The organism is Paenibacillus sp. PvP094 (assembly GCF_040546835.1).
GTDB classification, from domain to species: domain Bacteria; phylum Bacillota; class Bacilli; order Paenibacillales; family Paenibacillaceae; genus Paenibacillus; species Paenibacillus illinoisensis.
Window position 1 is genome coordinate 5,656,100 of record NZ_JBEPOM010000001.1, and the last position, 230,686, is coordinate 5,886,785.

Consider the following 230,686-nt stretch of genomic DNA (forward strand, 5'->3'; position numbering starts at 1 on the left):
TACCTGAGTCATATTCTCTACACTTGGCAGAGTTACTTGGATGTTCCCAAGCTTCTGGTAAGGCTTCATGTGATCCTCGGTAATGAGCTGTTCTCCTTCGGATATAACGTTGGTTCCTTGAGTACATTCCCATCGCAACGATTCCCCTTTCAGAGGGACCGGACGATAGTAACTCAATTCTACCGAAGCGTTGAATGTCTCACGAGCAGCATAGTTATACTTCTCAAAGCGAGCCAAAAGGACAGCATCCGAGCAGAAGGTTCGCCATTCTTCCGCACTAATTAAACCTTTCGAGTCCATAAATGCGTCCAATATGCCAACAAGAGCCGTCCCTTGTCCGCTAAAGTCCTGCAAATCAAGCAGTTGAAAGCCTGCAAGTCGCTCGGATCGGAAAGCTGCCTCAAGCTCTTCCTTGTAACAATCTACGGCCAATTGACCTGAGGCACGGAAGAATGATTCAGCGAGATGCCCCATGCCCTTGGCCTGTAATCGTTCTCGAAAGATTTCAAAGTTATGTGCTTTGATCGAGCCTGTATACTTTTCAATCTCCGCAAAATCCGGATACATGGCATACTGTCCAATCTCGTGAGAGACTACAGGAAGATGCGGAATAAGCTCCTTGTCCGTTGCAGCCGCTTTCACGGTTTTGGAGACTGTTCCGTATTGGATCTGAATCTCCTGTTCCTGCGAATGGGAATCCTCTAGTCCAGAGTGCTGCTGAGGGTAGATGTGCTCATCATAATCCTTCATTGTACCAGGCAGATCGGTTTGAACATGACCCAGCGGAGCGTCACACATCGCATAGGAACCTCTGATCAAGCGGTCGCGGGAGAACCGCACACCACTGAAGAAATCTTCTTCCTCCAGAATAACCGGGGTAAACTGAAAATTGTTGGAGCCTTGCGTGTATAGATGGCGCTGATCATATGCTTTATAGTCTTTCAGAATGGCACTTAGCTTTTCCTTGCTCCCCCACAACTCATTCCCCAGTGACATCATGACAAATGAAGGATGATTCCCGAAGCTGCGCAGAATGGCGAAGCCTTCCTCAATCAAATAATCCTGTTCTGCCTGGTTATGGTTCGCATCGCTCTCATCCGTAATCGTTCCCCAAAATGGCAGCTCGGGTTCCATGTAGATTCCCAGCAGATCGGCTGCAACAAATGCTGCTTCAGGTGGACAACAGGTATGGAAACGATAATGATTAATACCGTAGGATTTCGAAATGCCGAGGATTCTCACCCACTCGTTTACGTCCGTTGGTGCATAGCCCGTTAACGGGAAGATCAATCCATCATGCTTGCCTCGTAAAAAGGTGGGCCGATTATTTATTGTAAACTTGTCTCCACTCGCCTTGAAATCCCGCAGTCCAATTACGATGTCACGATCATCGATGATTCTCCCGCTCTCTTCTCGCAGCGTGATGGCAATCTTATATAAATGAGGTGCATCGTCACTCCATAAGAGCGCTTTATCTCCCAACGCATAAGAGATACTCATCTCGTTAAGATTAACCGGGTACAAACGCTCGGCAACTTCATGTACGGCCTCTACTAGGCCAGAAGTTTGTCCATCAATGGCGAAACTTATGGCAGACACGGCGATTTGGTTGTTCTGCAGCTCTCCATCCAATTTCACCGAAAGCGTTATCGATTTATGCATCGCATCGGTGTAAATTTGCACATCACTCATACGTGCTTCATTACTGAATTTCAATTCCAGTTTGCCCGTAATGCCGTTCCAGTTCGTCTGTGTATCCTTGGAGGTCATATGCCCGCCTTTGGTTGGGTAGCTCGTGTTGTCCACCTTGATCCTAACGGTATGTGTACCGGCAGAGAGCCCTTCCTTAAGCACATACTCATGGGGCGTATTGAGACTGTTACGTGTACCTAGTGGAATATCATCAACCCAGACTGTTGTAACCCGTGTTCGCTCCAGATGCAGACAGCAGTACTTTCCTTCCAATTCCTCCGGAACCTCGAACTCCCGCTCCAGCCAGAGCCAACCCTCGAAAGCGTATTCGTCTGTGAGCGCCCCAACCTCAGCCAGCTCGTTTCTCTTTCCCTTTCTGGCATGGGACGTTGTATTTGGCATGGTAATCGTGTCGTCATACGGAAAATTAATTCCCAGCTTGTTCTCGTCAAGCTGCATTCTCCAGACTCCTTGCAAGTTAATAATGGGCAACATGATTTCAACTCCTAATTATGGGTTAACCGCACTTGTCTATCATTGTATCAGAGAATGGATTACCTATCTGTGAAATTTAAATAGAAGGATCGTTCTGTTACACAAAAAAACCTGACCCCAGGTAAATAACCGTGCAGGGTCAGGCTGACTATCAACGAATATTTAGTTTTCGTCCAGAAGACTTAAGATTAATTTGACCGATTCAGCCCGCGTTGCCGTTTGCAATGGTGCAAATCGATTACCGCCTATACCGTCAATCAAGCCGGCATCAACCATGGAAGCCACGTACGGCGCTGCCCATGCAGGAATCTGATTCCGGTCTTCAAAAGAAAGCGAAGCCTTGGAGCCTTCCGGTGTGCTGCTTGCACGAGCAATCATGGTTACCATTTCAGCACGGTTCAGTGGTTTATTCGGCTTAAAGGAGCCATCCGTGTACCCACTGATAATGCCTGCTGAAGCTGCTTCCACAATGTATGGAGCAGACCAGATTGGAATTTGTTTTGCATCGGTATACGTGGTTACCGTGCTGCTTGTATTCAGTTTCATGGCTCTGCCCAGCATGGTAATGAACTCCGCCCGGGTTACTTTTTGATTCGGACGGAAGGTTCCATCGCCATAGCCTTGTACAAACCCTGCAGTCAAAGCTTGATCGATGAGCGACTTCGCCCAGTGTCCTTCCGTATCTTTCAGCTGTGGCGGATTTCCATTGCTGCCGCCAACAGTTCCAGTGCCAGGTTGATTAGGATTACTGGTGTCCGGCTTGCTTCCCTGCTCTGTTCCTGGCTGCGATGTTTCAGAACCCGTTCCAGGAGTTGGGGTAGTGGTTCCAGACCCGCCATTGTTTCCAGAACCGCCACCTGAGCCAGGGTTGGATGTACCCGGTCCTGGGTTCGGCGTTTCCGTATTCGACTTCTTGATCATGCCAAATTGATCAATAATAAACGGTTTTGCATCATTAATATTCTGATCAATCTCGTACGTTACCGCTGTAAGCTTGTTCCCGTCGATGGTGATGCCCACAAAGTTTTGAACCTGCCCGCGTTTCGGACGACGATCGTCATTTGGATCTGGTCCATACTTTGCAGCATGATTTTCTTCTGCCAACTCAAACAAGCTGTAATACGCATCCCCAAGAACAGGATCCTGATTTTTGTAGTACACTTTCGGTCCGGCTGTTGCTGGAATTAGATAAATGGTGCCATCCGGGTTCACCGCGTATTCAATCTTCTTACCGTTCAATATTTCCGTAATCTTGACAGCATCTTTCGCTTTCCCGGTCTTATCGATTGGTTTGGTACGGGCGTAAATATGATCATGTCCCTGTAACACAAAGTCGATATCCAGTTCTGCCATCAGCGGAGCGATTTTGTTACGAACTCCGTTTGGTCCGATAATATCCGAATCTGTCGCATGATTGGACGTTGTATAAGGACCTTTATGAATATTAACGATGATCCAATCTGCTCCGTTTTTGCGAGCTTCATTTACATCGTCCTGCAGCCACTGGACCTGTTCTGCCGAGAAATTGTTATACTCTTCTGAATCCTCGTTTGAATTCAGCACCACAAAGTGTGCGTTACTGTAATCGTACGAATAATAAGCCCCTGTTTCTGTTGCCGAGTTCTCCGGTACATCCAGGTTGAAATGATCGATAAAAGCGAAGTTTTCATCTTCATGATTACCCGCCGATGGAACGATTGTTGTATTCAGAAGGCTTGATTGAGAATGACCAAGAAGCCAGTTCCATTGCTCTTCTTTAACACCTTTATCAACAATATCTCCATTGTGCACCACAAATTGTGCATTCGGAATGGTAGCTAGAGCCTTGTCCAGTGTCTCGGAGGAAAGGATCGCTTCATCCTCTTCCTTCGCCTGCGTATCGGCCAGATCAATAAATGTAAAGGCTCCTGTCTTCGGCGCTGTACGGAACGTGCCCGTCTTGCTCCACGTATTGCTGGAAGCTTCGCCCACTCTGAAGGAATATAGCGTATCTGGCTTCAGATTTGTTGCTTCCGCTTTGTGTACAACTTCAGTAGGCGAATTGACGGAGCGGTCGGAACGTCCTTCATAAGAGATTGCACTGGAGAAGTCAGCGATATTTGCTGTTTTTTCTACGACCTGAAGGTCACTTCCTGTGACTTGTTCGGATGTGTACCAGGCAAATCCTTTGCTAGTGGTTGGATCTCCATTAAACGTAACCGTAACCTTGCTCACTTGCTCATCATTGGATTGTGTGTCCTTGGTAATTCCGAATGTATCAATGACAAAAGGTTCAGCATTATTTTGGTGTTGATCGATTTCATAAACGATTGCTGTAAGTTTGCCGCCATCAACAGTCAGTGAGGTGAAATTCTGCACCTGACCTCTGGCTGCGCTCGTTGTATCTCCATACACGCGGGCATGATTCTCTTCTGCTCGATCAAAAAGGTTAAAGTAAGCTTCACCCAGTTCAGGTTTCGTATTTTTGAAGTATACCTTGGCTCCTGCCGTACCTGGAATCATATAGATGGTTCCGTCCGGATTAACCGTGTATTCAATGCTTTGTCCTTTAAATGATTCCTCAATTTTGGAAGCTTCTTCTGCTGTTCCATCCTGCTTAATCGGCTTGGTCCGAGCATAGATGTGATCATGTCCTTGAAGAACAAGATCGATGCCAAGCTCATTCATGAGCGGGGCAATTTTATTTCTAATCCCGTTCTCACCGATGATATCATTGTCGGTCGCATGATTGGACGTTGTATACGGTCCTTTGTGGATATTAACGATGATCCACTCAGCTCCAGCAGATTTGGCTTGCTCCACATCCTGCTTCATCCACTCCACTTGTGCGTTCGAGAAGTTCGCATAATCCGTCGAATTTTCATTGGAGTTCAGTACGATAAAATGTGCATTGCTGTAATCATAGGAATAATAAGCACCTGTGATCGTCGCCGCATTCTCCGGCTGTTTTACATTAAAATGATCATAGAATGCATAATTTTTGTTCTCATGGTTGCCTGCGGAAGGTACAATTGTCGTTCTCATCAAATCCTCTTGAGAATAACCAAGCAGCCAGTTCCATTCTTGTTCCGAGGTCCCATTCTCGACAACATCCCCGTTGTGAACGACAAACTCTGCATCCGGAACGGTAGCGAGTGCCTTCGACAGCGTAGCCGCGGATAAACGGGCCTCTTCCTCATCCTTCGCTTGCGTATCCGTTAAGTCAACAAAGGTAAATGCTCCGTCAATCGGAGCTGTTTTGAACTCCCCTGTTTCACTCCAGAGGCCTAGTCTCTCGTCACCTACGCGATAGTAGTATGAAGTATTTGCTTCAAGTCCTGTAGCTTCTGCTTTATGAACCATTTCTCCCGGAGAGTTTCTGGAGATTATAGCTTCACCATTAAACGTTTGTCCCGCGCTGAAATCAGGAGGTCCATCCTGTTTCTTGACCACTTGCACATGACTATTGGTCGAAGCAAGCGGAGTATACCAGGTAAATCCCTTACTTGATTTAGCATCACCATAGAACGTCGCTGTTACTTTGCTAATATCGATTGTCGGTGCCTCAGCTAACGCTCTCAGCTCCATATCAAAGTACAGATCCGAGCTTCCATCGCTTTGCTGATGGACCTCTACTGCAATGATATTCTCCCCGTCATGCAGGAGCGTTTGAAGCGGTTCAGTCAGATCCACATCGGTATACATGACCGGCTGATCCATAGAAGATGTTGCTTTGGTAGAATAGTTTATCTCACCATCTGGCATGCCGAATCTGCGAACTTCCGTGCCATTAACATACAGAACAGCACCGTCGTCAATGCCGAAGGTACCCAGAATTTGACCATAATTTTGGATTTGCTCCTGGTTAACTGTCAGCGTTGTCCGAAAATATGTAGTGCGGTGTTTCAGACTTTTGATACCACCGTAGTCCACTTCCGTCTGAAGCGGTCCGAAATATGTCGTTGATATGCCGCTACCATTGTCTTTGTAACCAAAAGGAGCATTGTCTACTGCCCATGTATTGTCTTCATAGACAGCCTGCCATACCGATTTTAAATCCTGACCTTGATCAAAATACTTCCACGTTGAATTTTTGCTAAGCAAGATGTCTGCTTGAGGTTCAACCGTCTCCGCTGCTTTAACTACTGGTGCTGAGCCCAGTCCCCCAAACCATCCAATAACCAGTGCGACTGATAGCAGAATGGCCAGAACCTTTTTGTACAATGGGTTAATCATCATGTTCTCCTCTCAATAAGCAATAATGTGCATCTAGCGCTATTTCATACATGATTACTAGATTAGCCAGCTATTATCATACGAGAGGAACATGTTGATTTTTGCATGTTTATGTAAATTACATGTAAATATATTCATATTTTCTTGAGAGCTATGGTCGCCATTTCTGCCAGAGACCGTCAGGGATATGCTGCAGGATTGAATACAACCTATTCCAGCATAGGGAACATTTCTGAACCCCTGTTTGCTGGACTACTGTTTGACAAACACATTCATATTCCTTATAGTGTTGGTGCACTTATTCTTGGGCTCGTCCTTGTCCTGACGATGCAAAAAAAAACCATGTGAAGGAACAGGTTATCTCCTATGACTGAGAACTGGCACCAAAATTTTAAAAACAAAAACCGGGAAGCTCTGATTGCAGCAGCCAAAGAATTATGCATGAAGGAGAGCTTCCTTAATGTGAATATCAAAGATATATGCAGCGAAGCGGGAATAAGCCGTGTTACCTTTTACAAGCACTTTCAATCCATGAACGAACTGATTCTGGCGGTCCAAGTGGAGATTCTGGAGAGTATGACCGGATACGTGAAGAATGCTGCTTCACCAGGAATGAGCGGCAAAGAGATGCTTGCTTCCATGCTTGAAGCCTGGGTAAATTACGCCTCCACTCATCTCGGTTATATCAAATTCGTATTATTATTCGACCTACATTATGAAGCCTATAATTCAGGCCAAGAATTGAAAGAACAATACAATCTGTTTATCAAACGTAAAAAGGAACAACATTTCCTGTTAGATGCTCTGGAGACCGGATATAAAGATGGTACGTTGAAGCCTGATCCTGATCCCCTTAACTCAGCCCATTTTATCTTTGTATCCATGATGAGTATGCTGCAGAAAATGAGTCTGGCTTCAGAAGAAGATCACGTTACCGTTCAAAGCGATCTGAAATTCGCCAAACGATTCGTTGAGATGCTGGTACAGCATTTGAGTAACTGAAAAATTCAGAAATCCCTGTTAAGACCAATCCAACCGGATTAGGTCTTTTTTGTTTGTATAGCCTCCATTCTACCAAATTACCCCATTTACAGATCGTTCAGTTGAAACCGATTTATATCAGAGTCTTCGCTGTTTTCTGAGCAGCTCATGTTCACATATGTCAATCTAAATCTAGGACTGATCTTCATTTCTTCCTGACAATTTACGATAAATAGTATGGGGTTATACGAAAAACCCGTTGTTTTAACTACTTCCAAGGGGGAACAGAACGTGAGACAGACTCGCAAGAAAAAGATGGATTTAAGACTCAAACTATATTTAATCATTCTGGTGCCATTACTGGCCATGGGCGGTCTCATCATGTGGGCGACCATCCACTCCAGTGAAAATGCATCTGTAATGACCATGCAGCATAAGAATCAGCAGTTAGCAGTAAACACCGCCACCCTGCTGGGACAGGAAGTGGAATTGATCAAGACATTATCCTCTACGGCTTCGGAGGAAAGCGATGAATACAAAAGTCTAAGAGACGAACTCGCGAAAGTCCGGCTTCAATCGGGAGCCCTCTATGTATATATGTATAACAAAACGTCAGACGGGTGGATTTATACGGTAGATGGAGCAGATTGGGACGATTCAGAATATAGCCCTTATGGAACGGCAATGGAATTCAACCCCCAGATTCAGGAACGCTTGCTAAGCGGTGAAGTCGTTACTACAGGCATTGTGGACGATCCAACCTGGGGACAGCTTCTCTCCTCCTTTACACCAATCAAGGATTCACAAGGTGAAGTTATTAGCTATCTGGGTATTGATATTTCTGCTGCAGCAGTGAATCAAGTATCCACTGAATCGGTGAATAATGCGTATCGGACCATTATTCCGATTTTTGTGGTTGTACTGATTATATCGCTGTTCATGATGCTATTGGTGGTAAGAGGCATCCTCAGACAAGTGCGCGATATCAAGTCCAGCCTTGAACAGGTCGCGGATGGGAATCTCAGAGTTGTATCCACACATCTGACCAACGATCAGCTCGGTGACATCAGTGATCTTATTAACGTCATGGCTTCGCAATTGACGAACATATTGATGGGAATACAGCAAGGGTCGAATACGCTGCAGCAGTCCTCGGCAAGTATTGCAGAAACCGCTCAGACAAACCAGCGCCAAACCGAAGAACTCTCCAGAGCAATTGAGGAAATCGCCATAGGCTCCATGAAGCAGGCGGAAGAGACAGAACACTCTGTCCAGCATTCGGAGAACCTCGGCAAGATTATGGATGAAGTAGGTTCATACGTGCAGCAGTTCACCCATACTTCTGAGCAGCTATCTGCCGTGCAAGTACAAGTTACACGCGAACATGAGGTTCTGCTTGAAAAGGGTCGGGAGAATGCCAAGCGGGTTGAGCAGCAGCAGGAAATTTCCAGGTCTTTAACCACTCAATCGGAGCTAGCTTCTTCCATTAGTGGACAAATTCATAATATCCTGAAACAAACCCAGATATTATCGCTGAATGCTTCCATCGAGGCTGCCCGTGCTGGTGAGGCAGGTAAAGGTTTTGCCGTCGTTGCTGGAGAAATGGGACAGCTCGCTCAGCAATCTGAACGTTCCATCCAGGAGATTGATGGGATTCTGAGTTCATTTGTACAAGAAATCCAACGGATGGGCAGTCATTTTGAAGCGAATATGGTAGCGGTCAAAGAGCAGGAAGAACAGATTGCTGATTGCCTTCAGGCGTTCAGACAGGTTAGCCAATTATCGACTGAAGTGCACGAGCTTGCTCAGCGTTTGGAGAACCGTACGATGAATATGCATTCCATTCGTCAGGAAGTGGAACAGCACCTAAGCTATATCGCTTCTGCAACCGAGGAAACTTCGGCCATGGCTGAAGAAGTTACGGCCAGTGCCGAGGAGCAGCAGCGATCCGCGAGCGAACTGTCGAACATTTCCGGGCAGCTCGCTGGGCTTGCGAGCAACCTCAAATCATATTCCGATCAATTTCAGATTGAAGTCACGAAAGCTGATTCAAAATAATAAAAAACCCCGTTACCTGATGAATCAGGCGGCGGGGTTTTCTTAATATCATTTGATCAAATGTTTATAAATCCTTTCTCGCAAACAAATGAGTGGTTAAAACATAGGATGCACCGAAGATTAATAGTATCCCAATCGATATCATGGCTATAAGTTGCCCATCTAAACCCTTCTCACTGACCATGGTCATAAGTACTGCAAAAGGCTGCGCGAGAAGAATAAGTGCAACCATGAATATGCCATTGATTATTCCGGCTCCCTTTTTACTAAGTGCATAAAAGAGCGGCATATAGATGGATACCAGCACCATTACCATGCCTATGGAAACCATGATGTCCATGAGGCTGTAGCTTGGCTTGTTTAACTCAGGGAAATTCAAGTCAACCAGCCAGTGAATTCCGAACGAGGCGAACACGCCAAACAAGGTATACAGGATCGCCGATACATACTTGGCTTGCACGATTTTTTTGCGGCTGACCGGTAGGGTAACCAGGAAATTATGATTATGGTTTTTGATATCGATCATGGTTGCCAGGATTACCGAACCAAATGCGGTGTAGATCCCCACAAAATACATCGACATTTCACTCTTAGGTATAAAGGCCAAGCTAAACACAACAAGATATAATCCTATTGTCCATAATGAACTTCTTAATGCTATGAAGTCTTTGCGAAGCAGGTTAAGCATGTTTTCGTCCCCCTTTTGCCGTAAAGTAGATCAGATCCTCCAAGGTTGGTCTTTGCAAAAGGGCAAAGCTTCCAAACAACCGTGCGGCCTCTTCCCTATTGTCTGCCAGTGCCTCAAAACCAACATCTGTCTCGCGAATTCCGATAAATTGATTCCGGGTATCCCCATCTAACAGCTCCATATCTCCTTTAACGATCGTATATCTCTCAAGTACATCATCTTTCGTTTCGTTAAAAACAAGTTTTCCCTGATTGACGAATGCAATATAGTCCGCTATGCGCTCCAGATCCGTCGTGATATGCGTTGAGAAAATAATGGATCTTGTCTCATCCTGTATCAAATCCGAGAGCAGATCCAGAAGTTCTCTTCTAAATACAGGGTCAAGACCGGATGTCGGCTCATCCATAATGAGAAGATCAGCATCGTGTGACAGAGCAATGGCCAGAGAGAACTTGATTTTCATCCCTTTGGACAAATCAGTGATTTTCTTCTTCGGCGACAATTCAAATTGCTCCAGGTAGCCATTGAATTTCTGCTCATCCCACTTCTTATAAAAGGGTGCAATCATTTTTTTCATTTCACGGATCGTCAGATGTTCATAATAAAAGCATTCATCAGATACGACACCAATACGCTGTTTAATGTTTACCTCCTGTGCGGGCATCCCCTGTCCCAGTGTCCTGATCGTACCCGAGTCTGGGTGGATCAAGCCGATGATCATTTTGATCAGGGTGCTTTTCCCCGCCCCATTCGGTCCAATGAGCCCAGTAATATACCCCTGTTTTACATCCAGAGATACATTGTCCACCTTAAATAAGGGATACACCTTGGTTAAATTACGCAGTTCAATTGCATTCATGATGAAGTTTCCTCCTCAGACAACATAGTAAAAAGATGAATTACATCTTGCTCCGTCATACTTAATTCCTTACTTTCCCGAATAATCTCCAGCATTTTCTCTTCCAGCCGTTTCATCCGCTGCTCCCGAATAAAATCCTGATTGGCTCCTGAGACGAAACAGCCCTTGCCTACGACGGAATCAATTAATTTCTCTTTTTCCAGCTCTTCATAGACACGTTTGGTGGTAATCACGCTGACTTGCAGATCCTTGGCGAGCTGCCTGATGGAGGGAAGACTATCCCCGGCAACCAACTCCCCGCTTAAAATACTTTGCCTGATCTGGGTTAATATCTGCATATAGATGGGATCGCTCGAAGCGTTGGATATCAGAATTTTAATGGTCATTCACCTCATTGGTGTTTATTAAGTGCATAGTGTGTATATATAATATATACACTATATACTCATTCGTCAATCCATATTTGCCCATCTTATAAGACACTTATGCACAGCAAAAAGGACGGAAAATATCCGTCCCTCTAAGCTCTATTTATTTTCCCTCATAGCACCACTCTTCAATCGCCTATTATTTCAGCGCTGCTGGAAGCTTGACGCCAATCAGCTTGCCTTCGGCCTGTATAATAATCATGCTCCCGGTCTTCAGCGTTGCCTCGTGCAAGTCAGCCCCGGTTTTCACACGGAATACAGGCTGGCTTGTCAGCATATTGATTCCAAGCAGTGTTCCGTTACGCTGCGCACGATAGATTCCTTTGCCATATATGCTAACCTGCGACACAGGAGCATCGCCATTCCATTGAACCGCACTGCCGTTTACCAGCTTGACACCCTTTAATTCACTATCTGTAACAGAGTCCCTGTAGATCAGACGTTCCTGAACAACCCCTACCAGATCGCCACTCACCCCGCCAGGAGGCTGAAAAGTCCTCGTCGGAGCATCACCATTCTTGTACGTATTCAGATCATATTCAGCAATCTTGCCTGCCTGTTCAATATATATCTTCCCATCATTAGCCAATACACTTCCTTGGCCGCGCTCATACGGCGGGTCGCCGGACATTTTCCAAATGAAGTCCATGCTTCCTTTACGTGTCCCTGTCTTGAGATTAAAGGCATTCACCTGTACTTTCCGGTCCGGGTCAGATTCATAGTCTTGAAGCAGCGGAGTGTAGTAATCGACGGAATATACCAATCCATTTTTAAATTGAAGTGCCTCTCCTTGTCCAAACTCACTCCATAGCTTTTTCCCGGTTTTCTTGTCATATGCGTTCAATTGCACAGAAGTCAGTGCACCTTGCACGAAGAAGGTTCGAAGCACCACTCCATCCGATTCCTGCAGATACGATGTACCATTGCCTTCGGCTAATGCTTCATCAGCCTTCCACCGCAGCTTGCCTGTCTTCCGTTCAAAAGCATACGTGGTGCTTCCCTTGATGACATATAGTGTTTCTGCAGTAGGAATTAATGCTTCGGTCCGCTCGCGCGTATCCATCCATGTGGAAGTGCCCGATTGCCATACAGCCTTTCCTGTCTTGGCATTTACCGCATATGGCTTATGGCTGGAGGTTAGACCATACAGAACGCCATTGTCATAAACCATGCTCGGGGTCAGATCTTTACCAAATGTCCAGAGCTGTTTGCCCGTTGCTGCATCCAAGGCGACCAGCTTGCGATTAGAAAAGGCAAATACTTTACCGTCTTCTGCAACAGCCTGTTGTCCTTGAAAGCTTTCATTCTGATTCGTATAAGAGTCTACCTTCACTGTCCAGGAAGGTTTAAGTTCAGGTACCGTTAATTTGGAATATGAATTCCAATTGTAGATGGAGATATCCGCTTTCTCCGCCAGTGCCTGAGAAGGCATTGCGGTGTACCCTCCGCTAACAGCAATCATAGCTGCAGTCAGCCCTGTAAGGGTGCGAACGTAGGGATGATATTTACGTTTCTCCGTTTGTGGTTCAGTCTGCTTGTTCGGCATGGAAATCCTCCTTCATGTTCATGTAAGCTCTTAAATCTACTTAATCTTGATTGCATAAAAAGTAAACATTTGGAACGAGTCTAGTATACAAGAGGATTAATCTGGGAGCAATTAACAAATCATATCTTGTCTTTAATTTGCTTAACTTAGATCATCATCAGGTAACGTTTAAGCTCCCTTTTTCTTAGTAAATCATGAATATTTCACCAAACTGATTTGCATACTACTTCAAGTAATCCAAATGACAGCTATCCAGCAATTGCAGCAAATCGCTATTCTCGCTCAACAGCTTGCCAACACGACTTCTCAACATGTTTCATACTTAGAACAACCTTAGAACAACCCGAATGTCGGTATTACTGGGCAAACGTTCGGACAGTTTCCAAACCAGCATCGTCACTAACATATGTATAAAAAAAAAGGAACCCATGGATATGGGTTCTTTTTTTTGCAGCTATGATTTCATGTAAGGTAGTGCTCAGGCATTTAAGTCATGCAGGCCCGGGCTATGCTCATTAGGTAGCTCTGGCATATATGGGAGCGGGAATCCCTGTGGAGGATCAGTAACTTTCAGTTCCCCGCCATTACGACTAGGTGATTGGCCGCTATATATTTCAGCAATTCGGGTATTGTCCAACCGGAAGTTAAACTGGGCATTATGGAAGCCAAGGTCAACGTATTTCTGGCATTCCGGGTATTTATTAATGTCGTAGTTCGGAACTGGAAACACTTTTCCCCAATTCACACCCAACGTTTCGAGGGCCTTCGCGAATGCATTTTGATGTGCATTATCACGAACGATCAGGAAACCCAACGTTTCACGGAACGCTTTGTTTGTACTCATTTCATAGATTCTTGTTTTTTGTAATACACCTGTCGATTCCAATACAACGTTGTCAAGCAAATTGCTGACCAGATTGCCATGATCATACACATAATTTCCAAGCCATGGGTTACCAGCAGCGTCTACAGGCAGAGAACTCTGAGCCCCCATAATATAATGATGCGGGTTCGCATGCTTGATGGCTTCGTCGAGTGGAGCTCCGTCCAGGCCGGCATCGCCTGCCCCCTCCGCTCCAGCTCCGGTCAACAATTGATTTATCGTTTGCTGGACCAACTCGATGTGGCTTAATTCCTCCAGAAATACACCACGAAGTAGGTCTCTGTACTGTGTTGCTTTTCCGCGGAAGTTGCTGCTCTGGAAGAAAAACTGCATCATTGTACGCATTTCTCCAAATTGTCCGCCCAATGTTTCCTGTAACACTTTGGCTGCAGCCGGGTCCGGCTTATCCGGAACAATCATATTAATCAGATCTTCTCTATAAAAAAACATGGACGTCCTCCATTCAAGTAAATTACAGCCTTAGTTTCTGCCTTCTTCCTGCATTTATGTGATAGCAAGCTCACCCAATGTTTGGATTCGAAGCAAGAATATAATTCTTTTATTAAGGAGAACCTAACCCGGTAAAACGACTGAATAATTGGAGGAATACAATAATGGGTATTTTAAGTGGCAATCCCAAAGATGAACCCATGCACTACGGAGAAATCTTTAGCGTGTGGCAATGCTCCATGGTGGCGAAAGGCTCCATTTCCTGTTACCAGGCGTACATGAACCATGCTGGAGATAAGGATCTGAAAAAAATCCTAGATGACCTGCTGGATCAGGCCAAACTGGAAATCAAAGAGTGCGATGCTTTGTTAACTGAGAATGGCATTGCTCCAGCCCCAATGTTGCCCGAAAGACCTCCTGTCAAATTGGAAGATATCCCCGCAGGCGCAAGGTTCACTGATCCTGAAATCGCAGCCAAAATCGCAGCAGACACCTCATTGGGTCTGGTTGCAGCGAGCCAGGTTATGGGACAATCTATCCGAGAAGATATCGGTGCATTATTCGCCAAATATCACGTAACCAAGACGGCACTAGGCGTGCGCATTTTGCAATTGGTCAAAGAAAAAGGCTGGCTTGTTCCTCCTCCTCTTCAAATCAAAAGACCAGATTCGGACAAAGGCTAAGCAGAGACTAATTTAAGGAACATTTAATGCCCATTCAAGACAAAAAAGGAGCAGTATGCTGCTTCCTCTTTGTCTTTTTTTTGTGTTTCCTTTTGTTTAAATTTGATTGGACAGGTTATATAGATTTAGAATTAATCAACCATACCAATGGAGGGATTCACATGTTCAGACACCAAAAGGAATTACAATTTGAAGTGAAAGTAGATCGCCCGGATCCCGTATTCGCCCGTCAGGTCCAGGAAGTATTGGGAGGACAATTCGGGGAAATGACCGTAATGATGCAGTACCTCTTTCAAGGATTTAATTGTCGTGGCGAAGAAAAATATAAAGATATGCTTATGGATATCGGCACAGAGGAAATCGGCCACGTTGAAATGCTCTGCGCTTTGATAAGCCAGCTGCTGGATGGCGCCACACCTGCTGAACAGCAAAAAGCAGCTGAGGACCCTGTTACTGCAGCCATTATGGGAGGAATCAATCCTCAACATCTGCTGGTGAGCGGACTCGGCGGCTTACCTACGAACTCTACCGGCGTACCTTGGAACGGTTCATATATTGTGGCAAGCGGCAACCTTCTTGCAGATATGCGTTCTAACCTGCATGCCGAAAGCCAGGGCCGTCTCCAGGTTGCAAGACTCTATCACATGACTACCGATGAAGGCGTTCGGGCGACGTTCCGCAAAATGTTGGCACGTGACCGTTACCATCAGTACCAGTGGATGGCTGCCATTCAGGAATTGGAAGAAAAGAACGGCGTCGTGGTTCCTGCTTCCTTCCCACCAGAGGCCGAGCAGGAATCTCAACCTCAAGCCTATGAGTTCTGGAATCTTTCCGAAGGCACAGAATCCAGTGAAGGCTTATGGGCGAAAGGAAGTGCTCCAGATGGTACTGGTGATTTTGTGTACGTATCCAACCCGGTTCCAAAAGGACAAGTCTACGAGCCTGTCATTCCTGCCACAGAACTTCATCACGACCTCGATGGAAAAGCGAGCGATAAGTAGTCGTTAACCCATTGAAATATTCATTATATATCATTTGAAAAGTGCTTAAGGCCCAACTGGCTGCAATTGATACGCTTTAAAAAATCGCCGATTATATGATCAAAAATGAAATGTATCATCCTTACAATATTGAAGAACAAGTTGAGCATGATTTGGAAAAGTCGGATACGGCGTTGAAATTAGCGGCCTCCAAATAAAATGTTAAAGTTAAAACGACTCAGTGTCTACTGAGTCGTTTTATTGTTCACTATTCCACATTTTCCACTATTACCAATATGTATCTAATATTCATTCCAACTTCATGATCGTCTCCAAGCATCACTTATTTGTCTTCATTCTTTTCTTGATAAGAATAACAATTAATAATATGAGGGGAAGAAAAACCTGAAATATCGGAGAAGAATAGATTAGCGTAATGCCTCGCCCAACTTGCAGGTGCTCTGTGAAATTCGGAGACAAGAATGACATTCCATACATCATAAACCCTACTGGCAGTATCCATTTCCGGTAACTGGCTCCGGTGATTCTTTCAAGCCCAATTACAGCACCTTGGAAAAAAAAAGCGATCTTAATCCCTAATCCCAAGAACAGGAGCAGCGTGAATAGTGCGTCCATCCGTTCAAGCACCTCTGTCATGTCGATCAATTGAACGGTTTGCAGCAGAGGGAGCGTACTAAACATTGCGATATCAGGTCCCATAACGAAAATAATGAGTTGATTGATAAATGTTAGACTGACCGCGGTAGCCATATATGCTATGATCACCACTTTGTTCAGATTCTTTCCTTTACGGGCATAAGGATAAAAGACCAAAAACAAAACGACCTGTCCGAATGGAAAGGATACAATTTCTGGAATAGCAGCCTTGAATATGTTCCCCCACCCGTTTTCCAATACAGGCAAACTCAATTCAATATGGAAAAGACCAGTGGCAGGAATAAGAATACTAATTAACACGTAACCGAAAACCATTACAGGAAACAAAATCATGCAAATGAGGAACAGTACACGATATCCGTACCGCACGGTGTTGACTACAACCAGCAGACTGATTACACTGATCAACCACATGGGAGTTTTATTCAACAACGTCAACGTGGTAACCTCACTGAGATCCCGCAGATTCCGGGAAGCTTCATAAGCAAAATAACCGATAAATGATAAGCTTACTACTGTTCCCAGTATCTTACCCATGTAGCGTTTCAGCAGAAGGAACAAATCCAGTTCAGGTTCCTGGTGATGAATGGTTAGATGGATAATTAGCAGCAATAGGCCAGCAAATGCGCCAATCAGCATCGCTAACCATGCGTCCTGCTTCGCATCTCCGCCCATCAGAAACAAGGTTGTACTTCCAACTTCGAACAGGGAAAGACAAACGGCCAATTCGGATACACGAACAGATCCGGCTGAATTCATTATTACACATCTCCTTGGCGTTAATGTTCCCCTTCACTTTCTCCGCTTTCCTTTTGAAGCAACCGACTGAATGAATCCTGGAGCAGACCGGTTCGTTTTAGGCTTACGTCCACGTTTACGTTAATCTCCATCTGTGCCAACTCCTGCGGCCACTTTTCTTTTAATGTTTTCCAGTCCTTTGGATGTCTTTGATGAATTTTGTTAGCAATGCTTAACATATCGGCATGGAGCCGCTGACTTGCGTTCCACCCCTCCATCATCTGTGAGGTAATGATTCGCTCAGCTTGCAGCTGCAATTCGTCAATAATATGGGGGCTTGTAATATCTGCAAGTGTTGTACTCTCATTCAGTTCAGCTTTGACTTTAGCATTCACCTGAATGCTGTAATGATGACCCGACTTAACGGGCTCAACCTTGACGCTTGCTTTTTGAACCAAAAAAGAATTGACTTCACCATGTGTATTGACATAACTCAAATTAGTCCTGTTCACCCGGTCAGTTAGCCACGAAATGCCCATACTCTCTCTTTGATTCAATACACCGATTTCTTTATCTTTATAAAATACACTTAATCCTTGTAATCTCAGCTTGCTTGGTGTCGATGTCTGCTTAAAAATATCAATGGTTTCCAGTTGTCTAGGATCTTGCCCTGTTACTGTGAGGATGGGAATGCCTGCTGAACCACTGTCGGAAGTTATTTTCAAAGCAACTTCATGCAGATTCATGACCGGATAATAGGATCCAAGCTCATGGTTACGTTCTATAATCTGAGATAGTGCCCGACCAGGTTGTTTTTCTGGTGGCACCAGTTTCTTCAGATATTCTTTCGCCTGCCCATCTGCGATGATCACCTTAACCGATTCCCTGGCATCGATATTGCGATAGTAATCATCCAAGATCTCTGACAGTCCATATTGTGCGGCTTCTTGGCCAATTAATATGACATTGGTATGTGAAAAGTATAACTTTTTGGGATTCTCCAGACTGCTTTTAGCTACCGCTTCCCGAATCGTTTTCCCTTGAGAGGAAAAGGTAGTCACCGAGGATTGAGATCCACCTGAAGATCCGTTTGTACTACTCGCAGGAGGAACAATAATCTGATAGGTAATAATCCAATTACCGTTCTGTCTGTCATATCCTGCAGCTGTCGTAATGCCCAGTTCATTCAGTTCAGTACGATTACCACACCCGGCAATGGAGATCGCTGAAACGAGGAGCATAAGGATGTAGAAACACCGGATCACAAAGAAGCCTCCTTCTTATCTGTCAGGTTCAGGTTCTTGAATATGTTCTACAGCATTGTTGGAGCCCAAAGGATATTGATGTGCCGACTGCCTTGTTTTGTTGGGCCCCGCTTTTTCATTTGGCCTTGTCTTCATCGCCCACCAAGGTACCCGCATGATCAGATCCTTCATGTTTGACTTGTAAAATGGGCTGAAAGGCATCATATAATCCGCACCCAATGACTTGAGCGATATCAAATGAACCAACAATGGTACTGCACCTACCAATATACCGAACAATCCAAGGGTACCAGCCAGCAGCATGAACGGAAAACGCATCAAACGGACTGCTGTTGCCATGCTGAAGTAAGGAATAACAAAGTTGGATATGGCCGTGAACGATACCACGATAACCATCGCTCCGGAGACCAATCCCGCTTCCACTGCTGCTTGGCCAATGACCAATGCACCTACAATGGATATCGCTGGCCCAATCGCTCGTGGCATCCGAACACCTGCCTCACGAATGACCTCAAACGTAATTTCCATAAGCAACGCTTCAAGTAACGCAGGAAAAGGCACGCCCTCCCGCTGTGCGGCAAGTGAAATCAATAAGGTGGTAGGAATCATCTCTTGTTGGAATGTGGTTAATGCAATGAAAGTGGATGGAAGCAGCAAAGAGACCAAAAAAGACAATAATCGAATGGCTCTCAAAAAAGTAGAAATATCATAACGCTGGTAGTAATCTTCTGTCGTTTGAAAAAAGTTAAAAAAAGTGACTGGGCCAATAAGAACGAATGGTGTCCCGTCAACAAGTATCGCTACTTGTCCATCGAGCAAACTGCCTGCTACTGTATCGGGTCGCTCGGTATTAATCAGGGTTGGAAAAGGGGTGATCGGAGCGTCCTGAATGAATTCCTCTATGTAACCACTCTCGAGTATACTGTCCGTACGAATGGAGCTCAAACGCTTCGTCACCTCTGCTACCACTTCCGGCTTGGCGATGCCCTGAATATAAGCTACAGCAACCGATGTTTGTGTGTAGTCCCCAATATAATGCATTTGAAAAATTTCAAATCAGGAGTCCGTATTTTTCGCCGAATTAAAGTCATATTGGTATTGATTTCTTCTGTGAAGCCTTCTTTGGGTCCCCTAACCACAGTCTGAGAAGTCGGCTCTTGCACTGACCTTCTTTCTCCTCCGGGAATGGGAACTGCTATGGCATAACGTTCACCATCGACCAGAACAACCACATGTCCGGTTAAAATTGCTCGGTAAATCAGATCAGGTGAATCCAGATTTTCAATATGACCCGTAGGTAAGATCCTTCTCACGACATCGTCCGCTCGTAATTCCTCATTAGATGGGGCTGTATTGACAAATTGAACGACATGTTGCATTAGCTCTACGAGCAGGACTGAGTCAGTTAAACCTTCAATATAGCAAACCGCTAATGGGATATCATAGGTTGCAGATTCAGCAAATTCACGAACCACAAAATCCGGACTATCCTTAAAAGCTTCTCTAATGGAGCTAAGTGTATTCGAAAGTGATGGATCCAATTTTTCATGTGGCTTTGTTTGATTTCGAAAGGATTTCTCGTTCTTCTGAGGTAGCGGTTGTGATTGAAATACTCTTTTCATCCAGCGGAACAGCATCATCTCACCTCCTTTATTTTCCGTTTAATATGGATCATATCCGTAAAGATTATGCCAAAATCTAGACATTGTCCTATTTAAGTACTACCTGGAATAAGCTGATAAAGTACATGAAAGGAGAGGACAACGTTCCATGATACTAGGGTATATCTTACTGGGGATTTCATTATCAGCCCCAATCGGTCCCATCAATGCTGCTCAGTTGGACAAGGGTGTTCGGGGTGGATTCATGCCTTCCTGGTTTGTTGGACTCGGCGCGATCGCTGCTGATATCATTTACATGCTGCTCGTCTATTTCGGCATCATTCATTTGCTGGATCTGCCTTTTGTAAAGGCTTTCTTATGGCTGTTTGGTTTTTTTGTGCTTGTGTATACCGGGGTGGAAAGCATCAAAAATGCAGGTACCCTTACGCAGTCGAATGTGAGAGGGGACGAAGCAGCGCTATCCAAATCGTTCATGAACGGATTCCTGATGTCACTGTTCAATCCCCTATCCATTATGTTCTGGCTTGGCATTTACGGATCCATTCTGGCCAAGGCCGTGAATGATTCATCCCTGGAGCAGACACTAATCAACAGCGGAGCCGTTATTCTGGGTATCCTGATCTGGGATATATTCATGGCCGCCGCTGCGAGTTTATTCCGCAAGTATCTTACCTTAGGCGTCCTCAAGGGTATATCCATCATTTCCGGCCTCTCTCTTGTCGGTTTCGGATGTTATTTTGGAGCGAAAGCCATTCAATTCCTTTTTTTCATTTAAGCTTGCTCTTACGAAGCCGAATCCCGGTAATGTGGAAGCTGGGACTTTCCAGGGTGTTATGCAGCTCTTCTTCCTGAGCTGTGCTGGTGGGCTCTTCCTTTTTCTTCTTCTTACGAACTCGTTGCACAATCATATCGCTAATTCCAATAAGTAAGACAAGCAGCAGACTGATAAAGAAGCCAGGTCGACTCAGCGGATGAAAAAGCGTACCTGTTACAGCGAGGCCAATCAGTACCAGTCCAATCCATCGTTTGACGACGCTGAACCTCCCTGCTTTCAGAAGTCGGCCAGAAGATAACAAGATGAACAACCAATTGTACATGAGCATTAATCCAGCCGCAGTTGTTACATATTCATACACCTTGCCAGGAAGCAGCAGTGACATGACAATGGTTGCGATAAGCCCGCATCCGATCAGTGAGAGTGCGAATAATGGATGCTTCTTCTTCCATTTTCGCGAGAATAACCGTGGAGCGTCTCCTTCCTGTGCCAAGGTCAGCATCATGGAGGTCACCGCATAGAGTGACGCCGTCATGGTAGAGAAACCCGCTACAATCAACACCCCATTGAACAAATGCGGAACAAATGTCAAATGATCACTGCTCAATGCCAGTACAAAGGGACTCTCTTTGGGATTAAAGGCACCAAGTGGGACCATGGTCAAAGCCAGTCCGATCGACACAACGTATACCGTTGAAAGCGAGATCAGCATCACTTTTCCTGCCTTGGGAGCCTCTTCCGGTTTTTGAAGACGGTAGGACATGATTCCGAGTACCTCAATTCCCCCATAGGCATAAAATGCAAATAGAAATGCAGACCACAGACCGATCCCGCCTTTCGGGAAAATTTCAGTCATGCTCAGCGGTACGTTATGCTCATATTTTGTTCCCCCAATCCATCCTGCTAGAAGTGCGATGGCAAGTACCAAAAACATAAGAATTGCTGCAATCTTGATTATGGCAAGTACATTTTCAACCCGGTCAAACCCTTTATTCCCGAAGAAAACGATGCAAAGACCGACAAGTCCAAATCCGGCAGCAAATATCCAGAGAGGAACATTCGGGAACCAAAAACGCGAAAAAATGGACAAGGCAGTCAACTGACTTCCCATAATTAGCAGCTCCGAAAACCAATACACCCACCCACTGGCAAAGCCTGCCCAGCTTCCGAACGCCTTCTTGGCATAAGAACGAAAAGATCCCTGCTCGGGGTGATCCGATGTCATTCTCGCCAAGGCATCAAAAACTACATATGTACCGAGTGCAGCCAAAATGTAAGCCACTAATACTGCAGGGCCACCGATCGAAATCGCGAGGCTGGAGCCCAGAAAGTATCCTGTACCAATGGTGCCTGCTACACCAAGCAAGCTGAGCTGCCACCACTTTAGTTTCTTTTCCTCCGTTGATGCCTCTGATGCTTTACTCATTTCTTCATTCCTCTTCTGTAATATTTTGGACTGCTTAAGGTATCCTTTCCCAATTGGCTCTTTTTCATGTTGAAGACGGGAAACAAAAAAAGCGAACGACAGGGCAAGCCCTTCATCCGCTAATATATTCACTCTGATTATTGATTTGGAATTAAACCCACAACCGGATGTGGCACATAGGGTTCTTCCAACCACGCAATTTCTTCTGCTGTCAGCTTCAAATCCATGGCAGCGACGGCTTCCTCCAGATGTGATATTTTCGTCGCACCAATAATGGGCGCTGTGACAGGTTGCTTCTGCATAAGCCATGCCAGAGCAATGTGAACCCGCGGTACACCGTGCTTACTTGCAATCTCTGCAACCCGCTCTACAATGAAGCGATCCGTATCGGCAGTAGAGTCGTATTTGGATTTCTGGACCTGATCCGTCTCGGAGCGACGCGTTGTTTCCGACCAGTCACGTGTCAGTCTTCCTGATGCAAGCGGGCTGTAGGGAATGACTCCGATCCCTTCCTCCTTACATAGGGGAAGCATCTCTCGTTCCTCTTCACGGTACAGTAAGTTCAGATGATTTTGCATGGAAACGAATTTGGTCCAGCCATTGCGCTCAGCGACAAATAAGGCCTTTTGGAACTGCCAGGCATACATTGCAGACGCACCGAGATATCTTACTTTTCCGGCTTTGACTACATCATGTAATGCCTCCATGGTTTCTTCGATTGGGGTATGGTAGTCCCAGCGATGAATTTGGTACAGATCCACATAATCGGTTCCAAGTCGCATCAGACTCTTATCAATTTCGCTCATGATGGCTTTGCGGGACAATCCGGCGCCGTTCGGTCCTTCATGCATTCGTCCATGCACCTTGGTGGCAATTACAACCTCGTCTCGTTTGGCATAATCCTTCAAGGCCCGCCCAAGGATCTCTTCACTTGCCCCCAGAGAATAGACATTCGCTGTATCAAAAAAGTTAATACCGAGCTCCAGAGCCTTCTTAATGACTGGCCGGCTATTCTCCTCGTTCAGTACCCATTGATGAATCCAGCGGTTGGCATCGCCAAATCCCATGCATCCCAGGCAAATTCTAGACACATCCAACCCTGTCTTCCCCAGCTTCACATATTCCATTTTCTCGTCCTCCTCGTTATTCTTTTCTTAAGTTCCGTCGTCTATATTCAGTTGGCGATAGATCAAAGCGCATTTTAAACACCTTGGAAAAGTGAGTCGTATTTTCGAACCCGCAGGCGTAACAGATATCCGTTACCGATTGTGTCGTCTCGAGCAGGAGCTGACTGGCCAGATCCAGTCTGCGATTACGGATCCATTTTAACGGAGAAGAGTTATACAATGCCCGAAATTCCCGCTTGAACGTCGAGAGGCTTCTGCCAGACAAATAGGCCAGATCTTCGATGGAAACGGGATTGGTCACATTCTCTTCTACAACTTGTTCAATCTGACTTCGTTCAGTAGGATGGGGATACAGCAGCTGTTGCAGCAAGTTCGTGTTTGTTTCAGCAAGATGAAACAGCAGCTCCATGAACTTGACGCCTACCAATCCGTCGCTGATCGAATCAGATTGGTTAAAATATGATTTTAGGGAGTCAATATATGCTCTCATTGGGGCGTTAACTGAAATGACAGATACCGGGGCGACCTCATTGATGGAATGAATGGTCTTCCAATCTGCAAAATCTGCGAACTTCTGAATTATATCCCCGTTCAGATAAAACATCATATAATCCAGCAAATATTCCGTACCGGGCTCACCCGACTTTTCGTAGTCTACCTTGATCGCTTTGTGCAAGAATATCATTTCATTGCTCCGCACCGTATGCTTTTCGTTCTTGTACTTAACCGTGTATACACCTGATTTAACGAACAGCAGTAGATGATCTTTCAGGAAAAAGCTTCCTCTGGTTCCCTGCGTATGCAAACAAAACTGGATGACTGTCAGCCCATTCCATTTCAAGCTTCCCTCTTTGTCTGGTGCCTGTTCCATTCCTTTGGGAGCATGAATTAATTTTTCAGTTCGTTGTACATCCATTCTTCTTCCTACCTTCTGTCATCTCCTGCAAACTTAACAATAACGCTTTTCTGCAAGAAGTACTTTGCTCTAAAGCTCAAGTCATGTGATTATTTCGTTCATTCTTCTGAAGGGAATGCATCCGTCAACGCCAAATCAATGAAACCAAAAACGGGTTCCAGTAAACTGGCTCCCGTTCTCTCTTCTATTCTCTTGGGCTATGACCAATTTACCCTCTAGGGTATTTATTCTTATCCGCTTCCGTTATCGCTCGAATGACTCTGCAGGGGTTACCTGCAGCAATGACTCCTGCAGGTATATCCTTCGTCACTACGCTTCCCGCGCCAATTACCGTATTGTCTCCAATCGTTACACCTGGCAGCACAGATACACCTCCGCCAATCCAGACATTGTCCCCTACTGTAATCGGGAGGGCAATCTCCAACCCTTGATTGCGCTGTTCAGCATCCAGGGGATGACCAGCAGTGTAAAATCCGCAATTCGGTGCAATGAACACATTGCTGCCAAAGGTAATCTTCGCTGCATCCAACATCACCGCATTATGATTACAATAAAAGTTTTCTCCAATCTCAATGTTGTATCCTTGGTCACAATAGAAAGGCTGTTCAATCCAAAACTTCTCTCCTGTTTTTGCCAAAAGTTTTTTCATAATGGCTTCTCTTTCGGATATCATGCGCGGACGAAGCTGGTTGTAGTCGTAGCACAGCTCTTTTGCTTCAAGGCGTTCGTTTACCAATTGCGGATCGTTGTTATTGTCATATAAGAGCCCTTGTTGTGCTTTTTCTTTTTCGGTCATCGTCATTCGTGTAAGCTCCTTCGTTGTGTCTATTTGGGTAGCCAAAATTCTATGTATGGACGCAGCAATGAACAATACAATCTATTATAAATTCATCTGTTAGCAAAATACAAAAAAACACGAGTGACCTCTTGGATCACTCATGTTTCATTCAGCTGCCGCAGTCTCTCTATTCATTCAATGCTGTCTTAATCAAGGCATTAACCCGTGAATTGAAGAGCAGACCGATATGGGAAACCAGCGAAACCTGTATGTTATTCGCTCCGCTCAAACGGGAAAGTGCAGGAGATACGATCGTGTCACTGGTAGAGTAGATGGAAGTAACCTCAACTCCCTGTGGGGCTGAAGTTGTAGTCAAACGATTGGCGCCCCCCAAGGTGACCAGCTTGTCCACTTTGGTAGAGCCCCCGCGGTTCAATATGTAATATAAACTATTAGCCCCGCCCATACTATGAGCCACAATGTTGACTTTGCTATGGCCTGTTTCCCGAAGTACATTGTCTACGAATTGACTGATAGCTGCCGAATTCAACAGCTGATTCCCCTGCTTGCTGGGCAGATCAATCGCAAACAGCTCATCTCTGGACCAACCTTGACCACGCAGATAACTTTCAATATAAGTGAAATTGCTATCAGAACCTGTTAATCCATGAACAAAAACAACAGGTGTCCGTTCTGTCGCAGCGAATGTCTTTGAGCTTTGACCGATACCAGGTATCGAAATGGCTATCAGTATGCTCATGACCATGGCAAAAAACATTTTACTCTTTTTCACATCGTTCACTCTCCTAAAATATAATTTACACTATATATAATATAAGTGAATAATTGGTATATAAATGGATCTTTAGTCTCAAATTTAATAGATTAAATCGTTAGTAAAGATTTCCTTTAGCCATCCATCCCCTTCTCTGTTATGCTGAATGACGGCAAATTTCAATTTACAGGAGGAACTTCCTAGATGAGACAAACGATTAACCGCTTCACTCTTTTCTTCTTCGCCATGATCCTTGTGGTATTCCCTTTTTCGTGGAGCAAAGCCCATGCTGCCGCTTCGTACAAATCGCTAGATTTGTATTTCCCGACAGATATTGATGGCCACTGGGCGTACGATACGCTTGACAATTTCGTTAACGCTGACCTCCTTAACGGTTACAGTCTGGGCAATGGCGAGGTCGCTCTTAAGCCCAATCATCCCATCACTCGTGCAGAATTCGTAGCTATTCTTGTTCAGGCTACAGGACTACATAGTACAGCTCAAGGAAAATCCTTCAGTGATGTAAAAGCAGGCAAATGGTATGCTGAGTCCATTCGGATTGCCAGTTCACTTGGCGTCGTTGGGGGTGTAAGCAGCACTGAATTCGGACCTGACCTCCCGATCACACGCGGCGATATCGCAGTAATGGTCGTACGTGCGTTCTCCGATACGGTGGAGTTTAAAGGTGCATCCAAAACCTTCAAGGACGTTCCAAACTACTATGCAGCTTCCGCCATTACCAAAGCGAGCCAGGCTGGTATTGTTTCAGGAATGACAACGACTACGTTTCAACCTTTCGCAAAAGCTACACGTGCTCAAGCTGTAGTCATGCTTGAACGTGCTTTACAATTGGAGCAAACCGAGCTGCCGGATACATCTGAACTGACGGCACTTGCTTCCACTGCTACGGAGTCGGAGATTCAAGCTATGACGGATCATAAATATGATCAGTTGTCTGTAACCTATGCAACCTATTACACAGGGTATCAGCTTTCATCCAATTTTACGTCTCTGGAAGATATCACTTCTGCAGTAGATGAGGAAACCACAATGGATATTGAAATGCTCTCCCAACCGAATTTTACTGTCATCGAAACCTCTAACCGTTTGGCTGTATTAGAAGCAGAAGGCGGCAAGATGAAAGTAACGATCCATTCGGGTAAAGAACAGCAGGAAGAAACGGTTTCCATGGACGGATTGTATAAACTCAAGAAAATGAATGATAACAGCTGGAAAATCTATGCCATCCTGCCTTATGAAGAATAGGCTCTAATCTATCATTTATTTCATTAACACCAAAAACCACTGAATCCTAATTCAGTGGTTTTTGTATCTATTCGTTTATATTCAAATTCCCCATGATCATTTGATTTAGCCATTCAGCAGATTCATCTGCTCCTTCAGATATCGGGTACCATGTATCCCATTTTTGGGGCTTACATTTTCAATGCGTACCAGATCTTCAGGAGTTAACTCGATATCTAATGCTCCTACATTTTCCTCCAGATATTTGATCTGTTTCGTTCCAGGGATCGGCAATGCCCCATTCGCCAGCGTCCAGGCAATGGCAAGCTGAGAAGGTGTGCAGTTCTTTTCGCTGGCTATTTTTTTGATTTGATCCACGATCTCAACATTCTTTTGAAAGTTTTCACCTTGGAAACGAGGCATATATCTGCGAAGATCATCCGCAGCGAGATCCTCAAACGTACGTAATTCACCTGTGATAAAACCACGGCTTAGCGGGCTATAGGCCACATGAGTAATGCCCAATTCTCTAACGGTTGGAAGAATTTCATCTTCAATATCCCGGCTCCAGAGAGAATATTCACTTTGTAAAGCGGATATGGCATGTACCGCATGCGCTCGGCGAATCGTCGCTGCAGATGCTTCCGAAAGTCCAAGGCAGCGAACTTTTCCAGCCTGCACTAATTCGGACATTGCACCAATCGTCTCCTCGATAGGAACATTGGGATCTACACGATGCTGGTAATAGAGATCAATATATTCTACGCCTAATCGATTCAAACTTTCATCCACTGCTTTTTTAACATAATCAGGATGACCACTGATTTGCTCATAATTCGGTGTGTATGAAAATTTGGTAGCAATAATCGCCTGGTCGCGCCGACCTTTGAGCGCCTTGCCCAGAAGTTCTTCGTTATGGCCATTTCCATATACATCAGCCGTGTCCAGCATCGTTACACCCATTTCCAGAGCACGATGTATCGTTTTGATAGAAAGCTCATCGTTAATCTCACCGTACATGCCCGGAGACATCCCCATTAATCCTAGTCCTACCGAAGACACCTCCAAATTACTGTTTCCCAATGTTCTAATAGACTTCATCCTAATCTTCCTCTCCTATTTGATTAAATGTGTTTCAAACTGGACATTTCCTGTAATAATTTATTTTCTGAATCCTCTTTGCCTTTTTCCATATCATCATAGATTGATAATTTTTGATTCACCGCTTCTAAGGCTTGATTAAGATCGTTTTGTCGTTGATGCAATTCTTTTTTATATTGCGTGAGCATTGCTTTTCTGAGCGGTATTGTTGAAGCACCTTCCATGGCAAGATTGACCATCTGCTTCAATACGGACACTTTCATGCCAGTAGCTCGAAAACAGGACATCACTCTCATCCACTCCAGATGCTCCTCTTCAAACAAACGATTTCCGTTCTGATCCCTGTTGATATATGGGAGCAAGCCTTCTTTCTCGTAATAACGAATTTTATGTGCCGGGCAACCTAGCCGTTCCGATGCTTCTTTTATGGTAAAGCTCATATCGTTATTCCTCCTTTGGATTCTCGTGTCCGGCTGGCTCTTTCACATCATAAGTATTAATGTGCACTTTAAGTCAACCATCTATTTTTTTGAATTTCTCCTAGGCTTTTCTCCTATTAAAAGGGGTTCAACCTGATGTCTAAACCACCTGTCCGGAACAAAATATAAGAACCTTGAATTTTCAAGGTTCTTATGATCAGTAAGTCAGAAGACTATCGTATATTGTTATAGAAAAGGATAGTTTATCTTCTATCCATCAATTCGTGACTAGCCTTTTACGCCAGCTTTCTTGCTTTGAGCGCCAATTCGAAGGCGTCTCCCCTTCCCATAGCCGGAATGCCCGATAAAATGAATTCTGGTCTTCATACCCTACAAGAAAGGCCACTTCTTTGATATCCAGTGACGGATCAGCTAGGTATACTCGAGCCTGCTCATGTCTGGCTTGGGTCAACAGCTGCTTGAAGCTGGTGTTCTCATCGGTGAGTCTGCGCTGTAGTGTACGATCACTTACGCCTAACTCCTGCGCTACGATTTGGACTTCGGGGCGTCCACTTGTGAGGCTCCGTTTAAGAATCCATACGACCGCTTCTGTCATGGATTGAGCCTGTTTCTGTTCATCTAGCGAGCGATCAAGTATGGGTGTCAGCACCTCAAGCAGCTCTTCGTTATAAGAGATGAAGGGCAGATCCAGATCCTTTTGACGCAAAATCAATCGATTGCTTGGTGCACCCATCCGGATATTGCAGCCGAAGTAAGCTTCCAGAGCCTTCACATCCCCCATGGGCTGTGAGAATTCGACCTGCATTGCATTCAAAGACAGCCCCGTACCACGACGTCCTAGCTCCAGAAGAAAGGCCAGCGTAATTCCAACCAGGACGGGAGGTCCGGACGGTCCACCATTCATCCACTCCAGTTCAATAATGCAGCGATCATCCTCCTCGGTAATGTGCAAGCCTTCGGGAGGACACATCCGTTTGTACCGAGCCATCCGATATAGCGCATCACGGTAGTCACGAGCATGGTAGGTGGCTAATACACTTGGTGGATAGTGGGCTGTTTCAAAAGCGGTTGCCAGTTTGATGATTCCTTCAGCCGTATCGCCCATGAGGTCGGAATAAGCCTGCCAGATTGCAAAATATTCGTCTGTATTGACGATCGTATTCGTAATCTTGGTGAGTGGCAGTTGTGCTCTGCGGGCTACGACATGGGTGTCGATCCCCAATTGCTCCAAGCCTGCCCAGAATCCGGCTGGAATCTTAATACGTTCTATGGAATGCGGCTTCATCTTTCGGTCTCCTTCAATTAATCATAAGTATAAACAAGAATACTCCTTCGTTCACCAGATGTCTAATCTCCTGGTCATGTCAACTTGAAGAATAACCAAAACCACATTATTACATAAACTGACCTATCCGAATTGCCTTCACAAAATAAAAAAGCCGCCATGATGGCGACTTATTTATCTTGCAATTTGGAAGCAGGTTTACTTCCTATTATTTCTTAATAATTCCTTGCTTGAGCAGCTCGTTCACATTAAGCGATTGGTCATAAGGAATATCGATCTTGCCTTCATTCACCAGTTTAATGATCTCATCCCGATAAGGGCTAGCGAGATCGATTCCAACGATCTCCCAGTTATTGTCCACTTCCGGGGAAATCTCCTGATGTTCTTGAATATATTCAACTAGGTAATCCCGAATGCTGCGTGGTGATTCCCAATCGCGGTTTGCTTCTACCAATTTGTAAGCTTTCAGTGCGCTGCTGTATCGGTAGTTGTTTACAGCAAGCTTCAGTTCTTGTGTATCAGTCAGAGGCTTGCCTTGATACATTACATCGACGATACGCTGCCCTGCAGGCTTGGACAGGTCGATTTTGTAGTCTACGCCAGCAAACATGTCATACAAATAACCTGGAACCTCAGGATCGAAGCTGATCGAAACGTCTCCCTCTTTCCACTGATTGTAATGTGAAGCAGACCATTCCATATACGCCTTCAGTTCTTTACCCGTAACCTTAACGGTATAGAGCACATTATCGAATTTGTAAATATCGAAAATATTCGAATATGTGATATTACCTTTTTTCAGATTGGAGGTATCTTTGAAGAGTGCCGCAGCCGAAACATCCGCTCCGCTCACTTCCATCTGAACCTTGTTGATGAGATCAACCACGGCTGTATCTTGAAGCTTGCCTTCAGGAATCCCATTAATTTCATTCACAGGCTGGAAGTCCTCGGTTGCTTGACCGAAGATACCACCCGACGAGCCTTCCGCTCCGGCAGAACCACCACCTGTAATGAATTGGATCGTAGCTTCGTGCTCTTCCTTCACCAGGTCACGAATCGCCGGATCAGGGGTGTAGGAAGCCATGTCTACCACTTGAACCTGACGGTCCGTCACTTTATTTTTACCTTGATCTTTTTTCACTTCGATATCAAAACGCACAATGTCACGGCCAAGGTTGCGAGGGCCACCGATCACAGTTTGTCCGATTTTTTCGTTAACCACGATGTGCATGTGCCCAACCAGCATGGCATCAAGTTCAGGCACCATCTTTACAATTCGTTCAGCCGAGTCTGAAGCTCCATCTTCGTCGAACTCAGCAAACATGCCTGCATGCGCGCTCGCGATAAGTACATCCACTTTTTCTTCATTTTTGAGGTATTGTGCATATTTTTTCACCGTTTCACCCATATGCTTGAACGTAAGGCCGTCTACTTTATCGCCGTCCCAACGAGGTACATTGGGTGTCGTTACACCGATAATCCCTACTTTTATGCCATCCACATCGATAATTGTGTACGGCTCGCCAAGCGTCCCGCCATCTTCTGTCTCGATGTTGGCTCCAAGTACGGGGAAGTTCAGTTCTTTCATAATCCGATCAACATGATCCAGTCCAAAATTGAATTCATGATTACCAAAAACCATGGCATCGTACTTCATGGCATTCATGGCTTTGGAAACAGGATGAATAACATCTGTGTTTTTACGATAAATATCATCTGTTAAAATATTGCCTTGATATGTGTCCCCATTGTCAATCAACAGCACGTTAGGGGAGGTCTTCTTCACTTCATTGACATATGTAGATATCCGTGCGAGCCCGTTATTCGTTGTTTCCGCACTATCTTCATAAGTATAGCCCCACAGATTCCCGTGCACGTCAGAGGTGCCCAGAATAGTGATTGTAGTGGAGTCGGCTTCCTCTTCTTTTTGAGGAACCTCACTCCCTGTGGACGGCTTCTCAGGAATCTTTAACTTTTGGCCAATTTGAAGGACATTCACGTTTTTCAATCGATTGAGCTTTTGCATCTCTGCTACGGTTGTCCCATTTGTTTTGGCGATGGTCCACAACGTATCTCCTTTTTTAACGGTGTACGTCTCGGCAGACGCAATTCCACCAAAAAGAGTAGAGAACACCAAAACCATGATGACAATCCAGCTGAGCTTACTACGATGCTTCATAAATCCCTTTCACCTCTTGTCTTATGTTGTGTGTTACCAAATCTATCCTCTAGATCATAACAAGATAAATGAAATAATTGGAGATTAAATTTACGTTTTGAACTAAATTATTACATTTTGCAACACATTCTTGTTGTTTCGGCAAGTTCATTTCATATTTTATTGATAATAATCCAATATTTAGGTGGTATACGAATCATTGTATTGTCATAAAAAAAGCCTGATCCACTTAAGGACCAGGCTTCAAATGAACTATCCCTCCACAATATCTGCTTGCAGAGCAGTCGCGACTTCAATCATCTTGGGAACCACAGCTTCACTGGAAATGGCCACGTACAAATCCCCTGAATATAGCCGGAAAGGAATGTCCACGTTATCCTGCTTCCACATAAAGAAATCTCCATCAATGGACATAGTACTTTCGGTTCCCTGAACAGTGTAAACCTGTGAATACGTAAAGTCAGGCTGGGTTGCAAAGTATGCCTTGCACTCTTCCAGAGTGATGGATGGTTCCCCATTTTGTTCTTGCATGGTTCGGGTGATACGGAAACGCTGATTCATTGATATGCCTCCAGATTGATTAATTCAAGTATATATTATCATTCATAATAGCAATTTACGTATCGTTTCGGCAAGAAAGGCGCTTGGCAGCCGCCAAGGATGTTAATTTTTCTATATAGGCGTGCGCTCTATTTGTTGCTGGTTTGAATGGAAAAGAACCTCCCTCGGGAGGTCCTGATCATCTTCATATACACCCTATTGTTGAACCGTACCTTTGCCAGTTTTTACAGTCTGGACTTCATACATATTTACGGTTGTGCTGATCAGATATTCAGGTTTTTCCTGTCCTCTTTTGTTGCGATGGCCCTGGATGTGTGCATCGCTTTTCTCCCAGTTTTTCCACGCTTCCTCCGATTCCCAACGAATCATAACCATAACCTCTTCATGTTCCTTGCTCTTCTTGTTGACCATGACACTGAAATCAATCAGACCAGGCATATCCACCACTGGGGTTGGGCCACTGAAACGTTCCAGTACCTTGTCACTATGCCCTTTTTCTATAACCATACTGCGCGTTTGAATCAACATCATTATTCCTCCTGATTGCAGTCACACTGGATACCCTCCAGCCTAACCGCATTTTGGTTTACTCTTTCCACTATTGTAGCCCAATTGAAAATGATTATCAATAAAGCCAAGTTTAGTTCATCTTGTAATTGGAACTCTATGAAAATTTTGCTATACTACACTATGCTAGATTACTGTCCATACGTCCTTTTTTCTACTATTTTATGAATGTGGAGGAATATACAAACATGGTTCGTAAACACATAGGTAAAACCATTGCTGCCACCTTGATTGGTTTGTCCTTGCTTGGAACGACGGTAAACATCGGTGATGTGCATGCAGCACCTGCCATATCGGTCAAGTTGGATAATGTAGCACTCCAATTTGATGCTGCCCCGCGAGTTGATAAAGGCGTTACTTATGTTCCCTTCCGTACCGTAGGTGAAGCATTGGGAATCCAGATTACGTGGAACAGTAAAACCCAAACCGTCAAAGCCGTGGGCAGTGTAAAAGGTCAGGCCACAGAGGTACTTCTTCAAGTGGGGAATACCACAGCCACCGTCAATGGCACCAAAGTGAAGCTTGCCGCAGCCCCGGTTCAGCGAGAAGGACGCGTACTCATTCCGCTCAGTTCGTTCAGCAGCCAATTCGGCGTGGGTGTGAAATGGGATCAGGCCACACGTACAGTTTCTCTCGTATCCCCACAGCGTGAAATGCATTTGAGAGCATTTTATGCTGTGCGGGCATTTCATGAAATCGATCTGGTCCCATCCATGAACTCCGTAGCTTTTGGCTGGAGTCGAATCGATCGGGATGGCCAATTCACGCTTCAAGGGAAGGAGTATTATTTCCCTGAGGCAGCAGGCGAAGTGACCCCCCAAACCATCGTGGCGGATGCTGCAGATCAGAATATCAAACCGTACCTTATGGTATACGCACTGGATGGTCAAGGCGAGCTAACCAAAGTTTTGAGTGACAGCAGTCTGCGCGAGAAATCGATTCAGGGCATTAACGATGCTGTTAATGAGAATGGATTTGGTGGCGTTGTTCTAGATTTTGAAGGCTTGGGTTTCAAACTGGATGCCAAGCAGCAGCAGAAGCTGCTTAACGACTATGTCAAACAGTTAAAAGCTTCCTTGCCTCGTGACATTTCGATATCACTGGCTGTACCGCCTCTGAATAGTGCATATAAAGGCTATGATTACAAAACGCTCGCTTCCTTGGCAGACGATCTTATTATTATGGCTTATCAATATAACCCTGCGGGTACCAAGGCACAGATTCCTGAGCCTAACAGTCTCGTTGACCAAGCCATCCAGCTTGCACTTAACGCAGGTGTTCCAAAAGACAAGCTGCTGCTTGGTATTAACTTAAACAGCGAAACGGGAACCTCCGTTGATGACAAGCTTGGATTGGCCAAGAGATATGATCTCAAAGGGGCAGCATTCTGGCGCCTTGGCTTATTCCGTGAATTCAACAATAATATGGTGGAAGCCGTGAATTCGTCAGTGATCAAAGAGTAAAAGACCTTCATTTTTATGAGCAGGATGTGATGAAGGATCTCCTGCCCTGCAGGAGTATGTCCACGCAAACTTGTCTTCTATGAATATACTATTCTATCTTATCGGATAGGAGGTATGCAGAATGACTCAGTTTCTGGATGCAAGAGTCTCGATCAATGCAACGTCGACCAACTCCATCTCTGTACCCATACCCGTAATCAATACGCCTACGTTATTTGCCCAAATTGGTCTTATTACTGCGGGTACAGGGGCTAATCCCAGAGTTCAACTCAAAGGGACGATTACGGTTCAGTTACCTCTGGCGCTTTTTGTAGTGAGAGTTATCATTGTGAGAGGTACGCTGGCGACAGATCCTATCATCTATTCGGCAAATAGTACCTATGGATTGAGCGGTTTACTCGCACCTGAAATCATTACTTTTTCAGCGAATGACTTTAACCCTCCCATTACACCACAACTAACGTATTCAGCGTTTATCAGTACGAACTTGCTCGGGACGGTTCGAGTCGGACCCGAAAATTTTGACGGCGTCCTCGTATCAGATTGATCATTCGTGATTTCCATTCAAAAACCCTACCGCTGCAATTGCGGTAGGGTTTTTGAATGAAGAAAAGCCCCCTCACAGTTGAAAGGGCTAGATGCCACTTCAGCTGCACAGGGAGCTACCCAGATCAGACGTTATTAAGAATACTGCTTCAATACCTGCCCCAGAATTTCAATCCCCTTCACAATCTGTTCATCGGAAGGTGTGGAGAAATTCAATCGGATCGCATTGCAAGGTTCACTCTCATCAACGAGGAAAGCCGTGCCTGGAACAACGGCTACGCCGCTGGCTGCAGCTGCCTTGGCATAATCCAGCATCGGAATATGAGCCGGCAGATCACACCAGAGGAAAAGACCACCATCCGGTTGGGTAAACGTAATGGAATTCCCCATGTGTTCCTTGAGTTTGTCCATCATTAAGGCAGATTTTCTGCGATATATTTCACGAATACTGCTGATATGTTCTGCATACTGGTATTCTGCCATGAACTTGTATGCCAAGATCTGTGGAAGCATCGCCGTATGTACGTCTTCCCCCTGTTTGGCAACCACCATCTTCTGCACGACTTCGTTCGGTGCCAGCACATAGCCAACACGCAAGCCGGCAGACAGAATCTTGGAGAAGGAGCCCACATAGATCACTAGTCCCTCTTCGTCCATGGATTTGATGGTAGGTACATCTTCTCCACTGAATCGAAGCTCACCGTATGGATTATCTTCCAGAATCATCACACCATACTCTTTGGCAAGAGCATAAATGGCTTTGCGTTTCTCCAGACTTGTCGTTACTCCCGTCGGATTTTGGAAACTCGGAATCAGGTAGATCAATTTCACATTCTGCTCCGTCTGCAGTGCCAGTTCCAGCTTGCCGATATCAATACCGTCGCTTTCCATTGGAACGCCAACCAGCCTTGCACCTGAGGCCCGGAAGGAGTTTAACGACCCTATGAAGCTTGGGCTTTCACAGATGATCGTGTCTCCCTCGTTGCAGAATACTTTGCAGGCAAGCTCAATGCCTTGCTGTGCACCCGAGACAATAAATAGCTCGTCCGATGCTGTGCCTGTGTTATAGTTCGTCTTCAGGTGATGGGTCAATGTATCGCGCAGCGGGGCGTAACCCTCAGTTATCCCGTATTGCAGAGCCGTAACTGGATCCTGCTCCAGAATGGACTGAGTGAATGTCCGAATGGCTTCAATGGGAAACGTCTCCGGAGCGGGATTTCCCGCAGAGAATGGAATAACGTTCTGGCCAGAGGATGCCTTCAGGATCTCACGAATAATGGACGGCTGCAGCGCAGCAATCCGGTTTGAAAATGAATAGTTCATCTTAATATAATGCCTCCCTGCTTCAAATCTGACGCTCAATACTACTTCTACATTCTTTTCTATTATACGAGTACTTCTCTGTTTTCAAAATGGTCTGCTACAAATTCGTCAAAAACAATAAGAAAGAGGTCGACATACGCCGCCTCTTTCAGATCCATCAATATGCATGTTTTCCCACATTACCCGCGAGCAGCGTTCATCTCTGATAACCTTGTAGCCTTGACCAGATATGTTGCCAAACCAGGAAATAAGCGAGCTAGCGCGGGGTAATATTTGTTGGTTTTGGCAAAAGCCAGCTTCTGGATTCTCCGTGCACGCCGAAGCAGCTCTGTAAATTCATCGCTCGCGTCTTTCGTATATCCTTCCTGCCACTGCGTAAATCCAATGTCCTTCTGCAAATAACGGTTGGTCCACTCCGCACACAGGATGGAAGAACGCAGCGCAATGGACATGCCGTCACCGCACAGGGGAGGAATCATCAGCATCGCATCTCCAATGTGCGGGAACTGGGACCAAGGTTCAGGCACGTTCGACAAGTGAAGCGGAGCTATGGAAACCTGAGTTCCCTGAACAGGCTCTCCATCTGCCAGTCTTGCTGCGAGTCTGCCATTGGTTTCAGAGGCTGCATTCAGGATATCGGTTACAGACTTGCCGCTTCCCTGCACCGTATCCAGCGTTAACAAGGCTGCTACATTCGCATAGCCATTCTCAATCGGTGAAATGCCGACGTATCCTCCCTCACAGAAATAGAGTTCTACTCTAGCAGGCATGTCAAGTCCGCTGTAATGAGACTTTATCCCAACATATACAGTTTCATCCCTTATTTCAGGCGGCGACGTCATTCCACGCGGCTTTTTGGTCCCATATGCTCCGATGACAGCCTTCGTTCTATAGCTTAATCGTTCATTCCCTTGTTTGACCTGTACCTCGTAATGATCATCTTCAAGCAGTTGAATACCAACAATCTTTGCTTTTGTTATAATTTCGGCTCCCGCAGCCTCAGCTTGCTTGTGGAGAATGCGGTCCAGTTCATGTCGACTGATGCCATAAGCGGGTCCTGGCAAGGGAGCTTCAATCTGACCGCCCTGAGGCATAATGATCTGTGCATGATCCATCGTGCTGGGCTTCACTTCCTGAAGCTGAATATTTAGATACTCCAGCATTTCTTTGGTCTCTGGTGACATGAATTCACCGCAGGTTTTGTGCCTGGGAAATGACTGTTGATCCAATAGAAGCGTACGATGACCTTGTCTGGCCAGCTGCAGGGCGCACGAACTGCCAGCGATTCCAGCACCTAGTACAATGACATCTAATGATTCGGACACATAGCATCCCCTGCCTTTAAGTTGAATTTTGCGCAGCCGTGACTATAATGCCACCTTCATTAAACTGCCGGGTGATTCGGTATCACGACAGAGTAGCGGAACAGCGGTTTCCATTTATAGGTCATGGTGTCATGGTTCAATTGCTGTTTTAACTCCTGCCAATCCTTTGCCGTGAAGCCTTTGGCAACAGACAGCGGACCATCATGACGGATATAACGATTCCGCGAGATCATCCGGGTTGTTAGCCAGACCGCGGTATAGGATACCGGGTGGCGGTGGATATCGTTAATCACAACACCATATCTGGAGACACGCAGCATATGTGAAACGATATCAAGCAGCAGCTGTCCGTCAAAATGATGTACAAACTGCGATCCTGTAACGATATCTGCCGATACATCCGGCAGTTTCATGACATCGGCACGCTGTACATTGACCCTTGGTTCATTTTGAAAGAGCAGTCTTGCCTCTTCGCAAGCTTCCTCGGTCAGATCAACCAACGTAATCGTGAGGTCAATCCCCTTCTGCTTCGCCCACTGAAGCAGCTTCTGATTCACGTCTCCTGAGCCTGCCCCCACATCCATAATGCTCAGCTTAAGAGGTCTACCGACAGATATCCATAATTTCTCAACACCATCAAGAGTAGGGCCGGGAGCGGCAAATATTTTATTGAGCCGCCGTAAGTGCTGCAGTGCTTCACGCAATTCTTCCCCGCCCATGGAGAAATCATCCATCAATTCATCTTCCTTCGCCCGGATCGACAAGTTTCTAAAGAAGGACATGATCCTTCTCCTTCAGCGCTGGCGTATAGGACGGAACGTAAGTAAATTTCATGAGCTCGGCGGTCAGCCCAGGTCCAAAAGCCATCGCCACACCCTCCGTTACAGATTGATTACGGGCTTTCATATCCTCACGCATGGCATGAAGTACAAATAAAATGGTATTGGATGATAGGTTGCCTACGGTTCTAAGAATATCCCTGCTGTACATCGTCTGTTCTGCTCTTAAATTCATGACTTCCTGGACAGAGTCAACGATCCCCCGTCCACCTGGATGAATAGCCCATAGTTCGGGTAAACTGTCGCTCCCGAGCAATTGATAGAGCTCGTTCTCCAAGTGAGCACCCAGCAGTTTGGGGATGCGAGGCGATAAGTACAGATCGTAACCTTGATTGCCCACCTCCCATGTCATATCCTCCGTTGAATCAGGAAGCAGAACGGAATATCCGGTTCCAAGATCGAGATAATGCCGCTGCTCGGATTCCGGTGCTCCAACGATACAAGCAGAAGCTCCGTCCCCGAAGAATGAGGCTGCAAACAGCGCCCCTCTCTCCTTAACTGGTTGAAAATGCAGAGTACAGAGTTCAACGCACACGACCAGCACTTGTGCATCAGGCCTTCCCTGGACGACATCACGAGCCATCTGAATGGCTTTTAATCCGGCCGCACAGCCTTGGAAAATAAGCGGTAACCGGTTTACGCGGGGAGATAATCCTAAATCGCGAATAAGCATGACATCCAGACCAGGCAGATACTGTCCTGTGCAGCTGACTGTAATGATATGTGTAATCTGTTCAGGAGACATGCCCGTATCCTTCAAAGCCTTTTCGGCAGCCTCCATCCCAAGCGGGAGGGCTTCCCGTTTGTATGTATCCATTCGTTCCTGCGTGGACGGAATCTGAGAATGGTCCCCCGAAGGCAGGTAACGACAGTCCTCAAGTGTCCCAAGATAACTGGGTTCAACGGTATAGCGTGTTTCTACGCCGCAGGACCTGAACACTCTTTTGGCAAACCGGGCCAAATCCTGTTGATCCTCAAGCGATGAGGCAATGAGTTCAGCAATATCGGACTGGGCAACTTCATGAACAGGCAGTGCAGTTCCCATGCCCAGGATGGCGATATCCGTATGGTTATACAAGGGTTGATTCATTTTAAACCTCCTATGGTGGATGAGTGATATCCTTTAATTAACAACACTTACCCTTAAGAGCGTCGTTGTAATCTGTCGTATCCTTTATATTTATTTATATGGTTTATGCTGACCCACATTCTCCATTCAGGTGCTCTTCTTCGGGAAAGTGTAAAAAAAGAAGCCGCCCGAAGGCGACTTATCGAAAAAGTGTGGACTTACGTCCAATTATTTATTCAATTCATCGCCAATGATGACGACTTCCGTTTCCAAATTCACATTGAACTGGCTTCGCACCTTCTCCTGAATGAGCGCAATCATATCGATGTAATCCTGCGCCGTAGCATTATCCACATTCACGATGAAGCCCGAATGTTTGCGAGATACTTCGGCACCGCCGATCCGAGTCCCCTGAAGTCCGCAATCCTGAATCAATTTACCCGCAAAGTAGCCTTCAGGACGTTTAAAGACACTTCCGCAGGAGGCATATTCCAGTGGTTGCTTGGACTCTCTGGCATAAGTAAGTTCATCCATCTTCGCCTTGATCTCTACCGGATCTCCCGGCTGCAGCTTGAATTTCACCTCGATGATGATATCCCTTTTGCCCATAAATACACTCTTGCGATAACCCAGCAGCAGCTCCTCGCTCTGCATGGTGATAATTTCACCTGCCTCTGTCACGACAATGGCAGACTCGACCACATCGGACATCTGTCCTCCGTATGCTCCTGCATTCATATAGAGTGCGCCACCTACCGAGCCCGGAATGCCGCAGGCGAACTCGAGTCCGGTAAGACTTGCATCTAACGCCTGCCGGGACACATCAATAATGGCTGCACCGCTCTGAGCTGTCATCGTATGACCATTCACATGGACCTGATTAAGATTCTGCAGCGACATGGTAATCCCCCGAATGCCGCCATCTCTGACAATCATGTTGGAGCCGTATCCCAGTATAGTCAACGGGATATCATGCTGAACCGCCAGCTTTACAATTTTGGCTACTTCATCTATGGTCTCGGGGAATATTAGAATATCTGCTTCCCCGCCGAGTCGCGTGTACGTATAATTTCGGATCGGTTCGGAATATCGAATGCGGTCTTCGTGAAAGTTGTCAAACAGGGTTTTGCTTAATAACTGATATGAATTCATGATTTTCTACCACCTTGTCTTGATTGCATCGTATAGGTTATTTTACTCTGAATAGCTCCATTTTGTCGCAATTAATTCGAATTAATCATTAATTATTTAAAATGATGGTGCAGGACCGGAAAAAGCCGCCATATGGCGACTTGGTAAAGCGTTGCTTTGGCCTTACTCATTATAACTCATTTCAAGTAAGTGAGCATAATGCTTGCTGTCTTCCTTTTTTCATTCTTATAAAAGCACAAAAAAAGGGCACTAGGCCCAGAGACAATTCATACATTTAAGGTACCTATCCCTTCACAGCTCCCAACGCAACACTCCCTATAATCTGCCTGGAGAAGATTGCAAAGACGATGATGATCGGCAGGATGGAAATCGCAACTCCCAGATAGAGCAGTCCATAATCCATGCCATAATAGCCTTGAACCAGAGCCACGAGGACAGGAAGCGGGTATTTATCCAATGAGAAGAACAAAACAAGCGGTGTGAGGAAGTTGTTCCATGAGCCGATGAACGTAAATATGCCAAGTGCCGAAATGGCAGGTCCCAGAATGGGCAGCACAATCTGATTGAATGTTCGAAACTCTCCTGCACTGTCCACACGTGCCGATTCAATGATTTCGTCAGGGATGCTGCTCTCCATAAATTGTTTGATAAAAAATACGTTAAAAGCATTCGCAGCCGCTGGTAAAATAATGGCCGCATAGCTGTCCAACAGCCCCAGTGTACTGAACAGCCGGTACATCCCGATTAGAGCCAGCTGCCCGGGCACCATCATCGTGGCCAGCAAAAACATGAACAGCCAGGTACGTCCCTTAAACTTGAACTTGGCAAATCCATATGCGGTTAATGAACCGATATACAGCGATAGTACAGTTGAAGTGCCGGCAATAAAAAGACTGTTCGCAAATCCGCGCCAAATGTTGATTCTCGAGGCCATGTTGAAGTAATTATCCGCTACAAATGGTCCGGGAAGGAAAGTAAAGGTGGATGCAATGGTCGCATTATTATGCGTGGAATAGATAATCATCAGATAAAACGGAACGATGCAGATCACAGCCAGACCAGTTAGGAACAAGTAAATAATAACTTTGCCGATCGTAAGTTGCTTCGTACTGGCATATTGCTGGATGGCTGCATTCGGTTGCTCAATCGATTTTGCGGTTTGCATAGTACTTCCCCCTCCCTATGAACGACTCTTCCGACTGGTCATGATGAAGGATACAACGGATAAGAGAATGATGATAACGAACAGACAGAAGGCGATAGCTGCTCCGTAACCGAAGCGTGTGCTTTGGAATGCTACATTATAGAGATACATAATACTTGTCATGGCAGCACGGTCCGGTCCACCACTTCCATTCGTGAGCGTGAACGGCTGGTCGAAAATCTGAATGCCTCCAATAATGGAAGTAATCATCTGAAACAGAATGATCGGTCGCAGCATCGGAACGATAATATGAATGAAAATGTGCTTCTTCTTCGCCCCATCCATCTGGGCCGCTTCCTGTAGTGCCGGGTCTATTCCCTGAAGCCCTGCAAGGTAAATGACCATTGAATATCCGAAGTATTGAAAGAACAGAATAGCTGACACAATGAGTCTCATAAACCACGGATCATTTTTCCAGTTGATCGGATCATCAATCAGCCCAATCTGCACCAGAAAGTGATTCAGACCACCAGACTGCCAATCAAAGATCAGGCTGACAAGCAATCCGAGTGATGCTGCCGTAACGATATTCGGGAAAAAATATACGGCTCTGAAGAAATCTCTTCCCTTAAGCAGCTTGTCGTTCAGGATAAAAGCAAGAACAAGAGAGACGGTAAGCTGCGGGACGACAGATACCCCCCAGATAAACAACGTGTTGAACAGTGTTTTATAGAACAGCGGATCTTGCAGAACAGCAATATAGTTTCCGATCCCAACGAATTCAGGGGTCGTAATGCCATCAAAGTTGGTAAAACTGATATATAGGGAATAAAGAATAGGATAGAGTCCAAAAATAGCGAAAATGATAAAGAATGGAGCGATAAAATAATAGCCATAGTGGTCTTTGCGGATCGATTTGGCAAACATGATGTGTTCCTCCAGTCATCGGATGATTAAAAGTTTCGTTCTCCTCGGCTAATCCACTTCCAGCTCAGGAAATCTCAATTTCACATCGCGTTTGATTCGCTTCACCGCTTCTTCTTTGGTCTGGATGTCATTATTGAGATACAACTGAAGGACATTTTTATAAATGTCATTATTAATAATGGAGTCATACTTTGTTCGCTCGTAGACCGGAACCTTTTTGGCTGCCTCGGAGAAAAACTCGAAATGCTTTTGCCCTCCCAAATAAGCTGAAGTAACGGCTGGTGCCAGCTGGTCATTCACGACCATGTTGCTTGTAAAATAATCCTGTTCCTTCGCCAGCTCAGACAGGAAATCATGGTTAAAGTTATAAAACTCAATAAACTTCCAAGCCGAATCCTTTTTTTCACTCTGACTGTACATCGCGATATACGTGCCTCCTGCGCTAAATGAAGACGGACCAGGTGCTAGCCCCCACAACCCTTCGGTGTCCGGCGCATTCGCCTTGAAGGTATATTGCAAAGCCCAGGTTGCACCAGGGTAGAACATCACTTCCCCTTTTTGCATCGAAGCAGCGTGCCCCGCACTTCCTTCTTCATACTCCGCAAGCACCTTGCGCTGACGCGCTTCCCGCACAAGGTCCAGTACCTCCATATACGTTGGATCGATGACAAGCTTGCCATCCTTAACCCAAGGGATTCCATCATAGGAGTTGGATATGGCATTCCAGTTTGCCAGTGCATGTACTTTATTTCCGCTCTCCTGCTGCACCCTCTCTCCAATCTCAAATATGTCTTCCCATGTACCAATCTGCTCGCCCACTTTCACGGGGTCGTCCGTTCCCAAATATTCTTTGGCCAAATCCCTGCGATAATAGATGCCTCCTGGTGTCCCCTGATACCCAATGGCGCGAATATGGCCTTCACTGTCCTTTTCATTCGCCTGCACAAATGGATATTGTTCTGGAATCAGCTCATTCGCGTTATACGGGGATGAAGACAGATTCTCCAGATAAGGTACATCAATCAGCTCTCTGATGTTTGCATTTTCAATCATAAATACATCAGGTGCTTTCGACGTGGTCTGCAGTGCGGATTTTAATTTGGTAATGTAAAAGTTTCCGGGGATATTCACGAAATTCACCTTAATGTCTGGATACTTTTCTTCGAATTTCTCAATGGCATAACCGGCTTCATCCGTAAAACTCCACACCGTAATTTCTTCCTGCTTGGATGCCTGCTCTCCCTTGGACTGACAACCGGATACGATCATCATGGCACTTACAAGTGCAATAATGGAGAGATACTTCAATTTAAATGTCTTCATGGGCCCCCTCCTTCGATAAAAGGAAACGCTTACATTTTATTCGAGTATAGTGATTTTGGAGAGGGCTTTCTCCTCAAATATTGTGAATCATCCTTCATATTTTGTGATATGGGTCTGATGCTTCTTCCTGAATTCAGAAGGTGTACAGCCATTATATTTTTTGAACAGTCGGTTATAGGAGTTCACATTGTTAAATCCATGCCCGATGGCGATATCCAAAATGGAGGTCTGACTAAACAATAATGCCCATTCCGATTTGATAATACGAAAGTGGTTCAGGTACTCCATCAACGTGACTCCCTTAGTCTCCTTAAACAGCTTGCATACATGAAATTTGCTGAATTTAATATGCTCAGCCACATGATCCAGCTTGACGGGTTCAGCGTAATGTTCCTCCAAATATTCACAGACCGATTCAAGGAATTCAAATCTTTTGGCTCCGTTACAAGTCTCTTTCGAAGCACATGATTCCGTGGTTGGTTCCTTGGTCCGAAGCAGGTGGACAATGAGATCGTACAGTCTTGCTACCATTAACCAGCGGTATCCGGGCTGCTTCCTTTTCTCCTCTTCGGAAATGGCCTTGATATATCGGTCCAGATTCTTCTCATTACAGATGGGAGACGGAATCATGGCCGTTTTATGAAAAAGTTCGCGGAGGTCATGGGATTCAGGATCTGCTGCCACATTTCCCGTTACCCACTCCAGCCGAAACAGGATAATGGTTAAATACTCGGTGCCTGGCAAAAAAAAGTGCACATCCCCCGGCTTGATCAGCAGAACGTCTCCTTGTACAAGCTCATAGACCTCGTTGTTCACTCCAATTCTCGCGCGTTCTCCATTCACAACGACCAATTCAACCTCTTCATGCCAGTGTGCAGCAAAATTAAACTGTTCACCCGTGTGAATTACCCGGATCGGAAACCCTTCTGTCATATGACCTGTTTCAAGAAACGTTGGAACTCCCATCAGATCACCCTTTCCATATTTTCCAATTTCCAAGCCCTAGTAATCATATTATGCATGAAGAGCAGGATTCCTTTCGAATGAAGCAGGAAAATAAATTTCACACATGAAAAAAGCCGCTCTATAGGGCGGCTAAGCCTGTCTCCTCGGCAATCCTGTTTTATAGAAAAAGGTACTGATCCGTAATTTCAACCTGACCAGTACCTGTAAGTTATTACTCTAAGCCTCTTATCCCCTCTTCCAAAATACCCATCACCGTTAATGTTTCTTCATCTTTGATGACTTTATCCTTGCCGTGAATGATGGCCCCATAAATATCATCGTACACACGGGCATAATCTCCCTTTTCAGAGACGACCTTCTCTTCATGGTACACACCTTCTTCATCTATATAAGTTAGTGTGCCATAATGCTGGGGCAAATCCACACCAAAATCAGCATGTCCTTTCGGTAGATAAAATAATTTCAGATGTTCCTCCTGACGGTCTTCCGTTTGTTTGACAAACACTCCGTTTTTACCATATACAACCAGGCTCGGGCGTGGTTTCAAACGGAAAAAGCTCGATTTAACGGATACCTTCAAGGTTGAATAATAAAAGTCCAGATCAAAGTAATCGTTCATTCTGCCAGCACCGAGTAATTGACGCACATCAGAATGAATCTTGTCCGGTTGACCAAAATAGGATATCACTTGATCAATCGTGTGCACTCCATGTCCGTATAGGTAACTGTTGTAAGGAGAGAACTGCGTTGTGCCGTTCGGAATTTCCGGGCGATAATAATCATAGTGCATCTCCACTTCAAGCAGATCCCCAAGCTTCCCGGATTCAATAACTTTTTGAGTTGTCAGAAAATCCGAATCATATCTTCTATTCTGATAACATTGTATGACCAGGTTCTTTTCTTTGGCGTATTGAAATATGGATTCCGCTTCCTCTTTGGTTAACATGAAAGGTTTCTCAACAAGCACATGTTTACCTTGGTCGAGTGCCATCTTGGCATAACTATAATGAGATTCTGTATGCGTACAGATTACAACTAACTGAATCTCTTCATCGTTCATCAGGCTCGAAATATCATCCGTATAGTGAATCCCTGGCACCTTGTCCCAATCCGTTTTGTCCGGGTTCCGGGCATAAATCGTTTTTACGTTTAAGTGTTCCCGATTCAATGAAAAAGGAAGATGATAACGGTTTGTGCTTTTGCCATTGCCAATATAACCAATCGTTAAAATGGTTGTTCCCCCCTGCTGCTCTTTTTCTTTTATTATAGAAGAAGAGTACGGTGCGTAAAGGTTATCCATGCATTATGGTACATTTGACCAAAGTCCAGTTACTATGGCACATTAATATTGGGCAAAATGTTCAATTAAACATCATTTTGACTTAAATGAATGATAGAATCCGGGGTGAACCGATTGAAACTGCTGATGCAATTGTCAGAAATGCAGCATTTTACACCTAACGAACAGAGCATTGCATCTTATATTTTGAGTCAGCGGGAACGCATGCTTCACTGCAATATTCAGGAGCTTGCTCAAGTTACATATACATCGCATTCTGCCATAAACCGTCTAACGCGCAAACTTGGGATGACGGGTTACAAGGAATTTATTATTACCCTTGCCCGTGAATTCCAGCAAAGTACCCAGAATGGTTCCAACCACGTTGATGCCAATTATCCATTCGGTGTCGGTGAATCCACTCTTCAGGTGGCTGCAGAGATTGCCGATTTGATGAAAGAAACGATCTCAAAAAACGCTGCCATTCTGGACGACGGCCTGCTCACCCAAACGGCACTGCTGCTGAACCAAGCAGATCGAATCTTCATCTATGCCTTGGGCGATTCGCAGATCCGGGCCAAAAGCTTCCAAAATAAATTGTTTAAACTCAACAAGTATGCGATCATTGCGACAGAACTTTCCGAGTGGGCGCACCATACCATCAATGTAACTTCAAAAGACTGTGCCATGTTCCTGACATATCACGGGAAGTCATTAAGCTACATCAAGGCAGCACGTCACTTCAAACATGAAGGTATTCCGTTTGTTACAATAACAGCAACGCCCCAGAGTGAGTTGGCTAGATGGAGTACTTTATGTTTACAGGTTGCCAACGACGAGGAGAAGTTCGCCAAGATTGGAACCTTCTCTTCGCAGATTGCCCTGGAATATGTGTTAAACGTGTTGTTCTCCTGCATTTACAATATGGACTATGCCAAAAATAAACAAACGGCCACAGAGTCTCTTCAGAAATTTGCCTTGAGCGACATGATGAATGATATATAAATAAACATACGAAAAGAATGAGGTGCCCGCATTGAAATTTAGTGAATATGTTGTAGGTCAGCGCTACGAAACCAAATCGATTAAACTGTCCAAGACCGATATTATGGAGTTTGCGAAGATTTATGATCCACAGTACATGCATTTGGATGAGGAAAAGGCCAAAAAAGGACGTTTCGGCAGCCTGATTGCTTCCGGCATGCAAACGATGAACATCTCCTTCAAGCTGTGGATTGAAGTAGGCGTTTATGGAGAGAATGTTGTCGCAGGTACGGGGATGAATCATATCCAGTTTATCAAGCCTGTATTTCCGGATGATGAGCTGCGCGTAGTTGCGGAAGTGATTGAACTGCTCCCAAGACGGAGAGGCAATGGCATTGTTACCGTCCTGCTCACAACTTATAATCAAAATCATCAAAAAGTATTTCAGGCCGAATTAAGTGCATTGATTGATAATTAAAAAACTTGCAAGGGTAACAGAATCAAAATGTTGGGGATTGGCATCCAATTGTTAATGGTCTATCTTTGGTTGAAGAAGAACCGACTCCGTACGAGTCGGTTCTTCTTCACCATTTTATGCAACAGCTTAGCGTACATAAAGCCTGCTCATCGCCCCATACATATCTCCTGGTTCCAGACTGAATAATCCAACTTCATCAGCCTGTAGATTCAAATTGGATGCATTTCACGTAACATTGTGATCTACACTCCTGTTCCCCATGAATTTGTAATGTATACTTGAGTCTTTATGCCAGATTGATTTTGCGGATGACTTCCAGCGGCACTTTCGGCTGACGGTCTTCAGTTAACAGACCATTAATCTCCTGCTGCACATCTGTGACCTGTGTATAACAATAGCCCGAGATATAAGGAATGGCCTTGATCGCTCCCGTGATTGAACGAAAACGTTCAACAAAGGCTTCAACGGAGTCCACCTGATTGCCATAGCCCCAGCCTTCATCCGATTGAAAGGCAATGCCCCCGAATTCACTGATGATAATGGGCTGTCCTGTATACTCGTAACCTTCCGCAAAAGCAAACTTCCATCGATTAGAGGAGATCTTGTTGTTTACAATCATCTCCTTATCCTGATAACGTTCCAAAAAGACATCTCCTGACTCCACATAATCATGGATGGTCAGAATATCCGATACCGTATGCTCCCATCCGTCATTGGTAATGACCGGACGATAAGGATCAATGGCTTTGGTCAGATGATAAATGGATTGCGTAAACTGCTGCTGTGCCACCTCATGAGCGATTGTCGGTATTCCCCATGATTCATTAAACGGAACCCAGGTGATCACACTTGGATGATTATATTGTTGTGGTACAATCTCGAGCCATTCCTTGGTGAAACGGCTAACCGCTTCATCATTGAACTCAAAGGTCGCCGCCATTTCCGACCAGACCAGCATCCCTTTTACATCACACCAATATAAAAAGCGGGGATCTTCCAGTTTCATATGTTTGCGAATGCCGTTATATCCCATCTCGGCAATTTTATCAATATCTTCGATCAGCGCTTCCACCGATGGAGGAGTCAAATGGCTTTCAGGCCAATAACCCTGATCCAGAATAAGTCGTTGATAGAGCGGAGCATTATTCAGCAGAACCTGCCCATTTTCAATCGATATTTTTCGCATGCCGAAATAGGAATGCACCCGATCGATTTCCTTCTCATTTTCGTACATAACAAACTCAATATCGTACAGATTCGGTGAATCCGGAGACCACAACGACTGTTTCCACGGGCCGCCCGCCTCATGTTTGACACTGGCCTCTACCGTCATCCAAGGTCTATCCGGAGACAAGCTGATGGTTTGCACATGCTGACCCTTCAGCTCAATCTTCGTTTCCAGACGCAAGTTGTTCCTGCCTTCAACCCCATTCAATTGAAAGTCCAAACGAATCATATGACGGTCGATATCGGGCGTCATCTTGACCGTTTCAACCCTTGCTTCACTCACATGCTCCATCCAGACATTCTTCCAAATTCCGGTGCTTTGCACATAAAAGCATTCAAAATTTTCATCTACCCAGCGCTGTTTCCCCCGAGGCTGCATTGCACTCTGACTGTCCGCTACTTCAAGAACAATATTGTTCTCCGAACCGTAAGTGATATAAGGTGTAATGTCGAAGAAAAATGCTGCATATCCCCCCTCATGCTCACCCGCAACCTTTCCATTCACCCAGCATTTGGCGCGATAATCCACCCCTTGGAAATGAAGAATAGTTCTCTTGCCCTTAACCTCTTGAGGAATGGTCACCAGCTTGCGGTACCAAACCAGTGGATGAAATGTCTCGATTCCGATTCCGCTTGCCTGAGTTTCATAGGTAAAGGGAACTTTAATTTTGAGTCCTTCCGGAAATTCAGCTTGATCATACCAATGTTCACTTTCACCTACCTGATGGTCATCAAAACTAAAATCCCATTCGCCATTCAAATTCAGCCAGTCATTACGTACAAACTGCGGTCTTGGATAATCCTTATTGTAAAATTTGGTTGTCATATCGTTTCTCCATTCTCCCTTGAGCTACATTGGGCTCGCTGGCCTGACATAGCCGTTTTATTGTTTTATGAAATTCAGACTTGCTCACATTACCCCTTAATTCCAGACATGCTGATTCCCTTGACAATCTGCTTCTCGAAAATGATAAACAAAATAATGATAGGTACCGAAGCCACTGCATTAATAACCATTGGTTTGACATAATCCTCAGAATATTGACCCATCAGCGTAGGAATACCCATTGGCAGTGTAAATAGATTATCGTCGGTGATCGAAAGGAACGGCCACAGGAAGTTGTTCCAGGAACCGATAAACGTCAGAATGGCCATAGAAGCCATTGCCGGACGGGTGAGGGGTAACATGATGCTGGTGAATATTCTCCAGAAGCCACCCCCATCAATCTGTACACTTTCGAGCAGATCATTGGGAACACCGTCAAAGAAACTTTTGAGTACAATGACAGCTACGGGCGAAGCAAGAGCTGGAATGATGAGTCCGCTGTACGAATTCAGCAAATGAAGATCTTTTGCCACTTGATAGAGCGGAATAATGGTAGCTTCCCCCGGAATTAACAGACCTCCAAGGATGAAAAAGAAAACAATGGTACGATAGCGAAATGGGACCTTGGATAGCGCAAACCCCGCCATTGCTGCAAAAATGACAGTAAGCACCGTTACCATCACGGCCACGAACAAGCTGTTGGCAATCCATTGAGACAATTTGGTCGTCGTTAGAATCTCTTCGTACACAGCCAGTGAATACGGAGGCTTAAACCAATCCAGGACTGTAATGATCTTCATGCCTTCTTCCTTGATCGATACAACAAGCATCCAAACCAACGGAGCCGCAAACATGACAGCCATCAATGCAGAACTTATACGAAACAGCCACTTCATCACCTATCCACTCCCTTCCGGTTGTTCATCCAGTATTGCAGCACGGATAACACCAGGAGTATGAAGAATAAAATATAGGACATCGTCGCGGCATAACCGAGGTTATTATTTTTAAATCCGGTTTGATAGATTAACTGGATAATCGGACGTGTCTGATCCAGCGGGCCTCCGCCTGTAATAACATAAATCTGCATGAAAACCTTGTATGAAGCGATAATTTGCAGCATCGTAATGGTTTTGGTGAGTGGGGATAGATATGGAAGGGTAATTCTCCAAAATATTTGAGAGTCACTCGCTCCATCCAATCGTGCTGCTTCATAGATCTCATCCGGTATTTCCTGAAGCGCCGACAAATACAAAATAAAGTTAAAACCTACCGTCCACCACAAAGTTACAACTGTAATGACGATCCAGGCCAGGTTTGTTTCGGTCAGCCAGAAAATTTCGGCGTTTTGGGGTAACAGGCCAATGAGATGCAGTACAGAATTGACAAACCCGGTATAAGGCTGGAATACGAACAACCCCAGATAAGCTGCGACAGCAACCGAGAGTACACTTGGAATAAAAAAGATAATCCGGTAAAACTTTTGCAAAACCGATTTTCGATTCGCAATCAGAGCCAGCACAATGGCAAGTATGATCATGGTCGGAGTACTTAGAAAAACAAAGAAGGTCGAGTGCCATATCGCTTCCCAGACTTCCCTGTCCTGAAGTACCTTGCGGAAGTTATCCAGGCCAACAAAGTCCATTTTCTTAATGAGTGTCCATTTGTAAAAGGTCATTTCAATGCCTTTAATCATCGGCCAGATGGTAAACAATACATACACAATTAGGAATGGAAGCAGAAAGACAAGCGCCTGCAGCTCCGTCCTCATTTTTTTGAACTTCATACCCGTCTCCCCTTTGATTGACACGCAAGCCAACGTTAATGCTTACACATGCGCAAGCTTGCGTGACCCGTCTTCCTTCTATTCACTCAGTATTTTCTGAATGCCTGCCTCCATGTTGTTCATGGCATCAGCCGGAGTCATTTTATTGACCCATACTTCATTCAAAAATTTAAAGGCGACTTCTTCACGGATTTGGGCAGTTTTGGTTGATTTTTTGCTGAACTTAACGACACTTGCTACTTCAGAATAATCGCTGCGGTAAGGCATATCTTTAAATTCTTGTTTTTCCAGAACGGATGGTTTGGAAGGAATATGGCCGGCTTTGGCCCATACCTGGCCATTATCTGCAACCCAATCGGCGAAAATCATCGCCGCTTTACGTTTTGCTTCGTCTTCATCCTGAGTCAAAGGCAGAATAATCGTGTGAGAGTCTCCCCATGTTGCTTCCTGATCGTAAAATTTAGGTATCGGCATCGCACCAAACTCAAAATCTTTAGTGGATTCCCATGTTCCTGTCGTCCAGACACCCGTCATGGTAATTGCGGCTGTTCCGCTTTGGAAATTTTTATAAAAATCCGGATCATTTTTCTTAATGTAGCCTTCGGTATACAACTTCTGGATGTAGTCGGCTGCTTGGATCCCCTTTTCTTTATCAATCGCGGCAGATTTCAGATCGTCCGATATGACATCATTTCCACCCAATTGCGAATACAATGACCACCATAGACGAAAAGGATCATCATTGTTATTGGATAATGCAAATGGGGTAACCTTGGCTGGCAACTTTTCTTTTAATGTTTTAAGGAAACTTACAAAACCATCAGCTGATTGTTCCAACACGGGTTTTCCGTCTTCGCCGAGCAGACCAGCTTCTTTCAGCAGCTTTTTGTTGTAGAACATGATAAAAGCATGTGTATCAATGGGTACTGCATAATGCTGATCGTCTACTGTAACCGCACTCAAAAGATTTTGATTGTAGGAATTCCAATCTACGCCTGCATCTGTAGCGGGTGTATCGAGTTCAGTGACTACCCCCTGATCAATCAAATCGGGCAGCCTAGAGGAATGGGATATGCCGATGTCAGGTCCGTTGCCGTTACCCACCGCGGTGACAAGTTTGGTATAATACTCGCCCCAGGCAAGCTTGGTATTTTTCACTTCGATGTCCGGATGGGTTTTGTTGAATTCATCAACTAATGCTTGCATGTTTGCCCCATCGCCACCATCGAACAATGTCCAGAAGGACAAGCTCACTTTCCCTTGACTTGCGGCATCACCGTCGGCACCACCACTGTTTCCACTGCATGCACTTAAAACCATAGACACAGAGAGAAGTAATGTTAGTGCCAACAAGCCCACTCTTCTTTTCATGCGAGTATCCCCTTTATTCTAATATTATAGATACAAACAATATACTTGATTTGTTACATTATTATTGTATCTATAGTGGGATTATAGCCACCTAACCTCTTAATGTCAACGCTTTCAATTATATTTATTGTAATTATTCAATCGAAAAAAGCCTTAGTTACAATTTATCCGCAACTAAAGCTTTTTCTTCAATCCACATCGGGATTCATTACGTAATTTATGGTCATTTTGATGTTCTGATCGTGATCTCCAAATTCTCTGCCAAACAGGTTCATCCCACCTTGGTGAACAGCATCTGGTTTGATGCCCACCCGCAAACGCAATTTGTGACTATCCAGGAGGTTCAGTTGATTTAATGTAACAGGGGATACCTTCTCCATATCAAGCGAAGTCTTCTCTTTGTCTACTCGCCATGTCTTTAGCAAACCATACTGGGTAGACCACTCATACCACCAGGCTGGATTAAGATTCCCCCTTCTGTCACCAAAGTCTCCAGGACATGTCCACATGCCAATCTCCACGCCATTAATCCAGACCGAAATATCGGAAGGCCAATTGTGATCGTAGTTAGGTGCCTCAGAACACATTTCCATAGATACTTCAAGCGATTCAATCCTTGCTCCGGGCGGTAATTCCAGTGGCATCAAATATTCAACATATCCTTTTCGAAACCACATAATCTGAGCTCCAATATGCTTAGGGTGAAAGAAACTGGCAGGTTCATCCTCACGTATAATCATTCCATCCGCATTGGCCATGCCACAGGTTGGAGATACCTCGCAATCGCTATAATGACCTATGGGCATGTCTACCTCATAGACTTGAACACCTCCTCTGGGACCTGCCTTCTCCAAATTCAGTGCAATGTGTATATCATCATAATTACGACTGCATACTTTCATCGCACCGCGAGAAGCCGGCAGCAGCTCTGTATTAATTAATCTTGCAGCCTCCAAAATCTTGATATTGTTGGCTACGGTGGATACCGGAAGCTTAAGAGCTTCAGCAATCTCCACGATATTTAGGTTTTTGGAATTAAGGAGGCGGAGGATATCTACCCGGGAACGTGTAGATAAGGCATGAGTAACCGTTACCAGCTTGTCCGGGTCATCAAAACTAAGCTCAAGCATTGCGAATCCACCTCATTCTAAGATTGTATTTCAATAATTTTACTTGTATGTTCCCAAAGAGTCAAATTTGCTGTATTAAACCTTTTATTTTGTATTAAATGATTTTTATCGAATGCCTGCTTCAACTTCACTTCAAAAGTATTATTCACTCTAATAACCAACGCAACGCAAAAACACCTCAAAACGGTCCTCCATCTGATTCAATACGGAAGGTTTATTGAGGTGTTTGACTTGCCAACGATTCGGGGACAGTTCACCTAAGTAATTCTGCCCGTTTGTTAAATCGTTTTTTTATTCACTTTACTGCTTTTGGATTTATTTGGTTTGAAATTACTGCTTTGTGCTTTTCCCGGCTTGGTAAACCATTCGGACTTGGGTTTGCGCGCGGGGTTCTTCTTAGCCTTAGCCGGTTTATTGGTCATGGAATTGTTGGCTGCAGCCTTCGATCCCTTACTGTTTTTTATAAATACAGGAGCACTCGTCATCGGATAAGGATGATCTTTGACTTCGGGAATGCTCTTCTTGATTACCTTCTCAATATCCTTGAGGAACGGCATTTCTTCCTTATCGCAAAAAGAGATTGCCATACCGCTATGCCCTGCTCTGCCTGTACGGCCAATTCGGTGTACATAGGTCTCCGGAATATTAGGCAGGTTAAAGTTGATGACATGCGAGAGCTCTTCCACGTCAATTCCTCTTGCCGCAATATCTGTCGCTACGAGCACTCGTGTGACTCCGCTTTTGAAATTGTTCAGCGCTTTTTGTCGATCATTCTGAGACTTGTCACCATGAATGGCTTGAGCAGTCACATTTACCTTGGTCAACTCTCGTGTAACACGGTCAGCGCCGCGCTTCGTGCGAGTGAACACCAGTGCCGAAACAATGGATTTATCCTGCAAAATATGATTCAACATATGTTGTTTCTTGCCATTCTCCAATAAATACACAGACTGTTCAATTCGGTCTACCGTAGAAGACACCGGTGTAATTTCAACTTTCACAGGATCTACGAGTAACGTTTTGACCATTTTTGTGATTTCAGGAGGCATCGTAGCTGAGAAGAAAAGGGTTTGTTTCTTGCTCGGCATCTTGGAGATGATTCGCTTCACATCATGAATAAAGCCCATATCCAGCATCCGGTCAGCTTCATCTAATACCAAAATCTCAATGGATTTCAAATCAATACGTTTTTGGTTAACCAGATCCATCAATCTGCCTGGCGTGGCGATAATAATATCTGCACCCTGGCTCAGCGCTCGCTCCTGCACCTTCTGTGAAACACCACCAACGATAGCAGCGCAGCGAATATCCGTGTATCGGCTATAAATCTTAATGTTATCCGCAATCTGGATAGCCAGCTCTCGGGTTGGACTTAAAATCAAGGAGCGAATACGGCGTCCTTGTCTGGGACCACCTGACTTTTCGCTTAACAATTGAATGATCGGTACCGAAAATGCTGCCGTCTTCCCTGTTCCTGTTTGCGCACAGCCAAGCAAATCTCTGCCTGCCAATACGGCTGGAATCGCTTGTTCCTGAATAGGTGTTGGGTTCGTATAGTTCGCTTTGTTCAATCCTTCTAAGATTGGGGGTATAATATTCAAGTCTTTAAAGTTCATTGAGTCTCCTTCATGACGTCCATATCTATTAGATGTGTCTTGTTATCACACGTAACGAATAAGGATACCATTAAAAAGACGATCTGTATATTATCTTTTAATCCCAATGTCAGCTCACCAGTTTCAACCCAACCGCAGATCCAAGCACCATGGCAATAAACAATATTCGAAGTGCGTTTCGGGATTCTCCATAGAAAATCATGCCAAGAATCGCTCCTCCGGAAGCACCTATCCCTGTCCACACGGCATACGCCGTCCCCATGGGCAGTGTTTTCATAGCCAGAGACAGCAGCCAGAAGCTTAACCCAAAACCTGCAACTAAGAGCAGGATGGATATCCCATTACGGTCTTTGTTCCATTTATTAATCATCAATACACCCAGCATCTCGAATAGGCCTGCCATAATAAGAAATACCCAATTCATGAATGATGCGCCTCCTTCGTTTTCTGCTTGCTTACCATTTTCAGTCCGATTACTCCGAGCAGTAACACACCAATGAGTATCATTTTTCCGGCCTGAACAGGAGCACCGAATAACAGGATCTCTGCCAACACCGTACCAGCCGTACCCAAACCGACAAATACTGCGTATACCGTTCCGACATCGAGTGTACGGGAAGCCGCGATCATCAAGGAAAAGCTGACGGCAATGGCAATTACCGTTGCTCCCCATTCCAACAGACCACTCGCATGCTTTAAGCCAATCACCCAACCCACTTCAAAAAGGGCTGCAATCACAACAGACAACCAGGTTTTGTTCATTTTGATCTACTCCTTTTGGTATCCAATTTCATACAACAACGTTTAGTATGTGTCTTAGAGAGCAAATAAAAAAAGCCCGGGAAACAAACTGCATTCAAGCAGTTTATCTCCCAGGCTTTTATCCCTCCGTGGCATAACCATCAGGTTATGAGCTTTCTCTCGGACCAGGCCGATCTCACTCGCGGAACCCTAGAAAGCATGTCGTATGATTTTATGTTACCTATTATACACACTTCTCCCCTTGGGGCAAGTCTTTTATGATTTGATCACAATTCCCATTAATCCGACGAAGGTCGCCGCTTGATAAGGTGAAATAACACAGCCATTCAGATCCTCCATGTTCAATACGAGCGAGTCAAATTGGCAATTGCTAAGATCCAAACCCTTTAATTTCGTACCTGTCATGAAAGCCTGATCGATATTACAATGGTCCAGCAGGATTTTTTGCAAGGCTAGATAGGCAAAGTCAGCACTAATTAATGAGCATTCAGCAAAAGCAACTTGTTTAAGGTGGGCAAATCTAAAATTGGAGTAGTCCCCCACACACTGAGCAAATTGAACGTTTTGCATTCTGCTGGTGGAAAAATCCGTGCCGACAAATTTGCAGTTGGTCCATGCGGCCCGGTGCATGATAGCACCTGAGAAATTGACGTTGGAGAAATCACAATTTTCAAAAACAACATCTGTAAATTCAAATTGTTCCAGTGAGGAATCAGAGATCGTCACATTTCTGAAAATGACATTCTCAAAGGATACTTTGAGTGCTTCCTGGTTATCCAGTGAGATCTGTTCAATAAGTTGATTCCGGTATTCCGTTTTGGACTCCAATACCTGAATGGGTTCTATGGTCATCGATTGTTCCTGAATTTTCGGGATATCTATTTTCATACGTCTTCCCCGCTCCTTTATAAGCTACGATTTGACTGGTATCCAGAAACCATTGCAATTACGCTTAAGTTGCTGCTAAATCTTTGTCTCCACAGATCACTCATGAGTTCAGAGCGGCATGAGAACGGCAGTACTATGAGGTATAGACTTTTTTCTAGAATGCTTCATCGTTCTGCATAAACGGTTTTTTCCCCAGGATGGACTTTTTCACATATACAGTAAACAGCAGCAAGGCTACAAAAACAGATAAGGCACTGACACTAAATAAAACACTATAGCTCGTATATTCCGAAACCACTCCCAGCAAAATTGCACCCAGACCGATTCCCAGATCCGTGGCCGTCGAAAAAAGGCATTGGCAGCACCTTGACGCTCCTTGGGTGCCATACGTAGCGTTATGGCCTGAAGAGCAGGCTGTGCAGATCCAAACCCGACACCGTATAGAACAGCAGAACACAATAACCCAAACAAACTGGTTGAGAAGCTCAAGACAAGCAGTGCCGCCATGGTAATGATAAGAGCCGGCACTATCACAGACACCTCTCCGATTCGATCAGAGAGTTTTCCTGCAATTGGACGAGAAAGGGCAAGCGTTGCTGCGTAGATTAGAAAAAAAGTTCCGGAATTGACCTGTATCTCGGCTGCAAATAGCGGAACAAACGTTGTAATTCCTCCATAAGCAATAAAAAGAAAAAATATAGGAGCCATCACAGGCAAGACGGATTTCTCGAAAATTTGAATCTTCTTGTGACCTGCAGTTGGTGTAAACGGCATTTTAGCTGCAAGAGTTAATAGCAGTGCAACTACAGACAGAACAACTGCAAACAGGAACATTCCCTGATCGGATTGGCCTTGCATGATGCTTAATCCGATCATGGGACCAATCGCCATGGCGAAGGTCATGGAGGTACTGAACCACCCCATCCCTTCCCCACGACGATTAGCCGGAATCATATCAGTGACGGCAGTCATCATGGAAGTCGTCGACATTGCCCAGCTTATACCATGAATGATTCGGAGCCCCATCAGCACCAAGATGCCACCTACCCAGTTATACATATGCATCGATGCGATAAAAACGAGCAGCCCCCCAATCATAAATGGACGTCTGCCGAATCGATCCAGCAGTCCACCGATTAAGGGCCTGAATAGGACAGAAGATAACATCAATGCCCCCATTGCGAGGCCCACTTGCTGTTCATTGCCGCCCATCTCCTTAATAAATAGCGGCAGCGTGGGATATAGCATATAAAAGGCAGTGAATAAAAATAGCAATCCCAATGTCATCAAAATAAAGGACCTGGTCCATAAACGTTCCAACCATTCTCCACTCCTTATCAGTCAAGACCGGATTTAACGATGAAAGAAGTCGCCAGCAAGGCGACTTCTCTCATCTTCTTTTAGCTCTAACTGAGATTACCCGTCACCGGATGAGGGATATAGGCTTCCTCCAGGTAACTGATTTCTTCTGGTGTCAGCTTCACTGAAAGCGCAGATACCGCATCTTCAAGATGATGAATCTTGGTTGCACCAATAATGGGTGCGGTTACTTCATCTTTTTGCAACAGCCCGGCCAGAGCAACCTGTGCTCGTGCAATCCCCCGTTTTCCAGCCACCTCTGCTACACGTTCGACCACCCGGCGATCGGCTTCAACCATTGTACTCTCATAGAACGCTTTTCCAACTGGATCAACCTCCGAACGGGCAGTCTGTTCGTTCCAATCCCGTGTCAGGCGCCCCTTGGCCAGCGGACTCCACGGAATCACACCGATCCCTTCTTCAAGGCATAGGGGCAGCATTTCACGTTCTTCTTCACGATATAACAAATTTAAATGGTTTTGCATGGAGACGAATTTCGTCCATCCGTGTCGCTCGGCAGTATGCTGTGCTTTCATGAACTGCCAAGCGTACATGGAGGAGGCACCAATGTATCTGACCTTCCCAGCCTTCACCACATCATGAAGTGCCTCCATCGTCTCTTCAATGGGCGTTGTATTATCCCATCGATGAATCTGATACAGATCCACGTAATCCGTACCCAAACGCAAGAGACTATTATCGATTTCGTTCATGATCGCTTTTCTCGACAGCCCTGCACCATTGGGTCCCGGCGTCATCCGGAAAAACAATTTCGTTGCCAGGACAATCTCATCCCGGCGGGCAAAATCCTTCAACGCACGGCCAACGATTTCTTCACTGGTTCCGTCTGAATAAATGTTCGCCGTATCGAAAAAATTAATACCCTCCTCCAGCGCTTTTTGGATAAACGGGCGGCTCTGCTCTTCATTCAGTGACCAGGGAGCCATTCCACGTTCCGGCACACCGTAACTCATACACCCAAGACACAATTTCGAAACGTCCAGACCTGTTCGTCCAAGTTTAACATATTCCATGTCTCACGCACTCCTAGCATTTTTTATTTGTCGATGAGGTAACTTTTATTTCTTCCGAACTTAACTTAAGGGCAGCAGATTATTCTCCCGCCATCTCAAAACTGTCACAGACCTGTTCTTCTCTCCAGTTCTTCCGTATATCGGGCACCCACCAAAGTGATCTTCGACGCTGCCTCATTAATGCTGTGTACATCTTCAGACTTGAGCTGAAGATCTGCCGAGTTCAGATTTTCTTCCAATCTGCTCAATTTGCGCGTGCCTGGAATCGGCACAATCCAAGATTTCTGGGCAAGCAACCACGCAAGCGCAACTTGGGCCGGGCTGACTTGTAGTTCCTCTGCTTTTTCTTTAAGCAAATCAACCAATACCTGGTTCGCTTGCAACGCTTCAGGCGTAAAACGAGGTAGAATGTTACGCAGGTCGCCTTGTTCAAATGTTGTTCCCGCGTTGAAACTTCCTGTCAGGTATCCTTTACCCAGAGGGCTGAATGGGACGAAACCAATTCCAAGCTCCTCCAAAGCAGGGATCAACTCCTCTTCAGGGCGTCTCCACCAAAGGGAATATTCACTCTGTACTGCTGTAAGAGGCTGCACGGCGTGTGCACGACGGATCGTTTGCACTCCTGCCTCGGACAGTCCCCAGTGTTTTACCTTTCCTTCCCGGATCAAATCTTGGATTGCTCCTGCTACTTCCTCGATTGGCACATCCGGATCGACCCGGTGCTGATAATACAGATCAATCGATTCAATCTGCAGACGCTGCAGCGACTCTTCCGCCACTTTGCGAATATGTTCGGGCCGACTATTCGTACCGCCCTGTTTGCCGTGCTGTATATCGAAACCAAATTTGGTGGCAATGACGACTTGGTTTCGAACGGTTTTTAGTGCTTCGCCCACAAGTTCTTCGTTGTTGTATGGACCGTATACTTCAGCGGTATCGAAGAACGTCACACCTCGTTCCACAGCTTTTTGAAGAACGGAGATCATCTCATTCTTCTCGGAAGCAGGACCATACCCGTAGCTCATTCCCATACAACCAAGGCCAATGGCCGAAACCTCCAAACCGCTGTTTCCCAATTTGCGTTTTTGCATCATTCATCATTCCTCCTCATTTGAATATCTATCATCTAAGACAATTCAAGTACTCTTACCCACACGCTCTCACTTGCTTGATTCTGTGAGCTTAATCTCATTATGCCGAAGCGTGCTCACCAAGCGGTATATCATTTATCTTAATTGATTGCCTAATCCTATCAGGGGTTCTTTTGAATTCGATGATTAAGTCGTATAATGAAACGAGGTTAGAGCCGTGAGGAGGAGTCCAAATGACTGAGGATTTATTTCAACAGAAAAGGGAACTGAGCGAGTTGGTTGAGCGTCACTCCGTACGTAACGGTGCAACGGAAACGCCGATCCCTTCCCTGTTTTTCTATCATCATACGAGTATTACTGAACCGGCATACAGAGTTTATAAGCCTGCTTTTTGTGTTATCGTGCAAGGCTTAAAGGAAGTATTGCTGGCACAGGAGCGCTTTGAATATGGACCATCCAATTATTTGATTGCTTCCATGAATCTTCCGGTAATCGGGCAGATTATCAAGGCATCCGCTGATGCACCCTATCTAAGTATTAAGCTTGAGTTTACGAAGAATCAAATTCTGGAAGTACTGAATGAATGCAATATCCAAGTCACTTCCAAAGAAAACGCCAGACGAGCCATGTTCGTGGGACAGATGGAATCTTCCATTCAGGATGTTGTGCTTCGCCTTATCCGTTTACTGGATACTCCGGAGGAAATCCCTTTCCTTGCCCCATTGTACACAAAGGAGATTTTGTTTCGTCTTCTTCAGGGACCTTACGGAGGCGAGTTGGCCCAGATCGCGGTAGAAGGAAGCAGTACGTACCGAATTAGGGAAGCAATCGAATATATCGTTCATCACTGGGAGCAGCCTCTACGCATTGAAGATCTTGCAGAGACCGCCAGCATGAGCGTATCCTCATTTCATCGGCACTTCAAAGAGATCACGGCCATGAGCCCGCTGCAATTCCAAAAACAGCTGCGCCTACAGGAAGCCCGGCGCCTTCTGATGGCTGAGTCTGGCGATGCGGCTGATGTAGCATTTCGGGTTGGCTACGAAAGTGCATCCCAGTTTAGCCGTGAATATTCACGCATGTTCGGCGCACCACCAAGAAGTGATATTAAACGATTGAAGGAAAAATACGACCTCATCTTGAGTGAATAGCTTCTCCACTGTTTCAATAAAAACCCAACAAAAAAAGGACGACAATATGTCGCCCTTTTTCAATATATCGCAACTATTCATCCTACATCTTCATGGTTTAAACCAGCACTTCAGCAAGTACCCTTACTTCACTTGATTCTTGCATTAATCGAGCGATATCACGAGCCAGCGCATCCACATTCTCCTGCTCCGTTGCCCAACTGGTGCAAAAACGGACTGCACTATGTGTGGCGTCTACCTTTTCCCAGAATGTGAAGGTGTACTGGCTGCGCAATTTCTCAAGCAAAACATCAGGCAAGATCGGAAACTGCTGATTGGTTGGTGACTCGTACAGGAAGCGGATTTGCTGTTCTTCAAGCGAATCATGAATTCGCATGGCCATATCAATGGCATGACGTGAAATTTCCAGATACAATCCGTCTTCGAACAACGTTTCGAACTGAATGCCTAGCAATCTGCCTTTTGCTAGCAGACCGCCCTTCTGCTTGATCATGTAACGAAAATCAGGCTTCAGTGCATCATTCAGGATGACTACAGCTTCCCCCATCAGTGCACCGATCTTGGTTCCTCCAATATAGAACACATCACTTAAACGGGCGAGATCAGCAAGGGTCATGTCACAATCCGGGGATGCAAGTGCGTATCCGAGCCTTGCCCCATCCACAAATAACGGGAGTCCGCATTTCTTACTTGTCTCAAATAATGACTGCAATTCGGCCTTACTATACATCGTACCGTTCTCTGTTGGCTGGGATATGTAAACCATTCCTGGCTGTACGCAGTGCTCAGGAGAAGACTCACTCCTATGCGCTTCATAGACTGCCTTCACTTGGTCAGCTGTGATCTTCCCGTCTTCACTGGGAACGGTAAGTACTTTATGACCAGTTGCTTCAATTGCGCCTGTTTCGTGAACAGCGATGTGGCCCGAAGTCGCCGCAATGACACCTTGATAGGGACGCAGGATGGATGCAATGACCGTTGTGTTGGTTTGAGTGCCTCCGACCAGAAAATGCACATCAGCCTGCTCACTGTCGCACGCTTGACGAATCAGAGTTCTCGCCCGATCACAGTGGGGATCTGTGCCATAACCGCTCGTTTGTTCCATATTGGTCTCGATCAGTCTTTGCAAAATGCGTTCATGCGCACCTTCGTTATAATCACATTCGAATCGTATCATCGTGTTGTTTCTCCTGCTTTCTTCGTTAACTTCTCTTGTATGTTCATCATGGAAGCATAGACCTCTTGGATCTCTTCCTCATCCAGATTCTGCATTAACTTCAATATTTGCTGGTCAGACCTATCGTTTAATTCAGCGTAAAGTTCCTGACCTTTATCCGTAAGGCGAATGAGACTGACCCGGCTGTCAGCTTCCGAATTCACTTTAATGAGCAGGCCTTCCTTGGACAGCTTGTTCACAATCCGGCTCATATAACTGCGATCAATGGTCAGTGTATCCACCAGATTGTTGGCAATACTTTCTCCACGAATACCAATTTCAATGATGACCCTTACCTCGGCAAACGAATACCCCGTACCAAGGATGTGCTTATCCAATACGCCAAGAATATTGGTATAAAAACGGTTGAAACGCCGCATGTCAGCCAAAATATCAGAATGTATATGCTGAGAGTCGATGCGAAACCCTCCCTTTTAGTGGACATTGTCAACATTATAATAAGTTGATTTAGTGGACGTTGTCAACATAATGATCGTGCCTGCCGAAAAATAAACCGATTGCAGCCTATTGGAGGCAAATTATACAGCAAAAAACCGCGCAAATTGCGCGGTTCAGCCTCAAAAACCTTTTTCTATGAATGACTGTACTGCACCTGATGTAGTCGACTGTAGATCCCACCAGCTGCAACCAGCTCATCATGATTCCCCTGCTCGGCAATGCCATCCGCGTTCACGACCATGATGCGGTCCGCATTCTTGATGGTTGTCAGGCGGTGTGCAATGACCAGCGTAGTTCTGCCCACAGACAGTTCTGCGAGTGATTTCTGAATTAAAGCTTCCGTTTCCGTATCCAGAGCCGATGTAGCTTCGTCAAGGATCAGAATCGGTGGATTTTTCAGGAACATGCGGGCGATGGATAAACGCTGCTTCTGCCCTCCGGATAGCTTAACGCCACGTTCACCGATGATCGTATCGATGCCGTCCGGCAATGTGAGAAGTAATTCCTCCAGCGATGCCCGGCGTGCAGCATCCCAGATTTGCTCATCTGTTGCCGTGAGATCCCCATAGGCGATATTCTCCTTGATGGTTCCCGAGAACAGGAATACATCCTGCTGAACGATACCAATGTGCTTGCGAAGGGATTGCAGCTGCACATCCCGAACATCAACGCCATCCACCGTGATTCTTCCCTCTTCCACTTCGTAGAACCTTGGGAGCAGACTGCAGATGGTTGTTTTTCCTGCACCGGAAGGTCCAACGAATGCAACGGTTTCTCCCGGTTTAATAGACAGACTGATATTATTCAGTATACGGCGGCTGGATTCATAACCGAACGATACATTCTCGAAACGGATATCGCCCCGGACATGTTTCAGCTCAACTGCGTTTTTGGCATCCGCGATTTCAGGCTCCGTATCAATAATTTCCAGGTAGCGCTTGAAGCCAGCAATTCCCTTCGGATAGCTCTCGATGACTGCGTTGATTTTCTCGATCGGACGGAAGAAGATGTTGGAGAGCAGCAGGAATGCCATGAAGTCACCCATATCGATTTTGCCGTCAATGAAGAACCATGCACCACTGATCATCACAAATACAGTGACCAGTCTCATCATCATATAACTGACCGATATGCTCTTCGCCATCGTTTTATAAGCAAGCAGTTTGGTTTGACGAAAGTTTTCATTGTCGACGGAAAATAGTTTTTTCTCATGTTCTTCATTCGCAAATGATTGAACGACACGAATTCCGCCCACGTTATCTTCGATCCGGGAATTGAAATTACCCACGTTGCCAAAGAGACGCCGATAGGTTTTAGTCATGCGGCCACCGAACACAATGATGACCCAGGCCATAATCGGAATGATAATAAATGTAATCAGTGCCAGTTCCAGATTAATATTCGCCATGAGCCAGAATGAACCAATCAATGTCATAACGGCGATGAAGACATCCTCCGGTCCATGGTGAGCAACCTCTCCGATATCATTCAGATCATTAGTTAAATGACCAATCAGATGGCCCGTTTTTCGATTATCAAAGAAACGGAAGGATAACTTCTGCAAGTGAGCGAACATTTTCTCACGCATGTTGGTCTCAATGTTGATACCGAGCATGTGACCCCAATATGTAACAACATAATTCAAGGCTGTATTAAGTGCATAAATGGACAACAATACAACACAAGCCAAGATAATGAGCGGCCAGTCCTGACCTGGCAATAATTCATTAATAAATTTGCTGACCGCAAGTGGAAATGCCAGTTCCAGCAGACCTGCGATAACTGCACATCCAAAATCAATGACGAACAGCTTCTTGTAAGGTCGATAATACGAAAAGAAACGACGAATCATTCTTATTCACTCTCCAAATCCTTATTAGGGCTCTCATCTTCATCTTGAAGCTCGAAGAGATGAATATATTCATCAATAACCTGGTCGATCGCTTTTAATTCACCACTAATCATCGGACGAATATGCTCATATTCCGCTTGACCCAGCTGTCTGGCCAAAGTCGTTCTTCGATTTTGCATTTGCTCCAAAAAAACCAGAATGCGGCCACGCCGAAACGTTTGCGCTCCGTTCCCCCGCTTACCGTGATGTTCACCATGTCCTCTGCCCCTTCTGGACCGTTCACCACGCTGCTCTTCTTCTCCGCGTCCACGTCCTGAACGCACATTTTGACGTTCTGCAGACTCATTTGCGTATGGTTCTCTCATTTAAAGAACACCTCCACATCGTATACATTTGTATACGATTTAATATGTATACGATTGTATACGTGATATGCGCATCTGTCAACCGTATTTTTCCAATTCGTACAAACAATCATGTAATTGTTTACAACCAAAAAAAGCCGCGATTACCGCGACTTGTTATTGGTTTATTAAAATTTTTGAAGGCATTTATACGGTCATAACCGCTACAATTCTTGTGGATCTATAAACTTCACCTCTGGATACATGTCGCTCGGTCCCTGAAGCAGATTGCCACCGGTTCCTTTCAGCTGCTTATTAAAGAAATCGAGTACATATTGATTTACGATATTTGATCCTCTTTTACCATTGATGTCTCCTGTGATCCCGGACAGTTTAACCAGCTCCGAATAGAATTGAAGATCCGTGAAATTGAAGTGCTGGGTTCCTTCTATATAAATCACATTTCCCCCATGTTCGATAACATTTTTCATAATGTGCAGCTCATCTGAAAGAAATTTATTTACTTCGTTATCCGAATTTCTATCCTTTTCAAAATTGACTAACCAGTCTTTAAAACTTCCCGATCTGATGAACATAAACGGTTTGTTTATATCATCTCTATTTTCTACTTCATTCAGAGAGCCATCCATATTAACCCCGGCCTTAATTCGATGATCCAAATACGTTGCATTAAACGCCGTTGCACCCCCAAAAGAATGCCCCATCGCACCGACATTATTTAAATCAAGTTTCCCTTTGAATTGACTTTCAATTGCACCTGAATTCAGCTTTTCGATTTGATTGATCACAAACTCCACGTCTTTTGTCCATATATCCCCAATTTCTCTGCGGTCATCTATGGTTGTCATCTTTGTTGTATAGCCCGTTACACGGCCATCAGGAAAAAGGGTAGCAAAGGTGCTGTACGTATGATCGATTGTCACTACGATAAACCCATGACTGGCCAGATTCTCCGCCTGTGATGCTTGTAGAACTCTACTAGTTCCCATACCATGAGATAGCAGTACCACGGGATAAGGACTTTCAGAAGGTAATATTTCTACATTTTCATAAGAGTTGGTTTGACTATACTTCCAGTAGTCGAGCACAAATTCGGGCAGTTTTAAAGAAGTAGAGAAGCTCTGAATATACTTTTTGAACATTTCTTTATCTTTTGGAAACAGCGTGTCACGCTTGTTGTTATTCATGTTCTCAGTAGGATACCAGAATTGGACCATTAACTCCCTCTTGTCGCTCTGATCTTCAGTTAAGACTTCGTCTCTGTTCTGATCCGTAAAATGAAAGGTTTGAGTACCCACTTTCTCTGGTCCATCCGGCTTCGGCAAATTAAAGACAGGTAAGTATACAGACAAGGCAGTAGATACAACAAGTAAAATAACGATTAACGAAGATAAACTATACTTCAACAGCTTCCCTATTTTTAGATTCAGCATCTTACCTAAATGTCTCAATAAAACGATGAGTATGAATAGCGCCGTCATAATATATACCAAAAGCAGCTGCCATCTGTATCCCTCAACCAACAATTGAACTACGAGTACAACGCTACTTCCTATCCCCAAACCCAATCCTGTTTTCTTTGCACTTCTTTTAATAAATAGTAGGTCTACGAGTAAAGCGAAACAGGATAGAACTAAAAGTATCTCAAATAATCTCATGTTGAATGCCTCTCTCTTTCATCACGGACATCGTCCGAATTAGATATATTATGGAAAAGCCGCCCCGCAGGACGGTTTCTCATATTCGTTCATACACATTTGTTAAGTTAAAGAGTGTACGTCTACGCCTTTTTACTTCGCTTCGTTCATAAAAGCTCTAACGTCTTCAGCAATTTTTTTGAATTGAGTATGATGTAAATAATGTGAACCATCCATTGTGATTACTTTCCCATGTACCGAATTTTTGATCTGTCCTTCATGCAGCGGGATCCATCCTTCTACCTCTTCATTATTTGCTTGTACAAAGAGAAGAAGTGGAAGATCTTCAGGGAAGGTTAAACCTTGAGCACCTTTAAAATTGGAATAAATATGATCCATCTCGTTTAATGACGTGGGATTATACATGTTTTTATTCGAGATCATTTTCATCTGCTCAACCATGTGATCATCAAATGCCAGTCCCTCATAGGGGTCTGCACTCACTTTCATCATTAATCTTAAAAGACCTGTATTTCTAAGAAGAGCAAACGTTTTTAATGGGAACTTCGCATCTGTAATACTCGGTTGGGTGGAAACACTACTGTCAATACCGACAAAAGCAGTCACCTCATCGGGGTATTTGTTCACATAATCAATGCCGTAAATGCCTGCAATAGAGTGACCCATGAGCATGTACTGATGAATATCAAGTTGTTGCAGAGCTTCATGAACTTCACTTACGATATTCTCTGTGGTTCTTTCTTTTTCAGTTTCATCACTTAATCCATAACCGAATGGCTCAACAGCAACAACTTTGTAATATGGAGATAATTCATCAATAAGCAACTTGAAATCAAGCGCTGGGGCTGCTGTTCCATAACCTGGCAAAAGCACAATCGTTTCCTTGCCTTCGCCTTGAATGAACACATTCATATTTTTCCCGTCTACAGATACGTGCTGACCGTAAGATTCTATCTTTTTCTCCTCTGAGTTACGGCTAGTTACATTCGTGATATAAACAATGGATAGAAAAAGAACTATGGCGATCGCGATTGCAGCTATAATTTTAAGTAGAATGTTTCGCACTTTCCTTATCTTCAATTCCTTCCTCGTTTTCTTTTTCCATTGATGTGACATATCATCTTCTCCTATCATAATTTGTCCACTGCCAAGCAAGCCGCTATAGCAAGTCTAACCAACCAAAATGTCCTTACCGTGACGTCAATATGAACGGAGTATGAACCAAAAAAAAAAAAAATGCTACGGCCACATACAAGAGTACTTGTACGTTAGCCGCAGCATGGTGAAGGTTTATTGGGGCAACGGATGGACATTCTATAAATCTAACTATTGCTTGGTGTAGAGATTGGTAGAGTGACAATAAAGGTGGTTCCTTGCCCTGGTTCACTTTCCACCTGAATGTCACCTTGATGAAGCGATATTATCTGTTTAACGATGGCAAGTCCCATACCGCTACCATCATACTTACGGCTGTGGGATCGATCCGCCTTGAAAAACCGTTCGAATATGCGCTTCTGATCTTTCAGGGGAATACCTATGCCCGTGTCGGATATATGGACAGTCACGTTCTTGATATCCCGGATCATGCTGACGGTAATCACTCCGCCATCTTCAGAAAATTTGATGCCATTACTGAGGATATTCGTCCATACCTGATTCAACTGATCATGGTCAGCCATGACTTTAACGTCCTCTAGATCAAGCTCAAAATGAATGTTACGAGCAGACCATTGTGGTTGGAGCGCCACAATCACCCGTCTGATCTGTTCATCCAGGCTAAACGTAAGTAGCCGCAGCTGCTGTGACTGAGATTCCAGCATGCTCAGTTTAAGCAGGTTATCACTCATTTTGGACATCCGCTTGGCCTCAGAGATAATAATGTCAAGATAACGACTTCGCTCGTGATCTGTGAGATTAACTTGCTTGATAGCTTGAGCGTAACCTGATATCGAAGTAAGAGGAGATTGAACCTCATGCGACACATTAGTTACAAATTCCCTACGCATCTGCTCCAGGTGCTGCAAATCGTGCATCATCTCTTCGAAGCTGCGAGCCAATGTCCCCAGTTCACTCGTTTGCTTGATATTCAGCTTAACGCTGAAATCGCCAGCTGCAATCCGTTTGGTCGCTTTGGTCAACTTTTTGATCGGTCTCACCAGAAATATAGAGGCAACCAGAATCAGCAAACTTCCTGTAATCAACGAGGAGGTTGCGAAGATCAATGCCCATTTGGCCACAAAAGAAGCGGCAGGCGGTGAAAGTGTTTCCAGGAACATCGCTTTTGTTCCCATGTCCGTCTTGATAGGCAAGCCCAGAAGAACTGTGGCTATACCGTTTGGCGTATCCTGAACAACACCTCCATCTATTACCTTTTTAAGCTGTTCTTTTGTTACCGCAACAGACTTATGTTGGTTACCCTTTCCATAAGATTGGAACTGACCTGTTGCTTCATAAATTCGAATATAGTAAGAATCGAGTTGCTTCATTCCACTTACGAAAGACTCCGCTTCCTCCGGCGGAAGGGTTTCGTAGATCTGCACGACATCTTGGCCGAAGTTGCGTATGTTGATGTGAGCATTCTCGTTCAGTTGATCTTCAAAAATCCAGGTAGACATAAAAAAAGAAATAACGGTTCCTGCGATGACGGAGACCAGGAAGGTAAGGACCACACGGATATATAAAGATCTCATCACTCGTAAACCTCAAGCCGATAACCAAGACCACGAACTGTTTCAATTCGAAAATCCGTTGAAGCCATAAATCTTTCCCGCAAGCGTTTAATATGTACATCAATCGTTCGATCATCTCCGGCATAATCAATTCCCCAAATTTGATCGATCAGTTGTTCTCGCGTATACACCTGTCCAGGTGTTCCCGCAAGTTTGTATAGAAGCTCGAATTCCTTCAGCGGCAGCGTAAGAGATTCCGTGCCATTCATGATTTTATAGGTTTGCTTATCCAATATGAGCTTGCCCAGCTGAATCGTTTGTGTTGAACCGATCCGGTAGCGCTTCAGCAGTGCTCTAACGCGAACCGTCAATTCCAGCGGATCAAACGGCTTGGTCAGATAATCATCTGTTCCCAGTTCAAAACCCTTGACCTTCTCCCATGTTTCACCTCGTGCAGTCAACATAAGCAAGGGAAGGTCAGGACTTGCCCTGCGAAGTTCCTTGCATAATGTCCAACCATCCATAACTGGCATCATAATGTCTAGCACAACCAGATCCACAGGTGTCGATGCATACACGGCCAAGGCCTCCTTGCCATCTGCAGCTTCTACCGTCGTGAATCCGTCATTTTTCAAAAATAAACAGACAAGTTCGCGAATGTTCGCATCATCGTCAGCAACAAGTATTGTCGGCATGTGCTTCTCCTTTTCCTCCAATGCAATCTAAGTAGTCTCAACCATTATACTATTAATTTACTTGGTTGACCCCCTGTGTGATGTTTATCTAGACTGCTGCTGGAGACTCTCATTGCTTTTCATAGGCAGGAGAAGTTGTATGGAGGTTGCTCAATCTATATTGCATGTCTGCCTTGTTCTGTTGAAACTGTTTGAGCCGATAACCGTTAGCACCGGACGGATGGGGGAAGCCCCATAATATCCTTTTCTCACGTATTCGTTTCTCCTCAAGCAATTGACGAAGCACAGCTTCAACTGACTTCCCAAGCGGAATAACTAAGGGTTCGTCCAGTTGACTCCACTCAGGCAGAAAAGACCCAAGTACAGCATCATATAGAAAAGGATTGTGGGTAATGGCAGGTTGATGTCCCGTATAATTTTGTTGCTTCACAAAGATGGGATATCGAATCAGGGAAGTGGTATGCAGAATGGTGCACTCCGAATCAAAAAGCGTACTCACATGACGTACATTTAAAAATTGATGCAGGCCTATCTCCTGAAGCATTCGGATTACGTTTGTTCGCATTACTCCAGCCATTCTGGCGGCAAACTTTGCTTCCTGACAGGCTGTTTCGTAGGTTGCCTGATGCTTCAAGGCTTGGATAGCTGTGCGATAAGCAATCTCCATCTGCTGCCAACCGGGTGTAATGCCAACAAGCATGACTTTGGCGGAGGAATTGATGTAGTCATTATGCGGAGAATAATACATCTCAACGTTTCCTGCTGCTCCCAATTTCAGATCATTAATTAACAGATCCGCTTTTGTGTACCTCTGTTTCAGGGGAAGTGACTTCATGATCTCAATCAGACGTTTATGTTGGATAGAATCCATTAGCAAAACGTTCCCTCCTCGCCTTCTAGCATTTTGTCATTTGAAAAAAACCGCCCATGGGCGGTCTTGTAATGGTGTCCGGGATGACCTACTCTGTAACCAAGACGGCTTTACGATCATACGTGCTATCGTTCACATGTTTAAGCATAAAATCAGCCAAATTGGCTCGCGACAGCTTGAGTTTCCGAGACTTGTCCGGGTGGATCTCCGCTTTGTGAATATACTTTCCATTATAACGATCCATCGTGAGCATGGGAGGTTGAACCAGTATCCAATTCAGCTTGCTGCTGGTTACGAGGTTGTCCTTGTCCAGGTGATCGCGAAGCAGATTGGTCATGACGTTCGGGATGACATATTTATATAAGAAACCGAGCTTACCGGCCTCTTTGTGAGTACCAATAAACGACACATGAATCAATTTGCCAGCTTCGTTGTTTTCCATCGCCTGGATGATGTTTTTCAGGGCATCGATAAGAACGAGATCTCTTTTGAACATGCTCTTCGCACCAAGCACCGAAAAGACTGCGTCAAATTTTTCCTTTTTCAGGACATGATCGACATCCGTATACCGGGTTACTTCTCCCTGTACAACCTTTAATTTCGGATCAGAAATGCCCAGTTTGGAAGGATTGCGGACAAAAGCAGTTACGGTATGCCCTTCATCAAGTGCACGCAGCAGCAGCTCCTTGCCCGTTCTTCCAGTCGCTCCAAATATGATGATGTTCATGCGTCTCACATCCATTCTTTGTTGTTTTTTTACATGAGTCCTTTGTACGAATACGAGCGAATCAATGAGAATTGTTTGGCCAGAAAATGTGGGGCATAAGGCATGTCATTACGAAGCCAAGCCACAATGGTTCCGATCAGTGCAGAAGAGCTGTACCAAATCGCAATTTCCTTATGGATGCCTGCCTGTGCAAACACACTTTCCATTTCCAACTTTTCTATTTTCTCTGTAATGAGTCTGGTTAACAATTTCAACAACCGTTCAGTGAAAATAGGCGTACGTTTGGATGCGAGCACCACCCGATAGAATTTGGGATGATCGGCAAAATGCTCAAGCACTTTCACCAGAACCGGCCAGGCCTCCTCTGTCTCATTATTGTCAAACCGGTGATACTGATCTACGATCCGTTCAATATGTTCATTCATCTCGTCCGCCATCTTCTCCATCATATCCGTAATATCACGATAATGAAGATAGAAGGTTACCCGGTTAATGGTTGCACGTTCGGCAATCCGGTTCACCGTTAATTTTTCGATATCCACTTCCTGCAGCAGATCTACGAAGGCATCCCGGATGAGCTGCCTTGTCCGGAGTATTCGCGGATCGGTAGCGGACTTGTTATCGTTTTTCATTCTATTCACTCCTTCAATTTGAGAAAATTACAATTTTAAATAATGAGTCGTTTATTTTCTAAATAAGCTACAAATTTATTGATTCTGTAAAATAAGCAACGAATATAGCCAGATGTGTAAATTGTAATCTGCGGGAATATGTATATAATTCAATAAATACAATGTAAACTATACAACACGTTGTAAATTTAGTCACGTGTAGATTGAAAGGATGGAATGGACTTGCGTCAGGCTCGATTAGATGATGAGAAAAACATCAAAAAAGGTCCCATACTGTTTGTCATGATTCTGGGTGCATTTCTGGCCACATTGAATCAAACCCTAATGAGTGTTGCCACTCCGGAGTTGATGGGTGATTTCAATATCTCCGCTACAACTGCGCAATGGCTAACCACCGGCTACATGCTGGTAAATGGAGTACTTATTCCAATTACTGCGTATTTCATGCAGCGCTTCTCGACAAGGCAGCTCTTTCAGGCTTCCATGTTCATTTTCTTGATCGGTACGATCATATCGGCATTAGCCACCAACTTCGGTACACTGCTTACAGGTCGTATGGTGCAGGCTGCTGGAGCAGGTATTATCATGCCGCTGCTGATGCATGTCATTCTCACATTGTTCTCCCCTGAGAAACGAGGAGCTGCCATGGGGATGGTCGGCTTCGCAGTCATTTTCGCCCCGGCAATCGGGCCTACCCTCGCTGGATACGTGCTCGAGAACTATTCGTGGCAAACGATGTTTTACGGCATGATCCCATTGACGGTCATTGTTATCGGATGTGCATTTATCTATCTGAAAAATGTATCGGAGCGCATTGACACCAAATTCGATACGCTTAGTGTCACATTATCGACCATTGGTTTTGGTGCACTGCTGTATGGTTTCAGCCGCGCAGGAAGCCTGGGATGGTCCAGTGCGGAAGTGCTCATCTGTCTTGCGGCAGGAATCGTGGCCCTTGCCTTGTTCACTTGGCGTCAGCTCGTTTCTGCAACCCCGCTGCTCGACCTTCGTGCGTTCAAGTATAATATGTTCTCCTTGACCACGATCATTAATATCGCAATTACGATGATCATGTATGCAGACATGATGCTGCTGCCTCTGTATCTTCAAAATGCACGTGGTTACACCGCACTTGAATCCGGATTATTGCTGCTTCCAGGTGCTCTCGTCATGGGATTCCTGATGCCGGTAACCGGACGTTTATTCGACCGCTTCGGAGCGAAATGGCTTGCCATCATCGGTATGGTAATCACAATCGTAACGACGATTGGCTTTATCGATCTGACCGATTCGACCAGCTACACTTACTTGGTTCTGATGTCTACTGGACGCCGGATTGGTATGGCTCTGCTCATGATGCCAATTCAAACAGCAGGTCTGAACCAGCTGCCACCAAGACTCGGTCCTCATGGTACAGCCATCTCCAATACGGTCAGACAAGTCGCTGGCGCGGTCGGTACTTCATTGCTCGTGAGTGTCATGACCAGTCGTACATCGACACATGTACAGGATATGATCGCAAGTGGTGCTGCGAACGGCTTGTCCCGGGAACAATTGGCGATGGAATCCATGATTCAGGGAATCAACGACGCTTATGTCGTTATTATCGGCATAGCGGTAGTAGGGCTCGCACTTTCCTTCTTCATCAAACGTACGAAGCAGGCAACCGAAGAAGAAGTCAAAATGCCTGTTAGACAGAAAGTTTCCATGAATTCGAACTAAATTGGGAATGATAGCAAACAAAAAAAGCGGCAGATCAGGACGAACTTCATGTCCTGTCTGTCGCTTTTCACTTGAATTATCATTAGCCTTGCCTTATTCGAACATCTTCAGCGGTAAATGCGTCAAGGACTGTCCTGGAGCAGAAGTGGACAGATTTTGTTCAAGTTCAAACGTGTCCACAGCTTCGATACGATCAACCTTCTCCACAAAGGCAGTTAATACAAGAGTTAGCTCCATTCTTGCCAGCGGTGCCCCGAGACAAAAGTGCGGACCATTGCCAAAAGTGAGATGTTTTTTATTGTTGCGACGGTGAATGTCAATTTCAAACGGGTTATCGAACATACGCTCGTCCATATTCGCCGCGCTCATCCAGGAGATGACGACATCCCCTTTTTTCAAATCAACACCAAGCAGCTGGTTGTCCTTCTTGACGGTTCGATGTCTTTTCGCATTATGGAATCGGTATCGTAGCATTTCTTCCACAGCAAGCGGAACCAGTTCCGGGTTCTGTCTTAACTGGCTGTATAGATTCCCCTCGTCGTACAAAAAAGAATAAAATGTGCTTGAAACCATATGGCTTGTCGTTTCTATGCCAGCACCAAGCAGGAGCATCGTTGTCCGAACGACTTCATCTTCCGTAAATTTCTCTCCCTCAACGTCGACATTCAACAAATCGGTAATAATATCTTCTCCGGGATTCTCCCGCTTCTTCACTACAAGTGGATACAGAAATTGATAATACTCCTGAGCAGCAGCCTGTTTCTTTATTTCACTTTCTTGTGCGTTCTCTTCAGTGGTAGGTTGGAACAGGATGTCCACCCAGCTTTTAAACCGGTGGCTGTCCGTCAGCGGAATCCCGAGCAAGTCCGCCATGACCATGGCAGGCAATGGAGCGGCAAGCTTCTCGACGATATCTATAGTTGCATTAAACTCAAGGTCGTCCACCAGCTGCTTCGCAATATTGCGTATACGAGGTTCCCAGTTTTTGAGACTGCGGGGTGTAAAGGCTGCAGATAACAATGAGCGGCTTTTTTGATGTCTTGGCGGGTCAATACTTGAAATGTTTAATTTGTCCGGGGGTGTGCCTTCCTTGTTTTTCGCCCCAACAGCTATGGTTGTTCGGGTTCCCTCAGCGGAGAAATATTCATGATTGCTTAGAACCTGTTTAACATCATCATACCTGAATACATTCCAGGTATCGGTATCCTCATGGTAGTGCACTGGGCTTTCGGACAACATTTTTTGATACCATTGGATGGGAAAAAACTCCTCGGATCTGGATTGAAATTTGGTGATATCCTCAACTCGAATCACTTCTTTGTACATGCTGACGCCACCTCCTGGAATATTTTTTGTTTGAATGCTAGTCGTGTCAAAGGTTCTTGCTTGGAATATCGTAAAGGCCACTCCTCCTTCTTCGGTACATGAATTGACAGTTCAGCACCTAGTTAAATTTTATACAATTCGTCTATTTTATGATATAAACCATTTGAACTAAATTAAAAAACCCTCTATATAAGAGGGTTTAAATTAAACGATTCGTATATTAAGTAGTTTGATGTGTTGTTTACCAGCTATTTTGCAGTCTTGATCATTCCATTCATTTCAATAAACCACCAGCATGACTGAGCAATCGTTCTGGATTGCACCTGTTCAGATCCGGAATCAAAAGCAGCTTGAAAGGCTGTTAATGTAATCCTCAGCATTGAAAAATTAAGCGTATCTTCCCGAAACAGGGACCATAGTCCTTGGGTTAATTCTTTGGCCTGGATGGATACGTGCGATTTCTGAATAGATCGATTGAACTTCTCCAGCTCAGCAAGCAGATGTTGCTTATCCGGTACAGTCTGCTTGAATTCAGGATCGATAACAGCCAGATTTGCTGCATCAATAATATGCTCCTGCTTGTCCACCATGTTTCTAAGAAGAACCTCGGTATAGTTCAGAAGCTTCGGCACAAGTGCTCTCCAGTGAGGCTGGTTCAGATGGAAGTTTCTCCACGTATTCGAGATCTGGTGAACCATCCCGAAACAAAAAATGGCCCCTTCGCAGGCGTACGGCCTTACCTCTTCACCAAATAACTGCACAAGTCGTCCAGCAAGCCAGTTCAACTGGATTCGTGTGAGATTTTCAACATCAAATTCCCCTGAATAAAATCCTGTCCAGAACAACTCAACCACTCGCTGTTTGTCCGGGGATATCATCGGGACCACGATCTGTTCTACCAGCAAGTCAAAGTCAGAGTTATGATTTTGTGCCTCGAGTTCCTGACGAATCATCATATCTTCCTGGATTCGCTGCTCAAGGATCGCAAGAACACAATCATCCTTGGAACTGAAAAATTTATAAAATGTGCCTTTCGATACACCTGAATGATCAAGAATCATCTGGATCGTTGTATTAGACACGCCATTTTTCTCAAAAAGCATAAGGGCCGTGTCCAATAGCAGTTGTTTTCGTTTATTCATTAGGTAAGGACCTCTCAATCTGCCAACTTCTCCATATCATCCTGCAATTGAATTAGCCTTGTACGGATTGCTTCCATACGACTCTTCACTTCGGCTATTTTATTCAGCAGTTTTAGCTCCCTGTCGGTGTCCCGTGGTGAAATGGAACTTGAATCATTCTCAAGAGACGTCCTGAGCTGATTCAGTTCAGACTCGTATATGATCTGCTGCCTTTCGGCTTGTTTCAATTCATCCTCCGCTGCACCGATCTGATACTCCAGATAGGATATATCGGACGAGCTAGCTTGGGTTAATCGCTGTGAATAGGTCATGGTTCACCTCCACATTTTCTTTTTAAAGTGCATCCATCGCTGTGGCAAGATCATATGGCTGAATATCAATATCCAGCTCCTGATTCAGAGCCAGCTTCGCTAACTGGCTGCCGATAAAGGGACCCATCGTTAAGCCTGAAGCACCAAGTCCGTTGGCCGCGATCAGTCCCTTCCATCCAGGAACAGATCCCATTACCGGAAGAAAACCTGGCGTGAACGGCCGGAATCCAACTCTTACCTCCTGAAACGTGCTGTTCGACAAACCTGGTGCGAGCTCCAGTCCTTTATTCAAAATTTCCTGCATACCGCCCGGCGTGATTCTGGTATCGTAACCTTCAATTTCATTCTCATGTGTGGCTCCGATCACGATTTTGTGCTCGCCAAAGGCCAAAAGATATTGATCAGAAGGTGGCATAACTACAGGCCAACTTCCTGTCTCTTCCTGATCGGATACCTGCAAATGCATAATTTGTGCTTTTTGGTAATGAACCTTAAAGTGAATACCCAAAGGCTTCATGATCGAATTGGCCCATGCACCGGCACATACGATCACTTCATCCGCCAAGAAACGCTCACGATCAACCAACACTCCTGTTACCCGCTCAGAATCAAATAGTAGAGCAGCATCCCCATGAACGAGAACGGCTCCATTCCGCTGCGCGGATCGAATTAAGGCATCTCGCAGGGCACGACCATCTATACGCGCTGCGCCGCTAATGTATACCGAATGATATTGTTGATCCAACAACGGAAACCGTGCATGCGTTTCTTCTTCGTTAAGCCTTGTAATATCCCCAACTTCCGGTGCATCTGCTCTTCGAAGATGAGCACGCTCCTCCATTTTGCCGATCTTTTCGATATCCGAATGAATACTCAATGCCCCCACTCGGGCATATCCGGTTTCGGATTCTCCCTCGCTTTGCAGTTCTTCAATGAGTCCGGGGTAAAAGCGTGCACCGGCCTTGGCAAGCTGGTACCAATCCTGATTACGCCTTTGCGACAACCACGGGCAGATGATACCTGCGGCAGCATCCGTAGCTTGTCCGATATCACCACGATCCACGAGGATGACTTCCGCACCCATTTTTGCTAATTGATAGGCTGTCGAAGCCCCCAGTATTCCTGATCCTACTACGATGACTTTCTTCATGCTTGCATCCCTTTCCTCTATCACTGCTTCCATTATAGCGTATACTGTTTCGCATCCGATTAGCAAGAGATGCCCATTTCAGTACGCCAAACTAAAAGGTTTTCGATCTCTGTTTCAATGTTGCAATCATGTCGTTTAAAATAATGTTAATTATGTAATATAATCCTAATTAGGTTTCTTTTAACGCTGTATCCGCGCCATTAATGCACAAGATCCTTTAACGAAAAGAGGAATAACTCAACGATGCCGAAACCTAGCATGGAGAATCCGCTGGATGCCGATATGCCACTAATGATTACAGGGCAGATCCAGATGAATGCTGATGAATTCAAGCATTGGAGCGACCATTCACGGGATTACACCATTGTACAATGCATCGGAGGAACCGGGCGTATCGCAGCCAAGAATCATGAATTCCTGATCCGTGAAGGAACTGCTCTTATTATGTTCCCTGAAGTTACCTATCGTTATCACAATCTGAGTGATTCATTGTTGTTTGATTGTCTTACGTTTAATGGCTATTTGTTGCCCCGTTTCCTGCATACCTTGCAGATCGGGGAGCTGCGCGCCTTCAAGCCGGATGGAATGCTTCATATCCTGCTGCATGAAATAACACTGGCGCTGCAGTCCCGGCACAAGGATCAGATCTGGCACGTATCCGCATTGCTCTACATGCTTCTGGTCAGATTGACGATCGAAGGAGACCGTTATGGTGCTTATGAACGCTCCGATGCACGCCTAAAGCTTGGCGGACTCGTTACTTTTATCAAACAGAATTATCATGAGGATATCTCGCTTTCCATGCTGGCCCAGCAGATGAACGTCACCGAACAGCACTTAAACCGGATATTCAAGAAAGAATTTCAAATGACTCCACTTGAGTACCTGACACGATATCGTCTGCTGAAAGCCAAGGAAATGCTCATCCAGAATGATGCCATTACCGCTCATGATATTGCCAAAGCAGTCGGTTTCAACAGTGCCAGTTACTTTGGTTCCGTATTCAAGAAATACGAAGGAATCTCTCCGATTGAGTTACGCAAGCAATACCTGGGTTAGAGAATGTCCACATCGATCTCAGCCAGCGAGGATAACCGCAGATCATGCAGCTGGAACTCCAGATCCCGAGTTACCTCGTTCGGCACAATGACACAGCGAATCCCCGCAGCCTTGGCTGCTTTTAGCCCATTAGGCGAATCTTCAAAAACAACCGCTTCCGAAGCCTCAATTCCCAGACTGTGCAGAGCCAGAAGATATAATTCCGGATCTGGCTTGACCCGCTTGACATCCTCAGCCGTGTGAATGACGGCAAATTGTTCGAATATACCCAGCTTGTGCAGATAACCATGCACCCAATCGCGCGTGGAGCTTGAAGCAACAGCAAGCTGAATCCCCTTTTCACGAGCTATCCGAAGCAATTCATGCACTCCTGGCAGGATCGTTGCCTGTCCCAGGTAAGATGTATATTTCTGTTCCGATAACAGCTTGATCTGATCATGATCAATCGGTTTTTGCAGTGCGTGTTCCAAGTACAGAAAAGGATGAAACTCTTCGAAATCCGTTCCCACATTTTTGGACCAGAGATCCAGCCCCAGTTCAATTCCGTGCTCCTGGTAAATATCCCGGAAGGCATAATACCAGGGCGTCTCCGTGTCCAGGATCAGTCCGTCAAAATCCAATATAAAGGCTTTTATCATTAACCTCTTCTCCCTCCATTAATCGGCAGGGGAAATGGCTTAGAAGCGTGCAGTCAAGTCAGGGCTTGTAACTTCCAACGACAAAAAGCGGCAGGTACAACCTGTTCCCGTTGGTGACTGTGCAACCACGCCAGCCTGAATCTCCCCCTGAAGCGGCATGCCGAAGTAGCGAATTAGTTTCCACTCTTCCCCATCAGGTGAATAAAAAAATGAAATGCAGCCCTCCACCTTGCGAATGCGCAGATATGGATCAGGAACGGGAACTTCAACCGAATTGCAGTCATCAGAAGAACCGTCCCGGGTCACCACCGACACAATGGTAGCCGCTTTTCCATCATACTCAAAACAAAGCTTGCACCAGTTGCGTTCATCTGCCATGATCATCAGACATCCAGAGTCATACTGATGTTTCATGTTCACGGTTAATTGAGTGGTCAGTTCAAAATCATCCGGAACTGGTATCGCCAGAAATGGTGCGGATGCACGGACGTTAATGCCCGCAGGGTCTTGGAAAAAGTCTGTATCTGCCTGAGCCTCCACAATAAGTACACCCTCTTCTGTGAAAGACCAGTTTTCAGGTTCATTCATCCAGTTCATTTTGCTTCGCTTTTCTGTTGTGAATACGTTAGACATCTCGTAACCTCCCAAGTTTGTTTTCTGTATTACATATTCTTCCGATATACAGAAAACCCCTTCTCCTACATATTTTTGTAAGTTTCGATCACTTGGGTATGTTTCTGTGGATCAGGCAGGAATAACATAATGACCATCAGGATAACGTACAGTGCAAGAATGACGCTGAACAAAAGTACGGGATGATGATGGTACAGCAATCCTGTTAGGTAACCTGATGGAATGGCAGTGAGTGTCATGACCGTCTGCACGGCAGAGAACATATCGGCTTTTTCATGTGTGCCCAATCTGTTCATGAGCAGGGAATCCCGGTACGTCTGCAAAATAAAATTACCAGCTGCAAGCACAATCAGGGTCAGGAACAGCATGGCTATGTTTCCAACAGGTATCAACAGAAACAGAACGGCTCCGATTGTACTTAATATGATGGAAAATCCTATATACTTCTCCTCTGATCGTTTTTTCAGACGCGGAATGATGACCAGATACAGCAGCATGACTGTTAATGCCGTCACTACCGGGATAAACGAAATCACACGATCATCAAACTTGAGCTGTTCCTTGAAGAAGATGACCTGAAAAAAGTTCAGCTGCAGAATCAGATTGGAAAGCACGGTAATCAATATGATCGGAAAAAGTCTTCGTTTATAAAACGATCTGCCGAACAGTCGCAAACTTGAAGCAAGACTGTGCAGCACCCTCGTTTGACTATGCATGCCCATCAGCTCTTTTCCAACCTCGGTTTCATCGGTATACCGGTTGCGAATGAAGAACATCGCGGTCATCAGAATTCCTCCGACGAAATAGATGCTGGCCAGCGTTGGCACAATACCAAAATCGGCAATCGGCGTTAATACCCCCGCTGCCGTGATAATCATGTTAAGAATGCCGAACACTCTGGATCGCTTATGTTCCTCGACATCCTCAATGATCAGACAGTTGAAGGATACCGTCACGAATTTTGAGGTGGCATTCAGAAGATAAGCAATTAGAAACAGCCAGAAATTATGAGAAAACGCCCAGATGAACATCGGAATACTCCACGCAACCAGATCAAAGATCAGCGTCGTCCGTTTCCGGCCCAGCTTGTTCGTAATTGAACCGGCAAACAATTGAAATATAAAGGCAAAATATAGATTTACCGAATTGATCAAACCGATTTCGATGTCCGAAAGTCCGGCTTCCTTCATATATAAAGGAGCATAAAACAGGACAATCGTGCCCGGGATGGCCCATACCGGTTCAAGTAAAATGGAATACCGTGGGTTTCTCGGCAAATCCTGAAGCAGCTTCACTCCACATCCCCCTCTTTCTGCGGACCTTGCCGCTGCGGATGGTTATGCATCGCAGCGGCAATCCCGAGACTTCTATACGCCTATAAAATGAGAGCTGTTTTGACGGAATTCATCGGCAGGGGCTCCCCGGTACGCAGATGATACCCCACTGTACCGTTGAATGCCTCCTCGTAATCAGACAGCAGCTCCTTGGCTGTCACCATGCGCTCCAGTTCCGGAATGCTTTGCGCGAATTTCAATGCCGTACTAATCATCGAATGTACGGCTACGGCGCCAATAATGCTGATTCCATCATTAATAACATCCGTTGATTTGAATGTCACCTTATAGCTGTCGTCATAGCCCATGGGAATGATTCTTCCCCCTTTGGCAATCATCTCAAATCCAACATGAAGCTGATTCCCTACCGCATCGACTACGATGTCAAACTTTTTGTTGTTATTGATTTTATATACATTATCGAGTGTCAGTTCCTGAGGATAGAACACATGATCAGCAATGCCTGAAGCAAACTCTTTGCGGTACGGATCTACTTCGGTGCCAACGGTGAGCCGTGCCAATCGTTTGCTTACCAGCTGACACAGGGAACCAATGGCGCCTGAACCCAGAACGAGCACCGAATCACTTGGCTTAACCCCTGCTTTCATAAACGTTTGCAGCACACAACCAAGCGGCTCAATCATCATCGCTGTCTCCCAGCTCATGGAATCCGGAATTGGGTAGATATATTTCTCATCTCCCACGTAATATTCCGCAAATGTACCGTGCGTGGTCATGCCTACCTGATAGTCATCGAAGTTTTCGCAATAGATGAACAATCCTTCGCGGCAGTAGGAGCAGGTTCCACAGGATTGAGTGGGATCAATCAGAACGCGATCCCCCACCTTAAATCCACGGACTTCAGGGCCCACCTCCACAACCGTACCCACGCCTTCATGGCCGATAATCGTCCCCTTGTTAGCCGGGACTTTGCCTTTGACAATGTTCAGATCCGTGCCGCAGATGCCTGAGCCATAAATTTTGACTTTTACCTGGTTCGGTTTCTGGATGCTTGGTTGTTCAACATCAAGTAACGCTACCTGTTTATGATCCTGATATACGAGTGCTTTCATGGATTATTCCTCCTAGTCGATTCCCTGTAGGGATGAAGTTATAAACGTTTTCGAACACGTTATCGAGCAAGATGCTCCTGTTTACGCAGCTCTTTCCAGTCCGAAAGGGTCTGCAAGAGTGCTTCTTCCACCCATAGCAATTCTTCCCGAGTATGGGCATCCGAGAAAATAAAGTATCCTTTGGTGAAAATGCCGAAGTGTGCCATTTTCTTTACGATAAACTCACGGAAGGGATCCGATTGGAAGTTATCCTCGGTAATTGAGTGAATGTAGAAGCTTGCATAGGTACCCTTCAATGCCAATTGGTCCGTCAGCCCAAGAAGCACAAGTTCTGCCTCGATCAGATCCATGATTCGGATTGTGGCATCCCTCCAGCTTGGCCATACCTTTGCAGCTTGCATCAATCGTTCACATGCGATGGCTGCTGCAAGTGCAGTGGTCTCACTTGAATGCGCATTGCTGAATCTGACTTGTCCTGCCAAGGACATCAAATGCTGGGGTCCCATCACGGCAGCGAGGGGCAGTCCGTTCGCCATTCCTTTGGAGATACAGAGCAAATCCGGCCAGATGTCGTACTCCCCTGCCGTAGCCTGCTTTCCCATCCGAATACCGGAAGTGACCTCATCAAAAATCACAATGATATCCAATGATCGGCAAAGGGAAACGACTTGCTCCAGCTGTTCACGCTTCCATTCATTGGGACAGAGCACAATGCATGCGATGTCTTCGGGAGACGCTGTAATCTGAGCTTCAATTCGCTCTGGTGAAGGCTTGTCCACCCAGATCGTTGTACGTTCAATATCTACTGGTATACCGCGCTCTTTTGTTTCCCGACCATAATAACCATAGGCTGACCAGTCATGCCACCCGTGATAGGCTGTTGCAATCACTTTGCTTTTGCCGCTTCCTGCCCTAGCCAGACGTACGGCTCCACTGACAGCATCCGCACCGCTCTTCGTGAACCGCAGTGAAGGATATCGCCCACCAAATCGCTGGAGGATCAAGTCAGCACACTCCAGTTCAATGTCAGCCGGAATGGAATAGCTTGTCCCTTTTTTCAACTGATGAATGACGGTTAATTGAACTTCATGCCGTGCATGTCCCCAAGGAGCGGTACCCATGGCCATCTCGCAATCCAGCCATTCATTCCCATCAATATCGATAAAGCGGGAATTCCGTGCTTCCGCACAACACACGGGCGTGTAGCCTGGAAACAACCGTTCAGGCGCTTTGGCAAGTGTACTGCATCCGCTCGGAATAACCTTTTCGACGTGCGCAAGCCACTCCAGATTTCGGGTAAACCTTACGGCACGGTCCAGCGTGCTCTCTTTTGATTTCACCTATAGTACCTCCCTGTACACTTGGTTTAATGGTTAACGAACCTTGGTTCCAGGCCAGCAGCCATCATAGATGCGATCCATCGTAATGACATTGCCATACAAATCGATAATCAGATCCTTGGCCCGGTGCGCATGTCTCATCTCGATCCAGTACCGGTTTTCCAGCAAACGGGCGAAATTGTCTACCAAAAACAGCAACCGGTTTTCACTGTGAATGAGTTCCTTTCCCAGTACCTGCGGCAGCCAGATGGCCCCGTTCGAATTGAAGCGGTTGGAATAATCACGTACCTCTGTAATAGGTGCAATCTCAGCTTCCTCAAGCTTGGTCCAGAACGTATCGGCATCACTGCGCACTTCAGCAAGATCAATACCGACAATCGGCAGATGTTGGTGCTCGGGTTGATTATTCAACTGTTCTTTCAAGTGGCTGAACACAAACGGCCAAACATCGGCCTCAATCTCACCGCCCCATTTTTTCCAGAAACGGGCCAGATTGTTTTTCCGGTTGAAATTCCGATGAATGCCGCTGCTGCGCTCCCAGTGATAAGCGCGAATGTTCGGGTTAATGACCGTATCGTATCCGGCTGCACGTGCTCGCATCTGGTAATCAAAATCCTCGTATCCATTGAAGAATTTCTCATCCAGGGTACCGATCGTCTCGTAGACTTCCCGCTTCATACCGAACATGGCGAATACAACCAGCTGCACCGAGAACGTCTCTTTCGGAATATCCTCAGGGGATGCATTCAAGAAAAGGTGTCTGCCGATGGTGTCCGCAAAAGCAATACCGCAGTGCTGCACGCCCCCGGTTTGCGGATACAGCAGCACACCGCCAATCATGCCGATGGTAATATCGCTATCCAGCGTCGCTCTCATCATGGACTGCCAATCCGGCTGTAAAATCGTATCGGAATCCAGGAAGAAAATATAATCTCCCTCAGCTCGCCGCAGTGCACTGTTAATGGATACCGCGCAACCTAGTGGAAAATCATGCTGCAGAATTTCAATCGTTACCCCTTCACGAACTTCCTGCTTCAGTTTCTCCAGATGTTGAAAGACTGCCGAGCCGGAGCCATCATTGATGAAGATAATCTGTGTGGACGGGCTTACCGTCCGAAGCAGTGAATCGGTGAACAGGTTCAGAATGTTATAGTCCTGGTTAACTGGCACAATAATCGTATAAAGCATGGGATCCCTCCTATTGGATGTGATGGAATGCGATCAAGCTGTTAACTCTGGAAAATATGTCTGGATACCAGCCTCCTTGTTCCGAATTTGCTGTCTGAATTTGGTAATTGTTTGGGTCTACTAGAAATTTATATCATTTCTTGTAATTATGAAATCTCAAATTCTGAACTCTATTAATATTTGAATATGATCCAAAAAAACACCCCCGAAGAGTTTCCGCACTGTGGATGCGGCTGACTCTCCAGGGGTATTTTTCAGAATTCGATAAGCAGATTAGTTTCTGCCGTAATACAGCTTGCGATTGGTGATATCCACCAGGTACAGAATGTCGACACCATTGGCATTGCGCTCAACACTGAGCCTCTCAATTGGCTTGCCTGGAGCAATCGACGTTTGGGTCCATCCGCCATTGCCGTCCGGAACCGCCATATATGCACGGTCGGTGCCACTATATTTCGCATAATAGACCCGGACTTCTGACCCCGTCCACGTAATATCAATTCCCGCTCTTGTTGCCGTGGCATTATATACGGTCTGCTGCGTCCATCCACCTGCATCATAAGAAGCATATTTCACGGAGAAGTTCGTGCTTCCTTCCTCACGGTACCGGTAGACAATCTTCGGATTGCCTGCTGAATCTACAGCCAGTTTGGCGCTTTGGATTCCCGGTCCCCCTGGATCGCCTCCATCCTTGACGTAGGCCTCGGTTGGAGCAAACGGCTGGACAATATCCACATTACTTAGCGATACGGGTGAAGCTATGACACTGCCATCTGCTTTATAGAAAGTACCTGTTGAAGGTCTGTATTTTACGTAAGACAAATCATGACGGAGTGCGCTCGAAACAAAAGTAGACCATTCAAACAGGATGTGTAAGTCACCTTGCGCATCGAAAACCAGATCATTGGGATAGAATGAACGACCCGCGTTCGCACCGACGATTGCCACTTGGCTCCAGCTGGACTGGGCATTGTTCCAGCGATACAAAATTCCAGGACGATATCCTGTCGTATCATCGCTTGATCGGATCAGAAGATAGACATCACCATTTGGTGCCGTTGTCAACACGGGATATGTCCCCTTAAACGTAGAGAAGGCAGGCATATCGGAAGAATGATTTTGCGGGGCGCCTCCTACGGTATCCGACCTGAAGTAACGCCAGCTATCGTTGTGCATGGAGGCAAAGACATGAAATCGACCGCTGCCGTCGCGGGCTATGGAAGGTTGGTTGTGCCCAATGTCATCGCTGTACTGGGCAACGGTACTGCCATTCATCACCGGAATGTTGGACCACGCTCCCGATCCATCCCGTCTTGCGATATTTACCGTATGTGTGTTCTCTGAGCCTCCCGGTCCGTTGTAAGCCAAGTAGGCATACTCATTTCCCGTGCCATAGGTCTCAAGCGGCGTCCACCATCCCGCCTGATTGCTAGAATCCATGGCATAAGGTACTTCCGTGAGTGCTGCTGCTGCCATACCGGTGCTCGTTGGCAGTACGGATATGAGCAATGCGGCAGCGGCGCCTATCTTCCAGAACCTGCTTTTTCCCAAGATCATTCGCCTCCTTCATGATTGGTGTAACATGAATTCGTAGAGAAAGGATCCCCGGCCGGGAATAATTAAAGCGCTTACAGTTTACTGGGTGCTTGTTAGCGCCATCACCATGGTAACATGAGTTTTCCGCTGTACGTCATATACAAAATCATGCTTTTAATAGAACAAAAATTTGATATTTAAGCTTCAAGATAAAATGGAATAGAACATTTCATCACTTCCGGTTTTGCTAAACGTTTTCGAAATATTCCATCGCCAAAAAGACCGAATGGTTTACCATTCAGTCTCCTTGGCTCCGAGGTTCGTGACAAATTGGCGCAATGCATGAGATACCCATTTTCGGGTGTGAATGACTAACTGGATTTCGAGTCTGAATTCGCCATGCTCCAGTGGCAATACGGTGAGTTCCTCCCGCCGGATCTCATCGAGGGCGATCATTTGAGGCAAAAGCGAGATACCCGATCCTGCCATAATGCTTCGTTTAATCGCCTCAGGGCTTCCGAGCTCCAGACCTACTTTATAAGGAATACCGTTAGCCCTCAATACTCTCTCCAGCAGCTGTCTGTAGTTGCAGGTATCCTCGGGCATAATCCATTCTTCGTCAGCCAGATCGCTCAGTTCGATTTTCTGCTTCTTCGCAAGGGGATGATCTGTGTTAACGATGAGCACGAGCGGCTCTTCCCGGATGGTGATCCACTGCAAGCCTGATTCAGATGATGCATTCGCGAGAATAAGTCCCACATCGGCTTCTCCCTCTTTTACTTTCTGCAAAATCATGTCTTCCCGATCGGTCTGCAGCCGAATACCCAGTTCAGGATACTGCTTGCGCGTCGTCTGAATCGGGGCGGGAAGAAAATAGGAAGCCAGCGAATCCATCGTTGCGATGGTAAGCGAACCTCCGCCCTGTTTGGTCAGCTTTTCCTGCGAATGCTCATATATCTCCAGGAGTTGTCCGGAGAGCTTGAACAATTCTTCCCCTGCTGAAGTAAGTCGGATTTTATTGTTATTGTAACGTTCGAATAATTTGACCTGATAGATTTTTTCCAGCTTTTGAATCTGTGTCGTTACACTCGACTGTGCGTAGCCAAGCTCTTCTGCCGCCTTGGTGAAACTTTGCCGCACGGCCACTTCACGAAAGGTTTGAAAATAATTCAAATCCATGTTCCTGATACCTTCCTTATCAAAATAATCGATAACACCCATCATCTATTATAGTTAACTATGATGCCAATTCCCATGGTAAAGTGAATTTAATGTCATTTCAACATAAATGGAGGCCATATTATGCTAACCGAACAACAGATTCAAGGTATTTATGTACCGGTAATCACCCCTTTTACGAAGGATAATCAGCTCGATATCCCTTCCTTTCGGAACTACATCACACATATGGCGAATAGCGGAATTCACGGTTTAGTTATTAACGGCACTACTGGAGAGTCACCTACGGTTTCATGGGATGAAGTGGAACAGCTTGTTCAAGTCACGAAGCAAACCTGTCAAAGCATAAATAAAACAATACCCATCGTCGTTGGGACCGGAACCAACGATACAGCATCAACGGTCAAGCGAACACAAATGGCTGGTGAACTCGGTGCGGACGCCGTTCTTGTTGTAACTCCCTACTACAACAGACCAACAGAGGAAGGCATTTATGAGCATTTTCGTGTGACTGCCGAAGTGGGAGTACCCATTATTGTATATGAAATCCCTGCACGCACGGGTGTCCGTGTCTCGGTGGATACGATGAAAAGAATAATGAACTTAGACGGGGTTATTGGCCTTAAGGACAGTACCAATGGTGTGGAACTAATGTCGGAACTGGTACGAAGCGGATCCAAACCAATCCTGTGCGGGGATGATGCATTCTTTTACGATATGTTAAGTGAAGGTGCTGCTGGCGGCATGCTTGCATCTGCCAATATTAACACGGAGCAATTCATTGAAGTGTACGATCGCTTTAAAAATGGGGACAAAGAGGGCTCGCGTGAGCTGTTTACTCGTGTGGCTCCTTTTATTGACCATCTCTTTGCAGAGCCCGCTCCTGCCATGATCAAATGGCTGCTTGTCAATCAAGGAATCATTACTTCCGATCAACTGCGCCTGCCGCTGATGCCGGCATCTGAGCAATTAAAAGCGAAGATGGATCAATACATGGTGAGCAGTAACGCAGTAAGCTAGACACATCATTAACTACAGTGAATAGACATTGAAAAAGCCGCAGATTGGTCATAACCCTGTCAAGTAGACAGTACAAAAAAAAGACAAGATTTAAGCTACGGCCGCTTCCCGGTATTCAACCGGGGAACGGTCGTTTAACTTTTTCTTGAATCGGTTTTGGTTGTAAAACAATAGGTATTCACTCGCTTGCTGTTCAACCTCTATCCGCCCGAAACTGGCCACTCAAGCCGATTCGGGTATGCTTTTTCTCCACTTGTAATAACCCGAGCGGGAAACTGCAGCTAACTTCAAGAGCCAAACCAGACGATGGCGTGCCTTTGACCAGCCGAACTGCCTCCAATTTCAATTCCAAGGAGTACCGCCGGAAAGTTTGCCCTTTTTAGCCATGAAAAAATCCCCTTCGTTTGACATGATTAAGTTCATCTTACCAGATGTCTTTTTTCTCATGTCTACTAAAAGGGGATAATACCAATATCGCGGCTTCTTCTGAATTAAACCAATATGGAAATGAGGATTGGCAGTGAGATCAATGACAGCACGGAGCTCATGACAAAGGATGACGCTGTCTCCACCTCAAGTGTATCGAACCTGGATGCAATCATCGCAGCTACGGCTGAACCTGGGAAGGATACCAGCAGGATGACCATAGTCATGTCGGTGGATGAAAGTCCCATCAATAATGCAAACATGTACGTAAACAATGGCAGGGCAATCACCTTCAACAGCGAAATGCTGATGGCATTCAGGCTGAATTTGATCCGGTTAATGCCCACCGTTACCCCGATTGCAAACAGGGCTGCTCCGGATGTTATGCTACCGATCTGGTCAAAAGAGCTTTGCAGCAGCTGAGGTGACTGGAAGCCAACAAGTGTCAGGATCACACCCAGAAGCGGAATGCAGGCAAGCGGTTCTTTCAGACCATGGATGATGGAATGGATCGTAAGTTTAAACAAGCTTTCGCCATGACCACTCTGCTTGCCCTCTTCCGTTTTCTTCCCCACAGAACTGACAATGGTCGCGATTGGATCAAGCAGCGCATTAACTACGATGCCCGTGATTGCAATTGGAATGGTGACTTCAGCGGCACCGAACAGGTTACCCAGAACCGGAATTCCCATAAATGCAAACGACGGTTGAGTAGCATTCAATGAAAAGATCGATGACTGGCTAAGATTGACTTTGAAAATGAAACGCATCACCAACAGCAGCACAACATAGAAGCCGATAATCCCCAGGAAAATGGTCATGAAGAATGGCCACTTGTCAATCAGGGTCTCTTTTTTCGTCGTAGTGATACCAATGAACAAATGCGCCGGCAGCGCAAACTTGGTCACCAGTGTATTCAGACCTTTGGAGGATGCGGAGTTAAATACTTTGAAATAACCTCCAAAAAAACCGAGTAAAATTACAAAAAATATAGGAATTAATATAATGAAAATGTCACTTACTGACATGTTGGTCAAACCTCCATTTATGATCTGAGCATTTGCAACACTTCAACAAATGACAAAAATTTTGATCATATGATATGTTATTTTCAATTTTGGACACAGCCAAGGAATACCTGTACGGATGGACAGGTATTCTCTCGGTGTGACGTATTGTCATATTCAAACCATAGCGTGTTCACAATTATTAAACTGCTGCAAGGATCGGTCTATATACAGGGTGCCACATGGCTTCCTTAATCGCCTCTTCCACGTTTTCAAGTTGACGGCGGGCGACACCGTCTTCGATTGCTGCTTTCGCTACAGCCACTGCCACTTTGTAAGAAACATCCTGCAATTCTTTCACCCTTGGCAGCAGTGGAGCTCCTGGTTCAGAAGAATCTACTGCACCTGCTACCGCGATTGCCGCTGCTGTAAACATATTCTTCGTAAATTTCGAAGCTTTGGCTACAATCGCTCCCAGTCCCAGACCAGGGAAAACAAACGCATTGTTGGATTGACCGATTTCGAACTGAATGTCATTATACATTACAGGTTCAAACGGGCTTCCTGTTGCGATCAATGCTTTGCCATCCGTCCATTCAATCAGGCTTTTTGGAGCTGCTTCCGCAAGGGAAGTTGGATTGGACATCGGCATGATGATTGGACGTTCCACATGCTTGGCCATTTCCTTAACAACCTGTTCGTTGAAGGCACCTGTAACACCTGATGTACCGATCAGAATGGTCGGTTTAATACGAGTAACAGCTTCAAGCAGATTAACCTGCCCCTGTTCATCCCGATTCCAGTCTTGGATCTCGTCCGCTTTGCGTACATATGGCTTTTGGTACTCGAACAATCCTTCGATCTCGTCCGTCAAAATACCGCGATAGTCGAATGCCCAGAACCGGTTTTCCGCTTCCTCCTGCGTAAGTCCTTCTTCCATCATAGCATCTCTAATCTGATCCGCATTACCAATACCGGCAGCCCCTGGGCCAAATACCAGTACGCGATGCTCACGAAGTGGTACACCTGTAACCTGAACGCCTGACATTACAGCAGCCAGTGTGACTGCACCCGTTCCTTGGATATCATCATTGAAGGTGAGCAGCTCTTCTCCATATTTATGGATGATGTTTCTGGCATTTACGCTGCCCATGTCTTCCCAGTGTAGCAGAACGTCGGGGAACCATTTGGTCGTTTCCTTCACAAAAGCTTCAATAAACTGATCATACTTCTCACCGCGGATACGTTCATGACGATTCCCTACATATAATGGATCATTCAACAAAGTAGGATTATTCGTTCCAACATCAAGAACCACAGGAAGTACTCGGCTAGGATCAACCCCTACGGCAGCGGTGTACACCGCCAGTTTACCGATGGCAATGTTAATACCGCCCACACCCCAATCTCCGATACCGAGAATGCTTTCCGAGTCAGTTACCACAATGAGATCCACGTCTCCAGCTTGCAGACCACTGTTCCGGAATGCCTCCTCCAGGCCGTCCATATCGTTAATGGAGAGGTACACACCACCAGGTCTGTGGTATTGATGGCTATATTCCTGAATCGCTTGCCCGACCGTAGGTGTATATACAATCGGGAGCATTTCACTAAGGTGTTCTTTCAATAATCGATAAAATAAAACAATGTTTCGGTTAAACAAGTCATTTAGCATGATGCTTTTACGCAAGTTATCAGACTCATTTTGCAGCTGCTGGTATACCCGGCTCACCTGTTCTTCAATATTTAAAACCATCGGCGGCAAAATGCCGTTCAGGTTAAGTTCTTTTCTCTCTTCTTCGGTAAAGGCGATACCCTTGTTCAGAATTGGATTGGATAGAACTTCTTTACCTCTTAATTGTGTTTTCAGATTCCCGTTCGGATCAACAAAAAATGTGTTCATTACGAATAGCCTTCTTTCATGATGTCTCTTTAGTTTCTTTTTAACACTAGGTAACTTTAAGTTAGTTGTTAACCTTCCGATGACAATTATATGACTTTTTCACTTTGATGTAAACGAAGTTGTGAAACTTTCATGAAAGGAATTTAGTTGTTATTCGATAAATAATATTTATCAATTTGTTATTTTTCAAGAAAATCATTTTATAGCATTCTTTGGATTCGATACGACGAATGATGACAATCCATAGACATAAGAAAAAACCGCATTGCTGCGGTTTTATAGGATAATTTGTTTGAAATGAATTGTTATGGGATGTAAGCGTCCACAACCTCTACCTTTTTCACTGCCCCATCCTCTATGTATTTCACATCTATTACGCTTCCTCTCTGAAATTTGGGGACATGTATGATTGGAATATACGTCTTCACAATGGTTTGAAAGATCTGACCATCTTCCTGGGTAACTAACAGATCAAGACGCACGCCAGGCCGTCCATCCATGCTGGATGAAGTCTCAGCGATATCCTGGATAATTGCTTCTGCAGGCATTCCGAATTTCAAAATCTCTTTTTTGTTCTGCATCTTCTCTTGACCCGTTCGCAGCCTTTTAGTGACATTTAAGACCAGAATCAATCCTGTGGTCAGCCCGAACACAATAATGACTATACCAATGATTACGGTTATTAAAGCTGTCGTCATTTCATCCTCCTTAAATGAGACTTCATACAGATTACTTCAAGATTAGATATGATATTCCTGCAAATGTTTGAATCCGTGAGCCTTGATCTGGTGTGTTCACCAGGTTTTATTTCAGAGTTATCTTCAATCACTCGATAGTTTAATGGGGCGCTCACAGGAGCGCCTATTTACTTCATGGATGTCGCCATTTAGATTTCCTTGTCTGCGAATGGGCGAAACTGGTCTGTAACGGTGAGTAGTTTACTGCCCTGCAGATAAAATGTATCATCCGCTTTCCACGTATGGCTTTTCTTGTTCTGCCTCCGGTGATAGACATAGTTATAGGGTGAGGTCGCATATGTTTTGAACCCTTTCTTCCTGCATTGCCTCAGAAAGGAAACATCTTCGCCCACGGAACGGTCGGTGAATCGAACCTTCTTGAGTACTTCCTTTTTGAACAGGATTGTGCCCCCCTGCACAAACTCTACGAATTTACTGGCTTCCTTAGGGGATCTGATCAGTAGTTTTTTCGAAGCGCCGAGATATACCAGACAGGAATGTTTGCCTACGATATCACTTCGGGTCCGTTTTAATGCCCCTACTTGTTCTTTCAAATAATAGGAAGAATAATAATCGTCATCATCAAACTTAGCAATTAACGAGAAGCGGGCACGTTCAATCCCTGCATTCAAACATTGTCCCAATGAGATTCTCTCAGGAACCTGATATACATGAATATTGGCGTGGCCTCGAACACGGTTTCGATATGATTCCAGATCCATGCCGTCATGATTCAGAATGATAATCAACTCTTTGCTCCGGTACCGCTGTCTCTTAAAATTCGTCAGAATGTTATCAAAAAACTGTGACCGGTTCGTACATACAATAATGGAAACCCCATGTCCACCCTCTGTATTGTTCAAGGCTTAACCTCTCTTCTATGAATGATCTTTCATCATATGTAGAAGAATAGATCAGGTGTAGGCTAATAGAAAAGAATTATAGATTGAGCCCTGGCTGACCTGCCAAGGCTCCCCAAGCATGGTTACGTACCAAAATACACGTCCAGTTTTCCTGTTGGTGGCGTGGTCGCCATCCAAACGGCAGCCAGATTATCAGGAGCGGCGGTAGCAGCCGTAATATAATCCCCAATGAGCGGTGTTGGAACCGGATTATTTCCATTCGGATTAAAAGAAGTCGTCGTGAGTCTCCGATTACTGAACGTAACCCCACCGTCAAAAGATTCAGCAACGAATACATCCAGAAGGAATCCGTCGATCCGGTTGGTCATATAAATGATCCGAATCGTTCCGGCAAACGGGGACACGGTTATAAATGGGAAGAAGTTCTGTGTACCTGGAGGGGCACCCGTTATACTTACAGGAGCTGACCAGAGCAGTCCATCAGGTGATTCGCTGAGGAACACATCCGTGTAACCATTTCGGGCATCGTTCCAGACTCCATATACGGTTCCACTGTTAGGTCCAATGGATATATCAGCACCCAGACACAGGTTGGTTTGAACTCGAAATGCGTAATTGGGTACAGGCAATGGCGAAGGCGCAGGTACAACGGATGAGATGAACGTGGGCTGTCGCTCAACGGGAGGCTGATAATTGATTCCGCCATCATAAGATATCCTGAGCAATGCAGAAGGGCTCGCAGGGCCAGTAAGAATATATCCAGCATATACTTCACCAGAGAACCCAACGGCTAGAGCAGCACGGTCATGTATCCCGCGTGGGTTGGACTGTCGATCTGGCGGATCCCAGGACAGGCCCTGCGTTACAGATCTTTGGGTGAAAATGGCCGAAGAAGTTGTAGCAAGCGGAGTATACCCCACGTAAGCATGCCCTCGGTAAGGACTGCCTGGAGACCGGTCCACGGCAATAAAGGGTTCGTCATTGTGAACAACTGTACCGTAACCCGCCTGAACGATTACAGGTGGTTGCCACGTTAGCCCATCATCAAAAGAAGTATAACTGACAATTGTACCGTCGTTGATCCCGTTAAATACGTGAGCCGTCACAATAAAGGTGTTCGGAAAAGTATAGTCAATAGTAGGTGCTTCTGCCCCGGAATATCCCGCAGGCTGCGGAAGCACCGTGGTCGACCAGGTATTGCCACCATCAATGCTGCGGTAGAAGCCAGTTAGCGTTGGCCCTGTGCTGGTGTCTACCGCTACGACGCACATAATATTCGGATTTAACGTATTTACAGCGATGGAGGGTTCAAACTGGTTGCCTGCCAAGGCTCCCGTAATATTAACAACTGGCAATGTAATCACCTCAAGTTTTTAAGGGATATTTGTAAATCGGTCTATGATGGACATTTCCGACTGAAGGACACGTTGAATCACCTGACCTGTAGAGTCTACACCGTAAACATTGATCATAGTACTCGTTGCACTGAAAAAGTCACTTTGAACCTCAAAAAATGCGGCATTAATGAGTGGATAGATGATCGTTCTGGTAATTTGCGGGCCTAATGCAAACAAATCATGACCAACCGGTACACGTACCGTTTGCGTTGTGTCCCATCTGAATATTTCAAGTTCAATATTAATTGTCGTATCCAGGGAATCATTAATGCAGGTTACAAGAACCTGAGTGGATTGCGTCGCTCCATTGACCGGGTTATAGATCATTCCTGTGCTATTTGGCAAAACATTTCACTCCCTTCAGCAGAAAAAGATACTATCCTTCCCGTTTAGACTATACTATGTTCCTGTCTATCAACCGCCACGGCTAATATAAGTGCCCCATCGAATGATCCTGTTCCTTTTTTATGCAGCGCATAATCGTGCGCATCTTGCCTTTTCGCTCAACAAAATAAAAAAAGCCCTGGTAAACTCCCCAGGACCATTCCATATAAGATTGCAATTTATATAGGTTGAATTATTGATATTTTAGTTTTATCCCCACGAGAGTGAGAGTATCGGTTGAGAGCGCTGCACCTGCCTCATTATTTTCTTCTTCAACAACGTCCCACTGCCGGCCAATAAGCATGCGCAGCAATTCTATCTCTTGAGCGCTTAATTGGATATGCCGCAAGGTTAACTCCTCTTGGCTGTAGTCCCGATCAATCTTACGATCAAAACGAAAGTCCAGCACCCTTTTTAATCCGTTGATATGCAAAAACTTAAACTCGTATCCGCTGCGAAGAGCCTCCGCCCAATCCTCTGCAGCTTCTTCTGCCGTCTGCAACCGTTCTTCCAAATCCATGGTTGGTTCCTTGATCTTGGACAGCAAAGGTGCGAGATCTCTCCGCTGCAAACGATCGATAATAATCTCAATCGGTTCACCACTCGTCAAAACATTCTCCACCAGCATCCCTACAGGAATTGAAAGCCGCACCTGACTCATGCTCAGACCGCCTCATCTCGAAGATACTGATTGAACCAGGCATTGATCTGTTCGAAACTGTCGACTCGTAGTGAAGGCTTGCCGCTTTTGAGCAACGAGTGATTGGAACCAGGGTAGCGAATCAGTTTGGTTGTTTTGCCGTAACGTTTGAGTGTGGTATAGAGCTCCTCCGCCTGGGCAATCGGAGTCCGATAGTCCTGCTCCCCATGCATGATAAGAAGCGGTGTGTCGATCTTATGTGCGTGAGCCAGCGGTGAACGGGACCATAACAGCTCGGCATTCTCTGCCGGATTGCCCCCAATGACTCCCTCAACATAAGATATGCCTATATCACTGGTACCGTACATGGAGAGCCAATTGGAGATGCAGCGCTGGGTAACAGCTGCCTTGAACCGATTGCTGTGGGCAACGATCCAGTTCGTCATAACCCCTCCGTAACTGCCGCCTGCAACACCCAGACGTGATTCATCAAATGTTTCGTATGTCTCCAGGGCATGGTCGACCGCCTCCATTAAATCTCGGAAGTCTCCACCCGCGAAATCACCACGGCAAGCTCTGGCAAATTCCTGTCCGTATCCCATACTCCCTCGCGGATTCACCCATAAAATGGCATAACCTTGTGCTGCAAGTGTCTGCATCTCAAAACTGAAAGTGCCTGTATACATTGCATGCGGGCCTCCGTGGATTTGCAAAATCAGTGGAGTTTTGGCACTCGAATCCTGCCTCGCAGGCTGCAGCAGCCATCCCTGGATGCGCCAGCCGTCTGTGGATGTAAATTCAATCCGTTCAGGGACATTCACTTGGAGCGCGTTGATCCATTCGTCGTTTCTCCGGGTGAGCCTGATCATTTCGCCAGTCTCAACATCCACGCGGTACAGCTCCGCAGGGTGATCGACTGTCAGAGCAGCAACGATGAGTGTGGTTCCATCCGGTGACAACGTGTATTGATACACATCCTTTTCACCTTTTCCGGTCACAGGCTGACAGTTTCCATTTTCATGGATGCGGTATACATCCACGCTTCCATCATGCGTACCGAGTACAAACATGCCTCGTTCAGGATGTTTGGCATCCCAGAGCGGAGATGGAGTAGGACTGGCGAACTTCATATCTCCGAGTGCCGCGTTGCCTAACTGCATATCGAGTCCCGTTGTGATCGGCTGTGGCGTTCCTCCTTGAACCGGAACTGTGTATAATCTGTTATGGCTGCCACTGCCGAATTCCCGGTCGCTGGCAATCAGGTACAGTACCTGACCATCGGGAGAATAGGAGAACTGGCTCACCAGCAGACTGGAGTCTGTCACTTTGGAAGGCTCACTTTCTCCCAGCCGAATAGTGTATACGTCAGTGAAGTACAGCAGATCCGCATCGGCCTCCTTATCCTCCACCTGCTTCGAGATAAAAGCAATGCTCCGGCTATCCGGGGACCATGTGGGTCCACTGACATTCCAAGGTCCGGTGGTCACTGAAGTGATCTCTCCACTTTCCACCTCATAAACGAACAGATGGCTGTAGAGACCGTCCCACCAGCCGGATCCCTCCGCTTTCGGCGTTGTACGTTCATACACTTTGCAACGCAGCTCAGATGCCGTTTCATTCTTCGGCTCATCTTTGTCACCTGCGTCTTTTATCTGCACTTTGCAGGTGAAGGCAACATACTGCTCGTCAGGTGACCAAGCGTAATCCAATATTTTTCGCTCTGGCGGAATAAGATTAACAGGTTCGTCCTCTCCTGCTGCAAGGGTCCATAATCCTTTGCCGCCCTCTTCCAAACGCAAGAAAGCAAGCCGTGTTCCGTCCGGTGTCCAGTTCGGCGCTGTGTCCTTGGTGCCATTCGTGAGCTCGACATCATTGCTGCCATCCAGCGAGATTCCCCGAATCCGGGTGTTGTACTCGTTCTTCTGCCGATCTATGGTCTGCTCTACGTAAGCCACCTGTCCATTCGGATGGATTACAGGTTGGCTAATGGAACGATAGTGATATAAATCCTCCGGCATGATCGGTCGTTTGTTCATATGAAGGTCCCCTTTCCCAGTCCTGTTATTTTTTATTCGTTTCCGTACGTGGATCAAGTACATCGCGCAGCCAATCCCCGAGGAAAATAACGCCAAGCACTGTGAATGTGATGGCTAGTCCCGGGAATGTGGCTACCCACCAGCTTGTGGCTACATATTGTCTTCCATCACTGAGCATGCCTCCCCATGAAACGTCCGGCGGCTTAATGCCCAGACCAAGAAAACTGAGCGAAGCTTCCATAATAATGGTCGTTCCGACGTTCATACCGCAGATGACGATAAAGGAAGACAGGATGTTTGGCAGAATGTGTTTTACAATCAACCGTCCATTCTTGGCTCCTATGGACCTGGCAGCATGAACAAAGTCACGCTCCTTGATGCTAAGAACCTCACTTCGAACGATACGGGTAAACGGAACCCAGTTGGTTACGCCGATGACAAAGATCAAGGTCGTTATTCCCGGGCCAACGATGGCCATCACAACGAGCATGAACAGAATGGTAGGAATGGCCATGAAGGCATCTCCCACCCGCATGATAACCGCATCCAGCCATTTCCCATAAAATCCGGATAGCAGTCCCAGGATGGCACCTATCACTCCTGAGACAATGACTGCCCCCATACCTACGATTAATGAAACGCGTGCACCATACACGATTCGGCTCCACATGTCTCGGCCCAGGTTATCCGTACCAAGCCAATGTTCCGAGGCTCCTCCGTCCAGCCAGGCAGGAGGTTTAAGGCGATTAAGCGGATCGACAGCTGCAGGATCGTGACTCGTTAGCAGAGGTGCACATATGGCGATCAAAACGACCAACAAAACGAGCACAGAGCCAAGCATCCCGGTCTTGCTGATGATCAGCTGTTTCCATATATAGCGAACTCCCCCTTGCGTACGTGAACTCTCCTTCTCCTGTTCCGCACCCGGAATTGGCATTTCATTGCTCCCTGTCATAGGTTGCACCTCCTTCTAGTCGAATTTAATACGCGGATCAAGCAACCGGTAAGCTACGTCCGTCAGAATATTGGTTATAACTACGATTAATGCAATGACAAACACGGCTGCCTGTACAATCGCCATGTCATGTGTATTAACGGCGACGACCAGAAGCTGTCCCAGCCCCGGCCAAGAGAACACCGTTTCCGTAATCAGTGTTCCGCCGATCAGACTCGTAAACTGCAAGCTCATAATTGTTACAACCGGGATCAAGCCGTTCCGGAACGCATGTTTCCCAATCACGACCATCCGGCCAAGCCCCTTGCTGCGTGCCGTACGAATATAATCCTGACTTAGAATTTCCAGCATGCTGGAACGAATTAGACGAGTCATCTGTGCGGCCAGACCTACGCCAAGGGTAAATGCGGGCAAGATCAAGTGTGACAGACCACCCCGACCCGAAACGGGCAGAACGCCCAACATAACGGAGAACAACAGGATCAGCATGATGCCCATCCAGAAGTTCGGCATCGCCTTGCCGATCACGGATATCCCCGAAATGATCAGATCGGTAAACGTATTACGTTTAACCGCCGAAATGACACCCAGCGGCACTGCCATCAGAACGGCAAAAAACATGGCTGCTACAGCCAGTTCAAAGCTGGCAGGCAATCTCTCCAGAACAAGCTGCAGGGCTGGTTGTCCATAGCGAAAAGATTGACCGAAATCGCCCTGCAACGCACTGCCCAGGAATTTCATGTATTGCGTATAGAGCGGTTGATCCAGCCCAAGCGCTTCTGTAAGCACCGCGCGATCTTCCGCTGTGGCAGTCTCGGGCAGCATCAGGGCAACAGGATCACCCGTGACCCTGACCAATATAAACACAATCAGCGATACAATAAATAATACCGGTATGACTTGCAGTAAAGATTTGAATACGTACTTTCCCATCCTCATTCACCTCCATGCGATACAAAAGAACGGCAGGAACTTGGTCAACCCAGTCCCTGCCGTTCACGGCCTATCGTTGCAATGACCAGTTCTTCTGCCGGGTCTTACTGTGCTGCAGGTGTAATTTCGTCGGCATAGAACATTTCATCACTGCGCGGCGTGAAGTTCACGCGTGCATTCGTTCCGTAGACCCCTTCCATCTGGTACAGATACACGGCTGGACGTTCCTCTGCGAAGATTTGCTGTACTTGCTGGTACTCTTTTTCACGAGCCTCAGGGTCCATGTTCACCAATGCAGATTGAAGCAATTTCTCCACTTCCGGATTATTGTAATCCGATTCACCTTTAGCTTCTTCCAACATGTAACGGTTGTAGTTATTGGAAGCGTCGAACAAGGAGTTACCGATACCGATCATGAAGATTTCCTTGAATGATTTGGAGCTGTAACGTTCACTGAAAGCACTTGGCTCAAGCACGTCCATATTGATTTTGAAGCCTGCTTGCTCCAGCATGGCAGCAACAACTTCAACCTGTTCCTTATATTGCGATGAAACGGAAATGGTCATCTCGGCTTCGCCTTCAGCGTAACCCGCTTCGTTCAGGAGCTGCTTGGCTTTTTCCAGATCATAAAGCGATGTTTTGTATAATGAAGGATCTGCACCAAAGTTACCTGGCGTTACGGATGTACGGGTGACGATACCTGCTCCGCCAGCAATGCTGTCGACAATACCTTGTTTGTCTATGGCCAGATCAATGGCTTCACGGACTTTCGGATCAGCTGTAATGCTGCCTTCTGTCTGACGGAAAATCAGCTGCAGCACGCGCTGGATTGGTGCTTTGACAATTTTCTTGTCTGCTTCACCTTCAATACGGGCGATGTCTGTAGATGGAATCGATGCAGCTACGTCAACTCCACCCGCGAGCAGTTCGGATACCCGCGTGGAAGCCTCAGGGATTACGCGGAATACGACTTCATTCCATTTCGGTTCGTCGCCATAGTAATTCTCATTCTTCACGAGTACCACACGATCATCTTTGGTCCATTTGCTGAATTTATAAGGTCCGGTTCCTACCGGCTGTTTCAGGAAAGCATCCATGCCATTATCCTCGATATATTTGGCAGGCAGGATGCCTGCTCCCATCTTGGAGAGGCGGTTAAGCAGGAGTGGATCCGGTCCGTCTGTAATGATATCCACGGTATGCTCATCAACCGCTTTGACTTCAACGATATTTTTGAAATAGCTGTTTTGTTTAAGCGTTTCATCTTTGGCTACTCGCTCGAGTGTATATTTGACGTCTGCTGAAGTGAATGGATCGCCATTATGGAACGTAACCCCTTCACGCAGCTTGAAACGCCAGGTGGTGTCATCCACTTGTTCCCAGGATTCAGCAAGTCCAGGCACTTTATTTTGTTCACTGTCGTTTTTGATCAGATAATCGAATACGTTAACCAGAACCGCCTCACTGGATGTATTGTTGTTGTTATGCGGATCGAAGCTCTCAATATCGGTAGCAGCTGCAATCGTAAGTGTTGTGCTGGCAGCACCGCCGCCTTCGGTTCCACTTGATGCCGAGTTGCTGTCTGTGCCTGTACCTGTTCCACCGCATGCGCTGAGCACCAATGCTACAGCCAGTAATGTAATCCACATGCCAGTCCATTGTCTTTTTTTCATTTGGAACGTTCCCCCTCAGAAGTCGTGTGTCTTGCCAAAAACTCAAGTGCTATGGATGACAGCATGCCTACACCATAAGGCATTGCCGTTTCATCCAGATCAAACATCGGATGATGCAGCGGATATCTTGTCCGCTCTTCCTCATTGCCTGAACCAAGACGGAAGAAAACGCCAGGAATCTGTTCGCAATAGAAGGCAAAATCTTCACCGCCGGTAGAAGGCGGAATGCTGCTCCATCCTTTTGCCCAATCCAATCCATCAACAGTTTCGGTAAGCAAATCCACCATCGCATGATCGTTCACCACGACCGGATATCCATCGCCATAAACAACTTCATGCCCTGCGCCGAAGGAAGCGCACACCCCGCTAACGACTTGTTCAATCAATGCAGGCATGCGTTCACGAAGGGTGGGTGACAGTGTGCGGACCGTACCGATCATCTCCACCTCTGGCGCAATGGCTGTGCCCATATACCCGCCAGTGATTTTGCCAATGGTGACTACAACGGGCTCCAGCGGATCCACCAAACGACTGGCGATATTCTGCAGCGCTGTGATGACCTGAGCTGATACGGCAATCGCATCGATGCCTTCATGCGGCCGTGCAGCATGTCCACCTTTACCGAATACACGAATCACCAGACGGTCTGCTGAAGCAAAAGCAACCCCTTTACTCACACCAACGGTACCCGTATCCTGGCCAGGCGTCACATGCAAACCTGCAATCGCATCCACTTTCGGATTCTCCAGTACACCGTCCTGAATCATGGCCCGTGCACCGGCTAGCCCCTCTTCTGCTGGCTGGAACACAAACTTGATGTTGCCCGACTTCGGTCTGCCAAGACCGGTAAGCAGTTCAGCCGCCCCCATCAAAATGGTGGTATGAGCATCATGACCGCACAAGTGAGCCTTGCCTTCAACCTGGGAACGATACTCCGCCGATTTCTGATCCTGGATCGGAAGAGCATCCATATCTGCCCGGAGTGCAATGGTTGGACCATCCGTTTCCCCGCGAAGCAAACCGACAACCCCGGTCCTGCCAACATGACGGGTCACTTCAAGCCCCAGGCTCTCCAGATGCTCGGCCACAATTCCTGAAGTCCGCACCTCTTCGTATCCGATTTCCGGATGGCGATGGAAGTCCCGACGCCAGTTCGTGAGCTTCGGCTGCAGCTGCTGTGCTAGTTCAAAAAGTTTTGCTTGTTCCATTAGTGCTCCTCTCCTTCTTGTTCCATTGTGACCAACCTTGAATAGATGGCATCAGCGGAATATGCAATGTGGCGTTTCATCGTATCTCGTGACTTCAGCGGATCACGGGATTTCAGTGCTTCAAGAATTTCGGTATGTACCCCTTGATTAAGAACCCGAATGTTTTCGTCATATGGCATCAGATCCAGCGCAGGATTGATCTTGGTACGAATCTGTCTGACTGCCGTTTCCAGGTAAGGATTCCCTGACGCCTTGGCAATCGTCAGATGAAACTTGACGTCCAGTGCCCTGAACCATTCCCGGGTACATTCTGGCTCGGTACTCTGTTTGATGTAACCTTCCAGCAGCTCCAGTTCGCCTGCGGTGATCCGCTCAGCAGCCAGAAAAGCACCTTCCGGCTCCACGATTGTCCTATATTCAAACACATGTAACATCTGATCCCAGTCACGCATGATTTCTTCCTTGGTTCTTTTATGTGCATTAGCCGTGATGGGGAGTACGAATGTTCCTCCCTTGGCACCAACACGTTTTTCAATCAATCCCTTACGCTCAAGAGCAGATAAGGCTTCACGAACGGTAATTCGGCTTGCATTGAACATTTCGGCAAGTTCACGTTCCGAAGGGAGCTGATCTTCACTCATGATTTCTTTAAGGATAATAGCTTCCTCTAACTGTTCTCTGATAAACTCACTAACCTTTATTGCAGAAACTTTCTCAAACTGGAAAGTCGCTTGGTTGAACATATCAACACTCCGATCGATATAATGTCTAAACCTTATACCATTAAACTCTTATTCATAATATAATTCCGAGTAAACAGATATGCAATCATTTTTTTTCAAAATATCACAAATATTTTTTAATCCGACGAAAATGCTTAACTTAATAACGAAAAAGACGCTGCAAAATAACAGCAGCGTCTTCTCATCGTTTAATTGGTGTTGCTTAGAAAGAATTAGTTTTGCTCGTTCAAGTACACCGCTTTTCCCGTGCGGGCAGATTCATAGAGAGCTTCGAGAATTTGCGATACAACCAGAGCTTGTTTAGGAGTAACTACAGGCTCTTGATCCTTATCGATAGCTTCAATCCATTTTCTCATCTCCACATCCGGCGCACTTTCCGACTTCCCGTCGTAGAACGCTACGCCGTCTGCACTAAGCGAGATCTCATTCGTATAGAGACGGCTGAATTTCTCGCCGTTAATGCGCAGGCCATTCTTCATGTCGGCTCCGGCTTCCGTTCCGCTAAGACTGCATTTTGCTTCATCCACATCCAGCGAATTCAGCGCCCAGCTGGATTCCAGCATGATGGTCGCACCATTTTCCATTACGATCATGCCGAAGGCCGAATCCTCAACCGAGAATTTCTTCGGATCCCACGGGCCCCATGCATTTGCTGCATTTTCCTTTTGGGAGAGCTCATGATACGTTGTGCCCAGAACCACTTTGGGTTTGTAATTGTCCATCATCCAGAGTGTCAGGTCCAGTGCGTGTGTACCGATATCGATCAGTGGTCCGCCGCCTTGTTTTTCTTCATCGAGGAAAACACCCCACGTCGGTACGGCTCTTCTGCGAATCGCATGTGCCTTGGCAAAATAGATCGATCCCAGCTCGCCTGCTTCGCACATCTGCTTCAGGTACAAGCTGTCTTCTCTGAAGCGGTTATTGTATCCAATGGTCAGCTTTTTGCCTGTGCGTTCAGCTGCTTCAAGCATGCTCTGTGCTTCTGCGGATGTCTTCGCCATCGGTTTTTCACACATGACGTGTTTGCCGGCTTCAAGTGCAGCAATGGAGATTTCGGCATGCGAAATATTAGGTGTGAGTACGTGAACGATGTCAATCGTTTCATCCTTCAGCAGCTCCTGATAATCCGTATATACTTCAGCTTCGGCACTGCCATATTTCTCTTTGGCTTCCTCAGCCCGTTCAGGAACAATATCACAGAATGCAACCAGTTCAACATTATCGAGCTTGCTCAAACTTGGCAGATGCTTGCCATTCGCAATCCCGCCACATCCAACAATTCCAATCCGATACACTTTACTCATATCCATTCACCCTCACTTTTGATTTGGTTTGTTTCATCTTCCGAAAAGCGGACGGGGTCATTCCCAAGCGCTTGCGGAAGACGGCATGCAAATAGTTGGCATTGGTAAAACCGGAGACAAGTGCAATCTGTTCAATCGATCCGTTGCTCTCCTCCAGATTGCGGCACACCGCGCCAAGGCGAATATCTTCCAGCACACGGCTGAACGGCATGCCTGGCTGCACCTGATAAAATATCCGCTGCAGCTGTCTGGTGCTGATATGTAGCTTCTCTGCCACATGTTCCAGTGTGACAACATTGGAATAATTGGCCTCCATATACTGCACAGCATATTCATACCTGTACATGGACATATCCCGCTCCGGTGCTTCAACCCGGATTTCGCCGTTATCATGGGCACGAACGGTTCTCAGCAGAATGCTGATCACAAGCTGTTTAATGGATGTGTAATACCCGATCAGTTTACGATCACATGCTTCATACGCTTCCAAAAAACAGTTCATGGCCCGGTGATAATCATGCACCGGAACGAGGGGCAGCGCCTTGAGCTTGGCGATCGTCTCCTCGGATTCTGCGGCTTCCCAAGGATCTACATCCTCTCTGGGCTGCTCGACAATATCCACATGAAGACATAGTTCATCCATGTCCTCTTCGGCATCGGCCTCCTGATAGTGAACGACGCCAGGCCCGGTCAAATAAAGCATGCCTTCGGACAAGGAATGCATCTGGTCTCCCAGAATAACTTTCCCCTTGCCCCGCGGTATAAAATGAAATTCAAATTCCGCATGGTTATGAAAATCAACGATTCGACCTGCCGGAAATGACGTCAAGTGAAATCGTAAAACCCGTATTTCGTAATGTCCCCAAGCAATGGTTATGTCCAAACGCTCGAGGAGATCCTGTCGTTCAAGCATTTTTTCAAAAGGATATCGGTTCAATATCGTACCTCCCCAACCAGCCTAACCTTGCAAATCACTGAGGGAGATCCTGCGTCCTTCCTTGGCAGAGGTGTTGGCAGCTTCCATCAGGCGTGTCAGCTCGGCGGCAATCTGCAGATTCTCAGCAGCCAAGGAATCATGCTGAATATGGGAAACCCACTGATTGAATGCGCTTTCTCTTTTTTCCAGCAACGGAAGCTCAGTCCACTCCTTAATCGCCTCTGTACCCGCATTGCTCCGGATCAGCAGCCTGTCGTCAGGTGTACCATACAACAAGGTCCCTTCCGTTCCATGAACCTCAATGGTAAATGGAGAGTGACTGTTCACGAAACCGGCCTCAACCACGCCGATCGCTCCAGAATCCGTAAATAGGGTTGCAACGGCATTATCTTCTACCTCTTTGCCAGTGACATATCCGAAATTGGCACTCACGCCTGTCACTTCCTGGCCCAGAAAGAGTCTGGTTAGATACATTGGATGGCATCCCAGATCAATCATAGCACCTCCCTGACATTCCTCCAAGTTATAAAAATGCTGTGGCAGCCAGTCGGCAATCGCTCCGTTATGAGACAGGCGAACCCGGACATAAGTTACTTTCCCCAACAAACCTTGCTGGAGCACATCCTGAATGGTTAGCGTATATCCATCATTTAAGCGAGGTAAGGATACGGTCATCTTGACTCCCTGCTCACGGACTTCAGCCAGGATGGCATTCACTTCTTTTACCGTTGAAGCAATGACTTTTTCGGTAAAAATATGTTTACCTGCTCTTGCAGCAGCGGTGATAACGTCCTGGTGGTCACGAGTAGGTGCATCCACAATCACGGCGTCGATATCTTTCTGTGCCAGCATCTCTTCAAGAGATGAAAAGTAGGGTACATTCAGTCGTTCGGCAGCTTCCTGCCCGCGCTGAACATTGTCATCCCATACGGCTGCAATTTCAGTGTCCTCATGTTCCTGGACTTGCTTGATATAATCCCATGCATGCACATGCCACAAGCTTATTTTACCAATTCGAATGGTCACGATGTCTTACCTCCTAGTATATAATATCCTGACATTTAAATATAAGTTATCACAGACTTCGTTTCATTTTAATAGAAACAAGCGACAACAAATATATAAAATTACGACATACTATTAGGAATCGACATTCCGATCCCAACAAAACAGGAAGGCAGTCTCTCCACGATATTGCGTGTTAGAATCCGTAATGTTTGGATTACAAGACTTGCCATGGAAATTTAAAAACCAGGTGCTCATGCATATGCACGGCACCTGGTCTTGATCAAATAACAGATTTTGACTCATGATATTATTCGAGATTTAAGGAAGCAAATTAGCTTCGGCCGGTGACTCTGGTTCTGATTCTGGTTCTGATTCTGGTGCTGGTTCAGGTTCCGGAGTGTTCTCTTCCCCGGCAGTTACGTATAACCGGCCTGGTGCTTCGGTCTCGATTTTGTTGCCCGCTGCATCCTGAACGCGAATAACAATGACTCCACCCTCAAGGACTAACGAGGAAGGTGTAGTATATGTGCCCGAATAATGACCGGGCTCTGTCTCCACCAGTGGAATTTCCGATCCGCCTTCCGCATTCAGATTCAGCGGCAGCTGGATTCGGAATGAAGCCTGCAGACCTGGAGCACTGTCGAAGGAGACCGTTACGGTTTCTCCGGACGCAATTCGCACATCTTCGGCAGGTGCAATATTGGTCAACTCCGGCAGCGTTGTTTCCACGTAGACTTTACGGGTTACCGTTGTTTTATTGCCCGCGACGTCCGTCGCAATGACTGTAACCGTGTTTTCGCCTTCATTGACGAGAATACGATGACTGAAGCTTCGGTCTCTCTCCAACTTGACTGTCTCGCCGTTTACAGTAACCTTGTTGAGGAATTGATCCACTGCGCTGCCTGTAACATGCACCACTTCAGCGTTGGTTCGGCTTCCTTCCTCAGGCGTAAGAAGAGTTAATTGCGGCGGCGTCAGATCCTGGATAATGACAACGGGAAGTGAGCGATCCGTTACTTTACCATCAATGATAGCCTCTGCAGTAAAGGCATTGACTCCTGAACGAAGTTTGGCGTCAAACTTGAACGTTCCGTTAGTTACCGTTGTTGTCCCTGCTACATCTTTGCCATTGTAAATTTTGATCTGAGCTCCATTCGCCGGAGAAGTACCTGATACGGTGAATGTCGTTTTATTGGAATAGGTATTGCTTGGTGCCGTAAGTACTGGTGCGTTTACCGGGTATCTTACCACCGCCCGAATCATATAGTTACCTTCTTCTGCCGGGGCTGTGTCCCATACGCCGCTTACGCGCTGCCAGCTTCGTCCGGCATTGGTTCCGTTCTCATCGGTAGCGAGTCCCGGAGCACTTGTTCCTGCAACCGATTGTACATACACGATATAGAAATCTCCGCTTGTGATGACCGGTTCTGGGAATTCAACGCTGGTCCACTGATCGTTGCGCAGTGCTGTTCCCTCAAACGGTCCTGCCAGCAAACGCCCCGGTGCTCCATTCGCTCCGGAAGCATCATAGACAGCATATTGGAATGCGGTTCCACCAGGCACAGGCCACTCTGAGTTCCAGAACCGGAACGATGCGCCTGTTACTTGCGCGGTTGCTTGCTCAGGTGTCATCCGGACCGCCCAGGCATTATCTGCGGCTACAAATGCTCTTGCATTCTCCGCTGTACCGTCATCATATGCGATCTCTCCAGGGAAACCAATAAACGGCTTCAATGCCACACTTGCATCCGCAGCACCATTCCCTGGTACCGTCACATTAACGGTTTTACTGTAATAATCTGCAGCTCTGACGGAGACGGTATAACTTCCTTCCAGCACATCCAGTACGAAACTGCCGTCCGACCCGGTACGAACCTCGCCTACCTGGGCATCTTCCAGTACCAGAACGGAAGCATCGGCCACCGGTTCGCCTGTCCGCTCGTCGGTAACGATACCTTCAATCGTACCATGAGGTATAGCTTCCAGATTGAAATTGGCTTTTGCACCACTACCGTCGGTAATGGTTACTGCTTGTGTACGCGGATAATAACCATAAGCCTCCGCTTTCAATGTATAATCACCCGCCACATGAGTGAAGCTGTACTTCCCTGTGGATGGATCAGTTTTCACCGAACGTCCGGTTTCAATGACCGTAACCGTTGCACTTGCAGGCAGGCTTTGTGGATTAACAGTGCCTGATTCCGGTTTCTCAACCTCAGGCTGCTGCTGCTTGGATTGATTGAATTCAGCCTTATCGGTTCGTGTAACCTTGTACCAGGAGTTGTCATATTCCGGTTTTGGCTTGTCACTGCTCAGCACTACCGAACTATCCTGTGTAACCGTCTCTGGAGCAATGCTCAAGATGCGGAAATCGTCAATATACCAACCGCTCTTGACCACACTGCTATCTGAGGTCAGGCGGAATCGGAATTGAACTTCGTTTCCAGTCAGCGAACTCAGATCATAAAAGACCGGTGTCCATTGCTTGCCATTCGAATTATGTGAGAACTTGCCCAGCTCTGACCATGTGTTACCACCATCAGATGAAGCTTCCACATAGCCAAAATCATATCCGCCTTCAATTTCATACCAGTGGTTGAATGTCAGGGTAGCATCATTGATATCCGTCAAATCCACAACGGGTGAAACCAGTGAATAGTTTGAACCATTCTCATACGTACTGTCCAGATCCGTTGCCCAGACATTTGGCGGAGAAACGGCACTCGCTGGTCCACTGACTGGAACCCCGCGTTCCCACTCATCCTTCGTTCCTGAATGAGTCCAGCCATTATCGTCACTACCGTCAAATTGGTCGACGTAAATGTCTTCCGGCACCTCTACCGAGATGGATACCTCATTCGACTTTTCACTCTCATTGCCGCTATAATCCAGAGCCGCAACGGTGTAATAGTACGTTGTATCCGTTACTGTAGCTGTATCCGTAAATGTTGTCGCTCTTGTATTTCCGATCGCCTCGTATTCGTCACCCGAAGTTGTCGAACGATACACGACATAAGACTCCAGATCCTCATCGTCAGGTCCATTCCAGGATAACGCCACATTACCCAAAACGTCAGCTGTAGCGCTCAGCTCTACAGGTGCACCCGGGGCGATATCATCTGGTGCTTGTACAGAGAAGTCATCGATATACCAGCCTGCCTTCTGTACAGTGTTGTCACTGGTCAGATTAAACTGGATGAACACCTGTTGTCCTGCATATTCACGCAGGTCCACATACTGGGTTTTCCAATCACCGCCTGTGCCCGTAAAGCTTAACAGTTCTTCAAATACATAGTCACTGTCTTCCGTCGCGATGTATACCTTACCGAAGTCAATATTGCTCTCCAGATCAAACCAGTGTTTGAACGAGAGTAATGCCCCTTCAGGACTTTCGGTTAGATCAATAGGTGGAGCGAGCAGATAGGCGTTGCTGTTTGCTGCGTACGTACCTTCCAGGTTGGTCGCAATGACCTTCTCGCCGGAGGCTGCACTGCCAGGTCCGCTGGTTGGCGCACCCCAAACCCATGTGCTTCCTGTACCGCCTGTTGTGAAGCCCAACTGATCTTCTTCGAAATCCTGAACATATCCAGGCTGGACTCCATTGGATACAGCCACTTTGTACACCTGGCTGTCAAATCCGTTGTTGCCGTAATCGTTAACCCGGATATAATATTCCACGCCTGCAGGTTCAATCAGGAATGCCGGAATGGAAGTGGAATAGGTTCCATCCTTGCTGTCCCCTGCTATGCGATTCATCGGCAGATAGACATACTGGCTTGTTCCTGTTGTTTTGGCAAAAGCCTCTACAGAGACCACTCCCACATTATCTGTTACATGAGCCGTCAGCGGAATGTCGAGTCCGGTAAAAGCTGAATTCACAGGTGTATGCTGGAGTACCGGTTCTTCCAGATCATCTCCTGCCGTTACCACTCGTCCGGATACGGTTCCTATTCCTTCAAGCACGGAACCCACAGCGTCCAAGGCATTGATAATGCCATGCCCGTAACCGTTGTTGGGCGAAGTCGGAAATTGACTGTCCGTACGCGGTGTTGCTGTATCCATAATGATCTGTTCCAGCTGATCTACGCTCAGGGAATGATTGGCCTGGAGCAGTAATGCAGCAAGTGCTGTCGTATGGGGACCCGCCATGGAAGTTCCATTCCAACCTCCCTCGTACACCCCGCCAGGAACAGCCGATCGGATATTGACTCCTGGTGCCGAGACTTCAGGCTTGATCTCATCATATGGAGATGGACCCTGAAGTGAGAATGAGGCCAGGTTTCCGTTAATATCTGTTGCTCCTGTGGCGAAGCTTTCCGGATAATTCGCTGGATTCGCAACGGAGCCAGGGCCACCTGGATTCGTTAATCTCACATTACCTGCCGAAAACTCAGGGAAAATCTGTGCATCCCGCCAGGCTTGTACCATTGGCCGGAACCACTCGTCCAGTCCTGCACCACCACCCCAGGAATTGTTGACAACATCCGGGGCGAGCTCAGGATGCAGGTTGCCTTCGGCATCCACTGGAGCGATCAGCCATTGCCCGCCGTCCAGGATAATGGCATCAGTGGTTTCCGGATTGAATATCCGCACACCGATCCATTTGGCACCTGGAGCCACCCCGATCTGATTGCTTCCATCTTCCTCCGAACCCACCATCGTACCCATCGTATGTGTACCGTGCCCGTCTTCATCCGCAGGCAGGGAAGCGTTACTATGTGGATCATACCAGCTAAGCTCTGGATCAACGATATTACCAGATGCATCGAATCCTCTCCATTTGCTGCGAAGAGCTGGATGATTGTAATCAACCCCACTATCCAAGTTGGCAACGACGATGCCTGTTCCATCGATTCCTCTCTCCCAAACTGCGGGTGCATTGATATAATCGATATTCCATTCGACATTTTCTGTTGCCAGATTATCCTTTGTTGCAGCTGCCGATTCCTTGGAAGTTGCTGCATCTTCCTTGACCGGTGTTTTTGCAGGATCTGCAGTCGGAGCCGCACTTGCCTTTTCTTTGTTCACCTCAGCTTTTTGCAAGTAACGCGTTTCGTTAGGGAGAACTTTCTCTACCTCAGGCAGCAGAGCAATCTGTTCCATGACTTCCTTGGTACTCGTTACGGCGAGTGAATTGACGATAAAATAGCTTTTATATTCTTTGACATTTCCTTTGTCAATTTCTTTCTCGAGATAGCTTTCGAGCGTGTACTGCGTCCGCGAAGCCGTTTCCCGGAGAGAGCTGACAACCGAATTGCGTACGGACAGCTTGGTCGCTGAAGCCGTCTGTTTCTCGATCGTCGCCTTTTCCATGGCCTGTTTCGAGACCGCTGACGTGTCCACCTGCTCCTTCATTTTCACGAGATAGGTGACATAGTCGCTATCCTCAAACTGTTTGGTCAATTTCGCGTTGACTTTGGATGTCGAAACCTTGGCCAGGCTTGATTTCATGTCGATTTTTTGTGATGTGGAGTTTTCAGCTGAAACCGGATGTACAATCGAAAATGCAAGGAGAAGCGAGAGGCCCATGGAGATGGGCTTGCGTAACCGATTACTCTTAATCAAACTTTTCCACTCCTTTTACCCGGTTTTTGGATTATTCTGATGCTTAAGCCCTTCTCAATTAAAATCAAAATGGAATTACAGCCTTTTGCGGACACCAATAGACGCCCGAATCATTACATAGAGCCTCACCTCCTTTAAAGGTCTTGTTACACAGGCGATATGAAACGGTAGCAGCAGATTGTAAGTCTTGGAAGTTTAGAAATGGAAGAATGATAGGCCCAAACATGAGAGTGAATGTTGATAAGCATTCATATAGGAGGGTAATCACGTGCGTTAGCAGAAAGCTTGCCAGGGAGTGAATGAAACGTTCATTTGCGATTTGTGCGAGTGATGTAGGAATCTCTTTAAAATTACATGTAATAACCAAATTGCAATTTAACTGGATTTTTATGGAATAGTATATCGCCACCATTTGATATGTACAAGCACTTTTCTAGAAAAATATAGAAAATAAGACTTTTTAATGCTTTTATATGTCTGATGTCTCTCTTAACTTGAAATCGTTTTTTCATAATTGCGCACCATTGGTGTCGCCATAGATTGAAATCATGTCTTTATGACTAAGACTTTCTGTGTAAGAGACAACTGAAATGCATAGCACACCCTCGACACAACCATGAATAACAAAAAGAACCGACAATGCTGCCGGCTCCATCCTTCACTTAGTCCATTTCAATCTTGAATACGACAGGCGATTCACTCTTCACATTTGTTGTTGTGATCGTCAGCGCATCTGCTGTTCTTACCCATTGAGGGCGTTCATCAAATCCCAAAATCTCAATGCTTTTGATTATTCCTTGGAAGTGATGTGAATTCTCTTTTAAGGATCGAATACGAACCTCTCCGTTGTCCGGATAGACAAGAACCGTGGCGTAGAGACTGCTGTCTTTTACTGTAAAACGAATATCTTCACTGGTAAACATCTTGGTATCTCCGTCTGTGAATTGGCCTTCCTTCACTTCTGTCGGACCTTCGCCGTAAGTACGCCAGAAGGAAGTATCATAGATCGCCTCTCCGTTCACGCCGAGCCACTCACCTATGGCTAACAGAATATCCCGGTCTTCCTCCGGTATGCTGCCATCCGCTTTGGGTCCAACATTGAGAAGCAGATTGCCGTTTTTGCTCACAATGTCGACCAGATCCCTGATGATTTCATTCGCTGTTTTGTAGTTATTATTTTCCGTGTAGCACCAGGAGTTTTTGGCGACGGCCGTATCGGTTTGCCAGTAGTAGGGCTTAAGGTCGGCAAACTGCCCTCGTTCCACGTCGGGAACGGCACAGCCCAACACAAACGCATCATGTTTGTAGTTAATGACTACAGGAATTCCCCACTCTTCTCCTTTGTTATAGTAATACGCGCTGAATTTTTTCAGATAGGGCTTGAAGGCTGCATTCTGAATCCACCAATCAAAATAAAAGACTCGCGGCTGATATTGATCAACCAGCTCACAGCAGCGAACCAGCCAGTCTTCCAGAAATTCCTTGGAAGGAGGTGAGCCATACAGATCATGATGGTCCGGCTCAGGCATGGCAGGCCAGTAAAAATCTCCGCGACTAAGGGGCTCCTGGATATCCGATTCAAATTCCTTCCCGTGGGACATGAAGAACCAGTGCTCTGCCCGGTGCGAGGAGACGCACAATGTAAGGTCTTGCTTCTCATAAGCGGTCTTCATCTCCCCCAGAAGATCGCGTTTGGGTCCCATTTCAACTGTGTTATAGTGGGAAATGGAGCTTTTATACATTTGAAATCCGTCATGGTGCTCAGCGACAGGCATCACGTATCTGGCTCCAGCCTTTTTGAATAGTGTGGCCCATTCGTCAGCATCGAACTTTTCCGCACGGAACATGGGAATGAAATCCTTATATCCAAAATCCTTCGGGTGCCCATATACTTCAAGATGGTGTTCATGGGCTTGGGAACCCTGGATATACATATTACGTGAGTACCACTCACTATCATAAGCCGGAATGGAATACAGTCCCCAGTGAATGAAAATGCCGAACTTGGCATTCCTGTACCAATCCGGGACCTGATACGCACGGAGTGACTTCCAGTCATCCTTGAATCGCCCTTCAGCAATGGTGGCTTCAATCTTTTGCAAATATTCGGTATGCTCCATCGTCTATTCTCATCCCTTTCGTTATCCTGTTCCCTTGTATTGTAGCGGTAGGTTGAAGGGATAGACATGCAGAACATTAACTTTTGGATGCACAATAATAACCTTGTAAGGAGATACGCTCATGAATCATCAGACGCTGCTTACGAACTACCTGTCCAACCTGCAGGTGGAATTATACATGGTCAACTATAATCGGTGCGATAGCGACTGGCGTGATCTGGATTACACCCCCGACTACAGCAAATTTTATTGGATTAGCGAAGGAGAAGGATGGTTAAAGATTGGGGATCAGGAGTATTATCCTGTACCTGGACAGCTTTTTTTGATGCCAGAGGGGGTCACTCAATCTTATTCAGTCATTAGCGATCAGCCTTTTCTGAAGTATTGGTGTCATTTCAGCGCTAAGGTCGGAGGAATTAATTTATTTCAAATTATGAAGTTCCCTCACTTTTGCACCATAGAACGCCCTGAATTGGTCAATGAAATCTTCAATCAAATTCTTCTGTATGCGAGATCCGGTGAGGTATATGCTCACATGATGGCCAAAAGCAAACTGATGGAGCTGATATCCCACTATCTGATGAATCTGGATCTGGAACAGATCACGTATCTGAATATACCCGTCATGGAGAAAATGTCTGCCATACTTGCCTATATCGATGCCCATATTGAAGAAAATATTACCGTTCAGGATCTGGCGCAGATCGCTTATATGCATCCCAACTATTTCATTCGCTTCTTCAAGCAGCAGGTTGGCATACCGCCCATTCACTACATTACGGGCAAAAAGGTGGACAAAGCCAAGGAGCTGCTCAGCTGTACGCCGAACACCATTACCATGATTGCTGAATATCTCGGATTTCGGGATTTGTATTATTTTTCGAGGCTGTTCAAGAAGCATACCGGGTTAACCCCGACTGAATTCCGCAAACAAACGACACGATTGGTAACATAATACTGGTTATGTATCCCTGTTCCAGAACATCAAAAGGAGTTCCCTGACGAAGGAACCCCGTGAGTTACAACAGCGTGGTATGAATTTCAATGACTCCTTGATTGGATGAGTTTCTTGATTTCTTTCAAATAGGCATATCCGTACACTTCATCCGGTTCAAGGTATGCCCCTTCCGCCCACTCGTTCCAGGCATTGACGAACAGGAATTCACTCTTGTACCCATGACGGCTCCGTTCCAGCTGCCTTGACAGATATACCCCAAATTTCTCCGGAGTCGAGCCGATGGTACTCTGCCCGTCCATGCCCCGACGAGGTGTATTATCCCAATTTACAAAAGCACCAGGGTAGATGATCTCTCCGTTTCGATGCGGTGATCTTTCCAGAATGGCAGACCATACTTTATCGTAGTTCACCACAATATGCTTGTGACTGCCGATATTCAGCTCGATCCAAATTTCGTTTGTGTGACCATGGGCAAAGGTATAATGCGGCTCAAATTCCATGCTTGCGTCAAACACCTGACTGTTGTAAGTCGGGAAACCGCCTATCGTTTCAACAAAATGAATACCCTCAAGCCCGTGCTTCACTGCGAGCTTGCGCCAGTACCGAATCATATCCTCACAACGGGGGATGCTGGCAGGCCGATAAATAAGGAACATGGGCTTGCCGTCCACCCGGATATACCGTTTGTCTTTAAATGCCCTCACCAAATATTCGAAATGTTCCTTCCAGTCGTTCTCGTCCCCATAGTCCTGTGAAATGAGAACGTCCGATTCCTGACCATCCCATTTACGTGTCCAGGTTTCATTTGCCCACGACAGGCAAAATGGAAAATCAGGTTCTCCGGTTTGTATAATCTCATCAAACGGCTTTTCGAGCAGACGCTTGCCCTTAAACCAATAGTGATAGTAACAAAATCCGTATATCCCGTGATTCCTAGCTGTATCTGCCTGCCATTTGCGCACTGCAGGGTCGGTCAGATCATAGTAATTCTCTTGTAATGGTTTCCTTGGCTGAACATGCCCTGAGTATAAGGGAATGGACTTTTTCACATTGGTCCATTCGGTGAAACCTTCTCCCCACCACCTGTCATTCTCGGCAATACGATGAAATTGAGGTAAATGCAACGCAATAAGTTTCAATCGGGATTCCTCCATACGTCAGCCGGATTTATCGGAAGATTCGGTCCAGAAGCTGCAGGCTACTCTGAAGATAGGAATGATTGTATTTGACATAAGCCATTGCCCTGGAAGCCGCCAGTCTTCGCTGATCCACCCGGTTCCAGTAGAAGTCAAACTTCTGGGTAAGCTCCTCCTGCGAGTTATAGCTTTGGAACACGTCCGTATCCAGATTCCTATTGGTCAATATCGAATTTAGCTGAAACGTGCCGCAAGCGGCTACCTCCAACACGCTTCTAACCGAAGAGTTGTCCTGAATAACCATTTTGCTGCCATTGTATAACGCAGCCCGATCCTCCTGAGCATGCACGGGAATAAACGAACCGAATCGCTCCCACCCTTCCCCCTCCACTCGAACCACTTTACCGGATAACAACGCATGATTCGCCAAATCAACAAGGCTGCTGCCCGGCTGAGCATCTCCAATGATATAGACATCCGACTCATCTTGCTTGAGTACAGACTGCGGGTAATATACGTTAGGATTTGGCGGAAAAGGAACCTCATAACATCGTGCATTACTCATGCGTCCATAGGTTGGAATGTTCTTCGCTTTCTGTGTAAACACATAGTCAAATATGGAAATAAATGCTTCCGAATGCTTCACACCGGATAGGTCGGTTAACCATAAAGCCTTTTTGACCGTTGAAGTCCTTAAGGCTTCCATGCTCTCCTCTGGCAGAATCTCTCCCTCTTCCCCGCCCAGTACGAGAACCAAGTCCGTTTTGGAACGTTCCAAATAAGGTCCAACAGGCTGAATCGCCTTAATTTCATATATACTTTTCACCAGATGCCTCAAACTCTGTTCCACGAGAATGGAAATGGAAGAGGATGCTCGATCATTACAAGGCGTAATGAAGAGAACATTCAATTGTTTGTAGACGACATCCTGAGGAACTTCCTTGGGTGGATGAATGACATCCTGTAGAGTTTTCATTAAATACTGCTGCAGATCCGCCTGTTGGGCGGTCAGATGATGCTGAATTGACTTCAGTTTCCGATTCAAAGTGGCATTCAACTGTCTTACCAACATTCGGTTGGGTTGCTCTGCAATCAGCTTGTTTTTTTGAGATTTGACTTGCAGCCGTTTCTTTTTAGTGATGACCGATCCCTCCCGTCTCAAGCGGATTGACGCTCACTGCCTACAATATGCACGGAAGACTGGCTAGGTTTCTAGAGTCGTATTTTTAGGTATTCAACCAGGAGTGATTGGGAAATCTCCTCATAAATGTGCCAGAACCCCGTGTCCATCCGGTTCTTGTCCTCATAGAATATATCAAGACCAGATAGGAGTTGATATGTTTGCCAACATTTGATAGCGTCCTCGTTACGGGAAACCAGACCATTAATCAGGATCTGCATGTGAATGGTAATGAAACGATCGACCTTGACCTGCAAGTGAACGGAAACCAGACCATTGCCGGCCATCTTCAAATTAACGGCAGTGGTTCACTTACAAGCAATCTCGGAGTCGGCGGAGTTATCGATGCAGGGGACAGTGTAAAAGCCGCCACCCAGATCATGGCGCTTAATCAGCCAACGCTTCCTGCTGTCTTGCCAGCAGTGCAGCAGTTGTTATACTACAATCCAGGTGTCTTGAACCAACCGGGCCTTGTTCTGACAGGAACGAGCGGTAACCAATATGTGTTGTTTATCGACGATAGCGGAGGAACACCCAATCTTGCTATTCAGATGTTGTAATTCAGATGTTGTAATTCATGCAAAGCGTGCAAAAGCCGATCTGCAGGGATGATTCACACTGCGGATCGGCTTTTTTTGAATACGAATTATCGACTGGGAATCAAAATGGTCAGTGCACTTTTGGATTCCATGGATATGCTTAACAGTTCCTCATCACGAAGCTTCAGCCGGATATTACCAGACTCTTCCCCATCATTGAATAGAACTACGGCAATGGAACCGTCCCTGTTGTTGAAGGCCACGTTGGATATGGAGGCATGACTGGAAGTAGATTCAATACGAACGGCCTTTGGGCGAATGAATGCGCTAAAATGAGCCAGTGCATAGTAATCGAGTGTATACATAAGCTCACCCGTTTGCTGATTTACCTGCACGATGCCGCGACAAGTACTGCGACCAAACCCAGGCACCGTTGGCCCGTTGTTCTCATCAAGTGCCATATTCCAGAGCACCATAGACTTGCTGTAGTTCCGAAGAATCTGAATTCCTGTTCGCATGACATTGGAAAAAGCCTGCTCAAAGGGAGGAATCCAATCTCCTCCTGATCCTTCTGTAAAATGTACTTCCTTTCCGCTGAATGCTTGATACACCTTTGTTTGTGCCGATGCTTCGCCCCCATACCAGTGCCAAGCCACGCCATCCACATCCTCTCCCGCTTGTTCCAGCACAGTAAGTGGATAACCCGGTTCATCCCAGTTGTGATCATAGCAGAGAATCTTGGTCTGAATACCTTGGCTGACAAAGGCAGGTTTCAGATGATTCTTGATAAAATCCGCCTGTGCTTCCACAGGCATCAGCATGCCTGGATAATGGCCCGGTTCATACAATGCCTCATTCTGCGGTGTCACTGCATGGACTGGCAGTCCATGTTTCGCGTATGCTTTGATAGTTTGGGCAAAATATTCGGCGTACACCGGATAATACTCATGCTTCAGTTGTCCCGTAATCATGGACCCGCTTGTTTTCATCCAACCCGGAGCACTCCAGGGCGAAAGAAAAAGCTTCAGATCCGGATTTAATTCGAGCGCTTTCCGGGTTAAGGGGATTACATCCTCCTCATCATGCGCAATACTGAAACGGGCGAGAGACAGATCAGTGTCCCCTTCAGGCAGATCATTATAGCTGTATACCGTTCTGGCATAATCGGATGCGCCCATTGGATTTCGAATGACCGACAAGCCGATGCCATCCCGCGGGTGAAATAGCCTGATCATTAGCTCTTCCCTCTGTTCTTCACTCAGTATCTGATGAATCAGATACGCTGACGAATCGGTAAATGAAGCTCCGAAACCATCCATCTCCTGAAAAGTATGCTGATCATCCAGCTTGACCTCAATTGGCTCCCGGTCCGATTGAAGCGATTTCAATTGTTCCTCTGATACAGGCTTAAATAGTTCATGTTCTCCTGTTGATCGATAGATCGTAAATTCGCTCATCTAATTCCCTCCGGGTTTCTTTTATTGGATGCCTAATTTCTCTTTGTTCTGTTTCATCTTCTCACTGCGGACCTTCACGATCTCGTCCCAGCGATTTTCATCCAAGAATGACTTGTAAGCGGCAAGTGCACCATCAAATGCAGCATCATCCTTCGCTCGAACCATACTTACCAGTGTCGAATTCCATTTGGTGTTGATGGCAGACAAGGCACGTGCTTCCTGTGTTCCTTGATCCGGATTGATATTCTCCAGAATAAAATGAGGTTTCAGCTTGCCTTTGCCCCATTCCTGCATTTGTTTAATCGACTCAGGAAAAGCATCCGCACTTAACGCTTTATGACGATCGTGACCGAAGAACATGAATTCACCCATGCGATAATCCTTTTTGAACTTATCTGCATTGTTGAGCTGCAGATCCTTCACGGCTGGCAGCAATTCAACCGTACCGTCCGGTTGGGTTTGGAAAGTTTCGCCTTCGATACCGTAGTTCATCAGCGTCTGCCCCTCCTCACTGAGCAGATACGTGAAGATCTGAATGGCTTTGGCCGGATCCTTGCTGTCCTTGGAAATAAAGTTGATCATCCAGCCCGTTATGCCGGATTGATTCAACGTTGGAGCATGGCCTTTGGTACTCTGTGGACCGTCAATTGCAATATACTCCTTGCCAGGGTTAGCACTCATATAAATTTGAAGATTGCCTCCTTGCTGTGGTGTGCCGTCCAGCAGCATCGTTGCATATTTTCCCGATTTCACTTTTTCCTCGAACGCCGTACCGTCATCTGCAAAACTGTCATCACTTATATTGCCATCTCTGTATACGGTGTTCAGTGTTTTCAACCAAGCGAGATAGTCTTCATCCAGATTACGATCGTAGAATTCGCCGTTCTCGCTCTCCAGAGGTACACCGATGAAATCCTGCAGCGTATCTCCGAGCGAACCTGTACCCTCTCCAATGGCGTTAAATCCGAATGGGATCAACGTTGGAAACTTTTCTTTGATCTGCTTCATTACGCTCTGGAATTCTTCCGGTGTTCCAATAACTGGACTTCCCAGTGCCTCATAGACATCCTTGCGGATGATAAATGCAGTTTTGGCCGGAATGTTACCGCTATCATAATCGGCTTGTGTATTGGAATAGTTCGGATATCCGTAGGTCTTGCCATCAGACAGCTGGAACCAGTTAAGGGTATCTGCCGCAGCTACCTTGTTGAAATACGGATCATATTTCTCAGCCAGATCATTCAGCGGCAGAGCCCAGGTTGCTGCCTTTTGCACGACAGGAGAGTTCGAGTCGAATACAGTGAGCAGGTCTGGCATCTCACCACCGGCAAAAAAGGTATTTAGTTTCGTGTCATCCCCTGTAATGAATTTGATGTTGATGTTCAGGTCCTCTTTGATTTTCTTCGTGACGATGTCTTTGCCAAAATCGGTATTCCACCAGTCCGCGTTAACGTACCAGGTTAGATCCGTTACCTCTTCTTTTTTGTCCAGCTGCCATGCAGGAGTCTCCGGATCAACCGTGTATCGGTCTTCAATGGAAATCCAGTTCCCCTCACCGGAGCCACCTGCTCCTCCTCCGCATCCTGTAACCAATAATACTGCTGTCAGCAGGGCAGCACTCAGTTTAACACCCGTTTGACCGATGGCCTTCTTCATGTTCAACATAGGGATTCCTCCTCAGAATGTGGTACATACTTGAACAAGCATTCAAAAACCTTTATAGATCCAACTTGAATTGGCACTACTCTTTGACAGCCCCCAGCATCATTCCTGATATAAAATATCTCTGAAGGATGGGATAGATCAGCACGATTGGCAAAGTGGTAATGACGATCGTGGCGAGCTGCACACCTTTGGTCGTTGTTTCAATGACCGCAGAGCCTCCGATATTTTGCATGGATTGCGTCTGGGATTGCACAATAATTTCATATAACATCATCTGCAGTGGATATAATGACTGATCCGTAATGTACAACTTGGTCGTCATGAAGTCATTCCATTGCCCCACTCCATTGAACAGCGCAATGGTAGCCATGGCCGGCATGGAGAGCGGGATGAAGATTTTGAGGAAGATATGCCAGTCTCCAGCGCCATCGATTTTGGCTGACTCCTCCAGAGAATCCGGGACGTTCCGGAAGAAGTTCATCAGAATGACGACATCATAGAAGCTGAACAGCGCCGGAATGATATATACCCAGAAGCTGTTGAGCAGGCCGAGTGATTTGATCAATAGGTATGTTGGAATCATCCCGCCCGAGAAGAACATCGTGATAACACCCATGGCAACATATAGCTTCCGGCCCCGTATGTATTTTTTGCTCAGGCCGTAACCCACCATGGCACAGAAAAATACGTGAGTAACCACTCCAATTGTCGTTTTGGAAACCGAGATGAAGAAGGCTTGCCAAATACTCGAATCATTAAATACAGCGCGGTAGTTCTCCAGCGAGAACTCCGGCGACCAGAAGATGAACCCGCCTTCCGCCAGCGCCTTGCCGGAACTAAAGGAAGAGATGACCACATTCCAGAGCGGGACCACAATAACAATGGTACATATGACCAGCAAAATAATATTCAGCGTATCAAAGATCCGGCTATCGAGATCTTCTTTTGCCACCTTTCCATTCACGTGTTACGCCTCCTTCTACAGCACAGATTGATTATCGTTCAGCTTGCTCGTGATCTTGTTTGCGGTAACCAGCAAAATGACGGACACAATCGAGACACCGAGTCCAACCGCTGTCGCATACGAAAAGTCACCCTGAGACATCCCCATACGATATACATAAGAGTTGATGACTTCTGCTTTTTCACGGTTTTGCGAGTTCATCAGAACCAGTGTCTGATCCAGGTTGGAGCCAAGTAAACCGCTTACCGTTAAAATCAGATTCAAGCTAATGATGGATCTCATGTTCGGAAGCGTGATGTTCCAGATCTGTCTAAGCCTACTAGCACCATCAATTTTGGCAGCTTCATAGTACGTGGGGTCAATCTTCGACATGATGGCCAGATACAAGATGGTCCCCCAGCCAGCCTCTTTCCATATATCCGATAACGTAGCAATCCACCAGTACTTTCCGGCATCCAGCAGGATGTTTTGCGGTTGCGAGATCAAGCCCAGACTGAGCAGGATCTGATTGAATAGCCCCGTCGTAGAGAACCAGGTGATGAGCATGCCGCCAAGTACGATCCAGGACAAAAAGTGCGGCAAATATGAAACCGTTTGCACAAATTTCTTGAAGCGTCCACTGTTCAGCTCGTAGATCATGATTGCAAGAATAATGGGAATGACGAAGCCGATCCCCAATTTGAGAAAACTGATGCCCAGCGTATTCACAACCGCGTCCCAGAAATATTTATCCGACAGGATAATTCTGAAATTCTCCAAGCCTACCCACGGTGCGGTAGCGAGCGTATCAATGACCGTGTAATTCTTGAATGCAATCGTTAGACCATAAATCGGAATGTAACAAAAAATGATCATAAAGATAATGCCCGGTATAATCATGGACTGAATTTCCCACTGTCTGCGATAGTCGATGACGAACTCTCTAACTCGCTGCCCTAGCGGCTTTTTTTGTTTAGGACCTGACCCAATCGGCGTATTCCCGGCTGCCTTCTCAACAGCTAATTTACTCACGTTCAATAGCTCCCCTCTGACTTTCCATACTTATAAAAACGTTTTTATTTTTGTGCATAAAAACCCCCTTATTCTGCTTCCATCATTTAAAAAAAGACCGAAATGATCTTACACAACTATGCTTCGATATCATTCCGGCCGATCTTTACGTGGCTTGAACCTCTGACGATTAGTTCACCCGATAATTTTTGAGCTGCACCTTGCTCTTTCTTCTTGATCATGCCAACCAATTGGTTAATGGCCAGTATTCCTTGCCTTGCAATCTGATTCCTTACCGTCGTGAGCGGCGGTGAAAAATACGGAGCGATATCAATATCGTCAAAACCCACCACACTTACATCTTGAGGAACCTCATACCCCTCGGATTTTAATGCATGAATGCAGCCAACCGCACTCAGGTCATTCCCCGCGAGAAATGCATCGGGACGCCTGCCTGGATGCAGGTGCAAAAAGGACTTAATGGCACTGTACGTGCTCTCTTCCTCAAAATAACCCTGAATGATATAATCATCATCCACCGGAAGCTGGTATTCACGCAAAGCTGCCAGATACCCGTCCCTACGCTGCACGCTGTCAAACATCGTATCCACACCGGAGATGTAAGCAATCTTCTTGTGTCCAAGTGAGATCAGGTACTTCGTTGCTTCGTAAGCTGCCACATACGAGTCGAATATGACGCTTCCCATCGTTTCACTCTGATAGACACGGTCCAGGAAGACTGCCTTGATCTTGTCTTTTTGCATGGACAGAATATCCTGCTCATCAATTCGCAGCTCTTCATAAATAATGACACCATCCACGCGGCGCCCCATGATATTGCTCATGATGACCTGCTTATCCTTGGTGACAAATACATTCAGCCCATATCCGAGACGGTCACACTCGCGCGACATGGACTCAACCAGTTTGTAAAAATACGGGCCTGATACACTGGTCGTGAAGAAGCCCAGCATTTTGGTTTGTCCGGATTTTAACAACTTGCCATTCAGATTGGGAACGTAATTTAACCGCTCAGCCACCTTCAGCACATGAGACTTGGTCTCCGGATTAAGCACGTCCACACCATTCAGAGCATTGGAAACGGTGGATATGGAAACGCCTGCTTCCCTTGCAACATCTTTGATCGTAATCTTAGCCATAATGATTAGTCCTTTACTATAAAAACGTTTTTATATTGTTAAATTAGCATAAAACCGCTTTCAGTACAACACTTTAATTTTTTTACTCTGAAGCTTTAGGCTTTTTTTATGCGTATGAGCTGTAAATCTGCTCCAATTGTTCTGCCAAACGATCCAGACGAACAAACCGATCTGCCCGAACAACTTCTTTCTGCTCCACCAGAACAAGCATAATCGGAACGGTGAAAATGAGGAACTTCGATGCCACCTCTTCCACCTGATTCGCATCGATGTGTCCCAGAGCAATCGAAGGATAAGGCAGGAGCAATTCTCTGATCTTGGGCAGTAAGGCATGACACACACTGCATTCCTGCCTGGAGACGTATAGAAAACTCATTTCGTGCTGCTCGATAAACGAATTAACCATGTCCATGGATGTTAACTCATGTATTTCTTTCATTTGCGCCTCCGCCTCCATCCAAAATGATATAGCAAGTATGAGTGTACCATGAATACCGGCACTTATAAAATGCACAATGGAGTGGATTAACTTTTCATTACCAGGCGGAGTTCGATGAATCATAAATTTCGACTTTCCAAAATACTCCAATCTGGATTACACTGGATAAGTATAACCATCTTATATGAAATGAGGTTTATCTATGAAAAGAAAAAGCATGTTATTCCTCGCTGCCCTCTGTCTGTTCGCTTCATTCGCCGCTTCTGCCTCCGCTTCTTCGGTTGACAATGGGTTCAGCCTACTTTCAGATCGAGAAACGGGTACAGTTAAATAAGCGCTTTTTAACGTATTGATAAATTCTCAAAAACTAACTTCTTAGTGATTACATATAACGAATTGGCTTCATGATGGCATGAAAATGGACACAAACCTGTGGATTCATACGGGTTTGTGTCCATTTCATTTGGTGTCAATCAACCTTTGCGCCATATGAACGCATGAACAAGACGGCCTGTTCCCTGTCTATGCGTGCGCCCTTGACATCCAGGGATTTCAAATCGATTCCTTCCATGTTTGCTCCGCGCAGATCTGCTCCTATGAGTTTGGCTCTGCTTAGCGTTGCTCTGCTCATGTCACAGTCTCTTAGATCTGCCTTACCAAGATCCGTATCGGAGAAGTCCGTTTCGTAGAAGCGTATGCCCCGCAGATCCTGTTTGCCCAGCTTCGTGTGTCTCAAATTCGTATAGGACCAGTCCCCCTGAATAAGGGTAACACCGTCCATCTGTGCTCCCGAGAAATCAGAACCGGTCATTTTACAGGACGTAAATTTGGAGACAAACAGGTTAGCTCCGCTAAATGTACAGTTCTCAAAAGCAGATTCGGTATGAAACGAACCGTTCATGCTCGCTCCTCTAAAGTCGCATTCGATAAACCGGCAATTGCTCGTCTCGATCTCTTCCATGGAAGCATTCATAAAGGTACACTGCTTGAAAACGCAGCGCATCAGCTCCCCGTATCTCAAGTCGTGCCCGTCAAAATGCACCGCTTCATATTCCTGATCCTTGTATTGGTACACGATTAAACCTCCCGCTTATATCTACATTCTATGAATCCAAACTTTTTATACTATACCATACCCCTGTCAAGTACCTGTCTAAGTGACCGTAAAAGTCAAGGTATTTAATTTGCCACAATCACAGATAACAAAAAAAGGCGTCTCTTCTGCTACTGTGCTTTACAGTAGGCTGATCGCCTTTTTCATCATGTGTTTAACGTTTAATTCCAGTCTCTCTTCTTCAAATAAGATTCAAAAACAAAGGTTCCAAATGGCAGCAAACCAGCTACGACACCCATGAACCAGCGTGCCGCCTTCCACCTGTTTACAACAGCCAAATGTACCAGTGCAATAAGATACAGAGGGAATAGTATCCCGTGAATCATGCCCATAATGGCCACCGGAGAAGATATATCCGCAAAATATTTCAAAGGCATGGCAATAAGAACAAGCAAGAGCAAGGAAACGCCTTCGCATATCCCTGCAATTTTGAATCGGCCGATCACTGTCTTCATCAGATTCCATCTCACCTTTCCAATCCTGGTTTGTGAATTATGTAACGTTCTCCACATTCAGTATAACGCATGGCTTGGAAGCAAAAATGGTTCAAATTTGAATAATTATTGAATCTGCATCCGCATCATTAATCCATTCCTTTTCAGTAAGTAAACGGGACAAACGATTCACGTAATCTGAATGATGTTAGGCTCAAGCTCTTTTAAGGTTAACCACCGCATGCCCACTTCAAAATGCTCCTGAAATGATTCATTTAAAATCACTTCCGGGAAAACAGGCATGAGCTGCTCCGCCCGATACGATTCCCAGCCCCGAATAAACGCCTCTGCTTCTACTTGATTTTGATAAACAACGACCCTGTCCGGTGCGAGGATCGCATTTACAGTATGAATGATTTGATATACCGTTTCAGCAAACACCTCCGGCTCCATTGGACTGTACCAGTCCATTTCCAAGGGAAGAAATTTAATTTCCCCAGCCATACCGTTCTTGCCTTTAACGACTTTTCCATTAAGGCAAATGCCCATGCCCGGAGGATAATGGGTCGGGAAGTAAATTCCGATCACACTGTTTCCCTCATCCAGTTCCTGCTGAGAACAATAACCACTAACTGCAGCATTTACGTCATTTTCCACCATGACTGGAAGTCCAAATCTTGCTTCAATCTCTTCAGCCATTCGGAAACCCTTCAGCTGCTGATGACTGCTTACCGTGATCTCTCCGTTCACCGTTTGCCCGGGAATCCCGATACCAATGCCTTTAATAGAAGGATGCTGAGTGAGAATAGGTTCAATGATTCCGAGAAATTGTGTTTGGTCAAATTCAGGCAGTGTATGTTCTTCTTTCAGCAAAATGGTATTCTCCAAATTGACGACGGTTGCCGTAATGACATCCTGTCCTTGCTTGTCATTCATATAGATCACCAGGGCCAGGCTGAAATCATAATTGTAACGGTAAGTTAGCGCGGGCCTCCCCCCGTTGGAGGGAATTGTCTCATCCTCGTACAGTTCCCCAAGCTCGCACAATTCCTTAACCAGTGAATTCACCGTAACTACACTCAATTTGGTCAAGGACGCAAGTTGTGGCTTGGTCGCTGTCTCCACCTGTTTCATGACTTGGCGCACGTTGTTTATATTAATCTCTTTCATCAAATTAGCGTTTGCTATTTTCATAAGCGTTCCAGCCTCCAAATTTCGAACGTCAATGTAACCACTATACAATATCTTGAAAGTGATTAAAAACGGCTGCTATAAAAACAAATCATTAACACGACACTCATTCTTCGTTATTTCAGGTTTACGAATTACAAAAAGAGCACACCGTCTACTTTGATGCAATAGACTGGCGTACTCTTTTCGTATCATTCTTATGCAGTGGCCTGAACCGATTGTTCCTTGCGACTAATCGCATATATGGCCGAGGCCAAGCCCAGAAGAATTAGAATCGAACCTACCCAGCCGTTATACAGAATGGTGGAATGATCTATCACCATCCCGCCAACATACGTGCCGAGGGCAATCCCTGCGTGGGCAATTCCTGAATTGGTGCTGATCAGTGATTCCGCTGCTTCTGGAGATGTTTTGATAATCAGACTATTCTGCACTGGCGTAACCGTCCAGCTCAAGGCACTCCAGATGCTCAGCAGGATGAGGAATGCAATTAAAGGCAGTTCAACACTGAATGGGATAACAGCCATGCTCACAATAAAAGGAATTAACACAATGACGATGGCTTTTGCCGGATGCAGGCGGTCCGATAATACGCCCCCAAGTCCCCCACCGGCAACAGCCGCGATGCCAAACATCATGTAGATAAAGGTAACCATAGTCGAACTTGCGCCGATCGTTTCCTGGAGAAATGGTGTGAAATACGCATATAACGTCAAATGACCCGCCAGAACCAATAAAGTTGTCGCATGAATCGCCAGCATCCTCGGATTCCACAGTGCAGCAAACTGACGCTTCAAAGAGACGACAGGCACCGACTGAACCCGCTGCATGACAAGACCAATGGCTACCATGACAATTGCAGTCAATATGGCAATAAAAATAAAGACTTCACGCCATCCAGCCAGATTACCCACGAATATTCCGAGCGGCACTCCGAGAATGAGTGATGCACTCCCACCCATCGTAATGATCCCAACCGCACGTCCTTTGTACTGCGGCTCCACAATGCGAGCAGCAAGTGTCAGGGACAATACAAAAATGAGCGAGCCTGTCGCAGCCCCGAGTGCCCTGCCTGCCATCAGCATATAAAAGTTGGCACTGAAAGCGGAAATGAGATTGCTGACCAGGAAGATCAGCAGGGTGTACATGTATACCTTTTTACGTTCAAATCTGGCCGTTACGTTTAACAGAATCGGTGCAGATATGGCATATACCAACGAAAAGATGGATATTAAATAACCGGCTTTCGCCAGAGTCAAATGAAGATCTGCAGCAATCAGATCGAGAATACCGCCCAAAATAAGTTCCACGGTTCCAACCACAAAAGCCGCAATCGCAAGCAAATACACTTTTTTATTCATTTCATGAATCCTCCTCAAAAGTTACAACTACGATAGTAACCTAATAAGAGTAAAAATTCAATAAAAAAAACTATTCCATAAAAGAATAGCTTTCTAATAAATCAACCGGGCCAGCAGCTTGGATATTTCTTCGTCCTGCAGCAGTTGATCTCCATATTTTTTGGTGATTTGAGTGAGGGCAATATCATGATAAAAATAATCCGTCATCGCTTTGACAATCGGCTTGGACATGGTCTTAATCGCTTTCCAGGAATCATTTTCAATGCCTGCGAAGAGCAGATAGGCATGGTCTACAATCAGCAGCTGCAATGGTTCCAGCTTGTCCAGCATGGGAATTAAAGCGTACTTGTTAGTTAAGGTTGTCTCTAATCCTCCCACCGACAATACCTCAACATGCACTCCTTGCTGTTCTTTTTGTTCCAAGAGCGTACGGTAGTTCTCCATCTTCTCATTCCAGGCCAGAAACAGAATGGATGTATCGGCCTCTGCCATAAGCTGCTCAATATTGGAACCAATCGATGTTTCATCCTTCAGTGTCCAAATATGCTCATCCGTAAACGTTCGTTTGATTTTATAAGCGTTCAATTCCTCGATATCCTTCTCAAAATCCGCTTTGATCTTCAAAATAACGGACTGGAGATCCACGGCTGTATACAATTTTTTCTTGCCATGCATGGTGGTCAATACAATTCCTTTATCGATAAGCCGGTTTAATACTTCGTAAATTTTGGCTTTGGGCACATTGGAGTGATTGACGATGGATGATGCATCGAGTGGTTCCTGTTGAGCGAAGATCGCCTCGTACACCTGACTTTCGTATTGCGTAAAACCGAATTTCTGCAACATGTTTGGACCCGCGCTCCTTCTTATTATGTATCCTTTTGTATGTTTTTAGTTTAGACATCGGCCCTGCCCTTGTCCAGTTTCATATAACGGACTTCGGGTGGTTATATTAAGATCCGGGTACACATTTTGATTATAAAGGAGCTGTATCGTCCATGGAAAGCACCCATGAATTTGTACAAAAGGTAAATGAGAACGCCGAAAAGGCCCGTCACAACAAGAACAATGGTAAAGGAACACCCAGCGATAAGCTGCCAACCAAACAGCATGGAACCAAAAAGTAAGTTGACTGACTGAATTGTAGTCATTCCGACTAAGCTTCCTTCGTAATCATTGTTCCCGTAAGAGAAAGGATCTCGCGATAGAGGTCCTTTTCTCTTTTCTCTATTAAACCGGCTTCACTTTCAAGCTTTCTTACTTGGTATACGCCTGTTTATATCGCATGGAGTAGTTCGTCCAGCACATCCTATCACTACTTTTCATTTAATATAGAGAACCTATTATTAATAGAAAAGAGATGATACGATGACTTGTCGAACTTGTACAAAAGCACTACGCCAACCTGATCTCGTGTTAATCTATTGGTCCAGAAACCCGCTTGTACCGGGATCTGCTCGAAGAATCAGAAGTGTTCGTGTGATTGGAAACACATCACCATGCACATTCTCCCTGGTACCTGGTGCTCTGTTAATCAATGCTCTAAACTGTTTGCTGGATCATGACATCGGCTTTAAAGTCGTATATCGTAAAAACACATCGGCGATCTCCGGGGTTATATTGTTGAAACGCAAATGAGAAATGAAGCTTTAACCACATGGAGCACACTATTGTCCTCATATGTTTCAACGAATAATCAAGCACCAAAAGTGCCACAATACAAATTCAATTGTACTGTGGCACCTCTTGTTTATTTATTGGCATTAATGACTTCATTGACTTCCTGTGTAATCTGATCTCCGCCAAGTTTTTTCCAGTTGGCCACAAAGTTATCAAATTCATCAATCGACAGGTTGCCATAGATAATCTTCAAAAATGTCTCCGCTCTAAGCTTATCCAGTGTAGCCTGCTTCGTATTCATGGTTCTGGTTGGTGCATATATAAATTCATTCATCACGATCAGGTCATTGTCACGGTAGTACTTAATCACGCCTTGTGAGCTCTCCGGTCCAAAGATGCGTTCCATATGCCATTTATCCAGATTGCCGTTACGGTAATCCATAATATCATCATAGAACAGTTTCGCTTCAAGCCCAAGCCCAGATATGTCTCCCGTTTTCAGGGCCTGTTCCACTTCATCCTGGGCCTTTACGTTTTTGTTGGCAGGCAGATTGGACACCGTTGCATTATGAAAACCAAGCCCGGTTAAACCATTCAAATAATCTGCGCGTTCCTTCTCCGCAGATTCTCCGAACATCTTCTCTGCCTGGAAATTCAGCAGTTTAACGAGTGCTTCCGGATGCTCATACCCTTTGCGGACAGCGAAAATGCCGCCCAGGCTAAGGTGATTTTGCGTTTTGGCTGGCTGATCATCAATGGATTGTACCGGATACGGCATCCAGTCTACGTTCTGATCTTTCTTAATCATGCTGCTAACTTGGAACGGTGCCCATTGCGGCAAAAAGAACATGCCGGACTTCCCTGCGTTCACGTCTTCCATCATTTTCGCAAAATCTTTTACCCCAAATTCGGGATCCAGCACGCCTTTTTGATACAGATTCTGCAGTTCTCTCAAGCCTTCCTTCACTTCAGGCTGGATAGTACCATTCACAACCTGACCCGATGCATCCTTGATCCAGGTTTCGAGATACCCATGATACCCCAGCAGGAACGCATTGATTGGCAAATCCTTGTTCAGCGCGATCCCGTACGTATCATCTTTACCATTGCCATCCGGATCTTCGAACGTGAACGCTTCCGCAATTTGGATGACATCCTGCATCGATTCTGGCGCTTCAAGCCCTACCTTTTTCAGCCAGTCCTGTCTGATCCAAATCATGTCCGATGAATCAAGTGAACCGGGAAAACTCACCATCGCGTAAATCTTGCCATCTTTGGTCACCGGTTTCAATCCTGCTCCGTCTTCTGCAGACATAAATTCCTTGACCAGATCCGATGCGTATTTATCATACACTTCCGTTAAGTCCTCAAGCATGCCCGCTTCATGTAATTGCTCGAACTGCACCGCACTTACTTTCAATACGTCAGGCAAATCTCCGCTTGCAAGGGTCACATTCATTTTATCGTTGTAATTGGCATCCGGCACAATCCAGTCATACGTGACTTCAATGCCGAGCTCGTCCTTGTAACCGCGGGTCCAAATATTGTTCGCGTGTGTATCCCCTTGAGCAAGCGATTCCTTACCCGTTTCGTTCATCGTCGAGGTTAATTTAATTGGCGGGTCATACTTGGTGAGTGGTCCTCCCGCATCCTGCTGGGTACTGGGCTTGGTTTCGCTCTCTGCATTACCAGCACCTGATGAACAGGCTGCAAGAGTCCCTGCCAGGATCATGCTAAGCGATAACAATGAAAGCCTTTTGAATGACATATTCATATGATGAATCCCCCTTTTTGTTCCTCCCGTGAGGTATGTGTACATTGTATAAAGAAAGCGCTATCAGCACGAGTGGATCTCGTTTACATCTGGTATCTTTGATTTACCATTTGACACGTATTTTAACTTTTTTGATCCCTGTACTCCTGAGGCGTGCAGCCGATTGCTTTTTTGAAAAAACGATAAAAGTAATGCTGGTCACTGAACCCGACCTTGGCGGAAATCTCATGCATTTTACACGAAGAACCGAGCAGCAGTTCCTTGCTTCGTTCAATGCGGCGATCATGAATATATTCCGAGATGCCTTTGCCCGTGATTCGTTTATACCAACGAGACAAGTACGAAGGATTGAGAGAGACTTCCTGTGCAATACGGGTAAGAGAGAGATCATCCTCCAGGTGATGCTTGATGTATTGATGGATTGAGATCAAGATTTGAGACTGATCATTCAGCCGGGTATCGCTCCGCTTCGATATCATCCATTCAAAGGCAGACTGATAGAAGATAACGAGTTCGGGCCACGGTGTATGGATATCAAAATGCAGCATGCGGGAGAGACCCATCTCTTCCTTCGCCGGTTCGTATAAACCCAATTCATGAAGCAGTTCAATCAAGATACTCCCTGCTTCGGTGTATACCTTCATTCGAAAGAACGGATCTTGAAGCCCCTCCTTCGAACTCTCAGTCCATTTCTGATATGAAGTTATCCATTCTCTGTCCCCCGCTGCGACATGCTGCTTGACCTGATCCAGATGCAGCGACGCAACCGCCTGCTGGCTCAGTGGGTTTGGTAGCAAGTTCATATCCGGCTGCACTTTGACACGAAGCAGCTTTTCCATCCCGAGTCCAGGTCCTTCATGAATGGATAATCGCAACTGCGCGATGGCCTGATTCAGATCTATCCAAGCTACAGCCTGTTCACTCACCATGATCGACACAGAGAGGTTAAGGCAATCTGCACACGATTGCTGCACAGACTCCAGCGTCCCATAGACAAAGCGAAGCGTTTGCTCCCACTGTTCCTGTGCATTCCCACGATACGCTGTACTTTCCGCAGCTGGCTGGATCAAACAAGCAATGACCTGATAATCCAGATCAATCGCCTTGACTGTCGACTTGTCCTGCAGCAGCTCCTCTGCCACATTGGCCACAGCATACCTGATTAAACTCCGATCGGCCTGCGTCTGATAGTTGTTCCAATCCTCCACCCTTATAATGACCGGAAGAACGAGTTCCCCAGAATGAAAAGGAAGCTGCACGGCATCCAGTTCCTCCTGAAGCGAGGCGACATCATGCCTTTCCGTTCGCTTCATAAGACCGAGCATTAACTGACGCTGCAGCTGGGGCAGGGCTCTGGGCAGCTTGCTGCGGAACCAGGCATTCTGGTACCTGAAATCATTTTCTTCCGAAATTTGAGCCAAAGCGCGTTCTACTGCCGTACGTATATGATTCATGCCCTCCGTCTTGAGGAGATAATCCACCACACAGGGATTACGTATGGCCTGATGTGCATAATCGAATTCATTATGGCCTGTCAGCAGCAATACTTTGCATCTCGGCCATCGGTCCATGATTTTCTCAATGAGCTCCATGCCGTCCATTCCAGGCATACAGATATCGCTAAGCACAACATCCACCTTTACCGAATTCAACCACTCGATTGCTTCGAAGGCAGATTGGGCCTTAATAATCTCCATGTCCTGAAAATTCGCCTTCTGGAAGAAGGCATATAGTCCGTCCAAAATCACCGGTTCGTCATCAACGATCAGCATCCGCTGCATGAGGCAGCTCCCCTTTCCATGGAACATTCACGACAATGCATAAACCACCCAATTCACTACGTCTTGCAGCGAGACCGTAATCTGCACCAAACTTGATTCTCAGCCTTTGGTTTACATTGATAAGCCCCGTAATTTCTTCATCTTCCTGCCGCTGCGCAGGCTCCCCAAAGGACTGATCAAGTTCAGCTAACATCTCATCCGTTAACTGATCACCATCATCTTCAATCCGAATGGACAGCCTGCCGTCTGCGGCCTGATAAGAGAGTTTAAGGATACCTCCCTGACTTCGTTTGGCAAGTGCATGTTCGAAGACATTCTCCACGATTGGCTGAACAATGACTCTCGGAATCGCAATCGATCTGTACACAGGGTTCATATCCTCAATGAGCAATTGTACTCTTGACCCGAATCGGATCTTCTGAATCGCAGCATAGACCATCGCATGGTCTACTTCTTCACCGAGAGAGACTTCTGTCCGAGAGTCACGGGACATATACCTGAAGTACTGACCCAGATAATCGGTAAACTCCTGAATTAATTCAACGTTCTCCACCTCCGCCATCTGTTTAATACTGAACAGACTGTTGTATAGAAAGTGAGGCTGAATCTGGGATTGAAGATGTTTGAGCTCTGCTTCACTCGTTCGTATTCTGGCAACATAATTTTCTTCAATCAAAAGATGTAAGCGCTCTATCATATGGTTGAAACGAGAGTATAAATATCCGAATTCATCCCGTCTTGAGTGCGGAATGCGGGTGTCCGGCTGCCCTTGCTCCGCCATTCTGAATCCTTTGACAAGTGCAGATAACGGCTTGTGGATCGATTTATAAACAGATAATGAGAAGATGATAATAATGACCATTGACATCACCGTTAACATCCATAACCACAGCTTATATCGTTCCAGTGGCGCCTGAAGCACTTCTTCAGCAATACTGGAGGTTAGTGTGAATGAATGATCCGAATCATAGAGAGAGTAATACAAATGATGATCGGAGTGGTATCTCGTTACCTGCAGCGCATCCTGCGATTCCGTTGGAAGCATCTGTAATAGACTTTTAGAGACAGCCTGCTCTGAGGAGGAAATGACGACTTCGTGCTTGTCACCAAAGCTCAGCGTGATATCACTACCGCCCGTTTCCGACAGCTGCTGCAGCCTTTTCTTCAGCTCATCCGCAGATAAGCGTATTCCCAATATAAAATTGGGCGGCTCCTCGTGATTCATATTGTACGGATTGCTCTTCAGGAAATAGAGATCATCTGCCGAAGTCGATAACTCCCCATTCAGATTCCCCATCGTTGCAAGCAGATCTTTCCACTCGTCGTCCTCAACGCTGCGGATGCCATCCACTGCACTTACACGCTTTTGTAGGGCCGGTACATAGTACACGACATCACTGATATATGGGCTTGTCACCATGATCTGACCGAGCTTCTTATGTATGTCGTTCAGACTGGAAGTAATCTCATACCGGCTCATAATGGGCGCTCTCGTGCTAAGTGTGGACATCGGTTCATCGAACGAAAATTCATTGACGAGACTGCTCATTCGTTCCAATTCGAATTGCAGATGATTGTGGTAGAAGTGCAGCTTCGAATCATGCGCATTTTCCACTTCGGTATGCATTTGCTTAGAGCTAGTATGTGTAATTACAATGCTGCTTCCATACAACGGGAGAATAACCAATACAAAAGCAATCATCAGTTTAACCACAATGGAGTTGGTCTTCCAGCTCCCCCCCAATAATCTCATTGCCCCTTCCACTCCTCTCCTCAAGCAGCAAAAAAGGAGCCGGAAATCGGCTCCTCTACTCGGTTTTCCTCCTACCGATCTTATCCCTTTACACTGCCGACAACAAGCCCATGAACGAAATACCGCTGCAGAAATGGATAGACGAGCAGAATGGGAATCACGGATAAAAAAATCTGGGACGCCTGGGTCGTTCGATCGGACACCTGGCTTAACAGCGTTGCATCCTCCAGCGTCATCATTTCACTCTGGATCATCGTCACCTGCTGCAGCATGGATTGCAGATACGTAGCGAGCGGATAATGCTCCGGGCTTTTCATATAGATCATGCCATCAAACCAGGCATTCCAGTGTCCGACCATGGCGAACAGCGTGATGGTTGCGATGCTTGGCAGGGAAATGGGCAGATAGATGCTCCACAGTGTACGGAAATGCCCTGCCCCATCCATCCATGAGGCTTCTTCCAATTCTTTGGGCAATCCTCTGAAGAAGTTCAGCATCAGCAGTACATTGAAGATGGGTACCGCCCCCGGTAATATCAGTGCCCAGATCGAATCCAGGAGACCTGCTTCCTTGACGACCAGATAACCTGGAATCAGCCCTCCACTGAACAGCATCGTGAAAACAAATATCCAGGCATAGAATGTTCTGGAACGAAACCTTGAAGCTTCTTTGGAGAGAGGAAAAGCCACGAGAATTGTAAAGATCAGATTCGTGGCAACCCCCAATACCACACGAAGCAGACTCGTGCCAAACGAGTTAAGGAACTGTTGATTTTCCAAAATGTACTTATAAGACGATAACGTGAAATCCACGGGCCAGAACGTAACATTCCCTGCTTTGACTGCATCACTCGAACTGAAGGATATCGCCAATATATTCACGATCGGAAACAGACAAAGCAAGGCAAGAATCGTCAGGATGACGTAATTAAAACCTAAAAACCAGCGATAGGCTCTCGATGCATGGTGCATGATTCTGCCTCCTTTCTAAAATATGCGATAATTGGCGAACCGATAGGCCAGGAAATAACCAAGTCCGATAAAGATGAATGAAACCACCGACTTAATGAGGCCAAGTGCCGTAGAAACTGAATATTGGGCATCCTGTAAACCGATTCGATAGATCATCGTATCCAGGATATCACCGGATTCATAGACGAGCGGGTTGTACAGATTGAACACCTGATCGAACCCGCCATTAAGTACGTTTCCAAGACTAAGGGTAACCATTAGAATGACAATCGGACGAATTCCGGGCAGCGTAATATGCCAGGTCTGCTTCCATCGCCCTGCCCCGTCCATGACGGCGGCTTCATAGAGAGACTTATCAATGCTGGTCAGTGCTGCCAAATAGATGATGGTGCCAAAACCGAACTCTTTCCATTGATCAGTAATGACAAGTATGTACGGAAACCAATCGTTACTGGCCAGAAATTGAATGGGCTCCATCCCGAGTGCCTTGAGCAGCATATTTACAATCCCACTGCTTGGGGATAACACATCCACGATAATGCCGGCCAGAATCACCCACGAAAAAAAGTGAGGCATATATATTACCGTTTGTATCGTTCGTTTAAATCCGGTTTTGCGTACTTCGTTGAGCAGTAGGGCGACGAGTACCGGAATCACAAGGCCGGATATAATTTTCATTACCGAGATGAATACCGTATTCCACACAACCTGGCTAAACCCCGGAAGATCAAACAGGTACCTGAAGTTATCCAGGCCTACCCAGTTCATGTTCTTAAATCCGGCAATCGGAGAGAAATTCTGAAAGGCGATCGAGAGACCTGCCATTGGAATGTAACCGAATACAATAATGATGATCAAACCTGGCAGAATCATAAGATGAAGCGGAATGTTTCTGATAAATTGTTTGTAGTTGGAACGCATGAGCTGTCTCCTCCTTCAAAATTTATTATAGGAGCAGGCATGCTGATGAAATAGTGTAGGTTATTTACTTTGGGTATCTTCTGTTGACTCTCCATCTGGAAACACAAAAAAACCGCGATTACTCGCGGTTTCTTCATGAATACTGTTCTCTTCCGGGGTAGAAGCATAAAAGAAATTACAAATCCAGAATCAATACATTGACTGAATGAGCGGGCAACTGAAGAATCACGGATTGACCGTCCAGTCCAATCTCCCGTTCCTGTGGAACCACCTTCTCATCATTCTTCTGGTTCACATTCGGAACATGAACCAATGATTGATCTCCGCTGAGTGTGATCAACCGTGCTGCAGATTTCACATTCAGATCCTCAAGATGGACGTGTGTGGCTTTGTCCACGCTATCGGCATTCACCATTTTTACATATACATGCTGCTGATCTCTCGTCACGGAATGGAACACCTCACGGTTATATGCTTCGAGCTTGTAATCCAGCACTTTGCTGGTTGTATGTCCGTCTGTGTAGGAGCAGATCAAGCTCTTCCCTGTAACGCCGCCATAATTGACAGTGATCGTATAATCGGTACCGCTCTCCAGCGTTTCATAATTCGCAGCTCTCAGGTTACCCGCTGCGGAACTTGAAGAATAATCACCGAGAGTATATCCTTCGATACCTTGTTTGTACACTTTTACTCCCGTTGCATCACCACCGTAACCAATCGCATATTCAATGACATCCTTCTTGTCAGATGAAATATCCGTAAGTCCCACGCCAACATAGAAACCGTCATCACCCGCCAAGCGTTTGGTTTCCACCTGCACCTTGTAATTCGTCCATTCTTCATTCAGAAGATATATCCCGTTCAGGCCGCTGGTTTGCCCTTTCAGCACAAGTCCGTTACCGGCTTCAAGTGTATATCCGTTCGAACCAGGAATCAGACCCCACGCCTCACTCAGCTTCGTCTGCTCCCTGAAATCTTCACTCAACAGCACGCTGCCATCCTGATTGGATGTGACCGTAACCCGTTTCACGACGATGTCTGCATTACCGGTTGCAATCTCGATTCCTCCATGCGGGATGAGCTCAACCTGTTTTCCTTTGCTGTACGTCTTAAACGAAGTGCCGACCACTTGATCTCCAACGTATTTCGCAAAAAGGTGCTGAACGTAGTAGTTCGGTGTATACCATACTGTTTCATCGTCAAACCAGATGCAATCCGGTGTCCAGCGATAGGTTCCATCCGTCAGCACTTTATTGAACAATGGCGCATAGGCAGCCAAACGAACGACATCTGCATTGTTCTCGAAGCCGGTCATGATTGCTGCTTCTGCAACGGCACCCGCCAGTGTGTTTTTGTCCGTGGATGCGTACTCTCCGACAAAGACCTTGGAAGTCTCTTTCCAGTTGATTTGCCCATCTTCAAGATATGCCCGATGGTAGTAGTTATAACGATCCACGTTATTCAGCAAGTAATCATTGGAGCGGTAATAGTGTTCGTCTGCAATGGTATCCATGTAATCGTCCTGCTTCTCATACCAGGTTACCGTTTCTTCAATGACCTTCTGTCCATCGGCAAACGCGATTTGGGCCGAACCCGTAAGGTTACCGCTCAGGAACTTCCAGCCTTGTTGGTATGCATCATCGTCCGCTTGTGCACCAACAGTTGAAATAATATGCAATTCATGATCCGGATAGTTTAGCTTCATATATTCATCAATGGATGCTTTGAACACTTCAAAGTTGGCGAAAAATTCGGTTCCCCAGTTCTCGTTCCCTACACCAAGGTAGCGCAGATCGAACGGCTCAGGATGCCCCATTTGGCTTCGTATTGCGGCCCATTCGTTATGTTCAACATCTGTACTCAGGGCAAAATCGATCAAATCAGTGAAGTTTTTGATGTAATATTCTCTTAATGCGCCGCCAGCCGGATGTGCATAATCCGAACGTGCCTGACACAGAACTCCACAGGCCATAACGGGAACCGGAGCAGCATTCAAATCTTCCGCGAGCTGGAAGTACTCCATGTATCCAAGCCCCATCGTCATCATGTAACCCCAGACATTGTAGTTCTCTTTGCGCAGCTCAACCGGACCAACAGAATCCTTCCAGTCGTACACATTATCCCATATGAAGGACCCTTCCGAGATGCAGCCTCCCGGAAAGCGCAGAAACTTGGGGTGCATATCAACGAGAGCCTGAACCAGATCCTTTCTCAGTCGATAGTTCGGATTTCCCTTGTAGTTAGCGTGTGCTGATGTGGAAATGCCGGCTTCATCAGGAACTGCGCCCCATACGTCCCGTGGGATCAGAGATACCATATCGATGGAAATATCTCCTTCAAACGTAAGCGCGAGCTGCCCAAGGGCTGTCTCTGTTCCGGTAAGAACAAGAGCCTGATTTCTCGTTTCCAAATCCACCCTGACTGCACCATACTTTTTCCAGGTACCTCCTCCATCTACATGAACCTTGACGGAATCACTAATTACAGTTTCCGAGCCATCCTGTAGTTGTATGGTTATCGTACCGGCCGAATTTGCCTTTGCCCAGATGGTGAAGTCGTATTGTTCACCTTTTTTGATGGACATGGCACAATGCTGATTGGTATCGGAAAAACCGCGATTTCGTATCGTTGCTCCATCCTGAACCGTCACATAGTAAGCATTTGCATCCGGGTCTTCGAGTTTGAAGTGTTCATTCAATCCACCTTCGTGATGCACATTCATTTTGCTGGTATCGCCAGACCAGGCGAATAATGGATCCCGGTTCCTCCCCGTCGAACATCCGCATTCACCGGAGGTATGTGAGTATGTATCAAATGCAAAAGATTCAAATGAACGATTCTGAACCAGCTCGGCATAGATTCCGCCATCCGCCGCATTGTTAATATCCTCGTAGAACAGACCGTACATGACCTCACTAATATCAGCGACTTGCTGATCGCCGTGGATTGTTATGGTATAAGGCGGCAGCTCCTCCGGCAATACGGATACGTCAAAACTTTTACTCAGCGTGCTTTCACCTTTACTCAAAATTGCACTCAGGCTTGCTTCCTGTGCCGAGGTAATAGACTGCACTTTCCCATCATGTGACAGCACTTCAGGACAATTGGACTGCCAGTGGACCTTCACTTTCCCACCTAGGAGGTCAACAGGCAGCGAAATATTCTTCGTAATGATTCGGGTCGGAAATGACAAATATTTATCTCCTGCCAACGTAACAATCTCATCATCGGTTAATGATTCACACATGACTTCGATGACTTCATCCATCGTTAATCCAGCCTGATATATCCGAAAATCGGACAGTGATCCGGCAAAATCCACATCGGCTGCATACTGAGAGCGACCAATGTAATTCTGGCTGTAATTGGCCGAATCTGTGAAGGAATCGAACCATCTGCGCAGCTGCGCATAATTACCACTGGACGTCTGACTGATGGACCCATCCGCTATTTTCTCTCCATTCACATAGACGATCGGTCCAGCACTGCTAAGCGTACCTCCTTGAGTACCAGCTACCGACAAAGCTATATGCATCCATTCCCCTGTAGCAAATCCTCGGCCCGGATCCACAACCAGATCCCCTTCGGCAGACATCGTTCCTCTCAGCTGTCTCGTCAAAAACAGATAGGGGCCCTGTTCTCCTTTTCCAAAGTCAAAAATGCGTTCCCACACATTGGAGCCCTTGTTCAGATGTACCCAGGCTGCCACAGTGATGCCTGTTTTATCGCTTACATTTTGAAATAGATCTGAAGGTAACTGAAGATACGATGTCCCATTCTCCCCCCCTGCAAAAGTAGCCGCATTCCTTCCACTCACTCTCGTCACCGATGGTACCGAATGACCTCCAGCAATGCCATCCTTGCCTTGGCCGGAATAATCCTTACCGATGTTGCCCGCATCCTCAAACTTGTAATGTGCAATAATTTGATCTTGATAACTGCTCATCATTATGCCTCCTATGTAGATCATCAATTAATTCATGAATATATGAATCATTAATATATTTATAAATATCTTGTATACTCGTTATAGTACTCATTTCGAATTGGATTTTCAACTAAAAACTTCAAATCGGTAGTAAATTCAAAATAAATTCATACTTTAGTCATTCATTTCGCTTTTTATAACTCGTTTCAACAACATGGTTTACAAAAATATAAATTAATTGATATTATAGCAAATGTAAGCGCTTGATTCGAGCATTAACTGAAAGGAGGACTGCACTACCACGTTCATCTTTGTATTTTTAACTTGTTTAATAATTTGTGAATGAAGAAAGGGGACACGTATGAAGCGTTATTTGGTCATTGCACTTAGTACGGCATTGCTCTCTACTCCAGCTCTTTCGCCAGTCTCCGCTTTGGCGGACAATACAGCCACAACAGCTATCAATTCGCAAAGTTCCACCATATCGAACAAAACTCAGGTACCTGAGTTTAAGAACGTTTCCGTTCATGATCCTTCTGTCATCAAGGTAGATGATACGTATTATGTATTCGGCTCACATCTACAGGTGGCCAAGTCCAACGATTTAATCAGCTGGGATTCCGTCGCTTCAGGCGTTACGGATGACAATCCCGTCGTTCCCAATGTAACCAAGGAATTCGCTGAAGCTCTGCAATGGGCTCAGACGGATACGCTCTGGGCAGCAGACGTCATTCAACTGGCAGATGGCAAGTTCTATATGTATTACAATGCCTGCAAAGGGGATTCTCCCCGGTCTGCCCTTGGAGTCGCCGTAGCTGACAACATTGAAGGCCCATACAAGGATCAGGGACTTTTGCTGAAATCAGGCATGTGGGATGAAATTAGCGAAGATGGCACCATCTATGATGCGACCAAACATCCCAACGTGGTCGATCCGGATGTATTTTTTGATAAAGACGGCAAGCTCTGGATGGTGTACGGATCTTACTCCGGAGGGATTTTCATTCTGGAAATGGATGAGACAACCGGCAAACCACTGCCTAATCAAGGTTATGGCAAGAAGCTGACCGGAGGCAACCACAGCCGAATTGAGGCCCCTTATATGCTCTACAGTCCCGAAACCGATTATTATTATCTGTACTTGTCTTATGGTGGACTTGATGCTGTCGGTGGATATAACATTCGTGTGGCCCGTTCCAAGACTCCGGATGGCCCCTTCTACGATGCTGAAGGCAACGATATGATCAAGGTTATGGCAGATAAGAATAAGCCGTTGTTTGATGACGAATCCATTGAGCCATATGGCGTGAAACTGCTCGGAAACTACCTGTTCGAGAGACAGATCGGCGACCCCGGCATCGGCCAGGGGACAGGATATGTATCTCCTGGACACAACTCCGCTTATTATGATGAAGAGACCGGCAAGCACTTCCTCATCTTCCACTCCCGCTTTCCGAATCGCGGAGAAGAGCATGAAGTACGGGTTCATGAGATGCATATGAACTCCGAAGGATGGCCTGTCGTCTCTCCTTACCGCTATGCAGGTATCGAGAGTGATGCGGTACAAGTGACGGAACAAGATGCTGTTGGTTCTTACAAATGGGTCAATCACGGGAAGGATATCACAGCCGAGATCAAGCCGTCCCAGATCATTCAATTTGCGGCAGGTGGCCAGATTACTGGTGCCGTTACAGGGACATGGAGCCTCCTGGAGGACAACAAGGTACGAATAACGACCAATAATGTGGAATACGAAGGTGTCTTCACCCAGGAATGGGATGCGGAATCCCAGCAGAACGTGCTGACCTTCAGTGCACTCTCTTCATCCGGTGTAGCCGTCTGGGGAAGTCAGATGAACGCTATGAAGGATCAGGATGTGGTACAGGCGGTGAAAAAGGATCTGACCATTGGAAATACGGAGAATATTTTCTATGACCTCTCCCTTCCCACCACAGGTACACGTGATAGTCAGATCACATGGAAATCATCTCTCCCCTCTGTCCTATCGGCTGATGGAGCAGTAAATCGGCCACGCAGCGGCAAAGGGGATGCCAAAGTAAAATTGACCGCAACAATCCAAAAAGGAACGGCCACAGCCAGCAAAACGTTCCAAGTGACCGTGCCTGAACAGGCAGCTGGCCCACTGCTGGGCGAGTATACGTTTGACAACAAAAAACACGCTAAAATCGTACAGGATTCGAGTAAAAACGGTTATCATGGCCAGGCCTTTAATGTAGTAAGCTCAGCAATTGGCACGAAGAATCAGGCTGCTGCTTTTAACGGAAAAGACAGCTACATTCAACTGCCTGGACTCCTCACAGACACAACAGACTTCACCTTCAGTGCCTGGGTAAACTGGGACGGGGGCGGAGCCTGGCAGCGTATTTTCGATTTCGGCAATGGTTTGACTAAACATATGTTCCTAACGCCAGCCCAGCATACTGGCGCTCTCCAATTTACCATCCATGATCAGGGTCGTGATCAGAGTCTAATTGCGGCTGAAGCGCTGCCTACAAACCAGTGGGTTCATGTCGCTGTCACGTTGCAAGGAGACACAGGCACGTTGTATGTAAACGGTAAATCGGTTGCGAGCAGCGCTGAAATCACATTCAACCCGAAGGATCTACAAGCTTCGGAAGCCTATCTGGGCAAGAGCCGATATGCTGCCGATCCGTTCTATCAAGGCAAAATGGATCAGGTTAGAGTGTATGACAAAGCGCTAAGCGCCAAAGAAATCCAGCGTCAAGCAGAAGTCCAGCCTTGAACAGTTGAACTCAATTCCCCCTCAATATCTTAATGAAGTAGATAATTCCACGTAAAGTAGCCGGGCTTGACTGGCTACTTTATTTTTTGTTGCATGGACATCTAACAATCAACCTCAACAGCTACTGACTCGCGCCGACTTCTTATTTACCGGGGATAATGGATAACCATGCTTAATCGGTTCTCTGAAACTCCAGAGTTTATATAACGATGCGGCTTGTCTGCTCGAAAGCGAATAGACTCTCCCCGCTTCACCTTAAGATCTTCTCCCCCGACATGAATCGTCATTTCCCCTTCAAAGACGGTAATAAACTCCTCTGTTCCGTCAATGTGCGGCTCTGCACTCCATGAAGCTGCCTCATCCATCTCCAGGACATACATTTCGAACCGACGGCCCTCTTCAATGGGAAAATGCGGATAAATCCGTACTCTTCCGTTTTCCTCCGTTAACACGTGAATATCATCAACCGTCACGATCGACGCATCCGATTTCGGCTCATGAATCAATGCGGTGAACGACACTTTGAGGCCGTTTGCAATTTTCCAGACGGTTGCGATGGAAGGGTTCGATTCTCCCCGTTCAATCTGACCTAACATGGTCTTGCTGATCCCTGACATTTCGGCAACTTTATCCAAACTAAGCTTTCTTTGCTCCCGGATCTGCTTCAGATTTTGAGCAAGTACAACGTTGATATTTTCCAACCTGTAACCACCTCTTTAAAAAATCGGTATTGTGCAATATATAGTCCATGTCGTACAATGATAACGCACAAACGTTATAACGTACATTTTATGCAATTATAGCACACAACAAACTTTTTGCGGAGGACAATCATGATTATCCCTTTATTGACGTATGCCATTGTCGCATCATTTACACCGGGTCCCAATAACATTATCGCCATGACCCAAGCTAGACATCGGGGATTTGCCAAGACGTTGCCTTTTATTGGTGGAGTAGCCGCGGGTTGCCTGCTGATTATGTTTCTATCCAGTTATTTCAATCTCGTTCTGCAACAGTATATTCCGAGAATCAGACCCGTTTTGAATATATTGGGATGTGTCTATCTGATCTATCTGGCATTCAAAATTATGCGTAGTACGTCTGCACACCAGGAAGACACTCGCACCAATCCCTATTCATTTTGGTTTGGCTTCACTCTACAGTTCATGAATCCCAAAGTCATTTTGTATGGTTTAACCGCAATCTCGGTGTTTGTTTTGCCGCTTGCCCAGTCACATGCTCACATGATGATATTCTCTGTATTGTTAACGATTGTGGGGATCAGTGCCAATATGACATGGGCGTTATGCGGGGTGATATTTCAGAGTGTACTCGTGAGATATGAGCGTCCATTTAATATGGTTATGGGCATCCTCTTAATTTGTAGTGCAATTTCAATGTTAAAATAAACAAAAAGCGTCCACTCATGTGCTGAGTAGACGCTGTAAGATTACTAAAAGCCGGATTTCCACCAATGTTCCGTTGGATAAATTCCGGTACGGATCTGAACCTTTTCTCCAATCTTCGGAGTTGTGATATCGATATTTGCGCCGCGTGCTGCCTGGGTAATCCGTTCAACCGGATCGGTCCAAGCATGGTAGGCTAGGGTGAATGCTCCCCAATGAATGGGAATGAGCAGCTTTCCTTTTACATCCAGATGGGCTTGTACGGTTTCTTCCGGCATCATATGTATGTTGGCCCATCGTTCGTCATATTGTCCACATTCCATCATCGTTAAGTCGAATGGCCCATACTTGTCACCGATCTCCTTGAAATGAGGTCCGTACCCGCTGTCTCCACTAAAAAACACCTTTGTCTCGTGTCCGGAGATCACCCATGAGCACCATAGCGTGGAGTTACGATCGAATAATCCTCTCCCCGAAAAGTGCCTTGCAGGCGTGCATGCCAGTGTCAGGCCCTTGAACGGAAGCTCATCCCACCAGCCATGCTCAGTAATTTTATCTGAAGGCACACCGATTTGAATCAAACGCCTACGTACGCCAAGCGGTACGATAAACCGTTCGGTTTTATTCATCAATCTACGGATGGAGGAATAATCCAGATGATCATAATGATCATGAGATAAGATGATGGCATCCAGTGGGGGAAGATCTTCTGGCGAAACTGGCAAATTAACGTTGTAGCGCTTCGTCCCCACCCACGATACCGGAGATGGACGGTTACCCAGCATGGGATCAAAAAGCAATCGGGTTCCTTCCATTTCAAGCAGAAAAGCCGAATGTCCGAACCATGTCACTTGCGGATGATCATCAATGTTTACCGTTTCGATAAACTCACTTTTCACTATCGGTATATGACTCATAGGTCTTCGTTCCTGACCACTCTTAAGGGAATCCCGAAGCATGCTCAGCATAGCCTTCAAGCTCATATTCATCGATGTTGGAATCTGATTTTCGTATTTGGTCATCTTATTACCTTCTGTTCTTCATAATGGCTGGTTCACTATGAAATAATGGATTCATTCTCCTGGGATTGAAACTGCTCCAAAGCGTGCTGAACTTCTGAAGCTGCAAGGCCGTGCCGAAACAGATATTCCTGTAATTCCTTTACTTCGGCTTCATCACCAGCTTGAACGCCATTGATTTTACGGATCATAGCTTCTTCCATACCTTCCCGCTCGGGTCCTGCAGGCTCACATAGCCAAAAATCAGTTCTTTTCACATGTCCCTCGTGGGTCCAGAGCAAATTTTCATAACGTATCACATCCCAATCCCGATAGCCAGACTGAATCTGCTGAAGTTCGGAATATAACATATCGTAGATCAGGTTGCACGGAATATGTCCGAAGTACTTTCGATACTGTCTCAGATTATATCCATCAATCCATTCGGTCAAGATAAAATGTCCTGGAGAGTAGGCATACAGTTTGGGGACATGGCGGTTGCCTTGCATGGACATGATGGCTTCGCTCTCGAGTTCTCCACCGATCTTCCCACGCTTGGTGTACACTTTGAGGCAGTATTCCTGTACTTTATAGACGACAGACTGTTTTCCCAGCAGCGAAGCCTGCATGTTCAGATGCCCGTTCCGTTCATAGCGCAATAGCATATCTTCCAGATGTGGTGGTAATGGTTGAATGATTTTCATAAAAGAGTTCTCCTTGATCGATTATCAGAGCTAAAACGTTTTCCACTTTGTGATGAATCTTACTTCACTTCACTTATTATTGTCGCTAAACTAGACGTTGAACATATCCAATTTCGCCAGAACATGAACTATTTGCTTTCATATTTATATATGTGACTTTTGACGTACTGCAGCTGATCTTTTCCACTCTAATGGATGGAACCCGTTACATGTCAAGGTGTCAAAATATAAAAAAACGATGTCCCCCAGCCGCACTGGAAGAACATCGTTTAATGTTGCGTGATATTGAATTAATGCATAGGGCCTTGTTGACCTTGTTGTGATCCAACCTTCACCCGTTTAACGAAGAAAGAGATCACCAGACCAATCACGGCAAGAACCAGTGCAAACACAAATGCATTCTGTACCCCTGATGTGAAACCAGCGAGCTGGTTTTCCGGGCTCTCCGGGTTAGTTACATTGCTCAAGAAGCGAGTCTGACCCGCGCTCAGAATACTTACGGCAACCGCAGTACCGATCGCACCGGATACTTGCTGTAATGTATTCATGATCGCTGTGCCGTGAGGATAATACTCTGGCGGCAGCTGGTTCAAACCGTTCGTTTGAGCAGGCATCATAATCATGGAAATCCCGATCATCATGAACACATGCATCGTAATGATTGTTCCCAAAGCCGTTGTTGGCGTGATGCCAGTGTACATGAACAGTACAACAGCCACGATCGCCAGGCCAATGATAACGAGCCATTTGGGACCAAATTTATCAAACAAACGTCCCATAACCGGAGACAGGAATCCGTTCAGCAAGCTACCCGGCAGCAATACCAGACCTGCAGTCAGTGCTGTAACAGCCATACCTTGCTGCAGATACATTGGAAGGATCAGCATGGAAGACAACATCATCATCATACAGATGAAGATCAGGATCAAACCGATCGTAAACATTGGATATTTGAAGGCGCGCAGATCCATCATTGGCTGCTTCATCCGCAACTGACGGATGCTGAACAGCAGCAAGGACAATACTCCGACAACCAGAGTAATTACCACAACAGGGCTGGTCCAGCCTCCGCCTGTTTCCCCATGTCCTCCCGCGCTGCTGAATCCATATACAATACCGCCAAAACCGAGGGTAGACAATATAATGGAGATTACATCAATTTTCGGCTTGGTCAGTTTTGAAATGTTCGGCAAGAACAGCAGACCACACACCAGCGAGATAATGAAGAACGGCAAGGAAATCCAGAAAATCCAGTGCCAGCTCAGATTAGCCAAAATCAATCCGGAAATACTCGGACCACTCGCTGGAGCAAACATGATTACGAGACCGATTAATCCCATGGCAGCACCACGTTTTTCAATCGGGAAAATAACCAAAATCGTGTTAAACATCAATGGCAGCAACAGAGCTGTACCTACAGCCTGCAGTACCCTTGCAACCAAAAGCAGTTCAAAACTTGGTGCGATTGCAGCAACAAGGGTTCCCGCAATCGAAAATATCAGAGACGTTGTAAACAACTGTCTTGTTGTAAACCATTGTAATAACATACCGGAAACCGGCACCAAAATACCCAGTACGAGCAGATAACCTGTCGTCAACCATTGAATCGTTGTAGGTCCAACTTCAAGCAGGGTCATCAGCGGCGTCAGTGCCACATTAAGCGCTGTTTCACCGAACAGACCAATGAATCCGCTCAATAGCATTGCGAATAATATGGGCAGTACCTTATATTGCTTTGTTTCTTCTTGGTCCTGTACAGAACCAGCCTTCATGGAAACCTCCACGATCCATCCTCCTCAAACGTTATAACTGTTTCTCTCTTTGTGCAGACTTATTGAATCCCTCTGGCATTCTTAGCCACACTTGACAAATAATCAGCAGCCGTCAGCAGAGGCTGTTTATCCTGATTGGTCAGACTGATAATCAGTGCTCCCTCCATTAAAGAGATGACCAAAAGACCCGTTTCTCGTGCTTTCTCCTCACCAACGCCCTCCATCATCAGATGTTTCGTAATGATGTTCTGCCAATTGGCGAATACACCCTGGCATGCCACACGCAGTTGATGACTGATACAGGAAGTCTCCACGGCTGCCCAAAAGCTGAATGGCAGAAACCCCGTGAAACCAGCCGCTTCCGTTTCATCAGCCATGTCATGAATAAATCTCTGGATGGCATCTCCTGTGGTCTCATGGGCTGCGAAGGTATCCTCGAATTTCTGCATGATGTGTTCATTGGCTTTCTGGATGCACTCGTGAGCGAGTTCTTCCTTGCCGTGCGGAAAATAATGATATAACGATCCTTTTGGCGTACTGCTCTCCTTAATAATCTGATTAAGACCGGTCGCATGATATCCTTGTGAAAAAAACAGTCTGGCTGCTGTGCTGACAATTTGTTCTTTAGCATTAGACTTTTCACTCAATGGAGCCACTTCCTTAATCTGAATTATAACAATCGGTCTACATAATTAAACCCGTTTCCAGAAGTACTGTCAACAACTTTATCAAAGAAATGTTATGGAACCGCTAACAGTTCACACGGCCCAACAAATAAAAAGAAATTGTCCTTGATATGTGTCTAAATTAATAATATCCTATTGGAATAGTACACATTAAATTTATACATTTGCCACAATGGGCTCCTAACACAATAACTACGAATAGAAAGGTGTTTGCTATGGAAATGCGAATGATCAAGACCTTTCAGACCATTGTCAAACTGGGAAGTTTCCAGCAAGCTGCTGAAGCTTTGCAGTACTCGCAACCTGCTATCACGCTGCATATCCAGAAGCTTGAGGCCGATCTTGGAGTGAAATTATTGGACAGAGGGAAAAAGATTAAGCTGACGGAAGCGGGAAAAGTATTTTTCGCCAGAGCGGATATGCTAATTCGAGAATATGAATATCTGACCAATACCATCTCTGACATTCAACAGGGACAAGCGGGGATTGTCCGAATTGGGGTATCTGAACCGACGGCCAGTCACCGGCTTCCGGCCATACTTTCTTCATTTGTTGAGCAGCACCCTAAAATTAAACTCAGCGTTCGGATCGGGGATAGTAAACTTCTTAATGAATTACTGATCGACGAGCAGCTTGATTTTGCTGTTTGCCCGTCACCTGAAACCAGTCTGGAGACAGAGTTTCAGCCTTTGTTATTCGAGCCCATGGCATTACTACTTTATCAAACTCATCCTCTTGCTCAGCTCAGTGAGATTCAACTGGAAGATCTGAAGGGTCAACAGTTTCTGTTCACACCCCCCAATTGCCCAATTCGTATCCGAATTGAGCAGCTGCTTGCCGAGAAAATCAACAGTAACTATCAGGGCATTGAAATAAGCAATATCCGTTCCCACAAATATTATGTACAAGCCAAATTGGGCATAACGATCGCTCCTATTGCGACCATCTGCCCTCCAATTTCAGGAACGGTGATCCAACCCATTGCCGATTTGAATGTCGGTCCCATTGTAGGTGTGTTACGTAAACGCAACACCCCACTTGGTTCCGCGAGTGAGAAGCTGATTCTGGATATTCAGGCGGCTCTGCTTCAGAACAATTTATACATCCCGGAGTTTGAGCTTCCTTCACAGCTGGCCATGCCTTAGAAAGCACTTCATGTTCAATCAGCAAAGTCACTTTCTATGGAATGAATTATTTCAGCCTGCCGGCTGTTCGTCCACCGTCCACCGTCAGGATACTGCCTGTAATGAATGAAGCCTGTTCGGAAGTCAGATATAAGATGGCTTGCGGCGCATCATCCGGTCCCGATGTCCTGCCCAGTGGTGTAATTTGAATCATGTGCTCCGTATGTTCCTGTGTCATAATACTCACTTCACTGCCGGGTGCATAACCCGGCACAACCGCGTTGACACGAATTCGATATGGCGACAGTTCAAGTGCAAATGTTTTCGTCAGCATCTCGATCCCTACTTTTGAAACCGAATAATTCCCCATTCCAACTCCCGCCGTGGAAGCTGCGCCAGAGCTTATATTGATGAATGAACCTTCCACCCCGTTTGCAATCATCTGATTCGCAAACTGTTGTGTAACCAGAAATGGAGCTGCCAAGTTTAAGTCCATCGTTTCATTCCAATGCTGGAGCGTCATGTTCATTAGTGTACGATAGGGATAGATCCCAGCATTATTAATCACAATATCCGGTGATTTCCATTTCTGTTCAACCGCCTGCACCAAATCATTGATGGAATGCTCATCAACAAGATTCGTCACATGCCACTGAACCTCCACACCCTTTTGAGTCAGCTCATCAACGGCATTACTTAAAGCATCCTCCCGGATATCCGACAAATAAAGACTTGCCCCTTCTGCAGCATACGCTTGAGCAATCCATTTGCCAAAGACACCTGCCGCTCCGGTGATGGCAACCTTTTTCCCAACAAATCTGCGTTCCGGCATGAGGTCACTCCTCTTTTTTTGAATATTCCTTTGTTAATCAGTCGTCATAAAATGAACCAATCTAGTACCGTCATTTTGAAGCGAATCCATGTTCATAATCTTCAAGAAGGCGCACTGCCTGTTTCAACTCGTAACCGATTCGGTTAATCTGTCTTACAAGAGACGTTTTCAACCGAAAAAAAACATCACTCCCTACCTCAGTAACTGCCAATTTCTCGATGCCTGACAGCGCAGGTACCAGTGAATGACTGCCTGCTAGATCATGATCAAATCGGCTGCCTTGAACATAATTTATCGGGACGAGCCCCCGGCTTAAACTAAGTATGATTTGATTTACCTTTTGAACAGACGTTTCGGGCAGAGGACCATTTTCTATTCTTTCATAAAAACGGTCCATAAGTACTTGAAGCAGTTCTACCCTGTCGGTTAATACGGAAAGATCTACCTGACCACGAGCAAGTTCAGTGTAATATGCGATGCGATCCGATAGTGTCTGGACTCCTTGCCTTTGATCAATAGGTATAATCACAGAAGAGGCAGCACGATGGACGGCCGCGACATAAACATGGCAATCACGGACCAAATGTTCTGCGTCAATTTTATCCAACGTATCCTCTGTCGTGTGCCACCACCAGCCGAACCAACCCTCTGGCTGATAAGATAGCCCCATAAATGCGGACGGTAATCCAGCACCCCAAAACGATTGGTCACCAGAACGTGCGAACGGTGAACCCTGGAAGGGCTCCTCCGTTACCGTGCTTATAGCATCCCTACAGAGAGACCGCGTCTCCGCCATCGTATTCGCCAAGCCCAGATTCGTGGCTCCCTTAGCTCCTACGGAGTCAATATTGATATGCAGCACCCCGTTTTCGTGCAAATCTTCCCAGTGCAGATCACTATACAGAGCAGACCCTGCATATCTGCCATGGGAATGACCTGACCAGAAGGCAAACCGAACCGAACGCCGCAGCGAGTCACGATGGAGTGAAAGCACGCGTGCGGTTTCCACCATGACGGCATTGGCTGATCCGTTGTCCATCGCACCATAATGCCAGGAGTCCACATGTCCACTGAAAAGAATGAACGATTCTGGGTCAACAGTTCCCTGTATTTCACCGATCAGCGTGGGAACGGACACCCATTCTGTCCTTACTTCCGTGTGCAGCTTGATACTTGCCTTCTTTTGATCACTAGCGAATATCATCGACTTGATCTGCTCACCATCCGCTTGATTGACAGACAATACCGGAATGGTAGGATATCCGTCTTCATCATCAGCCGCTGGATTCCCCCATATGGAAGAAACAATCATTTCGTGCGTATGCTCACCGCTGTTGATAAAAATGACAGCACTTGCCCCCTGCTGCTGCAGACGGTGGATCACTGGCCAATTGGCCAGTCCGTGCACGATGACAGCATTTGCAGTATCATCATTCGCTACAAGGGACATCTTCATTTTCTCCAAATCCACAAATCTCAGGACCGTGTTCAGCTGTTCCGCCGATGCTGCCATGGAATGTGTAATTGCAGCAAATGGGACGCCTTCGACTTCAAGTTCCGCTCTGATCGGAAGGCTTATGTACGCTTCGTTGAACGTAAGCTCTGTTGTCAAACCAAAACGTTCAAGCTGTTCCCTGATATATTCAAATGCCCGCAGTTCCTCTTCCGACCCTGACAACCGAATGTCTTTCGCGATCTGTTCGTTGTAGGCAATCAAATAGTCACCATTGATCTCCTTAGTTATGGTACTTATCAACGTCTCTTGCTTCAGCACATCCATGCACTCCTCATTCCTTTCCATTAGACTGATTGGGTTAAAAGCCCCGACTTGCTCAAGTAGTGAATAGCGCTTTCTCCAAGAACCGATATGCCCGTTACAATTGCCGCTTCATCAAAAATGATAGAATCGCTGTGAAGAGGTAATTTCGAACGTGGATCCTCTTCCGTAACCGTTCCAAGCCGGAATATCGCGCCAGGTACGTGTTCTAGATAAGCCCCAAAGTCCTCGGCTCCCATGGAAGGTTCCTTCAGAAAAACAACAGATTGCCGCCCTAAGACCGATTCAGCGGCATGTTCAATAACTTCAACAATCTGATCATCGTTAATTACAGGAGATCCACCCCGGTAATACAAAAATTCTGCGGACCCACCGAATCCTTCGGCAATGGTTTCGATAAGCCGCTTCATATACAGCGGTACGGCTTCACGTGTATCCGGATGATGTGTACGGATTGTGCCCCTTAGCTGGACTTCACCCGCAATAACGTTATAAGCTTGACTGTTGCTTTGCAGCTTCGTAATGGATATGACAGAAGAATCCAGTGGCGACAGGTTTCGGGATACGACCGTTTGTAACGCGGTAATAATCTGCGCTGCGATGATCACTGGATCGACGGTTCGATGCGGATAAGCCGCATGACCGCCTTTTCCTGTTACCCGAATATCAAAAGCATCTGCCGCAGCGAGCATGGCTCCTTTCCTCAATCCGATCTGGCCTGCTGGCAGATCCGGCCATACATGAAGGGCAATGATTGCGTCCACATTCGGATTATGCAGTACTCCTTCTTCTATGAGATCTGTAGCACCGCCGCGCACTTCTTCTGCAGGCTGAAAAATAAACTTCACCGTCCCCTCAAGCTCATCCCTGTGCTCGCTTAGCGCAGCTGCCGTCCCCAGAAGAATCGCGGTGTGCACATCATGCCCGCAAGCGTGCATTACGCCTTCGCGAACGCTGGCATAAGGCAGTCCTGTCTTCTCTTCAATCGGAAGGGCGTCCATATCGGCGCGAATGCCAATGGTCCTGCCTTCCTTTCTGCCTTTTAGAAGTCCAACAACGCCAGTTCCCCCAACCCCTGTCTGGACTTCGAGTCCTGCTTCCTGCAGGAATTCAGCTACAAGCTTCGCGGTTTCGAATTCCTGATGGCCAAGTTCAGGATTTTCATGAATTTGACGTCGAAGCCGAATGGCTTCATCCTTCCACTTTTCAGCTGTACTACGAAAACTCATGATTTCGTCCTCCTTATTAATCTGGTCACTATTAATCGTTATATAAGTGGCACTGCACTTCCCGGTCTGGAGTGACAAGTCGCTTCAGGGGAATGACCTGTCGACATTTCTCCATCACATATGGGCAGCGGGTATGAAAGACACATCCTGGCGGAGGGGCAAGCGGAGAAGGAATTTCGCCGCTCAATACAACTCTTTCCCTTTTCACGCGAGGATCCGGAATAGGGACAGCAGACAACAGTGACTTGGTATACGGGTGCAGCGGATCGGTGAACAGCGTTTCCGCAGGGCCCTGCTCAACCATTTCACCCAAATACATCACGCCGATTCGGTCTGCAATATGACGTACAACGCTGAGATCATGCGCGATGAACAAGTATGAAATACCAAGTTCCTCCTGTACCTCTTCCAGCAGATTGATTACCTGGGATTGAATCGATACGTCCAGCGCGGATACCGGCTCATCGCAAATAATCAATTTAGGCCCGAGCGCGAGCGCCTTGGCTATACCCAGACGCTGACGTTGACCGCCTGAAAATTCGTGAGGAAACCGCTCATAGTGCTCTTCGTTAAATCCCACCTTGCGCAATAAAGACATTGCCTTGTCTTTTCGATCCTGCTTGTTCCCCTTCTTGTGTATGAGGAGCGGTTCTTCTATGGAATATCCGATTCGTTTACGAGGGTCCAAAGAGGTGTAAGGATCCTGAAAAACCATTTGCATATGCTGCCTGTAGCTTCGCAAATCTTTCTTGCTTAATGCCAAAATGTCCGTTCCTTCATAGATTGCTTCCCCGGACGTTGGCTCGACAAGCCTTAAAATGGAACGACCAAGTGTGCTTTTGCCACAACCGGACTCCCCTACCAGGCCAAACGTTTGGCCTGAGTGAATGTCAAAGGACACACCATTTACGGCTTTGACTTGTCCCGTGGTTCTGCCAAAAGAAGATCGGACGGGGAAATGCTTGTTCAAATTGTTGACCTGCAGCAGAGGCTTCGACTCAACCAATGATTTCGAGTTCATGCGTTTCCTCCTGAATCGTTGCTATTCCCGGGTACCAACAGCGAACGGAATGCTTATCGTCCATCCGTCTCAACGGAGGCGCGGATCGCTGACATTGTTCATCCGCGAAGGCGCATCTTGGCGCAAATCTACAGCCCGCTGGAATCTGATGCAGCCCAGGTACCGTGCCCTCGATGACATGGAGCTTGCTGTGTTGTTCGCCGTCAAGGCGTGGAATGGATTTCATTAGACCTGACGTATACGGATGGAGAGGTTCGAAAAATAAATCGTCCACGGCTGCTTCCTCCACGACCTGTCCAAGATACATCACCGCAACTCTTGAGCATGTTTCGGCCACTACGCCCAGGTCATGCGTAATCAGGATAACGCCAAGGCCTGTCTCCGACTGCAAACTGCTAATTAACTCCAGAATTTGGGCCTGTATCGTTACGTCCAGCGCAGTGGTCGGTTCGTCAGCGATAAGCAGCTTGGGGTTGCAGGCAAGAGCCATCGCAATCATGACACGCTGGCGCATCCCCCCTGAGATTTCATGCGGATGTTCATCCACTCTCTTCTCCGGAGAGGGTATTCCCGTCATTCGCAGCAAATCAACCGCTGCCTTGCGTGCCTGCTTTCCTTTCATCCCTTGATGAAGCTTCAGGCTCTCCGCGATTTGTTTGCCGATCGTCTGTACAGGATTGAGGGAAGACATCGGATCTTGAAAAATCATGGAGAGATCATTGCCACGAATCTGCTCCATTTGCCTTTTGGACAGGCTTAGAAGGTTGCTTCCTTCATAGAGAACTTCGCCTTCGTAAGTGACGAAATCTTCATCAAACAGTCGGAGAATGGATTCGGCTGTAACGCTCTTACCGCAACCGGACTCTCCCACAATGCCCAGCGTTTCGCCGGCAAGAACGTGAAAGGATACACCATCAACCGGGCGAATCGTTCCTTTTTCCGTTGAGATGGATACTTTCAGGTCCTTGACCTCAAGCAGCGGTTTTTTTTCCACGTTGTCTCCCCCTTTTTACCGGACTAACATGCGGATCGAGCAAGTCCCGAAGTCCATCACCGAAGAGATTGAGCCCAAGTACAACAAGTACAAGGAATATGCCGGGAAAGACGGTCATCCACCAAGCGTTATAGATCACGGTTTTTCCATCAAAAAGCATGTTACCCAGACTTGGTGAAGGGGAGGGTATACCTGCACCAAGGAAGCTTAACGAAGCCTCGGTTAGGATAGAGACCGCAAAAATAAATGTCGACTGGATAATAAGCGGTGATAGCGTATTAGGTGCCATGTGAATCCAGATGATCCTCCAGCCGCTAGCGCCCTGCGCATGTAAAGCTTCGATGTAAGTCAGCTCCCGAATGACAAGTGCTTTGGAGCGAATAATTCGAGCCATTGACGGAATGAAGATAATACTCAAGGCGATAATGACATTGCCCGGATTCGGACCCAGTGCAGCCATGATCGAGATAGCAAGCAATATGGATGGAAATGCAAACAAGCCATCACAGATGCGCATGAAAATATGATCCAATACGGAATAACTTGCGGATAACAGGCCGACAATCATGCCTATGAATGAAGCTATTGCGGTCACAGCGAAACCCACAGCAACGGAAATACGCAATCCATGAACTGCTCGTGTGAACACATCCCGGCCAAAGTTATCGGTCCCAAAAACATGCTGCCAGCTCGGTCCTTTCAGGCGATTTACCGGGTCAATCTGTAACGGACCGTATGGCGTAACAATAGGTCCGATCAGCACCAGGAGAAGAACTACCAGCAGAATGAACGCTCCCGTAGTTAATAATTGATTGTTCATGAAACGCCTGATTCTAATTCGCCGATTGTTTTCCCTTTGAAGCGTTGACGGTACAATGGTGGCTTCCGGATTGGTTATCACGTTGTCTCCACCTCCTGTTTATTTCTTGTTTAGCCGAACTCTCGGATCGACCAAGCCATATAACAAATCCACGATTAAATTGACGAACACATAGGCCACCGTAACCAAAAGAACCGAGCCTTGAATGACCGCATAATCCCTGCGGCTGATGGAGTTCACAATGAGCTGTCCTACGCCTGGAATGTTGAAGAGCGTCTCGATGACAGCAGCGCCGGTAACCAGTCCTCCGAACGATTCACCGATCACTGTCAGGATGGGAATAAAGGCAACACGAAGCGCATGGGTATACACGATCGTTTTTTCTTTGACCCCTTTTGCCTTGGCTGTTTTAATAAAATTGCCTGACATTACGTCAAGAATGGACGATCTGGTCATCCGAGTAATTAGCGCAGCCTGGATAATGCCCAGCACGATGCCAGGCAGCAGCAGATATTTGATATGCTGCCACAAGCCGTCGCTTAACGGCTGATAACCCGCAACGGGAAGCCATCTAAGTTTGACACTAAAGAGCATGACGAGCAGTGATCCCAGCAGAAAACTCGGAATGGAGATGCCCAGCATGGAAAAACCCATTACCGATTGGTCCACAATTGTACCTCTTCGCTTGACCGCAGTAATTCCAAGAATCAGCGCCACAGAAACGCCTATCACCTGTGCAATGATTGCGAGCGATAATGTGGGTGCCAAACGTTCCAAAAAAGCAGCCGTAACCGGTTTGTCGAGAAAGATGGATTCTCCCAAGTTCCCGGACAGCAGTCCGAGCATCCAAACGCCAAATTGTTCATAAATGGGTTTGTCCAACCCCAACTTGCTTCTTAACTCATCGATATCCGCTTTCGTGGCCTCTTCACCCAATAAAATGGCTGCGGGATCACCCGGTGTAATATGAATGATGGAAAAGACAACAACTGCCACCACGAACAAAACTGGTATCAATGACAATATCCGACGAACAATGTATCCACCCATGCGGGTCACCTCGCTCTCCTGCTCGAAAATGGGAAAGGCGTATTCCTGTGTAAGCGATGCTACGCCTTCCAATCCGCTATTCCTTGTTATTGGTTGTATTCCAGAATATCGGACCCAAAATATTTTGGAATCCGCTGATGTTTTTGGATAATGCCGTCACTTGTTTCGTATGTCCGATTTGGGAGAACGGAACTTCGGTCCAAACCAATTGCTGCAGTTCATCGATCAGTGGTCTGGCATCTTCTACAGAGGCTGACGTGCGGATCCCCTGAAGCAGCTCGCTAAGTTTCTCATTTTTAAGCAATCCAGGTCCGCCCCCCCAGAACGAATACTGGTAGAATGTTGGACGGAATGCATAGCTCATCGGGTATATATCCCATCCTGTACCTGTCCCGAGCTTTTCTTGAAGTGTCGGCCAGTCATACACATCCAGCTTGACCTTCACCCCGATCGACTCTAACTCCTGCTGCAGAACAACTGCTACGTTATATTGATCAACGTAATCACGTGTTGTAAAAATCTTGATCTCTTCACCGTTATAGCCTGCTTCCTGCAGCAATTGTTTCGCTTTCTCCGCGTTAGCCTGGCTGTAATGCTCCTTGCCCGCTTCCGAGTACCAGTTTGGATATTCCGGCAGTACCATTGAAGAGGTTTTTACATAAAATTGTGGATCGCGGAATGCCGAGGTTAGAATGTCATCCGCATTCTGTACGGCATTAACAGCCTGACGAAGCTTAATGTTCTTAAACAAACCTTCATTGCTGTTATAGAAATAACCAATCATTCCGCCTGGACTTAGAAACGTCTGCAGGTCCGGGTTACTGGCAATTTGCTGTTCGTTGTCTACAGAGATATTTAGGGCAATGTCATACTCTCCTGAAGTGATTCCCGCCAGTCTGGTTGATTCGTCCGTCACGAAGCGGAAATAGAGATCATCCACAAGAGCTTCCTTTTTGCCGCCCGCACCGTCACTTGGTTCTGTACGTGCAGTGTAATCGTCGAATTTTTTCAAATGAATGTACTGATCCTGCTTCCATTCCTCCAGCTGAAAAGGCCCCGTACCAATAAAGGAAGTGATTCCCTTGTCATCCGCTCCATCTACCACTTCCTTCGGATATATAGCTGCTGCCGGTATCGGATCAGCAAGAAGTTGCAGTGTTAGAAGAAATGGAGTTTTTAACTGCAATACGACGGTGTAGGGATCTATTTCCTTGGCCACTGCTCCCACAAAGTTCGCCTTGCCATGACTGGATAATTTAATCCACCGGTTCAAGGAGGCTACCACGTCCTCTGCCTGCAGTTCTTTTCCATTGTGGAACTTCACACCTTGGCGCAAATGAAATGTATAAGATAGTTGATCCTCACTGATCTCATACGACTCAGCCAGAAGCGGGATGACCTGTGCATCTTTGTCCAACGTTACCAGCTGCTCATAAATTTCCCGTGAGATATCCTTGACTGCTGTATTGGAAGAAACGTGAGCATCCAGGGTAACCGGTTGTGTCGGATAGCCGACATTTAATGTCCCCCCTGTCTTGACACTCTCTCCTGTTTGAGTTGACTGACTTCCCCCGGCTGACGAAGCCCCTTGTTTGCCTTCACTCTGTCCACCGGATGCGCAACCAGTCAGAATTATGAAAGCCAGGATAACAAATAAAGCGGGTTTGATATGGTTTTTCATTTTGTGGCTCCTCTCGCTCTCATGCAAAATGTTGATCCGATTTCACTCACAAAATGATATGCAAGTGTTCATGTCGGATTAGTGATATTTGGTGTTTTCAGGCTAAGGGAAAGAACGATTTTTGTAAAATAAGCAAATTTAAAGTGTTCATTCATTTTTTGTAAACTATGAAAAACGCGTGAAAGTATATACATCCGATTATTCCGATGCTAATATACTGCTTAAATTACATCCTTATTTTGGAAGGGGTAGCAGAATGACCACGTTAAACCGTTTAGACACCAAGCTGGTGGAGCATATCGAGAAAATAGAACATTATAAACAGATCCAAACCCTGCTTGCCTGGGATGCCCGCACAGGTGCACCCCAAAAAGGAGCTGCACTTGCAGCTCGCGCCAAAGCTACTTTAGCCGGGGAACTGTTTAGATTACAGACAGATCCTGATTTTGGATTACGATTGGAACAAGAAGGATATCAAGAGAATCTGGATGAATTAAGCAAACGAGTCATCAAAGAGCATTGGAGAACCTTTCATCGATGGAGTTCCATTCCAGGCGAGGAATATCAGGCGTTTGTACAGTATCAGGGACTTGCTAACGCAGCTTGGTTAGAGGCAAGAGCTGCCAATGATTTCTCCATATTTGCGCCTCATTTGAAACGAGTCTTTGATTTGAGTTTAAAATTTGCGACATACTGGGGGTACGAGCAGCATGCATATGACCCGCTGGTTCAGCAATTCGATCCCGATCTCGATACCGCAACCTTAAACCGCATTTTCGGCGAATTAAAATCCGCACTGTTACCACTGATCAAACGTGTCACTTCTTCCCCAAAACAACCGGATAGTTCAATTTTCACTCGGCCATTCCCTCTGGATCAGCAGAAGCAGCTGGGGATTGAACTTCTCAAAGCCATTCGTTACGATTTTGATGCCGGACAGTTTGGTTCCACGGTTCATCCTTTCAGTTCGGCCATTAATCCTCACGATGCCAGACTTGCAGCCAAGTTTGTGGATAATGACGTGCGTGTCTCACTATGGAGTGCTTTGCATGAAGGTGGACATTCTCTATACACGCAGCATATTAATCCCAAGCTGATCCACACTGGCCTTGGCATTTTCACTTCATACGGCATTCACGAATCCCAATCGATTTTTTATGAAAAATTCATCGGTCGCCACAAAGGATTCTGGCAAAAAAACTATCCCACTTTACAACGAATTCAACCTGAGACGTTTGGGCACGTGAACCTGGATGACTTTTATTTTGCCTTGAATGCAGTTAAGCCGACATTTAACCGTTTTGAATCCGATGAACTAACATACAATTTACATCTGATTATTCGTTATGAAATTGAACAGGCCATCATTGCAGGAGAAGTGGACTACGAAGACTTACCTGAAGCATGGAATGATAAATACGAGGAATACCTGGGAATCCGGCCACCTACCCACCTGGACGGCATTCTGCAGGATGGACATTGGAGCGCGGGCTTTGGTCTGTTTCCTTCCTATACACTCGGATTTGTATATGCAGCCCAGTTACATGAATCGATACGCCGCGATCATCCCGAATACGATCAATGGATTGAAACGGATAATATTGAATCCATAACCGGTTGGTTGACCAAACATGTTCATCAATATGGCAAATCACGGTCAGCGAATGAGCTGATCCAAGCCATCACAGGCAATGAAATTGACTCTGCACCGCTGATTCGGTACTTGACGGATAAGTACGAGCACCTATATGATCTGTAAATTTATGATTTCTAAAATTGGAATATAAACAGCAGTAACCCCAAGGTTAGTCCTTGGGGTTACTGCCACTCGTAAGTTAAATCAACTCAGGTTGAATGGACCTCGCTGCACAGACTCGTTTATGATTTCATCATACCGTTTACCTGCCCAAACGTATCAACTATCGAATTTATACATTTCCTGAATTATCCCAGGCCTCAGCGTTCAGCTCACTATTAATACTAACGGCCGCGAGCGCGCCCAACGAAGCTGCAGTGATTGCCTGATATATTTCCGATGCTGCATCTCCCGAACTGAAGACACCCGGTACAGACGTTTTGGCCAACTCATCTACCTTAATTGTCCCTGACTCCGTTACCTCACACCCCAGTGTCTGAGCCAGGTGCGAACCGATGACAAGCTTGGGTGCGAAGAAAATGCCTGTACACTCCACGGTATTTCCGTCCTCGAGCACAATCTGCCTAACCATTCCTTCCTCTGATTCAATGGATTGGATCGGCGTGTCCAATACAGACACCTGATGCTGCTTCAACTCCTCCCGCTGTTCCTCCGTCATTCCAGTTCCGTTCGTTAGTATGGTGAATCGGTTCGTCCAACCCGATATGACTTTGGCCATGTGTACGGCTTTATCCCCACTCACAATGATGCCAAGGGGTTGATCCCTCAACTCCCAGCCATCACAGTATGGGCATACAAAGGCACTCTTGCCATATACCGCGGACAATCCGGCAATGTCGAGAGGCTGGTCTTTTTTTCCGACTGCAAAAAGAAGCTTTCGGCCTCTTACGATCGTTCCTTCTACCGTTGTTACTTCAAATGAACCTTCCGTTCCTGTGACCGCAGCGGCTGTGCCCTCCATGATATGTACAGAAGGATAGGCGCGGATCTGCTCTTTGGCAATTTGGCGGAATTCACTAGGTGTTGCCCCGTCTCTTGTCAAGAAACCATGAGTTTCACGAGTTACCATATTACGAGGTCGTCCTTCATCAATAACAACAACCTCTTTTCTGGCTCTTCCGAGGACCAGTGCAGCATTCAGACCGGATGGTCCCCCGCCTATGATAATCACATCTACTGTTTTATTCATTTTAAACACCCTTTCCAGATACTTAAAGTCCTTAATTGATCCAAAAAAAGATTCTCTTCTTCACAGCCTATGGATTAAAACAGTAAACCCTGACAATAACAACCAGATAGGCTATAATAAAGAGAATGAAATTAAAATCAATTAAAGACCTTTGATATCTACAATAGACCCTTAATTTCAAAAATGCAAGTATAATTTTCTCACTTATTATGATATCTTTGTTTTTTTCATGAATTCTGTAGCACAGAAATTCAATTTTAACAATTAAAAAAAACCTTGTTTTTAAATTGTTCACAATCAATTGACAGTATTTTTAAACAAAAACGTGTTTTAATTCACATAGTAAACTAAATGCTATAATAAGGGCACGAGATATATAAGTATAGATATAGGAAGTGAGCATTTGAAAACACTGAATAAGGGGTCTCAACCCAAAATTGAACTAGAGTATAGCTCCATTCCGAAAGTATTCTTTGATACGATTAAAGTCGGAATCATCAAGTCCAATCTGATCGCCATGCTTGCCGGTTTGTGTCTGGCATTGTATGTATTTGATGCCTCATTCATAGCCAACATTGTGCCGATCATACTGTCCGTCATCGGCTCCTCCCTGATCATCGGGGCTGCTGGTGTGTTCAACAACTTGTACGACCGGGATATTGACGCGATTATGGAACGTACAAGAACACGTCCTACCGTTACGGGTCAAGTTGATACCAAGTCCGGACTGATTCTGGGGATCACGATTACGGTGGTCGGGGGCATTCTACTGTATATTGCTTCACCTTCAGCAGCCGTATTTGGTATCCTGGGATTGTTGCTTTATGTCTTCCCATATACCATGTGGACCAAACGTACAACAATATACAATACGGAAGTAGGCAGCTTGTCCGGTGCCGTTCCACCACTGATTGGTTGGGCAGCAATCTCACCGGAACTTGGACATTTTGAAATCTGGGCTTTAGTTGTTACCATGCTCTTGTGGCAAATGCCTCACTTCTACGGTATTGCCATCCGCAGATTTGACGAATATAAGGCAGCTGGTGTCCCAATGCTTCCTGTTGTCAAAGGAATCAGACGTACGTATATTCAAACGAATGTGTATCTGGTATTGTTATTGCTTTCCAGCTTTTTATTCTGGCCGCTTAGCCCGTTAGTGGCGATTGTTGCTTTCTTGGTCAGCTTGGCATGGCTCATTCTTAGCATGGCAACATTTGATCGTAACCAAACCAAGAAATGGTCACATAAAATGTTCATTTTCTCCATCAATCACATTACGATTGTATTCTTGGTGATCATCGCTTATTCCCTGATTGCACAGCTGCTCAGATAAAGAATTGCAGCAATCTTGAATACAAACAAGCCGTACAGACAAACTCTTGCAAAGAGTTAACTGTACGGCTTTTTATATGTTGTTAATCTAATCTTATCCCACTTTCACAGGCGCTTGTTCTCCCTGCCAGAGCAATTGCATTTCTTCACTGGTCGCAAGCAGCTCGCTCAAGCTTCCTTCGGCTTCAATACGGCCATCTTTTAATACGATAATATGATCTGCCTTGGAGAGTGCTGCTCGCCGGTGTGAAACGGCAATACATGTCACATGCTGCTCGTTGGATAACCCCTCCCACACCTGCTTCTCTGTCTCCACATCCAAGGCACTCGATAGATCATCGAAGATGTAGAGATCCGCTTCAGTCATTAGCATCCGTGCCGTGGCTGCACGCTGAATCTGTCCACCTGACAGCATAACCCCCCTTGGACCAACGGAGGTTTCCAATCCTTGATCGAGGTGTTCAATATCCTTTTTCATTACAGCCAGGCGAATGGCACGTGTGAGCGATTCACTTACTCTGCCCTTTTTGCCTTGCACAATATTCTCCTTCAATGTATCACTGAACAATCGAGGGACCTGGGGCGTGTAAGCCGCACGAGGAGGCATCAAGAATGTTGCTGGATCTACCTCTTCCCCGTTCCACCGAATACGCCCTTCCTGTTTTGGCAATAATCCAAGGAGCGTCCTCACCAGTGTAGATTTTCCCGATCCGATTCGTCCGGTAATCACAATAAATTGTCCACGTTTCAGTCGGAGGTTAATATTCTGAATTCCTTTTGAAGAATTAGGATAATGGTATGTCAGATTGCTGACTTCCAGCTCCCTAAGTTTATCGTTCTTTTCTCTCTGCTGTTCAACCGGTTCTGGCGGATCCTCATACAGATAGATCTCTCTTGATTCGATGATGCAATCCTCTTCACCAGGACGAAACAGCTTGCGCATGCGGTCAAAGGAAACCTTCAGTCGTTTATGCTGAAATACCATGTACCCGAATAAGGAAATGCTAAAGCCTATGTTCGCAAGATACGAGGTAAACAAGGCAAAGTCACCTACAGTGAATTGTCCGGTTCTCATTTCAGCTGCACACATCAGCAGGATTAATCCTGTACATATGCTGAGCACATGTTGATTCAGGGATCTCATCCACTGTTTGAACAGATTATCCCTTAGGGCTGCTTGACGACGATCCTCATTAAGTTGATTGAACCGGGCTGAAACATGCTGCTCGGCCTGCCCCAGTTTCAAAGCCTGCACTGCGCCAAACGTTTCCGCTATAAAACTTGTAATCCGCCCTGTCGCTTCCCGATTGGTCTGGGCATATTTACGTGCGCGATTGCCTGACAGATTGTTCAGCAGCGTAACGACAAGTAATGGCATGACGGCGACCAGTGTGATTTTCCAGTTGATATTTGCCATAATGACGATGGATACAATTGCAAACACGAGCCTTCCCCAGAAGTCTACCCAGGACTCAGCATACTCGACAACTTCGTCCACATCATCACGAAAGCGACTCATCGCTTCTCCAGGTGAAGCGGGAAGATTACGTCCAGGCCAGCGCATAATGCCTGCCAGCATATTGGTACGAAGAATGGCCTGAATGTGAAAGACATATGTAATCCACGCATAGAAAGCGGCAAAGAACGTGCCTACTCTGGCTACTCTTACTAGCGCAATGAATATTAGCGGAACAGCCAGCCATAAGTAATCACTGGAGCCAATCGTTACCCGGTCAAAAAACCACTGCATCCCAATACCAATAGCTAATGGCAAGGAATGAAACAAGCACCACAACAAACCGTTAATGATGAATAATACCGTTCTAAATCGAAACAGCCGTCCAATAAATCCTGCCACATTCATGCAAGTTCCTCCTCTCTGCCCGTCATTCGCAGCCGTGCATAATGAGAATTCGGATTGTTCGCCAGGTCTTCCCTCGCACCGAATTCCAATATCCGGCCATCCCCCAATACCATAATCTGATCTACCTGTTCAAGCGTAGCCAGACGATGAGCAATAATAATTCCCGTACATTGCTGCATCAACTGGTTGACAGCCGACTGGAGCAAGTGTTCCGTAGCCGCATCCAGACGTGAGGAGGGTTCATCCAGAATGACCAAACTCGGCTCGGTCAGAAACACCCGGGTTAAAGCAAATAATTGCGCTTCCCCAGCGGACAAGGATGAACCACCCGCTGTCAAATGGGTATCCAGCCCATTTGGCTGGGTATCAATCCATTGACGCAGACCCAGTCGATCCGTCGTTTCCAGGATCATGTCATCGGGTACCTCCTGATTGAACAGTGTCAGGTTATCCCGAAGTGTACCATCGAACAGCTGAACATCCTGTGTAACCATGCCCACCCGTCTGTACAGTGCCTTCAAGCTGAGCTTGGAAATATCCATACCACCAACGCGGATAACCCCCTGGTCCAGATTATATAAACGAAGCAGCACCCGGCTCAGGCTAGACTTTCCACTGCCTGTTCGACCAATAATTCCAAGCCTCTGACCAGGCTCAATCTTAAAATGAATATCCTGTAACACAGGCTTATCAGTGTTATAGCTGAAGTGTACATGATCAAATTCAAGACCAAGCGCTCCATTCGGAAGCTGTTCCTGGTCTCCGTCTTTGATTTCACTGCTCAGAGCCAGCAGTTCCCTGGAACGAAGCATGCCGGATTTCGCTTTTTGAAACTCCTGCACCTGATCCCCCAGCATCTCAATCGGATCATTCAGCATCTGGGTATATTGATAGATCAGAAACAAGGTTCCGATGCTAATCGCCCCTTGCATAAAATAATGAACGCCCAACAAGAGAACCACTGTAACAGCAATGGCGAATAAAATGACGGTGGTATTCCACGGAATTACGCGGAGCATCCAGGCTCTCCGTCCTTTCAGGAATACCGTGCGCATTAATTTGTAGAAACGGCTCATGACATACGGCACGTGCCCGTTCGCCTGTACATCTTCAATTCCGGCAATCCGTTCTTCGATCATGCCGAACAGGGATGCACTTGCTTCTCGCTCATTTTTGGAGGATTGTACGCCCAAATTACGGATAAATACCATAAATAAAATCGATAATAACGTAAACACGGTCATGACGATTGCAATAGGTACATTCACCGTGAACATAAATCCGAGTATGCCGGCAAGCAATACAAAACTCCCGATAACCTGAACAATAAACATGGCGAAAAAGTTGGAAATGCTCGTTACATCTCCATCGACACGTTCAATCATCTCCCCGGGTGTTTTTACATTGTGAAAACGCATATCCAGCTGCAGACAATGTTTAAGCAGATCTCCCCGCAGCTGATTGGTTGCACGCCAAGACACATCATTGCCAAAATAACTGACTGCCACCGTAATCAACTGATTACATACAGCTACGACCAGAAAGAGGCCAGCGAGCTGAATCAGATTTGTGAGCATTCCACCGCTAGCGGCTGTATCAATAAACCGCTGGATGATCTGCGGATTCAGCAGCTGCAAGCCGGTAGAAGTCAGCAGCATTACCACCAGCAGTGCGAGTCGCCCTTTTACAGGCTTCAGATAACGGAAGAGCCAGGTCATGGATCTTTTTTCTTGTTTGGGCATGCTGCCCACCCCTTTACGTCTATTTAAATTCCTTTTCCATGAACTTCATTATGCCTTTCATGTCGTATAGCTAAGACGAATCATGCAGAACATCATGAAATACCATCTCTTGCACCCAAACATCATATTTGACTTGTGGTTTTACCATCTTGTATTCTCCCAACCCTTCTGGCAATCTTCCCGGAACCTTTGTACCCATTGTTCGGATATCTCATCTGCGATAGGGTCAAAAGCCGGGGGCGCAACGGTAACGTCAGCAGACGAAACATCCAAGTACTCCAGTACCTTCCGGACGGTCCCCTCGTAATTTTGTACGAAATCCTCGTATACAATCGTCAAAGGGACGATGCCCGACTCCGAAAGGAAATCTTCGATGGCAGCTTCACACATACTGCTCTCAACAAGCAAATGTTTAATGGCATCAAAACGGTATTGATCTGCAATATCTTTCTCTTCAGCCTGAGCACCATGCTGACGATGCCACTCACCTGAAACAATGGCCCGCCACCAGGAGACAGCCAACCTCACTTTGTTTCGGCGTGTCATGTAAATATGCTTCGTGCAGTTGGGGAAACCTGTACTCCATACTTCCGCCCTCAGCGTTTCGGATGGCAGCTGATACAGTTGGCGAATGGCATCGATCCAACGCTGTTCAAAATTAATTTTGATGCCAAATACCCCATTAGGTGTTGTACCCATCTCCCAGATTTGCTCCAGATCTGCACGCTTCAATGTTTCCGGACTCTTCTGCTGGAAATGCAGCCATTCACCAGGTTTACCTGCAACGCCTGTTGAACCTAAAGCTTCACCAAGCAGTGTACTGCCTGTGCGTTGGGAAAACCAAATCGTATAGCTTTGAGAAGGTTTATTCATTCCTTTACCAACTTTCTTCCCTTAGGATATAAAATGAATTGAAGCCCAGACCTACAAGATCTCCTTTCCATGTGAACCGATTGGTGGGATGCATGCAAAAAAGCCATAGATGAACTAATGTTCATCTACAGCTTTGTATCAACAAGAGAAACATATGAAATCAAAATCGTTTCCGGATTTCTCCTCTGCATCGCAATAATGAATAGTGTCCACGACAGGGGCTGCACAAGCACGACTGTCTACACACTGACATTCATCCTAAGATCGTAGCTATGCTCATGCTTATTCAGTTATTGAATGTATATCCCATATTGGCATGAACATATTAATCTACCCACCCGTTACACATATTTGTTGTTTATTGTATTCGCTCCACCACATTACGTCAAGAACATTTTGTCTGAATTGTTATTTCCTACATGTTGATCATCATATGAGGTAAGCTTAACGATCGTATCCCAGATTAGGAATTGTTCTGTAGGCAAACTTCATTTGATTGACCTTCCATACACCTTCACGGTATACAAGTTCAATGTTTCGATCATAGACGTAGTGTGATTCACCTGTTAGCGTATTCCCAAGAACGAACGATTGAGATAATGTTCCTGTTGTAGAACTTGTATAATAAACGGAGTTCTCAGGAACATCATACTGAATCCATTCATTTTGCAGCTCCTGCCCTCCAAGAATGGAACCGATCAACTTCTCTGTAAAATAGGGTTTGAAATACGTCTGTATATGTTTAATCTCAGACAGCTTGGACGTTTCGTTCAATTTTTCCGACAATAAAATTAACCTGGCTTGGCTTATTTTCAGAGAATCGGTTATTCGGGATTCATCACTCTGGACATGCACAACCACCGTCTGACCATTTGACCTTATTGTAGCCTGCTTGTTCTCACTATCCCAGGTCAGCTTGGCTCCAAAAACCTGACTGACAAATTTCAAGGGCACATACGTCACGCCTCCAATTAATAACACGGGCGAATCCAACGGTATTATCGTGTCATTTACGCGTGCATTTTTGAAATTAACAGCCAGCAAAATCTCTTTCTCTTTTGTGTTAATCTGTATATATCTATCTTCCGAATACCACTTTATATCTCCCCCTAGATTGCTGGATACAACTCTTAAAGGGATTAGAACCCGATTATTGGACAGTACTCCATCCTCAACCTCTACTATAGCTTCTTCTTCTTCAGCAAAGGCCGGTGCATTAAATGAGGCAATCATCAAGATCGCCAGCAAGGATAAAGCCCATTTTTTTAATTTCATGTGACATCCTCCCATGGAACAAATGACGTAACCATTCTTTCTCGAATAGTTAACGTTATTTGACCATTGAAAGTTGGCACTTCACATAAAAAAACGCTGGAATGGTTACCAACGTTATAGCTATGTTTTACATGGATTGACTGCTATCTGTAATGCCATTTACTTGTTTATCGTTCTTGTCATAAGCGAAAAACCTTCCACACGTTCTTCTTTTTTATTCAAATTGGAATGGATATAGAACATCAACAGCGCTGCAAAGGACGACATGGTTCCCAAAAAGATGACTGGCACGATCCCCCACCAATCATAGACATTTCCAAACATCAGAGGACCAATCATTCGGCCAATATTCGCAAATCCACCTGCAAGCCCCATGTAAAAAGGTGCGTTCACCCCCGTTCGCTCGGACAGGAATGTAGGAATGGTGGGTAGTAACATCATTTCTCCAATGGTAGCAAGAATCATGCCCAGCACCAGGTAAATGTAATGCTCGTGAAAAAACAAAATGAAAGTAAACGCCGAAACTGAGAACAAAGCACTCACAAACATCTGCCTGACGATACTTGGCGCAAATCGCTGCTTGATCCATGAAGTAAAAGGCTGCCCCAGCAAGATAACCAATCCATTGATCGTCCAGAGCAAACTGTAAAACTTGAGGTCCATTCCCTGCTCATTAATATACGGAGCAATGCCCGTAGACCATAGTGAGAATGAAATCCAGAAGAACATGGCTCCCAATGAGAGAAATAGATAAATGCTTACATTTTTCAGCAAATTATTTCGATTCGCAGGCATATCGTTGAATGCCGTTTCGTTTTTCCCTTCTATTATATGTTGGTCAGATCCATGTTCTGAATTCATTGATTTATACGAATCTAACTGGCTTGGCAGACGCATGAACAGCAATAGAAAGACAGCAAATAATAAAGTGGTTGTTCCCGTAAATAGATATGTCAGCGTAAAGGAGATCGACGCAATCAATCCGCCAACCATCGCGCCGATCGACAGGCCGAAATTGTTACAAACATACATCAGATTGTAGAGTGTTCTGCGATGCTCTTTCCAGCGAAAACCCACATAAGCATTCAATGAAGGCAGAGCAATCCCGTTTACGAATCCAAGCACGCAAATGAAAACAATATACGCGGGCCAACTGTCGATCATGGCTATTGAAAATAACATAGTGGCGGAAATCAGGAAAGATCCGGTAATCAGAACCTTCGGACCCAAACGATAATATAGATTCCCCCCTACCAGTTCCCCGAAAACACTGCACAGTGCTTGATAAAGAACGATTAACCCAGCTTCTCCATACGATCTCCCCATTACGTTGTGCACATACAATGTAGTCAATGGCCACATGATGGCCTTGCCCGTAGAATTTACGAAGCTCGCGGCGATAAATAGCAGCGCATCCTTGGGATAGTTCCGAAGATGCTTTAACTGGTTCCAAGACGATAGCTTGGAAATTAACGTTCTGTTCATGTTCCCTCTTCTCTATGCGCTGGTCCTGCGAGGATCCATTGCATCACGAATACCATCACCGATAAAATTGATGGATAATACCGACAGAATAATGATCAGTCCTGGTGGAATCCATAGCCAAGGCTGACTCGTCAGAGCCGTAATGGATTGTGCCGCATTGAGCATATTACCCCAGCTGGCGGTTGGCGGCTGAACACCCATTCCCAAAAAACTCAACGAAGATTCAGACAGGATGGCGGCCGCAGCACCAAATGTGGCATTGACCAAGATTGGCCCCAGAGCATTCGGCAAAATATGTCCAAAAATCAGGCGGAAAGAACCGAATCCCAGCGCCTGTCCTGCCTTTACAAACTCCGTTTGCCGAAGAGTTAGTACGCTGCCCCTTACCAGGCGGGCAACCGCAGGCCAACCCAGCAGGGCCAGTACGATGATAATGTTGGACAACCCTGTGCCAAGTACGGTTACCAGCACGAGAATCACCATCAAGCTTGGAAAAGACATAAACACATCGATGATACGATTAATTAACATATCTACCCATCCACCGACATAGCCGGCAACGGCCCCAACAACGGTTCCTACACATACGTAGAGCAAAACTGTAACTACACCTACGGCAAGAGATACTCGCGTCGCATAGATTAGTCTGCTCAAAACATCCCGCCCCACCTGATCCGTACCCAGCCAATGTTGACTGGAAGGCGAAGCGGCAAAGGCACCCGTAATTTCATTGGGATCATAAGGAGCAATCCATGGTGCCAACACACTGACCAGGATTAGAAATCCAAGTACGATCAGCCCGGCTACCGCAAGCTTGTGTTGGGCAAAGCGCTGACCGATCATTTTCCAATAACTTTCACGTTCAAAACCTGGCGTAATGGTTGCCCCAGAACCCGCAACCAGGTCAGGAGAAGCAGCTGTACCAGACTCCAGTTTTAGCGATGGCATAATGCGCGCTCCTTTCATTAGCTGTATTTAATTCGAGGATCCACAACTGCATACATCAGATCAGACCACAGATTGGCAGCCAGTACAGATAGGGCTGCAAGCATGTTTACACCCATAAGTAACGGAAAGTCACGTGAAAAGATGGCCTGAATCGTCAATTGTCCCATACCGTTCCATTGAAAGATGCTTTCCGTAATAACAGCCCCCCCAATTAAGACTGGTATATCAAGGCCAGCAATCGTAATCAGTGGGATAAGTGCATTTTTCAACGCATGCTTATGAATCACAATAAACTCTCTGACTCCCTTGGCTCTTGCGGTTCGCAGATACTCTTGTCCAAGCACTTCAATAACACTCGCACGAACATAACGAATCATGCCGCCAGAGATGGAAGTTCCAAGCGTTATTGTAGGCAGGATCAAGTGGATCAGGGTATCCACAATTCCAGTGTCCCCCCCCATCGTGCTCATGCCTCCTGTCGGAAGTACACCCAAAAGAACGCCGAAGATATATATGAGGCCCAAGCCCAGAAAAAAATTCGGAATGGAAACACCCAGTAATGAAGAGGTTGACATCAAATAATCAAACTTGGAGCCCGATCTCACAGCACAGTAAATACCAATGGGGATGGCAATCAGATACCCAAACAAAATCGATGCTCCGACCAGCAGTAAAGTGGGTCCTATTCGTTCGGCGATAAGACTGGTCACAGGTTGGAAGGAACTGAACGAATGTCCCAGATCACCCTGCACCAAATTCACAAGCCATTTCCAGTACCGGATCACAAAGGGGTCATTTAACCCCAGGGCTTCTCTCCTTAGTTGCTTGTCCTCTTCACTCACATCCGGATTCACATACATGTCCACTGGATCTCCTGGAGCCAGATTAATCAGAACAAAATTTAGAAATGTTACTCCAAACAGTACCGGAATGGCGATTAATAGTCTCCGAAGTACATAATTCAACATAAAAGGCCCCCTCTCTCCATACGTGATTAAAATGTTTATCCAAGCGGATTATGGCAAGCATACAAGTGCCCTGTGCGGAATGTTTCCTCGGTGAGGAGTGGCTCCTCCTGCTTACATTTGGTACTGGCGAGCGGACACCGGGTATGGAAACGACAGCCTTGCGGAGGCGATGCAGGACTTGGTACATCCCCTTCGAGAACTATTCGCTCCTTATTTCTCAAATGGGGGTTCGGAATGGGATAAGCATCAAGCAATGCTCGGGTATAAGGATGTCTTGGTGTGGAAAACAAGTTTTGAGCCGGACCGAGTTCCACCACTTTACCGAGATACATTACGGCAATGCGATTACTCATGTACTTAACGGAGCCAAGGCCGTGACCAATAAACAGGTACGTTAAATTGAACTCCCGCTGTAACTCTTTAAGCAGATTCAGAATTTGAGCCTGGATGGAAACATCCAGTGCCGAAACGGGCTCATCACATATAATGAGCTTGGGCTTTAACGCTACCGCCCGTGCGATCCCGATACGCTGACGCTGACCTCCAGAAAACTCATGCGGATATTTCCCTAAACTTTGGGCTGATAATCCCACAATCTCCATTAACTGTGCAGCTTGTTGCAAAGCATCAGCTTCTGACATGCCTCTTAATACGTGAAGAGGTTCCGTAATGAGATCAACTATCCGCTTTCTGGGATTCAACGATGAATAGGGATCCTGGAATATCATTTGGATGTCCCTGCGTAACGTTCTCATCTCTGTGTTGGACACTTGGGTCAGATCTTTTCCCTCAAACAGCACTTTGCCTGAAGTAACTTCCTCCAGACCAATAATGCTGCGCCCAAGTGTCGACTTGCCACAGCCTGATTCCCCAACCAAGCCAACCGTTTCTCCGGGGTAGACCTTCAGGTTTATTCCATCTACTGCTTTGATCTCACCAACTGTTTTGGAGAATATCCCCTTTTGAATAGGATAATGCTTATGAATCTCTTCAAGCCGCAGTAACGGTTCATCCGCGATTTCATCTATTGGCATCCGCATCGTTGACATCGTATCTCCCCCTTTTCATGTAGGTTCAAGTTTTCACGCCGGAAACCAGCAGCGTACTTTGTGCGCTTCGCGAATCTCTGTCAATGGCGGAGGTGTATGACATTGGGCTGTTGCCCTGCTGCAGCGATCCTTGAATCTGCAGCCACAGGGCATGGATTGAAGTGAAGGAACAGCACCGGGGATGGAACGCAGTTCGGTGTCTTCAATTTCGATATGAGGAATGGATTCCATAAGTCCGATGGTATACGGATGTTCGGGATGATCAAAAAGCTCATACACTTCTGCCTCCTCAACGACCTGGCCTGCATACATTACAATAATGCGATCTGCCATTTCGGCCACTACACCAAGGTCGTGGGTGATTAACATAATTGAAGTCCCCGTTTCCTCCCGAATTTGCTTCATTAAACTCAGAATCTGGGCCTGTATCGTTACATCGAGTGCTGTCGTCGGCTCATCAGCAATAAGAAGTTTCGGCCTGCATGCCAGTGCCATGGCAATCATGACACGCTGCTTCATTCCACCGGATAACGTATGGGGATATTGGCCAAGCAGCTGTTCTGCCCTTGGAAAACCCACCTGTTTTAACAGGGAAACCGCATACTGTTTCGCTTCTTTTGCCCTCATCCCCAGATGCAGTCGAATGGTCTCCGTCAACTGATTGCCGATGGTAAATACCGGATTGAGGGAAGACATCGGATCCTGAAAAATCATGGAGATCTCTTTGCCGCGAAGTTTGACGAGTTCTTGTTCAGGAAGCTCAGCCAGATCCTTTCCATCAAATCGTATGGAACCACTGCTGATATAACCACTACGTCCAAGCAAACGCAGGATGGATAACGAGGTGACACTCTTACCGCATCCTGATTCTCCTACAATACAGAGTGTCTCTCCTGCTTTTAACGAGAAGCTCACATCATCCACCGATGTCACTTCACCTTGACGGGTACGGAAATTGGTCCTCAGATGACGAATTTCAAGCAAATCATTCATACCTGTTCCTCCGATTTAATTTATTTGCGCTCCCACTGGTTAACGTCATAATGCATACCATCCACTACGCCACCTCTCCCAGCTATCTGCCGTGAGATCGCGATCAGATTAAATTCGGAGTATACCGTTATCAACGGTACGTCTTCCTGAATCATATTTTGCAGCTTGTTGTAGATCTCTTCACGCTTGGCTGAATCTGTCTCTGCCATACCGGCATCGAATAATTCATCCACATCAGGATTGTTGTAACGCATATCGTTAAGTGCTGCCGTGGAGCGATATACGGTTGCTGGGCCATCAGGGTCCATGATGCTGCCAAAGCTGCTTAGCACAAGATCAAATTCACCTGCAACCAGCTTGGATACCGTCGTCGGGAAATCATAGTTAACCTGATTCACCTGGAGTCCGATAGCTTGAAAATTTTGCTGAATGATATTGCCTGCCATCTCTCGTGTGCGGTCACCGGTAGGGACAATCAACTCAATCGGGCGCTTCATATCGAACCCTGATTCTGCGAGCATTTGTTTGGCTTTCTCAGGATCATAGGCATAACTGATAATATTGTCATCATGATACGGATGACTGTTGGCATACGGCCCATCCTGCAATTCACCTGTGCCAGGCATCAGCTGTTCGACAATCATCTGCCGGTTAATTGCATAGGCCAGTGCTTGTCTTACTTTCTTGTCCTGAAAGCGTTCCGTATTAATCTCAATCGAGTTATATCTTCGGGTCTGTTCTTCCTTGGTCGTTAATCCCTGAATGGATTTTACGGTCTGCCATTCGGAAGCTGGAATATTCCCAACCCCTTGTGCCGCATTCATGTCCAGCTCTCCTGATTGTAGCTGTGCAACCATATTGGAGGCAGGCATGATTTTGATAAATACCTTATCAATCTTCGGGGCTCCCCGGTAATATTCCGGATTGGCAGCGAGCTCAACATAGGATTTATTCTCATATTTCACAAAAGTATATGGACCTGAAGTTACATTGGGGCTTCGCCAGAATGGGTTCTGGTTCAGTTCAGCAGGATTAACATTTTGCAGCACATGTTTGGGGACAATCAATACATCGGAGAAGCGTTCATAGACCAGATTGGGATCCACCGGCGTTTTGGTTCGAATCTCAAGATGTTTATCATCGATCACCTTGATTGAGTCCAGTCCATCAGAACCTTCGGGAAGTGTTCCTTTGTCATTCAATCCGTCCAGGGAGTATATGGCGCTGCGTTGTGTCGTAATCGTTTGGGGATTGGCGATCAGGTTGATCGTAAATTCAATATCCTCTGCAGTAATAGGTGTACCATCTGTCCAGTTCGCATCCGGATGAATTGCAATGCGGAACGTTTGGTTATCATCCGTCTCAAAGGATTCTGCAAGCTGCATTTCGAATTGAAGTGGGCCTGTTGTCTTGATCAGACTATCGAAGAAATATCGGTAGGTGAATACAGCACCGCTTGATCCACTTCCGTCCGAATCGATCGGATTAAACATTAGAGGCGGGTTCGTAATGCCAATAGTCAACTGATTTGCCTGAATATTGTTACCATTAGCCGCACTAGCCGATGTCCCTGAGCCTTGTCCTGCTGAACCGCAACCCGTGATAAGCATTATGGCGAACATTGGAAACAACAATGTCCTCTTTAAGCATGTTTTTTTCATATAAACAATTCCCCCCTTATGTTTTAAATCACCATTCTTCTGTAACCTAAATGTTCATTCAAGGTTAGAATGCTGCTTCAGCAGTCTCTGCCACATTCATGTCCATTCTGCGCTTCACAGCAAGCAAGCTTACAAACTCAAATGCAATATTTGCTGCATTTAGTGCTGTGACATCGCTTGGGTCGCGATCCGGTAGCACCTCCACCAAATCAAATCCGATAAAATCAATACCTGCCAAACCCCGAAGCATTTTCTGTGCTTCGTAGGTCGTAAAGCCACCAACCTCCGGTGTCCCTGTTCCAGGTGCATAAACCGGGTCCAGAAAATCAATGTCAAAGGTTAGAAATACCGGACGATCTCCCACACGCTCCTTAACCTTTTGACACAATTCAGGGATGGTAAGCTCCCTCACATCGTCGGTTGTCATCACTTCAAACCCCATAGCTCGTGCCTCATCCAGAGCTCCAGCACGATAGGTTGTTCCTCGCATACCCATTTGAATGGAGTGATGCGGATCAATAAGTCCTTCATCGACGGCGTAACTGAAAACCGCTCCATGGGACCACATTCGTTCAGGATCTTTGGCACGTCCTGTATCCGAATGGGAATCATAATGTACAAGACATACCGGACCATATTTGCGAGCAGCCGCCCTTAGATGCGGTAGAGATATGGAGTGGTCACCGCCCAATAGAACAGGAACGACTCCCGCCTCAAATACCGGTGTTAATTGTTCTTCAATCGCTTGATAGGATTGTTCAATATATCCCGGATGTACGAGAAGGTCGCCGAAATCGATGCCTGATAAGAATTCAGAAATATCGATCTGGTGAACAGGGGATATTGGCCGAATTCGCTGTGACATCGCGCGAATGGAAGCTGGACCGAAACGAGCACCAATGCCGTAGCTTACACCTGTATCAAAGGGGACCCCTATGACTGCAAAATCAACATCTTCCAGTGTTTGTACATTTGGCAAATGCATAAAAGTATGGATGCCGGAATAAAGCGGCTTCCCCATGTCGATCTGTGGACGATATTTCATGTTTGATCTCTCCCTTTGTTTAATAGTTCAGGTTCAAAAAACACAAAAAGAGGCCGCTTATGAATAAGCGGCCTCTTTGCCATAGACAGCGATCCTCCAGATAGAGGATGCTGTTTGTATGCAGTTGTGTAATGCCAATTATAGAAACAGCTATAATTAATGTCAATATATTTGACACAAATTCTCGAATAAAAGATTTTACACGGCAATGACGTTACGTTATATCACTCGCTCTGTTGACTTTTGTCGGGATGTATTATATAAATTAACATTAATCAGGCATGTACAACCAGTTCATACACGAAGGTATTGCTCAATTCCGACTTCGAGGTGATGGGTAAATTATGAAACCAAGATTATTGCATGTTCATGATATCCCGACTACAAAATGTCGAGTTGATGTCAAATTCAACGAATTAGGTTATCGGGTTGAGTCAATTGAGGCTGAATGTATGAGTCAACTTACAAAGAGCAGGTTTGAAATGATTATTTTGGATGTTCCCGCATGTCGACTGAAGAAATGGCTCTATACTGCCAGCAACTTGTTCTCATTCCCCATCCTTTGGTGGTGTGACGAACGCAAACCTGCCACTACCGCTCCTCATGAGAAGCTCGACGGTGTATTATGTTCTGGGATGAATGACAATGAACTTCAATGGTCTTTGTTGATTGGTCTTAAAAATTACCAAACCCGTGTTCATTTGGAACGGGAATATCGTTTCTTATCCACCAAACTGGAAGAAATCAAACGAGTGGAGTGTGCCAAAATATCCCTTAGCAAGCAGAAAAACATCAGTGAAACCAAAGCCTATGAGTGGATGCGCACACAGGCCATGAACGAACGAAAGAAACTGGTTGACATTGCAGAAGCCGTGTTAACTGAAAATAAATAATCATAAATATCATTAAGAAACCCTGCCTGTTGAACGGGCAAGGTTTCTTTTTCATGTGTTATATTAACCAGTAATACTGCCAACCAGCGCTCCCTTGGTACTTCGACGATACAGGGCAAGCAATGTAATAAATTCGGCTACGATTGAAGCTGCGTTAAGAGCAGTAACACGTGTGGGATCACGATCAGGCAACACCTCTACCAGATCACATCCGATAAGACGAATTCCTCCAAGACCTCGGATCATCTGAATTGCTTCATACGTTGTGAATCCTCCTACTTCTGGCGTGCCTGTCCCCGGAGCGAACACGGGGTCCAGAAAGTCAATATCGAAGGTCAGGAATACGGGCGTATCACCCACACGGTCCTTGACTCGCTGGCACAACAACTCGGGACCAAGCTTTTTGACATCATCTGTTGTGAGCAGATCGAATCCAAGTTCCCTGGTTTCTTCATAATGTGTCAAACTGGAATGTCCCCTCATCCCCATCTGAATCGAGGTTTCAGCATTGATCCAGCCTTCTTTTACCCCATGATAAAACATATTTCCGTGTGAATATTTGCGAATCTCGTCCATGGGCTCCCACGCATCGGAATGAGAATCGAAATGCACAAGGCTGATCGGGCCATACTGCTCTGCTGCTGCTTTTATGTGAGGATAAGATATGGAGTGATCTCCACCCAAAATGATAGGCACGATTCCACTTGCATAAATGGGTGCTAACTGCTGCTGCACCGTTTCATACGTCTGTTCAATGTATCCTGGATATATGGATAGATCACCATAATCAATGCCTGATAAGTATTCACTACTATCAATGCCTTGAGCAGGGTTGGTTGTTCTGATCCGCTGTGACATTTCCCTTATTGCCGACGGTCCAAATCGGGTGCCTACCGCATATCCGGCCCCTGTATCAAATGGATTGCCGATAATGGCATAATCAACGTTCTCCAATGTCTGAATATGGGGTAAATGCATGAACGTGCGTACCCCTGCAAAGGCTGGTTTTCCTCTTTCCAATAAGGGACGATACATGAGCAACACTCCTTTGTTTTTTTGCATACAAAAACAAAAAAACCGCTCCCTTATCCATGATAAGTTAGCGGCTCTATTGCCGATCAAGTGCCGATTCGTTCAGAAATGACACTTGAATATATGCATTTGTTATGGGTGTAATATAGCAAATTATGTTATCAGCGTCAACCTTTTCTTTTACGAGGTCAATGATGGATTTGTTTCTTGTGATAATACCTCTCCATCACTTGCATGATGGACTCGCTCTTTATAGGTTTGCTTACATAATCATCCATGCCCGCCTTCAAGCATTTATCCCTATCGCCTCGGACGGCATTTGCCGTAACCGCAACAATGTATGGACATGCTTCCGGGTCCGAAAGTTCCTTAATCGCTCTGGTTGCTTCAAATCCGTCAAGCCGCGGCATATGCACATCCATAAAAACAATATCGTATGCATTACGTTTGACCTTCTCAACAGCCTCCACACCATCTGCCACACGATCTACAAAATGCCCCTTTTTCTCAACCATCCGGCTAAGGACAAGCAAATTAACCTCATTGTCTTCCGCAATCAGAATGCGCAGAGGTGTACTTCTGTTCTTTTTCTGCTGTTCATCAAACTGGTTGCTACCTTCATCATTATTTAATTTGAAGGAAGCCGTAAATATAAAGGTTGTACCTGGTTCATCCGATTCCTCGATCCAGATATCGCCCCGCATGAGCTCTACCAGCTTCTTACTAATGGCTAACCCCAGACCAGTCCCTTGAGGTTTACGGGTCATAAAGTTTTCTAACTGATAGAACGGCTCAAACAATTGTTGTCTTTTCTCAGCAGGTATCCCTATGCCCGAATCCTTCACCTTAAAATGCAGAAGGATGTTATTGCTGCACTGCTCCTTAACTCCGACTTCAATTGCCACACTGCCTTCTGGCGTAAATTTGACCGCATTGCCGATAATGTTGGTAAGTACTTGTTTCAAACGGTAAGCATCGCCATAGAGCGGAGTCGGTATGGCCTCATCCAGACATAAACGAATATCCAGCTCCTTTTCACGAGCCAGTGGTTTCACAATTTGCACGGTCTCTGTCACGATTTCCCCAACATCAAAAGGATCATCTACCAGATCCGTTTTACCTGACTCTATTTTCGAGAAATCCAGGATATCATTAATGATGGCCAGCAAGGAATCTCCACTCTTCTGAATAATTTGAATATATTCCTTTTGCTCCTCACTAAGTCCCGGCGTATCCAGAAGCAGGTCTGTCATCCCGATAACACCGTTCATGGGTGTGCGAATTTCATGGCTCATCATTGCCAAAAATTCACTTTTGGCCTTGTTCATTCTCTCGGCCGTCTCTTTGGCCACAAGCAGCTTCTTCTGTTCCGTAATATCCTTCGCAATCAGATAGAATCCGACATTGGTCTTGTTGATGATGATCGGAGCAAGTGTAGCCAACACTTCTGTCTCACTGCCATCCGTGTGACGAACGGCGTTAATTTCCTTCTCAGCCAATTCGTAGTTGCTGCGCAGGATCATTCCCAGATTGACAGCTCCGATGAATCTGCTAATACTCGTGCCAATCATGTCCGACACAGGACAACCTGTCATCTTCACTGCTACAGGGTTGGCATTCATGATGTTGCCGTCCATGTTAAACGAGATAATGGCGTCATGATTATATTTTTTAAGTGAAGTGTAACGTTCCACGGATTCCTGCAGTTTAAATTCAATAAGTTTCCGTTCGGTGATGTCCTGCAATGTTCCGTTCAATTGTACTGGCTGGTGATGTTCATCAAACGTAATCAGCCCGCGCAAATGAAGATATTTCTCACTCCCATCAGAGCGAATATGTTTGTATTCGAAATCAAGCGGCTCTCCTTGCTTCGTGCCTCTGATTTTTTCTTGCAAGGATGCTGCATCCGCGGGATTCATCACCCGAAGAACATCCCTTGCCCGGTAGCGTTTGTGTGTGCGCTCGAGCTCGAAAATTTCAAGTACCTGATCTGAAGTGGCGATTTGGTCATTGACCATGTCCCATTCCCAACTACCAATCATCGCAATGCGCTCAGCCTCTGCACTGATCTCTTCATGTTTCTTTCGCTCAGATATGTCTCGTCCAATGGTAAGTATCTGCCGTTCTTGCTCGGCATCCCCAATAATCTTGTATGTGGTCTCGAACCATAGATAATGTCCATCTTTATGGCGAACTCTGATATTCAGCATATTTCCGGTAGTCAAGTCCATCTGTGAGATCTGTTCCAAATCAAACGGATGGAAATAGGCATTGTTATTCTGGCCGATAATGTCTTCTGGAGAGTAACCCAGCAGATCGCGAACCGAAGGTGAGCAGAACCTACAAACCCCATCGAGATTGGCGATGTAGATAATCTCCTGTGCATTATCCGAAATCAGTTTGAACATCTCTTCACTGTGCAGGAGTTTTTGTTCGGACAACTTCCGATCTGTGATATCTACAATATGACAAATGAAATAAAGCGGCTCATCTGTACTTTCATCCCGAGCCAAGGCTATATGCAATGAAATCCAGAGTACGTCACCATTTTTTTTGATGTAGCGCTTTTCGTACGTATACTCTTTTGATCTGCCTTCAAACAAATCACAAGCATAGACTACATCCTGCGGGCAGTCATTCGGATGTGTAATATCCTGGTAGCTGAGATTCATGAGTTCCTCACTGGTATAGCCCATCATGCAGCAAAATGCAGGGTTTACTTTCATCCATTGACCTGAAGGAGCCACGAGTGCAATTCCGATAGGTGCTTGGTTATAAATCTGCTCGAACAATTCGTGATGGTCAACCTTTTGAACCTGCATTTTAAGATCTCCTTTTTGAAATATATACTCATGCAATAGATTGTCGAAATTTCAAATTTTGCTTCATCTTGTCCGTTCCGAAAGGAATAGTCGTTTTAGAACCATAATAACTGCTTAGTACCCCGTATTATAGCGATTGAAACATCTGTTTCCAAGAGATTTGTGTCTTTTAAACGGAAACAAGGCCTGGATCCCATTGACATGGAACTCCCGACCTTTGTCGCTTATGTTCATTATAAGTCATATGGTGCACGAAATGGCGAGTAAAATCTGTCAGCGCTCACGCCCAACAATGTAATCCAACAAATGTTTCAAAAAAGGGATATGCTTCGGCATTTCGGCAAGTGCATCCGTTGCGAGACAATAATGTTCCCACATTGCTTTTTTCGCTCCATCCTCCCCAAGGATGGAAACGAAGGTTGAATTGTTGTTGCGGACATCCTGCCCGGCTGGTTTGCCAAGCACCAGGTCATTCCCGTCCAGATCCAGCAGATCATCCTTGATTTGAAAAGCGATACCCGCATGGTAGGCAAATGTCTTCAAGGAAGAAATTTCAGCATCCTTAACCTGTGCCAGAATAGCAGGCATGACAAGCGCCGCTTCAAAGGCAATCCCTGTTTTGTAGAAACAGATCGTGTTCAGCTGATCCAACGTCAGCGCTTTTCCTTTGGCGTTCAGGTCCATCGCCTGCCCCATACACATGTCTTCTGCTTTTTCAGCCGAATATCGGATCAAGGTTAGCACCGTTGCAGCATCGAATTGACTAAGCGAGGATTGTTCTCCAATGGCTTTCTGGATCAGAAAAAGGCCTGTTAATTCAGCTGTAGCGCTGTTATGCACCCGATGCAAGGTTGAACGCCCCCGCCTGGTTGAAGCATTATCCTGCGTTGGCAGATCATCGAAAATGAGGGAAGCGGTATGCATATACTCCAGTGACCTTAATAGCGGAACGATCGATGCTTCTGTCAGCCCATACTCTCGCACACCCATAACCCAGGTTAAGATCGGCCTCAGCCGTTTGCCGCTCCCCTGCAGGCTGTAATTGGCTGCATCAATCAGCGTTTCTCTCATTTCCGGAATTGCATTTGGTTTGGATATTTGAACTTCCATGTTAATCCGTTCACGAACGTTTCGAACCGTTTGAATAAAATCTTCTTTTTCCTTTTTGTCGTTCTTCAGATGGACAATAACCTGATCCCTGAGCAATTTATCGAGAAAGTCCACGTCATCCGCTTTTCCAACCATTCGTTGAATGAGATCGTTAAATTCAGGCTGACCCGAAGCAAAGATGTCCATAATTTCATTATATTTCGCTGGTCCCAGTCGTTCCCTGCTGCGCTTGAGGCCATTGATCGCACGATCCAATATGACCTCACGTGTCATGGCATCCGAGTCATACACGCTATGGATCAAATGAGAGATCACTGTCCAATAGAGCTCATATGGATTAATTAAGTCAGGACGCAGATCCCGGTATTTCAAATAATACGTGTACGGAGTCACTGCCCCCTCTTCCAAATCATCAAACATATCTGCAAAATCATCTGCCAGTTGATTGTAAATTCCATAATAGAACGTGCGGAGATCAAAGCCTTCATCCTCCGAAGCGCTCAGAACGGAACGAACAATCAGCCTGGATGAAGATGACTTGATAATAATCGGGATATAGAGCTCTTCATTGGTATAGTTCGCATTGGTGAGTTTCTTCGCCCGGTCCAGCTCTTGGGATTGAAAAAACACATAAGATTGCTCGAAAAAGGTTCGCTGCATCTCAGGTCGCTGGTAATTCTTGATGTATTCAAATGCCTCACGCAGCTCTGAGTGAACATAGCGAATGACTTCCTCATTGTCTCCGTTCCACTCGCCAATGTCAGGTACAATTCCTGTAAGCAGAGCCTTTCGAATCAGGAGGGAATACTGTTCTTTCTCCTGGGAAGTCAGGGCCTGTGAATCCAACAGATCGTCTATAAATGGATAGGTTAACCCGTAAGAATACCCCAATCTGATGGCTGCATCAAATCTCTTCGAACGCTCCGGAATTGGCGTCGTCTCATCCAATTCATCATTCACATGCAGAACAACGCCAAGAATGATCTTAATCAGCTTGCGTTGTGCCTGCTCTGCGTCCAACTCCTTCGGAATATTTGAAGCGACGTTTTCAAGTTTCTGAATCAGCCAGATAACGGCAGTCTCCACGTTTTCCTTCTGAGCCCAGCGATACAATGCCGCCAGGCTGATAAAATCGGGCTGGCCCTGTCGTTTCGCTCCACCCTTACGCATGAAGTATTTCTTCGTATCCTGCACAACCCGCTGAATACGTGCCTGCGTCTCGGGGGTATCCAGCGCCTTGCCCAGATCTCTCATATAAATATAGGAAATACTGCGATCGAGGTACTCATCGAGTTTGCCGGTCACGTTCAACCAGTGGATATATCTATATACATCCCGCGAATCGGGTTTTCTTGCGGTTCGTGATATCCAGGGTAACCATGAGAATCGATGAATATGTTTCTTTTGCCATACATGAAAATCCTGCTTTAGAACGTTTGTATATGTGTTATTTATTAGCTGGTTATGAAGGGAAGCAAAGTACTGGGCTGCCTTATGCTCGGCTAACTGATATCCTGCTTCGGCATGATCTATAAGTGCGTTATTCATAGGATGGATACCTCAACTTCTATTAATGTTAAACATGTATCCATGAGAGGAGATTGAGGGTGCTCCATGGACGAAAACTGTTGTGAATTCATGCTGTATCAAATTCGCCAGCTCATGTTCATAACCTTTATACGGCGCTTGAACCGTTTGGTTACGTAATCGTCACGGTCACTCCACTGATTCTTGTTTTTAAAGTATAGACGCCCACACTTTAACGGCAGTAACAGCAATAAGAACAATTAAACCATAGCGAAGTACACTTACATTGATCATTGAACTGACCCTCGAGCCGAGTGATGCCCCTATCAGACTCCCTATAACGGTGTAGATGACTGGCTCAATCGGAATGCTTCCACCACTGACTTTCCCGATGACTCCACCAATTGCGGATATGAACACGATAGCCAGGGACGAGGCAATCGTCGTTCTCGTAGGAATACGAAGCACCGTCAGCATGATGGGAATCAGAATAAACGCACCGCCAGCGCCGACAATTCCCGAGACAACGCCCACGGCCAGAGCCGAACCTGCCGCAATCCATCGGTTAAATTCCACAACATCAGCAGAATCTTCTGTACCTCTTCCCGGAATCAACATGAGGATTATCGCGATAACCGCCAATATGCCGTAAATCAGATTAATGACCTCTCCATTCAGATGGCCGGATATGATGCCTCCGATCAAGCTGCCGATGAGAATACTGAAGCCCATGTATACCACGAGCGTCCTATTCACCAAAGCATGCCCATCTCGGACCTTTCTCTTCTTTCTCTGAAATGCGACTACACCTGCCAATGAGGAAAAGAATACCTGGAACATGCTAATGGAGGAAACCTCATGTGCAGTAAAAGGCTCAATACCCATAAGAGAGGGAACATACAGCAGCAGGGGGTAGTTAATAATAGCTCCACCAATACCCAGTAAACCGGAAAAGAAGGAACCGACCAGACCCAGTATAAACATGATGATAAAAAGCAGAACATCCATCGGTAATTCTTCCTTTCTTGCGCTTGAAAAACCTTGTCAAAAAACTGTATACGCGGCGATATTTATCGGCTATAATAAAAACCAAGTAAATTAATCAGAAATGAGTGATTAAGCATGCTTAATCTGTTCAAGACTCTTTTTGAAAATAAATGTCCTCACTGCAGCGAAAAATTGCATGTATGCAGTGATTCACTCTGCGCCACCAAAACCTGCAGCCAGTGCAATTATAAGGAAGAAAGCTACGGCTCTCTCGGTGTACGCATTGTGTATGACACCACCACAAAATGATAAAAAATATTCCTGCTCATTGTACCACGTCTCCGCTGGCTCGATAAGCGGTAAGCCCTGAGAGCGATTGAAATTGAATATTCCAACATGTAGAAATATAAAAAAAGGTGCTAAACGAATTACATCGTTTGGCACCTTTTTTACTTCATATTCGAAATTTGGTTCATTCATTCCCTAATCCGCTCAACGGATCTTTTAGACTGTTGATATTATTGATCAGATCCGGGATTCCTGTCTTTTCCCAGTTTTCTGCAGTAAAGCCTTGCTCTGCTATGGTGGTCTCGAATTGATCCACAACTTCTGTTAACTGATTGTTATAACTGACCAAATTTTCATGGATGCTCTCACCGATGGCCGGAGCCGTAAGCTGGGAGAATTCACTTGCTTCCGCTTGAATCTGATCAATTTTCGTTTGAATCTGCTCGGTGATCTGGGGATTGTTGACGGCATCCGATGCGAGCTGCTGGAGATCCGCGCCAGCACTGGATATTTGCTCGATATAGTCCGTTGCTCCGCTAACGTAGTTTAAACTTTCGTTTGCCTGCTCCACAACAGAACAAGCCGAGATGACAAAAATACTTGCAGTAATAAAGCCTGTCATGATCAGTGTTTGCTTTCGTTTACGAAATATCATGAGCATCTTCCCTTCCTTGTATCAGAAGTTATTTACTTAATTGAATGATAGCTGTTCCGGATACCCGAATGCAAATCGGTCTGCACTCATAGGATTGAACATGTATAATGGAAGAATCACACGGTAAAGGGATGTCATGAATATGCTTCAGGCTTTGAATCAGCGCTTGAACCGCATCATGCCACTGATTACTCCAATCAGCATTATCATAGGCGTACTTTGCGGAAGCTTTCTTTCTTCGTACACTTTTTTATCACCTTGGCTTTTTGCATTTATGACGTTTGCAGGAAGCATCAGTCTAGGGTTTAGGGATTTTCTGAATGTTTTGAAAAAGCCTTTTCCCCTGTTTGTTTGTCTGTTCATATTACATTTGGCGATGCCTTTGATCGCACTGGGTATGGGCCATTTGGTTTTTCCGATGGACGCTTATACGATAACCGGTCTTGTTCTGGCAGCCGTGATTCCGACAGGTGTAAGCAGCTTCATCTGGGTTAGCATTTACCGGGGCAATATTGCACTGACGCTATCCATCATCCTGATCGATACCATGCTGGCCCCATTCGTCGTTCCGGGTGTTCTTTCACTCCTGATCGGCACCAGCGTTACGCTCGATATGGGAGCTATCATGAGCAGTCTGTTTTGGATGATCGTTGTGCCATCATTGGTGGGTATGCTGCTGAATGAATGGACCAAGGGAGCCATTGTACCGGTATGGGGCCCAAGACTGAATCCATTTTCCAAGTTGTTTATGGCGGTGGTAGTTGCTATCAACGGATCAGTTGTTGCTCCATATCTGGCCGATTTCAACTGGAGACTGGCAGGTCTTGCGGCAATCATCATTTTCCTGGCTTCCTTAGGCTATGCACTCAGTTATTTCATTGCAAGATTGCTGGGCTGGAATGAGGCTGACCAGGTGGCGCTTGTATTTAATGGAGGCATGCGCAATATCAGCGCAGGAGCGGTGCTTGCCGTATCCTATTTCCCACCTCCCGTTGCTGTGCCGGTTGTTCTCGGAATGGTATTTCAGCAAATGCTGGCTTCCCTAACAGGTTATCTGCTAGGACGTCGCTCACAACTGCTGCAAAATGCAGACAAAACGTCGGCAGCCTAAGAACGTGAACCCAAAAAAACGCCAACAACAGTTGGCGTTTTTTTTGGGTTTCAAATGAACATTTTTTATTTTGGTTGAATGTATCCCTCAGCTTTGAGCAGCTCAGCAATCAGGACAGCGCCGCCTGCAGCACCGCGCAATGTGTTATGGGACAGACCAACGAATTTATAATCATAAATGGAGTCCTCACGCAGTCTTCCTGTGGATACGCCCATTCCGCGTTCAATGTCACGATCAAGTTTCGTTTGCGGTCTGTTTTCTTCCTCGAAATACGTAATAAACTGTTTCGGTGCACTTGGCAATTCCAGCTCTTGCGGACGCCCTTTGAATTGCAACCAACGCTCCAGAATTTCATCTTTGGATGGTTTTTTCTCAAAGTTGACAAATACCGTAGCCAGATGCCCATCCGTTACCGGAACACGGATACATTGCGTCGTGATGAGTGGAGACGAAGCTTTCACAATCTCGTTGTTTTGCACGCTTCCCCAGATGCGAAGCGGCTCTTGTTCACTCTTCTCTTCTTCGCCACCAATGTATGGAATGACATTATCCAGCATTTCAGGCCAATCCGTGAAGTTTTTCCCTGCTCCCGAAATGGCTTGATACGTGGAAGCAACCACTTGAGTCGGGTTGAATTCACGAAGCGCGTGCAATGCAGGTACATAGCTCTGAATGGAGCAGTTTGGTTTAACTGCGATGAAACCGGTTTTGGTGCCCAGACGTTTACGCTGTGCTTCAATCACTTCCAAGTGTCCTGGGTTGATCTCTGGAATAACCATAGGTACATCGGCAGTCCAGCGATGAGCCGAGTTGTTGGAGACAACCGGAGTGCCTGTTTTGGCATAAGCTTCTTCAAGCGCTTGGATCTCATTCTTTTTCATATCTACTGCACAGAAGATAAAATCAACCTGACTGGCAAATGCTTCAACCTGGGAGGCATCCTGTACAACGATTTGTTTCACAGCTTCCGGGATGGGAACTGCGAGTTTCCATCTGCCCTGAACGGATTCTTCGTATGTTTTGCCTGCCGAGTTGGCACTTGCTGAAATGGCTGTTACTTCAAACCATGGATGACCATCCAGCAGATCCACAAAACGCTGACCTACCATTCCTGTTCCTCCGACAATACCGACTTTCAATTTTGCTGTCATATAATCATCATTTCCTTTCGGTGTGAGTTCGATAATAGCTATTTTCATTCCTGCATCGGTTGATGGGACTTCATGATTCTTCCCTTAGTAAACACTATTCAGGTGATTCCAAAGCGTGTTGCGAGCACCCCGGAAAAACCAAAAAAATCCCACCCCCAAGACAGATGTCTCAGGGACGAGATTGAACACTCGTGGTACCACCCAGATTCGCCCATATGTCGCCATATCAGCCTCTAAGAGTTAAGGATACAACCGCTAATCCGTTGTAACAGCCTATACTCCAGCTCTGTAACAGGAGCTCCTGTCACACCATCCCTTATATGCCAAGTTCCGATGTGCTGCTCTGAGTCTTTATTCAATAAAAATTCTTTACCCCTTTTCAGCTGCCGGGGCTCTCTGAGAAAGAATACTTTTATTTACTCGTCTCTTCGTCGCATTTGATATTGCGATTATAATATCAAAGTTACCATTACGAAGTAAACATATTTTTTATAATTTGCTGCAAATGGATATTTATTTACTACGTTTTAGTGACAAAAGCATTCGTTACCAGAAGCACAAGCCAGCATTATGCTTAGATTACCATATTCTACCTTAATAACTAATACACCTAAACATTATGCAATTTAGCCCCACTGCGTTGCGAGCTGTTTCAGGTATGGTGACAGTACCGGCTGCAGCTCCTTGCGCATAAGTCCGATCTCCAAAATAGCCTGGATGTAACCGAACTGATTGCCAATATCATAGCGGCGGCCCTCAAGCTCAAGAGCGAGCAGCTCTTCCAGCTGACTCACTTCTTTTAATGCATCGGTTAATTGATATTCTCCTCCAGCGCCTCTCTCGATCCGATCCAAAATGGGAAATATCGATGGTTTCAGAATATAACGTCCCATTACCGCAGTCCTTGATGGTGCCTCCTCCATTGAGGGCTTCTCCACCAGATTCGTAATTCGGTGAACCCGATCTTCCGCACCCGCTGAATCGATAATTCCATATTTGCTTACATCTGCAGGCTGCACTTGACGTACACCAACGACCTGACTGCCGGTCTTTTCATACAAATGAATCATCTGTGCAAGTGCCGGCGGATCGGATACCATAATATCATCTCCCAGCAGCACAGCGAACGGATCCTCTCCCACAAACTGACGCGCACATCCGATGGCATGTCCTAGTCCCAGTGGTTCTTTTTGACGGATAAAATGAATGTTTGCCATATCACTTATCGCCTGCACTTGCTCGAGCAAATCCTGTTTGCCTTTGGCATAGAGGGAGTGTTCCAGTTCCACCGATTTGTCAAAATGATCCTCGATCGATTTTTTATTACGTCCGGTCACAATAATAATATTTTCAATACCCGATTGAACCGCTTCTTCAACAATATATTGAATGGCGGGTTTATCCACAATGGGCAGCATTTCTTTCGGCTGAGCCTTGGTTGCCGGCAGGAAGCGTGTTCCGAGTCCCGCTGCCGGAATGACTGCCTTTTTAATTCTCATATTATGAAACACTCCTTTCGTTCGCATCTGTATTCGGACAGGGCGCTGTCGCGGACACAGCACGGAAAACCCAATATCGACTGGCAATATAGTTCAGGATCATGCCCAAGAGGGTTGCTGCTGCTTTGCTTATGACCAGGTTCCAGCCAAGTATGTGGTTCGAGAGAAACAAGATCAGAGATATTAAGACGAGGATAATCAGATTTGTAGTCACAAAACGCAGCAATTCATTATTAGGACCTTGTCTTCTGGCATCCCTGAACGTCCATCGTCCGTTCCACCAATAACTGTTCAAGACCCCGCAGCTATATGAAATGACCTGGGCAATCAGAGCGGGTGCGCCCAGGGCGGCGAGCATGGTAAACACCAATGCATCCACCGCCGTATTCACCACACCCACGATTCCGAATTTGATCAGTGTGGCCAACCGATTAATCATGGTGAGCAACTCTGCCTGTCATCCGCACTTGTCCGGACTGACTCTCCGATTGATACACGTCACGCACAATGTATAAGGGTCTCGCTTTGGTTTCATCATATATCCGGCCAATGTATTCCCCAAGAATGCCCAGCATAATGAGAATAAATCCATTAAATATCAGCATGATGCTGACGATGGAAGGCCAGCCTTTGATCGTTGAATCGGTAAAAATCGCAGAAATGATCACGCTGAGCATGTAGATGAATCCGCCTACGGACAGAATAGCTCCCACGTAACCCGCAAGCTTGAGCGGTTTATACGAGAAGGAAGTGATGCCATCCAGGCTCAGTTTCAGCATGCGTTTTAGCGGATACTTGGTCTCCCCTGCCAGACGCTCATCTCGTTCGTATTCGATCGCTGTTTGTCTGAATCCAACCCAGCTGACCAAACCACGGACAAATCGATTTTTTTCCGGAAGACGTTTCATCTCATCGCACACTTTGCGATCGATTAATCGGAAATCTCCTGTATCCACTGGAATATCCGTATCGGTTGATGCCCGGAGTACGCGGTAAAACATGCTTGCAGACCATTTCTTGAAGCGGGTCTCCCCGCTTCGTCTGGTCCGGCGGGCATACACTACCTCATAGCCCTCTTTCCATTTGGCAATCATGTCCAGAATCAGTTCGGGAGGGTCCTGAAGGTCCGCATCAATAATGACTACCGCATCACCTGCTGCATAATCCATCCCTGCGGTAATCGCGATCTGGTGACCGAAGTTGCGTGCAAAATCAATTAATTTTACACTTTCATCCCAACGTGCATAGTCACGGATCATCTGCGCACTTCGGTCGACACTGCCATCGTTGACAAACAGCAGTTCATACGTTTCTCCCGTACTGCCCATAACCTTTTTCACACGTCGATAGGTTTCTTCAATGACTGCCTCTTCGTTGTACATCGGAATAATGATGCTGTAACGGCACTTTTGGGCCATATTCGTTCCCTCCCTTTTCAATTTCAGTTCGTTCCACTTGACCATCTCTATAACTTCACTTCGTATAGGGTGCTCTGTCCGCCGAAGCCAGCCCCGTTATCCGTACCTGACATCCACTCTGATGCCGGAATTTCGGTACCATGGTCCATGATCCAGCTGCTGATATCCGAATTGCCTCCTCGGCCGCCCATGCCGCCAACCATGAAGTATTTCACTTGTCCGCTCTTCACGAGCTCTGCCAGTTCCTCCGTGGTATATACCGGATCAGAACCGGAGAAGCCTCCGAGTGTAATGACTGCCTCGTTCTCATCAATGATGTATGGAGCTGCCTGGTTATAGTCTGTCGTTGCAAAAAGATAGGTCTCTCCTGTGTTATTTTCTCTGAGATAATTCAGTGTTGTTGTATCTACTTCTTCGTTCCTGTTTCCGGCTCCGCCTCGTCCGCCAGCTGCTCCCATGCCACCACCGCCAAACATGTTTCCACCAGATGCCGGAGGTGTTCCTGTACTTGAATTATCATCAGCAGCACCGCTGCCAGAAGCACCAGGGAAGGATGGATTTGTATCACTTGCAGAATTAGGTAGAGTCATCTCGCTATCTCGATCACCTTGTCTGCCTCCCATAGCCATGCCCATGCCGCCGAACATTCCATTCGAACCTGTAGGACCCGCGGCAGGAATCATGCTGTTACCGCCGTAGGTAATTGGCGTGAATGCCCAATAGACTGGACCAATAAGCATAACCATAAACCCTGTGACGATGATGCCTTGCTTCCATTGATGTGAACGATTGAGCATTACGATTAGGATGAGCGTAATCACAATGCCTGCAATGAGTTCGCTGATCGACCAGCCTGCACCGATGGTGTCATCATAAACCTGCATGATATACCAGCCAAAGATCGTCGTAAGCAGAACGGCAAGAGGAAGCAGCCAGGCTTGCCATCCGTTACGTTCTCGATAGGCCTGCCACATGGCTACAAATCCGGCTCCGGTCAAAGCTGCAACTGGCGGGGCCAGCATGATCAGGTAATATTGGTGGAAGAAACCAGCCACACTGAAGAACGCTGCAACCGGAAGCAACCAGATCAGCCAAAACGCAGCTTCCTTATGTTTCATCGTAATATTTCTCCGTCTGAGCCCCGCAAAGAGAGCAATGCATCCCAGCAGTGCCGTTGGCAGAAGCCAGCTGGCCTGCCCCGACAGTTCAGTCTGGAACAATCGAAGCACACCTTTCTCCCCTGTGCCGAACATGCCACCCATTCCGCCACCATTGCCACCGCCGAAATTCCTTCCGTTTGGCATTTCAGCGCCGTTCGGCAACTGTCCGCCTTGCGGGAAATTCATTCCGTTCATTTGCCCCATCTCACGCGTTGAACCGTCGCTTGAAGGGTTGCCTGCAGCAACGGAGTTGTCTGATGAATCAGAATCCGAGGCTGGTGCTGAAGCATCATCACGGTTTCTATCATCTGCCATGTTAGGCATGCCTGCACCAGCGGTTCTGTTCTGCTGACCTGTAAGTCGGGACAGACCGTTATAGCCAAAAGCAAGCTCCAGCACCGAATTGGTTTCGCTGCTTCCTATGTAAGGCCGCTGACTTTCCGGAATAGAATCGACCGTCACTGCCCAGGATAGGGAAACAACTGCCAGTACTGCGGTACTGCCAATAAGCAGAAGGATCTTCTTTCTCCATTTCGCCTGGAATGCAAACAGGTAGAAGATATAAAATGCCGGAAGAATCATGTAGGCCTGAAGCATTTTCATGTTAAATGCCAGTCCAATAAGGCCAAATGCTACGAGGATCCGCCACGGACTGCCCTGCTTGGTACCTTTGAACAAAAACCAAGAACCGAGCAATAGTGTAAACACCAGCATGCTGTCGATATTGTTGGTACGACTTACTGCCGCCACAACGGGAACCGTAGCCATGGCCAGAGCAGCAATACGTGCCGCAGCAAGTCCAAAGGTTGGTTTAACCATAAAATAAATAATCAGTACCGAACCAATTCCCGCTAACACTTGCGGCAAAATAACACTCCAACCATGCAATCCGAAAACATAGGCAAAAGCCGTCTGAATCCAAAACACGACGGGTGGTTTATCTACCGTTACGGAGCCAGCCGAATCAAGGGATGCATAGAAGAAATTGTGGAAATTTCTCAGCATGCTCCCTACGGCGGTCGTATAGTAGGAATTGGCATATTGATCGTTCCAAATCCCGTATCCGTTCAGAATTGCCGCCAATATGACAATCGGCAGAAGGACCAGATCAATCCTTCGTTTGGCATGTTTCAATGTCAATCACTCCTTCTCGTTCTTCATGATTGTATTGTGACATGCCAAAATAAAATTGGGATGAGTCCCCGCTGAATGTTAACTGAGGATAAGTTCCAAACCTTTCAGCTAATTTTCAGCTTGGCAAGCGATAATACAACATAAAGCCCTCAGCTTTTTGGGGCATTCAATAGATGGATTTAACAGGGAGGCATGCCCGCTTATGAAGTTAAGTACCGGGATTAAAATCCTTTTGGCGGATGATGAACCACATATTTTGCAATTTTTGGAGCTTGGATTGAGTAATGAGGGTTTTGATGTACGCACGGCTCCGGATGGTGCTGCAGCACTTGAACTCGCACTTGAGTTTCGTCCGCATATGGCCATTTTGGACGTCATGATGCCGGAAATGGATGGATTCAAGGTGGTTGAACGTCTGCGCAAGACCGGAGCCCAGGTTGGAGTCATCATGCTTACAGCCAAGGACGAAGTTGAGAATCGAGTTAAAGGTCTGTGGCTTGGTGCTGACGATTATATGATCAAGCCCTTTGCCTTCGATGAGCTGCTCGCCCGTATCCAGGCAAGGCTGCGTAATCAGTTTCCATTGCTTATTGGGGCCGTAACACATGGTCCCTTCCGAATCGACGATCAGCGCAAGGAGATCACCTATCATGATCAGATTCTTGAGTTGTCCCCTACCGAATATGAACTATTGAAGTTTATTGTGCTGAACCACGGTATCGTGCTAAGCAAGGCGACAATTCTTAGTCGTGTGTGGGGGTATGATTTTGGCGGAGAAGAAAATATTGTCGAGGTCTATATACGATCACTGCGTGACAAACTTGGGGATAAAGAGCATAAACTCATTCGCACTCTTCGAGGTGTTGGATACCGAGTGGATCTCTGATGAGTCATTCGAGGAAGCCAACCACCAAATCTCTTCTGGGACGACTGCAGCGATTGATCTTGCCCCGTTCGCTCCGTTCTCAGCTGCTCGCCCGCTCTTTGTTTATTCTTGCAGCCTTATTCTTGTTAATTGGCTTTCTTCAGTTCTGGATTATGGAAAGCTTTCTGTATCGCAATCAGGCGAAAACGATGGAAGAGCAGATCATGTCCATGCCTCCCGTCTGGCTCGGCTTATCTTCGCGAAATGAGTCCTTCAACAACCCATTTGCCGGACAGGCAGGCACGGATACACGTGTGTCGGGTAACAGAATGCTCTACATTCCCGATCGTTCACTTGCCCTATTCGATCAAAATGGTACATTCGAGGATATATTCGGTAAAGAAGACGGCCTGGCTGCACCCCAGCTCACTTCCGCCGAATACAAAACAATTACGGACCAATTATTGAACAAACGACATGCTCCATACCAGATCGTGACGGATCGAACAGGCAGTGAGCAATTGATCGTTTTTGCCTCGCCTGGCCCGCGAAATCGGGATTTCTCCATGGTTCAGATGGGTACCCCGACGAAACCACTAAGAGATTTGATTGTCAAACAACTGCTCATCTTCGTCATGTTATCCATTCTGGCGATGGTCGCGGGTCTCATTCTCTATACCAAAACGCTCCGCCGTACACTGATTCCATTATCCAGTATGGTGGATACCGTCCAGCGGATCGATGCAGGCAGCTTGGCAGAACGTCTTCCCGCCACGCAGGGTCAACAGGAGGTAGATCAGCTCGCGCAGTCGTTCAACGGCATGCTCGAAAGACTCGAGCAATCATTTGAAGCGGAACGTGAATCCAAGGAACAAATGCAGCGTTTCCTGTCCGATGCTTCCCATGAACTGCGGACTCCATTAACGTCCATCCACGGATTCATTGAAGTTCTCCAGCGAGGCGCAGCGTCCAATCATGAACAACTGTATAGGGCACTCGACAGCATGTATGGGGAGTCTGTTCGAATTAACAAACTGGTTGAAGATTTGCTTATGCTAACCAAGCTAGATCAAGCTCCGAAGCAAGAACAGGAGATTGTTCAGCTGGATCATTTGCTGATGGAGATGCAGCCCCAGCTGAACATGATGGCACGGGAACGCCATGTACACTTCGACCTGACTGCCGGTATAACCATAATGGCTGAGCCGCACAAGCTGAAGCAGGTGGTTCTCAATTTGTTCCACAATGCAGTGCAGCATACCCACCCGGAATCCGGTTCCATTACTGTGGCGCTTTATGCTGTTCATAACAAGGCCGAACTGACCATAAAAGACAACGGCACCGGGATTGAACCGGAACATCTTCCGCATATTTTTGAACGCTTCTACCGGACCAGCTCTTCCCGTTCCAGAAAGGAAGGCGGCGCCGGCCTTGGTCTAGCCATTACACGTTCCATTGTAGAAGCGCATGGCGGAAGTATTGCGGTGAACAGCAAGTTAGGCAGCGGAACAACGTTTACCATTTTGCTGCCTTTGTCTGAGGTAACTTTTGATCATTAGCATGACTAATAACCCTTTCCAGCTCCTTAGGACTGTGAAAGGGTTATTGGCTTAATACTCATTTTTTTTCAATTCTAAGCACCTTCGGTAAGTCTATGGTCTATTTTTTCAATCCAATTATGTTGTTCGTCTGCAAGCATTGTTTCCCATCCCAGCTCCATAGCAGGTTTAAAGTTTTTCGATTGATCATCCACAAATATAATATGAGTTCTGAAGTTCATGTGAGATTCTACGATTTCATAAATTTCTCTTTGGGGTTTGCAGAATCCGACCTGATTCGAAATGGTAATGCTTTTGGTGTGCTTTTCGATCGCTAGCAATATCGGTTTAACCCATTCATGGCAATGATTACTTAGCAGATGTATATCAGCATGCTTACTCCATCGTTCAAGATAATGTATCGCAGGTAATTTTTCTGTCGTACGCTCCAGCAATTCATAAGCATAGGTTTTGTCTATGTTGGGGTATTGGGATTGCAACCAGCTCCAGAACTGTTCCTCTTTCAATTTCCCTGTCCAGAGGTCGACCCGAATAGCGCTCAGTTGTTCAATAAATATAGGAAAAGTTGTTCCTGCATGACCTGCAAGCTCCTGCCAAAATAAAGAGGAAAGATTCGTAATCAGAACCCCGGCTATATCCAAAACAAGCTGAGGTTTGTCTTCCATTCCATCACCTCTGTTAAGATAGACTTACTCACGTAAATGTTCCTTTACCATATCCCTTACCCACACTAACTTTCCGGTTTCCATGACTGTATCACCTTATGATTGACATCGATGGCATGGATATTGTTGAACGTCTCCATGAGACTAAGCTCCGATTCGTTTTGAAAGGCATTTCACGAGCTAACACTTGCACACCATTAACATGTTTCCATCCGGATCCTGAAAGTTAAACCAGTGATCATGCTCAATTGGTGTCGTTAGATTGACATTCTTGGATTGCATATACGCATAGGCTTCCTTAATATCTTCCGTATCAAAATGGAATGCAGGCGTTTTGAACGTATGCTCTTCCGCATAAATTTTGCTGTCCAGCACAATCTGTGTTCCCTGCATCGGAAGGATGTATAAGTGACCGAATAGGATTTCGCCATCCGCAGGAAAGCCCAAGATGTCACAATACCAATCTCGCGCACGCTCAATGTTACGGACGGGTATAAACACTGTACCGATCCGATTCAATAGGGGACCCATACTCATACCATTCCTTCCTTTTCCATGAACTCGTCCTTGGTCAAACCAAACAAGATCATGTCATGATATTTGCCATTCGTGTAAATGACCTTGCGTCGAACACCTTCCTGAACGCAACCCAGCTTTCTCATCATGGCTGCTGAAGGTTCGTTCCCTTCGAGGACGCTATCGTTAAATTTGTTCAGTCTTCTCTCGAAGAAGGCATACTTCAGCATAATGCGAATGGCTCGCGTTCCAATCCCTTTGCCCCGATGATCACGATCCACCTGAATTCCAATGCTAAATGTGCCGTTCCGCTCATCTACACTGTTTATGTTAGCGCCTCCAACGTACTCTCCATGCCAATCCTCAATCGAGAACATGATGCGTCCATGTGTACTGGAGAAATTGGAGAAGCTCTCTGTAAAATGTTTGGCCTCGGCAGACGTCGGCGGCAGTTCCACCGCACATTCGAGCAGACGACGGGCAGGTGTATCAAAACGATTATAATAATGAGCTTCCCAATCTTCCTCGCGCAGAGCACGCAGCCTGATCTGCTCATCCTGCCAAAAATAATTGCTATAGTCAATCTCTCTCATTTCTTCATCCCCCATTTTCCATCGGTTTGTTCTCACGTCTTTTTGAACTAAACCTATAATAACCCAGATTGTGGAATTAACGGTAGATTCTTTTTTACTGAAGTGAACGCCAAACAGCCCCCCAGCAGAGCATTCTGCCAGGAGGCTGTGATTTATTTTTGTATACGATGAACCGCTCCGATTATTCCGAATATTGGGGCTTCGTAACGCGATCAGGAACCGATTCGTCGAAGACATCCTGACCTGGATAATCCCGTACTTCCCCTTCATGAAGCTCGTGATTCTCATAGTCAAACCGATGTGCGGATCGCTGATCCACTCGCCACGGCGAACTCTTTCCAAGTGATTCTGACAGTAACGATGAGCCGTAGGGGCCTTCGGGAAACTCCTCCAGTGCGAGATCATTCCGCTGCGACTCCACCGTAGACAGATCGGTATATTCGCGCCGTTCTTCGTGCAAAAATTTGTCCTTCATCGTTCGTCCCTCCATATCCGCCTTGAGGTATCCAAAGCACGTCTATTTTGAGCGAAAACCGTACCATTTATGCATCATCCCTGGAAAACACTGCGTTTCATGCCTTGATTCATAGAATGAATCTGCGCTGTGCTCTCTCGTCATCACTTACGTATCGATATAAACAAAACAAATACAATAAGTCCAATACAACAGATGATCGTATCCCTTTTGGACCATACCAACAGGGTAGAACGTACACCAACCATGGGATTTTCCCGCACTTTCCGCATCTCCATGGCAATCGTCATATCTTCCGCTCGCTGCAATAACGACATTAATAAGGGGATAACCATCGGTCCGATGTCCCGAACCCGAACCGTATTGGGTTTCAGGGCAGCTTTACCGCGTGACCGGACGATAAGAGAGAAGCGCTGCCACTCGCTCCAGATCATCGGGATAAACCGGAAGATCAATGAAACGGCAAGTGCAAACGAAGCAACAGGCAGCCTGATTTTTTTGCCTATGCCCAGCACCCAGTTTAGCCCTTCCACCATTCGGCCATAAGGCGTGGTTAGCGAAAACCATAGACTCGCCAAAGTAACGATAAACAAACGATACACATTCAGGAGTGTTGCCTCTGCCTGGTGCAAGGAAAAACCGAAGCGTAGACTCCCTCCTTCTGTTTCAAGCGTGGTCCCGGACAACGCCGTAGATATGATGAAGAACAGCAATAAGGGCTTCATTAACTTCAAGCAGCCTGCCAGAGTCTGACGGGGCAATATACTTAGCGCCAATACGACCGGTACCAGTGTGAGGGATAACCCGATCCAGCGGTGCTGCAGCATTGCTGCGGTTACGAGCAGAATATACAGCAGCCATTTGAGACGCGGGTCCATATTACGGTAGAGGTCATTGGGTGGAACTGCCACTTGAGCTTCAATGGAACGCTCCATTTTTGCCAACTCTTGCTGGCTCGGTTCACTTGTCTCTGGCACACTTGTCTGCTTCCCCTGCCGGTATAGCTTATCCGACGCAGCAAATGAGGACTGAGCAATACTTGCAGCCATCTCCTCTGGCGTTAATGCCGTGGGCAATTCAATGCCAGCTGCTCTGAACTGCTGGGCAAGTCGCATGGAAGGCGGCAACCCGATCTCTGCCGCTACGAGCAGTTCGGGTTGCCTATGAAGTTCTCTCGGTGTAAGATCCGCAATCAACTGCCCTTCTCGCAGCAAAAGAACACGATCCGCAATCGGCAAAAATGTATCCAGGTCGTGCATGGCCACAATTGCTCCCTTGCCTGCGTCCCGGTGCCGTTTAAGCACGTCAAGCAGAAGCAAAACGCTCTGTGCTTCCAATCCGGCGCTCGGTTCATCTAGCAGCAGCCACTCAGGCTTCGTTGCCGTCCCGAGCGCGAGGCCGAGTCTTCTTCGTTCACCCCCGCTCAGCGCAAAAGGAGATCTATCCGGATTGAAGCGCTGCTTCATCTCATCTGGATCCGTTGGCGGATCCCATTGTATAAGCGACTCGGTCATCTGGCGTTTCTTTTGTTCATCCGATAGTGGGTACGGGCGAAGCGAGTACGAGAATTCCCGTTGAATGCTTCGGGCAAATAGCTGCTGCTCGGGAAACTGGAACACCAATCCCATCTGCAGCAAAATATACCGCGGTACCTTGCCATTTTGCCAGAAAGGTTCACCGTTTAATGCAATTTGACCAGCACTTGGCGGTTTAAGACCTGCTATGGTCTGCAATAGAGTGGTTTTACCGGATCCTGTGCAGCCTAATAACAGGGTTATATCACCGCTGTTAAACTGGATGGAAATGTCCTGCAAAAGTGCCCGCGTTCCGGATTCAGGCGCTTCTACGGTTAGGTGATCTAGTCCAATAGTCATCGGGCAGCCTCCTTCACCAGTTGTTCTGGCCGGAGTGGTGTAGCGGTTTGATTCAGAAAACCTTGCTGTTTGAGAAGGAGAGCTGTTTTTACTGTAAAGGGTGGGTCCAGTCTCAGTCGCTCACAGGGTGTACGTCCCTCAGCCATGGTTGCCGGGCTAGTCTCGACCGTGCTTCCATAGAAAAATGACGATGGTACCCCATCATATACACATTTTCCTTGTTCCATAGCCATAATCCGAGTACTTAGAGTTGCTTCTTCCAAGTGATGCGTAATCCAGATAACTGCAGTTCCTTGCCGGACGACAGATTCCACAATGGATTCTATCCGCTCTCTCGCTCCCGGATCCAGCATAGCCGTAGGTTCATCGAGGACAAGAACATCCGGCTTCGAGGCCAGGGCTACCGCAATATTGAGCAGCTGCTTTTGGCCGCCAGACAGACGAGATATAGCTGTGTCCGGGGAATATTGAAGGCCAACCATATGTAAAGCGTCTTCTCTACGCCGTAATTGTTCCTCTACTGAATCAACGAACGGAGATAGACTGAAATGAAATTCTTCCTCAATCGTATCTCCAAGCACCTGCGCATCAGGCTGCTGAAGCACTCCGCGAACGGCAAGCTCAGGAGCCGCCTGTCTTGTTCCGCCTGATAGTTGTGTGAAGCCGATCAGCACTGCGGCCAGTGTACTTTTCCCGCTACCATTGGCTCCCACAATACTAATCCATTCCCCGGGATATACGTTCAGGGAAACCCCATCGACTGCCTTGCGAACTTGGCCGGATTCGGCCGCATAATGGACTCGTGCATGTTCTAGTGCAATTAAAGGCATAACGTCCTGCATCGAAATTTGGTCCTTTCCCTTTTGCTTCTTTTGTGGTACGATCCAAATCGTTAACCACATCTTCTTGTTTTGGTTAACAATAAGATTACCAAAATCGAAAGGATTGTTCAATCATGAAGTTATCTTTGCGGGGTATTGTATTTAGTGCACTCATGGCAGCTATACTCGTTCTTTTTGGTTACATAAGTATTCCCATCGGTTTCTCACCCGTCCCTATTACGCTGCAGACGCTTGCCGTCATGCTGGCGGGAGGATTACTGGGCCCGTTATACGGTTTTCTAAGTATTGCTCTGGTCGTTATTTTGACTGCTCTCGGGTTCCCGCTTCTGCACGGGGCCGGCGGCCTCGCCGTACTCCTAGGTCCTACAGGCGGATACGTCATGATGTGGCCTTTCGCCGCCCTGCTCATTGGATTGCTGCTGGCACGAATCAAGCTGAGAGGAATCGGCGGTTATCTACTGGCATTTGTCGTGTTTGAACTGTTTGGATCGTTGCTGATCTATGTCTCAGGCGTACCGTGGCTGGCTTATGCCTATAAAATGTCTCTTCCGGAAGCCATGATTCAAGGTTTCTATCCTTACATTATCGGAGATCTGATCAAAGCACTCTTTGCTGCAATCATTATCGCGCCGGTTCGTATGGTATTCCCGCCGCAGCGACTGACAGGTAATCTGAATTCGACCATTGTGAAGGCCGATTCCTAAGGAACACATATCATAAAAAAACTACTCAACCCAAAAAGTCGTTTCCGCGTGCAGGAAGGTACTTACATCCACGCAGGAAACGACTTTTAAATATAATGAGGAACTTTGCTAATGAAATGAATCATGAAGGTGATTCTTGCTCCCTAGCTCTAACTACCAGTTAGCGAACCGAGATATTTAACGAGATGTATAACCTGCATCGGCGTGAATTGTCGTGCCAGTCACGTAAGAAGATGCATCGGATGCCAGCCACAGACTCGCTTGAGCAATCTCGTTAGGTTGTCCAAAACGATTCAGCAAACTGAGCTGCGGTGCATACTCTTCAGCCGTGAAGCCGAATTGATCCAGCGCACCACGCAGCATCGGCGTGTCGATCGCGCCTGGCGCAACCGTGTTGACACGGATATTGTGCGGTCCGTTCTCCATTGCGGCAACCTTGGTCATTCCAACAACACCGTGTTTGGCAGCAACATAAGCGATGTTGTTTGGTTGCGGACGGAATCCGCTCACAGACGAAATGTTAATGATGGATCCGCCCTTGCCTTGTTTCAGCATCTGCTGAAGCTCATATTTCATACAAAGCGCCGTACCTGTCAGGTCAACCGACATCAAGCGGTGCCAATAGGCTTCGTCAAATTCCGCTGCTGGCTTGTCATCCGGAGTAAGGGCGGCATTGTTCACAGCCACATCCAGTTGTCCGTATGTATCCACTGCAAATTTAACCATAGCCTGTACTTCTTCGGTTTTGGAAATGTCCACTTTCACGAAAGCGGATTCACCGCCTTCCGCACGGATTGCTTCCACGACAGCTTGTCCCTTTTCTTCGTTAAAATCCGCTACCACAACTTTGGCTTTGGCTGCTGCAAACAGTTTGGCCGTTGCTTCGCCCATGCCCATGGCTGCTCCTGTTACGATTGCTACTTTTCCTTCCAAAACGGGAAATGTCATAATAAAGAATACCTCCAATTTAATATGAATGCTAAACAATCCTCAATATATCCATATCACTAGCCTTATTCAATCCGTAATATGTCCTTAACTGTATGTTAATGTACAAAACATGACATTCTGTTCATTAAGTTGCGTCATCATGACAATTCAACCATACTATTATAGAGGTGAATATAAGATGACCGTGCAGTTGGACAAGCGAATACTTCGCTCCAAATCCGATATTAAACATACGTTTTTGCGTTTACTTCAGGATAAACCTTTTCATCAGATCTCCATTTCGGAGATTGTAAGGGAAGCGAGCTATAATCGAGGAACATTTTATGCCAATTTTGCAACCAAAGAGGATCTGCTAGGTGAAATTATTCAGGATGTTCTTGAAGAATTTGTTAATCAGATCAAGCATCCGTATCGGTACATAACGAGAGTGAACCTGAAAGAAATGCACACCGAGGACATCACGTTGTTTCTGTATTTGAAAGAACATGCTTCTATATATAAGCTGCTGCTTAGTGATCATATCCAGGTTGATTTTCGATACCAGTTGGCGAAGACGATTGAAGACCTGTTTGTCGCTGAATATGAATATGAACTGGAAGAAGGATCACGGATTGATCCGAAATGGCTGTTTATCTACCGCGCTCATGGGGTTGCTGGACTGTTGATTCGGTGGATTGAAGAGGACTTCCCCAACACTCCCCAATATATGAGTACTCAAATCGTAGAATTAATGCTCCTGTCTACGGCCGTTTTCCATGTAAAAAAATAATTCCATGAATCTGCCTCAAACCGTTCATTCGAAACAAATATAAATGAAAAGGCAGCGCCGACGGCGCTGCCTTTTTAGGAATATACACGGACTTCAATCAACTCGGCACAGGGACCTCCGTTGGTCTCCTCAACAATGATGCGCAGATTTCTTGTCGACACAAAGTGATTCAACGCAATACGGTTAGTACGCCTGCGATTATCCTTGACGGATTGAACCAGAACCCGTTTGCCTTCCACCTCTGCTTCGATCCGGTACGCTTTTACGAGCTCCGGAATGATCTCGAACGGAGTCCGGTGATGATGCAGATTAATGAGATCTTCATTCACATCATCATTCCATGTCAGAAGAATCTCACGGATAGACACCGCATGCTCCCACTCCAACTCCACCCAGGCTTCACCGTTTTCGTTCTCATACAGAGGAAGAGACATCCAGGAATGAGGGCCGCCATAAGGGCGTTTATAGCCATCGATTACTTTTTCCGGCAGATAAGCATCTGTCTTTCCTGTAATTTTAAAACAAAATGGTTTGCGGTTCAGTGCCTTCATGCTCCAGGCAACAACGGGCTGAGACTCATCGTGATCCTCAAGGGAAGCGACCGCGTGCGGGGTAGCACCCTTCTCAAAGGACAACACACCGGTTACTTGCTGATTGGATTGATAGAGTCTAATTCTGTCATTCTGCCTGATAACAACAAATGCATTCTGCGAATGGGCAGGCTCCCATTGGATGCTGACATGAATCCATTGCTCTTCACCCTTAGTTACACGAATGGTCCTTTCGGCAATCTGTTTTGCTGGAACGTAGTTCTCTTCCCGACCTGTATCCCAGAGCTCTACTTGGAGCTCTGTATCTTCCTCTGCCGATACCAGTAGCTCCATCCCCTGAAGCGAAGGATCAATGGGAAAAAGAATTCCGATATCTCTCTCCAATCGGTAGGACGCTACCGGTTGATCAATTGCAATGGTCATACACGCTGTTGAAGCAGTTACTACAGCCTTAGGGGCAAGGTCCTGCCTGTCTTCATTTTGCAATCCGATGACCGATGCATCCTGTCGCAGCAGCGTTTGCTGCAATTCCTTCAGATGCTGGTTATGGATCAATCGCGGGGATACCCCCTTGGCTGCACAGAGCGCAGCAGCAGTCCCGGCAGCTTCACCCATCACCGCACAGGTTGCCATAACTCTTGTCGTACCGAAGGCCACATGTGAAGCACTTACATTTCTTCCCGCAAAGAGCAGGTTCGACACATTCGCCGAATAAAGTGAGCGATAAGGAATATGATAGATGCCATCGGCATGCATATGCTTGGAACCGCTGGCTTCGGCGTACATGCCTTGTGGTGGATGCAGATCAATGGACCACCCGCCAAAAGCAATCCGGTCGGCAAAAGGTTCCTGAGCTAGAATATCATTTTGGTTGAGTACATAATCTCCCATAAAACGTCTGTATTCTCGTTTCCCCGGAATGGAACCCACCCATTCCAGTGTCATCGTTTCTGCATCAAACTGCCCTGAATTTTTAATATAATCCCAGATGCCATAAATGACCGACCAGAGTTCATCCCGGATCCGTTCATTCTCATGAACCGTGTCCAGTTCCCCTCCCCATTCGATCCACCAATAATGACAGCCTGAATCACCGCTGCGAATGACACGTTTGATTGGAATGGGCGTTTCCTCAATGTTTTTGGCAAAGGACGGAGGCACGAAACGAACAGGTCTACCTGCATCCTGTGTGTAGAATAGCAGCGTACTTCCCAGCGTTATCTGATCAGCCGTCTCAGGTGCCCACTCTTCTCCATATTCATGTGCCGCCTCACGTCCCAGACGATAGCGGGCTCCAGCCAGAAATCCGACTAAGCCGTCTCCTGAACAATCAAGAAACACCGGACTTTCAAAGCGAATGCGCCGTTCCGATCCCATCATCCACCCCGTCACCGATCGAATATGGCGGTCTTCCTCCGTTCCTTCTGCTTCCACCTCGTGTACATCCGTATTCAGAAACAGGCTGATCCGTTCTTCCGCTCGAACGGCTTCCAAAAGAACCAGATCCCACAAATAGGGATTCCCTTCCGGATTGCAGTACTGGTTCTCCAGGAACAGCTCTCCCATGATGCCCGTCTCCCGGGCATACCGGTTCGTTCCGTGTGCTGTTGCTCCGCAAACCCACACCCTTACTTCACTGCTTGAATTACCGCCAAGCACAGGCCGGTTATTAATTAGGGCCACCGTACTTCCCAATCTCGCCGCTGCGATGGCAGCACAGATGCCTGAGAGCCCGGCCCCGACAATCGTAATGTCACTGGTAATCTGTTCTGTTCTCATGTTCATCACCCTTTCACGGCAGAATTGGTCAAGCCCTGAATGATATAACGCTGCCCTATAGCAAATACAATGATCATGGGGATAATCCCCGCTGAAGCAGCAGCCATCATGCCATTATAATCCACCGTATTTTCCAATATGAAATTTTGCAGTCCCAGAGGTACCGTATACAGATTCTCGTCGATGAGAAACACAAGTGCATTCTCATAGTCGTTCCACTGCCAGGAAAAATCAATAATAGCCAGTGTGGCCAGTGCCGGCTTGGCAAGTGGCAAGATCAGGCGAAAGAATATGCGGAAATGTCCCGCTCCATCAATAAAGGCTGACTCGGATATTTCATTCGGAATGGACAGGAAGAACTGACGAAGCATGAACACTCCGAAAATGGTGAACAAACCAGGCAGGATCAATGCCAGATGTGTATTATAGATTCCCGCCCACTCAAACATGATGAACTTCGGAACGAAGAGCACTTGCGGCGGAATCATCATCATCGACAGATAGAGCAGAAACAGTGCATTCCGACCCTTGAAATCAATCCGGGCGAATCCGTATGCTGCAAAAGCGGAAAGAAATGTTGCGCCTACCATGCCAATGATGGATATCTTGAGTGAATTCAAATAATACGTACCGAAGCTTTTGGCACCGGACCATACTTTTTGATGATGCTCCCATGTCAGATTGGACGGAATCCACTCAATGGGATATTTGAAAACTTCCATAGGCGTCTTTAGAGAAGTGCTTATCATCCAAAGAAAAGGAATAATCATGACAATAGCCAGTGCCAGCATAATGATGGTGATGAACAAACTGCCAGGCTGCACAATGGATAGACGTTTTTTGAGTTCCATACTTCCCGTCCCCCTTTTTAGATTAGTAATGGACCCAGCGTTTTTGCCCTACCCACTGAAGAACAGTAATCAGCAGAATAATGGCGAACAGTGCCCAGGAGACCGTAGCGGCGTATCCCATGTCGTAATAACGAAACGCATTCTGGTATACATACAGAGACAGGATGGTTGTACTATTACCAGGTCCCCCCTGTGTTGTGGCCTGAATGATTCCGAACGTTTTGATAGCCATGATCAGTCCGGTAATTAGCAGCAGAAATGTGGTTGGACTTACCAGAGGCCATATGATTCTGCGCAAAATCTGAAGCGGTCTGGCTCCATCGATCTTGGCTGCTTCCAGCAGCTCAGATGACACTTCCTGTAAGGCAGCAAGGTAAATAATCATGTTGTAGCCCAGCATAAACCAGATCCAGATGATATCGATGGCGTACATGGAGGTGGTTGTCGTGGAAAGCCATCCCGGTGGGTTATCTACGCCAATACTGCGCAAGAAACCGTTGATTGGTCCCTGATTGGGCTGAAACAGCAGCATCCAGACAAATGCCACAGCTACTCCGCTCGTGATATAAGGCATAAAGTACAACCCGCGCAGCAGCTTTTTCAGATAGATCTTTTGATTCAGGATGACGGCTACAATAAAACCAAGCACAATCGAGACAGGTACGGCGAGCAAAAATATCAGGGTATTACGCAAGGATAGAAAGAACAGCGGGTCTTTCATCAATCGCTTGATATTGTCCAAGCCTATAAACGTCATATCTGGGTTCATAAATTTGTAATCCGTAAACATGAGACCAAAAGAGTAGATGGCCGGGATCAGGAAAAAAAGCAGAACTCCCAGCATGTTTGGACCGACAAAAATATATCCCAGCATGCGCTGTCTTCTCATCCAGTTGTTATGCATTGTTCTTCGCCTCGTTTCTTCCAGGGATAACCCAAGTCTACCAACCCGGCAATGTTCCCATAAGTAACAAATCCACCTTGTTCATAAAACAGAATGATGCAAAAAATGCTTTGCCACAGGCGGTCCGATCATTCAAAAACATCAATTTGTTCTATTCTGCAAATGCCTATCCATCCGCTGTCAAAACAAAGAGACTGCCACCATAAATCTGGAGCAGTCTCGATATTTCAACCTTTCGGAGTACACGAATGATGTTGCTCTTTTTATTTGGCCGTCTTGAGATAATCATTATGTCTGGAAACCATTGCGGAGATCGTTGTATCCAGATCCTGTACGCCCAGAAAATACTTTTCGTACTCCTGCGCTCGCAAATCCATCACTTCCTGAGGCACAGTCCGGACATAGGTTGGCGTTTGATAATTAAACATGACATACATGAGTGACTCCAGATCATACGTATCTTTCTTGTCTCCAAGCATGCTCTCCAGCGCCTTATCCTGATCTGCATCCTTGGAAGCTGGGAATCGTCCTCCCTCAGCCATTGGGGCCATGCCGCCATCCGCATACCACTTCAGAAATTCCCAGGCTGCTTCCTGATGTTTCGATTTGGCATTAATGGAGATGTAATCTCCCAGTCCACCTCGCATGACATAGCCTTCCTTATCTTCAGACAAACGCGGTACCGGTGCGAAGGCGATGGTGAAATCCCGCGGGTAATCGGTAAAATTGTTCGAGCTGCGGAGAAGCCATGCCCCAATGTTAAGCATAGGTACTTCCCCGCTCAGAAACATCTGCTCCACAGGCATTTTCGATGTCAGCTGCTCTCCGAGCGGCGGTGTCGTTTTATCCTCAGCCATCATGGCATTCAGGGTTTCCAACCACTTTCTCACCATGGGATGATCCAGGTTAGACGTTCCGTCTGCCTTGATATACCCTTCCTGTGACAGGACGGAATCCATCGAATCAACGAACGGTTCTGTGTTTTGAATGAACCCATATCCACTATCATTTTTTAGCTTTTTCGCATATTCTCTCATCTCATCCCAGGTCCAGTCCTTCGGAACAGGCAGATTGGCCGCATCGAGTGCTTCCTTGTTCAGTGCCACGAAATAGGTGCTCTTCGTGGTAGGGACACCATAATACTTTCCGTCAATTTTCCAGCCCTCCGCATCAGGACCCATTTTCTCGTCGATGTTGTAGTCGGTGAAGGAACTCAGGTCAGCAGCAGCACCGGATGCCACCCTCTTGGCCGTATGGGAAATCGTATAGTTCACAAATAAATCCACATCCTGACCTGTCATGATGGCCGTATCCAGTTTAAGATTGCCTTCATCATCATTCACATAACGCACATATTCAATCTGTGTTTCGGGATGCTCCTTGTTCCACACATCGATGACTGCCTGCGGCCCCGCTTCAGGCGGTACGCCTCCCCACATTTTCAGTTTGACTGTATCACCCGAATTGTCAGACGCACCGGTCTGAGCATTGGAACCTGAATCATTGGAACAACCTGCGATCATGCCCACAACAAGGACAAGTGATACCATTCGTGCAACCAAGCCTTTTTTTCTCACCAAGAGACGACCCCCTCGTAAATTCTGGATTGAAGTTTGCAACTTAAGGATAGCAAATGAGTGAGAATGGTCGTAAGTAACAGAATCATGATTGCCATGGAACAGAAATACACATTTGAAACCGTTATCATCCTTCAGTCAAATCATTTTGTTCTATTTCTGATGACGATATTGACTCGGGGTTGTACCCGTCATTCGTTTAAAGATTTTGATAAAATAATTATCGTTCATAAAACCGACCTGGTGGCCAATCTGGTTCACAGGCCAATCGGTATCCGTCAGGTACTCGATCGCTTTGTTAATTCGTGTTCGATGCAAATAATGAATCAGCGTCTCCCCGGTCTTCTTTTTAAACAGGGCACTCACGTAGTTTTCACCCATCATGACGTAACGTGCGAGGAACTTCAGTGTAATATCCTGATCATAATGCTGTTCAATGTATTGGATGATCTTATTCACTTCCGGATGCGTAATTTTCTCCTTGGGCGCTGTGGATGCGGGACGAATGGCTCGCTCTTGTGGCACCCCGTTATTCGATAATTCCTTGCTCACCTTAACAAGGGTTTCCCGCAAATCCTTCACACTCATCGACAACTTCAGAATGTAATTAGAGGCGCCATATTCCATGGCCTGCCGCATGGATTCAAAATCGCCCATACATGTCAGCATGACAAATTTGGATTGGATGCCAGCCTTCCTTGTTTCCTGAAGTAACATTAGTCCGTCCATCTGCGGCATGACAATGTCACACAGAACAAGATCCGGAGGGTCCTGCTTAATCATTGGTAACGCTTCCAATCCATTGCTTGCTTCTCCGGCTAGCGTGAACCCCATGTCCTCCCAACGAATGATCTCCTTCACAGACTCCCGGACGAATGTCTCATCTTCCACCAGTAATACTTTCCACATTGTAGTCCCTCCATTCCGTTAATCCTCGTCATTCTTGTTGCCCAGGTTTTGGTTCGCATATGGTTCGGACAGCAAAACAGGCAGATGAATCCGGCACAATGTCCCCTGTTCCAACGAGATCACCTCGAGCTCGCCTTTGTCCTTGAATAGAAGTCTTAGTCGCTCCCTGATATTCTGCAGCCCAATACTCGGTCTCTGACGACCCTGCTCCCTGTTATTCTTCGAATGATCCATTCCTACCCCGTTATCCTCGACCTCCAGCGTTAAACGATCAGGCACAGCTGGATTTCTAAACATCCGGATCTGTATCCTGCCTCCCTCTGCCATATTGCCAATCCCGTGGCGAATCGCATTGTCAATCAATGGCTGCAGACTGAGCTTGGGAACCAGAGCATATAGCAGCTCTTCGTCATAACTGAACTCTATGTCAAACACATTTCCATATCTGACTTGTTGGATATACAGAAAAGCTCGCGTCAGATCCATTTCATCGCGAAGGAGAATGAGATCCACATCTGAATTGAGGCTGGTTTCCAGCAGTTTACCGAGTGAAAGACATATTTCCACCGTTTCTTCGTTCCCGTTCCGCAGGCCAATCCATTTCAGTGTATTGAGCGTATTGAGCAGAAAATGTGGATTCATCTGAGCTAGAAGCATCTGAAAATGGACGGCATCCTTCTGCCTTTCTTCAGCACGAAGCTGTTGAACCAGTCGGTTCATGTCTACCATCATCGTATTGAAGGTCCGTGTAAGATCCAGCACCTCTCCCCGGTGATTCTCCTCTGGCAGCCGAATGCGGAGATCCTTGCCAACCGCTTCTTTCATCTTGACCTGTAGACGGGATAACGGCCTTGTAAATGTATAAGCAATCATGAAAGCAATAGCAATAAAAAGGGCCGTAATGGCATAAAAAGTTGCGAAATAATGCTTCTTCAGGCTTTCAATCTCACCAAACAGCAATTGTAAGGGAATACGGTTTATCATATACCAATCCAGTGAAGGCAGATAACTATAGTTAATGAGTGACTCACTTGACTTGTCAGTCCAGTATCCATTACTAGGCTCGCGGGAAACCTCCCGAATAACTTCACCGGGCAGCTTAGATTCGGAGTTGGAACGAGCAATCACTTCGCCCTGGCGGGTCATGATAAAGTAGAGCTGGTCACTCTCGGACTTCTGCAATACAGACTGAAACCAGTAGGAGAAATCGATGCTGATTCTTGCCAGTCCGTATGTATTGTTATTCCGGTCACGGAGTTTGGCGTACAAGGATAACAGGGTTGGGCTCCTGGTCACATCACGGGATACGTAATTCTCATCGTTCGATGTCCACACATATGAGGTTCCGCTATCCTGAAGGGCCAAGAAGGAACGATCCGAGGCAACGGTATCATAATCTAGCGGGACCTTGGGCTGATATGAAGTGTAGATATGCCCGTCTTCGTCGAGCAGCGTAAAATAAACCGATGGATTGTAGAGAAAAAAGCTGTTATTCAAACCTTTGAATTTGTCCTCCATACGCTCCTTGTTGTCCAGGACGTTGCGCTCGCCAGGATTTTGCAGAATTCGGCGAACCTCGGAATCCTGTTCCAGGAAGATCAATGTTTTGAAAGCGATACTGAGCTGATCTTCCAGCGACTGGTGAAGATTATCCAGCTGTTCATGACTCTGTTCACTGATCTTCTGCTGCACAAGCGATTCAATTTTTTCGTAGTTGTACAAATTGAGAATACTGAATGGAAGCAGAATGACTAGAGCGAACCCTGCAAACAAACGGTATTTGAGCTTGTGGGGGATCATCCATCCCAGCCACTTCCGCATATGAACCGACTCCTTTTGCTGCCCTCTGGTGAACTTATTATATCACCCTGTTAATACAGCTGGATGGCTGATTTTGCTAACGATATCTTCATTTTAAAGAACCCTGCACTCCAGTCATAGAAACATATCTCTCATTGCATAGAACATATCTACACATTAAAGCCCGCTTCTCTTCGAAAACTCATGCTTTCATATACGAATAGTTCATTCATTCTAGTATTCGTGTAATGGATCACTAATTTACAACTGATTTCTGTTCCAATTGTGAGGGTATTCGCTTCTTTTATTCTATGTTATATTAACATCTACGAAAACGCTTTCAATACATATTCTGGAGGTGATCCTTTCTTCGTAAACCCTGTCTGGACTGTTTTATAACTGAGCTTTTTCTCCATCTGAGCAAGCATAATTCATCAGTTCAACTATTCCAAGAATGAAGGAGACACTGTTAATGAAGAAAAATCGTAAAAATGTTCTATCCCTCACACTGGTCACCGCACTGATTCTGTCTCTGTTCTCTTCTGCCATGGCCTCTGCAGCTCCTGATCACAAAGGCAAGCCAAGTAAACCTGCTGCCCCAACCAAAATCCAGTCCTACGTCAGCGCCATGGAACCGGGCTGGAATTTGGGTAATTCGCTCGACGCTGTGGGCGAAGATGAGACGGCCTGGGGTAACCCGCGGATTACCAAGGAACTGATCAAGCAGATTGCGAAGCAAGGTTATAAGAGCATTCGCATTCCTGTGACCTGGGAAGCCCACATCGGCGACGCACCCGACTACACCATCGATCCTGCCTACATGAACCGTGTACAGGAAGTTGTGGATTGGGCACTCGATGCCAATCTCTATGTCATGCTTAACATCCACCATGATTCCTGGCGATGGGTCAGTTACATGGAGAAGGATCATGATCCTGTGCTAGCACGCTATAATTCCGTATGGACCCAGATTGCGAAACAATTTAAAAATGCTCCTTCCAAGCTGATGTTCGAAAGTATTAACGAGCCCCGTTTCACAGAAGGCGGAACAACAGATGCCGCAGTCGGGTACCGTATGCTCGATGAGCTTAATACTTCTTTTCATCAAATTGTAAGGTCTTCTGGCGGAAACAACAAGACACGTCCACTCGTACTCCCGACAATGCACACCTCATCCGCACAAGCCGATCTGGATGCATTAAATGAGACGATCACGAAATTAAACGATCCTAACATTATTGCGACAGTTCACTATTATGGCTTCTGGCCATTTAGTGTGAACATCGCTGGTTTTACCAAGTTTAATGAAGAAGTGCAAAAAGACATCACGGATACATTCGATCGTGTATACAACGCTTTTGTAGCCAAAGGTATACCAGTTATTGTTGGTGAATATGGCTTGCTGGGCTTCGACCAGCATACCGGTGTCATCGAACAAGGTGAGAAACTGAAATTCTTCGAATTCGTTGGACAGTATCTGCGTCAAAAGAAGATGACTACCATGCTGTGGGATAACGGGCAGCATTTCAGTCGTACAAACTATACTTGGTCTGACCCTGATCTCTATAATACGATGAAAGCGAGCTGGAAAGGTCGTTCGTCCACAGCCGAATCCGATCTGGTCCATCTCAAAAAAGGAGCAGCCGTTCAAGATCAAACGATCCGCTTGAATCTGAATGGAAACACCTTCAAATCCCTGGCTAACGGTAACAAGAAACTGTCTAAAGGCAAGGATTACACGATTAAGGATGACGTGCTGACTCTTAAATCCAGTCTGTTAACCAAACTGACCGCTTCCGGCAATCTTGGTGTCAATGCGAAGCTTACGGCGAAATTCAATAAAGGCGCCGACTGGAACCTGAATATCATTACGTATGATACGCCTGTGCTGGGCGATGTTACAGGAACTACCGATTCTTTTGCAATTCCAACCACGTTTAACGGAAACCAGCTGGCCACGATGGAAGCGACGTATGCCACCGGAGGTAACGCCGGGCCGCAAAACTGGACATCCTTCAAGGAGTTCTCTTACACCTTTAGCCCGGATTATAGCCGCAATATCATTGAACTGAAACCAAACTTCTTCAACGAAACGAATGATGGTGAGGTTATTCTCAAATTCCACTTCTGGAGTGGCGAGGTGCTCACCTATAAAATAACGAAGAACGGTACCAGTGTCGTTGGTCAAACGTCTTAAGTCACAAATGCGAACGTTCTGTTCAGAGCAAGGCTCTGACAGAACGTTTTTGTTTTGACCAAAGTCCGAATAACGTACAAGTCATGCCTCATACCTTTACAGTAATTTGGCTTGAGGAGGCAAAATCATGTTTAAACGGGTAGACCGCCTTGCAATTGAACTGCCGATCTCCAATAACCCGGACCCCAATGGAGCAAGCGCAGTCCAGGAACTGCTTGGTGGAAAGTTCGGCGAGATGTCCACGTTAAACAACTATATGTTTCAATCCTTCAACTTTCGGGGCAAAAAAAAGCTGCGTGCCTTTTATGACATTGTGGCAAGTATTACGGCTGAAGAATTTGGTCATGTGGAGCTTGTCGCCAATACCATTAATCTGATGCTGGTTGGCACTACTGCTCCGGGAGACCCTGACACCACCCCGCTTCGTGCAGGTAAGGATGCTCGTATCACTTCACATTTCATTGAATCGGCTCAGACAGCGCTCCCCTTTGATTCCATGGGTAGACCCTGGAACGGTTCATATGTCGTGAACAGCGGCAATCTGATCTTCGACCTGCTGCATAATTTTTTCCTCGAATGCGGTGCACGTACCCACAAGATGAGAGTGTACGAGATGACGGATCATCCAACTGCCCGGGAGATGACCGGTTATTTGCTCGTTCGTGGCGGCGTACATATTCTTGCCTATGCCAAAGCGCTGCAGATTGCAACCGGCGTTGATGTGACCAAGATGTTCCCTATTCCACGCCTGGACAATAAGGTGTTTGACACGACCCGGAAATGGGAAGCCATGGGCGAACATCGCAGGCTTTACACTTTTAGTGACAAGGACTATCAGAACATCGCCCAGATCTGGAAAGGCACACATCCGACAGATGGCGGAAAACTGGAGGCATTCGCAGGGCTGCCCGGACACAGTGGCGCTATTCCCGATCTGCCGGACCTGCCGGAAGAATTCGCCCCTGGCGTCTCTGCGGAAGATCTGTTACAGATTGCAGAACGGCTGAAGCGGCAAGCAGGGTTGTAATGCTGAACGTATGTCAAGCGGTCATCTCATTATTCGAGATCACCGCTTGTTATTTTTGTCTGACCTTCCTATTACAAAACAAACGATATATCACCGCTTCGGCTGTGTATGACATATGAGGCTCCCAACCCGCGGTAAACCAGCTGAACAGGACTCAGGCTGCTTGTAACCACATAAAGCCGCTGCGGGCACCAGCTATGGCATAATTGAATGTCCTGACAGCACTCTGGCAGATTTCTTTCAAATACAAAGGCATGTTTGACCGCCCAATCTAAAGCAATGGGCGTCTTGTCTGCCGAACCAGAGTGATAGAGGCGATACACAGAGATCTTACCGATCAATTCAGTCAGCTGCTGTTCCTCTTCTGCATTGTGGACAAGCACGATTACATCCATCCCCCTCTTCAGCAATAAACGAACAAACTCCATTCCTGCTGAGCTCTGTCCCGTTGAAACTAACATTACAGCGTCCTCCGACATCGTGCTCCCTCACCTTCGTCTCCACGCCAGCAAGAATATCCTCGCATGGTATGAGCGAATCATAGTCCTGTAATCGCAGGGCTGCAAGGCAGTAAGGGAACAATTTACTGCGTAAATCAACCATTTCTGGCGAAACTCAAGTTCATTTTAACCATTATCTACTCCTGGCTTCATCTAGCTTCAGTTTATCGTGGAGCGAATGAGCTAATGAAATAAACAGATGTAATCAGCAAAAATAACAGACTGATCCCGATTTAATCGCTTACATCACGGAAATATCCACCCGCAAGCACTTAAATGCTGTAAATAAAAGATCCCCAACATTTTACTTCATCGTCACTCAGCCGTAACATAAACCAAAGGTTGAAGAACTTAAAGTCGCATTCATTCGATGGAGGTTGGTGGCGTGTTTCCGAGTTGTGAACTCATAAATCAAATAACAATAAACCATGAAATGAAGATTACTTCCATGGAAATCATTCGGTACGATATGCGAAAGCTGCCGTTACTCCCTCATGAACATTCAGACAGCTACTGCGGCTTGTTCAAAATTTCATGTGGAGGCATTCACGGATTTGCAGAATTTAGTTTACCGAGAGGTTCAGAGCCCGCCGATCTGGTCAAATGGGCTTCGGTATTCGGAGGGTTAAAAGGGCTGGAACCGAAGCAAGCTATCCATTACATCACCGAGCACCAAAGTCTGTGGGGAGAGGTTCGTGCTCATTTTCTTCTAAAATGCCTAGACAATCTGATCTTCAATCTGGAGAACTGCGGAAATTTGCATATGAGCCAGGAACAGGTGCGTGCCTTTTTGATAGAATATGCACTCACCTATTATTCGTTTTAATACACTTGTTACATGAATGAATAGCAAAAAAAGCAGGCAATGAGTCTGGTCAAATTCATCAGCTCTCTCTGCCTGCTTTGTTCATTATTGTTTAAACTTCACAACAAGGATGTTGTCCCCGTTCGCCTGTACACTGCCAATCTTGGCCGTCTGCACTTCTTCTATCATTTCATTTCCGTTCGGGATCAGAACGGGAGTGATGAGTGGCAGCCCCGCAGCCTGAATGGCGTTCATGTCAAACTCAATCAATAATTGTCCAGCGGTAACTACATCTCCGCTTTGGACATGAGCGGTAAATCCCTCTCCCTTTAGACCAACGGTATTGATTCCAACGTGAACAAGCATCTGCAGGCCAGTCTCATGCTCCAGAATGACAGCGTGTTTACTCTTGTTCATCACATGGGCTACGACGCCATCAAAAGGTGCAAACACCCTACCCTCCGTAGGCTCAATGGCAATCCCCTCACCCATATGCTTCTCTGAAAATGCAGGATCAGGTACGTTGGCCAATGCCACCGCTGTACCGGTCATCGGCGAAGCAATCTCCAGCTTATCCACCTGGGGCCGATATACCGCTGCTTGATTGGTCCGATCATCCGTACCTGCGGTTTGGACAGCCGAAGGATCACTCTCATTTCCACTGTTCGTTATCTCATCTACAGCAAGCGGCTGATCCTTGTAACCGAAGAACCAGGTTAATGCAAAGGCCACACCCACAGCAACCACATTAACAAGAATGTACAGGGGCAGCTGACTGTTCAGATACAGCAATGTACCGGGAATCACCGTTACGGCCATGCCCGTACCCTTCAGATGGAACAAGGATGCGAGAAAACCACCGACACCGCCACCAATCAGTCCCATAACGAACGGTTTCATGAAGCGCAGGTTTACCCCAAAAATGGCAGGTTCGCTGATTCCGAGAAACGCAGACAAGGACGATGGTAGAGCCAGAGCCTTGAGTTTTGTATTTTTTGTTTTTAATCCTACGGCTAAACAAGCGGCTCCTTGTGCAGCCATCGCAGAAGTTACAATGGCGTTGAATGGATTATAACCTGTTTTTTCCAGCAGCTGGATTTCCAAAAAGTTAAAGATATGATGCACACCGGTAACGACAATAATCTGATTGAAGAAACCAATAATAATTCCGGCAATACCGAATGGAAGGTCAAGAACAGCTGTCGTCCCATGCAGCACCCACTCTTCAAGCGAATGAAAGACGGGACCGATGGCAAAGAGTCCCAATGTAATCATAACCGTTAGTGTGATAAAAGGCGTGAGGATCAGGTCCAGCGCCTCCGGCACGCGTCTTCTCAGAACCTTTTCGAACTTCGCTCCAATAAGTCCCACGAAAAATGCAGGTAAAACGGATCCCTGATAGCCTACAACGGGTATAAATCCAAACATGTACAATGCTTGAGCCGATCCATCTGCCACAGAATAAGCATTCGGCAGTGCCGGATTGACAAGCATCAGTCCGAGCACAATCCCGAGCACAGGGCTGCCGCCAAATACGCGGAATGCAGACCAGGCCACCAGTGCAGGCAGGAATGCGAATGCAGTGTCCGTCAGTACTTGAGTAAACAACAGGAAATTGGGCGAAATGTCCTCAGGGGTTGCACCGAACAAGGACAGAATTTCATTCTGGGTAAGCAATCCGCGCAGCCCCATGAACAACCCTGTAGCCACCAGTACAGGAATAATAGGTACGAACACGTCTCCGAACGTGCGGATTGCTCGTTGAAATGCATTGCCTTCCTTTTTTCCCTGATTCTTCACGTCTTCCTTGGAGGTACCTTCGATTCCGAGCTTCTCGACCTCTTCAAAGATCCGGTTCACGGTACCCGTCCCGAAAATAATCTGATACTGTCCGGAATTGAAGAAGGCACCCTTGACCTTGTCTATATTCTCGACCTGCTTCTGATCGATTTTCTCTTTGTCATTCACCATAATGCGAAGACGTGTCGCGCAGTGGGCAAATGATGCGATGTTATCTTTGCCCCCTATGGCTTGAATGACTTCCTTGGCTATTTGTTGGTTATCCGACATGGTATTTCATTCCCCTCACCTGATATCTAGTAATCCCATTTGGTCGCTTTAAACTCAGCCTTGCCTCCACTCGCAAAAAAGCGAATTCCCGTACTTTCGGGGCTTGGGAAAATTCGGCTTGTGAATACCTCTTCCCCATCATTGACAAAGATTTCAACCGATGACGTATCTACAAACAGTTGTAACTTGATCCGATCTCCGTTTAGCGTGCACTGGCGTACCGTGCCATTCATGCCCCCCATTGGAGCACCTGATAAGGTTCGGTCCAGTATCAACTTTTGCTGAAGACGGTCGTATTGCAAAACGGTCTTTTCTTCACCGCCTGTTCGAAATTCAATCCCGAATCGTTCAGCATCAACATGACTGATTTCACATTCCAGCTCATAGGCAGTGCCGTTGAATGCAGCAACACTTTCAGATCTATTCTCAAGTGTCGTTTGATAACGGTGTCCCTCGGATTGTTGACGCAGCTTCTTCATCTCATCTACAGGCTGCTGTATGAGTTTACTGTCTTTCAGGGACAACTGGCGCGGGATCGTAAGGCAATGTGCCCACCCGCTCGCATCGGTTGGATACTCCACATCCGGAAGTCCCATCCATCCAATCAATATGCGTCTTCCGTCCGGAGCTTCCATCGATTGTGGCGCATAGAAATCGAACCCGCGATCCAATTCCTGAAAATGATCATGATCAAACTCTCTCGTCTGTAGATTCAATGGCTCACCAATCAGGTAACCTGACTGAAAAATGTTGTTGTACAAATCCCCGTCACCTTCGATACCCTGCGGTGAAAAAAGAAGCACGCCTCTACCATTCATCTCAAAGTAATCCGGACACTCCCACATATAGCCGAATTGGGAGAGATGCGTCTGGATCTCACCCAGAAACTCCCACACTGTGAGGTTGGATGATCGATACAACACCGCGCATCCTGTCATGTCTGTCCGCTGTGCTCCGATTACACAATAATAGGTATCCCCATCCTGCCAAACCTTCGGGTCCCTGAAATGTTCTGTATACCCGGACGGTACTGACGATATAATCGGCTGCTCGGCTTTCACAACTGAACCGCTTTCATTCATGACCGCCAAGCATTGATACGGATGTCTGATCCATGCTTCATCCCTGGTGTTGCCTGTGTAGAGCAGGTGCAGCTTGTCACCCTTGACAATGGCACTTCCTGAGTAAGCCCCGTGCGAATCGAATGTATCACCGGGACGGATGCCAATGCCCACCTGCTCCCAGTTCACAAGATCTGTCGAGCGAACATGATACCAATATTTCATTCCGTGCTCTGTTCCCAGAGGAAACCATTGATAGAAAAGATGATAGTGTCCTTGGTAATATGAAAATCCGTTAGGATCATTCAGTAAGCCCGTAACAGGTTGAATATGATAGGATTGTCTCCACGAGCAAGCGGAAATCAATGCTTTCAGTTTATCAATCTCTCCTTCTTCCGCCTGCTCAATGAATCGGTAGCGCTGCTCTCTGGTCATTTTCATAACATATCTCCTAACCTTGCCCAAAATCATTACATTAAAGAGGAACCGGTTCCAACGCAAATAAAAAAATAATTCCACGGCATAAAGCCAAAACCGTTATTCCAATTCGAATATCTCAAACGAATGGAACCGGTTCGATGGAATTATCATAAAGGATAAGTTTATACGTTGTCAACGCTTTCTCGGGGAATCAATTCCACATCAAGTATAGTTTGCTTCTCTACCGGCTCACCTGTAACCTGACGAATCATATGGCTCGCAGCCAGTTTACCGGCTTGCAAATAATGAAATTTCACTGTTGTCAGCGCCGGATGAATCATTTCCGTGATATCGTATCCGCCAAATCCGGCTACCGACAATTCATGGGGTATTTGTATCTTGTTAGAGAAAGCTGTCTTCATTACACCCAGTGCGATGTTATCCGTGGCACCAACAATGATGCTCGGTTTATTGTCCCGAAGAATGGCTTCTGCTGTAACGATCGCTTCGGACATTTTGAAGCTTGTCTCGTAGTAAGTAACATCACACCCACTCCCGCCATATTCGGCGATGGCACGCTGGAATCCCTGTCTACGATGTATGCCGACGGCCTGGTCCCTCTCCGTTACACCAATATAAACAATCTGGCGGTGCCCCTTCTCCACCACATATTTGCCCATATCGTATCCGGCCTGGTCATCGTTGTGAACCAAACTATGCAGACGTTCATGCTGTTGTCCCACCAACAACACCGGAATGCCAATCTCTTCGACTGCCTTCAGATGTGCTTCAGTTACTTCAGCGGCAAGCAGAATAATGCCGGATACCTTCTGCCTTGCAAAATCATAAATGGCGTCTATCTCGCGGTGCATATCCTGGCTTGTATTGGCAATCAACATCTGGTACTGATTGGTTCTTAATTCCTCATCTATGCCGATAAGCGTCTGTGAAGTTGCAAATGAGTCCAGCCGGGGGACGACTGTTCCGATAATACTGGTTTTCTTCGCTTTGAGACTCTGAGCAAAGGTATTTGGTACGTAATTATATTGTTTGATAATGCGCTCAATCTTCTGGCGTGTGTCTTCACTGACCGAACCGCCATTAAGAAAACGGGAAACGGTGCTTTTGGCCACGCCGGCCAGTTGAGCGATATCAGATATGGTTTTGTTCATAGTTACTCCTCTTGTGTACAGCTTAAAAATGAAAATGGATAATGCACCCTTCTTATTATACTTGGTTGATGTCGATGTGGCGAATATCATTGTGCTGCAGTACAGCGTTATTGATGTGCGGCATCACTTCAATTCATTGCATGCAGAAGGTGTACATGCTAGTATAACTTCAATTCATATCGTGCACGATGGAATATTAACATATCAATAAACAATTACAGGCTATGACGGAAAGAGTAAGCGGAATCTGGCGTTGATTACAGGGACGTGGTGCCAAAGACTGAGAGCACCCGAGGCAACCATCCGCCGAAGTTCACTCCCGAGCCGATTGCTGAAAAGTGGCTTCTTCAAGAGTCAGCTTCTAGGACAATCCGTTCCTTGCGTTAAAAGGTCAAAGTGAGATTCGGCATGCCTGCAATCAGGCTGAACCGTTTCTAATTAGGGTGGTACCACGGCTTCTTCGTCCCTTGCGGATGAAGGGCTTTTTTTGTTTTTCAATAAAATGAATTCATATCCAACGTAACGGAGGAGTGGTTGTAAATGGACGAGAACAAAACCTTGGAACAATTACGAAGCCGATTAAATGAGATTAATCATGATCTGCTTCACTTACTATCAGAGCGGGCGCAAATCACACAGGAAATCGGTCAGATCAAGGAAAAACAGGGCGTTCCCAAGTTTGACCCCGTTCGTGAGAATGAAATGCTGGAAGAATTGACGACAGCCAATCCTGGGCCTTTCCAGGATGATGCCATCAAGCTGTTGTTCAAGCAGATCTTTCAGGCTTCGTTGCATTTACAGGTTGACGAACACAAGAAACAGCTTCTCGTCAGCCGTAAAAACCAGCAGGAGGATACAATCGTCTCCATTGGTGACATTCAGGTTGGCGCGGGCAAACCAATCATGATTGCCGGACCTTGTTCCGTGGAGAGTTACGAGCAAGTCCGGGAGGTTGCCAAGGCTTTGAAAGAAGCCGGGATTTCGGTTATGCGCGGCGGAGCGTTTAAACCACGCACCTCCCCATATGATTTTCAGGGATTAGGGATTGAAGGACTGAAAATTCTGAAGGAAGTAGCTGACGAGTTTGGTCTCAAAACGATCAGTGAGATTGTGCATCCAGGCCATATCGAGCTGGCAGCGGATTATATTGATGTGATCCAGATCGGTGCCCGAAACATGCAAAACTTTGAGCTGCTCAAAGCAGCGGGCGACGCTCGTATTCCGATTTTACTTAAACGGGGGTTGGCAGCAACCATTGATGAATTCGTGCATGCTGCAGAGTATGTCGTGTCCCGTGGGAACAAACAAGTCATGCTGATTGAACGAGGAATTCGCACTTATGAAAAAGCCACACGCAATACCCTTGATATCTCTGCCGTGCCTATTCTAAAACAGGAAACCCATCTTCCCGTGCTGGTGGATGTAACCCACTCTACTGGACGCAAAGATATTCTGGCTCCATGCGCCAAAGCTGCCCTTGCGGCTGGTGCCGACGGCGTTATGGTGGAAGTGCATCCCAATCCAGCGGTAGCGCTATCCGATAGTGCGCAGCAGTTGAACATCGAACAATTCCATCAGTTCCTCTCCTCCGTGAGACAATCCGGTTTATTGAAGGATTAATAGTCGCAGAAGATAGTGACCCGTATTCTTTAAAGCAAGCAAAAACAAACAAAAAGCCTGAAGGAGTAGCCTATTCATCATCAAATATGAATGAGCATTCCTCAGGCTTTTTCTTATTCTAACCATTTTTCATACCTCTATGATAATAGGCAGGATCATCGGTCTTCGTTTCGTCTGGGCATAAATGTAATGTCCGATCTCGTCCTTAAGCTTTCTTTTGATGACATTCCACTGGTTCACTCCGGCTCCGGTCAGTTCTTCCATTCTGGATAGTACCAATCCATGAATTTCTCGCATAAATTCCTCCGAGTCTTTTACAAACACAAATCCTCTGGAAATAATCTCGGGAGATGTGACCATTTGCTTCTCCGTTTTGCTAAGTGTCGTCACAATGACAAGCATACCGTCTGAAGATAACTGTCTGCGATCCCGAAGCACAATATTACCTACGTCCCCCATAATCAAGCCGTCAACCAGACTGTTGCCTGAAGCGATTTTGGGACCCGGTGATGCTACGCCGTCCTTGTACTGAATCATGTCTCCATTATTTACGATAAATACGTGATCCGGATCGATGCCAACCGATTCAGCCAGCAATCTGTGCTGGTACAGCATGCGGAATTCGCCGTGGATGGGAACCAGATAATCCGGCTTCATCAGTGTCAGCATCAGCTTCAGCTCTTCCTGACTGCCATGCCCCGAAACATGCATGCCCCCCGACCCGCTCGAACCATATAGTACTCTTGCTCCCAGTACATACAGGTTATCAATAACGTGGGCTAAATTGCGTTCGTTGCCCGGAATTGCTCCTGCCGCAATAATGACGGTGTCACCTGCTGCCACTCTCACGTGAGGGTGCTTACCTGTCGCGAGCCGGGACAGCGCAGCCATAGGTTCACCTTGGCTTCCCGTACAGAGAATAACCACTTGTTCAGGAGGAAACTGATCCGCATCAATCGCTTCAATCAGCAGGCCGTCAGGAACATCCAGGTATCCGAGTTCACTAGCAACAGATACGACATTAACCATACTTCTGCCCAGCAAGGCCAGTTTGCGGCCGGTCTCAAAGGTGGCATTCACAATTTGTTGGACCCGGCTGACATTGGAAGCAAAGGTGGAGATGAATATTTTTTGCCTGGCTCGAATAAATGCATCCAGAATGCGATCCCCTACAACACGCTCAGAAGGTGTAAATCCAGGTCGTTCGGCATTTGTACTCTCGGACAGCAGCAGATGAACGCCCTGTTTACCAATCTCGGCCATTCGATATAGGTCAGGATAAGGTCCATTTACCGGTGACATGTCGAACTTGAAATCGCCGGTATGTACCACATTTCCACCAGGTGTCCGGAAGAATACCCCCAGGCAGTCCGGGATGCTGTGGCTCGTTGCAAAAAAGGAAACGTCGATATCCCCCAGCTTAACAGTGGAGTGAGCATCGATTGTATGAAGATCTGCGGTTCGCAGCATGTTATGCTCTTTCAGTTTCAGTTCAATCAACCCTCGGGTAAGCCTGGATGCATATACGGGGATATTCATTTGTTTCAAAAAATAAGGTATGCCCCCGATGTGATCTTCGTGCCCATGGGTAACAACAAGCGCTCTTACCTGGTCCAGATTCTCCAGCAAGTAGGAGACGTCCGGAATAATGAGATCGATGCCTGGCAAGGTCTCATCCGGAAATTTGGAACCACAATCGATGACGATAATATCCTTGTTGTACTGAATAATGTACATGTTCTTACCAATTTCGTTTACGCCGCCAAGTGCAGCGACATACAACTTATTGTGGGCTAGATTCAATTTGAAGCATCCTCCTTTTCGTTTTGCTGCAGTAACTGGGCTATTCTACAAGCCTGTTTATGTAGTTGTAGTATGTTATTTCTCAGTTCACTTATGCATCGTGAATGATCGTCACGCCAAAAAGCCCGCAATGGAACACTGGCTCCACTACGGACTTTTATCAGTTTAGGATAAAGTAATTAATACAAAATTCCTTTTATAAGAACAAGTTAAACGAGCGATTTACCACGCTGCAGCAAAACATCTTCTTCATAGGTCTTAATCTCGGAGATCCATTTCTCGCGAACAGGCACTCCCTGCTGGGCACAATAATAATCCCAGATGGCACCAAATGGATAGGATTTGAATTCTTCGGTCAGCGCAAGCCGTACCGTATAATCACCTTGCAGCTCAGCGGCTTTTAGTGCATCCACCGGTTCCAGCATGGCACGCAGCAAAGCTTTGATCGTGTTGCGCGTACCGACAACCCAGGCGGCTACGCGATTGATGCTGGCATCGAAGAAATCGAGGCCCACATGCGTCGTTGGTAACAGGTCATGACGAACAAGTTCGCGTGCAATTTCCAACAGCTCATCGTCCATAATGACGACATGGTCACTATCCCAACGCATTGGACGGCTCACATGCAGCAGAATGCCACTAGTAAAGAGCGCAAGGGAAGACAGCTTGTTGGAGATGACCTCTGTGGGATGGAAGTGGCCTGCATCCAGGCAGATCAAAGTATCATTTTGCAATCCATATCCCATATAGAATTCGTGTGATCCAACCACGTACGCTTCCGAACCAAGGCCGAACAGTTTACTCTCAACCGCGTCCAGATTATGCTTCGGATCAAGCTTCTCTGCAAATACTTCATCCAACGAATCCTTGAGGCGTTTGCGCGGTGTCATGCGATCAACCGGATTATCCTTAAACCCGTCTGGAACCCAAACGTTCGTTACGCACGTCTGGCCCAATTGTTCGCCGAAATAAGCGCCGATGCGACGAGACGCCTTGCAGTGATCAATCCAGAACTTGCGGATCTCCGGATCAGGATGACTCAGTGTGAATCCGTCGCTTGATTTCTCATGAGAAAAGCACGTCGGGTTAAAATCAAGACCCAGCCCCTGCTCCCTCGCCCATTGCACCCATTTCTCATAATGCTTGGGCTCAATCTGATCCAGCTCCACTTTTTCATCCGTATCGGTGTAGATTGCATGCAGATTGACCTTATGCTTCCCTGGAATCAGCGAAAAGGCTTGTTCCAGATCTGCCCGAAGTTCAGCAGGAGTGGTTGCTGCTCCCGGATATTGACCTGTAACGGAGATGCCTCCCGTCAACTCTCCATCCTGGTTTAAAAAGCCTTTCACATCATCGCCTTGCCAGCAATGCACAGATACCTTGATCTCTGCAAGTTTCTCCAATACCTCATCCGTATCAATTCCATGCTGGGCATATAACAATTTGGCTGCTTCATACGCTTGCTTGACTTGGTTATCCATTCGCAGAAACCCTCCTCTTAACGTGTAAATGCTGCCGGTACACCGCCATCGATGGTCATCATGCATCCGGTTGTTTTCTCGGATTTGGAAGAAGCAAAGAAGGCAATACCTTCCGCAATATCTTTCGGATAAATATTCACGAGCAGTGTCGTACGCTTGCGATAGTACTCTTCCAGCTGATCGGGCTCAATCCCGTACGCCGCTGCACGTTCGTTTCTCCAGGAACCATTCCAGATCGCAGACCCTTGCAGAATCGCGTCAGGGAGTATTGTATTGACACGAATGCCATATTCGCCGCCTTCAGCTGCAATACACCGTGCAAGATGAGCTTCAAGTGCTTTCGCCGAGCTGTAAGCCGACGCACTTTTACCGGCATAGACCGAGTTTTTGGACCCGATGAAGACCATACTGCCGCCAATCCCCTGCTGTTTCATCAGCTTGAACGCTTCACGGGCAACGAGGAAATATCCGGTACCCAGCACATTCATGTTGAGGTTCCATTCCTTCAGGGAGGTTTCGTCAAATGGACTTGATGTGGCAAGACCCGCATTGTTAACGATAATGTCCACACCGCCATATTTTACAGCCACTTCAGCATACGCCGACTGCACGGCTTCCTCATCGGTTACATCCATTTTTAGCGCATATGCGCGATTCGCACCATATTGGTCATTGATTTCCTGGGCTACTTTTTGAGCGCCTTCCAGGTTCAGGTCAGCCAGAACGACGTGAGCTCCCTCGGATACCAGCCTGCGTGCAGTCTCGCTGCCAATTCCGCCGGCGCCACCTGTAATAAACGCCACTTTCCGGGAAAATTCCGTCTCAGCCGGTGCAAGGGACAATTTATACAATTCAAGCGGCCAGTATTCTACATTGTAGGACTCATTCGCACTTAGCGATACGAATTTACCCAGGCTCGTCGCACCCCGCATGACGGCAATCGCACGGTGATACAGTGCTCCGCTTACTTGGGATAGCGCCCAGCTCTTGCCTGTGTTGATCATACCCACACCCGGGATGAGAATAACGCGAGGAGCTGCTTCAAACATGACATCGCCTTCGTTTTTGTTGCTTTCAAAGTACTGTTTGTACTGCTCTTTGTATGCAGCTACGCCTTCAGTCAGCTTCGCTTTCAGACCATCAACATCCTCA

Annotated in this window: 192 protein-coding genes, 2 pseudogenes, 1 riboswitch and 1 other annotated feature (2 of these 196 cut by a window edge); of the genes and pseudogenes, 33 read left to right on the plus strand and 161 right to left on the minus strand. The window is 46.2% G+C overall.

Going from position 1 to position 230,686, the window contains the following annotated elements; translation table 11 throughout:
* Together ABIC22_RS25625 and ABIC22_RS25630 are read right to left on the minus strand one after the other, a co-directional pair.
* Positions 1–2,187, minus strand: partial view of a glycoside hydrolase family 2 TIM barrel-domain containing protein gene (locus tag ABIC22_RS25625; protein ID WP_354484774.1) — the 5' portion only. 648 nt of this gene lie to the left of the window's left edge; the window shows 2,187 of its 2,835 coding nt (coding positions 1–2,187); its start codon is at positions 2,185–2,187; its stop codon lies beyond the left edge, outside the window.
* Positions 2,188–2,349: 162 nt separating this feature from the next.
* Positions 2,350–6,402, minus strand: coding sequence for an S-layer homology domain-containing protein (locus ABIC22_RS25630; protein ID WP_354484776.1), 4,053 nt, complete (start codon positions 6,400–6,402; stop codon positions 2,350–2,352).
* A 366-nt stretch (positions 6,403–6,768) separates the two neighbouring features.
* Here ABIC22_RS25630 and ABIC22_RS25635 point away from each other — a divergent pair, with 366 nt between their 5' ends.
* Together ABIC22_RS25635 and ABIC22_RS25640 are read left to right on the plus strand one after the other, a co-directional pair.
* Complete coding sequence (locus tag ABIC22_RS25635; RefSeq protein ID WP_354484778.1) at positions 6,769–7,404, plus strand: TetR/AcrR family transcriptional regulator; 636 nt, start codon at positions 6,769–6,771, stop codon at positions 7,402–7,404.
* 270 nt (positions 7,405–7,674) lie between these two features.
* Positions 7,675–9,441, plus strand: coding sequence for a methyl-accepting chemotaxis protein (locus ABIC22_RS25640; RefSeq protein ID WP_354484780.1), 1,767 nt, complete (start codon positions 7,675–7,677; stop codon positions 9,439–9,441).
* 64 nt (positions 9,442–9,505) lie between these two features.
* On the opposite strand, the gene ABIC22_RS25645 is transcribed toward ABIC22_RS25640, so the two are convergent.
* The 5 genes from ABIC22_RS25645 to ABIC22_RS25665 all read right to left on the minus strand — a co-directional run bounded on the left by ABIC22_RS25645 (position 9,506) and on the right by ABIC22_RS25665 (position 14,295).
* On the minus strand, positions 9,506–10,129 hold the full coding sequence (locus ABIC22_RS25645) for an ABC-2 transporter permease (protein WP_354484782.1): 624 nt from the start codon (positions 10,127–10,129) through the stop codon (positions 9,506–9,508).
* Complete coding sequence (locus ABIC22_RS25650; protein WP_127535866.1) at positions 10,122–10,988, minus strand: ABC transporter ATP-binding protein; 867 nt, start codon at positions 10,986–10,988, stop codon at positions 10,122–10,124. The genes ABIC22_RS25645 and ABIC22_RS25650 overlap by 8 nt, the downstream gene beginning before the upstream one ends.
* A complete protein-coding gene (locus ABIC22_RS25655) occupies positions 10,985–11,368 on the minus strand; it encodes a GntR family transcriptional regulator (protein ID WP_095358656.1) in 384 nt (127 codons plus the stop codon). Before ABIC22_RS25655 ends, ABIC22_RS25650 begins: the two co-directional genes overlap by 4 nt.
* Before the next feature lie 187 nt (positions 11,369–11,555).
* Entirely contained in the window at positions 11,556–12,962 is a 1,407-nt protein-coding gene (locus tag ABIC22_RS25660) for an outer membrane protein assembly factor BamB family protein (protein ID WP_354484784.1), read from the minus strand.
* Between the two features lie 478 nt (positions 12,963–13,440).
* Entirely contained in the window at positions 13,441–14,295 is an 855-nt protein-coding gene (locus ABIC22_RS25665; protein ID WP_095287309.1) for a manganese catalase family protein, read from the minus strand.
* A gap of 164 nt (positions 14,296–14,459) precedes the next feature.
* On the opposite strand from ABIC22_RS25665, the gene ABIC22_RS25670 reads away from it, so the two are divergent.
* Positions 14,460–14,978, plus strand: coding sequence for a DUF3231 family protein (locus ABIC22_RS25670; protein ID WP_127535868.1), 519 nt, complete (start codon positions 14,460–14,462; stop codon positions 14,976–14,978).
* Positions 14,979–15,139: 161 nt separating this feature from the next.
* Positions 15,140–15,979: a manganese catalase gene (locus tag ABIC22_RS25675; protein ID WP_354484787.1), complete on the plus strand. Its 840-nt coding sequence runs from the start codon at positions 15,140–15,142 to the stop codon at positions 15,977–15,979.
* Between the two features lie 318 nt (positions 15,980–16,297).
* On the opposite strand, the gene ABIC22_RS25680 is transcribed toward ABIC22_RS25675, so the two are convergent.
* The 3 genes and pseudogenes from ABIC22_RS25680 to ABIC22_RS25690 all read right to left on the minus strand — a co-directional run bounded on the left by ABIC22_RS25680 (position 16,298) and on the right by ABIC22_RS25690 (position 20,279).
* The gene (locus ABIC22_RS25680) at positions 16,298–17,395 is read right to left on the minus strand and encodes a GerAB/ArcD/ProY family transporter (protein ID WP_354484789.1); all 1,098 of its coding nucleotides are present in this window, start codon (positions 17,393–17,395) and stop codon (positions 16,298–16,300) included.
* Between the two features lie 20 nt (positions 17,396–17,415).
* Complete coding sequence (locus ABIC22_RS25685; RefSeq protein ID WP_354484791.1) at positions 17,416–18,639, minus strand: Ger(x)C family spore germination protein; 1,224 nt, start codon at positions 18,637–18,639, stop codon at positions 17,416–17,418.
* Positions 18,640–18,654: 15 nt separating this feature from the next.
* Positions 18,655–20,279, minus strand: a pseudogene (locus ABIC22_RS25690) (spore germination protein).
* A gap of 130 nt (positions 20,280–20,409) precedes the next feature.
* Here ABIC22_RS25690 and ABIC22_RS25695 point away from each other — a divergent pair.
* Positions 20,410–21,036: a LysE family transporter gene (locus ABIC22_RS25695; RefSeq protein WP_127535871.1), complete on the plus strand. Its 627-nt coding sequence runs from the start codon at positions 20,410–20,412 to the stop codon at positions 21,034–21,036.
* Here the strand turns inward: ABIC22_RS25695 and ABIC22_RS25700 are convergent.
* From ABIC22_RS25700 to ABIC22_RS25720, 5 genes are all read right to left on the minus strand, one after another.
* Positions 21,029–22,462 (minus strand): amino acid permease, encoded by a 1,434-nt coding sequence (locus tag ABIC22_RS25700; RefSeq protein WP_127535872.1) that lies wholly within the window; start codon positions 22,460–22,462, stop codon positions 21,029–21,031. The genes ABIC22_RS25695 and ABIC22_RS25700 overlap by 8 nt on opposite strands.
* A gap of 137 nt (positions 22,463–22,599) precedes the next feature.
* Positions 22,600–23,589: an aldo/keto reductase gene (locus ABIC22_RS25705; RefSeq protein ID WP_354484794.1), complete on the minus strand. Its 990-nt coding sequence runs from the start codon at positions 23,587–23,589 to the stop codon at positions 22,600–22,602.
* Positions 23,590–23,605: 16 nt separating this feature from the next.
* Positions 23,606–24,505, minus strand: a complete 900-nt coding sequence (locus tag ABIC22_RS25710; RefSeq protein WP_354484797.1) for a helix-turn-helix domain-containing protein — start codon at positions 24,503–24,505, stop codon at positions 23,606–23,608.
* A gap of 208 nt (positions 24,506–24,713) precedes the next feature.
* A complete protein-coding gene (locus ABIC22_RS25715; RefSeq protein WP_127536580.1) occupies positions 24,714–25,301 on the minus strand; it encodes a sugar O-acetyltransferase in 588 nt (195 codons plus the stop codon).
* 169 nt (positions 25,302–25,470) lie between these two features.
* Entirely contained in the window at positions 25,471–26,076 is a 606-nt protein-coding gene (locus ABIC22_RS25720) for an esterase/lipase family protein (RefSeq protein ID WP_371859907.1), read from the minus strand.
* Positions 26,077–26,262: 186 nt separating this feature from the next.
* Here ABIC22_RS25720 and ABIC22_RS25725 point away from each other — a divergent pair, with 186 nt between their 5' ends.
* Positions 26,263–27,324 carry an S-layer homology domain-containing protein gene (locus ABIC22_RS25725; RefSeq protein WP_354484799.1) on the plus strand — a complete coding sequence of 354 codons (1,062 nt, stop codon included), beginning with the start codon at positions 26,263–26,265 and terminating at the stop codon, positions 27,322–27,324.
* Between the two features lie 105 nt (positions 27,325–27,429).
* On the opposite strand, the gene ABIC22_RS25730 is transcribed toward ABIC22_RS25725, so the two are convergent.
* The 6 genes from ABIC22_RS25730 to ABIC22_RS25755 form a co-directional block, all read right to left on the minus strand.
* Positions 27,430–28,404, minus strand: a complete 975-nt coding sequence (locus ABIC22_RS25730; protein ID WP_127535876.1) for an aldo/keto reductase — start codon at positions 28,402–28,404, stop codon at positions 27,430–27,432.
* Between the two features lie 23 nt (positions 28,405–28,427).
* Positions 28,428–28,844, minus strand: coding sequence for a MerR family transcriptional regulator (locus ABIC22_RS25735; protein WP_110822305.1), 417 nt, complete (start codon positions 28,842–28,844; stop codon positions 28,428–28,430).
* 256 nt (positions 28,845–29,100) lie between these two features.
* Positions 29,101–30,129 carry a helix-turn-helix transcriptional regulator gene (locus ABIC22_RS25740; protein WP_354484802.1) on the minus strand — a complete coding sequence of 343 codons (1,029 nt, stop codon included), beginning with the start codon at positions 30,127–30,129 and terminating at the stop codon, positions 29,101–29,103.
* A 208-nt stretch (positions 30,130–30,337) separates the two neighbouring features.
* The gene (locus ABIC22_RS25745; protein ID WP_354484804.1) at positions 30,338–32,308 is read right to left on the minus strand and encodes a 5'-nucleotidase C-terminal domain-containing protein; all 1,971 of its coding nucleotides are present in this window, start codon (positions 32,306–32,308) and stop codon (positions 30,338–30,340) included.
* A gap of 252 nt (positions 32,309–32,560) precedes the next feature.
* Positions 32,561–32,869: a hypothetical protein gene (locus ABIC22_RS25750; RefSeq protein ID WP_095287322.1), complete on the minus strand. Its 309-nt coding sequence runs from the start codon at positions 32,867–32,869 to the stop codon at positions 32,561–32,563.
* A gap of 195 nt (positions 32,870–33,064) precedes the next feature.
* Entirely contained in the window at positions 33,065–33,397 is a 333-nt protein-coding gene (locus tag ABIC22_RS25755; RefSeq protein ID WP_354484806.1) for an antibiotic biosynthesis monooxygenase, read from the minus strand.
* A gap of 227 nt (positions 33,398–33,624) precedes the next feature.
* Between ABIC22_RS25755 and ABIC22_RS25760 the strand changes: the two genes are divergently transcribed.
* Positions 33,625–34,899 carry a stalk domain-containing protein gene (locus ABIC22_RS25760; RefSeq protein WP_354484808.1) on the plus strand — a complete coding sequence of 425 codons (1,275 nt, stop codon included), beginning with the start codon at positions 33,625–33,627 and terminating at the stop codon, positions 34,897–34,899.
* Positions 34,900–35,020: 121 nt separating this feature from the next.
* Entirely contained in the window at positions 35,021–35,446 is a 426-nt protein-coding gene (locus tag ABIC22_RS25765) for a hypothetical protein (protein WP_127535881.1), read from the plus strand.
* Between the two features lie 134 nt (positions 35,447–35,580).
* On the opposite strand, the gene ABIC22_RS25770 is transcribed toward ABIC22_RS25765, so the two are convergent.
* The 10 genes from ABIC22_RS25770 to ABIC22_RS25815 form a co-directional block, all read right to left on the minus strand.
* Positions 35,581–36,768 (minus strand): aminotransferase-like domain-containing protein, encoded by a 1,188-nt coding sequence (locus ABIC22_RS25770; protein WP_354484810.1) that lies wholly within the window; start codon positions 36,766–36,768, stop codon positions 35,581–35,583.
* Between the two features lie 179 nt (positions 36,769–36,947).
* Positions 36,948–38,093 carry an NAD(P)/FAD-dependent oxidoreductase gene (locus tag ABIC22_RS25775; protein ID WP_127535883.1) on the minus strand — a complete coding sequence of 382 codons (1,146 nt, stop codon included), beginning with the start codon at positions 38,091–38,093 and terminating at the stop codon, positions 36,948–36,950.
* A 59-nt stretch (positions 38,094–38,152) separates the two neighbouring features.
* Complete coding sequence (locus tag ABIC22_RS25780; protein WP_354484812.1) at positions 38,153–38,875, minus strand: methyltransferase domain-containing protein; 723 nt, start codon at positions 38,873–38,875, stop codon at positions 38,153–38,155.
* Entirely contained in the window at positions 38,862–40,022 is a 1,161-nt protein-coding gene (locus tag ABIC22_RS25785) for a type III polyketide synthase (protein ID WP_354484814.1), read from the minus strand. The genes ABIC22_RS25780 and ABIC22_RS25785 overlap by 14 nt, the downstream gene beginning before the upstream one ends.
* 207 nt (positions 40,023–40,229) lie before the next feature.
* Complete coding sequence (gene murB, locus ABIC22_RS25790) at positions 40,230–41,153, minus strand: UDP-N-acetylmuramate dehydrogenase (RefSeq protein ID WP_127535886.1); 924 nt, start codon at positions 41,151–41,153, stop codon at positions 40,230–40,232.
* 283 nt (positions 41,154–41,436) lie between these two features.
* Complete coding sequence (locus ABIC22_RS25795) at positions 41,437–42,318, minus strand: carbohydrate ABC transporter permease (RefSeq protein ID WP_354484816.1); 882 nt, start codon at positions 42,316–42,318, stop codon at positions 41,437–41,439.
* A gap of 15 nt (positions 42,319–42,333) precedes the next feature.
* Positions 42,334–43,224 (minus strand): carbohydrate ABC transporter permease, encoded by an 891-nt coding sequence (locus tag ABIC22_RS25800; RefSeq protein WP_095287332.1) that lies wholly within the window; start codon positions 43,222–43,224, stop codon positions 42,334–42,336.
* Between the two features lie 48 nt (positions 43,225–43,272).
* A complete protein-coding gene (locus ABIC22_RS25805) occupies positions 43,273–44,547 on the minus strand; it encodes an ABC transporter substrate-binding protein (protein ID WP_354484818.1) in 1,275 nt (424 codons plus the stop codon).
* 87 nt (positions 44,548–44,634) lie between these two features.
* A complete protein-coding gene (locus ABIC22_RS25810) occupies positions 44,635–45,513 on the minus strand; it encodes an AraC family transcriptional regulator (protein WP_354484820.1) in 879 nt (292 codons plus the stop codon).
* 211 nt (positions 45,514–45,724) lie between these two features.
* Positions 45,725–46,744: a Gfo/Idh/MocA family oxidoreductase gene (locus tag ABIC22_RS25815; RefSeq protein ID WP_354486099.1), complete on the minus strand. Its 1,020-nt coding sequence runs from the start codon at positions 46,742–46,744 to the stop codon at positions 45,725–45,727.
* Positions 46,745–46,927: 183 nt separating this feature from the next.
* On the opposite strand from ABIC22_RS25815, the gene ABIC22_RS25820 reads away from it, so the two are divergent.
* Entirely contained in the window at positions 46,928–47,797 is an 870-nt protein-coding gene (locus ABIC22_RS25820) for a MurR/RpiR family transcriptional regulator (protein ID WP_354484822.1), read from the plus strand.
* Positions 47,798–47,828: 31 nt separating this feature from the next.
* A complete protein-coding gene (locus ABIC22_RS25825) occupies positions 47,829–48,254 on the plus strand; it encodes a MaoC family dehydratase (RefSeq protein WP_127535891.1) in 426 nt (141 codons plus the stop codon).
* A gap of 286 nt (positions 48,255–48,540) precedes the next feature.
* On the opposite strand, the gene ABIC22_RS25830 is transcribed toward ABIC22_RS25825, so the two are convergent.
* From ABIC22_RS25830 to ABIC22_RS25885, 12 genes and pseudogenes are all read right to left on the minus strand, one after another.
* Positions 48,541–50,307 (minus strand): glycoside hydrolase family 2 protein, encoded by a 1,767-nt coding sequence (locus ABIC22_RS25830; protein ID WP_354484824.1) that lies wholly within the window; start codon positions 50,305–50,307, stop codon positions 48,541–48,543.
* 89 nt (positions 50,308–50,396) lie between these two features.
* Positions 50,397–51,203, minus strand: a complete 807-nt coding sequence (locus ABIC22_RS25835; protein WP_354484826.1) for a carbohydrate ABC transporter permease — start codon at positions 51,201–51,203, stop codon at positions 50,397–50,399.
* Positions 51,203–52,093, minus strand: coding sequence for a carbohydrate ABC transporter permease (locus ABIC22_RS25840; RefSeq protein WP_354484827.1), 891 nt, complete (start codon positions 52,091–52,093; stop codon positions 51,203–51,205). The genes ABIC22_RS25835 and ABIC22_RS25840 overlap by 1 nt, the downstream gene beginning before the upstream one ends.
* Before the next feature lie 78 nt (positions 52,094–52,171).
* Entirely contained in the window at positions 52,172–53,464 is a 1,293-nt protein-coding gene (locus tag ABIC22_RS25845; RefSeq protein ID WP_354484829.1) for an ABC transporter substrate-binding protein, read from the minus strand.
* Between the two features lie 188 nt (positions 53,465–53,652).
* Complete coding sequence (locus ABIC22_RS25850; protein ID WP_354484831.1) at positions 53,653–54,594, minus strand: ArsR/SmtB family transcription factor; 942 nt, start codon at positions 54,592–54,594, stop codon at positions 53,653–53,655.
* A 278-nt stretch (positions 54,595–54,872) separates the two neighbouring features.
* Positions 54,873–56,210, minus strand: a complete 1,338-nt coding sequence (locus ABIC22_RS25855; protein ID WP_354484833.1) for a DEAD/DEAH box helicase — start codon at positions 56,208–56,210, stop codon at positions 54,873–54,875.
* A 109-nt stretch (positions 56,211–56,319) separates the two neighbouring features.
* On the minus strand, positions 56,320–56,634 hold the full coding sequence (locus ABIC22_RS25860; RefSeq protein ID WP_354484835.1) for a DMT family transporter: 315 nt from the start codon (positions 56,632–56,634) through the stop codon (positions 56,320–56,322).
* Positions 56,631–56,972, minus strand: a complete 342-nt coding sequence (locus ABIC22_RS25865; RefSeq protein ID WP_354484837.1) for a DMT family transporter — start codon at positions 56,970–56,972, stop codon at positions 56,631–56,633. Before ABIC22_RS25865 ends, ABIC22_RS25860 begins: the two co-directional genes overlap by 4 nt.
* A gap of 105 nt (positions 56,973–57,077) precedes the next feature.
* Positions 57,078–57,176, minus strand: a riboswitch (guanidine-I (ykkC/yxkD leader).
* Positions 57,177–57,227: 51 nt separating this feature from the next.
* Positions 57,228–57,860 (minus strand): pentapeptide repeat-containing protein, encoded by a 633-nt coding sequence (locus ABIC22_RS25870; RefSeq protein WP_127535899.1) that lies wholly within the window; start codon positions 57,858–57,860, stop codon positions 57,228–57,230.
* A 154-nt stretch (positions 57,861–58,014) separates the two neighbouring features.
* Positions 58,015–59,180: pseudogene (locus tag ABIC22_RS25875) on the minus strand (MFS transporter).
* A gap of 86 nt (positions 59,181–59,266) precedes the next feature.
* Positions 59,267–60,253, minus strand: coding sequence for an aldo/keto reductase (locus ABIC22_RS25880; RefSeq protein WP_354484839.1), 987 nt, complete (start codon positions 60,251–60,253; stop codon positions 59,267–59,269).
* A 104-nt stretch (positions 60,254–60,357) separates the two neighbouring features.
* Entirely contained in the window at positions 60,358–61,344 is a 987-nt protein-coding gene (locus tag ABIC22_RS25885) for an aldo/keto reductase (RefSeq protein WP_354486101.1), read from the minus strand.
* A gap of 233 nt (positions 61,345–61,577) precedes the next feature.
* Here ABIC22_RS25885 and ABIC22_RS25890 point away from each other — a divergent pair, with 233 nt between their 5' ends.
* On the plus strand, positions 61,578–62,495 hold the full coding sequence (locus ABIC22_RS25890) for an AraC family transcriptional regulator N-terminal domain-containing protein (protein WP_154893303.1): 918 nt from the start codon (positions 61,578–61,580) through the stop codon (positions 62,493–62,495).
* 97 nt (positions 62,496–62,592) lie between these two features.
* Here the strand turns inward: ABIC22_RS25890 and ABIC22_RS25895 are convergent, their stop codons facing one another.
* The 11 genes from ABIC22_RS25895 to ABIC22_RS25945 form a co-directional block, all read right to left on the minus strand.
* On the minus strand, positions 62,593–63,672 hold the full coding sequence (locus ABIC22_RS25895) for a threonine aldolase family protein (RefSeq protein WP_354484841.1): 1,080 nt from the start codon (positions 63,670–63,672) through the stop codon (positions 62,593–62,595).
* Positions 63,669–64,091, minus strand: a complete 423-nt coding sequence (locus tag ABIC22_RS25900; RefSeq protein ID WP_127535905.1) for a MarR family winged helix-turn-helix transcriptional regulator — start codon at positions 64,089–64,091, stop codon at positions 63,669–63,671. Before ABIC22_RS25900 ends, ABIC22_RS25895 begins: the two co-directional genes overlap by 4 nt.
* A 212-nt stretch (positions 64,092–64,303) precedes the next feature.
* On the minus strand, positions 64,304–66,022 hold the full coding sequence (locus ABIC22_RS25905) for an ABC transporter ATP-binding protein (RefSeq protein ID WP_127535906.1): 1,719 nt from the start codon (positions 66,020–66,022) through the stop codon (positions 64,304–64,306).
* Positions 66,023–66,024: 2 nt separating this feature from the next.
* Positions 66,025–66,387 carry a hypothetical protein gene (locus tag ABIC22_RS25910; protein ID WP_174818653.1) on the minus strand — a complete coding sequence of 121 codons (363 nt, stop codon included), beginning with the start codon at positions 66,385–66,387 and terminating at the stop codon, positions 66,025–66,027.
* Between the two features lie 203 nt (positions 66,388–66,590).
* On the minus strand, positions 66,591–68,045 hold the full coding sequence (locus ABIC22_RS25915; RefSeq protein WP_354484844.1) for an alpha/beta hydrolase family protein: 1,455 nt from the start codon (positions 68,043–68,045) through the stop codon (positions 66,591–66,593).
* A gap of 132 nt (positions 68,046–68,177) precedes the next feature.
* The gene (locus tag ABIC22_RS25920) at positions 68,178–69,161 is read right to left on the minus strand and encodes an alpha/beta hydrolase (protein WP_354484846.1); all 984 of its coding nucleotides are present in this window, start codon (positions 69,159–69,161) and stop codon (positions 68,178–68,180) included.
* Between the two features lie 206 nt (positions 69,162–69,367).
* Positions 69,368–70,738 carry a sensor histidine kinase gene (locus tag ABIC22_RS25925; protein WP_354484848.1) on the minus strand — a complete coding sequence of 457 codons (1,371 nt, stop codon included), beginning with the start codon at positions 70,736–70,738 and terminating at the stop codon, positions 69,368–69,370.
* Positions 70,735–71,409 carry a response regulator transcription factor gene (locus ABIC22_RS25930; RefSeq protein WP_127535910.1) on the minus strand — a complete coding sequence of 225 codons (675 nt, stop codon included), beginning with the start codon at positions 71,407–71,409 and terminating at the stop codon, positions 70,735–70,737. Before ABIC22_RS25930 ends, ABIC22_RS25925 begins: the two co-directional genes overlap by 4 nt.
* A gap of 109 nt (positions 71,410–71,518) precedes the next feature.
* Entirely contained in the window at positions 71,519–72,280 is a 762-nt protein-coding gene (locus ABIC22_RS25935) for a hypothetical protein (protein ID WP_354484850.1), read from the minus strand.
* 88 nt (positions 72,281–72,368) lie between these two features.
* Positions 72,369–73,007 carry an NAD(P)-dependent oxidoreductase gene (locus ABIC22_RS25940; protein WP_354484852.1) on the minus strand — a complete coding sequence of 213 codons (639 nt, stop codon included), beginning with the start codon at positions 73,005–73,007 and terminating at the stop codon, positions 72,369–72,371.
* A 29-nt stretch (positions 73,008–73,036) separates the two neighbouring features.
* Positions 73,037–73,639, minus strand: coding sequence for a TetR/AcrR family transcriptional regulator (locus tag ABIC22_RS25945; protein WP_127535912.1), 603 nt, complete (start codon positions 73,637–73,639; stop codon positions 73,037–73,039).
* Between the two features lie 216 nt (positions 73,640–73,855).
* Between ABIC22_RS25945 and ABIC22_RS25950 the strand changes: the two genes are divergently transcribed.
* Positions 73,856–75,361 (plus strand): DHA2 family efflux MFS transporter permease subunit, encoded by a 1,506-nt coding sequence (locus ABIC22_RS25950; protein ID WP_127535913.1) that lies wholly within the window; start codon positions 73,856–73,858, stop codon positions 75,359–75,361.
* A 93-nt stretch (positions 75,362–75,454) separates the two neighbouring features.
* Here ABIC22_RS25950 and ABIC22_RS25955 read toward each other — a convergent pair whose 3' ends face one another.
* The 4 genes from ABIC22_RS25955 to ABIC22_RS25970 all read right to left on the minus strand — a co-directional run bounded on the left by ABIC22_RS25955 (position 75,455) and on the right by ABIC22_RS25970 (position 79,290).
* Positions 75,455–76,687: a cytochrome P450 gene (locus ABIC22_RS25955; RefSeq protein WP_127535914.1), complete on the minus strand. Its 1,233-nt coding sequence runs from the start codon at positions 76,685–76,687 to the stop codon at positions 75,455–75,457.
* Positions 76,688–76,935: 248 nt separating this feature from the next.
* Positions 76,936–77,829 (minus strand): TetR/AcrR family transcriptional regulator, encoded by an 894-nt coding sequence (locus ABIC22_RS25960; protein WP_354484855.1) that lies wholly within the window; start codon positions 77,827–77,829, stop codon positions 76,936–76,938.
* 14 nt (positions 77,830–77,843) lie between these two features.
* Complete coding sequence (locus ABIC22_RS25965) at positions 77,844–78,140, minus strand: hypothetical protein (protein ID WP_354484857.1); 297 nt, start codon at positions 78,138–78,140, stop codon at positions 77,844–77,846.
* Between the two features lie 22 nt (positions 78,141–78,162).
* Complete coding sequence (locus tag ABIC22_RS25970) at positions 78,163–79,290, minus strand: NAD(P)/FAD-dependent oxidoreductase (protein ID WP_354484859.1); 1,128 nt, start codon at positions 79,288–79,290, stop codon at positions 78,163–78,165.
* Between the two features lie 243 nt (positions 79,291–79,533).
* Between ABIC22_RS25970 and ABIC22_RS25975 the strand changes: the two genes are divergently transcribed.
* Entirely contained in the window at positions 79,534–80,349 is an 816-nt protein-coding gene (locus ABIC22_RS25975; protein WP_127535918.1) for an AraC family transcriptional regulator, read from the plus strand.
* Here the strand turns inward: ABIC22_RS25975 and ABIC22_RS25980 are convergent.
* The 8 genes from ABIC22_RS25980 to ABIC22_RS26015 all read right to left on the minus strand — a co-directional run bounded on the left by ABIC22_RS25980 (position 80,346) and on the right by ABIC22_RS26015 (position 89,270).
* Positions 80,346–80,987 (minus strand): HAD family hydrolase, encoded by a 642-nt coding sequence (locus ABIC22_RS25980; protein ID WP_354484861.1) that lies wholly within the window; start codon positions 80,985–80,987, stop codon positions 80,346–80,348. The genes ABIC22_RS25975 and ABIC22_RS25980 overlap by 4 nt on opposite strands.
* A gap of 39 nt (positions 80,988–81,026) precedes the next feature.
* The gene (locus ABIC22_RS25985; RefSeq protein ID WP_354484863.1) at positions 81,027–81,620 is read right to left on the minus strand and encodes a DUF1349 domain-containing protein; all 594 of its coding nucleotides are present in this window, start codon (positions 81,618–81,620) and stop codon (positions 81,027–81,029) included.
* A 65-nt stretch (positions 81,621–81,685) separates the two neighbouring features.
* Entirely contained in the window at positions 81,686–82,915 is a 1,230-nt protein-coding gene (locus tag ABIC22_RS25990) for an MFS transporter (RefSeq protein WP_354484865.1), read from the minus strand.
* A gap of 80 nt (positions 82,916–82,995) precedes the next feature.
* On the minus strand, positions 82,996–84,027 hold the full coding sequence (locus tag ABIC22_RS25995; RefSeq protein ID WP_127535922.1) for a zinc-dependent alcohol dehydrogenase: 1,032 nt from the start codon (positions 84,025–84,027) through the stop codon (positions 82,996–82,998).
* A 59-nt stretch (positions 84,028–84,086) separates the two neighbouring features.
* Positions 84,087–85,367, minus strand: a complete 1,281-nt coding sequence (locus ABIC22_RS26000) for an aminotransferase class III-fold pyridoxal phosphate-dependent enzyme (RefSeq protein ID WP_354484867.1) — start codon at positions 85,365–85,367, stop codon at positions 84,087–84,089.
* Positions 85,368–85,400: 33 nt separating this feature from the next.
* Positions 85,401–86,555 carry a glycosyltransferase family 2 protein gene (locus ABIC22_RS26005; RefSeq protein WP_354484869.1) on the minus strand — a complete coding sequence of 385 codons (1,155 nt, stop codon included), beginning with the start codon at positions 86,553–86,555 and terminating at the stop codon, positions 85,401–85,403.
* Positions 86,556–86,828: 273 nt separating this feature from the next.
* Positions 86,829–88,106, minus strand: coding sequence for a BNR-4 repeat-containing protein (locus tag ABIC22_RS26010; RefSeq protein WP_354484871.1), 1,278 nt, complete (start codon positions 88,104–88,106; stop codon positions 86,829–86,831).
* Between the two features lie 276 nt (positions 88,107–88,382).
* Positions 88,383–89,270 carry a LysR family transcriptional regulator gene (locus tag ABIC22_RS26015; RefSeq protein ID WP_336779912.1) on the minus strand — a complete coding sequence of 296 codons (888 nt, stop codon included), beginning with the start codon at positions 89,268–89,270 and terminating at the stop codon, positions 88,383–88,385.
* Positions 89,271–89,393: 123 nt separating this feature from the next.
* Here ABIC22_RS26015 and dapA point away from each other — a divergent pair, with 123 nt between their 5' ends.
* Positions 89,394–90,290 (plus strand): 4-hydroxy-tetrahydrodipicolinate synthase, encoded by an 897-nt coding sequence (gene dapA / locus ABIC22_RS26020; protein WP_354484874.1) that lies wholly within the window; start codon positions 89,394–89,396, stop codon positions 90,288–90,290.
* Positions 90,291–90,380: 90 nt separating this feature from the next.
* Here the strand turns inward: dapA and ABIC22_RS26025 are convergent, their stop codons facing one another.
* The 20 genes from ABIC22_RS26025 to ABIC22_RS26120 form a co-directional block, all read right to left on the minus strand.
* Complete coding sequence (locus ABIC22_RS26025) at positions 90,381–90,512, minus strand: IS3 family transposase (RefSeq protein WP_354484876.1); 132 nt, start codon at positions 90,510–90,512, stop codon at positions 90,381–90,383.
* Positions 90,484–90,642 (minus strand): hypothetical protein, encoded by a 159-nt coding sequence (locus ABIC22_RS26030; RefSeq protein WP_354486148.1) that lies wholly within the window; start codon positions 90,640–90,642, stop codon positions 90,484–90,486. The genes ABIC22_RS26025 and ABIC22_RS26030 overlap by 29 nt, the downstream gene beginning before the upstream one ends.
* Positions 90,643–90,781: 139 nt before the next feature.
* Positions 90,782–91,744: an AEC family transporter gene (locus tag ABIC22_RS26035; protein ID WP_154893325.1), complete on the minus strand. Its 963-nt coding sequence runs from the start codon at positions 91,742–91,744 to the stop codon at positions 90,782–90,784.
* 181 nt (positions 91,745–91,925) lie between these two features.
* The gene (locus ABIC22_RS26040) at positions 91,926–93,626 is read right to left on the minus strand and encodes an NAD-dependent malic enzyme (RefSeq protein WP_354484878.1); all 1,701 of its coding nucleotides are present in this window, start codon (positions 93,624–93,626) and stop codon (positions 91,926–91,928) included.
* A gap of 305 nt (positions 93,627–93,931) precedes the next feature.
* Positions 93,932–94,324 carry a hypothetical protein gene (locus ABIC22_RS26045; RefSeq protein ID WP_354484880.1) on the minus strand — a complete coding sequence of 131 codons (393 nt, stop codon included), beginning with the start codon at positions 94,322–94,324 and terminating at the stop codon, positions 93,932–93,934.
* A gap of 188 nt (positions 94,325–94,512) precedes the next feature.
* On the minus strand, positions 94,513–95,226 hold the full coding sequence (locus ABIC22_RS26050; RefSeq protein WP_354484882.1) for a glycosyltransferase family 2 protein: 714 nt from the start codon (positions 95,224–95,226) through the stop codon (positions 94,513–94,515).
* 122 nt (positions 95,227–95,348) lie between these two features.
* Positions 95,349–96,581: a beta propeller repeat protein gene (locus tag ABIC22_RS26055; protein ID WP_127535932.1), complete on the minus strand. Its 1,233-nt coding sequence runs from the start codon at positions 96,579–96,581 to the stop codon at positions 95,349–95,351.
* An 18-nt stretch (positions 96,582–96,599) separates the two neighbouring features.
* Positions 96,600–96,968 carry a hypothetical protein gene (locus ABIC22_RS26060; RefSeq protein WP_127535933.1) on the minus strand — a complete coding sequence of 123 codons (369 nt, stop codon included), beginning with the start codon at positions 96,966–96,968 and terminating at the stop codon, positions 96,600–96,602.
* Positions 96,969–97,200: 232 nt separating this feature from the next.
* Positions 97,201–97,668 carry a hypothetical protein gene (locus ABIC22_RS26065; protein WP_127535934.1) on the minus strand — a complete coding sequence of 156 codons (468 nt, stop codon included), beginning with the start codon at positions 97,666–97,668 and terminating at the stop codon, positions 97,201–97,203.
* A 2-nt stretch (positions 97,669–97,670) separates the two neighbouring features.
* A complete protein-coding gene (locus ABIC22_RS26070; protein ID WP_354484885.1) occupies positions 97,671–99,683 on the minus strand; it encodes a S9 family peptidase in 2,013 nt (670 codons plus the stop codon).
* 25 nt (positions 99,684–99,708) lie between these two features.
* Positions 99,709–100,638 (minus strand): ABC transporter permease, encoded by a 930-nt coding sequence (locus ABIC22_RS26075; protein WP_354484887.1) that lies wholly within the window; start codon positions 100,636–100,638, stop codon positions 99,709–99,711.
* Between the two features lie 15 nt (positions 100,639–100,653).
* Positions 100,654–101,571: an ABC transporter permease gene (locus ABIC22_RS26080; protein ID WP_127535937.1), complete on the minus strand. Its 918-nt coding sequence runs from the start codon at positions 101,569–101,571 to the stop codon at positions 100,654–100,656.
* Positions 101,572–101,675: 104 nt separating this feature from the next.
* Positions 101,676–103,244 carry an ABC transporter substrate-binding protein gene (locus ABIC22_RS26085; protein ID WP_354484890.1) on the minus strand — a complete coding sequence of 523 codons (1,569 nt, stop codon included), beginning with the start codon at positions 103,242–103,244 and terminating at the stop codon, positions 101,676–101,678.
* Complete coding sequence (locus ABIC22_RS26090; protein WP_354484892.1) at positions 103,241–104,452, minus strand: M20 metallopeptidase family protein; 1,212 nt, start codon at positions 104,450–104,452, stop codon at positions 103,241–103,243. The genes ABIC22_RS26085 and ABIC22_RS26090 overlap by 4 nt, the downstream gene beginning before the upstream one ends.
* Positions 104,452–105,195, minus strand: a complete 744-nt coding sequence (locus ABIC22_RS26095; RefSeq protein WP_354484894.1) for a FadR/GntR family transcriptional regulator — start codon at positions 105,193–105,195, stop codon at positions 104,452–104,454. The genes ABIC22_RS26090 and ABIC22_RS26095 overlap by 1 nt, the downstream gene beginning before the upstream one ends.
* 212 nt (positions 105,196–105,407) lie before the next feature.
* On the minus strand, positions 105,408–106,499 hold the full coding sequence (locus tag ABIC22_RS26100) for a Gfo/Idh/MocA family protein (protein ID WP_286457672.1): 1,092 nt from the start codon (positions 106,497–106,499) through the stop codon (positions 105,408–105,410).
* The gene (locus ABIC22_RS26105; protein WP_246058059.1) at positions 106,492–107,436 is read right to left on the minus strand and encodes an AraC family transcriptional regulator; all 945 of its coding nucleotides are present in this window, start codon (positions 107,434–107,436) and stop codon (positions 106,492–106,494) included. Before ABIC22_RS26105 ends, ABIC22_RS26100 begins: the two co-directional genes overlap by 8 nt.
* A 21-nt stretch (positions 107,437–107,457) precedes the next feature.
* On the minus strand, positions 107,458–108,462 hold the full coding sequence (locus ABIC22_RS26110) for a Gfo/Idh/MocA family protein (RefSeq protein ID WP_354484896.1): 1,005 nt from the start codon (positions 108,460–108,462) through the stop codon (positions 107,458–107,460).
* A 300-nt stretch (positions 108,463–108,762) separates the two neighbouring features.
* Positions 108,763–114,009, minus strand: coding sequence for a S8 family serine peptidase (locus ABIC22_RS26115; RefSeq protein ID WP_354484898.1), 5,247 nt, complete (start codon positions 114,007–114,009; stop codon positions 108,763–108,765).
* 662 nt (positions 114,010–114,671) lie between these two features.
* Positions 114,672–116,129, minus strand: coding sequence for an alpha-L-fucosidase (locus ABIC22_RS26120; protein ID WP_354484900.1), 1,458 nt, complete (start codon positions 116,127–116,129; stop codon positions 114,672–114,674).
* A 121-nt stretch (positions 116,130–116,250) separates the two neighbouring features.
* On the opposite strand from ABIC22_RS26120, the gene ABIC22_RS26125 reads away from it, so the two are divergent.
* Positions 116,251–117,084: an AraC family transcriptional regulator gene (locus ABIC22_RS26125; RefSeq protein WP_354484902.1), complete on the plus strand. Its 834-nt coding sequence runs from the start codon at positions 116,251–116,253 to the stop codon at positions 117,082–117,084.
* A gap of 86 nt (positions 117,085–117,170) precedes the next feature.
* Here the strand turns inward: ABIC22_RS26125 and ABIC22_RS26130 are convergent, their stop codons facing one another.
* Together ABIC22_RS26130 and ABIC22_RS26135 are read right to left on the minus strand one after the other, a co-directional pair.
* Complete coding sequence (locus ABIC22_RS26130; protein WP_127535946.1) at positions 117,171–118,226, minus strand: glycosyltransferase WbsX family protein; 1,056 nt, start codon at positions 118,224–118,226, stop codon at positions 117,171–117,173.
* Between the two features lie 28 nt (positions 118,227–118,254).
* Positions 118,255–119,385 carry a glycosyltransferase family protein gene (locus ABIC22_RS26135; protein WP_354484904.1) on the minus strand — a complete coding sequence of 377 codons (1,131 nt, stop codon included), beginning with the start codon at positions 119,383–119,385 and terminating at the stop codon, positions 118,255–118,257.
* Between the two features lie 179 nt (positions 119,386–119,564).
* Here ABIC22_RS26135 and ABIC22_RS26140 point away from each other — a divergent pair, with 179 nt between their 5' ends.
* Positions 119,565–119,963, plus strand: a complete 399-nt coding sequence (locus ABIC22_RS26140) for a hypothetical protein (protein ID WP_127535948.1) — start codon at positions 119,565–119,567, stop codon at positions 119,961–119,963.
* 86 nt (positions 119,964–120,049) lie between these two features.
* Here the strand turns inward: ABIC22_RS26140 and ABIC22_RS26145 are convergent, their stop codons facing one another.
* The 6 genes from ABIC22_RS26145 to ABIC22_RS26170 form a co-directional block, all read right to left on the minus strand.
* Positions 120,050–121,399, minus strand: a complete 1,350-nt coding sequence (locus ABIC22_RS26145) for a glycoside hydrolase family 30 protein (RefSeq protein ID WP_354484906.1) — start codon at positions 121,397–121,399, stop codon at positions 120,050–120,052.
* 21 nt (positions 121,400–121,420) lie between these two features.
* On the minus strand, positions 121,421–123,064 hold the full coding sequence (locus ABIC22_RS26150) for a type 2 periplasmic-binding domain-containing protein (protein ID WP_354484908.1): 1,644 nt from the start codon (positions 123,062–123,064) through the stop codon (positions 121,421–121,423).
* A 76-nt stretch (positions 123,065–123,140) separates the two neighbouring features.
* Positions 123,141–124,028: a carbohydrate ABC transporter permease gene (locus ABIC22_RS26155; RefSeq protein ID WP_127535950.1), complete on the minus strand. Its 888-nt coding sequence runs from the start codon at positions 124,026–124,028 to the stop codon at positions 123,141–123,143.
* 15 nt (positions 124,029–124,043) lie between these two features.
* The gene (locus tag ABIC22_RS26160; protein ID WP_354484910.1) at positions 124,044–125,039 is read right to left on the minus strand and encodes an ABC transporter permease; all 996 of its coding nucleotides are present in this window, start codon (positions 125,037–125,039) and stop codon (positions 124,044–124,046) included.
* A gap of 116 nt (positions 125,040–125,155) precedes the next feature.
* The gene (locus tag ABIC22_RS26165; RefSeq protein ID WP_354484912.1) at positions 125,156–126,178 is read right to left on the minus strand and encodes a LacI family DNA-binding transcriptional regulator; all 1,023 of its coding nucleotides are present in this window, start codon (positions 126,176–126,178) and stop codon (positions 125,156–125,158) included.
* Between the two features lie 106 nt (positions 126,179–126,284).
* Complete coding sequence (locus tag ABIC22_RS26170; protein ID WP_127535952.1) at positions 126,285–126,617, minus strand: thioredoxin family protein; 333 nt, start codon at positions 126,615–126,617, stop codon at positions 126,285–126,287.
* Positions 126,618–126,819: 202 nt separating this feature from the next.
* On the opposite strand from ABIC22_RS26170, the gene ABIC22_RS26175 reads away from it, so the two are divergent.
* Positions 126,820–126,951 carry a hypothetical protein gene (locus ABIC22_RS26175; RefSeq protein ID WP_354484914.1) on the plus strand — a complete coding sequence of 44 codons (132 nt, stop codon included), beginning with the start codon at positions 126,820–126,822 and terminating at the stop codon, positions 126,949–126,951.
* Between the two features lie 135 nt (positions 126,952–127,086).
* Here ABIC22_RS26175 and ABIC22_RS26180 read toward each other — a convergent pair whose 3' ends face one another.
* The 5 genes from ABIC22_RS26180 to ABIC22_RS26200 all read right to left on the minus strand — a co-directional run bounded on the left by ABIC22_RS26180 (position 127,087) and on the right by ABIC22_RS26200 (position 131,563).
* Complete coding sequence (locus ABIC22_RS26180) at positions 127,087–127,692, minus strand: pentapeptide repeat-containing protein (RefSeq protein WP_354484916.1); 606 nt, start codon at positions 127,690–127,692, stop codon at positions 127,087–127,089.
* A 200-nt stretch (positions 127,693–127,892) separates the two neighbouring features.
* Entirely contained in the window at positions 127,893–128,186 is a 294-nt protein-coding gene (locus ABIC22_RS26185; RefSeq protein WP_127535954.1) for a DUF3817 domain-containing protein, read from the minus strand.
* A gap of 168 nt (positions 128,187–128,354) precedes the next feature.
* On the minus strand, positions 128,355–129,359 hold the full coding sequence (locus ABIC22_RS26190; RefSeq protein ID WP_127535955.1) for an ROK family protein: 1,005 nt from the start codon (positions 129,357–129,359) through the stop codon (positions 128,355–128,357).
* A gap of 194 nt (positions 129,360–129,553) precedes the next feature.
* Positions 129,554–130,717, minus strand: coding sequence for an MFS transporter (locus tag ABIC22_RS26195; protein WP_354484919.1), 1,164 nt, complete (start codon positions 130,715–130,717; stop codon positions 129,554–129,556).
* A 93-nt stretch (positions 130,718–130,810) separates the two neighbouring features.
* Entirely contained in the window at positions 130,811–131,563 is a 753-nt protein-coding gene (locus ABIC22_RS26200; protein WP_354484921.1) for a TrmB family transcriptional regulator, read from the minus strand.
* Between the two features lie 152 nt (positions 131,564–131,715).
* Here ABIC22_RS26200 and ABIC22_RS26205 point away from each other — a divergent pair, with 152 nt between their 5' ends.
* A complete protein-coding gene (locus ABIC22_RS26205; RefSeq protein ID WP_095358309.1) occupies positions 131,716–131,844 on the plus strand; it encodes a DUF4023 family protein in 129 nt (42 codons plus the stop codon).
* A gap of 623 nt (positions 131,845–132,467) precedes the next feature.
* Here the strand turns inward: ABIC22_RS26205 and ABIC22_RS26210 are convergent.
* The 6 genes from ABIC22_RS26210 to ABIC22_RS26235 form a co-directional block, all read right to left on the minus strand.
* Positions 132,468–134,111 carry an extracellular solute-binding protein gene (locus ABIC22_RS26210; protein WP_354484923.1) on the minus strand — a complete coding sequence of 548 codons (1,644 nt, stop codon included), beginning with the start codon at positions 134,109–134,111 and terminating at the stop codon, positions 132,468–132,470.
* Positions 134,112–134,233: 122 nt separating this feature from the next.
* Positions 134,234–135,892, minus strand: a complete 1,659-nt coding sequence (locus tag ABIC22_RS26215) for a response regulator (protein ID WP_354484925.1) — start codon at positions 135,890–135,892, stop codon at positions 134,234–134,236.
* Positions 135,870–137,645, minus strand: coding sequence for a sensor histidine kinase (locus ABIC22_RS26220; RefSeq protein WP_354484927.1), 1,776 nt, complete (start codon positions 137,643–137,645; stop codon positions 135,870–135,872). Before ABIC22_RS26220 ends, ABIC22_RS26215 begins: the two co-directional genes overlap by 23 nt.
* Positions 137,646–137,725: 80 nt before the next feature.
* A complete protein-coding gene (locus ABIC22_RS26225) occupies positions 137,726–138,616 on the minus strand; it encodes a carbohydrate ABC transporter permease (protein ID WP_127535962.1) in 891 nt (296 codons plus the stop codon).
* A 15-nt stretch (positions 138,617–138,631) separates the two neighbouring features.
* Complete coding sequence (locus ABIC22_RS26230) at positions 138,632–139,537, minus strand: ABC transporter permease (RefSeq protein ID WP_354484929.1); 906 nt, start codon at positions 139,535–139,537, stop codon at positions 138,632–138,634.
* Between the two features lie 175 nt (positions 139,538–139,712).
* Entirely contained in the window at positions 139,713–143,483 is a 3,771-nt protein-coding gene (locus tag ABIC22_RS26235; RefSeq protein WP_354484931.1) for an alpha-L-arabinofuranosidase C-terminal domain-containing protein, read from the minus strand.
* Positions 143,484–143,826: 343 nt separating this feature from the next.
* On the opposite strand from ABIC22_RS26235, the gene abnB reads away from it, so the two are divergent.
* The gene (abnB, locus tag ABIC22_RS26240) at positions 143,827–146,229 is read left to right on the plus strand and encodes an arabinan endo-1,5-alpha-L-arabinosidase AbnB (protein ID WP_354484933.1); all 2,403 of its coding nucleotides are present in this window, start codon (positions 143,827–143,829) and stop codon (positions 146,227–146,229) included.
* A 146-nt stretch (positions 146,230–146,375) separates the two neighbouring features.
* Here abnB and ABIC22_RS26245 read toward each other — a convergent pair whose 3' ends face one another.
* Positions 146,376–146,930, minus strand: a complete 555-nt coding sequence (locus ABIC22_RS26245; RefSeq protein WP_354484935.1) for a helix-turn-helix domain-containing protein — start codon at positions 146,928–146,930, stop codon at positions 146,376–146,378.
* A gap of 132 nt (positions 146,931–147,062) precedes the next feature.
* Here ABIC22_RS26245 and ABIC22_RS26250 point away from each other — a divergent pair, with 132 nt between their 5' ends.
* Positions 147,063–147,641: a LysE family transporter gene (locus ABIC22_RS26250; RefSeq protein ID WP_354484937.1), complete on the plus strand. Its 579-nt coding sequence runs from the start codon at positions 147,063–147,065 to the stop codon at positions 147,639–147,641.
* Positions 147,642–147,685: 44 nt separating this feature from the next.
* Here the strand turns inward: ABIC22_RS26250 and ABIC22_RS26255 are convergent, their stop codons facing one another.
* From ABIC22_RS26255 to ABIC22_RS26270, 4 genes are all read right to left on the minus strand, one after another.
* The gene (locus tag ABIC22_RS26255; protein ID WP_354484939.1) at positions 147,686–148,660 is read right to left on the minus strand and encodes an MBL fold metallo-hydrolase; all 975 of its coding nucleotides are present in this window, start codon (positions 148,658–148,660) and stop codon (positions 147,686–147,688) included.
* A 35-nt stretch (positions 148,661–148,695) separates the two neighbouring features.
* Positions 148,696–149,340 (minus strand): protein kinase family protein, encoded by a 645-nt coding sequence (locus tag ABIC22_RS26260; protein WP_354484940.1) that lies wholly within the window; start codon positions 149,338–149,340, stop codon positions 148,696–148,698.
* Between the two features lie 290 nt (positions 149,341–149,630).
* On the minus strand, positions 149,631–151,112 hold the full coding sequence (locus tag ABIC22_RS26265) for a DHA2 family efflux MFS transporter permease subunit (protein WP_153980684.1): 1,482 nt from the start codon (positions 151,110–151,112) through the stop codon (positions 149,631–149,633).
* 59 nt (positions 151,113–151,171) lie between these two features.
* On the minus strand, positions 151,172–151,759 hold the full coding sequence (locus ABIC22_RS26270) for a TetR/AcrR family transcriptional regulator (RefSeq protein ID WP_153978282.1): 588 nt from the start codon (positions 151,757–151,759) through the stop codon (positions 151,172–151,174).
* Positions 151,760–152,019: 260 nt separating this feature from the next.
* Here ABIC22_RS26270 and ABIC22_RS26275 point away from each other — a divergent pair, with 260 nt between their 5' ends.
* Complete coding sequence (locus ABIC22_RS26275; protein WP_354484941.1) at positions 152,020–152,943, plus strand: LysR family transcriptional regulator; 924 nt, start codon at positions 152,020–152,022, stop codon at positions 152,941–152,943.
* 46 nt (positions 152,944–152,989) lie between these two features.
* Here ABIC22_RS26275 and ABIC22_RS26280 read toward each other — a convergent pair whose 3' ends face one another.
* From ABIC22_RS26280 to ABIC22_RS26315, 8 genes are all read right to left on the minus strand, one after another.
* Positions 152,990–153,754 (minus strand): SDR family NAD(P)-dependent oxidoreductase, encoded by a 765-nt coding sequence (locus ABIC22_RS26280; RefSeq protein ID WP_354484943.1) that lies wholly within the window; start codon positions 153,752–153,754, stop codon positions 152,990–152,992.
* A gap of 70 nt (positions 153,755–153,824) precedes the next feature.
* On the minus strand, positions 153,825–155,528 hold the full coding sequence (locus ABIC22_RS26285; RefSeq protein ID WP_354484945.1) for a M28 family peptidase: 1,704 nt from the start codon (positions 155,526–155,528) through the stop codon (positions 153,825–153,827).
* 26 nt (positions 155,529–155,554) lie between these two features.
* On the minus strand, positions 155,555–156,760 hold the full coding sequence (locus tag ABIC22_RS26290) for a M20 metallopeptidase family protein (protein ID WP_354484947.1): 1,206 nt from the start codon (positions 156,758–156,760) through the stop codon (positions 155,555–155,557).
* A gap of 31 nt (positions 156,761–156,791) precedes the next feature.
* Complete coding sequence (locus ABIC22_RS26295) at positions 156,792–157,781, minus strand: ABC transporter ATP-binding protein (RefSeq protein WP_354484949.1); 990 nt, start codon at positions 157,779–157,781, stop codon at positions 156,792–156,794.
* A complete protein-coding gene (locus tag ABIC22_RS26300; protein WP_354484951.1) occupies positions 157,759–158,775 on the minus strand; it encodes an ABC transporter ATP-binding protein in 1,017 nt (338 codons plus the stop codon). Before ABIC22_RS26300 ends, ABIC22_RS26295 begins: the two co-directional genes overlap by 23 nt.
* The gene (locus ABIC22_RS26305; protein WP_483312604.1) at positions 158,753–159,595 is read right to left on the minus strand and encodes an ABC transporter permease; all 843 of its coding nucleotides are present in this window, start codon (positions 159,593–159,595) and stop codon (positions 158,753–158,755) included. The genes ABIC22_RS26300 and ABIC22_RS26305 overlap by 23 nt, the downstream gene beginning before the upstream one ends.
* A 99-nt stretch (positions 159,596–159,694) precedes the next feature.
* The gene (locus ABIC22_RS26310; RefSeq protein WP_354486105.1) at positions 159,695–160,645 is read right to left on the minus strand and encodes an ABC transporter permease; all 951 of its coding nucleotides are present in this window, start codon (positions 160,643–160,645) and stop codon (positions 159,695–159,697) included.
* Between the two features lie 76 nt (positions 160,646–160,721).
* Complete coding sequence (locus tag ABIC22_RS26315) at positions 160,722–162,326, minus strand: ABC transporter substrate-binding protein (RefSeq protein ID WP_354484953.1); 1,605 nt, start codon at positions 162,324–162,326, stop codon at positions 160,722–160,724.
* 256 nt (positions 162,327–162,582) lie between these two features.
* Here ABIC22_RS26315 and ABIC22_RS26320 point away from each other — a divergent pair, with 256 nt between their 5' ends.
* On the plus strand, positions 162,583–164,085 hold the full coding sequence (locus ABIC22_RS26320; protein ID WP_354484955.1) for a carboxypeptidase M32: 1,503 nt from the start codon (positions 162,583–162,585) through the stop codon (positions 164,083–164,085).
* 169 nt (positions 164,086–164,254) lie between these two features.
* On the opposite strand, the gene ABIC22_RS26325 is transcribed toward ABIC22_RS26320, so the two are convergent.
* The gene (locus ABIC22_RS26325; RefSeq protein ID WP_354484957.1) at positions 164,255–165,172 is read right to left on the minus strand and encodes an NAD(P)/FAD-dependent oxidoreductase; all 918 of its coding nucleotides are present in this window, start codon (positions 165,170–165,172) and stop codon (positions 164,255–164,257) included.
* Between the two features lie 403 nt (positions 165,173–165,575).
* On the opposite strand from ABIC22_RS26325, the gene cyoE reads away from it, so the two are divergent.
* Complete coding sequence (cyoE, locus tag ABIC22_RS26330) at positions 165,576–166,505, plus strand: heme o synthase (protein ID WP_354484959.1); 930 nt, start codon at positions 165,576–165,578, stop codon at positions 166,503–166,505.
* A 93-nt stretch (positions 166,506–166,598) separates the two neighbouring features.
* On the opposite strand, the gene ABIC22_RS26335 is transcribed toward cyoE, so the two are convergent.
* From ABIC22_RS26335 to speB (ABIC22_RS26385), 11 genes are all read right to left on the minus strand, one after another.
* The gene (locus ABIC22_RS26335) at positions 166,599–168,368 is read right to left on the minus strand and encodes an ABC transporter ATP-binding protein (RefSeq protein ID WP_354484961.1); all 1,770 of its coding nucleotides are present in this window, start codon (positions 168,366–168,368) and stop codon (positions 166,599–166,601) included.
* Entirely contained in the window at positions 168,365–170,110 is a 1,746-nt protein-coding gene (locus ABIC22_RS26340) for an ABC transporter ATP-binding protein (RefSeq protein ID WP_354484963.1), read from the minus strand. The genes ABIC22_RS26335 and ABIC22_RS26340 overlap by 4 nt, the downstream gene beginning before the upstream one ends.
* 141 nt (positions 170,111–170,251) lie before the next feature.
* Positions 170,252–170,983: a Stf0 family sulfotransferase gene (locus ABIC22_RS26345; RefSeq protein ID WP_354484965.1), complete on the minus strand. Its 732-nt coding sequence runs from the start codon at positions 170,981–170,983 to the stop codon at positions 170,252–170,254.
* Positions 170,984–171,427: 444 nt separating this feature from the next.
* Positions 171,428–172,258 carry a copper amine oxidase N-terminal domain-containing protein gene (locus tag ABIC22_RS26350; protein ID WP_354484967.1) on the minus strand — a complete coding sequence of 277 codons (831 nt, stop codon included), beginning with the start codon at positions 172,256–172,258 and terminating at the stop codon, positions 171,428–171,430.
* A gap of 159 nt (positions 172,259–172,417) precedes the next feature.
* On the minus strand, positions 172,418–173,743 hold the full coding sequence (locus ABIC22_RS26355; protein WP_354484969.1) for an MFS transporter: 1,326 nt from the start codon (positions 173,741–173,743) through the stop codon (positions 172,418–172,420).
* 12 nt (positions 173,744–173,755) lie between these two features.
* Positions 173,756–174,691: an oligopeptide ABC transporter permease gene (gene opp4C, locus ABIC22_RS26360; RefSeq protein WP_127535979.1), complete on the minus strand. Its 936-nt coding sequence runs from the start codon at positions 174,689–174,691 to the stop codon at positions 173,756–173,758.
* 17 nt (positions 174,692–174,708) lie between these two features.
* Positions 174,709–175,659: an ABC transporter permease gene (locus ABIC22_RS26365; RefSeq protein WP_354484972.1), complete on the minus strand. Its 951-nt coding sequence runs from the start codon at positions 175,657–175,659 to the stop codon at positions 174,709–174,711.
* A gap of 35 nt (positions 175,660–175,694) precedes the next feature.
* A complete protein-coding gene (locus ABIC22_RS26370; protein WP_354484974.1) occupies positions 175,695–176,708 on the minus strand; it encodes an ABC transporter ATP-binding protein in 1,014 nt (337 codons plus the stop codon).
* Positions 176,709–176,741: 33 nt separating this feature from the next.
* Entirely contained in the window at positions 176,742–177,701 is a 960-nt protein-coding gene (locus tag ABIC22_RS26375; protein ID WP_354484976.1) for an ABC transporter ATP-binding protein, read from the minus strand.
* Positions 177,702–177,721: 20 nt separating this feature from the next.
* Positions 177,722–179,362 carry an ABC transporter substrate-binding protein gene (locus tag ABIC22_RS26380; RefSeq protein ID WP_354484978.1) on the minus strand — a complete coding sequence of 547 codons (1,641 nt, stop codon included), beginning with the start codon at positions 179,360–179,362 and terminating at the stop codon, positions 177,722–177,724.
* A 64-nt stretch (positions 179,363–179,426) separates the two neighbouring features.
* Positions 179,427–180,407 (minus strand): agmatinase, encoded by a 981-nt coding sequence (gene speB, locus ABIC22_RS26385; protein ID WP_354484980.1) that lies wholly within the window; start codon positions 180,405–180,407, stop codon positions 179,427–179,429.
* 344 nt (positions 180,408–180,751) lie between these two features.
* Between speB (ABIC22_RS26385) and ABIC22_RS26390 the strand changes: the two genes are divergently transcribed.
* Entirely contained in the window at positions 180,752–181,300 is a 549-nt protein-coding gene (locus ABIC22_RS26390; RefSeq protein WP_354484982.1) for an ANTAR domain-containing response regulator, read from the plus strand.
* 63 nt (positions 181,301–181,363) lie between these two features.
* Here the strand turns inward: ABIC22_RS26390 and speB (ABIC22_RS26395) are convergent, their stop codons facing one another.
* The 6 genes from speB (ABIC22_RS26395) to ABIC22_RS26420 form a co-directional block, all read right to left on the minus strand.
* Positions 181,364–182,335, minus strand: a complete 972-nt coding sequence (gene speB / locus ABIC22_RS26395) for an agmatinase (RefSeq protein WP_127535986.1) — start codon at positions 182,333–182,335, stop codon at positions 181,364–181,366.
* Between the two features lie 185 nt (positions 182,336–182,520).
* On the minus strand, positions 182,521–185,154 hold the full coding sequence (locus ABIC22_RS26400) for a PAS domain S-box protein (protein ID WP_354484985.1): 2,634 nt from the start codon (positions 185,152–185,154) through the stop codon (positions 182,521–182,523).
* Positions 185,155–185,427: 273 nt separating this feature from the next.
* Positions 185,428–187,812, minus strand: coding sequence for a polyprenyl synthetase family protein (locus tag ABIC22_RS26405; protein WP_354484987.1), 2,385 nt, complete (start codon positions 187,810–187,812; stop codon positions 185,428–185,430).
* A 189-nt stretch (positions 187,813–188,001) separates the two neighbouring features.
* A complete protein-coding gene (locus tag ABIC22_RS26410; RefSeq protein WP_354484989.1) occupies positions 188,002–188,799 on the minus strand; it encodes a sulfite exporter TauE/SafE family protein in 798 nt (265 codons plus the stop codon).
* A gap of 189 nt (positions 188,800–188,988) precedes the next feature.
* Positions 188,989–189,258 (minus strand): hypothetical protein, encoded by a 270-nt coding sequence (locus ABIC22_RS26415; RefSeq protein ID WP_354484991.1) that lies wholly within the window; start codon positions 189,256–189,258, stop codon positions 188,989–188,991.
* A complete protein-coding gene (locus ABIC22_RS26420) occupies positions 189,251–189,721 on the minus strand; it encodes a DUF6376 family protein (RefSeq protein ID WP_354484993.1) in 471 nt (156 codons plus the stop codon). The genes ABIC22_RS26415 and ABIC22_RS26420 overlap by 8 nt, the downstream gene beginning before the upstream one ends.
* Positions 189,722–189,863: 142 nt before the next feature.
* Here ABIC22_RS26420 and ABIC22_RS26425 point away from each other — a divergent pair, with 142 nt between their 5' ends.
* A complete protein-coding gene (locus tag ABIC22_RS26425; protein WP_127535992.1) occupies positions 189,864–190,832 on the plus strand; it encodes a bile acid:sodium symporter family protein in 969 nt (322 codons plus the stop codon).
* Positions 190,833–190,897: 65 nt separating this feature from the next.
* On the opposite strand, the gene asd is transcribed toward ABIC22_RS26425, so the two are convergent.
* From asd to ABIC22_RS26450, 5 genes are all read right to left on the minus strand, one after another.
* Complete coding sequence (asd, locus tag ABIC22_RS26430) at positions 190,898–191,983, minus strand: aspartate-semialdehyde dehydrogenase (RefSeq protein ID WP_354484996.1); 1,086 nt, start codon at positions 191,981–191,983, stop codon at positions 190,898–190,900.
* Positions 191,984–192,151: 168 nt separating this feature from the next.
* Positions 192,152–192,424: a binding site (T-box leader), on the minus strand.
* 185 nt (positions 192,425–192,609) lie between these two features.
* The gene (gene galU / locus ABIC22_RS26435) at positions 192,610–193,482 is read right to left on the minus strand and encodes a UTP--glucose-1-phosphate uridylyltransferase GalU (protein WP_127535994.1); all 873 of its coding nucleotides are present in this window, start codon (positions 193,480–193,482) and stop codon (positions 192,610–192,612) included.
* 1 nt (position 193,483) lies between these two features.
* Positions 193,484–193,921 carry a GtrA family protein gene (locus ABIC22_RS26440; RefSeq protein ID WP_354484998.1) on the minus strand — a complete coding sequence of 146 codons (438 nt, stop codon included), beginning with the start codon at positions 193,919–193,921 and terminating at the stop codon, positions 193,484–193,486.
* A complete protein-coding gene (locus ABIC22_RS26445) occupies positions 193,914–194,900 on the minus strand; it encodes a glycosyltransferase family 2 protein (protein ID WP_095358334.1) in 987 nt (328 codons plus the stop codon). Before ABIC22_RS26445 ends, ABIC22_RS26440 begins: the two co-directional genes overlap by 8 nt.
* A 47-nt stretch (positions 194,901–194,947) precedes the next feature.
* Positions 194,948–197,200, minus strand: coding sequence for a glycosyltransferase family 39 protein (locus tag ABIC22_RS26450; RefSeq protein WP_483312567.1), 2,253 nt, complete (start codon positions 197,198–197,200; stop codon positions 194,948–194,950).
* A 196-nt stretch (positions 197,201–197,396) separates the two neighbouring features.
* On the opposite strand from ABIC22_RS26450, the gene ABIC22_RS26455 reads away from it, so the two are divergent.
* Positions 197,397–198,080 carry a response regulator transcription factor gene (locus ABIC22_RS26455; RefSeq protein ID WP_354485003.1) on the plus strand — a complete coding sequence of 228 codons (684 nt, stop codon included), beginning with the start codon at positions 197,397–197,399 and terminating at the stop codon, positions 198,078–198,080.
* On the plus strand, positions 198,080–199,618 hold the full coding sequence (locus tag ABIC22_RS26460; RefSeq protein ID WP_354485005.1) for a sensor histidine kinase: 1,539 nt from the start codon (positions 198,080–198,082) through the stop codon (positions 199,616–199,618). The genes ABIC22_RS26455 and ABIC22_RS26460 overlap by 1 nt, the downstream gene beginning before the upstream one ends.
* 74 nt (positions 199,619–199,692) lie before the next feature.
* Here ABIC22_RS26460 and ABIC22_RS26465 read toward each other — a convergent pair whose 3' ends face one another.
* From ABIC22_RS26465 to ABIC22_RS26490, 6 genes are all read right to left on the minus strand, one after another.
* Positions 199,693–200,283, minus strand: a complete 591-nt coding sequence (locus ABIC22_RS26465; RefSeq protein WP_354485007.1) for an HAD-IA family hydrolase — start codon at positions 200,281–200,283, stop codon at positions 199,693–199,695.
* 180 nt (positions 200,284–200,463) lie between these two features.
* Positions 200,464–200,814 (minus strand): VOC family protein, encoded by a 351-nt coding sequence (locus tag ABIC22_RS26470; protein ID WP_354486107.1) that lies wholly within the window; start codon positions 200,812–200,814, stop codon positions 200,464–200,466.
* A gap of 2 nt (positions 200,815–200,816) precedes the next feature.
* Positions 200,817–201,392, minus strand: a complete 576-nt coding sequence (locus ABIC22_RS26475; RefSeq protein WP_354485009.1) for a GNAT family N-acetyltransferase — start codon at positions 201,390–201,392, stop codon at positions 200,817–200,819.
* Between the two features lie 181 nt (positions 201,393–201,573).
* Positions 201,574–201,867, minus strand: coding sequence for a hypothetical protein (locus tag ABIC22_RS26480; RefSeq protein ID WP_095287440.1), 294 nt, complete (start codon positions 201,865–201,867; stop codon positions 201,574–201,576).
* A gap of 143 nt (positions 201,868–202,010) precedes the next feature.
* Positions 202,011–203,741: an ATP-binding cassette domain-containing protein gene (locus ABIC22_RS26485; protein WP_354485012.1), complete on the minus strand. Its 1,731-nt coding sequence runs from the start codon at positions 203,739–203,741 to the stop codon at positions 202,011–202,013.
* Entirely contained in the window at positions 203,738–204,583 is an 846-nt protein-coding gene (locus tag ABIC22_RS26490; RefSeq protein ID WP_246058063.1) for an ATP-binding cassette domain-containing protein, read from the minus strand. The genes ABIC22_RS26485 and ABIC22_RS26490 overlap by 4 nt, the downstream gene beginning before the upstream one ends.
* A gap of 113 nt (positions 204,584–204,696) precedes the next feature.
* On the opposite strand from ABIC22_RS26490, the gene ABIC22_RS26495 reads away from it, so the two are divergent.
* The gene (locus tag ABIC22_RS26495; RefSeq protein ID WP_127536004.1) at positions 204,697–205,287 is read left to right on the plus strand and encodes a biotin transporter BioY; all 591 of its coding nucleotides are present in this window, start codon (positions 204,697–204,699) and stop codon (positions 205,285–205,287) included.
* Positions 205,288–205,464: 177 nt separating this feature from the next.
* Here the strand turns inward: ABIC22_RS26495 and ABIC22_RS26500 are convergent, their stop codons facing one another.
* On the minus strand, positions 205,465–206,235 hold the full coding sequence (locus ABIC22_RS26500) for an SDR family NAD(P)-dependent oxidoreductase (protein WP_127536005.1): 771 nt from the start codon (positions 206,233–206,235) through the stop codon (positions 205,465–205,467).
* A gap of 181 nt (positions 206,236–206,416) precedes the next feature.
* Between ABIC22_RS26500 and ABIC22_RS26505 the strand changes: the two genes are divergently transcribed.
* Positions 206,417–207,007, plus strand: a complete 591-nt coding sequence (locus ABIC22_RS26505) for a TetR/AcrR family transcriptional regulator (RefSeq protein WP_127536006.1) — start codon at positions 206,417–206,419, stop codon at positions 207,005–207,007.
* A gap of 74 nt (positions 207,008–207,081) precedes the next feature.
* Here ABIC22_RS26505 and ABIC22_RS26510 read toward each other — a convergent pair whose 3' ends face one another.
* The 6 genes from ABIC22_RS26510 to ABIC22_RS26535 all read right to left on the minus strand — a co-directional run bounded on the left by ABIC22_RS26510 (position 207,082) and on the right by ABIC22_RS26535 (position 215,399).
* Positions 207,082–209,337 carry an FAD-dependent oxidoreductase gene (locus ABIC22_RS26510; protein ID WP_354485016.1) on the minus strand — a complete coding sequence of 752 codons (2,256 nt, stop codon included), beginning with the start codon at positions 209,335–209,337 and terminating at the stop codon, positions 207,082–207,084.
* 5 nt (positions 209,338–209,342) lie between these two features.
* Positions 209,343–210,188 carry a carbohydrate ABC transporter permease gene (locus tag ABIC22_RS26515; RefSeq protein ID WP_127536008.1) on the minus strand — a complete coding sequence of 282 codons (846 nt, stop codon included), beginning with the start codon at positions 210,186–210,188 and terminating at the stop codon, positions 209,343–209,345.
* A 22-nt stretch (positions 210,189–210,210) separates the two neighbouring features.
* Positions 210,211–211,092, minus strand: coding sequence for a carbohydrate ABC transporter permease (locus tag ABIC22_RS26520; protein ID WP_354485018.1), 882 nt, complete (start codon positions 211,090–211,092; stop codon positions 210,211–210,213).
* 263 nt (positions 211,093–211,355) lie between these two features.
* On the minus strand, positions 211,356–212,669 hold the full coding sequence (locus tag ABIC22_RS26525) for an ABC transporter substrate-binding protein (RefSeq protein WP_354486109.1): 1,314 nt from the start codon (positions 212,667–212,669) through the stop codon (positions 211,356–211,358).
* 153 nt (positions 212,670–212,822) lie between these two features.
* Positions 212,823–213,578 carry a response regulator transcription factor gene (locus tag ABIC22_RS26530; RefSeq protein WP_095358349.1) on the minus strand — a complete coding sequence of 252 codons (756 nt, stop codon included), beginning with the start codon at positions 213,576–213,578 and terminating at the stop codon, positions 212,823–212,825.
* Between the two features lie 18 nt (positions 213,579–213,596).
* Complete coding sequence (locus tag ABIC22_RS26535) at positions 213,597–215,399, minus strand: sensor histidine kinase (protein WP_354485021.1); 1,803 nt, start codon at positions 215,397–215,399, stop codon at positions 213,597–213,599.
* Positions 215,400–215,850: 451 nt separating this feature from the next.
* Here ABIC22_RS26535 and ABIC22_RS26540 point away from each other — a divergent pair, with 451 nt between their 5' ends.
* Both ABIC22_RS26540 and ABIC22_RS26545 read left to right on the plus strand, forming a co-directional pair.
* On the plus strand, positions 215,851–217,575 hold the full coding sequence (locus ABIC22_RS26540; RefSeq protein WP_354485023.1) for a cellulase family glycosylhydrolase: 1,725 nt from the start codon (positions 215,851–215,853) through the stop codon (positions 217,573–217,575).
* Positions 217,576–217,702: 127 nt separating this feature from the next.
* Positions 217,703–218,602, plus strand: a complete 900-nt coding sequence (locus ABIC22_RS26545) for a manganese catalase family protein (protein WP_095358352.1) — start codon at positions 217,703–217,705, stop codon at positions 218,600–218,602.
* A gap of 71 nt (positions 218,603–218,673) precedes the next feature.
* Here the strand turns inward: ABIC22_RS26545 and ABIC22_RS26550 are convergent, their stop codons facing one another.
* On the minus strand, positions 218,674–219,063 hold the full coding sequence (locus ABIC22_RS26550) for a hypothetical protein (protein ID WP_127536012.1): 390 nt from the start codon (positions 219,061–219,063) through the stop codon (positions 218,674–218,676).
* A 487-nt stretch (positions 219,064–219,550) separates the two neighbouring features.
* Here ABIC22_RS26550 and ABIC22_RS26555 point away from each other — a divergent pair, with 487 nt between their 5' ends.
* A complete protein-coding gene (locus ABIC22_RS26555; protein WP_127536013.1) occupies positions 219,551–219,928 on the plus strand; it encodes a hypothetical protein in 378 nt (125 codons plus the stop codon).
* Positions 219,929–220,012: 84 nt separating this feature from the next.
* Here the strand turns inward: ABIC22_RS26555 and ABIC22_RS26560 are convergent, their stop codons facing one another.
* The 3 genes from ABIC22_RS26560 to ABIC22_RS26570 form a co-directional block, all read right to left on the minus strand.
* Positions 220,013–221,977 (minus strand): sucrose-specific PTS transporter subunit IIBC, encoded by a 1,965-nt coding sequence (locus ABIC22_RS26560; protein WP_354485026.1) that lies wholly within the window; start codon positions 221,975–221,977, stop codon positions 220,013–220,015.
* Positions 221,978–222,003: 26 nt separating this feature from the next.
* The gene (locus tag ABIC22_RS26565) at positions 222,004–223,479 is read right to left on the minus strand and encodes a glycoside hydrolase family 32 protein (protein ID WP_354485028.1); all 1,476 of its coding nucleotides are present in this window, start codon (positions 223,477–223,479) and stop codon (positions 222,004–222,006) included.
* 161 nt (positions 223,480–223,640) lie between these two features.
* On the minus strand, positions 223,641–224,630 hold the full coding sequence (locus tag ABIC22_RS26570) for a LacI family DNA-binding transcriptional regulator (RefSeq protein ID WP_354485030.1): 990 nt from the start codon (positions 224,628–224,630) through the stop codon (positions 223,641–223,643).
* Between the two features lie 540 nt (positions 224,631–225,170).
* Between ABIC22_RS26570 and ABIC22_RS26575 the strand changes: the two genes are divergently transcribed.
* A complete protein-coding gene (locus ABIC22_RS26575; RefSeq protein ID WP_354485032.1) occupies positions 225,171–226,250 on the plus strand; it encodes a bifunctional 3-deoxy-7-phosphoheptulonate synthase/chorismate mutase in 1,080 nt (359 codons plus the stop codon).
* A 129-nt stretch (positions 226,251–226,379) separates the two neighbouring features.
* Here the strand turns inward: ABIC22_RS26575 and ABIC22_RS26580 are convergent, their stop codons facing one another.
* From ABIC22_RS26580 to ABIC22_RS26590, 3 genes are all read right to left on the minus strand, one after another.
* Positions 226,380–228,053, minus strand: a complete 1,674-nt coding sequence (locus tag ABIC22_RS26580) for a ribonuclease J (RefSeq protein ID WP_127536018.1) — start codon at positions 228,051–228,053, stop codon at positions 226,380–226,382.
* Between the two features lie 209 nt (positions 228,054–228,262).
* Positions 228,263–229,534, minus strand: coding sequence for an L-rhamnose isomerase (gene rhaA / locus ABIC22_RS26585; protein WP_154893389.1), 1,272 nt, complete (start codon positions 229,532–229,534; stop codon positions 228,263–228,265).
* A gap of 17 nt (positions 229,535–229,551) precedes the next feature.
* On the minus strand, positions 229,552–230,686 hold the 3' portion of the coding sequence (locus tag ABIC22_RS26590; RefSeq protein ID WP_354485035.1) for a bifunctional aldolase/short-chain dehydrogenase. It continues 935 nt past the right edge of the window; 1,135 of the gene's 2,070 nt are visible here — the last part of the coding sequence; its start codon lies beyond the right edge, outside the window; it ends in the stop codon at positions 229,552–229,554.

Excerpts from the sequence above, each read along its gene's own strand:
- ABIC22_RS25630 (WP_354484776.1), bottom strand. The coding sequence starts at position 6,402 with ATGATTAACCCATTGTACAAAAAGGTTCTGGCCATTCTGCTATCAGTC.
- ABIC22_RS25635 (WP_354484778.1), top strand. The coding sequence starts at position 6,769 with ATGACTGAGAACTGGCACCAAAATTTTAAAAACAAAAACCGGGAAGCT.
- ABIC22_RS25645 (WP_354484782.1), bottom strand. The coding sequence starts at position 10,129 with ATGCTTAACCTGCTTCGCAAAGACTTCATAGCATTAAGAAGTTCATTA.
- ABIC22_RS25650 (WP_127535866.1), bottom strand. The coding sequence starts at position 10,988 with ATGAATGCAATTGAACTGCGTAATTTAACCAAGGTGTATCCCTTATTT.
- ABIC22_RS25660 (WP_354484784.1), bottom strand. The coding sequence starts at position 12,962 with ATGCCGAACAAGCAGACTGAACCACAAACGGAGAAACGTAAATATCAT.
- ABIC22_RS25665 (WP_095287309.1), bottom strand. The coding sequence starts at position 14,295 with ATGTTTTTTTATAGAGAAGATCTGATTAATATGATTGTTCCGGATAAG.
- ABIC22_RS25670 (WP_127535868.1), top strand. The coding sequence starts at position 14,460 with ATGGGTATTTTAAGTGGCAATCCCAAAGATGAACCCATGCACTACGGA.
- ABIC22_RS25675 (WP_354484787.1), top strand. The coding sequence starts at position 15,140 with ATGTTCAGACACCAAAAGGAATTACAATTTGAAGTGAAAGTAGATCGC.
- ABIC22_RS25680 (WP_354484789.1), bottom strand. The coding sequence starts at position 17,395 with ATGAATTCAGCCGGATCTGTTCGTGTATCCGAATTGGCCGTTTGTCTT.
- ABIC22_RS25695 (WP_127535871.1), top strand. The coding sequence starts at position 20,410 with ATGATACTAGGGTATATCTTACTGGGGATTTCATTATCAGCCCCAATC.
- ABIC22_RS25700 (WP_127535872.1), bottom strand. The coding sequence starts at position 22,462 with ATGAGTAAAGCATCAGAGGCATCAACGGAGGAAAAGAAACTAAAGTGG.
- ABIC22_RS25705 (WP_354484794.1), bottom strand. The coding sequence starts at position 23,589 with ATGGAATATGTGAAGCTGGGGAAGACAGGGTTGGATGTGTCTAGAATT.
- ABIC22_RS25710 (WP_354484797.1), bottom strand. The coding sequence starts at position 24,505 with ATGGATGTACAACGAACTGAAAAATTAATTCATGCTCCCAAAGGAATG.
- ABIC22_RS25715 (WP_127536580.1), bottom strand. The coding sequence starts at position 25,301 with ATGACCGAAAAAGAAAAAGCACAACAAGGGCTCTTATATGACAATAAC.
- ABIC22_RS25725 (WP_354484799.1), top strand. The coding sequence starts at position 26,263 with ATGAGACAAACGATTAACCGCTTCACTCTTTTCTTCTTCGCCATGATC.
- ABIC22_RS25730 (WP_127535876.1), bottom strand. The coding sequence starts at position 28,404 with ATGAAGTCTATTAGAACATTGGGAAACAGTAATTTGGAGGTGTCTTCG.
- ABIC22_RS25735 (WP_110822305.1), bottom strand. The coding sequence starts at position 28,844 with ATGAGCTTTACCATAAAAGAAGCATCGGAACGGCTAGGTTGCCCGGCA.
- ABIC22_RS25740 (WP_354484802.1), bottom strand. The coding sequence starts at position 30,129 with ATGAAGCCGCATTCCATAGAACGTATTAAGATTCCAGCCGGATTCTGG.
- ABIC22_RS25745 (WP_354484804.1), bottom strand. The coding sequence starts at position 32,308 with ATGAAGCATCGTAGTAAGCTCAGCTGGATTGTCATCATGGTTTTGGTG.
- ABIC22_RS25750 (WP_095287322.1), bottom strand. The coding sequence starts at position 32,869 with ATGAATCAGCGTTTCCGTATCACCCGAACCATGCAAGAACAAAATGGG.
- ABIC22_RS25755 (WP_354484806.1), bottom strand. The coding sequence starts at position 33,397 with ATGTTGATTCAAACGCGCAGTATGGTTATAGAAAAAGGGCATAGTGAC.
- ABIC22_RS25760 (WP_354484808.1), top strand. The coding sequence starts at position 33,625 with ATGGTTCGTAAACACATAGGTAAAACCATTGCTGCCACCTTGATTGGT.
- ABIC22_RS25765 (WP_127535881.1), top strand. The coding sequence starts at position 35,021 with ATGACTCAGTTTCTGGATGCAAGAGTCTCGATCAATGCAACGTCGACC.
- ABIC22_RS25770 (WP_354484810.1), bottom strand. The coding sequence starts at position 36,768 with ATGAACTATTCATTTTCAAACCGGATTGCTGCGCTGCAGCCGTCCATT.
- ABIC22_RS25780 (WP_354484812.1), bottom strand. The coding sequence starts at position 38,875 with ATGTCCTTCTTTAGAAACTTGTCGATCCGGGCGAAGGAAGATGAATTG.
- ABIC22_RS25785 (WP_354484814.1), bottom strand. The coding sequence starts at position 40,022 with ATGAATCAACCCTTGTATAACCATACGGATATCGCCATCCTGGGCATG.
- murB (WP_127535886.1), bottom strand. The coding sequence starts at position 41,153 with ATGAATTCATATCAGTTATTAAGCAAAACCCTGTTTGACAACTTTCAC.
- ABIC22_RS25795 (WP_354484816.1), bottom strand. The coding sequence starts at position 42,318 with ATGCAAACCGCAAAATCGATTGAGCAACCGAATGCAGCCATCCAGCAA.
- ABIC22_RS25800 (WP_095287332.1), bottom strand. The coding sequence starts at position 43,224 with ATGTTTGCCAAATCGATCCGCAAAGACCACTATGGCTATTATTTTATC.
- ABIC22_RS25805 (WP_354484818.1), bottom strand. The coding sequence starts at position 44,547 with ATGAAGACATTTAAATTGAAGTATCTCTCCATTATTGCACTTGTAAGT.
- ABIC22_RS25810 (WP_354484820.1), bottom strand. The coding sequence starts at position 45,513 with ATGGGAGTTCCAACGTTTCTTGAAACAGGTCATATGACAGAAGGGTTT.
- ABIC22_RS25830 (WP_354484824.1), bottom strand. The coding sequence starts at position 50,307 with ATGACAACCAAATTTTACAATAAGGATTATCCAAGACCGCAGTTTGTA.
- ABIC22_RS25835 (WP_354484826.1), bottom strand. The coding sequence starts at position 51,203 with ATGAAGTGGCTGTTTCGTATAAGTTCTGCATTGATGGCTGTCATGTTT.
- ABIC22_RS25840 (WP_354484827.1), bottom strand. The coding sequence starts at position 52,093 with ATGAAGTTCAAAAAAATGAGGACGGAGCTGCAGGCGCTTGTCTTTCTG.
- ABIC22_RS25845 (WP_354484829.1), bottom strand. The coding sequence starts at position 53,464 with ATGAAAAGAAGAGTGGGCTTGTTGGCACTAACATTACTTCTCTCTGTG.
- ABIC22_RS25850 (WP_354484831.1), bottom strand. The coding sequence starts at position 54,594 with ATGCTTGAGCTTAGTTTTGATGACCCGGACAAGCTGGTAACGGTTACT.
- ABIC22_RS25855 (WP_354484833.1), bottom strand. The coding sequence starts at position 56,210 with ATGAACTTTAAAGACTTGAATATTATACCCCCAATCTTAGAAGGATTG.
- ABIC22_RS25860 (WP_354484835.1), bottom strand. The coding sequence starts at position 56,634 with ATGAATTGGGTATTTCTTATTATGGCAGGCCTATTCGAGATGCTGGGT.
- ABIC22_RS25865 (WP_354484837.1), bottom strand. The coding sequence starts at position 56,972 with ATGAACAAAACCTGGTTGTCTGTTGTGATTGCAGCCCTTTTTGAAGTG.
- ABIC22_RS25870 (WP_127535899.1), bottom strand. The coding sequence starts at position 57,860 with ATGAAAATAGATATCCCGAAAATTCAGGAACAATCGATGACCATAGAA.
- ABIC22_RS25880 (WP_354484839.1), bottom strand. The coding sequence starts at position 60,253 with ATGGAATATGTTAAACTTGGACGAACAGGTCTGGACGTTTCGAAATTG.
- ABIC22_RS25885 (WP_354486101.1), bottom strand. The coding sequence starts at position 61,344 with ATGCAAAAACGCAAATTGGGAAACAGCGGTTTGGAGGTTTCGGCCATT.
- ABIC22_RS25890 (WP_154893303.1), top strand. The coding sequence starts at position 61,578 with ATGACTGAGGATTTATTTCAACAGAAAAGGGAACTGAGCGAGTTGGTT.
- ABIC22_RS25895 (WP_354484841.1), bottom strand. The coding sequence starts at position 63,672 with ATGATACGATTCGAATGTGATTATAACGAAGGTGCGCATGAACGCATT.
- ABIC22_RS25900 (WP_127535905.1), bottom strand. The coding sequence starts at position 64,091 with ATGCGGCGTTTCAACCGTTTTTATACCAATATTCTTGGCGTATTGGAT.
- ABIC22_RS25905 (WP_127535906.1), bottom strand. The coding sequence starts at position 66,022 with ATGATTCGTCGTTTCTTTTCGTATTATCGACCTTACAAGAAGCTGTTC.
- ABIC22_RS25910 (WP_174818653.1), bottom strand. The coding sequence starts at position 66,387 with ATGAGAGAACCATACGCAAATGAGTCTGCAGAACGTCAAAATGTGCGT.
- ABIC22_RS25915 (WP_354484844.1), bottom strand. The coding sequence starts at position 68,045 with ATGAGATTATTTGAGATACTTTTAGTTCTATCCTGTTTCGCTTTACTC.
- ABIC22_RS25920 (WP_354484846.1), bottom strand. The coding sequence starts at position 69,161 with ATGTCACATCAATGGAAAAAGAAAACGAGGAAGGAATTGAAGATAAGG.
- ABIC22_RS25930 (WP_127535910.1), bottom strand. The coding sequence starts at position 71,409 with ATGCCGACAATACTTGTTGCTGACGATGATGCGAACATTCGCGAACTT.
- ABIC22_RS25935 (WP_354484850.1), bottom strand. The coding sequence starts at position 72,280 with ATGGATTCTATCCAACATAAACGTCTGATTGAGATCATGAAGTCACTT.
- ABIC22_RS25940 (WP_354484852.1), bottom strand. The coding sequence starts at position 73,007 with ATGAACATCATCATATTTGGAGCGACTGGAAGAACGGGCAAGGAGCTG.
- ABIC22_RS25945 (WP_127535912.1), bottom strand. The coding sequence starts at position 73,639 with ATGAAAAACGATAACAAGTCCGCTACCGATCCGCGAATACTCCGGACA.
- ABIC22_RS25950 (WP_127535913.1), top strand. The coding sequence starts at position 73,856 with ATGGACTTGCGTCAGGCTCGATTAGATGATGAGAAAAACATCAAAAAA.
- ABIC22_RS25955 (WP_127535914.1), bottom strand. The coding sequence starts at position 76,687 with ATGTACAAAGAAGTGATTCGAGTTGAGGATATCACCAAATTTCAATCC.
- ABIC22_RS25960 (WP_354484855.1), bottom strand. The coding sequence starts at position 77,829 with ATGAATAAACGAAAACAACTGCTATTGGACACGGCCCTTATGCTTTTT.
- ABIC22_RS25965 (WP_354484857.1), bottom strand. The coding sequence starts at position 78,140 with ATGACCTATTCACAGCGATTAACCCAAGCTAGCTCGTCCGATATATCC.
- ABIC22_RS25970 (WP_354484859.1), bottom strand. The coding sequence starts at position 79,290 with ATGAAGAAAGTCATCGTAGTAGGATCAGGAATACTGGGGGCTTCGACA.
- ABIC22_RS25975 (WP_127535918.1), top strand. The coding sequence starts at position 79,534 with ATGCCGAAACCTAGCATGGAGAATCCGCTGGATGCCGATATGCCACTA.
- ABIC22_RS25980 (WP_354484861.1), bottom strand. The coding sequence starts at position 80,987 with ATGATAAAAGCCTTTATATTGGATTTTGACGGACTGATCCTGGACACG.
- ABIC22_RS25985 (WP_354484863.1), bottom strand. The coding sequence starts at position 81,620 with ATGTCTAACGTATTCACAACAGAAAAGCGAAGCAAAATGAACTGGATG.
- ABIC22_RS25995 (WP_127535922.1), bottom strand. The coding sequence starts at position 84,027 with ATGAAAGCACTCGTATATCAGGATCATAAACAGGTAGCGTTACTTGAT.
- ABIC22_RS26005 (WP_354484869.1), bottom strand. The coding sequence starts at position 86,555 with ATGCTTTATACGATTATTGTGCCAGTTAACCAGGACTATAACATTCTG.
- ABIC22_RS26015 (WP_336779912.1), bottom strand. The coding sequence starts at position 89,270 with ATGGATTTGAATTATTTTCAAACCTTTCGTGAAGTGGCCGTGCGGCAA.
- dapA (WP_354484874.1), top strand. The coding sequence starts at position 89,394 with ATGCTAACCGAACAACAGATTCAAGGTATTTATGTACCGGTAATCACC.
- ABIC22_RS26035 (WP_154893325.1), bottom strand. The coding sequence starts at position 91,744 with ATGTCAGTAAGTGACATTTTCATTATATTAATTCCTATATTTTTTGTA.
- ABIC22_RS26040 (WP_354484878.1), bottom strand. The coding sequence starts at position 93,626 with ATGAACACATTTTTTGTTGATCCGAACGGGAATCTGAAAACACAATTA.
- ABIC22_RS26045 (WP_354484880.1), bottom strand. The coding sequence starts at position 94,324 with ATGACGACAGCTTTAATAACCGTAATCATTGGTATAGTCATTATTGTG.
- ABIC22_RS26065 (WP_127535934.1), bottom strand. The coding sequence starts at position 97,668 with ATGAGTCAGGTGCGGCTTTCAATTCCTGTAGGGATGCTGGTGGAGAAT.
- ABIC22_RS26070 (WP_354484885.1), bottom strand. The coding sequence starts at position 99,683 with ATGAACAAACGACCGATCATGCCGGAGGATTTATATCACTATCGTTCC.
- ABIC22_RS26075 (WP_354484887.1), bottom strand. The coding sequence starts at position 100,638 with ATGACAGGGAGCAATGAAATGCCAATTCCGGGTGCGGAACAGGAGAAG.
- ABIC22_RS26080 (WP_127535937.1), bottom strand. The coding sequence starts at position 101,571 with ATGGGAAAGTACGTATTCAAATCTTTACTGCAAGTCATACCGGTATTA.
- ABIC22_RS26085 (WP_354484890.1), bottom strand. The coding sequence starts at position 103,244 with ATGAAAAAAAGACAATGGACTGGCATGTGGATTACATTACTGGCTGTA.
- ABIC22_RS26090 (WP_354484892.1), bottom strand. The coding sequence starts at position 104,452 with ATGGAACAAGCAAAACTTTTTGAACTAGCACAGCAGCTGCAGCCGAAG.
- ABIC22_RS26095 (WP_354484894.1), bottom strand. The coding sequence starts at position 105,195 with ATGTTCAACCAAGCGACTTTCCAGTTTGAGAAAGTTTCTGCAATAAAG.
- ABIC22_RS26100 (WP_286457672.1), bottom strand. The coding sequence starts at position 106,499 with ATGAGTAAAGTGTATCGGATTGGAATTGTTGGATGTGGCGGGATTGCG.
- ABIC22_RS26120 (WP_354484900.1), bottom strand. The coding sequence starts at position 116,129 with ATGGAGCATACCGAATATTTGCAAAAGATTGAAGCCACCATTGCTGAA.
- ABIC22_RS26125 (WP_354484902.1), top strand. The coding sequence starts at position 116,251 with ATGAATCATCAGACGCTGCTTACGAACTACCTGTCCAACCTGCAGGTG.
- ABIC22_RS26145 (WP_354484906.1), bottom strand. The coding sequence starts at position 121,399 with ATGAGCGAATTTACGATCTATCGATCAACAGGAGAACATGAACTATTT.
- ABIC22_RS26150 (WP_354484908.1), bottom strand. The coding sequence starts at position 123,064 with ATGTTGAACATGAAGAAGGCCATCGGTCAAACGGGTGTTAAACTGAGT.
- ABIC22_RS26165 (WP_354484912.1), bottom strand. The coding sequence starts at position 126,178 with ATGGCTAAGATTACGATCAAAGATGTTGCAAGGGAAGCAGGCGTTTCC.
- ABIC22_RS26170 (WP_127535952.1), bottom strand. The coding sequence starts at position 126,617 with ATGAAAGAAATACATGAGTTAACATCCATGGACATGGTTAATTCGTTT.
- ABIC22_RS26175 (WP_354484914.1), top strand. The coding sequence starts at position 126,820 with ATGAAAAGAAAAAGCATGTTATTCCTCGCTGCCCTCTGTCTGTTCGCT.
- ABIC22_RS26185 (WP_127535954.1), bottom strand. The coding sequence starts at position 128,186 with ATGAAGACAGTGATCGGCCGATTCAAAATTGCAGGGATATGCGAAGGC.
- ABIC22_RS26190 (WP_127535955.1), bottom strand. The coding sequence starts at position 129,359 with ATGAAAATAGCAAACGCTAATTTGATGAAAGAGATTAATATAAACAAC.
- ABIC22_RS26195 (WP_354484919.1), bottom strand. The coding sequence starts at position 130,717 with ATGAATAAAAAAGTGTATTTGCTTGCGATTGCGGCTTTTGTGGTTGGA.
- ABIC22_RS26200 (WP_354484921.1), bottom strand. The coding sequence starts at position 131,563 with ATGTTGCAGAAATTCGGTTTTACGCAATACGAAAGTCAGGTGTACGAG.
- ABIC22_RS26205 (WP_095358309.1), top strand. The coding sequence starts at position 131,716 with ATGGAAAGCACCCATGAATTTGTACAAAAGGTAAATGAGAACGCCGAA.
- ABIC22_RS26210 (WP_354484923.1), bottom strand. The coding sequence starts at position 134,111 with ATGAATATGTCATTCAAAAGGCTTTCATTGTTATCGCTTAGCATGATC.
- ABIC22_RS26215 (WP_354484925.1), bottom strand. The coding sequence starts at position 135,892 with ATGCAGCGGATGCTGATCGTTGATGACGAACCGGTGATTTTGGACGGA.
- ABIC22_RS26220 (WP_354484927.1), bottom strand. The coding sequence starts at position 137,645 with ATGAGATTATTGGGGGGGAGCTGGAAGACCAACTCCATTGTGGTTAAA.
- ABIC22_RS26225 (WP_127535962.1), bottom strand. The coding sequence starts at position 138,616 with ATGCACCATGCATCGAGAGCCTATCGCTGGTTTTTAGGTTTTAATTAC.
- ABIC22_RS26230 (WP_354484929.1), bottom strand. The coding sequence starts at position 139,537 with ATGCGTTCCAACTACAAACAATTTATCAGAAACATTCCGCTTCATCTT.
- ABIC22_RS26235 (WP_354484931.1), bottom strand. The coding sequence starts at position 143,483 with ATGAGCAGTTATCAAGATCAAATTATTGCACATTACAAGTTTGAGGAT.
- abnB (WP_354484933.1), top strand. The coding sequence starts at position 143,827 with ATGAAGCGTTATTTGGTCATTGCACTTAGTACGGCATTGCTCTCTACT.
- ABIC22_RS26250 (WP_354484937.1), top strand. The coding sequence starts at position 147,063 with ATGATTATCCCTTTATTGACGTATGCCATTGTCGCATCATTTACACCG.
- ABIC22_RS26255 (WP_354484939.1), bottom strand. The coding sequence starts at position 148,660 with ATGACCAAATACGAAAATCAGATTCCAACATCGATGAATATGAGCTTG.
- ABIC22_RS26260 (WP_354484940.1), bottom strand. The coding sequence starts at position 149,340 with ATGAAAATCATTCAACCATTACCACCACATCTGGAAGATATGCTATTG.
- ABIC22_RS26265 (WP_153980684.1), bottom strand. The coding sequence starts at position 151,112 with ATGAAGGCTGGTTCTGTACAGGACCAAGAAGAAACAAAGCAATATAAG.
- ABIC22_RS26275 (WP_354484941.1), top strand. The coding sequence starts at position 152,020 with ATGCGAATGATCAAGACCTTTCAGACCATTGTCAAACTGGGAAGTTTC.
- ABIC22_RS26280 (WP_354484943.1), bottom strand. The coding sequence starts at position 153,754 with ATGCCGGAACGCAGATTTGTTGGGAAAAAGGTTGCCATCACCGGAGCG.
- ABIC22_RS26290 (WP_354484947.1), bottom strand. The coding sequence starts at position 156,760 with ATGAGTTTTCGTAGTACAGCTGAAAAGTGGAAGGATGAAGCCATTCGG.
- ABIC22_RS26295 (WP_354484949.1), bottom strand. The coding sequence starts at position 157,781 with ATGAACTCGAAATCATTGGTTGAGTCGAAGCCTCTGCTGCAGGTCAAC.
- ABIC22_RS26305 (WP_483312604.1), bottom strand. The coding sequence starts at position 159,595 with ATGAACAATCAATTATTAACTACGGGAGCGTTCATTCTGCTGGTAGTT.
- ABIC22_RS26310 (WP_354486105.1), bottom strand. The coding sequence starts at position 160,645 with ATGGGTGGATACATTGTTCGTCGGATATTGTCATTGATACCAGTTTTG.
- ABIC22_RS26315 (WP_354484953.1), bottom strand. The coding sequence starts at position 162,326 with ATGAAAAACCATATCAAACCCGCTTTATTTGTTATCCTGGCTTTCATA.
- ABIC22_RS26320 (WP_354484955.1), top strand. The coding sequence starts at position 162,583 with ATGACCACGTTAAACCGTTTAGACACCAAGCTGGTGGAGCATATCGAG.
- ABIC22_RS26325 (WP_354484957.1), bottom strand. The coding sequence starts at position 165,172 with ATGAATAAAACAGTAGATGTGATTATCATAGGCGGGGGACCATCCGGT.
- ABIC22_RS26335 (WP_354484961.1), bottom strand. The coding sequence starts at position 168,368 with ATGAATGTGGCAGGATTTATTGGACGGCTGTTTCGATTTAGAACGGTA.
- ABIC22_RS26340 (WP_354484963.1), bottom strand. The coding sequence starts at position 170,110 with ATGCCCAAACAAGAAAAAAGATCCATGACCTGGCTCTTCCGTTATCTG.
- ABIC22_RS26345 (WP_354484965.1), bottom strand. The coding sequence starts at position 170,983 with ATGAATAAACCTTCTCAAAGCTATACGATTTGGTTTTCCCAACGCACA.
- ABIC22_RS26350 (WP_354484967.1), bottom strand. The coding sequence starts at position 172,258 with ATGAAATTAAAAAAATGGGCTTTATCCTTGCTGGCGATCTTGATGATT.
- ABIC22_RS26355 (WP_354484969.1), bottom strand. The coding sequence starts at position 173,743 with ATGAACAGAACGTTAATTTCCAAGCTATCGTCTTGGAACCAGTTAAAG.
- opp4C (WP_127535979.1), bottom strand. The coding sequence starts at position 174,691 with ATGCCATCGCTAAAACTGGAGTCTGGTACAGCTGCTTCTCCTGACCTG.
- ABIC22_RS26365 (WP_354484972.1), bottom strand. The coding sequence starts at position 175,659 with ATGTTGAATTATGTACTTCGGAGACTATTAATCGCCATTCCGGTACTG.
- ABIC22_RS26370 (WP_354484974.1), bottom strand. The coding sequence starts at position 176,708 with ATGTCAACGATGCGGATGCCAATAGATGAAATCGCGGATGAACCGTTA.
- ABIC22_RS26375 (WP_354484976.1), bottom strand. The coding sequence starts at position 177,701 with ATGAATGATTTGCTTGAAATTCGTCATCTGAGGACCAATTTCCGTACC.
- ABIC22_RS26380 (WP_354484978.1), bottom strand. The coding sequence starts at position 179,362 with ATGAAAAAAACATGCTTAAAGAGGACATTGTTGTTTCCAATGTTCGCC.
- speB (WP_354484980.1), bottom strand. The coding sequence starts at position 180,407 with ATGAAATATCGTCCACAGATCGACATGGGGAAGCCGCTTTATTCCGGC.
- ABIC22_RS26390 (WP_354484982.1), top strand. The coding sequence starts at position 180,752 with ATGAAACCAAGATTATTGCATGTTCATGATATCCCGACTACAAAATGT.
- speB (WP_127535986.1), bottom strand. The coding sequence starts at position 182,335 with ATGTATCGTCCCTTATTGGAAAGAGGAAAACCAGCCTTTGCAGGGGTA.
- ABIC22_RS26400 (WP_354484985.1), bottom strand. The coding sequence starts at position 185,154 with ATGCAGGTTCAAAAGGTTGACCATCACGAATTGTTCGAGCAGATTTAT.
- ABIC22_RS26405 (WP_354484987.1), bottom strand. The coding sequence starts at position 187,812 with ATGAATAACGCACTTATAGATCATGCCGAAGCAGGATATCAGTTAGCC.
- ABIC22_RS26410 (WP_354484989.1), bottom strand. The coding sequence starts at position 188,799 with ATGGATGTTCTGCTTTTTATCATCATGTTTATACTGGGTCTGGTCGGT.
- ABIC22_RS26415 (WP_354484991.1), bottom strand. The coding sequence starts at position 189,258 with ATGAATGAACCAAATTTCGAATATGAAGTAAAAAAGGTGCCAAACGAT.
- ABIC22_RS26420 (WP_354484993.1), bottom strand. The coding sequence starts at position 189,721 with ATGATATTTCGTAAACGAAAGCAAACACTGATCATGACAGGCTTTATT.
- ABIC22_RS26425 (WP_127535992.1), top strand. The coding sequence starts at position 189,864 with ATGCTTCAGGCTTTGAATCAGCGCTTGAACCGCATCATGCCACTGATT.
- asd (WP_354484996.1), bottom strand. The coding sequence starts at position 191,983 with ATGACAGCAAAATTGAAAGTCGGTATTGTCGGAGGAACAGGAATGGTA.
- galU (WP_127535994.1), bottom strand. The coding sequence starts at position 193,482 with ATGAGAATTAAAAAGGCAGTCATTCCGGCAGCGGGACTCGGAACACGC.
- ABIC22_RS26440 (WP_354484998.1), bottom strand. The coding sequence starts at position 193,921 with ATGATTAATCGGTTGGCCACACTGATCAAATTCGGAATCGTGGGTGTG.
- ABIC22_RS26445 (WP_095358334.1), bottom strand. The coding sequence starts at position 194,900 with ATGGCCCAAAAGTGCCGTTACAGCATCATTATTCCGATGTACAACGAA.
- ABIC22_RS26455 (WP_354485003.1), top strand. The coding sequence starts at position 197,397 with ATGAAGTTAAGTACCGGGATTAAAATCCTTTTGGCGGATGATGAACCA.
- ABIC22_RS26460 (WP_354485005.1), top strand. The coding sequence starts at position 198,080 with ATGAGTCATTCGAGGAAGCCAACCACCAAATCTCTTCTGGGACGACTG.
- ABIC22_RS26465 (WP_354485007.1), bottom strand. The coding sequence starts at position 200,283 with ATGGAAGACAAACCTCAGCTTGTTTTGGATATAGCCGGGGTTCTGATT.
- ABIC22_RS26470 (WP_354486107.1), bottom strand. The coding sequence starts at position 200,814 with ATGGGTCCCCTATTGAATCGGATCGGTACAGTGTTTATACCCGTCCGT.
- ABIC22_RS26475 (WP_354485009.1), bottom strand. The coding sequence starts at position 201,392 with ATGAGAGAGATTGACTATAGCAATTATTTTTGGCAGGATGAGCAGATC.
- ABIC22_RS26480 (WP_095287440.1), bottom strand. The coding sequence starts at position 201,867 with ATGAAGGACAAATTTTTGCACGAAGAACGGCGCGAATATACCGATCTG.
- ABIC22_RS26485 (WP_354485012.1), bottom strand. The coding sequence starts at position 203,741 with ATGACTATTGGACTAGATCACCTAACCGTAGAAGCGCCTGAATCCGGA.
- ABIC22_RS26490 (WP_246058063.1), bottom strand. The coding sequence starts at position 204,583 with ATGCAGGACGTTATGCCTTTAATTGCACTAGAACATGCACGAGTCCAT.
- ABIC22_RS26495 (WP_127536004.1), top strand. The coding sequence starts at position 204,697 with ATGAAGTTATCTTTGCGGGGTATTGTATTTAGTGCACTCATGGCAGCT.
- ABIC22_RS26500 (WP_127536005.1), bottom strand. The coding sequence starts at position 206,235 with ATGACATTTCCCGTTTTGGAAGGAAAAGTAGCAATCGTAACAGGAGCA.
- ABIC22_RS26505 (WP_127536006.1), top strand. The coding sequence starts at position 206,417 with ATGACCGTGCAGTTGGACAAGCGAATACTTCGCTCCAAATCCGATATT.
- ABIC22_RS26510 (WP_354485016.1), bottom strand. The coding sequence starts at position 209,337 with ATGAGAACAGAACAGATTACCAGTGACATTACGATTGTCGGGGCCGGG.
- ABIC22_RS26515 (WP_127536008.1), bottom strand. The coding sequence starts at position 210,188 with ATGGAACTCAAAAAACGTCTATCCATTGTGCAGCCTGGCAGTTTGTTC.
- ABIC22_RS26520 (WP_354485018.1), bottom strand. The coding sequence starts at position 211,092 with ATGCATAACAACTGGATGAGAAGACAGCGCATGCTGGGATATATTTTT.
- ABIC22_RS26530 (WP_095358349.1), bottom strand. The coding sequence starts at position 213,578 with ATGTGGAAAGTATTACTGGTGGAAGATGAGACATTCGTCCGGGAGTCT.
- ABIC22_RS26535 (WP_354485021.1), bottom strand. The coding sequence starts at position 215,399 with ATGCGGAAGTGGCTGGGATGGATGATCCCCCACAAGCTCAAATACCGT.
- ABIC22_RS26540 (WP_354485023.1), top strand. The coding sequence starts at position 215,851 with ATGAAGAAAAATCGTAAAAATGTTCTATCCCTCACACTGGTCACCGCA.
- ABIC22_RS26545 (WP_095358352.1), top strand. The coding sequence starts at position 217,703 with ATGTTTAAACGGGTAGACCGCCTTGCAATTGAACTGCCGATCTCCAAT.
- ABIC22_RS26550 (WP_127536012.1), bottom strand. The coding sequence starts at position 219,063 with ATGTTAGTTTCAACGGGACAGAGCTCAGCAGGAATGGAGTTTGTTCGT.
- ABIC22_RS26555 (WP_127536013.1), top strand. The coding sequence starts at position 219,551 with ATGGAAATCATTCGGTACGATATGCGAAAGCTGCCGTTACTCCCTCAT.
- ABIC22_RS26560 (WP_354485026.1), bottom strand. The coding sequence starts at position 221,977 with ATGTCGGATAACCAACAAATAGCCAAGGAAGTCATTCAAGCCATAGGG.
- ABIC22_RS26565 (WP_354485028.1), bottom strand. The coding sequence starts at position 223,479 with ATGAAAATGACCAGAGAGCAGCGCTACCGATTCATTGAGCAGGCGGAA.
- ABIC22_RS26570 (WP_354485030.1), bottom strand. The coding sequence starts at position 224,630 with ATGAACAAAACCATATCTGATATCGCTCAACTGGCCGGCGTGGCCAAA.
- ABIC22_RS26575 (WP_354485032.1), top strand. The coding sequence starts at position 225,171 with ATGGACGAGAACAAAACCTTGGAACAATTACGAAGCCGATTAAATGAG.
- rhaA (WP_154893389.1), bottom strand. The coding sequence starts at position 229,534 with ATGGATAACCAAGTCAAGCAAGCGTATGAAGCAGCCAAATTGTTATAT.